The 230,686-nt window shown below is 37.3% G+C and carries 199 protein-coding genes, 2 tRNA genes, 6 pseudogenes and 4 riboswitches (2 of these 211 cut by a window edge); of the genes and pseudogenes, 111 read left to right on the top strand and 96 right to left on the bottom strand.

What is annotated here, in order from left to right; genetic code table 11:
- The 6 genes and pseudogenes from QF044_RS17650 to QF044_RS17625 form a co-directional block, all read right to left on the bottom strand.
- On the bottom strand, positions 1–846 hold the 5' end (the start) of the coding sequence (locus QF044_RS17650; RefSeq protein WP_307270094.1) for a TonB-dependent receptor. 1,272 nt of this gene lie to the left of the window's left edge; only the first 846 of its 2,118 coding nucleotides appear in the window; its start codon is at positions 844–846; the stop codon falls past the left edge of the window.
- A 1-nt stretch (position 847) separates the two neighbouring features.
- Positions 848–2,041, bottom strand: a complete 1,194-nt coding sequence (locus QF044_RS17645; protein ID WP_307270092.1) for a PepSY domain-containing protein — start codon at positions 2,039–2,041, stop codon at positions 848–850.
- Positions 2,042–2,084: 43 nt separating this feature from the next.
- A complete protein-coding gene (locus QF044_RS17640) occupies positions 2,085–4,295 on the bottom strand; it encodes a TonB-dependent siderophore receptor (RefSeq protein WP_307270089.1) in 2,211 nt (736 codons plus the stop codon).
- A 155-nt stretch (positions 4,296–4,450) separates the two neighbouring features.
- Positions 4,451–7,526: pseudogene (secA, locus tag QF044_RS17635) on the bottom strand (preprotein translocase subunit SecA).
- A gap of 128 nt (positions 7,527–7,654) precedes the next feature.
- Positions 7,655–7,876 (bottom strand): DUF2795 domain-containing protein, encoded by a 222-nt coding sequence (locus tag QF044_RS17630; protein WP_002662059.1) that lies wholly within the window; start codon positions 7,874–7,876, stop codon positions 7,655–7,657.
- Between the two features lie 132 nt (positions 7,877–8,008).
- A complete protein-coding gene (locus tag QF044_RS17625) occupies positions 8,009–9,040 on the bottom strand; it encodes a GDP-mannose 4,6-dehydratase (RefSeq protein WP_307270087.1) in 1,032 nt (343 codons plus the stop codon).
- Between the two features lie 86 nt (positions 9,041–9,126).
- Here QF044_RS17625 and QF044_RS17620 point away from each other — a divergent pair, with 86 nt between their 5' ends.
- Together QF044_RS17620 and QF044_RS17615 are read left to right on the top strand one after the other, a co-directional pair.
- The gene (locus QF044_RS17620; protein WP_307270085.1) at positions 9,127–9,924 is read left to right on the top strand and encodes a DUF2797 domain-containing protein; all 798 of its coding nucleotides are present in this window, start codon (positions 9,127–9,129) and stop codon (positions 9,922–9,924) included.
- 33 nt (positions 9,925–9,957) lie between these two features.
- Positions 9,958–12,612, top strand: a complete 2,655-nt coding sequence (locus QF044_RS17615) for a hypothetical protein (protein WP_307270080.1) — start codon at positions 9,958–9,960, stop codon at positions 12,610–12,612.
- 49 nt (positions 12,613–12,661) lie between these two features.
- Here QF044_RS17615 and QF044_RS17610 read toward each other — a convergent pair whose 3' ends face one another.
- Complete coding sequence (locus tag QF044_RS17610) at positions 12,662–13,027, bottom strand: hypothetical protein (protein WP_307270078.1); 366 nt, start codon at positions 13,025–13,027, stop codon at positions 12,662–12,664.
- A gap of 157 nt (positions 13,028–13,184) precedes the next feature.
- Between QF044_RS17610 and QF044_RS17605 the strand changes: the two genes are divergently transcribed.
- Together QF044_RS17605 and QF044_RS17600 are read left to right on the top strand one after the other, a co-directional pair.
- The gene (locus QF044_RS17605; RefSeq protein WP_307270075.1) at positions 13,185–13,379 is read left to right on the top strand and encodes a hypothetical protein; all 195 of its coding nucleotides are present in this window, start codon (positions 13,185–13,187) and stop codon (positions 13,377–13,379) included.
- A gap of 122 nt (positions 13,380–13,501) precedes the next feature.
- The gene (locus tag QF044_RS17600; RefSeq protein WP_307270072.1) at positions 13,502–14,548 is read left to right on the top strand and encodes a PA0069 family radical SAM protein; all 1,047 of its coding nucleotides are present in this window, start codon (positions 13,502–13,504) and stop codon (positions 14,546–14,548) included.
- Between the two features lie 402 nt (positions 14,549–14,950).
- Here the strand turns inward: QF044_RS17600 and QF044_RS17595 are convergent, their stop codons facing one another.
- Positions 14,951–15,112 carry a hypothetical protein gene (locus QF044_RS17595; RefSeq protein WP_307270069.1) on the bottom strand — a complete coding sequence of 54 codons (162 nt, stop codon included), beginning with the start codon at positions 15,110–15,112 and terminating at the stop codon, positions 14,951–14,953.
- A gap of 245 nt (positions 15,113–15,357) precedes the next feature.
- On the opposite strand from QF044_RS17595, the gene QF044_RS17590 reads away from it, so the two are divergent.
- Positions 15,358–15,630 (top strand): hypothetical protein, encoded by a 273-nt coding sequence (locus QF044_RS17590; RefSeq protein WP_307270067.1) that lies wholly within the window; start codon positions 15,358–15,360, stop codon positions 15,628–15,630.
- Positions 15,631–15,932: 302 nt separating this feature from the next.
- On the opposite strand, the gene QF044_RS17585 is transcribed toward QF044_RS17590, so the two are convergent.
- The gene (locus QF044_RS17585) at positions 15,933–16,883 is read right to left on the bottom strand and encodes an isopenicillin N synthase family oxygenase (protein WP_307270064.1); all 951 of its coding nucleotides are present in this window, start codon (positions 16,881–16,883) and stop codon (positions 15,933–15,935) included.
- 84 nt (positions 16,884–16,967) lie between these two features.
- Between QF044_RS17585 and menD the strand changes: the two genes are divergently transcribed.
- Positions 16,968–18,644, top strand: coding sequence for a 2-succinyl-5-enolpyruvyl-6-hydroxy-3-cyclohexene-1-carboxylic-acid synthase (gene menD, locus QF044_RS17580; protein WP_307270062.1), 1,677 nt, complete (start codon positions 16,968–16,970; stop codon positions 18,642–18,644).
- On the opposite strand, the gene QF044_RS17575 is transcribed toward menD, so the two are convergent.
- Together QF044_RS17575 and QF044_RS17570 are read right to left on the bottom strand one after the other, a co-directional pair.
- A complete protein-coding gene (locus QF044_RS17575; RefSeq protein ID WP_307270060.1) occupies positions 18,641–19,267 on the bottom strand; it encodes an aminotransferase class IV in 627 nt (208 codons plus the stop codon). The genes menD and QF044_RS17575 overlap by 4 nt on opposite strands.
- A complete protein-coding gene (locus QF044_RS17570; RefSeq protein WP_307270057.1) occupies positions 19,251–20,228 on the bottom strand; it encodes an aminodeoxychorismate synthase component I in 978 nt (325 codons plus the stop codon). Before QF044_RS17570 ends, QF044_RS17575 begins: the two co-directional genes overlap by 17 nt.
- 46 nt (positions 20,229–20,274) lie before the next feature.
- On the opposite strand from QF044_RS17570, the gene QF044_RS17565 reads away from it, so the two are divergent.
- The 4 genes from QF044_RS17565 (at position 20,275) to QF044_RS17550 (ending at position 23,142) form a co-directional block, all read left to right on the top strand.
- Positions 20,275–20,997, top strand: a complete 723-nt coding sequence (locus tag QF044_RS17565; protein WP_307270054.1) for a hypothetical protein — start codon at positions 20,275–20,277, stop codon at positions 20,995–20,997.
- 71 nt (positions 20,998–21,068) lie between these two features.
- Entirely contained in the window at positions 21,069–21,806 is a 738-nt protein-coding gene (locus tag QF044_RS17560) for a beta-carotene 15,15'-monooxygenase (RefSeq protein ID WP_307270053.1), read from the top strand.
- 18 nt (positions 21,807–21,824) lie between these two features.
- Positions 21,825–22,913, top strand: a complete 1,089-nt coding sequence (locus QF044_RS17555) for an AI-2E family transporter (protein WP_307270051.1) — start codon at positions 21,825–21,827, stop codon at positions 22,911–22,913.
- A gap of 1 nt (position 22,914) precedes the next feature.
- Positions 22,915–23,142, top strand: coding sequence for a DUF3820 family protein (locus tag QF044_RS17550; protein ID WP_307270048.1), 228 nt, complete (start codon positions 22,915–22,917; stop codon positions 23,140–23,142).
- A gap of 81 nt (positions 23,143–23,223) precedes the next feature.
- Here the strand turns inward: QF044_RS17550 and uvrB are convergent.
- Positions 23,224–25,216: pseudogene (uvrB, locus tag QF044_RS17545) on the bottom strand (excinuclease ABC subunit UvrB).
- A 351-nt stretch (positions 25,217–25,567) separates the two neighbouring features.
- Between uvrB and QF044_RS17540 the strand changes: the two are divergent.
- Positions 25,568–26,785: a PQQ-dependent sugar dehydrogenase gene (locus QF044_RS17540; RefSeq protein WP_307270045.1), complete on the top strand. Its 1,218-nt coding sequence runs from the start codon at positions 25,568–25,570 to the stop codon at positions 26,783–26,785.
- 48 nt (positions 26,786–26,833) lie between these two features.
- On the opposite strand, the gene QF044_RS17535 is transcribed toward QF044_RS17540, so the two are convergent.
- The 8 genes from QF044_RS17535 to QF044_RS17500 all read right to left on the bottom strand — a co-directional run bounded on the left by QF044_RS17535 (position 26,834) and on the right by QF044_RS17500 (position 36,756).
- Positions 26,834–29,269: a TonB-dependent siderophore receptor gene (locus QF044_RS17535; RefSeq protein ID WP_307270043.1), complete on the bottom strand. Its 2,436-nt coding sequence runs from the start codon at positions 29,267–29,269 to the stop codon at positions 26,834–26,836.
- Positions 29,270–29,430: 161 nt separating this feature from the next.
- On the bottom strand, positions 29,431–30,588 hold the full coding sequence (locus QF044_RS17530) for a pyridoxal phosphate-dependent aminotransferase (RefSeq protein ID WP_307270041.1): 1,158 nt from the start codon (positions 30,586–30,588) through the stop codon (positions 29,431–29,433).
- Between the two features lie 5 nt (positions 30,589–30,593).
- Positions 30,594–31,673: an NAD(P)/FAD-dependent oxidoreductase gene (locus QF044_RS17525; RefSeq protein WP_307270038.1), complete on the bottom strand. Its 1,080-nt coding sequence runs from the start codon at positions 31,671–31,673 to the stop codon at positions 30,594–30,596.
- 236 nt (positions 31,674–31,909) lie between these two features.
- Positions 31,910–33,286, bottom strand: a complete 1,377-nt coding sequence (locus tag QF044_RS17520; RefSeq protein ID WP_307270036.1) for a tryptophanase — start codon at positions 33,284–33,286, stop codon at positions 31,910–31,912.
- Between the two features lie 93 nt (positions 33,287–33,379).
- Positions 33,380–33,997 (bottom strand): DUF502 domain-containing protein, encoded by a 618-nt coding sequence (locus QF044_RS17515; protein ID WP_307270034.1) that lies wholly within the window; start codon positions 33,995–33,997, stop codon positions 33,380–33,382.
- A 22-nt stretch (positions 33,998–34,019) separates the two neighbouring features.
- Positions 34,020–34,598, bottom strand: a complete 579-nt coding sequence (locus QF044_RS17510; RefSeq protein ID WP_307270032.1) for a tRNA-(ms[2]io[6]A)-hydroxylase — start codon at positions 34,596–34,598, stop codon at positions 34,020–34,022.
- 75 nt (positions 34,599–34,673) lie between these two features.
- Complete coding sequence (locus QF044_RS17505) at positions 34,674–35,762, bottom strand: acyltransferase family protein (RefSeq protein ID WP_307270029.1); 1,089 nt, start codon at positions 35,760–35,762, stop codon at positions 34,674–34,676.
- 106 nt (positions 35,763–35,868) lie between these two features.
- Positions 35,869–36,756, bottom strand: coding sequence for a metalloprotease (locus QF044_RS17500; protein ID WP_307270027.1), 888 nt, complete (start codon positions 36,754–36,756; stop codon positions 35,869–35,871).
- Positions 36,757–36,950: 194 nt separating this feature from the next.
- On the opposite strand from QF044_RS17500, the gene rplU reads away from it, so the two are divergent.
- A complete protein-coding gene (gene rplU, locus QF044_RS17495; protein ID WP_307270023.1) occupies positions 36,951–37,526 on the top strand; it encodes a 50S ribosomal protein L21 in 576 nt (191 codons plus the stop codon).
- 12 nt (positions 37,527–37,538) lie between these two features.
- The gene (gene rpmA / locus QF044_RS17490) at positions 37,539–37,796 is read left to right on the top strand and encodes a 50S ribosomal protein L27 (protein WP_034740002.1); all 258 of its coding nucleotides are present in this window, start codon (positions 37,539–37,541) and stop codon (positions 37,794–37,796) included.
- 1,043 nt (positions 37,797–38,839) lie between these two features.
- Here rpmA and QF044_RS17485 read toward each other — a convergent pair.
- The 6 genes from QF044_RS17485 to QF044_RS17460 form a co-directional block, all read right to left on the bottom strand.
- The gene (locus QF044_RS17485; protein WP_307270016.1) at positions 38,840–41,326 is read right to left on the bottom strand and encodes a DUF5686 family protein; all 2,487 of its coding nucleotides are present in this window, start codon (positions 41,324–41,326) and stop codon (positions 38,840–38,842) included.
- Between the two features lie 675 nt (positions 41,327–42,001).
- A complete protein-coding gene (locus QF044_RS17480; protein ID WP_307270013.1) occupies positions 42,002–43,432 on the bottom strand; it encodes a serine hydrolase in 1,431 nt (476 codons plus the stop codon).
- Between the two features lie 183 nt (positions 43,433–43,615).
- Positions 43,616–43,689 (bottom strand) — tRNA-Asn (locus QF044_RS17475).
- Positions 43,690–44,120: 431 nt separating this feature from the next.
- Positions 44,121–44,194, bottom strand: a tRNA-Asn gene (locus QF044_RS17470).
- An 80-nt stretch (positions 44,195–44,274) separates the two neighbouring features.
- Positions 44,275–45,756 (bottom strand): RIP metalloprotease RseP, encoded by a 1,482-nt coding sequence (gene rseP, locus QF044_RS17465; protein ID WP_307270009.1) that lies wholly within the window; start codon positions 45,754–45,756, stop codon positions 44,275–44,277.
- Positions 45,757–45,858: 102 nt separating this feature from the next.
- A complete protein-coding gene (locus tag QF044_RS17460; RefSeq protein ID WP_307270007.1) occupies positions 45,859–46,299 on the bottom strand; it encodes a DUF6646 family protein in 441 nt (146 codons plus the stop codon).
- A 103-nt stretch (positions 46,300–46,402) separates the two neighbouring features.
- Between QF044_RS17460 and QF044_RS17455 the strand changes: the two genes are divergently transcribed.
- Entirely contained in the window at positions 46,403–47,161 is a 759-nt protein-coding gene (locus QF044_RS17455; protein ID WP_307270005.1) for a nitrilase-related carbon-nitrogen hydrolase, read from the top strand.
- An 85-nt stretch (positions 47,162–47,246) separates the two neighbouring features.
- Complete coding sequence (locus tag QF044_RS17450) at positions 47,247–48,068, top strand: hypothetical protein (RefSeq protein ID WP_307270003.1); 822 nt, start codon at positions 47,247–47,249, stop codon at positions 48,066–48,068.
- An 84-nt stretch (positions 48,069–48,152) separates the two neighbouring features.
- On the opposite strand, the gene QF044_RS17445 is transcribed toward QF044_RS17450, so the two are convergent.
- Entirely contained in the window at positions 48,153–48,452 is a 300-nt protein-coding gene (locus QF044_RS17445) for a co-chaperone YbbN (protein ID WP_307270000.1), read from the bottom strand.
- A 9-nt stretch (positions 48,453–48,461) separates the two neighbouring features.
- A complete protein-coding gene (locus QF044_RS17440; protein ID WP_307269998.1) occupies positions 48,462–49,871 on the bottom strand; it encodes a rhodanese-like domain-containing protein in 1,410 nt (469 codons plus the stop codon).
- Positions 49,872–50,251: 380 nt separating this feature from the next.
- Here QF044_RS17440 and QF044_RS17435 point away from each other — a divergent pair, with 380 nt between their 5' ends.
- The 12 genes and pseudogenes from QF044_RS17435 (at position 50,252) to QF044_RS17380 (ending at position 65,858) form a co-directional block, all read left to right on the top strand.
- On the top strand, positions 50,252–51,778 hold the full coding sequence (locus QF044_RS17435; protein ID WP_307269996.1) for a helicase HerA-like domain-containing protein: 1,527 nt from the start codon (positions 50,252–50,254) through the stop codon (positions 51,776–51,778).
- A gap of 374 nt (positions 51,779–52,152) precedes the next feature.
- Positions 52,153–53,376, top strand: a complete 1,224-nt coding sequence (locus tag QF044_RS17430; protein WP_307269994.1) for a PolC-type DNA polymerase III — start codon at positions 52,153–52,155, stop codon at positions 53,374–53,376.
- A 237-nt stretch (positions 53,377–53,613) separates the two neighbouring features.
- Positions 53,614–54,814 (top strand): annotated as a pseudogene (gene lysA, locus QF044_RS17425) (diaminopimelate decarboxylase).
- 334 nt (positions 54,815–55,148) lie between these two features.
- A complete protein-coding gene (locus QF044_RS17420; protein WP_307269992.1) occupies positions 55,149–56,882 on the top strand; it encodes a thiamine pyrophosphate-dependent enzyme in 1,734 nt (577 codons plus the stop codon).
- Positions 56,882–58,126, top strand: coding sequence for an MFS transporter (locus QF044_RS17415; RefSeq protein ID WP_307269991.1), 1,245 nt, complete (start codon positions 56,882–56,884; stop codon positions 58,124–58,126). Before QF044_RS17420 ends, QF044_RS17415 begins: the two co-directional genes overlap by 1 nt.
- Before the next feature lie 118 nt (positions 58,127–58,244).
- Positions 58,245–58,730 (top strand): energy transducer TonB, encoded by a 486-nt coding sequence (locus QF044_RS17410; protein WP_307269990.1) that lies wholly within the window; start codon positions 58,245–58,247, stop codon positions 58,728–58,730.
- A gap of 272 nt (positions 58,731–59,002) precedes the next feature.
- Complete coding sequence (miaB, locus tag QF044_RS17405; protein WP_307269988.1) at positions 59,003–60,439, top strand: tRNA (N6-isopentenyl adenosine(37)-C2)-methylthiotransferase MiaB; 1,437 nt, start codon at positions 59,003–59,005, stop codon at positions 60,437–60,439.
- Between the two features lie 294 nt (positions 60,440–60,733).
- Positions 60,734–61,468: a hypothetical protein gene (locus QF044_RS17400; protein ID WP_307269986.1), complete on the top strand. Its 735-nt coding sequence runs from the start codon at positions 60,734–60,736 to the stop codon at positions 61,466–61,468.
- 90 nt (positions 61,469–61,558) lie between these two features.
- Positions 61,559–62,845 carry a sigma-54-dependent Fis family transcriptional regulator gene (locus tag QF044_RS17395; RefSeq protein WP_307269984.1) on the top strand — a complete coding sequence of 429 codons (1,287 nt, stop codon included), beginning with the start codon at positions 61,559–61,561 and terminating at the stop codon, positions 62,843–62,845.
- A gap of 8 nt (positions 62,846–62,853) precedes the next feature.
- Positions 62,854–63,003, top strand: coding sequence for a hypothetical protein (locus QF044_RS17390; RefSeq protein WP_307269982.1), 150 nt, complete (start codon positions 62,854–62,856; stop codon positions 63,001–63,003).
- A complete protein-coding gene (gene lptE, locus QF044_RS17385; RefSeq protein ID WP_307269980.1) occupies positions 62,996–63,517 on the top strand; it encodes an LPS assembly lipoprotein LptE in 522 nt (173 codons plus the stop codon). Before QF044_RS17390 ends, lptE begins: the two co-directional genes overlap by 8 nt.
- A gap of 1 nt (position 63,518) precedes the next feature.
- Entirely contained in the window at positions 63,519–65,858 is a 2,340-nt protein-coding gene (locus QF044_RS17380) for a hypothetical protein (protein WP_307269976.1), read from the top strand.
- Positions 65,859–65,915: 57 nt separating this feature from the next.
- Here QF044_RS17380 and QF044_RS17375 read toward each other — a convergent pair whose 3' ends face one another.
- The 4 genes from QF044_RS17375 to QF044_RS17360 all read right to left on the bottom strand — a co-directional run bounded on the left by QF044_RS17375 (position 65,916) and on the right by QF044_RS17360 (position 68,690).
- On the bottom strand, positions 65,916–66,524 hold the full coding sequence (locus QF044_RS17375) for a DUF4126 domain-containing protein (protein WP_307269973.1): 609 nt from the start codon (positions 66,522–66,524) through the stop codon (positions 65,916–65,918).
- Between the two features lie 347 nt (positions 66,525–66,871).
- Positions 66,872–67,246: a ribonuclease P protein component gene (gene rnpA, locus QF044_RS17370; protein WP_307269970.1), complete on the bottom strand. Its 375-nt coding sequence runs from the start codon at positions 67,244–67,246 to the stop codon at positions 66,872–66,874.
- 99 nt (positions 67,247–67,345) lie between these two features.
- Positions 67,346–68,071 carry a tRNA threonylcarbamoyladenosine dehydratase gene (locus QF044_RS17365; RefSeq protein ID WP_307269968.1) on the bottom strand — a complete coding sequence of 242 codons (726 nt, stop codon included), beginning with the start codon at positions 68,069–68,071 and terminating at the stop codon, positions 67,346–67,348.
- Complete coding sequence (locus QF044_RS17360; RefSeq protein WP_307269965.1) at positions 68,064–68,690, bottom strand: TatD family hydrolase; 627 nt, start codon at positions 68,688–68,690, stop codon at positions 68,064–68,066. The genes QF044_RS17365 and QF044_RS17360 overlap by 8 nt, the downstream gene beginning before the upstream one ends.
- 97 nt (positions 68,691–68,787) lie before the next feature.
- On the opposite strand from QF044_RS17360, the gene QF044_RS17355 reads away from it, so the two are divergent.
- The 9 genes from QF044_RS17355 (at position 68,788) to QF044_RS17315 (ending at position 78,066) form a co-directional block, all read left to right on the top strand.
- Complete coding sequence (locus QF044_RS17355; protein ID WP_307269964.1) at positions 68,788–69,417, top strand: TetR/AcrR family transcriptional regulator; 630 nt, start codon at positions 68,788–68,790, stop codon at positions 69,415–69,417.
- A 103-nt stretch (positions 69,418–69,520) separates the two neighbouring features.
- Complete coding sequence (locus QF044_RS17350) at positions 69,521–70,516, top strand: outer membrane protein assembly factor BamD (RefSeq protein ID WP_307269962.1); 996 nt, start codon at positions 69,521–69,523, stop codon at positions 70,514–70,516.
- Between the two features lie 41 nt (positions 70,517–70,557).
- The gene (locus QF044_RS17345; RefSeq protein WP_027372958.1) at positions 70,558–70,881 is read left to right on the top strand and encodes a DNA-directed RNA polymerase subunit omega; all 324 of its coding nucleotides are present in this window, start codon (positions 70,558–70,560) and stop codon (positions 70,879–70,881) included.
- Between the two features lie 122 nt (positions 70,882–71,003).
- Positions 71,004–72,209 (top strand): bifunctional phosphopantothenoylcysteine decarboxylase/phosphopantothenate--cysteine ligase CoaBC, encoded by a 1,206-nt coding sequence (gene coaBC / locus QF044_RS17340; RefSeq protein ID WP_307269960.1) that lies wholly within the window; start codon positions 71,004–71,006, stop codon positions 72,207–72,209.
- 37 nt (positions 72,210–72,246) lie between these two features.
- Entirely contained in the window at positions 72,247–73,149 is a 903-nt protein-coding gene (locus QF044_RS17335; protein WP_307269958.1) for a DUF4835 family protein, read from the top strand.
- Positions 73,150–73,224: 75 nt separating this feature from the next.
- Positions 73,225–74,874 (top strand): DNA repair protein RecN, encoded by a 1,650-nt coding sequence (locus QF044_RS17330; protein ID WP_307269956.1) that lies wholly within the window; start codon positions 73,225–73,227, stop codon positions 74,872–74,874.
- Between the two features lie 51 nt (positions 74,875–74,925).
- Complete coding sequence (locus QF044_RS17325; RefSeq protein WP_307269952.1) at positions 74,926–76,392, top strand: DUF5687 family protein; 1,467 nt, start codon at positions 74,926–74,928, stop codon at positions 76,390–76,392.
- A 3-nt stretch (positions 76,393–76,395) separates the two neighbouring features.
- The gene (locus tag QF044_RS17320; protein ID WP_307269950.1) at positions 76,396–77,115 is read left to right on the top strand and encodes an ABC transporter ATP-binding protein; all 720 of its coding nucleotides are present in this window, start codon (positions 76,396–76,398) and stop codon (positions 77,113–77,115) included.
- A 15-nt stretch (positions 77,116–77,130) separates the two neighbouring features.
- Entirely contained in the window at positions 77,131–78,066 is a 936-nt protein-coding gene (locus tag QF044_RS17315; protein ID WP_307272062.1) for a Dyp-type peroxidase, read from the top strand.
- 83 nt (positions 78,067–78,149) lie between these two features.
- Here the strand turns inward: QF044_RS17315 and fumC are convergent, their stop codons facing one another.
- Both fumC and QF044_RS17305 read right to left on the bottom strand, forming a co-directional pair.
- Positions 78,150–79,544, bottom strand: coding sequence for a class II fumarate hydratase (gene fumC, locus QF044_RS17310; protein WP_307269949.1), 1,395 nt, complete (start codon positions 79,542–79,544; stop codon positions 78,150–78,152).
- An 8-nt stretch (positions 79,545–79,552) separates the two neighbouring features.
- On the bottom strand, positions 79,553–80,005 hold the full coding sequence (locus tag QF044_RS17305; RefSeq protein WP_307269947.1) for a hypothetical protein: 453 nt from the start codon (positions 80,003–80,005) through the stop codon (positions 79,553–79,555).
- A gap of 174 nt (positions 80,006–80,179) precedes the next feature.
- Here QF044_RS17305 and QF044_RS17300 point away from each other — a divergent pair.
- From QF044_RS17300 to QF044_RS17215, 18 genes and pseudogenes are all read left to right on the top strand, one after another.
- A pseudogene (locus tag QF044_RS17300) lies at positions 80,180–81,788 on the top strand (fumarate hydratase).
- A gap of 93 nt (positions 81,789–81,881) precedes the next feature.
- A complete protein-coding gene (locus QF044_RS17295; RefSeq protein ID WP_185194902.1) occupies positions 81,882–82,166 on the top strand; it encodes a hypothetical protein in 285 nt (94 codons plus the stop codon).
- Positions 82,167–82,473: 307 nt separating this feature from the next.
- The gene (locus tag QF044_RS17290; RefSeq protein ID WP_307269943.1) at positions 82,474–85,311 is read left to right on the top strand and encodes an alpha-amylase family glycosyl hydrolase; all 2,838 of its coding nucleotides are present in this window, start codon (positions 82,474–82,476) and stop codon (positions 85,309–85,311) included.
- Positions 85,312–85,422: 111 nt separating this feature from the next.
- Positions 85,423–85,531: riboswitch (SAM riboswitch) on the top strand.
- 98 nt (positions 85,532–85,629) lie between these two features.
- Complete coding sequence (locus QF044_RS17285; RefSeq protein WP_307269940.1) at positions 85,630–88,050, top strand: TonB-dependent siderophore receptor; 2,421 nt, start codon at positions 85,630–85,632, stop codon at positions 88,048–88,050.
- Positions 88,051–88,057: 7 nt separating this feature from the next.
- Positions 88,058–89,359, top strand: a complete 1,302-nt coding sequence (locus QF044_RS17280) for an APC family permease (protein ID WP_307269937.1) — start codon at positions 88,058–88,060, stop codon at positions 89,357–89,359.
- A 209-nt stretch (positions 89,360–89,568) separates the two neighbouring features.
- Positions 89,569–90,654 (top strand): peptide chain release factor 1, encoded by a 1,086-nt coding sequence (gene prfA, locus QF044_RS17275; RefSeq protein WP_307269936.1) that lies wholly within the window; start codon positions 89,569–89,571, stop codon positions 90,652–90,654.
- Positions 90,655–90,734: 80 nt separating this feature from the next.
- Entirely contained in the window at positions 90,735–91,406 is a 672-nt protein-coding gene (locus QF044_RS17270; protein ID WP_307269933.1) for a hypothetical protein, read from the top strand.
- A 21-nt stretch (positions 91,407–91,427) separates the two neighbouring features.
- Complete coding sequence (locus QF044_RS17265; protein ID WP_307269931.1) at positions 91,428–92,102, top strand: hypothetical protein; 675 nt, start codon at positions 91,428–91,430, stop codon at positions 92,100–92,102.
- A gap of 93 nt (positions 92,103–92,195) precedes the next feature.
- Positions 92,196–94,298, top strand: coding sequence for a prolyl oligopeptidase family protein (locus QF044_RS17260; RefSeq protein ID WP_373462659.1), 2,103 nt, complete (start codon positions 92,196–92,198; stop codon positions 94,296–94,298).
- A 134-nt stretch (positions 94,299–94,432) separates the two neighbouring features.
- On the top strand, positions 94,433–94,906 hold the full coding sequence (locus tag QF044_RS17255) for a hypothetical protein (RefSeq protein ID WP_307269929.1): 474 nt from the start codon (positions 94,433–94,435) through the stop codon (positions 94,904–94,906).
- Positions 94,839–97,439: a reprolysin-like metallopeptidase gene (locus tag QF044_RS17250; protein WP_307269926.1), complete on the top strand. Its 2,601-nt coding sequence runs from the start codon at positions 94,839–94,841 to the stop codon at positions 97,437–97,439. The genes QF044_RS17255 and QF044_RS17250 overlap by 68 nt, the downstream gene beginning before the upstream one ends.
- Before the next feature lie 138 nt (positions 97,440–97,577).
- Positions 97,578–99,695, top strand: a complete 2,118-nt coding sequence (gene scpA, locus QF044_RS17245) for a methylmalonyl-CoA mutase (protein WP_307269923.1) — start codon at positions 97,578–97,580, stop codon at positions 99,693–99,695.
- Positions 99,696–99,752: 57 nt separating this feature from the next.
- Positions 99,753–100,253, top strand: coding sequence for a hypothetical protein (locus QF044_RS17240; protein WP_307269920.1), 501 nt, complete (start codon positions 99,753–99,755; stop codon positions 100,251–100,253).
- Positions 100,254–100,665: 412 nt separating this feature from the next.
- Entirely contained in the window at positions 100,666–102,057 is a 1,392-nt protein-coding gene (locus QF044_RS17235) for an RtcB family protein (protein ID WP_307269918.1), read from the top strand.
- 81 nt (positions 102,058–102,138) lie between these two features.
- Complete coding sequence (locus QF044_RS17230) at positions 102,139–102,690, top strand: hypothetical protein (protein WP_307269916.1); 552 nt, start codon at positions 102,139–102,141, stop codon at positions 102,688–102,690.
- Between the two features lies 1 nt (position 102,691).
- Positions 102,692–103,390, top strand: coding sequence for a peptide chain release factor H (prfH, locus tag QF044_RS17225; RefSeq protein ID WP_307269913.1), 699 nt, complete (start codon positions 102,692–102,694; stop codon positions 103,388–103,390).
- The gene (locus tag QF044_RS17220) at positions 103,377–103,874 is read left to right on the top strand and encodes a hypothetical protein (protein ID WP_307269912.1); all 498 of its coding nucleotides are present in this window, start codon (positions 103,377–103,379) and stop codon (positions 103,872–103,874) included. The genes prfH and QF044_RS17220 overlap by 14 nt, the downstream gene beginning before the upstream one ends.
- An 87-nt stretch (positions 103,875–103,961) precedes the next feature.
- On the top strand, positions 103,962–104,954 hold the full coding sequence (locus tag QF044_RS17215) for an enolase C-terminal domain-like protein (protein ID WP_307269909.1): 993 nt from the start codon (positions 103,962–103,964) through the stop codon (positions 104,952–104,954).
- Between the two features lie 115 nt (positions 104,955–105,069).
- Here QF044_RS17215 and QF044_RS17210 read toward each other — a convergent pair whose 3' ends face one another.
- Together QF044_RS17210 and QF044_RS17205 are read right to left on the bottom strand one after the other, a co-directional pair.
- A complete protein-coding gene (locus QF044_RS17210) occupies positions 105,070–105,357 on the bottom strand; it encodes a cytochrome C (protein WP_307269907.1) in 288 nt (95 codons plus the stop codon).
- 21 nt (positions 105,358–105,378) lie between these two features.
- Positions 105,379–105,669: a cytochrome C gene (locus tag QF044_RS17205; protein ID WP_307269906.1), complete on the bottom strand. Its 291-nt coding sequence runs from the start codon at positions 105,667–105,669 to the stop codon at positions 105,379–105,381.
- Between the two features lie 140 nt (positions 105,670–105,809).
- On the opposite strand from QF044_RS17205, the gene meaB reads away from it, so the two are divergent.
- The gene (gene meaB / locus QF044_RS17200) at positions 105,810–106,799 is read left to right on the top strand and encodes a methylmalonyl Co-A mutase-associated GTPase MeaB (RefSeq protein WP_307269903.1); all 990 of its coding nucleotides are present in this window, start codon (positions 105,810–105,812) and stop codon (positions 106,797–106,799) included.
- Here meaB and QF044_RS17195 read toward each other — a convergent pair.
- The gene (locus QF044_RS17195) at positions 106,796–107,347 is read right to left on the bottom strand and encodes a DUF4251 domain-containing protein (protein WP_307269901.1); all 552 of its coding nucleotides are present in this window, start codon (positions 107,345–107,347) and stop codon (positions 106,796–106,798) included. The genes meaB and QF044_RS17195 overlap by 4 nt on opposite strands.
- 106 nt (positions 107,348–107,453) lie before the next feature.
- On the opposite strand from QF044_RS17195, the gene QF044_RS17190 reads away from it, so the two are divergent.
- Both QF044_RS17190 and QF044_RS17185 read left to right on the top strand, forming a co-directional pair.
- Positions 107,454–108,260 (top strand): M48 family metallopeptidase, encoded by an 807-nt coding sequence (locus tag QF044_RS17190; RefSeq protein ID WP_307269899.1) that lies wholly within the window; start codon positions 107,454–107,456, stop codon positions 108,258–108,260.
- An 86-nt stretch (positions 108,261–108,346) separates the two neighbouring features.
- Positions 108,347–108,658 (top strand): hypothetical protein, encoded by a 312-nt coding sequence (locus QF044_RS17185; RefSeq protein WP_307269897.1) that lies wholly within the window; start codon positions 108,347–108,349, stop codon positions 108,656–108,658.
- Positions 108,659–108,693: 35 nt separating this feature from the next.
- Here QF044_RS17185 and QF044_RS17180 read toward each other — a convergent pair whose 3' ends face one another.
- The 13 genes and pseudogenes from QF044_RS17180 to QF044_RS17120 form a co-directional block, all read right to left on the bottom strand.
- Positions 108,694–109,308, bottom strand: coding sequence for an outer membrane beta-barrel protein (locus tag QF044_RS17180; protein WP_307269895.1), 615 nt, complete (start codon positions 109,306–109,308; stop codon positions 108,694–108,696).
- A complete protein-coding gene (locus tag QF044_RS17175) occupies positions 109,292–110,107 on the bottom strand; it encodes an ABC transporter ATP-binding protein (RefSeq protein WP_307269892.1) in 816 nt (271 codons plus the stop codon). Before QF044_RS17175 ends, QF044_RS17180 begins: the two co-directional genes overlap by 17 nt.
- Positions 110,107–110,859: an ABC transporter permease gene (locus tag QF044_RS17170; protein ID WP_307269890.1), complete on the bottom strand. Its 753-nt coding sequence runs from the start codon at positions 110,857–110,859 to the stop codon at positions 110,107–110,109. The genes QF044_RS17175 and QF044_RS17170 overlap by 1 nt, the downstream gene beginning before the upstream one ends.
- Before the next feature lie 95 nt (positions 110,860–110,954).
- Entirely contained in the window at positions 110,955–112,268 is a 1,314-nt protein-coding gene (locus tag QF044_RS17165) for an exopolysaccharide biosynthesis polyprenyl glycosylphosphotransferase (RefSeq protein ID WP_307272057.1), read from the bottom strand.
- Between the two features lie 231 nt (positions 112,269–112,499).
- Positions 112,500–113,129: a 7-carboxy-7-deazaguanine synthase QueE gene (locus QF044_RS17160; RefSeq protein WP_307269887.1), complete on the bottom strand. Its 630-nt coding sequence runs from the start codon at positions 113,127–113,129 to the stop codon at positions 112,500–112,502.
- A gap of 6 nt (positions 113,130–113,135) precedes the next feature.
- Entirely contained in the window at positions 113,136–114,020 is an 885-nt protein-coding gene (locus tag QF044_RS17155) for a bifunctional 5,10-methylenetetrahydrofolate dehydrogenase/5,10-methenyltetrahydrofolate cyclohydrolase (protein ID WP_307269885.1), read from the bottom strand.
- A 21-nt stretch (positions 114,021–114,041) separates the two neighbouring features.
- On the bottom strand, positions 114,042–114,866 hold the full coding sequence (locus tag QF044_RS17150; protein WP_307269883.1) for a class I SAM-dependent methyltransferase: 825 nt from the start codon (positions 114,864–114,866) through the stop codon (positions 114,042–114,044).
- 3 nt (positions 114,867–114,869) lie between these two features.
- Positions 114,870–116,511, bottom strand: a pseudogene (pgi, locus tag QF044_RS17145) (glucose-6-phosphate isomerase).
- 205 nt (positions 116,512–116,716) lie between these two features.
- Complete coding sequence (locus tag QF044_RS17140) at positions 116,717–116,872, bottom strand: hypothetical protein (RefSeq protein WP_307269882.1); 156 nt, start codon at positions 116,870–116,872, stop codon at positions 116,717–116,719.
- Positions 116,873–116,885: 13 nt separating this feature from the next.
- Positions 116,886–117,326, bottom strand: a complete 441-nt coding sequence (locus tag QF044_RS17135; protein ID WP_307269880.1) for a hypothetical protein — start codon at positions 117,324–117,326, stop codon at positions 116,886–116,888.
- Positions 117,316–117,825 (bottom strand): RNA polymerase sigma factor, encoded by a 510-nt coding sequence (locus QF044_RS17130; RefSeq protein WP_307269878.1) that lies wholly within the window; start codon positions 117,823–117,825, stop codon positions 117,316–117,318. Before QF044_RS17130 ends, QF044_RS17135 begins: the two co-directional genes overlap by 11 nt.
- Positions 117,826–117,851: 26 nt before the next feature.
- On the bottom strand, positions 117,852–118,721 hold the full coding sequence (locus QF044_RS17125; RefSeq protein WP_307269876.1) for a TraB/GumN family protein: 870 nt from the start codon (positions 118,719–118,721) through the stop codon (positions 117,852–117,854).
- Between the two features lie 157 nt (positions 118,722–118,878).
- Positions 118,879–119,784, bottom strand: coding sequence for a DUF4349 domain-containing protein (locus QF044_RS17120; protein WP_307269874.1), 906 nt, complete (start codon positions 119,782–119,784; stop codon positions 118,879–118,881).
- A 206-nt stretch (positions 119,785–119,990) separates the two neighbouring features.
- On the opposite strand from QF044_RS17120, the gene QF044_RS17115 reads away from it, so the two are divergent.
- Positions 119,991–121,349: an acyl-CoA dehydrogenase family protein gene (locus QF044_RS17115; RefSeq protein ID WP_307269872.1), complete on the top strand. Its 1,359-nt coding sequence runs from the start codon at positions 119,991–119,993 to the stop codon at positions 121,347–121,349.
- A gap of 99 nt (positions 121,350–121,448) precedes the next feature.
- On the opposite strand, the gene QF044_RS17110 is transcribed toward QF044_RS17115, so the two are convergent.
- The 3 genes from QF044_RS17110 to lon form a co-directional block, all read right to left on the bottom strand.
- The gene (locus QF044_RS17110; protein ID WP_307269870.1) at positions 121,449–121,826 is read right to left on the bottom strand and encodes a DoxX family protein; all 378 of its coding nucleotides are present in this window, start codon (positions 121,824–121,826) and stop codon (positions 121,449–121,451) included.
- Between the two features lie 463 nt (positions 121,827–122,289).
- Positions 122,290–123,402: an AI-2E family transporter gene (locus QF044_RS17105; RefSeq protein WP_307269868.1), complete on the bottom strand. Its 1,113-nt coding sequence runs from the start codon at positions 123,400–123,402 to the stop codon at positions 122,290–122,292.
- 344 nt (positions 123,403–123,746) lie between these two features.
- Entirely contained in the window at positions 123,747–126,152 is a 2,406-nt protein-coding gene (gene lon / locus QF044_RS17100) for an endopeptidase La (RefSeq protein ID WP_307269865.1), read from the bottom strand.
- 259 nt (positions 126,153–126,411) lie between these two features.
- On the opposite strand from lon, the gene QF044_RS17095 reads away from it, so the two are divergent.
- The 5 genes from QF044_RS17095 (at position 126,412) to QF044_RS17075 (ending at position 132,449) form a co-directional block, all read left to right on the top strand.
- Entirely contained in the window at positions 126,412–128,565 is a 2,154-nt protein-coding gene (locus tag QF044_RS17095) for a SurA N-terminal domain-containing protein (protein WP_307269863.1), read from the top strand.
- A gap of 127 nt (positions 128,566–128,692) precedes the next feature.
- Positions 128,693–129,643, top strand: coding sequence for an MlaD family protein (locus QF044_RS17090; RefSeq protein WP_307269860.1), 951 nt, complete (start codon positions 128,693–128,695; stop codon positions 129,641–129,643).
- Positions 129,644–129,650: 7 nt separating this feature from the next.
- Positions 129,651–130,994: a (Fe-S)-binding protein gene (locus tag QF044_RS17085; RefSeq protein WP_307269859.1), complete on the top strand. Its 1,344-nt coding sequence runs from the start codon at positions 129,651–129,653 to the stop codon at positions 130,992–130,994.
- Between the two features lie 78 nt (positions 130,995–131,072).
- Positions 131,073–131,858, top strand: coding sequence for a (Fe-S)-binding protein (locus QF044_RS17080; RefSeq protein ID WP_307269857.1), 786 nt, complete (start codon positions 131,073–131,075; stop codon positions 131,856–131,858).
- 102 nt (positions 131,859–131,960) lie between these two features.
- Positions 131,961–132,449: a hypothetical protein gene (locus QF044_RS17075; protein ID WP_307269854.1), complete on the top strand. Its 489-nt coding sequence runs from the start codon at positions 131,961–131,963 to the stop codon at positions 132,447–132,449.
- 28 nt (positions 132,450–132,477) lie between these two features.
- Here the strand turns inward: QF044_RS17075 and QF044_RS17070 are convergent, their stop codons facing one another.
- Positions 132,478–133,314, bottom strand: a complete 837-nt coding sequence (locus tag QF044_RS17070; protein ID WP_307269851.1) for a class I SAM-dependent methyltransferase — start codon at positions 133,312–133,314, stop codon at positions 132,478–132,480.
- Between the two features lie 54 nt (positions 133,315–133,368).
- On the opposite strand from QF044_RS17070, the gene QF044_RS17065 reads away from it, so the two are divergent.
- From QF044_RS17065 to serS, 4 genes are all read left to right on the top strand, one after another.
- A complete protein-coding gene (locus QF044_RS17065) occupies positions 133,369–134,505 on the top strand; it encodes a glycosyltransferase family 4 protein (protein WP_307269849.1) in 1,137 nt (378 codons plus the stop codon).
- Positions 134,502–135,746 carry an oligosaccharide flippase family protein gene (locus tag QF044_RS17060; RefSeq protein ID WP_307269847.1) on the top strand — a complete coding sequence of 415 codons (1,245 nt, stop codon included), beginning with the start codon at positions 134,502–134,504 and terminating at the stop codon, positions 135,744–135,746. The genes QF044_RS17065 and QF044_RS17060 overlap by 4 nt, the downstream gene beginning before the upstream one ends.
- A gap of 26 nt (positions 135,747–135,772) precedes the next feature.
- The gene (locus QF044_RS17055; RefSeq protein ID WP_307269846.1) at positions 135,773–136,282 is read left to right on the top strand and encodes a hypothetical protein; all 510 of its coding nucleotides are present in this window, start codon (positions 135,773–135,775) and stop codon (positions 136,280–136,282) included.
- 66 nt (positions 136,283–136,348) lie between these two features.
- Positions 136,349–137,617 (top strand): serine--tRNA ligase, encoded by a 1,269-nt coding sequence (gene serS / locus QF044_RS17050; protein WP_307269844.1) that lies wholly within the window; start codon positions 136,349–136,351, stop codon positions 137,615–137,617.
- Between the two features lie 81 nt (positions 137,618–137,698).
- Here the strand turns inward: serS and QF044_RS17045 are convergent, their stop codons facing one another.
- From QF044_RS17045 to QF044_RS16990, 12 genes are all read right to left on the bottom strand, one after another.
- Positions 137,699–138,463 carry a hypothetical protein gene (locus QF044_RS17045; RefSeq protein WP_307269842.1) on the bottom strand — a complete coding sequence of 255 codons (765 nt, stop codon included), beginning with the start codon at positions 138,461–138,463 and terminating at the stop codon, positions 137,699–137,701.
- A 108-nt stretch (positions 138,464–138,571) separates the two neighbouring features.
- Positions 138,572–139,990, bottom strand: a complete 1,419-nt coding sequence (locus tag QF044_RS17040) for a hypothetical protein (RefSeq protein ID WP_307269840.1) — start codon at positions 139,988–139,990, stop codon at positions 138,572–138,574.
- Positions 139,991–139,994: 4 nt separating this feature from the next.
- Positions 139,995–141,176, bottom strand: a complete 1,182-nt coding sequence (locus QF044_RS17035) for a hypothetical protein (RefSeq protein ID WP_307269838.1) — start codon at positions 141,174–141,176, stop codon at positions 139,995–139,997.
- A 125-nt stretch (positions 141,177–141,301) separates the two neighbouring features.
- Positions 141,302–142,039 (bottom strand): hypothetical protein, encoded by a 738-nt coding sequence (locus QF044_RS17030; RefSeq protein ID WP_307269836.1) that lies wholly within the window; start codon positions 142,037–142,039, stop codon positions 141,302–141,304.
- A gap of 20 nt (positions 142,040–142,059) precedes the next feature.
- Positions 142,060–142,818 carry a sulfite exporter TauE/SafE family protein gene (locus QF044_RS17025; RefSeq protein ID WP_307269833.1) on the bottom strand — a complete coding sequence of 253 codons (759 nt, stop codon included), beginning with the start codon at positions 142,816–142,818 and terminating at the stop codon, positions 142,060–142,062.
- Positions 142,809–143,261, bottom strand: a complete 453-nt coding sequence (locus QF044_RS17020; RefSeq protein WP_307269830.1) for a FixH family protein — start codon at positions 143,259–143,261, stop codon at positions 142,809–142,811. Before QF044_RS17020 ends, QF044_RS17025 begins: the two co-directional genes overlap by 10 nt.
- Before the next feature lie 93 nt (positions 143,262–143,354).
- Positions 143,355–144,809: a cytochrome c oxidase accessory protein CcoG gene (ccoG, locus tag QF044_RS17015; RefSeq protein ID WP_307269828.1), complete on the bottom strand. Its 1,455-nt coding sequence runs from the start codon at positions 144,807–144,809 to the stop codon at positions 143,355–143,357.
- A gap of 95 nt (positions 144,810–144,904) precedes the next feature.
- Positions 144,905–145,786: a cbb3-type cytochrome c oxidase N-terminal domain-containing protein gene (locus QF044_RS17010; protein WP_307269826.1), complete on the bottom strand. Its 882-nt coding sequence runs from the start codon at positions 145,784–145,786 to the stop codon at positions 144,905–144,907.
- A 10-nt stretch (positions 145,787–145,796) separates the two neighbouring features.
- A complete protein-coding gene (locus tag QF044_RS17005) occupies positions 145,797–145,994 on the bottom strand; it encodes a cbb3-type cytochrome c oxidase subunit 3 (protein ID WP_034740204.1) in 198 nt (65 codons plus the stop codon).
- Between the two features lie 16 nt (positions 145,995–146,010).
- On the bottom strand, positions 146,011–148,272 hold the full coding sequence (gene ccoN / locus QF044_RS17000) for a cytochrome-c oxidase, cbb3-type subunit I (RefSeq protein ID WP_307269819.1): 2,262 nt from the start codon (positions 148,270–148,272) through the stop codon (positions 146,011–146,013).
- A 5-nt stretch (positions 148,273–148,277) separates the two neighbouring features.
- Positions 148,278–148,502: a cbb3-type cytochrome oxidase assembly protein CcoS gene (ccoS, locus tag QF044_RS16995; protein ID WP_307269817.1), complete on the bottom strand. Its 225-nt coding sequence runs from the start codon at positions 148,500–148,502 to the stop codon at positions 148,278–148,280.
- Positions 148,503–148,611: 109 nt separating this feature from the next.
- The gene (locus QF044_RS16990) at positions 148,612–150,990 is read right to left on the bottom strand and encodes a heavy metal translocating P-type ATPase metal-binding domain-containing protein (RefSeq protein ID WP_307269815.1); all 2,379 of its coding nucleotides are present in this window, start codon (positions 150,988–150,990) and stop codon (positions 148,612–148,614) included.
- Between the two features lie 88 nt (positions 150,991–151,078).
- Between QF044_RS16990 and QF044_RS16985 the strand changes: the two genes are divergently transcribed.
- The 11 genes from QF044_RS16985 (at position 151,079) to QF044_RS16935 (ending at position 159,870) form a co-directional block, all read left to right on the top strand.
- Positions 151,079–151,792, top strand: coding sequence for a Crp/Fnr family transcriptional regulator (locus QF044_RS16985; protein ID WP_090026477.1), 714 nt, complete (start codon positions 151,079–151,081; stop codon positions 151,790–151,792).
- Positions 151,793–151,855: 63 nt separating this feature from the next.
- On the top strand, positions 151,856–152,671 hold the full coding sequence (panB, locus tag QF044_RS16980) for a 3-methyl-2-oxobutanoate hydroxymethyltransferase (RefSeq protein WP_099765632.1): 816 nt from the start codon (positions 151,856–151,858) through the stop codon (positions 152,669–152,671).
- Between the two features lie 3 nt (positions 152,672–152,674).
- Positions 152,675–152,995 carry a hypothetical protein gene (locus QF044_RS16975; RefSeq protein ID WP_307269808.1) on the top strand — a complete coding sequence of 107 codons (321 nt, stop codon included), beginning with the start codon at positions 152,675–152,677 and terminating at the stop codon, positions 152,993–152,995.
- Between the two features lie 3 nt (positions 152,996–152,998).
- A complete protein-coding gene (locus tag QF044_RS16970; RefSeq protein ID WP_307269805.1) occupies positions 152,999–153,676 on the top strand; it encodes an RluA family pseudouridine synthase in 678 nt (225 codons plus the stop codon).
- A gap of 122 nt (positions 153,677–153,798) precedes the next feature.
- A riboswitch (TPP riboswitch) is annotated at positions 153,799–153,896 on the top strand.
- A gap of 58 nt (positions 153,897–153,954) precedes the next feature.
- Positions 153,955–154,161 carry a sulfur carrier protein ThiS gene (gene thiS / locus QF044_RS16965; RefSeq protein WP_307269802.1) on the top strand — a complete coding sequence of 69 codons (207 nt, stop codon included), beginning with the start codon at positions 153,955–153,957 and terminating at the stop codon, positions 154,159–154,161.
- Positions 154,162–154,187: 26 nt separating this feature from the next.
- Complete coding sequence (gene thiC / locus QF044_RS16960; protein WP_307269799.1) at positions 154,188–155,999, top strand: phosphomethylpyrimidine synthase ThiC; 1,812 nt, start codon at positions 154,188–154,190, stop codon at positions 155,997–155,999.
- Positions 155,996–156,583 carry a thiamine phosphate synthase gene (locus tag QF044_RS16955; RefSeq protein ID WP_307269797.1) on the top strand — a complete coding sequence of 196 codons (588 nt, stop codon included), beginning with the start codon at positions 155,996–155,998 and terminating at the stop codon, positions 156,581–156,583. Before thiC ends, QF044_RS16955 begins: the two co-directional genes overlap by 4 nt.
- A 43-nt stretch (positions 156,584–156,626) precedes the next feature.
- The gene (locus QF044_RS16950; protein ID WP_307269794.1) at positions 156,627–157,241 is read left to right on the top strand and encodes a thiamine phosphate synthase; all 615 of its coding nucleotides are present in this window, start codon (positions 156,627–156,629) and stop codon (positions 157,239–157,241) included.
- The gene (locus QF044_RS16945; protein ID WP_307269792.1) at positions 157,238–158,014 is read left to right on the top strand and encodes a thiazole synthase; all 777 of its coding nucleotides are present in this window, start codon (positions 157,238–157,240) and stop codon (positions 158,012–158,014) included. The genes QF044_RS16950 and QF044_RS16945 overlap by 4 nt, the downstream gene beginning before the upstream one ends.
- A gap of 13 nt (positions 158,015–158,027) precedes the next feature.
- On the top strand, positions 158,028–159,146 hold the full coding sequence (gene thiH / locus QF044_RS16940) for a 2-iminoacetate synthase ThiH (protein ID WP_307269790.1): 1,119 nt from the start codon (positions 158,028–158,030) through the stop codon (positions 159,144–159,146).
- 13 nt (positions 159,147–159,159) lie between these two features.
- Positions 159,160–159,870 carry a HesA/MoeB/ThiF family protein gene (locus tag QF044_RS16935; protein WP_307269787.1) on the top strand — a complete coding sequence of 237 codons (711 nt, stop codon included), beginning with the start codon at positions 159,160–159,162 and terminating at the stop codon, positions 159,868–159,870.
- A gap of 65 nt (positions 159,871–159,935) precedes the next feature.
- On the opposite strand, the gene QF044_RS16930 is transcribed toward QF044_RS16935, so the two are convergent.
- Positions 159,936–162,164 carry an outer membrane beta-barrel protein gene (locus tag QF044_RS16930; RefSeq protein ID WP_307269784.1) on the bottom strand — a complete coding sequence of 743 codons (2,229 nt, stop codon included), beginning with the start codon at positions 162,162–162,164 and terminating at the stop codon, positions 159,936–159,938.
- A gap of 122 nt (positions 162,165–162,286) precedes the next feature.
- Positions 162,287–162,384: riboswitch (SAM-I-IV-variant riboswitch) on the top strand.
- Positions 162,385–162,669: 285 nt separating this feature from the next.
- Between QF044_RS16930 and QF044_RS16925 the strand changes: the two genes are divergently transcribed.
- Positions 162,670–165,408 (top strand): TonB-dependent siderophore receptor, encoded by a 2,739-nt coding sequence (locus QF044_RS16925; protein WP_307269781.1) that lies wholly within the window; start codon positions 162,670–162,672, stop codon positions 165,406–165,408.
- Positions 165,409–165,476: 68 nt separating this feature from the next.
- On the opposite strand, the gene QF044_RS16920 is transcribed toward QF044_RS16925, so the two are convergent.
- Complete coding sequence (locus QF044_RS16920) at positions 165,477–167,597, bottom strand: TonB-dependent receptor domain-containing protein (protein WP_307269780.1); 2,121 nt, start codon at positions 167,595–167,597, stop codon at positions 165,477–165,479.
- Between the two features lie 161 nt (positions 167,598–167,758).
- On the opposite strand from QF044_RS16920, the gene QF044_RS16915 reads away from it, so the two are divergent.
- Positions 167,759–168,766 carry a sensor histidine kinase gene (locus QF044_RS16915; RefSeq protein WP_307269777.1) on the top strand — a complete coding sequence of 336 codons (1,008 nt, stop codon included), beginning with the start codon at positions 167,759–167,761 and terminating at the stop codon, positions 168,764–168,766.
- Complete coding sequence (locus QF044_RS16910) at positions 168,763–169,449, top strand: LytTR family DNA-binding domain-containing protein (RefSeq protein WP_307269775.1); 687 nt, start codon at positions 168,763–168,765, stop codon at positions 169,447–169,449. Before QF044_RS16915 ends, QF044_RS16910 begins: the two co-directional genes overlap by 4 nt.
- A gap of 52 nt (positions 169,450–169,501) precedes the next feature.
- Here the strand turns inward: QF044_RS16910 and QF044_RS16905 are convergent, their stop codons facing one another.
- Both QF044_RS16905 and QF044_RS16900 read right to left on the bottom strand, forming a co-directional pair.
- Positions 169,502–171,769, bottom strand: a complete 2,268-nt coding sequence (locus QF044_RS16905) for an aconitate hydratase (protein ID WP_307269773.1) — start codon at positions 171,767–171,769, stop codon at positions 169,502–169,504.
- Between the two features lie 324 nt (positions 171,770–172,093).
- Positions 172,094–174,874 (bottom strand): bifunctional aconitate hydratase 2/2-methylisocitrate dehydratase, encoded by a 2,781-nt coding sequence (locus QF044_RS16900; RefSeq protein ID WP_307269771.1) that lies wholly within the window; start codon positions 174,872–174,874, stop codon positions 172,094–172,096.
- 302 nt (positions 174,875–175,176) lie between these two features.
- Here QF044_RS16900 and QF044_RS16895 point away from each other — a divergent pair, with 302 nt between their 5' ends.
- From QF044_RS16895 to QF044_RS16875, 5 genes are all read left to right on the top strand, one after another.
- Positions 175,177–175,947, top strand: a complete 771-nt coding sequence (locus QF044_RS16895) for a WG repeat-containing protein (protein WP_307269768.1) — start codon at positions 175,177–175,179, stop codon at positions 175,945–175,947.
- Between the two features lie 230 nt (positions 175,948–176,177).
- Positions 176,178–176,269, top strand: a riboswitch (TPP riboswitch).
- A gap of 110 nt (positions 176,270–176,379) precedes the next feature.
- Positions 176,380–178,518: a TonB-dependent receptor gene (locus tag QF044_RS16890; protein ID WP_307269765.1), complete on the top strand. Its 2,139-nt coding sequence runs from the start codon at positions 176,380–176,382 to the stop codon at positions 178,516–178,518.
- A 138-nt stretch (positions 178,519–178,656) separates the two neighbouring features.
- A complete protein-coding gene (locus QF044_RS16885; RefSeq protein ID WP_307269762.1) occupies positions 178,657–179,409 on the top strand; it encodes a hypothetical protein in 753 nt (250 codons plus the stop codon).
- The gene (locus QF044_RS16880) at positions 179,397–179,948 is read left to right on the top strand and encodes an acyl-CoA thioesterase (protein WP_307269759.1); all 552 of its coding nucleotides are present in this window, start codon (positions 179,397–179,399) and stop codon (positions 179,946–179,948) included. Before QF044_RS16885 ends, QF044_RS16880 begins: the two co-directional genes overlap by 13 nt.
- Before the next feature lie 134 nt (positions 179,949–180,082).
- Positions 180,083–181,015 (top strand): 2-hydroxyacid dehydrogenase, encoded by a 933-nt coding sequence (locus QF044_RS16875; RefSeq protein ID WP_307269757.1) that lies wholly within the window; start codon positions 180,083–180,085, stop codon positions 181,013–181,015.
- Positions 181,016–181,201: 186 nt separating this feature from the next.
- On the opposite strand, the gene QF044_RS16870 is transcribed toward QF044_RS16875, so the two are convergent.
- Positions 181,202–182,623 carry a BspA family leucine-rich repeat surface protein gene (locus QF044_RS16870; protein WP_307269754.1) on the bottom strand — a complete coding sequence of 474 codons (1,422 nt, stop codon included), beginning with the start codon at positions 182,621–182,623 and terminating at the stop codon, positions 181,202–181,204.
- A gap of 349 nt (positions 182,624–182,972) precedes the next feature.
- Here QF044_RS16870 and QF044_RS16865 point away from each other — a divergent pair, with 349 nt between their 5' ends.
- Genes QF044_RS16865 through QF044_RS16855 form a run of 3 tightly spaced genes read left to right on the top strand, consistent with a single transcriptional unit; the run spans position 182,973 to position 186,476 of the window.
- On the top strand, positions 182,973–184,232 hold the full coding sequence (locus tag QF044_RS16865; RefSeq protein ID WP_307269752.1) for a serine hydrolase: 1,260 nt from the start codon (positions 182,973–182,975) through the stop codon (positions 184,230–184,232).
- A gap of 23 nt (positions 184,233–184,255) precedes the next feature.
- The gene (locus tag QF044_RS16860; protein ID WP_307269749.1) at positions 184,256–186,013 is read left to right on the top strand and encodes an Ig-like domain-containing protein; all 1,758 of its coding nucleotides are present in this window, start codon (positions 184,256–184,258) and stop codon (positions 186,011–186,013) included.
- A gap of 4 nt (positions 186,014–186,017) precedes the next feature.
- Positions 186,018–186,476 (top strand): heme-binding domain-containing protein, encoded by a 459-nt coding sequence (locus tag QF044_RS16855; RefSeq protein WP_307269747.1) that lies wholly within the window; start codon positions 186,018–186,020, stop codon positions 186,474–186,476.
- Between the two features lie 106 nt (positions 186,477–186,582).
- Here the strand turns inward: QF044_RS16855 and QF044_RS16850 are convergent, their stop codons facing one another.
- The 5 genes from QF044_RS16850 to QF044_RS16830 all read right to left on the bottom strand — a co-directional run bounded on the left by QF044_RS16850 (position 186,583) and on the right by QF044_RS16830 (position 190,889).
- Complete coding sequence (locus QF044_RS16850) at positions 186,583–187,098, bottom strand: NUDIX domain-containing protein (protein ID WP_307269744.1); 516 nt, start codon at positions 187,096–187,098, stop codon at positions 186,583–186,585.
- A 40-nt stretch (positions 187,099–187,138) separates the two neighbouring features.
- Entirely contained in the window at positions 187,139–188,053 is a 915-nt protein-coding gene (gene xerD / locus QF044_RS16845; RefSeq protein WP_307269741.1) for a site-specific tyrosine recombinase XerD, read from the bottom strand.
- Positions 188,054–188,062: 9 nt separating this feature from the next.
- Positions 188,063–188,485 carry a dCMP deaminase family protein gene (locus QF044_RS16840; RefSeq protein ID WP_116013087.1) on the bottom strand — a complete coding sequence of 141 codons (423 nt, stop codon included), beginning with the start codon at positions 188,483–188,485 and terminating at the stop codon, positions 188,063–188,065.
- Positions 188,486–188,529: 44 nt separating this feature from the next.
- Positions 188,530–189,297 carry an enoyl-CoA hydratase-related protein gene (locus QF044_RS16835; RefSeq protein WP_307269738.1) on the bottom strand — a complete coding sequence of 256 codons (768 nt, stop codon included), beginning with the start codon at positions 189,295–189,297 and terminating at the stop codon, positions 188,530–188,532.
- Positions 189,298–189,401: 104 nt separating this feature from the next.
- A complete protein-coding gene (locus QF044_RS16830) occupies positions 189,402–190,889 on the bottom strand; it encodes a catalase (protein ID WP_307269735.1) in 1,488 nt (495 codons plus the stop codon).
- A gap of 132 nt (positions 190,890–191,021) precedes the next feature.
- Here QF044_RS16830 and QF044_RS16825 point away from each other — a divergent pair, with 132 nt between their 5' ends.
- From QF044_RS16825 to QF044_RS16775, 11 genes are all read left to right on the top strand, one after another.
- Entirely contained in the window at positions 191,022–191,972 is a 951-nt protein-coding gene (locus QF044_RS16825) for a LysR substrate-binding domain-containing protein (protein ID WP_223609037.1), read from the top strand.
- Positions 191,973–192,205: 233 nt separating this feature from the next.
- On the top strand, positions 192,206–193,486 hold the full coding sequence (gene metK / locus QF044_RS16820; RefSeq protein WP_307269725.1) for a methionine adenosyltransferase: 1,281 nt from the start codon (positions 192,206–192,208) through the stop codon (positions 193,484–193,486).
- 82 nt (positions 193,487–193,568) lie between these two features.
- Complete coding sequence (locus QF044_RS16815) at positions 193,569–194,060, top strand: hypothetical protein (protein WP_307269721.1); 492 nt, start codon at positions 193,569–193,571, stop codon at positions 194,058–194,060.
- A gap of 197 nt (positions 194,061–194,257) precedes the next feature.
- Complete coding sequence (locus QF044_RS16810; protein ID WP_307269719.1) at positions 194,258–194,848, top strand: RNA polymerase sigma factor; 591 nt, start codon at positions 194,258–194,260, stop codon at positions 194,846–194,848.
- Positions 194,849–194,896: 48 nt separating this feature from the next.
- Complete coding sequence (locus tag QF044_RS16805) at positions 194,897–195,031, top strand: hypothetical protein (protein ID WP_307269716.1); 135 nt, start codon at positions 194,897–194,899, stop codon at positions 195,029–195,031.
- 20 nt (positions 195,032–195,051) lie between these two features.
- Positions 195,052–195,747, top strand: coding sequence for a YjjG family noncanonical pyrimidine nucleotidase (locus tag QF044_RS16800; RefSeq protein ID WP_307269714.1), 696 nt, complete (start codon positions 195,052–195,054; stop codon positions 195,745–195,747).
- A 269-nt stretch (positions 195,748–196,016) separates the two neighbouring features.
- Positions 196,017–196,466: a PepSY-like domain-containing protein gene (locus QF044_RS16795; protein ID WP_307269712.1), complete on the top strand. Its 450-nt coding sequence runs from the start codon at positions 196,017–196,019 to the stop codon at positions 196,464–196,466.
- Positions 196,467–196,491: 25 nt separating this feature from the next.
- Entirely contained in the window at positions 196,492–196,701 is a 210-nt protein-coding gene (locus tag QF044_RS16790; RefSeq protein ID WP_307269709.1) for a PepSY-like domain-containing protein, read from the top strand.
- 94 nt (positions 196,702–196,795) lie between these two features.
- Positions 196,796–197,467, top strand: coding sequence for a response regulator transcription factor (locus tag QF044_RS16785; RefSeq protein WP_307269707.1), 672 nt, complete (start codon positions 196,796–196,798; stop codon positions 197,465–197,467).
- Positions 197,467–198,750, top strand: a complete 1,284-nt coding sequence (locus QF044_RS16780) for a HAMP domain-containing sensor histidine kinase (protein WP_307269704.1) — start codon at positions 197,467–197,469, stop codon at positions 198,748–198,750. The genes QF044_RS16785 and QF044_RS16780 overlap by 1 nt, the downstream gene beginning before the upstream one ends.
- An 80-nt stretch (positions 198,751–198,830) precedes the next feature.
- A complete protein-coding gene (locus QF044_RS16775) occupies positions 198,831–199,604 on the top strand; it encodes a zinc-ribbon domain-containing protein (RefSeq protein ID WP_307269701.1) in 774 nt (257 codons plus the stop codon).
- 179 nt (positions 199,605–199,783) lie between these two features.
- Here the strand turns inward: QF044_RS16775 and trpS are convergent, their stop codons facing one another.
- The 11 genes and pseudogenes from trpS to QF044_RS16720 all read right to left on the bottom strand — a co-directional run bounded on the left by trpS (position 199,784) and on the right by QF044_RS16720 (position 211,064).
- Entirely contained in the window at positions 199,784–200,752 is a 969-nt protein-coding gene (gene trpS / locus QF044_RS16770; protein ID WP_307269698.1) for a tryptophan--tRNA ligase, read from the bottom strand.
- Between the two features lie 283 nt (positions 200,753–201,035).
- Positions 201,036–201,680 carry a vancomycin high temperature exclusion protein gene (locus tag QF044_RS16765; protein ID WP_307269695.1) on the bottom strand — a complete coding sequence of 215 codons (645 nt, stop codon included), beginning with the start codon at positions 201,678–201,680 and terminating at the stop codon, positions 201,036–201,038.
- Positions 201,681–201,695: 15 nt separating this feature from the next.
- Positions 201,696–202,334 (bottom strand): lipoprotein signal peptidase, encoded by a 639-nt coding sequence (locus QF044_RS16760; protein WP_307269692.1) that lies wholly within the window; start codon positions 202,332–202,334, stop codon positions 201,696–201,698.
- Positions 202,334–202,519, bottom strand: a complete 186-nt coding sequence (locus QF044_RS16755) for a DUF2683 family protein (RefSeq protein ID WP_307269689.1) — start codon at positions 202,517–202,519, stop codon at positions 202,334–202,336. Before QF044_RS16755 ends, QF044_RS16760 begins: the two co-directional genes overlap by 1 nt.
- Before the next feature lie 21 nt (positions 202,520–202,540).
- A complete protein-coding gene (locus tag QF044_RS16750; RefSeq protein ID WP_307269686.1) occupies positions 202,541–202,786 on the bottom strand; it encodes a DUF6576 domain-containing protein in 246 nt (81 codons plus the stop codon).
- Between the two features lie 80 nt (positions 202,787–202,866).
- Positions 202,867–203,247 carry a TraR/DksA C4-type zinc finger protein gene (locus QF044_RS16745; RefSeq protein WP_002983772.1) on the bottom strand — a complete coding sequence of 127 codons (381 nt, stop codon included), beginning with the start codon at positions 203,245–203,247 and terminating at the stop codon, positions 202,867–202,869.
- Between the two features lie 59 nt (positions 203,248–203,306).
- A pseudogene (ileS, locus tag QF044_RS16740) lies at positions 203,307–206,694 on the bottom strand (isoleucine--tRNA ligase).
- 339 nt (positions 206,695–207,033) lie between these two features.
- Entirely contained in the window at positions 207,034–207,351 is a 318-nt protein-coding gene (locus QF044_RS16735) for a hypothetical protein (protein WP_307269648.1), read from the bottom strand.
- Positions 207,352–207,387: 36 nt separating this feature from the next.
- Positions 207,388–207,699 carry a hypothetical protein gene (locus QF044_RS16730; protein WP_307269646.1) on the bottom strand — a complete coding sequence of 104 codons (312 nt, stop codon included), beginning with the start codon at positions 207,697–207,699 and terminating at the stop codon, positions 207,388–207,390.
- A gap of 427 nt (positions 207,700–208,126) precedes the next feature.
- Positions 208,127–208,435: a hypothetical protein gene (locus QF044_RS16725; protein WP_307269644.1), complete on the bottom strand. Its 309-nt coding sequence runs from the start codon at positions 208,433–208,435 to the stop codon at positions 208,127–208,129.
- Positions 208,436–208,448: 13 nt separating this feature from the next.
- On the bottom strand, positions 208,449–211,064 hold the full coding sequence (locus QF044_RS16720; protein ID WP_307269643.1) for a hypothetical protein: 2,616 nt from the start codon (positions 211,062–211,064) through the stop codon (positions 208,449–208,451).
- Positions 211,065–211,271: 207 nt separating this feature from the next.
- Here QF044_RS16720 and QF044_RS16715 point away from each other — a divergent pair, with 207 nt between their 5' ends.
- The 3 genes from QF044_RS16715 to QF044_RS16705 all read left to right on the top strand — a co-directional run bounded on the left by QF044_RS16715 (position 211,272) and on the right by QF044_RS16705 (position 214,984).
- Positions 211,272–212,951, top strand: a complete 1,680-nt coding sequence (locus QF044_RS16715; RefSeq protein WP_307269640.1) for a M23 family metallopeptidase — start codon at positions 211,272–211,274, stop codon at positions 212,949–212,951.
- A gap of 123 nt (positions 212,952–213,074) precedes the next feature.
- Positions 213,075–214,367, top strand: coding sequence for a phenylacetate--CoA ligase family protein (locus QF044_RS16710; RefSeq protein WP_307269638.1), 1,293 nt, complete (start codon positions 213,075–213,077; stop codon positions 214,365–214,367).
- 17 nt (positions 214,368–214,384) lie between these two features.
- A complete protein-coding gene (locus tag QF044_RS16705) occupies positions 214,385–214,984 on the top strand; it encodes a hypothetical protein (protein ID WP_307269637.1) in 600 nt (199 codons plus the stop codon).
- Positions 214,985–215,063: 79 nt separating this feature from the next.
- Here QF044_RS16705 and QF044_RS16700 read toward each other — a convergent pair whose 3' ends face one another.
- The gene (locus tag QF044_RS16700; RefSeq protein WP_307269635.1) at positions 215,064–216,320 is read right to left on the bottom strand and encodes an NAD(P)/FAD-dependent oxidoreductase; all 1,257 of its coding nucleotides are present in this window, start codon (positions 216,318–216,320) and stop codon (positions 215,064–215,066) included.
- 97 nt (positions 216,321–216,417) lie between these two features.
- Between QF044_RS16700 and hutH the strand changes: the two genes are divergently transcribed.
- The 8 genes from hutH to QF044_RS16660 all read left to right on the top strand — a co-directional run bounded on the left by hutH (position 216,418) and on the right by QF044_RS16660 (position 225,068).
- Entirely contained in the window at positions 216,418–217,938 is a 1,521-nt protein-coding gene (hutH, locus tag QF044_RS16695) for a histidine ammonia-lyase (RefSeq protein ID WP_307269634.1), read from the top strand.
- Between the two features lie 76 nt (positions 217,939–218,014).
- Positions 218,015–218,746 carry a 3-oxoacyl-ACP reductase FabG gene (fabG, locus tag QF044_RS16690; protein WP_307269632.1) on the top strand — a complete coding sequence of 244 codons (732 nt, stop codon included), beginning with the start codon at positions 218,015–218,017 and terminating at the stop codon, positions 218,744–218,746.
- A gap of 121 nt (positions 218,747–218,867) precedes the next feature.
- Positions 218,868–220,088, top strand: a complete 1,221-nt coding sequence (locus QF044_RS16685) for a beta-ketoacyl synthase (RefSeq protein ID WP_307269629.1) — start codon at positions 218,868–218,870, stop codon at positions 220,086–220,088.
- Positions 220,089–220,092: 4 nt separating this feature from the next.
- The gene (locus QF044_RS16680) at positions 220,093–220,347 is read left to right on the top strand and encodes an acyl carrier protein (protein ID WP_307269624.1); all 255 of its coding nucleotides are present in this window, start codon (positions 220,093–220,095) and stop codon (positions 220,345–220,347) included.
- Positions 220,348–220,465: 118 nt separating this feature from the next.
- Positions 220,466–221,350, top strand: a complete 885-nt coding sequence (locus QF044_RS16675; RefSeq protein WP_307269622.1) for a lipid A biosynthesis acyltransferase — start codon at positions 220,466–220,468, stop codon at positions 221,348–221,350.
- 148 nt (positions 221,351–221,498) lie between these two features.
- Positions 221,499–223,034, top strand: coding sequence for an NAD(P)/FAD-dependent oxidoreductase (locus tag QF044_RS16670; protein WP_307269620.1), 1,536 nt, complete (start codon positions 221,499–221,501; stop codon positions 223,032–223,034).
- The gene (locus tag QF044_RS16665; protein WP_307269617.1) at positions 223,021–224,706 is read left to right on the top strand and encodes a C45 family peptidase; all 1,686 of its coding nucleotides are present in this window, start codon (positions 223,021–223,023) and stop codon (positions 224,704–224,706) included. The genes QF044_RS16670 and QF044_RS16665 overlap by 14 nt, the downstream gene beginning before the upstream one ends.
- Positions 224,703–225,068 carry a hypothetical protein gene (locus QF044_RS16660; RefSeq protein ID WP_307269614.1) on the top strand — a complete coding sequence of 122 codons (366 nt, stop codon included), beginning with the start codon at positions 224,703–224,705 and terminating at the stop codon, positions 225,066–225,068. The genes QF044_RS16665 and QF044_RS16660 overlap by 4 nt, the downstream gene beginning before the upstream one ends.
- 26 nt (positions 225,069–225,094) lie before the next feature.
- Here QF044_RS16660 and QF044_RS16655 read toward each other — a convergent pair whose 3' ends face one another.
- The 8 genes from QF044_RS16655 to QF044_RS16620 all read right to left on the bottom strand — a co-directional run.
- Positions 225,095–226,267: a DUF2062 domain-containing protein gene (locus QF044_RS16655; protein ID WP_307269612.1), complete on the bottom strand. Its 1,173-nt coding sequence runs from the start codon at positions 226,265–226,267 to the stop codon at positions 225,095–225,097.
- Positions 226,268–226,271: 4 nt separating this feature from the next.
- The gene (locus tag QF044_RS16650; protein ID WP_307269608.1) at positions 226,272–226,748 is read right to left on the bottom strand and encodes a hypothetical protein; all 477 of its coding nucleotides are present in this window, start codon (positions 226,746–226,748) and stop codon (positions 226,272–226,274) included.
- 4 nt (positions 226,749–226,752) lie between these two features.
- Positions 226,753–227,124 (bottom strand): 3-hydroxyacyl-ACP dehydratase, encoded by a 372-nt coding sequence (locus tag QF044_RS16645; protein WP_307269606.1) that lies wholly within the window; start codon positions 227,122–227,124, stop codon positions 226,753–226,755.
- 4 nt (positions 227,125–227,128) lie between these two features.
- A complete protein-coding gene (locus QF044_RS16640; RefSeq protein ID WP_307269603.1) occupies positions 227,129–227,731 on the bottom strand; it encodes a porin family protein in 603 nt (200 codons plus the stop codon).
- A 1-nt stretch (position 227,732) separates the two neighbouring features.
- Entirely contained in the window at positions 227,733–228,374 is a 642-nt protein-coding gene (locus tag QF044_RS16635) for a hypothetical protein (RefSeq protein WP_307269601.1), read from the bottom strand.
- A complete protein-coding gene (locus QF044_RS16630; protein WP_307269600.1) occupies positions 228,340–228,966 on the bottom strand; it encodes an outer membrane lipoprotein carrier protein LolA in 627 nt (208 codons plus the stop codon). The genes QF044_RS16635 and QF044_RS16630 overlap by 35 nt, the downstream gene beginning before the upstream one ends.
- Position 228,967: 1 nt before the next feature.
- Positions 228,968–229,714, bottom strand: coding sequence for a polysaccharide deacetylase family protein (locus tag QF044_RS16625; RefSeq protein WP_307269598.1), 747 nt, complete (start codon positions 229,712–229,714; stop codon positions 228,968–228,970).
- A gap of 61 nt (positions 229,715–229,775) precedes the next feature.
- Positions 229,776–230,686 carry the 3' portion of a beta-ketoacyl synthase N-terminal-like domain-containing protein gene (locus QF044_RS16620; protein ID WP_307269596.1) on the bottom strand. Its footprint extends 151 nt past the window's final position, so the window shows 911 of its 1,062 coding nt (coding positions 152–1,062); its start codon lies beyond the right edge, outside the window; it ends in the stop codon at positions 229,776–229,778.

Genomic DNA, 230,686 nt, shown 5'->3' with positions numbered 1-230,686 from the left:
AGTAGTTTCAAGATTTTTTCCAACTCCTTCGCCAATGGTTGGCTTGATCCCGTATTTTCCGGTTACCAGTCCTAAGCTGAGGTCAGACCTGGAGGAATATCCGATGTATGAGGCTTCAATTCTCTGGTTATTGTCGATATTATACCCTAGTTTAAGCATGCCGTTGTAATTATCCATTTTGGCCGTGCTATAGGTTGGGGTAAGGTTGACTCCGTCTGCATCTTTCATGTAGCCTGTCCTTTCATAGGCAAGGGAAAATACATAATCGAATTTATTTATTTTGCCGGATAAAAGCTGGCTGGCTCTTATACCTAGAGTTCCGCCATACTCCTGACCTGTAAGGCCAACCTGGGTAAGTCCGGAAATTGTTTTGTCAGATTTACTTCTTCTTGTGATATAATTGATGATTCCTCCGTCTGCACCGTTTCCGTAGATGGAGGATGCTCCTTTGATGACTTCAATTCTTTCGATCACTGAAGGATCGATCGATCTTATATCTCTGGCACCATTTCTTAGCGGTGTAGATTGTGGAATTCCATCAATCAATACTAAAACCTGGCGTCCTCTTAAAGTTTGCCCGGTATTGGAGGTCTGTCCGGAATTCGTTCCTAAGCTGGGAACAGTATATTGAAGAATACTTGTGATGTCTGAATTTACGGTAAGCTGAGACTGTATCTGCTTTTCGGCAACAACAGTGATTGAGCTCGGTATTTCTTTAATACTTTCTTTTTTTCTGGAAGCCGTCATCACTACTTCGTCTACATTATTGGCCTGCAGGCTGTCTTTAACCTGTGCAAAAGCGGTAACCGATCCTAAGCATGCGGCTGATAAAAGTGCTTTTTTCATTCTATTTCTTTCCTTGTTTCTTTTGTTTTCCCCACCATACTAAAAACCCCGTGACAGGAAGGGAAGTGCATATGAGTCCGGTGATGAACCAGAGTATTTTTCCAAAGAGCCCAAAATAAGAACCTGTGTGGATGTCATAATTGGCATTGGCGTATTTTTCAGCATTGCTGAGTTTCTGATGAGGTTTATCTACCAATAACTTTCCGGAATATTTATCGAAAACCAGTGTATTTCTTTCGCTGAATCTTCCTTCTGCTCCGTAAATAGTCACTGGGATATTTTTTAATTCTTTTCCTTTTTTATTTTTTCCATTCAATGGAATTCTGAAGCTGTAAGATGAGGGATATAGTTTTCTGGTTTCCTGAGCCGTAAGGTCATAAACTGAGGTGTTTTTTGCCATTAGAGAATCCGGAGATTTCATTTCCTTTTCTTTTGGCAGCTCTAAGGAACCGGATAATGTAACATTAAATACATTTTTCACATACGGATAGGCAAAATAAATTCCTGTAACGCTGATCAGCAGTGCAAAAAATGAAGCATAAAATCCCAGAATATTATGAAGATCATAGTTTTTCCTTTTCCAGTTTTTTAAATTTTCCCAACTGAACCAAAACCTTCCTTTTCTTGCTTTTTTATTTTTTGGCCACCATAAAACAATTCCGGTGATGAGCATGAATATAAACAATACAGTAGGAATTCCTACGACATATTTTCCCCAATCGGAATTCAGCAGAAGGCTCCAATGGATGGATTTAATAATATTGAAGAAGTTGTATTTGTCATTGTAAACGGCAAGAATTTTTCCAGTGTACTGATCAACATATATGAGCTTGTTGATCTTTACTTCTTCAAAATAATTCCAGCCTTTTTTATTTTTTTCATAATAGGAAAAGCGGTAGGGTTTATTTGGATTTAAAGAAATCTCCACTGCAGTGATAGGATATTTTTCATTGAGCTCCAGACTTACTTTTTCCTTTAAAACGCTGATAGGAATTGGGGTAGCAGCAGACTTTTGTAAATACATTGCTTCTTTCCGGATGCTGTTCTGTATTTCGTCTTTAAAAACATACAAAGTCCCTGTAAGTGATACGATGAAAATAATGATACCCACGGATAAACCCAACCACAAGTGCAGTTTGGCAGACCATTTTTTGGTCAATGAAATCTTCTTTTTATGGTGATGTTTTTTCCTCATAGAAAAAAGTTAACCTCCGGAGAGGCTAACCTTTAATTATTATTTAAAATTTATATCCTATTGATAATTTGAAGTTTCTCGGAGCATCTGCCTGATAATAATAATAGTTTCCATAAGGCGAGCCGGAATATAAGTATCTGTTGAATACATTAAATACATTCAATCCTACTCTGAATTTTCTGTTTTCCCATGAAGCACCTGCATCAAATTTTACATAATCTCCCATTTGAAGGCTGTTTGTGCTTCCCCAATCCCAGCTGCTTCGTCCTGCAAGGTATGTTCCTCCGAAACTTAATCCGAAACCTTCCAGCAATCCATCTGTAAAAGTATAATTCAACCAACCGTTTGCAGTATGTTTTGCATAACCAGGAACTTTGTCTCCCTTATTGGCTTTGGCTGTTGTTTCTGTAAATTTATTCTCAGTAAATGCGTAATTAAAAATAGCATTAAAGCCTCTGGTAATTTCTCCTTTTAGATCAAATTCAACACCCTGCACTCTTGTTTTTCCAAGAAGAATAGAATATTTTCCATTGGGATTGTTAGTTTGGTCGGGGTCTCCTGTAATCTCATTATTTTTATTGATGTTATATAATGAAACGGTCGTATTCCATTTTCCTCCAAACCAGTCTTTTTTCACTCCTACTTCAATATTATTACCGGTAAGTGGTGTTGCTGTTGTTCCATCTCTGAATAATCCTGCCTGTGGTACAAAAGATTGATCGTATAAAGCATAGGCAGACATGTTTTCATCAATAGAATAGCTTAGTCCAATACGAGGAGTAATTCTGTTTGCTTCTGATTTTGTTCCGTAACTAATCTCTTTTACATTAGTGTAACGTGCGGCAAGAGTAAGTCTTAAAGCATCATTGAAGAATCCTAATTCATCCTGTAAGTAAAGTCCTGTATAATTTTGATCGATGGTGCTTCCCGCTCCTGCTCTTACTGATAGAGGTTTGCTTGCATCAAAGGCTTTATATTGACCGTTAGGGCCGGAATAGGCCAGCCCACCATTGATATCATAATTTTGGGTATTTGTATTATACCAATAATTATAATCAGCAACGGTGTTTGGGTTTTGAGGATCAGCATTATAGTCTCCGTTAGCATTAAATTTATCCAAATTATATCCTTGAGACCAATCTGCCATATATTTTTTGCTACCCAGATCCAGGCCGGCTAAAATTTTGTGGGAAACAGGACCTGTTTTTACAAATCCATTTAAAAATACCTGTCCGAACTTCATGGTGTTATCAGCTTCCCAATAATTGACACGACGGATCATATAATTTCCTTCAAAATTACTTGGCCAGATATCGCTGCCCATTGTATATTCATTCACATAAGTTAGCTGTGATGTTAATTTCCAGTTTTTATTAAATTCGTGCTGTAAATTAATGTTTACCGTATTATTGTCAACCTTGGTAGGATCAACGCTTGGATCCGTAGTTGTATATCGGACCGGCTTTGCTTTGTAGCCATCAAAACTGAACACATAAGCAGAACCAACCTCAGACATTTTAGCTTTCTGGTAAATGTATTCCGCTGTCAAAGTGGTTTTATCACTTAGTTTTACTTTTAGTGAAGGGTTAATAATATACCTGTCGTTGAATTCATAGTCTCTGAAACTGTTTTTATTCTGAGCCATTAAATTCAGTCTGAAAGCAACTTTATCAGTGATTTTGGTGTCTACATCAGCTTCTCCTCTGTACATATTGAAGCTTCCCAGCGTTACTTTTGCACTTCCGTTTAGCGAATTTCCTGTAGGTTTTTTAGTGACAATATTGTAGATTCCACTTGGTTCACCGTTTGACATTAAGAATCCTGAAGGACCTTTTATAAATTCAATATGATCTACGAAGCTCATATCTTCACTCAATGGACCCCAGTTAGAAGTTACATTTACTCCGTTCATAAAAGCTGCAGCTCTGGAGCCTCTCATGTTTACTCTGGTATACATGTCGCCCCAATGTTCCAATCTCTGTGCTCCTGCAACATTTCTCAATACACCGTCACTTAAAGTGGTTACCTGTTGGTCTTCCAACGCTCTTCCCGTAATAATGGAGATGTTTTGCGGTATCTTGATAAGCTCTTCATCCAGACGTAAGGAAGAAGAACCTTGCTTTTCCACATATTTCTTATAATACTTTCCATTGACAACAACTTCCTCAATATCATTAGATTTAAGAGTATCTTTTTCCTGAGCAAAGGTTAGCATAGAACCCAATAACGAGGCACACATCAGTACATTTTTCATGAATAAGTCAAATTTTCTGCAAATATATTGTTTTTAATTGTTCTAAATAAATAATAAGATTGATATTTATCATTAAATTATTAGTTGTTGAATAACAAAACCCCGCATCAGTACAATCTGATGCGGGGTTTTTATGAAGTTTTATTATTTATTTCTTAAGCAGGAATTTCTCCTTTGTATAAGAATGAAATAATTTCTTTGTTCATTTTGTCTACCATTTCACTGAATAAGTGGAAAGATTCCTGCTTATAAATTACTAATGGATCTTTCTGTTCGTAAACGGCACCTTGAGAAGATCTTCTCAGGTCATCCATCTCACGAAGGTGAAGCTTCCAGTTTTCATCAATAATAGATAAAGTAATGTTCTTTTCAAAATCGTTGATAAGGCTTTCACACTGAGTATCGTAAGCTTCTTTAAGATCAGCAACAATAGTCATAGTTTTGTGCCCGTCTGTGAAAGGAACCTGGATCATTTTGAACATTGAACCCTGGTTCTGGTATACATTCTCAATAATAGGGAATGATTTCTCTTTCAGTAAGTTCAGTTTCATTTTGTAGTCTTCTTGAGCTGCCTTGAAAACAAGATCTGTCAGTTCAGGAATCTGTTTGCTCTTGAAGTCATTTTCAGAAACAGGAGATTCCATGGTGAAAAACTTAATGATATCAAATTCAAAATCTTTATAATTTCCTGTAGCTTTTCCTTTAGCGACGATAGAATTGGAAACTTCAAAGATCATATTGGTAATGTCATACTTCAGGTGATCTCCGAACAAAGCGTTCTTTCTTCTTTTATAGATTACGTCACGCTGCTTGTTCATTACGTCATCATACTCAAGAAGTCTCTTTCTGATCCCGAAGTTGTTTTCCTCTACTTTTTTCTGCGCTCTTTCAATAGACTTGCTGATCATGGCATGCTGAATTACTTCACCTTCCTTATGACCCATTCTATCCATCATTTTAGCGATTCTTTCCGAACCGAAAAGACGCATCAGGTTATCTTCAAGAGATACGTAGAACTGAGAACTACCAGGATCTCCCTGACGTCCGGCTCTACCTCTCAGCTGTCTGTCGACACGTCTTGAATCATGTCTTTTCAGTGCCGATAATAGCTAAACCGCCCGCTTCTTTTACTTCTTTAGAAAGCTTAATATCCGTACCACGACCAGCCATGTTGGTGGCAATCGTTACAGCTCCAGGCTGTCCTGCTCCGGCAACAATTTCTGCTTCCTTCTTGTGAAGTTTCGCATTCAGTACCTGGTGTGGAATTTTTCTTAGCTGAAGCGCTTTTGAAAGCAATTGAGAAATTTCAACAGACGTTGTACCAACTAATACCGGTCTTTTTGCTGCTGTTAATTTTTCAATCTCTTCAATTACGGCGTTATATTTTTCTCTGTTGGTTTTAAAAACTAAATCCTGCTTGTCTTGTCTGATAATAGGGCGGTTCGTAGGAATCACCACAACATCTAATTTGTAGATTTCCCAAAGCTCTCCGGCCTCAGTTTCAGCAGTACCCGTCATCCCCGCAAGTTTATTGTACATACGGAAATAGTTCTGAAGCGTTACCGTTGCAAAAGTCTGAGTTGCCGCTTCAATTTTTACGTTTTCTTTAGCTTCAATTGCCTGGTGAAGACCGTCTGAATAACGTCTACCCTCCATGATACGTCCTGTCTGCTCATCAACAATTTTTACTTCGCCATCAATTACCACATATTCATCATCTTTTTCGAATAATGTATAGGCTTTCAACAGCTGGCTCATCGTGTGAACACGCTCGGATTTTTCAGCAAAATCGGCGAAAAGTCTTTCTTTAGCTTCAAATTCCTCTTCTTTAGATAAATTCTTAGCCTCAACTTCAGCGATCTCTGTTCCGATATCCGGAAGTACGAAGAAGTTATTGTCAGAATTTCCCTGAGACATATATTCTACTCCTTTATCGGTAAGATCAACCTGGTTGTTTTTTTCCTCGATTACGAAGTAAAGATCTTTATCTACGATCGGCATATCACGGTTGTTATCCTGCATATACTGACCTTCAACTTTTTGAAGCAATGCTCTGTTTCCGCTTTCCGATAAAAATTTAATTAATTGTCTGTTTTTAGGTAAACCTCTGTAAGCCTGAAGTAATTTGAATCCTCCTTCTTTAGTATTTCCTGCAGCGATTAATTTTTTCGCTTCATTAAAGATGGCAGAAACTGTTTTCTTCTGAACTTCAACAATTCTGTCGATAGAAGGTTTAAGAAGGTCAAATTCCTGTCTGTCTCCCTGAGGAACCGGACCGGAAATAATTAACGGTGTTCTGGCATCATCTACCAATACAGAATCCACCTCATCCACAATAGCAAAGTTTAATTCTCTTTGTACCAATTCTGAAGGTGAAGTAACCATGTTGTCTCTCAGATAATCGAAACCAAACTCGTTGTTCGTTCCGTAAGTAATATCTGAATTGTATGCTTTTCTTCTTCCGTCTGAGTTCGGCTGGTGATTATCAATACAGTCGATAGACATTCCATGGAACTGATAAAGAGGTCCCATCCATGCCGAGTCTCTTTTGGCAAGATAGTCATTTACAGTTACCACGTGAACTCCTCTTCCAGGAAGGGCATTTAAGTAAATAGGTAATGTTCCTACCAAGGTTTTACCTTCACCGGTTGCCATCTCTGTGATTTTACCGCTGTGAAGAATAACCCCTCCGATAAACTGAACATCATAATGAACCATATCCCAGTTTACAGGCGTTCCGGCAGCATCCCACGAGTTTTTCCAAACGGCAGTATCTCCCTGAATCTCTACGAAATCTTTACCAGCTGCAGCCAGTTGTCTGTCCCAATCAGTTGCTGTAGTACGGATTTCTCCATTCTGAGCCCATCTTCTTGCTGTTTCTTTTACCAGGGCAAAAGCTTCAGGTAGGACCTGTAGAAGAACTTTCTCTTCAATATCGTATGATTCTTTTTTAAGAGTCTCAATCTTTGTGAAAAGAGCCTCTTTTTCATCAACATTGGTTGAGTTTTTTATCTGCTCCCGTATCTGTTCTATCTGAGCTGTTATTTTACTGGTTGCAGATTTTATATTTTCTTTAAACTCAGCAGTTTTTTCTCTCAAACCATCATCAGACAATTGCTGAATATTAGGTTCAACAGCTTTGATTTTTGTTACAACTTTTTTTACTTCTTTTAGGTCCTGCGCTTTTTTGTCTCCCAAAAACCCTTTAAGAACTTTGTTTAAAAAACTCATAAATATTTTGCTTTATGCTTAAAGCAATATGCTTTAAGCGTTTTACTGACACGCTTATCGTGTGAATTTTATATATATAAAAAGGGCAAATAAGCTCTAAGCAGTATGCTTAAAGCTTATTGCTTTAATTAATATTCGTCTTCGTTCCAAAGGAAATCCTCATCGGTAGGATAGTCGCTCCAAACCTCTTCGATAGATTCATAGATTTCTCCTTCGTCTTCGATGGCCTGAAGGTTTTCTACTACTTCCATAGGTGCACCAGTTCTGATTGCGTAGTCAATAAGTTCTGCTTTTGTCATTGGCCAAGGTGCGTCACTTAGATATGAGGCTAGTTCTAATGTCCAGTACATAATTTCTGATTTTTTTTGCAAAAGTATAAAATTAGCTTATATTATACGCTTTTTTACACTTGATTTTCAATTCTTTTTGATTAATTTTTGTTCATTGTCCGTCATAGTCCGCATTACAGCTGTACCGGCAACTTACTTCATGTCATTTCTCAAAAACCATTCCACAAATTTTTTTATGCCATTTTGGAAGTCCGTGTCTGGTTTGTAGCCTATTAATGTCCTTGCTTTGGCAATATCTGCATTGGTTTTCTGGACATCACCCGGCTGCATTGGCAGAGTTTTCCTCGTGGCAGAAATTCCAAGTGTGTTTTCTATAGTCGCTACCATCTCAGATAAAGTGACCACTTCGCTTTCTCCGAGATTAATAATTTCATAAATATCAGCATTGGCTTCCAGATAAAGGACTGATTTTGTGATTCCGTCGATGATATCATCTATGTAAGTGTAATCTCGGGCTGTATTTCCATCTCCATAGAATGGAATTTCCTGACCTTCCGAGATCAGCTTTGTAAACTTATGGATAGCCAGGTCAGGTCTTTGCCGTGGCCCGTATACCGTGAAAAAACGAAGCTGGATCATATCTATATGATAAAGCTCATGGTAAACATGTCCTAAAATTTCAACACTTTTTTTGGTAGCGGCATAAGGTGAAATCGGATGGTCTACATTGTCTGTTTCATTAAAAGGAGTCTTTTCATTGTTACCATAAACACTTGAAGAAGATGCGCATACAAACTTTTTGATATTGAAGTCTTTACATAGCTCCCAAAGATTCATCGTTCCGCGGACATTCACTTCTTCATAGTCTAAAGGTCTTTCAATGGAAGGGCGTACGCCTGCAAGCGCTGCAAGATGAATGACAAGGTCTATCTGATGGTTTCTGAAAATAGTTTCAAGCCCTTTTTTATCTCTGATGTCCTGGTAATAAAGCTGATACTGATCAGACTGGGAAATGGCAGTTAAATGACTGATGTCAGCCTCTTTGCCCGAGAACTCAAAATCCGGAATTTTGCCGATAGACTCTAAAGTATTTTTAATTTTGATCTGATAGTTGTAGAAATCATCAAAATTGTCAACGTTTATGACAGAATGTCCATTTCTTAATAATCGTTCTATTAAATGAGAACCGATAAACCCGCTTCCTCCAGTTACAAGATAAGTCATTTGTGATTTTTTATTGGCGCAAAAATATAAATTTACTTTTTGAAAATATAATCATTAAATTTACTTAAAAAAGTAATATAAACAGTATGCAGTTTCAAGGGCAAATTTTAAAAATGACGAGCTATGATGATCAGCCGATCCAATATTATCTGAATCTTTCCGGAGATCTTATCCATATGAATGAGCTTTTCGGGAAAGAGCTGCGTATAAAACATACCGGATTTCAATGTGTCAATTGTGGAGAAAACAAACCTGTTTATAGAATGGGATTCTGCAAGAATTGCTTCTTTGAAAGTCCATATGCAAGTGATACCATTATCCGTCCGGAGCTTTCTACGGCTCATTTAGGAGTTGCTGAGCGTGATCTGGAAGTGGAAAAACAAATCCAGTTACAGCCTCATACCGTATATCTTGCCTATACAGGGGATGTAAAAGTGGGAGTAACAAGAAATAATCAGATCCCGACGAGATGGATTGATCAGGGAGCTACATTTGCACTGCCGATTGCCAGAACAGAAAACCGATATGAGGCCGGAATGATTGAGGTTGCTCTTAAAGACCATCTTCCTGATAAAACCAACTGGAAAAAAATGCTTCAGGATGATTTTGAAGGAGAAATGGACCTTGCTGATTTCCAACAGAAGATTAAACAGTATTTTCCGGATGATTTCCAAAAATTTTACAGTGAAGGGGAGAATATGTGGAAGTTCGACTATCCTTATAGTAAACCTGAAAAGATAACTTCTTTCACTTTGGATAAAAAACCTGAATTTACTGGGAAACTAATAGGAATAAAAGGGCAGTATCTTAGTTTTCTGGGTGGAGATTTTATCAATGTAAGAGGGCATGAAGGCTATGTGATTGAACTGGAAATAAAAAATTAGCCTTATATTTAAGGTAACAAAAACTAAAATCAGATGAAAAAATGGGTCAAAAGGCTGTTAATAAGTTTCGGAATTCTGGCTGTCGTTCTTCTGGCTGCGAATTTTGGACTGAATATATGGCTTAAAACCCAGCTTCCTGATTATATCAAAAACAAAACAGATTATAAGATCTCTTATAAAACACTGGATGTAGATCTCGGCTCAGGAAACATTTTTGCTTCGGGGATTACAGTAAACAGCAAAGATCCTCAGAATACTGATGTTATTGGTCTTCAGGGGACTATTGATACTTTGAAGATCAGCCGTTTCGGGATTTATGATGCCGTTTTTAATAAAAGGATCAGTTCATCAGATCTTCTGCTTGCCAAACCTAATTTAAATATAAGTCTGGCCAAGCCGGCGGATCGTAAAACAGGAAAGAAAAGAAATCCGGTCCTGTTTGAAAACATCAGGATCAGCAAAGGAACCATCAATATTTTTAAGCATACCAAGCAGAAGTTTTTGTCTGTTCAGCAGTTGGATCTCTTCGTTGAAAATCTTCAGATGACGGAAGAGTCTGTTGAAGATAAGCTGCCGGTGGTTTTTGACCGTTATGACATCAAAGGGAAGAATTTTTTCTTCCGTCCGGATAATGTTTATGCAATTACCATCAATACCATCAGTACCTCAAACGGGCAGATGTCAGTTGGAAATTTTCGGTTGATTCCTCTTTTGTCTCTTAAGCAGTTTATAAGATTTTATCCCAAAAAGACTAAACTTTTTGAATTTTCTATCCCAAAAATGGATTTTAAAGATGTGGTATTAGAGAAAAATAAAATTTCACTGGCCAATGCTGATTTTCAAAATCCAGTTCTTACCGTTCATAATACCGGAGCTAAACCTAAAAAAGGAGAGAAGAAGTTTAGGTTTGAAATCAATTTAGAGGATATAAAACTAAATAATGCGGTTGTTCTTGTAAATAAGCCAGACGGGACCAAACTGCTTTCTGTCAAAACACTGAGTTTAAATGTCAACAAGCTGAAATTTGATAAGGTGACAGCTGAAGAAGTAATTCCTGTAGGATACAAAGATTTTCATTTTTCAGGCAGAGATATTCAGTATTCAAATCACCAGAATGTGGCAGTTGAAAGTATTGCTCTAAACCCGAGAAGTGGTGAAATAAGGAATCTTGTCCTGTCTCCCGGAGCTTCTGCCCCAGGAAAAGGAAGCATGGATCTAAAGTCAAGCCATATTGCATTTAATATCAATAAATTGGAGTTTGTAGAAAAAAAACTTAATCTGGATATAAAAGATCTTCTTGTTGAAAATATAAACGGAACCATCAGTGCTAGAGAACACCAACCGAAAAATAATTCCCGCCCTGAGATCATAAAGTCGGTGATTGTACGGAAAATGTCTCTTAAAAATTCCAATATTGTTTATGACAAAAAGAGTCAGCCGTTGGCTTTTAATGATCTGAACGCCACCTTAAATAATATTGAGATAGCTCCTAAGGCAAACAATCAGGGGCTTTCCTTCAAGGTTAAAGATTATTTTCTGACCACCCGTAATTTTGCCTATAAAACTCAGTTCTACAATTTAAGTGCTGGACTTTTAAAATTGAATAAAAATAAAGTTCAGATTACCAGTTTTGCGATGAAGCCTCTCGTTTCGAGAGCCCAATTTATCAAAATGATACCTGTGGAACGCGATCTGTATGATATCAAGGTTTCTCAGATATCGGCAGACGGAAGCTGGGATCTTTTTACAAATAATAAATCGATCAATGCTTCAAATGTTTCCGTTATTGGTGCAAATGCCAATATTTTCAGAAGTAAGATCCCAAATGATGATCCGAAAGTGAAACCGCTTTACTCAAAGCTGCTCCGTTCCATCAAAATTCCAATGACAGTCAATAACCTGGACTTGAAAAATTCAGTTCTGGTCTATGAGGAAGATACGCCTGAAAGTGCAGGGCCTGGAAAATTGACATTTGCTAATTTTAATATGAACGTTAAAAACCTGAATTCTGCAAAAGCAAAAGGAAAACCTACAAAAGTGGATATCAGAATTAACTGTTCATTCATGAATCTGGCTCCGCTAGCCGTAAACTGGAATTTTGATGTGGCTGATAATAATGATGCCTTTTCCATTTCAGGAAAAACGTCCCATCTTCCGGCAAGCGGTATCAATCCGTTTATAAGACCCTATCTTCATGTGACCGCTACTGCCGGTACCATCCAGGAAATGCTCTTCAATTTTAAAGGAAATCCTGCAGGTTTACATGGCACATTCAATCTGAAGCATAAAGAGCTTAAGATCGCAGTTCTAAATAAAGATAATCATGAGAAAAAAGGCGTGCTTACCGCTGTTGCCAATCTTTTCATAAGATCCGATTCAGGTAGGTTTCCTGAATCTGTTGCGGTGGAAAATGTTGAGAGAGATCCCACTAAATCATTTTTCAATCTTTTCTGGAAAGGAATTGAACAGGGGCTGAAGAAAACGCTGATCGGAATGAATGTTGATAAGACCGAAAAAACTGTAAAAAGTGCAGTTTCTTCTGTAAAAGAAGTTAAGCAGACGGTAAAAGAGCTGAAACAGGACATCAAAACAAAAAAAGAAGAGCTTAAAACGGTAAAAGAGAAAAAGGAAAAGAAGGGGTTTTTAAAGAATGTCTTCAAGAAAAAAGAAAATCCCGAAACTGAATAGTCCCGGGATATATATTAAACCGCTAACGATTTGTTTCTAAGATTAAATATTAGAAGTTAAATTCCTCACTTTCCTGGATAGGAATATCTCTTAAAAACTTATCAAATTCTTCTCCCGGATAATTGCTGTCTGCTCCATAAGAATCAATGATCATTCCACGGTTCCCTGAATTGTCTTTTAATACGTAAAGTACAGCATTGTCATCCGGATTGCTGTCGCCCTCGAAGCGGTAAGTTTTTAAAATCGTAAGCTCTGAAGGCTGATATACTTTTTCAGAATTTTCAAACTTCATTTCACAGTTTTCATTCATCCTGAATTCTCTGTGTATTCCTCTTTCTGAAAGTGTTTTCATCACTTGGCTTAAAGTGGTCATTCTGTCGGTATTATCTGAATTATCCATAACGCTGTTTTTCATGTTTAATACAATAATTAAACCATTATACCTGTAAATTTAATAAAAAAGAGCATTACATTTTTCATGGAAATAAAGTTTAATGTTAACAAAATTTATAATTACAAATGAAAAAATAGGTATGCTTTTTGCAGTAGCCACGGTATAAACCAGATAAAATATGAAAAGAGAAGTTGGAGTTTTACTGGCAGGAGGAGTTGGCCTTTTGGCAGTATTAAGTTTAATAGGAATTAAAAAGATTTTGACTAAAAAAGATAAAAAATACAGTGATACCTACTCGGATTATCACAGACACTTTGATGAAAAAAATCAGGAAGATGAATATCATGGAGTGGAGTTTTACGCACTGAAGTAGTAAATAGATATATTTAATTTATGTTTAAAACCAGCACTTTTGAAAGGGCTGGTTTTTTTGTGGATAACTTTAGTGTTAAAACTCATTATTTTATAAAAAATCCATTATAATTTTACACCGGAATGCAGAACGAAAATTTCATAAAAGGACAGGGAGCTCAGCGGAACGTAATCAATCGTTTCGACAGGTATACCTATGAGCCTGAAGATGAAGATTTCGAAACGGTAAAAACCTCTTTTACTGAAGTTTTTCCGAAAACAATTGTGAATCAGGTAAAAAGCGAAGACCTTCCGATGGAGTATTCTATGAATCCTTATCAGGGATGTGAACACGGATGTTCTTATTGTTTTGCAAGGCCTACCCATGAATATTGGGGTTACAGTGCCGGAATTGATTTTGAGAGGAAGATCATGGTGAAGAAAAATGCACCGGAACTGCTGGAGAAATTCTTTCAGAAAAGAGGCTATCAACCTGCACCGATTCTTCTTTCCGGAAATACAGACTGCTATCAGCCAGCGGAAAGACAGTTTGAGATCACAAGGAAAATACTACAGGTGTGTCTTGATTACAGGCATCCTGTGAATATTCTCACAAAAAATGCATTGGTTCTGAGAGATCTTGATATTTTGAAACCGATGGCAGAACAGAACCTGGTTTCTGTATCCCTGAGTATTCCTACGATTAATGAGGATCTTAGACGAAAAATGGAACCAAGAACAAGTTCGGCTCCCAATAAACTGAAGGCTATAGAAATTCTCACAGAAAACAAAATTCCTGTGCATGTTATGGTAGCACCAATTATTCCAGGCCTGAACAGCGATGAACCTTTACATATTTTAAAAACAATTTCTGATGCTGGAGCCTTGAGTTTCGGCTATACACTGGTAAGGTTGAATGATACGGTGGAGCCTGTTTTTGTAAACTGGATCGAAGCTCATTTTCCGGACAGAGCCCAAAAAGTTTTAAATCTTATCCGTTCCATGCGTGGTGGAAAACTGGGAGATAAAAGATATTTTGAAAGACAGAAAGGAGAAGGGAATATTGCTGAAATGATCCATACTACCTTTAAGATCGGCCGAAAGAAGTTTTTTGATGGTAAAGAGTTTCCTAAGCTTTCGACAGCTAATTTTACGGGTGCAAAAGATCAGCAACTAAGGCTGTTTGATTAATCTAAGATTTTCCGGATTTGTATTTTGGTGATACATGAAAACCACCCAAAAGGATGGTCTTCACGTATAAGTCAGATTTTTCCTAGTGAATAATAGGATCTTCACCATCAGGACAAATAAATTCATTGCGGCACAATACGCGATAAGTAATTCCGTCACTGCATACATAAACGCATTCTCCGGGAAAAGGATAACTTATTCCTCCAGAAATTGCCTTCAATTTGTCTTTGGTTAGTTTCTTTAGATTTTTCATATTATTTTTAAGTTTGAGCTATTATAAAGATAACCCAAAATTGTTATAAATCAATTGTTTTTGAATGATATATTCCTAAGTGATAGTGATTTATAAAATAAAACCCGCTTCAAAAGAAACGGGTTTGTTATTCTATCTGATTTTCAACCTTACATAGTGTTATCCGGGCATTTGAAATCATCACTGCAGGTTGCACAAACTACAGTACCGCTACAGTAATACATACAGAATTCTGGTTCAGGAAGTTTAATTCCTCCTGCTCCGGAAATGCTTTTTAATTGGCTGTTGTTTAGTTTTTTTAGATTTTTCATATTGTTTTAATTAAAAATTTGATACTAGAGTAAATATAATTAATTTCTTTTAATTTTAATAAAGTGTGGTAGTTTTTAGTATTAAATATTTTAAAATAGAGTAAAAGATCACTACTAAATTTCAATTAGCAGTGAATAAAAATAGTTTAAAGGCTTGGTTATTAGCAAAAAATATTTAATTTTAAATAGAATAAAGCGTTATCCGAAAAGCTAAAAGAGTAGGAAATACAAAAAAACAAAAAACCATGAAAAATCTAAAAAGACTTTCAAGAGAAGACAAGAAGAAAATTTCTGCAGGAGATCTCACGCCAGCTTCCTGTTTTGAGGGAGACGGACCTGGTACAGGTGGCTGCTCAGCAGGACAGATCTGTTCGGGCGGGAAATGTGTACCTTATGTGGGACCAGGAACCGGCGGAGGCGGAGGGACTGGAGGTGGTGATACCTATACGTGTATCTGCCCGTGGGGAACTTTCACCCAAACAACTCCCTGCCCGGAATTTTATTGTATTACAGGATAATATTTCAATTAGAAAGACGATTACTACAAATTTAGAGAATATTGAGCAGAAAGCTTAAAAGTATAATCGGAGGAACAAAAAAACTGTTTTGAAATAAAAGCTGCATTCCAAGATTCTTATGAAGAATTAAATATGGGTATGGGATGCTATAGGTTTAACAGCTGTGTGCTGTCCTGAACTGATGTCTTTATAGAATTGGTTTTTAACCATTTACATAGACGAAATAAAAGTCAATAATTGAACTGAAGGTTACCACATTACACTGACAACCGGAATACAGATCAATTATTGACTTTTTTATGTTACTTTTTGATAAGTCCTAATTCTATCAGTCTTTCATGTAAAAATTCTCCTGCAGTTATATCTTCATACAGCTTAGGATTGTTTTCGTCAACACAGTTTTCAAGGGCGTTTAATGACATGCCGCTTACCGGGTGCATAAAGAAAGGAATTGAATATCTTGAAGTACCCCAGGATTCTCTAGGTGGATTTACCACTCTGTGGATCGTGGATTTCAATTTATTGTTGGTATGTCTTGAAAGCATATCTCCCACATTGATCATCAGTTCGTCCGGTTCTGCAATCGCATCGATCCAATCACCATTATGGTTCTGAACCTGCAAACCTTTTCCTTGAGATCCCATCAAAAGAGTGATCAGGTTGATATCTCCGTGAGCTGCTGCTCTTACCGCATCATCAGGCTCCTGAGTAATTGGCGGATAGTGGATAGGTCTTAGAATAGAGTTTCCTTCTGCGATTTTATCATCAAAATAAAACTCATCCAAACCAAGATATAAAGCCAAAGCCCTTAAAACATACTTTCCAGTTTTTTCAAGCATCTGGTACGTTTCTTTGCCCACTTTGTTGAATTTTGGAAGTTCATCAACGATTACGTTGTCCGGGTATTCCTTTTTATATTTTGAATCATCAGGCACATACTGCCCGAAATGCCAAAATTCTTTCAGGTCTCCCTTTTTAAAACCTTTTGCAGTTTCTTTACCGAATCCTACATAGCCTCTCTGGCCTCCAATTCCGGGAATCTCATACTTCTGTTTAGTTTCCGTTGGAAGTTCAAAAAAGTTCTTTACCTCTCCATACAAACTTTCTACCAATTGGTCATCAAGAAAGTGTCCCTTTAAGGCCACAAAACCAATTTCTTCATAAGCTTTTCCGATTTCATTTACAAATTTCTGTTTGCGTTCCGGGTTGTCCGAAAGGAAATCACGCAGGTCTACACTAGGTATTTTATCCATTTTTAGAAATTTACGAATTACAAAATTACATTTTTTTTAAATGAAATGATTTTAAAATCAGTATTTATAAGTTAAATTTGCTCTATGAAAAAATATTCTTCCAAGCGAAGTATTCAGATACTTGCCCACCTTCTTCAGCAGTACGGAATTTCAGATGTCATCATTTCTCCAGGGTCCAGGAATGCGCCTTTGGCGATCCATTTTTCGGAAATCGATGCCTTCAACTGTTACAGTATTGTAGATGAAAGGAGTGCCGCTTTTGTAGGAATGGGAATGGCTAAAAGCGAGAAAAAACCTGTGGCTATAACTTGTACCAGCGGTTCGGCTGTGGCTAATTATTATCCGGCTGTTACAGAAGCTTTTTATCAGAATGTTCCACTTTTGATACTGACTGCTGACCGTCCTACAGATTTTGTAGATATTTTTGACGGGCAGACGATCAGACAGAAGGATATTTTTCATCAGCATTCCTATGGTGACTTTCAACTGCTGGAAGATAGCCAGGAAAATGCAGAAGACATTAATTTTGACATCATTAAAAAAGCAATTGAGCTCTGTTTTGAAAAGCAGGGACCGGTGCATATCAATATTCCACTGGAAGAGCCTTTGTATGAACTTGTTTCAGAACTTCCTGCTTTCCCGGCTATTGAAAAAACGATCAGACATAAGGAGTATGAGATACCTTCCAACTTAATTGCAGACTGGCATACCTCCCAAAGAATTATGCTTTTGGTGGGAACTAGGGATTACAGCCCGGAATTGGAGAATCAATTGACGCAGCTTGTGAAAAATCATTCTGTGGTGGTATTGAGTGAAGCGAATTCCAATCTGTATCATGAAAAATTTTTCAGGCATATTGACCGGTACATCTTTAATTTTACAGAAGAAGATTATAAAACCTATGCTCCGGACCTTCTGATCACGATAGGGCAGAATGTGGTCTCTAAGAAAGTAAAACAGTTCCTTAGAAATGCTCGTCCAAAGCAACACTGGCATTTGGATGAAGTGTGGCAGCCGGATACATATTTTTCTCTTACAGAAAAGATAGAGATAAAGCCTGAAGTTTTCTTTTCAAAACTTCTGAAATTCATCAACCTGGAGCCAAGGCCTTACTTTAATCTCTGGGATGTTTTAAGAGATAAAAAGGATGCTAAGCATGAACTTTTCCTGAATAAAGCTGAGTTTTCAGATTTCTATTTCTTTAATAAGGCTTCGCAGACGATTCCGGAAAACTATAATATCCATTTCAGTAATTCTTCAGCAATCAGATATGCCCAGTTATTTGATTTCGGAAAGAAAAGAATATACTGCAACAGAGGAACGAGCGGTATAGATGGTTCTACTTCTACGGCAATGGGTTTTGCCATAAAAAATGCGAATCCAACACTTCTTATTACAGGAGATTTAGGATTTTTCTACGACATCAATGGACTTTGGAATCAATATATTCCACCGTTTGTAAGAATTATTATTTTCAATAACGGTGAAGGAAATATCTTTAAGATCATTCCGGGGCCGGGCAATGCCAATCCCAATACGTTAGATGAATTTATAGCCACTAAGCACCGCAAACATGCTGAACATTTAGCAAAGCATTTCGGATTTTCCTACATTAAAGTGGAGGATGAGCCAACATTGGACAGGGTTCTGGAGAATTTCTTCAAGCCGGATCTGCAGCCTAAAATCCTGGAAGTCAATACTTACGGAAAGAACAGCGCAGATGTTCAGAAGGCTTACTTTGAATTTATGAAAGGAAATTAAAGATCCAGATATTCTTCACTTCCCGGCAGATTGCTAATTCTGTCGATGGGATAAATAAACATATCATCAAAGTCGTTCAGGGCATTGATCAGTTGAAAATGAGAAAACTGTTTAATGTTCTGAAGAGTGACTTCGGTTTCTTTTATTTTCTTGGTTTTCAACAGATTCTGACGCTGTACACCGTTCAGGAGATAAGTAGCAGGCGTAAACCAGTCCTTCCCTTTAAGGAAAAGAATATTAGAAAAAGAAGTATCTGTGATATGATTGTTTTTAACGATAATGATCTCTTCTGCTTTTGATTTCATCTTCATCTTTTCCAGTTCCTTACGGTCTTCAAATTTGAAAGAATAATCAAAACTGTTGTTCTCAACCAGCTGAAAGCTCTGTATCTCAGGAATAGCATATGGAATCATCATGGTCCGGATCCTTTTATCAAGATCGTAGGACAGTCTTAGTTTGAAAAGACCATCTTCATCGTGCTCAAGGCTTTTGAAGATCTTAGACAGATCAATAGAACCCTCTTTTCCGAAATGGGCAAAGGTTTGGTTGACACGTTTCTGATGGAGATCCAAAAGAAAAACTTCCTGATCTTCTACTTTTATGCTTTCAATGAATTGGGACATAGATTTTATTTTTCATTTCCTGATATTCGTCTTCTAACCGGCTCATGTGGGTTATACCGCCTCCGCTTTTAAAATAAAGCTGATTACCTTCTCTTTCAATAAAGCGTATCATAACACAGCTGTCAAGATTTTCTCCATCGAACCAGCCGCATACTCCGGTATAATATCCTCTGTCATATCCTTCTGCGTCTAAGATTATTTCCAGCGTTTTAGGCTTGGGGGCTCCTAGAATTGATCCGGCAGGCAGCAGTTTCTTCATGATACTGCCAACTTTTCCGTTAAATTCAGGTTTTACTGTTCCTGATATTTCAGAACTCATGGCATACAGGTCTTTCTGCTGTGTTTTGATGAGGTCAATATGCTGGAATTGGTCTACTTTTACATCATCCCCCACCATACTGAGATCATTCCGCAGCAGATCTACAACCGTATAATGCTCTGCTTTTTCTTTTTTATCGTTTTTCAAAACTTCAGCTGCGTTTTCCAATGATGCATCAATAGTGCCTTTCATTGGATAAGTTAAAATTTTGCCGTCTATAATCTTTACAAAAGTTTCAGGAGAAAAAAATACAAAAAAATCTTTATAAAACACTTTGTACTTTGCAATTGAATGATAAAAAATTTCTTCAAGGCTCAAATTCGTCCGAACTTCAGTCTTTCTGGTGTAATTGGTCAGGTAAGAATTCCCCAAACGGATATTTTTCTGAACTTTATCAAACCCTATTTTAAAGCTTGTCAATGTTTCCGGAAAGGGTTTCCACTCAATTTTTTTGTTAAGTTCCGGCTTCTGTTTTATGTTTGTATAATTTTGAAAATCAATAATTAAGCCTGATTTTTCAATTTCATTTTCTCTGTAGATTTCTACATTTTCTGCAAGAAAGTCGATCATGAAAAAGTAAGGAACCTTCTGAAGAGAAAGTTCGTCCATTTCCATAAATTTTTGATGATTCACTGAAAACATTCCGCAAAAGTACTTATTGATGATTACTTTTGCATAAAAATTTTTGATGCAGAACAAATATCCTCAGAAACCGGGAATAGATTTTATATTGAAGCAGGCATTTTTCTATTGGAATAAGACATTAGTTTTCCAGTTAATGTTCTCAATCATATTTTTTGCGGTTTTTTTCACTTCTATGTTTTTCTTTGCGGCCAGGTATGGGCTTTGGGAGCAGAACCAGGAACTGGCAGAAGCTTTAAAACAGGGAACCACAGTATACCTGGAAAAATTGAAGGCTCTAGGCGAAACAGAAAATTATCAGATGTTCAGCTTTGCCATTTTAGGAACCAGTATTTTTCTGTATCCGTTAAATCTTGGATTGTTTCAGGTTTTCAGGAAAATAGACCTTAATGAACCCATTGAGTTGGGAGACTTGTTTGCCGGTTACAGAGGGCTTAATTTTTTAAAATATTTGGGTTATTATATATTTTGGGTAATGGTGTATAGATTGACGGTACCCACCCTATTTCTTGCCGTTGTTTGGGTTTGTGTAACAGTATTTGTTGCCCCGCTTATGTTTTTTACCGATAAAAGGATTTTCGAGGCTATTTCCCTAAATTTCCAAGCACTAAAAAAGTATTATATAGAGATATTTGTTTGTGTCATTGTTGCCGTTTTATTTAAATATATTGGGTTTGCATTGCTTTTTATTGGAGGACTTTTTACATTTCCTTTTTGGAATGCCATGATTTACTCACTGTATAAAACCATTTTCTCGGAAAAAAGTTAAATTTTAAATAGGTTTAATATGTTTTTATGCCAAAAAAAGTTAATTTTGGTGAAATCATTAAATATTAAACTATGTCAGAATTTAACGAATTTGACCAGCAAGGGTCCGTTCCAAACAGAGATACAGGATCTATTATTTCGCATTCCTTTGAGATGTATAAAGGCGTTTTCCTTTACGGAATCGTGGCGATGGTAATTTACATGATAGGTGGATTCTTGATCCAGACTATTAGCGGCTTTAATTCAACTTCCATGATGGAGGAGATGAGGGATGCTGGTGGAGATTACTCAAGCTTCAGTTACTGGAACGCACCTGGTTTTTCGCTGTACCTTTCATTATCAGGACTTTTGGGAATCTTACTTGCTCCTTTGTATGTAGGATTAATTTATATTGTTAATAAATACAATACCAAAAGCCAGATCGATTTTGCAGATTTGTTTATCGGATACAAACAGAATTTTGTGAATATCCTGATTTACAGCTTTATTTCAGGAATTATTTGCAGTATTGCGATGGCTTTGTGCTTCTTTCCGTTCATTTTTGTGTATCCTTTCCTTTTATTAGGTTATCCGATTTTATTATTCGAAAACGCATCGGCTACGGAAGCATTAGGGAAATCGTTCAATATTGCTAAAGAAAATTACGGAACGTTTCTTGGTGCTACCTTTTTAGGCGGACTGATTTCTATTGCCGGAATTGTTCTGTGCGGTATCGGAATTATTGTTACAGCACCTTTTATTATGATTGTAATGTACTCCGCTTATTGTGCTTTCTTGGGAAAACCGAGACAAATCGCATTAAAAAAATAAAAATAAAGCTCACAATAGATGATAAATAAGGATAAACAGATAAGTAATGTTGCAATAAAACAGGTTGCCTTGTTGGCCATTATTCTGGTACTTACAGGGCTGGTGTGTTTTAATCTTTCACTGTTTATACCGTCAGTACTTGGTGCTATCACTATTTATGTTGTCTGCAGAAAATATAATTTTTATCTTCAGGAAGAAAAAAAATGGAAGCCATGGCTGTCTGCGCTTGTACTGATGCTGGCCAGTCTTATTATCCTCATTCTTCCGATCTATTTTATTGCTGATCTTCTGATTGATAAATTGGGTAATGCTCAGGCATACATGACTAAATTCAATGTGTTTCTCGATAAAATACATTCGTATGTCTATTCAAAAACCAGTTTTGATATTCTCAGTAAGGAAAATATGGATAAGCTGAAAAATTCTGCGGGAAAATATTCCACATCTGCTCTCAGCGGGACTTTTAACACGCTTACGGTGGTCATGTCCATGTATTTTATTCTTTATTTTATGCTGGAAAGACCAAGACTTTTTGAAAGGATTCTAAGTTCTTCCGCTCCTTTAAAAAGAGCTAATATTTCTTTGATCGGCGATAAGCTTAGAAAACTTATCATGGCCAACGCTATAGGAATTCCTGTAGTAGCAATGGGACAAGGTATTGTAGCACTGATAGGATACTTTATTTTTGGAGCACCAAGTCCGGTCTTGCTGTTTGCACTTACGGCTGCTGCTTCCATGATCCCGGTTGTAGGCGCGGCTATCGTTTATATTCCCGTTTGTATCTTTATGATCGCAGAAGGAAATACCGGACAGGGTCTGGGTCTTGCAGCCTATTGTTTGATCATCGTGGGGCTTACAGATAATCTGCTCCGTTTTACCCTTTTAAAAAAACTGGAAAATATACATCCACTGAATACCGTATTCGGAATTATCATGGGAATGAATCTGTTTGGCTTTATGGGGCTTATTTTCGGGCCTATTCTAATTTCATTCACACTTCTTCTCATACAGGTTTACGGGAATGAGTTCTCAGATGAAGATACACCGCCAGATCTCAAACTGCCGGATAATGATGATGTGGAAGGTAAAATTAATTTAATTGTATAAAGTGGAAGGACTCAATTCAGAAATACTAAAAGAGATTTGCATAGCCAAGATGCCTTTCGGAAAATATGAAGGAACTATTCTTGCAGATCTTCCGGTAAGCTACCTTGAATGGTTTAACAGAAAAGGAATGCCTAAAGGGAAACTGGGAATGCAGCTTTCAACAGTTTATGAAATTAAGCTGAATGGTCTGATGGAGCTCCTTATACCGATCAGGGCTTCTTTAAGATAAGCTGGATCTATTTTTAGAACAAATTTATAGTTTAGGGGCGGCATCTTCGATGCCGCCCCTAAACGTTTTTATAATCGTAAGCTATGCCTTCAAAGCTTCAATTTCATCCCTTAATTTTGCTGCTTTTATAAAGTCAAGATTTTTTGCAGCAGCCTCCATTTCCTTCTGCTTTTGTCCGATTATTTTATCGATATCCTCGCCTCCATAGCTGGCTTTTGTTTCGGCTGCTTTCTGAAGAATCTCCTTTTTGGGTATACTTTGGATCCGGGAAATCTTTGCTTCTTCCGACAAGGTTTTCTGAAATCTTTTTATTTAAAGCTGTTGGAACAAGTCCGTTTGCTTCATTGTGTTGTATTTGTTTATTCCGGCGATATTCCGTTTCATCTAGTGCTGCCTGCATCGATTTTGTTATTTTATCAGCATACATGATCGCTTTTCCGTTTACATTCCTTGCAGCACGTCCTACCGTCTGTATCATTGATCTTCTGCTCCTCAGCATTCCTTCTTTATCAGCATCCAGGATGGCAACCAGGGATACTTCAGGAAGGTCAAGTCCTTCCCTTAAAAGGTTAACTCCGATCAGAACGTCAAATACTCCTAGACGGAGATCCTGCATGATCTGAATACGTTCAAGCGTTTCTACATCCGAGTGAATATATCTTGTTCTGATTCCAAACTTGACAAAATATTTAGTTAGTTCCTCAGCCATCTTTTTAGTTAGAGTAGTCACCAAAACCCTTTCATCGACATCCGATCTTTTTTGGATCTCTTCCATCAGATCATCGATCTGGTTTAGACTTGGTCTTACCTCAATAACGGGATCCAAAAGGCCTGTCGGGCGAATGATCTGTTCAATATAAGCTCCTCCGGTTTTCTCCAGTTCATAATCTGCAGGTGTTGCAGAAACATAAATGACCTGATTTTGCATACCTTCAAACTCCTCAAATTTAAGAGGTCTGTTGTCCATAGCAGCAGGGAGCCTAAAACCGTATTCCACCAAGGCTTCCTTTCTGCTGCGGTCACCACCATACATGGCGTGTACCTGAGGAACAGTAACATGGCTTTCATCAATTACCATTAAGAAATCTTTCGGGAAATAATCGATAAGGCAAAAAGGTCTTGAACCCGGAAGCCTTCCATCTAAATATCTTGAATAGTTCTCAATTCCTGAACAGTAACCCAGTTCCTTGATCATTTCCAGATCAAGTTCAGTTCTTTCCTGTAATCTTTTAGCTTCAAGTGGTTTTTCAATAGAATTAAAGAAGTCTACCTGTTTTACCATATCATCCTGAATACTTCTGATCGCCCCATTCAGGGTTTCTTTTGAAGTTACGAATAGATTGGCAGGGTAAATCTGTATCTGATCAAAACTAGCTTCCACATTTCCTGTTACCGGATCAAAACTCTGGATTTTTTCAATCTCATCCCCAAAAAACTGGATCCTGACTGCATTATCAGCATAAGCTGGAAAAACATCAATTACATCTCCTTTTACACGGAATGTACCTCTCTGGAAATCTCCTAATGTTCTTGAATATAGAGCGTTAACTAGAGAGTGAAGCAGTGAGGTTCTTGTTACTTTTTCCCCTATAGCCAAGGTAATAAGTGACTTGTGAAATTCTGAAGGATTTCCGATACCGTAAATACAGGAAACAGAAGCAACAATCAACACATCTCTTCGGCCCGAAAGTAGGCTGGCTGTTGCAGAAAGACGAAGTTTTTCTACTTCTTCATTGATGCTTAAGTCTTTCTCAATATAAGTTCCGGTAGTTGCAATGTAAGCTTCCGGTTGGTAATAGTCATAGTAACTTACAAAATACTCAACAGCGTTATCCGGAAAGAATTCTTTAAATTCCATAAAGAGCTGAGCTGCTAAAGTTTTATTATGGGCAAGAACCAACGTCGGTCTTTGGACATTCTGTACAACATTGGCTACAGTAAAGGTCTTACCGGAACCGGTGACCCCGAGAAGGGTCTGGTATTTTTCGCCGATCTCAATACCTTCTGTAAGTTTTTGGATCGCCTGAGGCTGGTCGCCTGTTGGCTTATATTCTGAATGAAGATTAAAATTCATAGGAAATGATGTATACAACAAAAATACGAAAGAAATTTTTAGCCTTCATAAAGTATTTGAAGATGAATGTTTTGATAGTAAAATTTTCATCAGGTTGTCAGATATAAAATAAAAAGCGCTAATGATTAGCGCTTTTATCAATTAATCCTATTGAAATGATATGGTTGGGGGCATTTTGTATATTGCTGCTACTGCTTTTCCGTCTTGCAGTATGAGGCATTTCTTCTGTTGTTTTTTCAAAATAACGACGGATCATTAAACTTACTTGATAAGGCTGCGAATAATAATTATGATATACAAATTTTATGGCATTATTTTTCCATTCATTTTTATAACACTAATCACAACGCTATGAAATTCAATTACTTTTACATACCAACACTCACAATTTTTTTACTTCTATCTTCGTGTCAGAAAAACAACGCCAGTGCCCAGGAGACTGGAAGCGACGGCAGTGTGGAAACTGAAAAGCCTAATTCTGATTATAAACCGGCTTTTAAGGGACAGACAAGAATCAAAGCTGTAAAAACTGCAACGGCTTACAATGTGGAAATACTGAACAAAGATCTTGGAAAACCATGGGGGATTATTAATTTTCCGGATGGGAGGTTTCTTATTACAGATAAAAGAGGTCATATGAACGTTGTTTCAACAGACGGTAAACAGGTTTCCAAGATTGAAGGTTTTCCAAAAGTAGATCCGAAAGGGCAGGGTGGCATGCTGGATGTAGCACTTGACCCCGATTTTAAAACCAATAATGTGATCTATTTCAGTTTCTCTGAACCTTTCGGAGAAGGAAATCTGACTTCTGTTGCTAAAGGTAAACTCTCTGCTGATCTGAAGAATATTTCAGAAGTTAAAGTAATTTTCCGGGCAGAACCTTCTTATGACGGAGACAAGCATTATGGCAGCAGGCTTGCATTTGACAAAGACGGGAACTTGTTTGTAAGTACGGGAGAAAGATCAGATAAAGTGACAAGGGTTTATGCTCAGAAGACGGATAATTATTTAGGGAAAATATTAAAAATCACCAAAGATGGAAAGCCGGCTCCCGGAAATCCATTCATTGGTAAGGTTGGATTTAAGCCTGAAATATATGCTTATGGTGTAAGAAATCCCCAGGGAATGGCTATAGATCCGAATGGAACTCTTTGGGACGTTGAAATGGGTCCCCGAGGTGGTGATGAAATCAATCTCATCCAGCCTGGAAAAAATTACGGCTGGGGAGATGTCACTTACGGCATTGAGTATTCAGGAGAAAAGGTTGGGAAAGGAATTACACAAAAAGAAGGGACGGAACAGCCTGTTTATTATTGGGATCCTGTAATTTCTCCAAGTGGAATAACCTTTTATACCGGAAATATCGAAGAATGGAAAGGAAACCTGATTATCGGATGTTTGAGTGGTGAGCACATTAACAGGATTGTAATGAAAGATAATAAAGTAGTAGGAGAAGAGCGTCTTCTTGCTGATCAGAAAGAACGTTTCAGGGATGTTCTGAATGGAATTGACGGTAATCTTTATGCTGTAACCGACAGCGGAAAGCTGTATAAGGTCTCGAAAAAATAAAAAAGTATCCTGCGGTTTTGCAGGATACTTTTTTTAATATCAATAATTTTAAAACTTAAAATTAAGTCTTGCAAAAGCCTGTCTTCCGGCAAAACCCATTTGTACAGGATCAAAGATTCCTCCCGATTCCGTATTGCCATCTACAGCTGCAGTTTGCAGAGTAGGGTAGCGGTTGAATAGATTTTTGCTTCCAATGGTTAAGTTGAAATTTTTAGAGAACTCGTAGCCAAAAGATAAATCGGTGGTTACTTTTGCTCCGTAAAACTGATAATCATCTGCTCCGCCGTAGCCCACAAGCTTTACCTTGTCAAATCTTACCAGCTGAACGTTGACGTTGAAATTATCAATCTTATAATTTAAATTAAGGTTGACTTTAGTCTTTGGAGCTGATGCCAAAACGAAAGCTCGTTCCCTTGCGCTCATAAATATGTCTTCTTTTCCTTCCAGTTTTTCTGGAGCATTTACCTTGGTAATCTCCATTTCGTTGTAATTTCCGGCCAAAGTAGCAGACAGTTTCCCTGAACCGATATTGTCAGTATAACTTAATATAACATCAATACCCTTAGTTCGGGTATCGATCGCATTGGCGAAAAACTGTGCCTGATTGATATGCGGATATTGCATCTGAACAACCTCAGGAAGATCAGTTCGGGCAAAATTACCCGTCAGAACAATTCTGTCTTTTACCTTAATGTAATATCCATCCACTGTTGCTGTAAATTTCCCTGTATTAAAAGTAAAACCGGCACTTCCGTTCAATGAAGTTTCCTGTTTTAACTGTGAGATTCCTGATTTCTGTGCAATCTCACTATCATTGGATGCAAGTTGGATTGTTACCAGATCTCCTCCCTGGAAATTGGTAAATTGTAAACTGTAATATTTCTGTGCAAGAGAAGGCGCTCTGAATCCGGTAGATACGGATCCTCTGAATGCAAACTGGGGTGTTATAGCATATCTCGTTGCAAATTTACCATTCAAGGTACTTCCGAAATCATTATAATTTTCAAATCTTCCGGCTACGCTGATCATCCACTTTTTCGTAATATCCAGTTCAGTGTCTACATAAGCTGCAAAATTGTTTCTGTTTTTATTGACTTCCTGGGAATACCCTGGAAAACCTTGTGAGCCACCAGGTCTTGTGCCTCCCGAAAGAGGATTTGTTACCCACAAGGTTTCAGGAGTATCAGGGGTTACAATATTTCCATTGATGTCATACATTGCATATGATGCTTCTTCTCCCTTGATAATTTCAAACTGTTCATATCTGAATTCAGATCCGAAAGCAATATTTAATCCCTGAAGTACGCTAAACTCTTTTGAAGCATTAAAACCGGTTGTATTTTGTAAAAGTGAGTGTCCGCCCGCATTAAAACTGGTTGGAGATTTTACACCTAATGTAGCGTTAATTGTGTTATCTATCTGGTAAGTGAATCTGTTGCTCCCGAATGCATTATAAAAATCAACATCCCAGTCGGCTACTTTAAATTTCAGCCCGTTGTCAAAAGTGAAATCAGTGATAGTGGTATTTTCGATAGGATTAAAACCATTGGGATACACTTCGGGAATATTTCCGTCAGCATCTGCTGTTCTTGTCCATGCGTATGCATTCGTTTTACGGTATGAAAAGCCCTGGCGGGAATAGAATTTCAATCTGTCAGATAACGGCAGCTCTACATTTCCGAAGAAATATATATTTTGAGACTTTGCATCTCCAAACTTTTCTCTTGGAGATATATAGCCTTTTTCCGGATTTGCATTCCTTATCGTACGGTCTTTATTTATAAATTCAACGGTGAAATTTCCAAAACCGCCTTTATTGCCAATTTTTGTTCCCAGATTTCCGCTGAAATCAAAAGTGGTTCCGTCTATTTTATGATCCGATACCACATCTTTATTTCCAGGGCTTTTAAAGAGGTTCATTCCATAAAAGACATTCCCTTCAAAGCCTTGATTCCGGTCATTTAAAATAACATTGATCACTCCGGCTATGGCATCAGAGCCATACTGGGCAGATGCTCCGTCACGGAGAACTTCAATTCTTTTTATAGCTCCGATTGGAATCGTGTTCATATCAGATCCTGTATTTCCTCTTCCTTTGGTTCCGAAAAGATTGATCAATGATGATTGATGGTATCTTTTCCCGTTCAGTAAGAGGAGTGTCTGATCTGGCCCAAGACCTCGAAGGGTGGCAGGGTCTACCGCATCAGCTCCATCTGACCCCGACTGTTTATTAGAGTTAAAAGAAGGTGCCGCAAACTGCAGAAGCTGATTCACTTCTACCTGACCCGTAGACTGGCTTACCTGCTTGATATCAATAATATCAACAGGAACAGGAGTATTAATGACTGTTCTTTTTTTATTACGGCTGCCGGTAATGGATACTTCATCTATTTTTGACTCTTTGAAAATAGTGTCATTTGTGTTTTGTGAATAAAACATCGATACGGACCCTAAAAAAAGAATACTTGTATATTTTAATTTCATATTTCATATTGGATTTGGTGATTGTTTCAAAAATATTGAAATTTATCCTCAAATCAATATGAAAATAAGCTATTGTGTATGAATTATTGAAATTAAGTTTGTTTTCTGTTGATTTTAGAAAATTATTAGTTAATACTGTTGAAATTATGAAAAATTTTAACTTAAAAACTTTTGATAATCCGGTTAAGCCCTTCCTCCAGAATCTCCTGTGAAGTAGAAAAACAAATCCTGATATGTCCTTCAGCTCCTTTTCCGAACCATCTTTCCGAACCGGGAACAATAGCAACTTTTCCATATTCTAATACATGACGGGTAAATTCATCACTGGTTAAATTATTTTTGATCTTTGGAAATAATACAAAAGTTGCTTCCGGTAGATTCGGACTCAGAATTTCTGATTGATTAAGGATGTTAAAAGCGAGATCCCTGTTATGCTGCAAATGGCTGAGAAATTCTTTGTACCATGGTTTTGCTCTTTCCAAAGCAACACTGCCTGCAATCTGTGATAAAGTGGAAACACCTTCTATGGTAGAGTTAAAATTAGATTTTTCAGTAAAATCTTCAAGAATTTCCTGATCATTACACAAAACGGCGCCAATTCTCAGTCCGGCAATTCCAAATGTTTTTGAAAAACCATACACTGTAAAACTTTTTTTACCGGCCTCGTCTGAAACGGAGGAGTACGTATGAAAATCCTTGTTGTCATAAATAATATCACTCCATATCTCATCACTCATTACCCAAAGATCTTGGGCTGAAGCAATTTCAGCAACCTTTTTCAGTACTTCTTTGGAATAAATTTTTCCCAGTGGATTATGGGGATTGCAAATGCTGATCAGCTTTGTTTTGGATGTGATCAGTTCTACGAGCTTTTTAAAATCAATTTCGCCTGTTGTGTGATCTACGGAGCATAATCTTACTGTGCCACCAGCTGCTTCCACAGATCTTTTGAATAGAAAATCTACAGGATCTAAAATAATAGCTTCGTCTCCCGGTTTTAAAACATAAGATGCCACGAGGAACATTCCCTGAGCGGCACTGTTCACAGCAAGTACATTTTCAGGGGTAAAGTTTCCGTGTTTTTCTGTATTAAAGTGTTCCGCAACATTTTTCTTGAACTCAGGAAGTCCTGAGAACGGGCCGTAGTTCAGATAACCGTCTTTTATATATTCAATGATTCCCTGCTCTATCTCCGGAGCTGTTCTGAAGTCCGGATCTGCAGCCGTAAGGGGAATTATGCCTTCTTCCAATGTTGCCCATCTTCCGTTATAGGCTTTTCTTTTTAAAGCTTCAAAATTAATATCGTTATTACTAAACATTTTCTTTATTTATATGATATGGGTAAAATATTTTCTGTCTGCTGATCAAGTGGTTTTAGGAACTGATCCAGCAGAATCCTTCCGTTCCTGATGTGAATTTCTATTTCCGGTTTCCTTTCGGCTTCATACTTTCTGAAAGCATCGCTGCTGTTTTTTTCTGATGCCAGGTATTGGGTAAGAACGAAAGAGTCTTTCAATGCAGAAGTAACCCCTTGGCTTGTAAAAGGGATCAGTGGATGAGCAGCATCGCCTATAAACACGGTGTTGTCTTTATAAAAAGGATTCAATTTTTCCAATTCATAGACCCTCCATAAGTGTACATTTTCATAATTTGAACCTTTGACAATGGAAGATACCATAGGATCCCAGTCCTTAAAAATTTCAAACATATGGCTTTTCAGACTTTCTACCGAGCTGGTTTCGGAAATTTTGTATTTCTTATTGTCAAACTGGCAATACCATAAAACCGTGTCTTCAGAAAGCTTAAGGATTCCGAAAGTAAGTCCGCCGTCTTCATGGTGGTACTTCATAAAATTATCTTCCAGGCTGGCAGCAATATCTTTACATTTGATAATGTTGACGATTTCGTTTTCCTGGACAGTTTTCATGGTTTCTTCCTGGAAAATTTCTCTTCTGATACGGCTTTTAGAACCATCTGAAACAATTGTCACATCAGAATCTATATAAGTTCCGTCCTGTTTTCTAAGTTTCCCCTTTTGAATAGGGCATGGCATGACTGTTTCTTCATAAGAGATTTTCTCAGCCGGGATATTATGGGCGAGGATATGGATCAAAGCACTTCTTGAAATCACAAAAACATCATTGAGGTCTTTCTGCGCAAGTATTTTTCCATTGTGTGAATACCGGATATATTTCTTTAAGAAATTACCATGCTTAAAAAGTACAGATGGTTCGATGATCTGGGAAAGATAGTCTATTCCCTCCTTTGGAAGCAGAAAGCCATGACCGGTAAGATCATCTTTTTTTCTTCTTTCGTAAATGTGGTAATCTAATTGGTGTTTTTCCAGGTAATTCGCTATGCTTAAGCCGGAGATGCCGGCGCCCACGACAGCAATTTTGTTCATTTCGGAATAATGGATTTTTTCAGTTAGTGTTTCAGTTTATGTCTTTATCTGTTTTAAGATAAGTGCAAATTTAACTCAAATACATTCATTATTTATAAAAAATAAATGAATTCTATTTAAAATTAATAAAATATAAAATGAAATACATATAACATTTCTTTTGTAGTTGTAAAGGGTAAAGTGTTGTTTGGCAATAATATATAATAAAAAAAACCGGGAAATAATCCCGGTTATGTTTATGCTTCTTCAAGCTGTACTGTAAAGTGTCTCAGTAAATCAGGTTCCCAGGTGATTTTATATCCTTTGGAAATTTCTTCCCGTCTTTCATAGACATTTTTGATTGCAGCAGCAATATAATCCATGTGATTGTTCGTGTAGGTTCTTCTAGGAATTGCGAGACGTACCAATTCCAGCTTTGGATAACGGTTTTCTCTTGTCTCAGGATCTCTGTCTGCCAATAACGTTCCGATCTCTACCGTTCTGATTCCGGCTTCCTTGTAGATTTCAAGACCTAAAGTCTGTGCAGGATATTCTGCTCTGGAAACTTTTGGAAGGAAGTTTAGAGAATCAATGAAAACAGCATGTCCCCCGATAGGTTTCTGAACTGGAATTCCATATTCAATCAGTTTGTTTCCAAGATATTCTACCTGGGAGATTCTGCTTTCAAGGTAAGCAAATTCAGTAGCTTCATTCAAGCCGACCGCCAAAGCTGCCATATCTCTTCCGGCCATACCTCCATAAGTAATAAAACCTTCATAGATAATGGTAAAACTAGATGCTTTTCTGAAAATCTCCTCACTGTTTAAGGCAATGAATCCGCCTATATTTACCAAGCCGTCTTTCTTAGAGCTCATCGTCATTCCATCTCCGTAAGAGAAAATCTCTTTGCAGATCTCTTTGATGCTTCTGTTCTCCTGTCCCGACTCTCTCTTTTTGATGAAATAGGCGTTTTCGGCGAATCTTGCAGAGTCAAAGAAAACAGGAATTCCATAACGATCAGAAAGCTCTTTAACCGCTTTCATATTCTCTAAAGAAACGGGCTGTCCTCCTGAAGAATTACAGGTAATCGTGATCAGACAGAAAGGGATATTTTCTTTTGGATGACTTTTATAAATTTCTTCCAATTTTTCAAGATTGATATTTCCTTTGAAAGGATGAAGATCATTAATGTCAAAAGCTTCGTCGATGGTACAGTCTATTGCGTGTGCTTTTCTGAACTCGATATGGCCTTTTGTAGTATCGAAATGAGAGTTTCCGGGAACTACATTACCTTCTTTTACCAAAACTGAGAAAAGAACGTTTTCCGCAGCTCTTCCCTGGTGGGTAGGCAATAAATATTTAAATCCGGTGATTGTTTCAACGGTATTCTGAAGCTGTTCAAAAGAACGTGATCCTGCATAGCTTTCGTCCCCGGTCATTAATGCGCCCCACTGTCTGTCAGACATTGCCCCTGTTCCGGAATCGGTAAGAAGATCGATGAATACCTGTGATGATTTCAGGTTGAAAAGGTTATAATTAGCTTCTTTAAGCCACTGCTCTCTTTCTTCTCTTGTAGACTGGTAGATTTCCTCCACCATTTTGATACGGAATGGTTCCGCGTACGGTAATTTCATGCGTTAAAATATTTTTTTAGATTGTTTGTAAAGAAAATTGGTTTGAAATTAATTTCAAATTCATCATTGTATATTTAAAGGAAACAGAAGAATTTACTCCGGAGCTTTAAATATATTGTCGTCAGAATGGAACCCGGCAACACCGCCGCTTACGGCAAACTTCATAGCAGAAGCTGCAGTCATTCCCACAACGGGTTTGATGTTTTTTTCTTCAGTAACAATTACCCATCCTGAAATAGCATAGGAATGGGGCAGATATACCGCAACGTAATTGTGCTTGTCAACGTCTGACATCTCTTTTTGAGTCAAAAACCCAATTCTCCAGATCTCTGGGTTTTCATTGGTTTTTACCCAGACGGGATCGTTGAATTTCTTTTTATCTCCTACAAATGAGGACATAACATCTTTTGTAGGTGTATAGATGTGTTTTACTCCAGGGGTTTTTTCCAGAACCCTGTCCATTGTATCGAAAAAGAATTTCCCCACGACAAACTTATTACCTAAATATCCAAGGATGGCAGTGATCAGGATAGTCGAAACGAAAACGAGCCCCGGAATTTCCTTTGCAACAGAAGGAATAATATTATCAATAGCACTGACAATATACCAGATTACAAAGATCGTTAACCCAATAGGGCCAATAATGACCAGTCCCTGAAAGAAATTTTTCAGAAAAAAATTGGCAATGTTTTCGAAGGTCGGTTTTTTCAACGTGGATTTTTACTTTTTTATTTTAACCGTGAATTGTTTCTTTGTTTCCGTAAGATTTGATGATGCTGGCTTCATATTCCAGCCATTCTTCCCAGCGTTTGTTTACTTTCTCGATATCGCCTAACTGTCTTGCAAAACCTATAAAAGTTGTATAGTGATTGGCTTCTGAAATCATTAATTCCTTGTAAAAAATTTTAAGTTCTTCATCTTTAATGTTTTCGGTAAGAACTTTAAACCTTTCGCAGCTTCTTGCTTCGATCATGGCCGCAAAAAGCAGTTTATCAACAATAAGATCTTCCCTACTTCCCTGAACGACAAATTTAGCCAGTTCGTTTACATAATCATCTTTTCTTGCTTTTCCGAAAACGTATCCTCTTTTCTTAATAATTTCGTGCACCTGGCTGAAATGGTCAAGCTCTTCCTGCGCAATGGCAATAAGTTCTGTTATAATTTCAGGATGTTCCGGGAGCATATTGATCAAGCTGATGGCATTTGTTGTGGCCTTCTGCTCACACCATGCATGATCCGTTAAAATTTCTCCTATGTTTCCTTCTGCAATATTTGCCCACCTTGGATCGGTAGGAAGTTTCAACTTAAACATGTTTTGAATTTTTTGTAAAATTAAAATAAATTGCGGTAATAAAGATTATTTTATTTCAAATTGACTCTTAAACTGTTAAGAAGCTGTTTTCTTTCTTAAAAACTCCAAAATTTTCCAACCGAGGTCGTCTACTTTTTTTAATCCTGCTGCTATGATAAAGGCGAGAATAATATTAATAATGTAAATGAAGATCATTAAAATCCACCAAGGTATGTCCTCCTTTAATGCAACTACGATAAAATAGACCAGTGACGAGCTGATTCCCTGTGCAAAGTAAAAGAAGATGGCATTTTTCCCGATATAGGTAACAAAATTCTCTTTTGAGATCTTCAATCTATTATAGAGCACAAATAGTGTGGTGAGCGAAAATAAAGACCAAATAATATAAGGAACCTTCGGAGGGAATTTATTTTTGTTGATCTTGTAAAATATTTCGCTTCCATAATACCAGAACATCCACATTAAAGCTGCTGCCACGATGGCGTATAAAACAGGAATAATCCTTGTGGGAATTTTTTTTCCCCGCATTCTGTTGGCAATTAAAAAGATGGCCAAATAGAAAGCAACATACCCAACCTGGCCTGCAGGATAGTATTCAGGATAAATATTGAAGATTAAGGTTAATGCAAGGCAAAGTCCAATGAACCAATTGACATGTTTTGGAAAGAACCTTAAGATCAATACCCCAAAAACAGCCAGAATGAAATATACTTTCAGATACCAGAAACTTCCCATGACTACAGGGAAGGTGTCTGCATTGGTATATTGATGAAGATACCAGTTTCCTAAATTCTGCCATTGAGGAATATCAGAAACTCCCGTTGCTGCATATTTTGATCCGAAAGTTGAATAAAAGCCCTGGAGCCACTCCATAGAAAAGAACGTTAATCCAAAAATTTTAAAAAAGTAATCCAAAAAGAAGAGTAAGGTTACAAAGATCATATAGGTGATCTGAAGTTTTAGTAAACGGTAAAATGTTTTTTCAATGTTTGATCCTGAGGTGATTCCGCTCAGTGCATAGAAAAGCGCTACATCAAATACCAAAGAAAATACTCTTACCTCTGCGGGTATATAAAACTGTCCCGACCAGAAAGCGGTGTGGATAAATATGATGGAAAGGGTGGCCATTCCCTTGGCAAAATCAATGTAGAGATCTCTATTCATTATGTAAGATAAGCTTCAAAAATAAATAAACTTTGGGATATTCAGAAAAAAAAGAGACAGGACATTGCTGCCTGTCTCCTTTGTTAAATATGCTAAAAATGAATGTTTATTTAAGTTGTTTAAATTCTTCAGCAGAAATTTCTCCGGTCTGGATTTTTCTAAGTTCATCCATATACTTGCTCATATAAGCATCGATCTCAGGGTTTGCAGAGTTTTTACCCATTTTATAAGTGCCATTTAATACACCTTGATAATAATAGAAGAAATTATAATCAAAGTCTGATGCATTAAGGTCATACTGTCCCAAAAGGAAGCCTAAACGTACAGCAGACCTTCTTTGTGGAGGAGTTCCATGATGGTTATAGCTGCTGGTCTGGTAATCCCCGATGCTCTGTGCAAATTCATAAGCTGCTGCGATCTCGGAAAAGTTGGTTTTGTTATAACCGTTTGGTCTCCTAAGGTAATATCCTGCAAAACCATCAGCTTCAAGCTCGTTTGGTCTTGCTGTAGATTCACTTACAGAAGGAAGATTGAAAATGTACTGAAGCTGATGTCCATATTCATGAGCAAGAATCATCGCATTAACGATATCCCCTCCTTTATTCTTGGCATCAGCATAAATAGCGTAACCGTAATAAATTTTACCTGAAGAATAAGAGATAGCATTGTACGTAGAACCTGGATTTGTTGGGTCATCTACAAAACGAAGCGTAGGATTGCTTCTTCCCCACAAACTTGCAATTTTGGTCATTTGCGCATTCATGAAGTTAGTGTCTGCGGTGTTCGCCAGTCCGGTTTTTAATACGGAATTGGAGCTCCAATTCTGATCTACATAGGAACAAATTTTTTCAATTTCTCCCGGCTGCTCGATCTTTGAGCTTTCAGATTGAGATTCAGGAAGAACAGATTCTTCCATTTTGTCATCACGGCACGCTGTCAGTGAGAATGCAGCGATGGCTCCTGCTAATAAGCAGAATTTGAAGTTTCTTTTCATATAAAATATTTTTTGGTGATAACGAAGGTATAAAATTATATCTTAAGTGTGAGCACTTTAACATAAAAAATTATTCAAAACATAGTGAAATGAATTTTTGTCATGTTTTTGCTAAAAAATACAGAACTGATTGTAAGGTATTTAGAAATTTATTCATATATTTGCACCTCGAAATAACTAAAAATTTATAAACAATGTTTGCAATTGTAGAAATAGCAGGGCTTCAATACAAAGTTGAGCAAGACCAGAAGTTGTTTGTAAACCGTTTGAAAGGAGAAAAAGGAGACAAAGTTTCTTTTGATAAAATTCTTCTTACTGTAAACGGTTCAATCACTGTTGGCGCCCCAGCTGTAAGCGGAATCACTGTAGATGCAGAGATTCTAGACCATGTAAAAGCTGATAAAGTAATCGTTTTCAAAAAGAAAAGGAGAAAAGGTTATCAGGTTAAGAACGGTCACAGACAATCTTTAACTCAAATTAAAATCACTGGTATCACTGGTTTTGAAGGAGGTTCTAAGAAAGCTGCTAAAAAAGAAACTGTGAAAGCTGAAGTTCTTTCAGACAACGCAACTGTTAACTTTGGTGAAGATCACGAGCTGAACTATCACTTGAAGAAAAACAACTTGTCTCAGTCTAAAGAAAACAGAGAAACTTTAATTACTTTAGGTAAAGCAGTTAAAGTTGAATTAGAAAAGAATATTCTTACTCACGAAGAAGTAGATGCTGCTATCGTTAAGAATATCGATCAATTTAAAGCACTTAACAAATAATCCAGTAATAAAATGGCACACAAGAAAGGAGTCGGTAGTTCCAAGAACGGTAGAGAGTCTCACTCTAAGAGATTAGGTGTGAAGATTTTCGGAGGACAAGATGCTATTGCCGGAAATATTATTATCAGACAGAGAGGTACACAACACCACCCAGGTGAAAACGTGGGAATGGGTAAAGACCATACTTTGTTTGCATTAGTAGACGGTAAAGTAGTTTTCAGAAAGAAAGCAAACAACAGATCTTTCGTATCTGTAGAAGCGAACGCATAATTTAAGCGTTTTATAAAAATCAAAACCTCAGCATTAGCTGAGGTTTTTTTTATGCATATTTCCAGGTGAAAATATTTTGTTTAATATCTAATGATAGTGAAATATTGTTATATTTGTTAACTATCAAATAACAAATCATTTGCGGAAGCCGAAAAGCATATAGAGTAGGCAACACATTAAAACAAACTACTATGAAAAATTTAAAAAAATTAACGAAGAAGAACCTTAAAAACATCAATGGTGGTGCGGAAAGATGCCCTCCTTTGGCTAATTGGTGTTCCGAATGGTGTGCCTGGACTGCATGGCAGCAGACACACTGCTTGAATGCAGTGCTTGATCCTATGCCTTGCAACTGTTAGTCATTTCTTTAAAATCAAATTATTACCAATTAAAACAAATTATTATGAAAAATCTAAGAAAATTATCAAAAAAGCAATTGAGAACAATTGATGGGGGAGCATTAGCATGCCCTCCTCCTGCAACCACTTGTGGCGAGTGGTGCTCTTGGACTGCCCAACAGAGACTTAGATGTCCTAACATGATTATAGATCCTGATCCATGCGGATGTTAAAAATAAGTTATTGAAAAATGACCTCGGCATCAGCTGAGGTTTTTTTGTAGGTACTTTTCAGGGTGAAAATATTTTGAGAATATTCCATTTATGGTGAAATATTAAATATATTTGTTAACTATCAAATAACAAATCATTTACGGAAGCCGAAAACATTAGAGTAGACAACAAATTAAAAAACAGAAAATAATATGAAAAACCTGAAAAAGCTAACAAAAAAGAATCTTAAACAAATTAATGGTGGAGGGCTATGTCCTCCAAATCCAATTACGTCGTGTGATATCTGGTGCGGAATGACACCATTACAAAAAATGCGTTGTCTGCTGTATGTTGATGATGGTTGTGAATGCTAATATTGGAGCATATTATTGAAAAGGAATGATCTTATAGCTGAGTAGTTGCTCTTAAAACTTAATACTAACGGGCGGCATCGAAGATGCCGCCCGTTAGTATTATATTACCATTTTTCTGATTAGAATCCTACCTGGAATCCTGCTTTCACTCCGAAGGTTGAAATGTCCGGTCTGTCCAGATAATTTCCTCTCCAGTTGAAATCTACCCTAAAGATTCTTAGGTTTCCAATTCCAATATTTTCAATTCCGAATCCGTATTCAAAATAAATCTGTTCGCTTGGAGCAGAGTATTTAAACCCATCCACATTGATCGCTTTGGAAGCATCACTTAAAGTCCCATAAGCGGTTCTGATAAATGCTATTTCTCTAAGTTTCAGCTTTTTGACTAAAGGAATAAACGAAAGTATTTTTCCATTAAAATGATGCTCTAAATGAAGTGTAGAATATGTATCAGCAACAAATTCATAATAATTAAGCTGCGAAAATGTATTCTGTGCCAGGCTGTAAGATTGGTTTCCAGGGATTACATTCTGAAGACCCAATGGAACGGTATCGAAAGTCTTCCCAGCTTCAAAGCTTAGAAGCGTTTTACCCCAGCTTCCAATAAGTATTGGCTTATAGAACATAAACTGAAGCCTGTTATAATTGAAGTCGCCATTGAAAAGTCCTTCAATACCTCGTGTATATTTCAGTATAATGGTTGGTGCTAATGTTCCGTGTTCGTAACGGTCTACCCCGGTTTGAGAAAATTTGGCTCCTGGCCTTGCGATTAAGCTAAGGGTGACGTGAGAATCGTTAAGGGTTTTTCTCAGATCTCCGTTTCGGTGATACATCAGACTGAATTTTTCGGGATTGGCGGATTTAATACTCTGTAAAGTTCCGTCTACTCTTACCTGGAAGTTCTTCCATGGCTCAATAGAGGCAAAAATGTTAGTTTTGTTTATAGAGCTCAGGGAAGCATTTTCTCCCCTGGCAAAAAGGGTGGATGATGCAAATGTACGGGCCATGATTCCATCGTCAGTGGTAAGCTGTACTCCCAGTTGTTCGATGTCCCGTTTTGTTCCGGCTCCAATCATAAACCTGTTGACTCTATTGAACATATATCGGCCCTCTGCTCCGTACTTAATCTGCTGATCTTTGAATCCATATGCAGTGTAGAACTGAACTCTCCATGGATCATTCTGTCCAAAATAAGTTCTGGCTCCCAATCTTATCCTGTCGCCTTCCACCTCATTTTTACCGTAAATTGAAAAGATGGGGCCAATGTCGATTCCTTTAAAGGCGTTATAATATCCTGATGCTAGTGTTTCATAGATCTTAACAATACGGTTGAATTTTGGTGTCTGTTGCAGCTTGTCCAGCATTTCGTAAACTCCCTGCTCAGATTTCGATAATGAGTCTGGTCTTGCTTTTAGCCAGTAAGCATCATCTTTATCCACAAACTTATCATCATATTCTTCCTCTTTTCGTGTAAAAACCTTGTCCTCAATAGGTTTGTTAAACTCATATTGAGAATAGTCCACGGTTCGTTTTGCAATAATGCTTTTAGATGTTCTCTTTTTGGCAAAAGGGGTAAGTTCTATTTCTGTGATAAACTTTTTGGGAAGAAATGTATTTTCGTCTGGGTTATCATATTCCAGCTCTGTGGAAATACTGTTGATAAAGTTGACATTGATTTTATTTGTAGATTTTAAAGTAGCACCTAAAACAGCATAGTTGTCTGTATCTATATAAAGATATCCCTGAAAGGCTAAAACATCTTTTCTTTTAGGCTGGTATCTTATTTTATAAGCATTCTCTCCATGAATTGAAATAGTATCTGTTAAATTATAATCATAAGTACTGAATCCATTTGAGCCAACAGGACTCGGAAATCCGATATCAAAATAGTTTAGTGTATTGTCATAGATATTAATATCCCTGTAAAGATTTTTTGCAGTAATAGTGATTACCTGGTTATCTTGAAATCCTGATGTTTTCTGAGCAACCAGTAGCCTTTTTGTTTTCTTTCCGGGTTTATTTTCGCCAAAATTCTCATAGATGGACTCATTAAGGAAGATAGGAAGACCTATTTTTCCACTGGCTGTTGAATCTGCATAATCAAAGATAAAATCCAGTTTATTAAAGATTTTTTTGCTCATAAAAGCACTGTCCAGGTTGTTGGCGTCAAACTGGATCTTTTCGTATTCTTTATAGGTGTACGTGTCAAATTTATCCAGACCGTTGTTCCTTTTTCTTTTCCAGACTTCCTGCATAATAGCGTAAGCAGGATTTTCCTTCTTGTTCTTATACTTGGGTTTTTCGTTGTGGATTACAATTTCTGCAATTGTATTCTCTTTTTCCTGGGAAAGTTTTACAAAAATATTGCCTGCATTTTCTGCAGTAATATCAACAGATTGGGGCAGATAATTTTTTTTTGAAAATTTTAGTTTATGAATAATACTGTCAGACTGAACACTGAAACTTCCTGCAGAGGTTTTAAGGATAGCTTCCGTATTATCATTAATAAAGATATCTACACCTGTGATTTCTTTGTTAGTTTTTGCATCTGCAATTCTGCCGCTCGCTGTGTTTTGAGCATACGTTAGGCATGAAAAAAAGAGCATGAAAAAAAGGTTGTAATATTTAGAGTTGTTATTTAACATCATTTGGTTCTTCAGGCAATTAGCACAAACAAAAAGCGTGCTGTTTATTTAAAAAAGATCAATTTTTTTAACGTTTTTAATTGAAAATCATAAAACTACAAATGTAACGAAAATAACAGTAAAAGATTATGTGAATTAATCAACCAATAACAATGAATTTATAATGAAATAATATCGTTTGATTCTTAGAATGATAATATAGAATGAGCTTAACAACTAAGCCGAAAATTTCGTTATCCACAACTTTTCCCATAATTAATTCACATCGGTTTATTGGTTCTTGACATGTTTTTAACAACATATTGATAAGTTATACACAGGTTATCCATGTCCTTTGTACAAATTTTCCATTTTGGACTAACAGCTTGTTCATATTTTTTCCACAGGTTATTAACATTGGTAGTCTTAAGATTATCAGAAGATTTAGCATCTCTTATGTATTTTTTCCACAAATTGATAGTATAATTATGAACAAGCTTTACTTACGGTTGATTTTAAAGTTTTGAAATGATTGTTGATAAAGTAATTGGATTTTATCGTGTGTGGATATTATAAACTAAAAATCACCAGGCTATAAATAAGAAAGACCCAAATCATTTGAGTCTTTTATTTCAATTAGCGCTTATAGAATATCCATTAGTTATTGTTCATTGCTTTTTCTATTTTCATAATCATGTCCTTTGCATTATTATTTTGCGAATCAAGTTCAAAAGCTTTTTTGTACTTTTCCAGTGCTACAGTATAGTTTTTAGCGACAAAATAACTTTCACCCAAGCTGTCAAATGCATTTCCTGATTGGGGATTTTCTCTGGTGTTTAATTCAAATACTTTAATAGATTCGTTGATCATACCTTTTCTAAGCAAAGTATATCCGACTGAATTCAATGTGTTTTCAAAATTCCATTTTGGATTTTTTGCTTTATTGTTGTAATAGGCTTTTTGTGCAGATGGATAGTCTTTTGTCATGAAATTAGAAATGATTGATTCTTCTGCTGATAAGTAAGGATCTATTAAATTTTTATCGACCAGTCCCGCGATATGATTAATGATCTGATACTGGACAGGGAAAAATTTGTAACCATTCGACATGACAATAATGGATAGATCGTTTTCCGGGAAGATTCTGTATGCACTTACATTTCCGCCCGAAAAGCCGTATGATGGTATTGTATTAATTTTAGTAATCTCCCAACCATATCCGAAAACGTCCCTTTTGTTAAAGAAATCAAATGGTTTCCACATCATTTTCTTCGTTCCGTCTTTCAGTAGATCACCTTTATTTAGTTGAATGCTCCACTGTAAAAAGGCCGGAAGGCTGATGGCTAATCCATTTGCGGAATGAGCTCTTATTCCATCAATATTAGTGGATTTTTCATATTTTCCTGTATCAGCATTGTAATTATATTTTACAACCCGGTTTGGGAGCATTTCAAGAGAATTAGATGAAAATAAGATGCTGTTTTCTGATTCCGGAAATTGGTTTTTCAATATAAAATCTTCAAAAGTTTGTCCGCTTACTTTTTCAATAATTCTTGTGAGAAGCCAGTAATTGGTTTGATTGTATCTGAACTGGTCGCCTGTTTCAAATTCCATCTTCTCTCTTGTAAGTCTGGCGATTACTTCTGCATCGGTAGCGTCAACTGAAATATCAGTAAAGCGAATCATATCAGGAATACCGGAAGAATGGGTGAGGAGATTCTTTATTTTAACATCCTGCCAGGTGTTAAGAAGATTGGCCAGGTATTTTGATATTTTATCTTCTATTGAAATTTTCCCTTTTTCAACAAGCTGGAAAACACCAACCGTAGAAATTAGTTTTGAAGTAGAGTAAACCCTGAAAATTGAGTTTGGATTAACTTTTCTATTGCTTTCCAAGGTTTCTGTTCCATAATACTGCTGAAAAATAACTTTATTATTTTTTATGATACCAACTGCCAGTCCCGGGATTTCATTTATTTTAATGGTTTCTCTGAGGTAATTATCAATTGATTTAAATGTCGAGGAATCCTGGCATTGACTCCAAAGAGAAAGATGAAGGAATAATAATATTAAAGTGGATTGTTTCATTTTTTATTGATTGTGAATGTTTGTATTTAAAGTAATCTTATTTAAAGATATCTATAACTTTTATTTTGTTACATTCATTAATAAATATGAAGAATAGGGGAAGTAGTTAGAAGAGTATGGATGTTTGATCTTATGTCAAAGCTGTAAAATAAAAAAAGACCTACATTTCTGTAAGTCTTTTTGCTCCTCCTGCTGGGCTCGAACCAGCGACCCTCTGATTAACAGTCAGATGCTCTAACCAACTGAGCTAAGGAGGAATTTTCCTCTGTTTAAGGTGCTGCAAATATAAAAGGAATATTTATATCAGGCAAATTTTATCTCCAATTAACGGTGTTTTTTAAGCAAAAATGTTGAATTTCAGTAAGAAATATTTCAGTTGCTTTTTACTTAACTCCAATAATTCTTAGATAAATGTCCTATACGGTTCCTTGGATTGTAAAAAAATTGACAGGTAAAATTATTACAGAGTTTAAATGCCTGCTTTCTGATTTTTTCTGGCAGAAAATTCAAAACAAGTTACAGGAGAAAAATGATAATAAGATACTTTTAAAGTAGGTAGACCACTATGGACAAATTAATAGCTGATTCAGATATGGCGCTGTTTTTTTTGTACGATGATAGAGTCTGTTTTCATCTCTGCTAAATCTTAAAAATAAAAAAGACCTACATTGCTGTAAGTCTTTTTTTGCTCCTCCTGCTGGGCTCGAACCAGCGACCCTCTGATTAACAGTCAGATGCTCTAACCAACTGAGCTAAGGAGGAATGTCCTTTGTTTTAAGTGGTGCAAATATAGGACGAATATTTATACCTTACAAATATTTTTTAGAAAAAATTCAAAAAAATTACAAGCTGCCGGTGAGCGCTTTAAAGATGTCGCTTCCGAAGATCAGTAACATCAATCCTAACAGGAAGATAACCCCAATCATCTGTGCATTTTCCAATACTTTCTGAGGAACAGGTTTCCCCGTAATCACTTCCCATAAGGTAAATATCACATGTCCGCCATCAAGACCCGGAATAGGAATAAGGTTCAGGAATGCCAACCATACCGAGAACATAGCTGTAAAACTCCAGAATAAACTCCAGTTGATAGATACTGCTCCGTCTTTCGACTTTTCTACTGGCATATTCTTGATGATCGCCAAAGGACCACCTACTTTCTTATACCCCTGAACTTTCTTGTTAAATACCAGTTTAAACTGCTTTACCTGATACGTCAGACTTTCAATACTTCTTGTAAATCCTCTTCCGATAGATTCTACAAAAGTGAAATGCTGTGTATTGGCGAATTTTTGAAGCTGCTTATAAGAAGCAATTCCTAATGTACCTTCCTTGGAAACTTCAATACTTAAAGGCTGTACTGTGCCAGCTCTTACTACTTCCATATTAATAACCTTTCCTGCATTTTTTACAACAATACTTTGCAGTTCATCATAATAATTGATTTTCTGACCGTTTACAGAAGCTACCTGGTCGCCTATTTTTAAGCCTGCCTCAGCTGTTTTAGGATTTACGATAGTGTCAATTACAGGTGCATATCTCGGTGTAAGGAAAGCTTTAGGGTTCTCATCTTTGAAGGCTAGTGCTTTTCCGTCATCATTAGTATTGAAAGTAACGTCTTTTCCTTTTCTTAAAACCGTTACCTGGTCGCTTAATAAAATATCCAAAGACAGTTTATCCAGATTATTCTGAACTTTTCCGTCTACTTTTAAGATTTTATCACCGTCCTCAAAGCCCATTGCTTTTGCAATATTGGTATAATGCATCGGTGTTTCTACTTTTGAAGTATCAAAAGAGGTTTCACCGTTGAAATAAGAAAGAGATCCGAAAATAATCCAGGCTAAGAAAAAGTTTACTGTAACTCCTCCAAGCATGATAATCAATCTCTGCCAAGCTGGCTTTGATCTGAATTCCCATGGCTCTGCAGGTTTTTTCATCTGCTCGGTATCCATGCTCTCGTCAATCATTCCGGCAATTTTCACATAACCTCCGAAAGGAAGCCATCCGATTCCGTATTTAGTTTGCTCAGGATGCTTTCTCCAGTCGCTGTCTGAAAGTTTTGATATATCGATAGGAACTTCTTTCTCCTTTCCGTCTACCACGATAGTTTCTGTGTCCGGAAGGTTTTTGGAAAGAAATTTATACTGCCATTTTCCGTTGATTTTCTTCATTGAAAAGATGGAAAACCATGGATCAAAGAAGAGGAAGAATTTTTCAGCTCTGGTCTTAAACCATTTTGCCGGTAAAAAGTGTCCAAGCTCATGAAGAACCACTAGAATAGAAATACTTAGTATGAACTGGAAAATCTTGATTGCTAATTCCATTAATAATTTTTAGATTTAATTTGCAAAGGTAACAATTATCAAAACTATGCCAAATAAAAAAGCCCCTCGAAATGAGAAGCTTTGTCATATATTAAGCTGGTTTTACAGATTAAAAGAAACACCGATACTGCCGTTATTGCCCACTTCTGCAAAAACACCCACTTTCTCTGTGAAAAAGTAGCGGGCTCCGATGTGTGCCCCAATTCCAAAATCTTTACCCAAAACACCAACATCAACACCGGGATAAATATCCCATTTTGAAGGCAGATCAAGCGCTTCATTAAGGTGAAAATTCACCCTTCCGAAAACAAAAACACGGTTGTCCTTATCATTATCTTTATAATCGCCAAAGTAAGCATTCAGTCCTGCACCCACGGATACAAGCTTGTTCAGACCATAATCATAAGTTCCTGTAACTCCTGTTCCGTATCCCCAGGCACTTAGTCCAAATTGGATCTTCTGGTCGCCTTTTCCTGTGTAAGCCTGTGCGTTGGCTGCCGTTCCAAAAAAAGCAATCATCAACACAAAAAACAATTTCTTCATAAAATTTTACTTTTTAAAAGGTATTAGATAAGAAATATCCTGAGCAAAAATAGAACCGAAATCAACAGAAAATTGTATTTTTATTGAAGTTTTTACAAGGTTTATGAGAATTACAGGACTAAATTTAGATATTGCCTGGAAAAATAAAGGCAAAAATTTTCAATTGATCGAAGATCAGCTGAACGATCAGGAGGCAGATATTTTCCTGCTTCCGGAAATGTTTTCTACCGGCTTCTGTATGGATGCAGCTGAAGTTGCAGACCGGAATGAAGAATCTCTTGATTTTCTGAAAAAGCTCTCGAAAGAAAAAAATGCGGCTTTCTGCGGAAGCGCACCCGTAGAAGAGAGTGGTCGTTTTTATAACAGAATGTATTTTGTACAGCCTGATTCCGAAACGGTTTTCTATAATAAAAGACACTTGTTCTCTTTTTCAGGGGAAGATAAGGTGTATACACCGGGTAATAAAAGAGTTATTGTTAATTACCAGGGATTCAGGATCTTACTTCAGGTGTGTTACGACCTTCGGTTTCCGGTTTTTGCAAGAAATAATGATGATTATGATGCTGTTTTTTATGTGGCTAACTGGCCTGAAAAAAGGGTAGGAGCCTGGGAGCATCTTTTAAAAGCCCGGGCGATAGAAAATTTGTCTTTTGTTTTTGGTCTGAACAGAATAGGAACAGATGGGAATGAGTTGTTTTATCAGGAAAGTTCTCACTGCTTTTTTGCAGATGGAAAAGAAATTTCCCACAAGAACGGAAATATTGTCTCTGCAGAATTAGATCTTAAAGAATTGAAAAATTTCAGAAATCATTTTCAATTTTTAAATGATAGGGATGATTTTGAGATCAAATTAAATAGTTAGGAAGATAAGATTTATTATTTTTCATTTTCATTGAATGTTTTGAGATATTTTTAATTTTAAAATATATAACTAGAAAGAATACTATATGAATAAAAAATTACTTTTCGCTGTCTTCTGTATTTTGAATCTGATTATGAAAGCTCAGGAAAATAAGCGTATTAATGAAAATAATAGGGTTGAATTTCAATTGGAAGATGGATCTTCATTTAAAGCAAATTCTGTTGATGCAGTTACTAAAACGATTAATGTGGGACAAATAATAGTCAACAACAGGATATCTGCATTTCAATATACAACTCAGGCAGATGGGAAGAAGAAAGAAATAAGCTCTAAAGATGTAAGAAAAATTATCTATTATAATGGTGATGAAATTTCACAAATTCAGGAAAAAATTAAAGTAAAAACGGTAGACAAGAGAGGAAATCTTTCAAATGATACAGCCGAAACTTTCGAATACTTACTCTATGACGGTAAAATTAAATTATACAGCTCAAATGTATTTGAGTGTATGGGCTTGAATGCGTGCTATTATACTCACTCAAATTTTTATATCCAAAAAAGTGGTGAACCTTATACGGTTTTGGCAGTAAAACAAAAAAGTCAGTTTAACTCTAAAATGGGCTCATCCATTGAAAATATCGTTGAAGCTTTTAGAGCAGTTGCCGGAGATTGTAGTTCATTTGATCAGTATTTAAATTCTTTTGATAAAGAAATGATGCAGGAAAAACATTTGGATAAAACGCTACAAAAAGAATATCAGGAAATTTATAAAACGACCTTACAAGAAGTAAAAAAAGATAGAGAGCAAACCAAAAAATTATTCTATATCGTAGGCGATAAAATACAAAACAGACAGGCCGAAATTTACATTGGTATCATAAAAGAGTATGAGAAAAATTGTCCGTAGTAATCGTTATAAAACTCCCATAGATTTCACGATTGTGTAAATCTATGGGTATATAAAAACAAAAAACTGTGAAAAATCACAGTTTTAGGCATGTTCTTTTAAAAGTTGGGTCAATGTATTGACATCATGAACGCCGCTTTCTTTCCACAGCATCTCTCCTTTTTTGAAGATGGCTAAAGTCGGTACGCCGCGAACTCCGTATTGAGCCGCAAGAGCCGGGTATTGATCAACATCTACCTTTATGATTCTTGCATCTTCACCTACATTTTCTTTTACCGTATTTAAAACTGAAGACTGTACTTTGCATGGTTGACACCAAGTAGCAAAAAAATCAATTAACACAGGTCTTTCGGAATCTATGATTTCCTGGAATTTTTGTGACATAGCTAGTTTTTATAAAGTTTTCGACTGACAAACAAAATCTGTTGTCGGAAGTTTTTCTGTTTTTTTGATTCCATTGAATCCTCCTTCTATTTCAGTGAAATTTCTGATGCCGTGAGAATTAAGGATGCTTGCTGCAATCATACTTCTGTATCCTCCTGCACAGTGAAGAAAGAAATGTTCAGAATCATCAATGGTTTTTACCCAATCACTGATTGTGTCAAGGGGTTTATTGAATGCATTGTCAATATGTTCAGCTGAATATTCGCTTAGCTTTCTCACGTCGATTATTTTAGCATTTTCTGTAAACTGTTCTGCGAATTCTGAAGGTGAGATCCTTTTGACCTCGTCTGTTTCCTTGCCTGAGTTTTTCCATGCGCTGAAACTTCCGTCCAGATATCCTACAACATTATCAAACCCTACTCTGCTCAATCTTGTGATAACCTCTTCTTCTGTGCCTTCGTCAGCTACAAGAAGGATAGGATGTTTTACATCTACGATCATATTTCCTACCCAAGGGGCAAAATCGCCCTTCAATCCTATATTGATAGCATTAGGAACAAAGCCTTTATGGAATTCGGCAGGACTTCTTGTATCTAAAATTAAAGCTCCGGTTTCTTCTGCCAGTGCCTCAAAATCTTCTGCAGCAACGGGGTTCAGTCCTTTATTCATAACTATATCCAGGCTTTCATATCCGCCTTTGTTCATTGCTACATTCATTCCGAAATATTTCGGTGGAGCAGTAAGGCCGTCTAAAACCTCTCTGATAAATGATTCTTTATCCGGCTGATTAAGCGCGTAATTGGTCTTTTTCTGGTTTCCTAAAATGTCTACCGTTTCTTTCTGCATATTCTTTCCGCAGGCTGAACCGGCACCATGTGCAGGATAAACAGTAATACTGTCATCCAATGGCATAATCTTCGTCTGAAGGCTTTCATACAGAATGCCTGCAAGATCTTCCTGGGTAAGATTGGTTGCTTTTTGCGCAAGATCCGGCCTTCCTACATCACCTAAAAATAAGGTGTCACCGGTAAAAATGGCAGTTTCTGTTCCATTTTCATCAATCAGCAGGTAAGTCGTACTCTCCATCGTGTGTCCGGGAGTGTGAAGTACTTTTATTTTTATTTTTCCGATCTCAAAGATCTGGTTATCTTCTGCGATAATAGCCTCAAAAGCTGGCTGGGCTGTGGGGCCGTAAACAATAGGGGCTCCTGTTTTCTTACTTAGATCCAAATGTCCTGAAACAAAATCAGCATGGAAGTGGGTCTCGAAAATATATTTTAAAGTTACATTGTCTTTTTCAAGGCGATCCAGGTAAGGTTTTACTTCTCTTAATGGATCAATAATGGCAGCTTCATTTCCTGATACAATATAATAGGCACCCTGAGCCAGACAGCCCGTATATATTTGTTCAATTTTCATTGGGTCTTTTTTAAATTTTAGATAAAGATACAAAGTATTAGATGAAATGTAAACGAAATGTTAAATTCAGATGATAGTTTCTTTCAATATCCATGGACTTATTCTCATAAAGTCCTTTGTTTTCAAATAAAAAAGAGGCTCTAAAAGAAAGGAAGTGAAGTGACTGTTTTTTATCATATTCTAAAAATGAAAATAATTGTGTAATTGTAAGAATGTTAAAAAGTATTATGATTTAATTTTCTTTTCTCTGGCGTAAAATTGTTGCTGACTGTTTCAAATTAAATTTCAAGGTATTATTAACAAAAGATTATTGCAGAATATGACTTTAATAACCGAATATTTTGCAAAAAATTTTATATTTATAAGTTTAAAAAAAACAGATGGCAGACAAAACACAATTTATTGAAGAACTGAACGCAAGATATAATCCGAAAGGAGAACACATTATACTGGGAAAAGGAATGCTTGACGGGGAAGTGGTAACGGAAGTTGACGTGACTATTCCTTTGAAAACAATTAACCGTCACGGTCTTATTGCCGGAGCAACGGGAACAGGTAAGACAAAAACACTTCAGGTCTTTGCCGAGCAGCTTTCCCATGCGGGAATCCCTTCTTTGGTTTTAGATATTAAAGGTGACTTTTCCGGAATAGCAGAAGCCGGAAAGATGAATCCTGTGATTGAAGAAAGATACGCTAAAACACAGCTTCCATATAACCCACAGGCATTTCCGGTAGAGCTGATGAGTATTTCCGGAGGGAAAGGAGTAAAACTAAGAGCTACCGTTACAGAATTCGGACCTGTTTTATTGAGCAAGATCCTTGAGCTGAATGATACGCAGCAAAGTATTATGTCTATTGTCTTTAAATACTGTGATGATAAAGGCCTTCCTTTAATTGACCTTAAGGACTTGAAGAAGGTTCTGCAGTATGTAACAGATAATGCCCAGGGGAAAGCTGAATTGGCCGCCAATTACGGCTCTATAGCTCCAGCTTCTTTAGGAACAATTTTAAGATCTATTGTTGCATTGGAACAACAGGGTGCTTCAGATTTCTTTGGAGAACTAAGTTTTGATGTTCAAGACCTTCTTGAAACCAGAGATGGAAAAGGAGTTGTTAATATATTGAGAGTTGCTGAAATTCAGAGTAAACCACAGCTTTTTTCCACATTTATGCTTTCACTTTTTGCGGAAATTTATATGACTTTTCCTGAAGAAGGAGACAGTGGAAAACCAAAACTGGTACTGTTTATAGATGAAGCTCACCTGATTTTTGACGAGTCTTCAAAAGCTTTGCTTTCACAGATAGAAACGATGGTAAAGCTGATTCGTTCCAAAGGTGTAGGAATTTATTTTATTACCCAGATTCCGGGGGATGTACCTGAAAATGTACTTTCTCAGCTTGGACTGAAGATTCAGCACGCACTGCGAGGTTTCACTGCCAAGGATAAAAAAGAAATTTCCAAGGCTGTTGAAAACTATCCGACAACAGAGTTTTATAATGCATCAAGTCTGATTCAGAATCTTGGGATCGGTGAAGCATTTATTACGGCTCTGGATGAAAAAGGAATTCCTACGCCTTTGGTTCACACGTATTTAATTTCTCCGGAATCCAGGATGGATGTTCTGAATGATGCAGAAATTTCAGAATTGACGGGAAGTTCTGCATTAGTGGCTAAATACGAACAGCCGGTTGATAGAGAATCAGCTTATGAGATGCTTACCAATAGAATGGAGCAGGCAGCTCAAAATTCTGCACCTAATCAGAAAACAAAACCAGTAAAAGAAGAACCTGGAATGTTTGAACAGGTACTTCAGAGCAAAGCGGGAAGAACATTTACAAGTACGTTGATGCGTGAAGGCGCAAAGGCTATTTTGGGAATGTTAGGTCTCGGGGGAAGAAGAAGATAGAGTGAAAAGCTGACCAGCAAATAATTTGTCATAAGAAGATAATCAGCTGTTTACTGTCTCGGATGACCCAGGTCTGAATCTGATCATGGACAGTATCAATGCTAGTTTTACTTTTTTGATATATTTTTTGTTATTTTAGCCAATCTTCCTTTACTATTAGATAAAAATTTGATCTATAAGTTATTTGGCGGGATAGTTTCACTCATCAGTGCATAGGTGTCTTTTTGTGGTATTGTTTTTAATATCAAAGACATAGAGCATGCTGTTCGACCGTTATGTGACCTATGGCATGGGTTATGTATAGGCCTCATAACGGAATTATGATGCCTGGAATTATTATTATTAATTAAAAAATAGCAGTATACTACAATTCAATGTATTCAATTATAGATATAGAAAGTAATGGTGCAGGTTATAGAGATGAATGCATTATAGATATAGCCATCTACAGATATGATGGCCAGAAAATTACTGACCAGTTTATATCTCTTGTCAATCCTGAAAGCGATATTACCCCTTTTGTACAGAAGCTCACCAGCATCACGCCTAAAATGGTGAAAACCGCTCCAAAATTCCATGAGATAGCAAAAAGAGTTATTGAAATTACTCAGAATACTACTTTAGTAGGACATAATATTGATTTCGATTACAGAATGCTTCGCCAGTCTTTTAAAAGATTAGGGTATGATTTTCAGATCAATACTTTGGATACCATTCCTTTAGCGAAAAAAATGATCCCGGATGAGGTAAGTTATTCATTGGGGAAACTTGTGAAATCTTTAGGAATTCCATTGACGAACCATCATAGAGCTGAAGGTGATGCCAGGGCAACATTGGAGCTGTTCAAGCTTTTGGTATCAAAAGATACTGAAAATGAAATCATCCAGAAGCAGCATGATGAAACCAATGCCAAAACCTATATCAATAAAATCAAAGTCCTGACTCAGGATCTTCCCAACGAAAAAGGCTTTGTCTATTTTCAGGATGAAGCGGGAAGAATTATGTTATCAGACTATGTCCAGGATATCAATAAATTTTCAAAAAAAGTTTTTAATTCCAAATCCAAAAAATGGGAACAGCTACAGAAAGATGTGGAACAGATCAATTATGAGCTTACAGGCACAGATATTATTGCTAAACTGATCCTCAATTCTAAAAATATCAAGAAAAAAGAAACTTTCCTGTTCGGTCTTTATTTTAGGAACAATAAATACATTGTTGAAAAAAATAAGCTGAATAAAACAGAAAAGCCGATCCTGAAATTCAGATCATTTACCCAGGGTGTGAAGGCCGTTCAGTTTATTGGCTCACAGGAAGAGTTTAATGATGTACATGTTTTCATTAAAAAAATAGATTTCAGAAAAAGAAACGAACTCTGGCTGGGGCAGGGAAGAAAATTGGGAGAAAAAATGTTTCTGATCATCGAGAACGGAAAAATAATGTCTTACGGATTTTATGAACTGTTTACTCAGATACAGACTCTCAGTAAGCTTTCAAAGCTGAAGATTGATTTGCCTTTGCCATCAACGGATCTGCATAATGATCTCCAATTGGCACTCCTTCGTGGTGATTTTGAGACATTACCATTACCGAAGTAATAGAAAATTTAGAAAATGGTTTCAAAATCAATTTTCTTAAAATAAAAAATAAATAGTATTTTTGTACAAAATAAAAAAGAAGCAATGCAAAATTTTAAACAAATTAAAACTGGAAAGAAGGGAACTGTGAAGTTCTCTAAGGTTTGGAATATTTAAAAGACTTGTCTTGCATAAAAATAATTAATGTGGCAGGCTCTTTATCTAAGAATCTGCCTTTTTTTATGTTAAAATGAAATTATGAATTCAAAAGAATTATTAAAGATTGCCACTGAGTTTGGCACCCCGGTGTACGTTTACGATGCTGAATCTATCAAAACTCAATATGAGAAACTTACATCTTCTTTTTTAAAACACACAAAGTTCTTTTATGCTGCAAAGGCATTGACAAACATTAATATTTTGAAGTATGTCAAGAACCTGGGTGCGTCTTTGGATTGTGTATCAATAAATGAAGTAAAGCTTGGATTGAAGGCAGGATTTACTAAAGAAAAGATCCTTTTCACACCCAACTGTGTAGACCTTGCTGAAATTGAAGAGGCAATGGTGCTGGGCGTTCATATAAATATTGATAACATCTCTATTCTTGAGCAGTTCGGGAATAAATTCGGGAATACATATCCAATTCTTGTAAGAATCAACCCGCATATTTTTGCAGGAGGAAACTATAAAATCTCAACGGGACACATCGACAGCAAATTCGGTATTTCTATCCATCAGGTTCGTCATATTGAAAGAGTTATGAAAAGTACCAACCTTAATGTGGAAGGCCTTCACATGCATACCGGAAGTGAGATCAAGGATCCGGACGTTTTCCTTCAGGCATTGGATATTATGCTTGAGCTTTCTGAGCATTTCCCTAATCTTAAATACCTGGATATGGGAAGTGGGTTCAAAATCCCTTACCAGGATAGCGAAGAAGAAACAGATGTAAAAACTTTAGGAAAGAAAGTAGAAAAAGTGTTGTCTGAATTCACAAAATCTACAGGCCGAAAGTTTGAATTATGGTTTGAAACCGGGAAAATTCCTCGTTGGAAAAAGCGGTTATCTTTTAGTGAAAGCCAATGTAATCAAGCAGACTACAGCTACGGTCTTTGTAGGAGTAAATTCAGGATTTAATCATCTGATCCGTCCGATGTTCTACGATTCTTATCATATGATTGAAAACCTTTCCAATCCAAAAGGGGCAGAAAGAATTTATACCGTTGTAGGAAACATCTGTGAAACCGATACTTTCGCATGGGACAGAAAACTGAATGAAGTAAGAGAGGGGGATATCCTGGCTTTCCATAATGCCGGAGCATACGGTTTTGAAATGAGCTCTAATTTCAATTCAAGATTAAAACCTGCTGAAGTATTGTTCTTAGACGGAAAAGCACACTTGATCCGTAAAAGAGATGAATTTGAGGACCTGCTGAGAAATCAGATAGAAGTAATCTAAATCAGATATAAAATAGAACTCCGCAAATTAATGCGGAGTTTTTCTTTTAAACAAAAACTTGAAAAATGTTTATTGATATATAAAGGATACAGAAATCCGCTCAAAGCCAGACGGTTTTGTTTCTTGCTTGTCTTAATAGCTTCACTTCACTATGATTTAAAGCAATTCATCTTAATCGCAGTACCTTAAATATGTTGAAATTTTAATATTTTATTGGCTTTGAAATTGTAATTTATTAGCTAAATTTGAGAGAGGCAAGGATTAAATGCTAATCATTGCTTACCATTCTTTATTCAATTTCTATAACGAAAATAAACACCCAAAAATAGTAATTATGGCTAAAAACATAGCAGAGCAGATTGTTGAAATGCTCGAAGACGCCAATGTGAAAAGAATTTACGCAGTTACCGGCGACAGTCTCAACCATCTTAATATTGCCGTTAAAAAAAGCAGCATAGAATGGATCCACGTGAGACATGAAGAAGTGGGAGCCTATGCAGCAGCGGCGGAAGCTGAGCTTGATGGGTTTGCCGTATGTGCAGGAAGCTGCGGCCCCGGACATGTTCATCTGATCAATGGGGTTTACGAAGCGCACAAATCTCATGTTCCCATGCTGGTTATTGCTTCCACAATTCCAAGCGACGAAATGGGAATGGATTATTTTCAGGAAACCAATACCATAAAGCTTTTTGACGATTGCAGCCACTACAATCAGATGATCACACGACCTGAACAGGTACAGAGAACTTTACAGACGGCTATTCAGCACGCCATTTCAAAAAAAGGAGTTGCTGTTATCGGACTTCCCGGAGATGTGTCAGAACTTGATGCGGAAGAAGGATCTACCTCCACCCAGATATTCAGGACCAATCCCGTAATCAGGCCTTCCGATGATGAATTGAAAAGCCTTGCAAGCTTAATTAATGAAAGCAAAAAAGTAACGCTCTATTGCGGAATCGGAGCAGGAGAAGCAAATGCTGAAGTAGTAGAACTGTCAAAGTTTTTAAAAGCACCGGTAGGTTATTCCTTCCGTGGGAAAATGTCAATTCAGCCCAATAACCCTAATGAAGTAGGACTTACAGGGCTTTTGGGATTTCCTTCCGCTTATCATGCGATGCACGAAGCAGATCTTTTGATCCTGCTGGGAACCGATTTTCCTTATCAGAAATTCATGCCGGTAAAAAATAAAATTGTCCAGATCGATGAAAGCCCCGAAAGATTAGGAAGAAGGGCAAAACTTGAATTAGGATTGGCGGGAGATGTGAAAGAAACCATTAAAGCTTTGCTGCCGCTCCTTCAAGAAAAAACGGATACGCATTTCCTTAATGAACAGTTGGCGTTTTATGAGAAAGTAAAAGAAAACCAGCTTACTTATGTAAAAGACTTTGGAAAAGAAGATGCTATCCAGCCGGAATATGTCACGCATATCTTAGATCAGGTGGCTAAAAAAGATGCCATTTTTACAGTAGATACAGGGATGTGCTGCGTGTGGGGAGCCAGGTTTATCACCGGAACCGGCGAAAGAAAAATGCTGGGCTCTTTCAATCACGGTTCAATGGCGAATGCTATGCCGATGGCTATTGGTGCAGCTCTGGCTCATCCAGGCAGGGAAGTGATTGCGATGTGTGGAGACGGAGGACTTTCGATGCTTCTCGGAGATATGGCTACAATTTTCCAGTATAAATTACCGGTTAAACTGATCGTTTTCAATAACAGAACCCTGGGAATGGTAAAACTGGAAATGGAAGTAGGGGGAATGCCGGATAATGAAACGGATATGATCAATCCTGATTTTGCGATGGTAGCTCAGGCAATGGGATATCCCGGGAAAAACGTTCATAAACCTGAAGATGTAGAAAGTGCCATCAAAGAATGCTTATCCTTTGATGGACCGTACCTTCTCAATATATTTACCAATCCGAACGCACTGGCCCTGCCTCCGAAAGTAGATTTTGACCAGGTAGTGGGAATGACCAAATCTATGGCTCAACTGATGCTTGGTGGTAAAATGGAAGAAGTGCTGGATACTGTGAAAACCAATTATAAACATATTAAAGGACTGCTGTAATGAATGCTTCCTTAAAAAGATTTTATATCATCGCCTGGGTATTCGGGCTCGTATTTTATTTCCTTGATTATGTGATCCGTTCCGCACCTGCAGTAATGATTCCGGAACTCGTCAGCAATTTCAATACAACAGAGCTGAAGCTGGTGAGTATGATCGGAACCTATTATTACACTTATTCCACCTGCAGCCTTATTGCAGGAATTGCTTTAGATAAGTTCGGAGGGAAAAAATCACTTTTTGGCGGAGCTTTAATTCTTGGAGTGGGCTGTCTGCTGTTTTTAATATCTACCTATACTGGTGGTATCGCGGGCAGACTTTTGCAGGGAGCTGGTTGTGCTTTTGCATTTCCGGGCTGTGTTTATCTGGCGAGTAAAGGCTTTTCATCTAAATCTCTGGCTACAGCGGTCGGAGTTACCCAATGTATAGGAATGCTGGGCGGAACAGCCGGGCAGTTTGTAGTGGGGCCATGGGTAGAAGAAGGAATCAATATCGATACATTCTGGCTTTGGTCCGGAATTATCACTTTGATTACAGCATTTTGCTTATTCTTTGTCATTCCCGGTGAAAAACAGGCTGAAGTACAGTCTGGAGATCCTGTAAAAAAAGTCGGATATCTGGAACCGTACAAAATTGTTTTTAAAAATCCCCAATCCTGGCTCTGTGGAATTATTTCAGGATTATTGTTCGCCCCTACTACCATCTTTGCAATGACCTGGGGAGTTGCCTTCTTTCAAAAAGATAAAGAATTTCTATTTCACGATGCTGCCATTACCAGTGCTATGGTAGCTTTTGGATGGGTGTTCGGATGCCCGCTTTTAGGATTTATCACCGATAAAATAGGAAGAAGAAAGCCTGTTCTGATGGCCGGAGCTATTCTGATGATCTTAAGTTTTCTACAGCTGATTTACCTGCCGGAACTTTACCCTGCGAAAATCAGTATGTTTATTTTTGGGCTTGGTTCAGGAGCAGCGATGATCCCATATTCCATTATTAAAGAAGCCAATCCTGATTATGTAAAAGGAAGTGCAACCGGAGCTATTAATTTTATCACTTTTGGAGTTACTACACTGGTAAGTCCTGTATTCAGCAGATGGTTCGGGAAAAGTCTGGACATTTCTTCCGGAGATATGCATTTTCAACATTCCATATTATTCTGGATAACAGGAATTGTATTGGCTGTTTTGATTTCAACGATGTTAAAAGAAACGGGAAGCAAAGTACAATCCCAGCCCTTGAATACATAATTTAAATTCAATATTTTGTTAAAAAACTTCGGGTGAATGCCTGAAGTTTTTCTTTTTTATCAAACAATTAAAAATTAACTTTGTTCAAAGAATCTTAATAACCAATGGATACGCTTCTATGAAAGCATTTATATTATTTATAACAATGCTTGTGGCAAATTTTACTTTTGCACAGCAGGACATTGAAGAAAGAGGGGATAATAACATTGCCGAGGTTAATAAAAACCTGTTAAAAATAGACATTAAACAACCACTTTTGCAGGTTGCCGTAAAGAATTGTAATGATTTTAAACCTGCCGGATTTGAAGGCGGTGTTCTTGTTTATAAAGAAACCTTGAGAAAATTTATGTTAGATTATCTGAACTCAGATTTTTATGTGCTGAACGGAGATTTTACATTCACTATTACGATAGATCAGACAGGAAAAGTCACCGATATTGAAGGAAGTCCGAAAGTAGCCAACAGCTCTTATTTTTTTGATGATATGAAATATGTGGTAAGACGTATAAAAAAAGACTGGATACCAGCTTCATGCAACGGCCATCCCGTCACTTCACAGGTCAAAATTAAGATGAATATCTCTTCAATATCAACAGATCTATAAATCAATTACTTGAAAAATATCTTTTATTACTGCCTTTACTTTTCCTTGGAGTTAAAGGTTTCTCCCAACAGGCACCTCAGGCAGAGATGATATAGCTGATCATGATTAGAATATTATTTTTCCAGTGGAATTTTCAGTAAAATTTATCGGAAGATAGTCCTGACATTCTGTCACAATATTTTGTATCTTTGCAGACTAATCTGTTCAGGAGCTAAATTTCATCCCTCAGCATTGAACTTTGTATCCTGAATATTGAACTTAAATTGATTACAGTGCAGGAAAAATATATAGACGAAACAAAACAGGGCGAAGCTTTTGCCATCGCTGAAAAGCCTGAGAACTCTAAAAAACTCTTTTTAGAAAGCTATGGCTGTCAGATGAACTTTTCTGATTCTGAGATTGTTGCCTCTATTCTGAATGAGCAGGGATACAATACCACCCTGAAAGTGGAAGAAGCAGACCTTATCCTTTTAAATACCTGTTCCATCCGTGAAAAGGCAGAGCAGACTGTAAGAATGCGTCTTGCCCAGTTCAAAAGACTTAAGAAAGAAAAACCAAATATGACGGTTGGCGTTCTCGGATGTATGGCAGAACGTTTGAAAACCAAATTCTTAGAAGAAGAACAGCTGGTAGATCTTGTGGTAGGCCCTGATGCTTATAGGGATCTTCCTAATCTTTTGCAGGAAACCGAAGACGGGAGAGATGCCATTAATGTAATCCTTTCCAAGGAAGAAACTTACGCAGATATCAACCCTGTACGTTTAGGCGGAAACGGAGTTACAGCATTTGTAACCATCACCAGAGGCTGCGATAACATGTGTACCTTCTGTGTGGTTCCTTTTACCAGAGGAAGAGAAAGAAGCCGTGATCCACATTCTATCATTGCAGAATGTAAGGATCTTTTAAATAACGGGTACAAAGAAATTACTCTTTTAGGACAAAATGTAGACTCATACTTATGGTATGGAGGAGGTCCTAAAAAGGATTTCGCAAAAGCTTCTGAAATGCAGAAAGCAACCGCCGTTGATTTTGCTCAATTGCTTGATTTGGTGGCTAAAGCTGTTCCCGAAATGAGAGTAAGATTCTCTACTTCCAATCCTCAGGATATGAGCCTGGATGTATTCAGAATGATTGCAAAACATGACAATATCTGTAATTACGTTCACCTTCCTGTCCAGAGCGGGAGCAATAATATGCTTCTTGCAATGAACAGACAGCATACCCGTGAAGAATATTTAGATTTAATCAGAAAAGCAAAGGAGATTGTTCCTGATATTGCTTTTTCCCAGGATATGATCATCGGCTTCTGTAATGAGACTGAAGAAGATCACCAGGATACATTAAGCCTGATGAGAGAAGTGGAATATGACTACGGTTATATGTTTGCCTATTCAGAAAGGCCCGGAACACCGGCGCATAAAAAGATGGAAGACAATATTCCTTTTGAAGTAAAGCAGAAGCGTTTGAATGAAGTTATTGAACTTCAGCGTGAACTATCCAGGAAAAGGATGGAAACTTACGTTGGAAGAGTACACCAGGTTCTGATAGAAGGAACTTCCAGAAAAAATGAAAACCAGTGGAAAGGAAGGAATTCCCAGAATGCAGTTTGTGTGTTCGATATGCAGGAAGGGCAAAAAGTGGGTGACATTGTGGATGTTTTTGTCTATGATAATACACAGGGCACACTTTTAGGAAGAACTGCAGAATAATTTAAAACCCGGATAAGAACGGTATATTGCTTGTATCAAGTATTCAACAGTTTAACTATAAAGGAGAGAAGATATACATTATAGAAAAACTGCCAAGAAAATAGAATCTTCCGAAACTAAAATGAATGGCTACATTACCGTAAGATTTTTAGTAAATTGTGGAGGAAAAACAGGACTGAATTAAAGAACCGGAAGATAAGCTTCTGCGATGCACAAAATCGCGGGATAGCTTATTCCTAGAGATAAAAAGTTTTAAAGCAGGCTATTATCAGTATTTAACCTATAAAATTGAGAATGGAAAAGTTTCAGAGGTATTACCTTAGCTTTTTGCTCCTTATCGTTTACACCAATACTATTGCACAGGTCAACTGTAATGCAGTAGAGGGTGAGAACTGCAAAAAATCCTGTGGGTTATACAACTGGGTTTCAGACAGCCGGGGCAGCAGGGAATCTCAGGAAGCCTTTGATAAAGCCATCGGACTATGTCCGGATTTCTCTAATACTTATATCGAAAAAGCCGTTCCTTACTTAAAGAACGGAGATTTTGTCAACTGGAAAATTCTTATTGACAAAGCTATTGCTGTAGATTCTAAAATGCATTTAGGCTACAGAGGCTTGTATAAATTCCAGTTTCTGCGGGATTATATCGGTACTGTCCGTGATCTTAAGCAAGAAAAATATTATCTTAATCATCTGGGACGGTCTCTAAATGGAGATTATCATCCGGGGGTGGTAAAAACTATCTCTTACAATCCTTTAGAGCAAAAAGAAAAAGCAGCTGAGATCATTGAAAATTTTCTTTCATCAAAAAGCTATTTCAAAGGAATGTATGGCCATTACAAGCTTGGAGTGACTTATTTTGAGCTTGGAAGATATCACAAAGCCTCAGAAAATTTTGAAAACCAAAGCAAAGAATATGACTTTGCTGAAAATACATACTTTAAAAGTAAAGTTTCTAAGATCAGAAACAAAGATTATTTAGATTTAAAAACCTTAGCATTAAGGACGCACGATGAAGACAAGATATGAGATGTCTACATCCTTCACTTTAACAAGGTCTACAGGAAACAGATAACAGAACTGTAGATTATTATTAGATCAATAATCAAAAATTTACTTATGAGCAACGAGTTACAAACCATAAAAAACCGCTTTGGAATCATCGGGAACTTTCCCGCATTGAACAGGGCTTTAGAAAAGGCAATCCAGGTAGCACCCACGGATATTTCCGTTCTGGTGATTGGAGAAAGTGGGGTGGGAAAAGAATTTATCCCGAAAATTATCCATTCAGAATCAAAAAGAAAACATCAGCCTTATATTGTGGTGAACTGTGGAGCGATCCCGGAAGGAACAATAGATTCAGAATTATTCGGACACGAAAAAGGAGCATTTACCGGAGCTACAGCTACCCGAAAAGGATATTTTGAAGTGGCAGACGGTGGAACAATCTTCCTTGATGAGGTGGGAGAACTTCCCCTTCAAACCCAGGTACGTCTTTTAAGGGTACTGGAAAGCGGAGAATTTATGAAAGTGGGTTCATCACAGGTTCAGAAGACCAATGTAAGAATTGTAGCGGCTACCAATGTGAATATGATGAAGGCTATTCATGACGGAAGATTCCGTGAAGACCTTTACTACCGTTTAAATACCGTTCAGATCGACATGCCTCCTTTAAGAGAAAGAAAAGGAGATATTCATCTGTTATTCAGAAAGTTTTCTATAGATTTTGCAGAAAAATACAGAATGCCGGAACTGGAGTTGGAGCCTAGTGCCGTTCATTATATTGAAAATTATACTTTCCCGGGAAACATCCGTCAGTTAAGAAATCTTGTAGAGCAGATGACTGTGGTGGAAAGAAACCGGGAAATTACCGTTGAGAAACTCGCAGAATATATTCCGATGGAAACCCATCTTCCAATGGTGGTCAATAATCAGACGGCCCAGAAGCAGAATGATTTCGGAAGCGAAAGAGAAATTATGTATAAAATTCTCTTTGACATGAGAAGTGATATCAATGATTTAAAATCGCTCACTTCAGAACTGATCAAAAACAAAGGAACAGCCGACCTCAGCAATCAGGAAAAAAATCTGATCAACAGAATTTATTCTGCAGACCAGACCCAATCTGTGGCCCAGAATTCGCTCCTTTATTTTGAAGATAAATCACCGGCGGCGCAGTCTGCACCTACTATAATCTCCAATGCTGATGACAGTTACGAAGACGTTGAAGATATAGAAATAGAAGAGAACAGACCGGAATCTCTATCACTTCAGAATAATGAAAAAGATTTGATAATCAAAGCGTTGGAGAAGCATAAAGGACGCAGGAACAGGGCTGCTGACGAGCTTGGTATTTCGCAGAGAACTTTATACAGAAAAATAAAACAATATAACTTAGAAGACTAAAAAAACGGATGAAAAATTTAGAGGCAATAGCTGCAAAAGGATCTGATTTCAGTATAGGGAAGTCTGTTTCTCAGGAAGCTGAACTTTTCAAAAAAAGATATAGAGGGATTCATCGTAGCGATGTTTTAGAGTTGATAATCAAAAAATGGTATGAGTAAATTAAAAATAATATTCGGTTTTGTCATTCTTTCGCTGTTTCATCAGTGTTACTCGTTTACAGGATCTTCACTGACGGATGAAAAGACGGTCCAGATCAACGAATTTCCAAATAATGCAGCGCTTGTCAATCCAACCCTTTCCCAGCAGTTTTCTACAGATATCCAAAACAGGTTTCTACAGAGAACAACCTTGAAAGGGACAAAATCAAATCCTGATATTCTGATAGAAGGGGAAATTTCTGATTATGGTTTTTCTCCAACTACCATCAGCTCAAATACGACGACAAACCCTTCGGGAGGTGTGGTTCAGCAGGCCCAGAGCAAGCTGACAATCACCGTGAAAGTACATTACGAAAATAAAGTGCATCCGGATTCCAGTTTTGACAGAACTTATTCCGATGAAGCCGTTTTCAACAGTAACCTTACCCAGAGTGAGATCGAAGCTTCCCAGGTGAAGCTTGTGACAGACAGAATTATTAACAAGATATTTAACGATATTGTAGCCAATTGGTAAAATGAATCCCAGAGTTTTAGAATTATTAAAGAACCCCAAAAATATTCAGTCAGAAGATCTCGGTCTTCTGAAAGAAGAGATTCATGCCTTTCCTTATGTTCAAAACATCAGGGCACTTCACTTATTTGGAGTACATCTTTATGATAAAGAAAATTATCAGAAAGAACTTTCAACGACAGCTGCTTACACTACAGACAAAAAAATTCTTTATCAGCTGATCAATGGTAAGATCCGGCAGGAAGTAAAATCTGAGGTCTTAGAAGACAAAGAATCTCCTAAAACTGAAGTAAAAACAGTAAAATATACCTATAAAACTAAGGCATTCCCTATAAAAAGAGAACAGCCTTCTGAAATACCCCAGAATAAATACGAAGCAGTAGCTTCTATGATACCGCCTGTTCAGGATATTAAACATATCCATGTCAATGGAGAAAGAAACAGGATCCTTTTCGAAGGCGAAGAAAATTTCCTTGAGGACAAAAATTCCGAAACTATAGATCTCGAATCTACGCTGGAATCAGGGGTATTGGTAACCCAAAAATCTTCGCCTGCAACAGAAGAGCCTAAAGAAAAGATCATCAATGAGCAGAATTCAGAAGAAAACGAACAGCAGGAAGATATAGATACAGAAGGCGGAGTTAAATTCACCCCTGAATTGATTGTTGATGAAGATAAAATTGCTAGCAAGGAAGAAAAGCAGGAAATAGATAAAGCGGAAGATATAAGCTTCCATGAAGTTGAAACAGAAAAAGAAGAACAGCCGGAAGATACAGAAGCAGGACTAGAGTTCACTCCTGAATTGATGATTGATGAAGATAAAATTGCTAGCAAGGAAGAAAAGCAGGAAATAGATAAAGCGGAAGATATAAGTTTCCACGAAGTAGAAGCAGAAAAAGAAGAACAGCCGGAAAATATAGAAGCGGGATTAGAGTTCACTCCTGAATTAATTGTTGATGAAGATAAGATCGACACTCAGACAGAAGAAAAGGAAATTGATAAAGCTGAAGATATAAGTTTTCATGAAGTAGAGGAGTTAACGCCTGAAAAAGAAGATACTGAAAAGGAAAAACAAGCTGTAGAAGAATCGATGTCCGCTGAAACAGAACAGCATTCCACCGAGGTTACTAAAGATCAAAATGCAGATCAGCCGGATGCTGAAATTAGTTTTCATGGAATGGATCAGTTTCTGCCCGATGTTAAGATCCAGGCAAACAGTGATGATACAGTTTCCTCTCCCGAAGTTTCAAAACCTAATGTAAATAAGCATGAGGAAGAAATGAGACGCCTCATCGAGGAAGTGGAGAAAAAAATGAAAGAAGCACAGGCTACTCCGAAAATTGAAAATAAGGAGCCCGAAATCACAGATCATGAGATCAGTTTTGCTGAAACTCAGAATTTCCATTTCTGGTCTACGGAAAAAGAAGAACCTAAAGCTGAACAATCTGCACCTGTACCGGTACAAGAGATAGTAACTGAGCCAGAGCTACCTATAGAGCCTGTAGAAATTGAGGCGAAAGCAGAACAACAAATACAAGAACAGGAACCTGCCGCAGAAAGAGTCTCTTCATGGAAACCAATGAGCCTGGATGCTCATCTGCCGGATTCTATGATCAGTAAAGAAAATACAGTTCCTGTTACCAAAACTGAAGCTCCACAGCAGCAGGAAGCTGCGCCTGCAGAAATAGTAAATAAGAAAATAGAAGAACCTGCAGTACAGGCCAAGCAAGACACTGAAACACATGTGCCTGTTGCAAAAGAAACAGCAGGAATTACAGAAGAAGAAAAAGAAAATGAAAGAGAAAATTCTGAACAAGCTGTTGAACCAAAAACTCCAAAAAGAGAAGAAGCACCGGTTATGAATGTATCTTTCTTTGGAACAGATATTTCAAGCTTGTCTGTAAAAAAAGCTGAGAAAGAAAAAATAAAACAAGATTCCGCTCACGAAGTCAAAGCTGAAAACCAGGGTCAGGTGCACGCTGACAGTAATGTTCCCGGATTTATCAATACATGGCAGAGCTGGCTCAAAATAGACAGGCCATCGGAGAAAGACGCTGTCATTGTCAAGGAAGAGGTGCCTATTCAGGAGAAAGTGATTGAAGCTTTTATTGAGAATAACCCAAGAATCAGCCAGTTAAGAGATGAAAGTACTTACGTGGTCAAAGAGAAGAATGATGATATTTCCCATTTGATGACAGAAACACTTGCCAATCTCTACTTTGAGCAGAAATTATATACCAAAGCAATCAAGGCATTTGAAATTCTGATCAAAAAAACACCGGAAAAAAAGGAGTATTTCCAGGCTAAGATTCAGGAAATAAAAGATTTCAGAAGTAAAGGATAATAAGTTAAAACTTATATAATATTAAAAGGCTGAATGCGGAAGTGTTCAGCCTTTGTTTTATGTATTGTCGGGACTACTCCTTATTCCTCGTAGTTTTCGCCAGGCTTTTCGTCCAAGAACAAAGACCAGGATAATCAGTATGATAGCGCAAATAGCAGCAATTACCGGAGCGGCCATAGCCAATATAGACATAATACCGGCTCCTGCTGTTTCGGTAGTTCCGACCACAGAATTTCCTAAACCACCAGTCGTAGCTGTGGAAGCCGCCCGGATTCCTGCAAACCCCGAACTGATGGTTGCAGCTGTTCCGCCGCCAGCAATTAAGGCAAGTGCCCATTGAGGAAATGTTCCCAGATCCGCAAACTGGCTGGCAAATAACACAGAACCTGCAACTGTAGCCAAAGGTACAGATATGGTGTCCAGCAGATGATCTACAAATGGAATATAGTACGTCAGAATTTCAGCGATAGTCGCAATGCCCGTCGTAATAAGTGCCGGAAGCCCCGAAAGCCATTCAAAATGCTCATTCATCGGGATCCAGTGAAAATAAGAAGCAATGCTTACTGCAAACATCGGAAGAAAGACTCTGAAGCCTGTGGCAGCAGCGAGACCAATGCCAATAAAGGCACTCAGCACATATGAAAAATAGGGAATATGATCTAACATTTTAATTTTCAGATTTATTGTTTTCTCTAAAATTACAAAAACTATACAAGCTTTTATAAAAATTAAAATATAAATTATTCGTACGCAATACGAAGAAGAATCATGAGGTGAACATATGTACAGTTTGTCGTTTAAAAGAATATTGATAAGCAAGGATACAGAAAGTTTCCTTCAGATCTCCCTGATAGAGGTGTGGTGAGATAAAAAATTTTGCTATAGGCGTAGTAGATTGAAAGGACTTTGTCACAAATCCTCCAGTTTCTCTGTGAAAATCTGTACGATTAGTGGTAAAATTACAGTCTCATTATTTCATTGGTAAACTGTTATACTGCTGTATTGTTACATTATCAAGCCCTCTTCTGCATCTGGCAAAGCTTTTTAAACTGCTCCTCCACTTCCTGGAACTTAGCCGGCATTTCTGGAGAAGCCCAAAACATCATGGCAACTGTTTTTTCACCAAAGGCCTCCTTAAACAAATCCTTATTCAGACGGTAACACTCCCTTAAAAGCCTTTTTACCCGGTTTCTGTGGACCGCCTTTTTGAAATATCTCTTAGAAACTGATACCCCGAATCTTGCACTTTCTAGCGGAAGTGCAGGTTTGTCTTTTAGAAGGATAATCCTCAGATTTCCACAAGATCTCCATTTACCTTTTTCAAAAAGTAAAGTGATCTCAGTCTTTTTCTTGAGTTTTTCGGCTCTCGGATATTTAAAGTTTGTCATTGACGGGGTGTAAATATAGGATATATTTTTGTTTGTTGAGATCCTTACAATGTGCTCAGCACCATATCGAAGAGCCTGTTGGCTTGAAATATTGTCTGATTAATCCTTTTTAATTAAATAATTGATCACTTCCGATGCCGCGTACAGCCCGAAGATGGCAGGAATATAGCTGATGGTACCGTAGAAAGACCTTTTATAGTTCGCTCCGTCCGTCAGTTTAAGGCTTTCCTCCTGCTGAAGCTCATTAGAGAAAACACATCTGAACCCCTTATTGATATTCTCCTTCTTAAGCCTTTTTCTGATCTGTCTTGCCAGGAAACAGTTCTGCGTTTTGCTGATATCCCTTACCATCACCTTACTTGGATCCATTTTTCCACCTGCTCCCATAGAACTCACCAGTTTTATTTTCCTTCTCTTGGCCGCTATAATTAAACTCAGCTTCGGAGTAATACTGTCGATGCAATCAAGAATATAATTAAACTTGGCAGAATCAAGAACTTCATCCATTCTTTCAGGATTAAGAAATTCATTGATTTTAATCAGTTTAAGGTTTGGATTGATATCAAGAAGTCTTTCCGCTACCACTTCCACCTTATGCTTTCCTATAGTAGAGTGCAGCGCCGGCAGTTGTCTGTTGATGTTGGTAATATCTACTGTATCACCATCCACGATTGTCATGTTTCCAACGCCTGCTCTGGCTAAAAATTCAGCGGCAAAGGATCCTACACCACCTAAACCTATTACAAGGACATTTGCTTTATTAAGCCTCTCCAGTCCTTCCTCTTTGATCAGGAGTTCCGTTCTCTCCAGCCAGTACTTATCCATTCTTTATCGTGTCTAAATTTTCTAAAATCTGCTCGTTTAGTTGATCCAAAGAAATACCCTTTAACTCCGAAACTTTTGAATATAATTCTTCAATATTAAAGCATTCATTATCAGTCTCTAAAAACATCTTGTCAAGGGGCGTGCTCTTTACAATTTCCTGCAAAGATAAATGATACAAAACCGCTTTTCCAAAACTCAGATAAAAATTATTTTTCAGCAGGTCTGCTGCAATCCTTTGCTTTTTATTAAAACCATGAATGATGACCGCCTGTTCAGCCTTCTTTTTAAAAGAAATGACCTCATAAAATTTTCTTACACAATGAATAATCAAAGGCTTTTTAACTTCGTTGGAAATAAGGATCTGTCTCATAAAAACCTTTTCCTGAACTTTCTGAGGGATCTGAAGCATAGAATCAAGCCCACATTCCCCAATAGCCAGACAGTTTTTTGAGATGTTTGATGTCAACCACATGAATTGCTCTTCCAGACTATCTACAGCAATATCCTTAGGATGTATGCCTATTGAATACAGAGAATCCGGGGGCACCGTTCCCAGTTCCAAATTATAGATTCCATACAGAGTCTTATTCTTATGATGATGAAAATCAAAAAAGTCCATGGACAAAAGTACGATTATCCAGAAAATTAATTTAAATTATTAAACGAACGTTTATAAAATTGTTAAAAATTTCTTAACTTTACTCAAACTGCACTTCATGAGAAAAAAATTTACAGAAAAACAGATCCATATCCTGGATATTGCTGAAGAGCTTATTGCAAAAAAAGGCTATGAAGGAACTTCAGTAAGAGATATCTGTTCCCGGGCCAACATCAACGTGGCAATGATTTCTTACTATTTCGGCTCCAAAGAAAAAATGATGTCGTATCTCTATCAGTACCGCGTACTGAAAACCAGAGAGAATTTTTCAGAATTTGCAGATACCATCAAGGATGGCAAGCCGGAAATGCAGCTAAGAGAAATCATCAAATACATTGTTGCCCAACTCTTTAAATATAACTATTTCCATGGTTTTGTCACTCAGGAACTCAGGCATACTGAAAACCTCAAAGATGAGTTGCTGGATTTCTATCAGCTGTTTGTAAAGAAACTGGATGATGTCATCAAAAAAGGAGTGGCGTCAGGAGTATTTACTTTCACGCCAAAACCGGAAGATATTCTGACCATGATCATCGGCTCCACGTTATTTGTTATCAGAAACAAAAACTTCTACGAGCTGTATGTGCCGAGTAAAAATGAAGAAACTTACGCCAAAGAAGCTGAAAAAAAAGTAAGAATGAATCTTTTGGTCAGCGTTTTTGCCATTTTGGGATACGCAGCAGACTAAAATTACGTTAAATATTCATAAAAAAAAATCTATTGACAAAAAAGTTATATTTTTGCAAATTAGTAAATCGGCTGTATATTCCGAAAACTGTTGAATTTTTTATATGAAAAAATATATTTTAGGTCTTTTTGTAGTGGCAGTTATTTCCTCATGCGTAAGCCAGCAGGAGAAAGCAATGAAGAGTGCTGACAAGAATTTTATCTTAAAAGCGGCTAATGAAAATTTTGCCAAAAAGAAATGGAAAAATGCATTAGCTCTATATGACAGGCTTACCAACCTTGTAGCGGGAACAGATGACTTTCCGAACGTAGGTTTTAATACGGCCTATGCTAACTATTATGACAAAAGCTATAAGCTGGCAGGACATCAGTTTAAAAACTTTGCCGTAAGTTTCCCGAAAGACCCAAGAGCTGAGGAAGCAGCATATATGTCTGCATTATGCTACTATGAAGGTTCTATGGATTACAACCTGGATCAGTCTACTACGGAAACTGCGATCAATGAGCTTCAGGATTTCCTGACCAATTATCCGAATTCTGAAAGATCTAAAAATATCAGTCAGCTAATTGATGAACTGTCTTATAAATTAGAATTTAAAGCATATGAAAATGCAAGACAGTATTTCAAAATGGGGGAGTATAAAGCGGCCAATGTTGCTTTTGAAAATGTTTTGGAAGATTTCCCAAGTACAAAACTCCGTCCGAAGATTTATGATTTTATCATGAAATCACGTTACGAACTTGCGGTAAAATCTATCTATGACCTTAAAGACGAGCGTATAGAAAGCGCTATAGCTTATACCAAACTTGTAGAAAAAGAACTTCCGAATACAGAATATTCTAAAACAGCAGTAGATCTGAGAGGAAAACTGGAGAAAGAAAAGCAGAACTTTGTAGTTGTAAAAAAACAAACAGAAGCAAGAATTGCAACCTTAACGGCAAAACAGAAAAAAGAAGCGGATAAGTTGGCTGAAAAAAATAAAACGGAGCAGCAGATCAAAGATCAGATCAGTAATGAAAAGAAGGCAATGCAGATCCAGAGGGATAGTGCAGCACTTCAGACCCCTCCGCCGGCAGCCACTTTCAAAATCCAAAGATAATTCGTAAATTTGCCATCTTAAAATAAAATAATTTTCTCAAAATGAGTGTAAAAGATACAAAAGCAGAAGTAAATACTATTACTTACGATAAAGACAAGATTGAAGATAAAGTAGGTTCAATCTATGAAGCTATTGTTATCATGGGAAAGAGAGCAGAGCAGATCAATGCGGAGATCCGTACGGAACTTCACAATAAATTGGACGAATTTGCTGTGCACAATTCTACATTGGAAGAAGTTTTCGAAAACAGAGAGCAGATCGAGATCTCTAAACATTACGAAAAACTTCCGAAGCCTACCTCTATCGCTATCGAAGAATGGCTGAATGAAGATATCTATTTCAGAAAGACAGAAGACAGAAAATAATTATTTTGTGTTTTTACATATGGAGGTCATAAAGGAATTCAGTTCTTTTATGACCTTTGTCTGTTTATACCCGTCATTGTGCGAAAAAATAAGTAATTTAGGAGTTCAAAAATTAAAACTAAATGAGTGTTTCCGGTAAAAAGATTCTTATCGCTGTTTCCGGGGGAATTGCGGCCTATAAAATTCATTTCCTGATCAGGGACTTTGTGAAAAAAGGAGCCGAAGTTCAGGTCATTATGACGCCCGATGCAGAACATTTTGTAACGAAATTAAGCCTTTCAACCCTATCAAAAAAACCTGTTTATTCAGTTTTTTATGGAGACAACGGTACCTGGAACAGCCATGTGGAGCTGGCTTTATGGGCAGATGTAATGATTGTTGCCCCTTGTACAGCCAATACCCTTTCTAAAATGATCCATGGGATGTGTGACAATCTTGTGATTGCTACCTATATGTCAGCTAAATGCCCTGTATTTATCGCCCCTGCAATGGATCTTGATATGTATGCTCATCCTTCCACCAGACAAAACCTTGAACTGGCAGAAGATTATGGACATTTCATTATTCCTGCAGAAAATGGTGAGCTGGCCAGTGGTCTGATCGGGCAGGGAAGAATGGCAGAACCGGATACTATTTTTAAAACCATTGAAAAATTCTTTACTTCCGGAAATCACAGCAAAAGCTTAGCGGGTAAAACAGTACTGATTACTGCTGGGCCTACTTATGAAGCCTTGGATCCTGTGAGATTTATTGGGAATCACTCCTCAGGTAAAATGGGATTCTCTCTTGCTGAAGAAGCTTCAAAAAGAGGAGCTAAGGTGATTTTAATCTCCGGACCTAGTTCTCAAATAACGGATGATAAAAATATCGAGATTCATAAAGTTACCTCTGCCAGGGAAATGCTGAATAAAGTTTTTGAATTTTATGACCGCGTGGATATCGGTATCGCAAGCGCAGCAGTGGCAGATTATGCTCCGAAAGAAGTCGCTAAAGAGAAAATTAAGAAGAATGATGATAATTTAACCATCGAACTGGTTAAAAATCCGGACATTCTAAAAACGATGGGTGAAAAGAAAACCCACCAGTTTCTCGTAGGTTTTGCCCTCGAAACCCAGAATGAAGAAGAGAATGCCAAAGGAAAACTGGAAAAGAAAAACCTCGATATGATTGTTCTGAACTCCCTTCGTGATGAAGGAGCAGGCTTTAAAAATGATACCAATAAAATCAAGATATTCACCAGAACAGAAAAGAAAGAATTTGACCTTAAATCCAAAGATAAAGTAGCTGAAGATATTCTGGATTTTGTTGAGGCTCAACTTTTAAAATAAATTTAATAAATTTCCGTTCTCAATTTTTAATTAGATAATGAAAAAAATCATAAGCCTATTCCTACTGCTTTTTATATACAATCTGAGTTTTTCGCAGGAACTGCTTGCAACGGTACAGATCAATTCCCAGCAATTGGGAGGAAGTAACCAGCAGGCCTATAAAGCGCTGGAGAAAAGTCTTAGGGACTTTATCAATAATACCAGCTGGACCGGTAAAAAACTCCAGAATTTTGAAAAAATAAAATGTAATTTTTCAGTCGTTATTGCTGAAAGAGACGGGAACAGGTTCAAAGGCAGTATTGTTATCCAGGCCGTGCGTCCCGTGTACAATACCAGTTATGAATCACCGCTCGTCAATCTTCAGGATCAGAGATTCGCCTTTGAATATGTTGAAAATGAAAATCTTGTATTCAATGAAAGACAGTTCTCAGGAAAAAACCTGATTGATGTAGTGAGCTTTTATGTCTATGTAATTTTGGGCTATGATGCAGACAGCTTCCAGTCTATGGGCGGAACACAATGGTTTTCAAAAGCCCAGCAAATTGCTCAAAATTCCCAGAACAGGAATTATGAAGGCTGGAATGTCATCAACGAACCAAGAAGCCGAACTATATTGATCAATGAGATTATCAATCCGAATTGGAACCAGCTGCGTTCTACGATGTATACCTATCACAGAGCAGGTTTGGATAATCTCTTCAACCAGGATCAGACCGCTGCCAAAAAAGTAATATTTGATGCTCTGATGCAGTTGAAAACCTATGAAAATTCATTTCAGCAGTCCTATTATTTTAACCTGTTCCTGGACAATAAAAGTGATGAGATCTTCAATGTTTTCAATTCCGGAAATAATGGAGGGCTTGTGATGAATGATCTTAAGCAGCTTATGATGGTCTTTACACCTAAATATTCGGAGAATAAATGGAGCAAGTGGAAATAAGACTTCAGTTTGAGCCATTGAATACCGAATACTAAAATCTATATTTGCATTACTTAAAGTAATCAGCTATTATCCATGCTTTCGAGAATTTACATTAAAAACTTCGCCCTCATTGATACTCTGGAAGTATCATTGAATAACGGGCTACAGGTGATCACCGGAGAAACCGGAGCCGGAAAGTCTATTATTTTAGGCGCTTTAAGGCTTATTCTTGGTGAAAGAGCAGAAGTAAAATCTATTTCCAAGTCGGAAGAAAAAAGTATTGTAGAAACTGAATTTGACCTAAATAACCAGTTTAAAAAATTCTTTATAGAAAATGATCTCGATTATGAGCATCAGACCATTATCAGAAGAGAAATTTTACCTTCCGGAAAGTCCAGAGCCTTCATCAATGACGTGCCGGTGACCCTTGATGTGCTTAAAGAATTATCTTCCAAACTGATTGATATCCATTCCCAGTTTGAAACCTCAAACCTTTTTACTTCAGAATACCAGTTTAAAATTATTGACGGACTTTCTGAAAATAAAAAACTGATAGAAGACTATCATAATGAATTTTCTGATTTCCAGAGTCTTAAAATGCAGCTTAAAAAGCTTCAAACCCAACTTTCAGAGAACAGAAAAGAAAGTGATTACAAAGAATTTCTACTCAACGAGCTGGAAGAATTGAAGCTGGATGATGTAGATTATGAAGATCTTCAAAACCAACTTTCTGTACAGGAAAATGCAGAAATGATCTCAGAAAACCTGCTGCAGATCCTTTCAAGATTCCACCAGGAAGAAGTTGGGATCCTGTCTTTCTTTAATGAAGCTAAAAATAAGCTGTCCAAAATTTCTGAAGTTTCCCATAGTTTTGCAGAACTTGATGAAAGATTTGAAACCTCATTTGTAGAGCTAAAAGATATTATTTCAGAACTTGAAAATGAATCCGAAAGAATAGAGATCGATCCAGCCAGTCTGGCGATCCTGGTTGAACTTAATAATAAGATCAATGCCCTGTTCTTAAAACATAATGTTGCTGATATCAATGAACTGATCACACTCAGAGATCAGTTGGCAGGAGAGCAGAAAGGAGCTTCAGAGCTTGAAGAGTTTATTGAGGAGATCGAAGGGAATATTTCCAAAAAAGGGAAAACACTTCAGGCCCTTGCTGAAAAACTTTCTAAAAACAGAAAGAAATCCGTTCCCGTATTTATCAAAAAGGCAGAAACACTTCTGAAAAAATTAGGTCTTGAAAAAGCCAGAGTTGATATAGAACTTCAGGATTCACCGGAGTTTAATGCATTTGGAAAAGAAAATATCCAGCTCCTTTTTCAGGCCAATTCAGGATTTCCTTTAAAGCCTATCCAGACTGCTATTTCCGGGGGTGAAAGGTCAAGAGTAATGCTTGCCGTGAAAAAGATCATTGCCGAAAGTGATGAGCTTCCAACACTCATTCTGGATGAAATAGATACCGGAGTTTCAGGAAAAGTGGCAGAAGAGATAGGAAACCTGATGAGAGAAATGTCAGCCGATATGCAGCTTATTGTAATTTCCCATCTGGCACAGGTTGCAGCCAAAGGAAATAACAATTATAAAGTGGTAAAACGTGATATTTCCGGTAAAACACAATCTACTATTATTCCGCTGAACGACGAGGAAAAACTGAACGAGATTGCCCAGCTTCTTTCCGGAAGCAAGATTACGGAAGCCGCACTGGCACAGGCCAAAGAATTAATTGGCTGAAAAACTGTAACATATTTTATATTGTAGTTACTAATGTAGAAAAACTAACATATGTTTCTAACATTCCTCAGGCTTGAGATCAAAAGCTTTTTCCGGGGTACTTCTGTAGGGATGAACCTTGCCATGAAGATCCTGCGTTTTATAGGGATCATTTATTTTATGGCCTGTCTTGCAGGAGGTGCCTTTGCCGCATTTTATTATATTCAGGAAGAAATGCATCAGGATCCTTTGAAAGTGGTTTCAAAGCTTTTAATTATTGCATGGGTCGCAGATCTGATTCTTAAATACATCTGGCAGGAAATGCCTACCCAGAATATCAAACCCTTCCTGACCCAGAATATTCCGAAAAATACGTTAGTTAATTACATGCTGGCGAAAACTTTTCTTTCAGCATTAAGTTGGCTGAATTCCTTGTTTTTCGTTACCTTTTCCATCATTGCCATGTTTAACGGATATAGTATTGTTGGGGTTTTGGCTTGGTTTATCGGGATTTCGTTATTGTTTTACCTTAATAACTTCATCAATATTCTTTTCAATAACAAAGAGATGGTGGTCATTGTTATAGGTTGCATTTTCGCTGCGGTTGCCGGTCTTGCTTATTATGACATTGTACCTATGCTTTCTTATTCAGAAAAGTTCTTCTACAATTTTTATCAGTCACCTTATTTTATTGTTATTGCGGTTATTCTTTTTTCCGGTTTGTGGAAAATATGTTTCAATTATGTCCGTAAAGAATTTTACTTAGATCAGGGGCTGGAAGCTAAGAAGCAGTTAGGGAAAACTGAAAATATCGCTTTTTTAAATAAATACGGTGTTATAGGAACGTTTATCAATAATGATATTAAAATGCTGAGACGAAATAAAGTAACAAAAGGGATTCTCATCGGAAGCTTTTTGTTTCTCTTTTATGGTCTGCTCATGTATACTTCCGTAATCTATAAAACGTCTGCCATGATGATATTTATGGGATTGTTTGTGACGGGAGGATTTCAGTTCCTGTTTGGTCAGAGGGTTCCGGCTTTTGACAGTTCCTATTATCCACTGATGATGACACTGAATGTTCCCTATAAAGAATACCTTAAAGCCAAATGGTGGCTGATCAATATCGTCACAGCTGCGTCTATTATTGTTGCTTTGATTTACGCTTATTTCGGCTGGGAAATTTATTTAACATTTTTTGCGGCAGGACTTTACAATATTGGGGTGAATTCGCAGCTTACACTTTGGTCCGGGGCGTTCAACAAAACCCAGATTGATCTTAATTCAAAGGAAAAAAGAATAGGTCAGAAAAATAGTTTTAATTTAAAGGCTATACTCCTTCTGATCCCTAAAATGTTGCTTCCAATGGGTGTTTTTGCCCTGTCAAAATACTTCTTTGGGATGACGGCAGGAGTGGTAAGCATTGCAGCTCTAGGGCTGGTAGGATTCTTATTCAGAGAAAAAATGTTCGATATCATTGTAAAACAATATAAAAGCGAAAAGTACAGTACACTGGACGCATTTAAAAATAAAGGCTAAACTATGATCACTATCAATAACTTATCCAAGACCTACGGAACTGCTACAGTTCTTAATATTGAGCATCTTGAAATACCCAACGGCGAAACCTTTGGGCTTGTAGGGAACAACGGAGCGGGAAAAACTACGCTTTTCAGCCTAATGCTTGATCTTATCCAGCCTACCACGGGCTTTGTTAGCATCGAAGATATTAAAGTGAATGAATCCGAGGCCTGGAAAAATAAAGTATCTGCCTTTGTAGATGATACTTTCCTGATCGGATATCTCACACCGGAAGAATACTTTTATTTCATTGGAGAACTCAGGGGGCAGAATAAAGCTTCCATTGATGAATTTTTAAAACCCTTTCATGACTTTTTTAATGGCGAAATCCTGAATTCTGGAAAATATGTACGTGATCTTTCCAAAGGAAACCAGAAAAAGGTAGGAATTGTAGGCGCAGTCATTGGAAATCCTGAAATTATTATTCTTGATGAGCCTTTTGCCAACCTGGACCCTTCTACCCAGATCAAGCTCAAAAACTTAATTAAAGAACTCTCAAAGCAGGATGGGGTAACTTTTCTCATATCAAGCCATGACCTTTCCCACACAACAGAGGTCTGCAACAGAATTGTAGTTGTAAATAAAGGAAGGCTTGTAAAAGATATTAAGACCAATCCGGAAACATTAAGGGATCTGGAACAATATTTTGCAGATCAGGTTTCCAATCCTTCGGCGGTTTAATTGATCGTAAAAATGATGAATACAGAATCGCAAAACGTCACGGATTACCCTAACAGCAACACTATTTTTATGGTATGGGAGCTGAAAGAAAATCCATTATTGAAAGATATCTTTAAACAGCTTTGTGCTTTGGTGCTTAACCTTAATAATTCGGTTTTCAACAGGTTTCCGGAAAGCCGGGCAAGCTGTGTCATGGGAATTGGTGTTGAAGCCTGGAAAAAGCTTGATCTTCAGACTCCGCTTCCTAAAGAATTGGTCAGCTTTGAAGAAATTAAAGGCGTAAAACATACGGCTGTATCTACGCCTGGAGATCTTCATTTTCACCTCAGAGCTGATAATAAAAGCCTTATTTTCGATATGGCGATCGAGATTTCAAAATTGCTGACCCCAGTAGCAGAAAGTATTCTGGAAATCCATGGATTCAAATACTGGGACGCCCGTTCTATTCTTGGTTTTGTGGACGGAACCGAAAATCCTCATGGAGAAGACCGTGATTATTTTGCAAAAATTGGTGATGAAGATCTTCAGTATAAAGGCGGAAGCTATTTGTTTGTTCAGAAGTATCTCCATAATATGGACGCCTGGAAAGGTCTTCCGACGGAAGAGCAGGAAAAAGTAATCGGAAGGTCAAAAGAAAATGACATTGAAATGTCTGATGCCGTAAAACCATCCAATTCACATATTGCCCTGGCCAATATTGAAGGAGAAAACGGAGAAGAACTGAAGATCGTAAGAGATAATATGCCTTTCGGAAGTCCTTCTTCCAATGAATTCGGAACCTATTTTATTGCTTATTCAAGTACATTCAGCACAACGAAAAAGATGCTGACCAATATGTTCATCGGAAATCCACCGGGTAACTACGACAGAATTTTAGATTTCAGCACAGCTGTAACCGGAACACTTTTCTTTGTTCCCACCAGAAATATGCTGGATGAATTTTCAGGATAATTATAAATAATGGACGGAATATTACTAAAAAAGCCTCAGAAATTCTGAGGCTTTCTGCTATTTAATCTATAATTACTAAAATTTTATTTCAGGCTTCCTACCATATCTTCAGGCTTTACCCATTCGTCAAACTGCTCTGCAGTCAGAAAACCAAGGTTCACCGCTTCTTCTTTCAAAGTAGTCCCATTCTTGTGCGCTGTTTTTGCAATTTTTGCTGCATTTTCATAGCCGATGTGGGTATTTAGTGCAGTCACAAGCATTAATGATTTGTCTACCAGTTCTTTAATTCTCTCATGATTTGGTTCAATACCTTCTGCACAATGATCATTAAATGAAATACATGCATCAGCGATCAGTTGTGCAGACTGCAGGAAGTTGTAAGCCATTACCGGTTTGAAAACATTTAGCTCATAATTTCCTTGTGTTCCTGCAAAAGAGATCGTTGTATCGTTTCCAAGAACTTGAGCGCAAACCATCGTCATTGCCTCATTCTGCGTAGGATTTACTTTCCCCGGCATAATAGAAGATCCCGGTTCGTTTTCCGGAATATGAATTTCCCCGATCCCGGAACGTGGTCCTGAAGCCAGTAATCTGATATCCTGAGCTATTTTAAATAAAGAAACAGCCAGTTGTTTCAATGCACCATGAGATTCCACAATGGCATCATGAGCAGCCAAAGCTTCAAATTTATTTTCAGCTGTAATGAAAGGGTGGTTTGTAAACTTAGCAATATACTCAGCTACTTTTACATCATAACCAGCAGGTGTATTCAATCCTGTACCTACTGCAGTTCCGCCTAAAGCAAGCTCAGAAAGGTGAGGTAAGGTATTTTTTAAAGCTCTTAATCCAAAATCCAGCTGAGCCCTGTAGCCAGAAAACTCCTGTCCAAGCGTAAGAGGAGTAGCATCCATCAGGTGGGTTCTCCCGATTTTTACAATATCTTTAAAAGTTTCGGCTTTTGCAGCAATAGTATCTCTTAATTTTTCAACAGCGGGAATCGTTACTTCCACCACTTTTTTATAAGCAGCAATATGCATTGCAGTTGGATAAGTGTCATTGGAAGATTGTGATTTGTTCACGTCATCATTCGGGTGAATTTCAGATTTATCACCTAAAGTTCCGCCGTTATTTACATGCGCTCTGTTTGAAACCACTTCGTTCACATTCATATTCGATTGTGTTCCCGAACCGGTTTGCCAGATCACCAAAGGAAACTGATCATTCAGCTTTCCTTCAAGAATTTCGTCACATACTTTGGCGATCATGTCCCTTTTTTCGGCAGGAAGAACGCCCAGATCAGTATTGGTATAGGCTGCTGCCTTCTTTAAATAAGCAAAAGCCTCAATAATCTCGTGAGGCATGGAACCTTCAGGCCCGATCTTAAAATTGTTTCTTGAACGTTCAGTCTGTGCTCCCCAAAATTTATCTGCCGGCACCTGAACCTCTCCCATAGTATCCTTTTCGATTCTGTAATTCATATTCTTTTTTATTTGATTTTTTCTTTTGTTAGTACAGTGTCATCCATGTCTGGCATATTCATTATTACATCATAACTTAAAAAACAATTTGGCCCAACTGATTTTAAGTTTAATTTCATATGGTTTTCTGAAAAATCAGAAATTGTTATAGTTCCTTTAGAAAAGACGCATTTTTCAAAGCGTGATGAAGAAAATTTAGCTTCTTTTATATTGATAATGAATTCATTTTTTTCATTTGTTGATACATCAGATTTTTGTACAGTAAATCTTTCATTTTGAAAATTAATGAATGAAAATGTAAAAGAGTTTTGGCTGTCTCCCACAACCTGAAATTGAATTGGATCTTCTCCCATTTTTCCTGCCCAAGTTCCTGAAAGTTTGGAAATGTTATCTGATTTTTTCTGAGCAAAACTATTATTGCAAATAGCAAGAAAGAAAAGTATGATTAAAATATTTTTCATTGAACTTAAATAATTATTGCTTTTAAAAGCTTTTATGCTTAACAATAAGTTTCTATAAAATTAATCATAAACTCAGAATCCCACAATTTATAACCGTTATAAATATCAATATGAATCAGTGATTTTACTCATGTTTTTTAAGGATGGCGTATTTTTGCACAAACAAAAAATTGAATGGATTTTAGATATCAGGATCCGTATCCGGTCCAGAAAGATGATACGGTGTATAAAAAATTGACATCAGACTACGTAAAAGTTGAGCAGTTAGGTGACAGGGAAATTTTAACCATTGATCCTAAAGGGTTGGAGCTTTTAGCTGAAGAAGCTATGGCTGATGTTTCTTTCATGCTTCGCTCTTCACATCTTGAAAGTCTCAGAAGAATTATCGACGATCCGGAAGCTACAGATAATGACAGATTCGTAGCATATAATCTATTGCAGAATGCTGCTGTAGCCGTTGAAGGAGCGCTTCCTTCATGCCAGGACACAGGTACTGCTATTGTGATGGGTAAAAAAGGGGAAAATGTGTATACCGGAGTAGATGATGGAGAATACCTGAGCAAGGGAATTTATAATACGTATCAGAAAAGAAACCTTAGATATTCACAAGTGGTTCCTTTGACCATGTTTGATGAAAAAAATTCAGGATCAAATCTTCCGGCGCAGATTGATATCTATGCTAAAAAAGGAGATTGCTACGAGTTTTTATTTTTAACGAAAGGGGGAGGATCTGCTAACAAAACATTCTTATATCAAAAGACCAAGTCATTATTGAACGAAAAGTCTCTTGAAGCATTTGTGAAAGAAAGAATCTCAGACCTTGGAACCGCTGCATGCCCGCCATACCATCTGGCTCTTGTCATTGGGGGAACTTCTGCCGAAGCGAATCTTGCTGCTGTGAAAAAAGCATCGGCAAAATATTATGACAACCTTCCGACAGAAGGAAATGAAGGCGGACAGGCTTTCAGAGATCTTGAATGGGAAGCTAAAATTCAGAAGATCTGTCAGGAAAGTGCCATCGGAGCTCAGTTTGGAGGTAAATATCTTACCCATGACGTAAGAGTGATCAGGCTTCCACGTCATGCCGCTTCTTGTCCGGTAGGAATGGGGGTTTCATGTTCTGCGGACAGAAACATCAAAGGAAAGATCAATAAAGATGGTATTTTCCTTGAACAGCTTGAAGTAGATCCAAAGAGATTTTTACCAGATACTCCGCCGCATTTAGAAGCTGCTGTTGAGATCAATCTGAACAAGCCAATGCCTGAAATATTGGCTGAGCTGTCAAAATATCCTATCAAAACCAGATTAAAATTAAACGGAACTTTAATCGTTGCCAGAGACATTGCTCACGCCAAGATCAAGGAAATCATCGACAGCGGAAAAACCCATGCCTGAATATTTCAAGAATCACCCGATCTATTACGCAGGACCTGCAAAAACACCGGAAGGGATGGCTTCAGGAAGCTTCGGCCCAACAACAGCCGGAAGAATGGATGTTTATGTAGACGAATTCCAAAGCCATGGCGGAAGCATGATCATGCTGGCCAAAGGAAACAGAAGCAAAGACGTTACAGATGCTTGTGGTAAGTATGGAGGCTTCTATCTGGGATCTATCGGTGGTCCTGCAGCCATCCTTGCCAAAGATAATATTGTATCGGTAGATGTAGTAGACTTCCCTGAATTAGGGATGGAAGCGGTGAGAAAGATTGAAGTAAAAGACTTCCCGGCATTCATTATTACGGATGATAAAGGAAATGATTTCTTCGCCGATCTTGCCCATTAATTAGTTTAAAATAAAAATAAATTATAAAATAGGGCTTGTATCTTTTGTGTACGAGATAAAAAAGTCCTATTTTTGCCTAAAATCTTTAAGAGAATGATAACGATTTTATCAGCATTTTGGCCGTTCTACCAGTTTCTTTGGACTGTATTCTTTATAATTATGTTCTTAGTAGGATTCTGGTGTATCTTCATGTTCTTCGGTTTGGTAATCCCAATGTGGTTAACTGAAGGTCTGAAAGAATATTTCGGAAAAGTAAAACCTTTTGACCCTGAGGATATCAGAAGAAAGCAGGTGAATGAGCAGGAGGGTGTAGAAGTAATCTACAGCAATCCTAAAGGAAACGGACCTTTCCTACACGATCACGGACATCATCATTAATTGATTGTCATTACTTTTTCACCTTAATTCTGAAAAAGTAATATCAAAGCAAAACAACATATATAAACCGCCTGATTTTTTAGGCGGTTTTTTTGTGGCATTATCCCGTTCTATTTTTTCCTTAGAGACTTCACGTTTTTTTAATACCTGAGGAAATTCTGTACATATCCATAGCCGCGATCATTGATTACAATTGCCTTTATTGCAACACGTATGAATATTTCATGGGTTTTTGTTGTATTGATTTTTAACAGATAAATGAAGCGTTTAAAAGAAAATTTATCCTATATTCGATAAAAATAAAGAAATGAAAAAATTTTATTCTCTTGTTTCTCTGCTGGTTGCAGTGTTTGTTTTTGGGCAGATCAATTATACAGTTACGCCCAACCCATTCAATGAAACTGATGTAATTACTTTAACAGTTCCCGGGAATCAGATTGATGAAGCAGCCTGGGGTGTTTCCAATAATTCCATTTACATTTGGTCATGGTCTTTCGATACCAATTATCAGAACAGTCAGGATTGCCCTACCAACGGAAGCTGGAATAATTCTAATGATTTGAATAAGCTCAGTTATAATTCAGGAACGGATACCTATTCTCTAACTTTTACTCCGACTTCTTTTTATGGAAGAACAGGAATCGGAAGGTTTGGGTTTTTATTAAAAGATAAAACAGGGTCTCACCAGACTTCACCGGATGTATTTGTGAACGTGGGAATTTTAAATTTAAGCTTAACAAATCCTGCCCCGAATAGTCTGACTACAGTGCCAGCTGGAAACTCAATCAATATTACAGCAAGCACCAATGTAGCCTCAACCTTTCAGTTAAAAGCGAATGGAGCAGTAGTGAATTCGATTTCTACTCCTTCGCAAACTTACAGTTATAGCTATACCGTAACTCAGGATGCCAATATGGAACTGATTGCCACAGACACCAATTCAAATTCAAAGAATGCTTCTTTCATATTTCAGACCCCGAGAAATGTAGTTACTGAAGCTATTCCGAACTGGATCAAACAGGGTATAAATTATAGTCCTACAGATCAGACCAGAGTAGGTCTTGCGCTGTATGCTCCTTATAAAAACTTTGTACACGTCATAGGAAGTTTTAATAACTGGGCAGTGGATGATGCTTATCTGATGAAAAGAGATACTACAAATCCTGACCTCTATTGGATAGAACTCACCGGCCTTACCCCGCAGCAGCTCTATACTTTCCAATACAGAACCAATGACTTGAAAAAAGTGGCAGACCCTTACTCGCCACAAATTTTATCTTCTTATGATGATCAGTGGATCTCTAATACTACCTATCCCAATTTACCCCCGTTTCCTGCAGGACAAAACTTTGAAGTTTCAATGTTCAAAACCGGACAGGCCGATTACAATTGGCAGATAACCAATTTTCAAAGACCGGTAAAAGAAGATTTGGTGGTATATGAATTACTGTTGAGAGATTTTACACAGGAAAAAAACTGGCAGTCATTGATCAATAAGATTTCTTACTTAAAAAATTTAAATATCAACGCTATTGAGCTTCTTCCTATTATGGAATTTGAAGGGAATCTTTCCTGGGGATACAATACATCCTTCCATTATGCATTGGATAAAGCCTATGGAACACCTGAAAAATTCAAAGAATTCGTAGATCTCTGTCATCAGAACGGGATTGCGGTAATATTAGACGTTGCATTTAATCATGCGACAGGACGTTCACCGTTAGCAAGACTTTGGAATATTGACCCTGATGGAGACGGTTTCGGTGATATTGCGGCTAATAATCCTTATTTTAACCAGGTTCCGAAGCACTCTTATAATGTATTTAATGATTTTAACCATACAAGTCCCGCAACACAATATTATGTTGAAAGAACGCTTAAGCAATGGCTGACAGAGTATCATATCGATGGATTCCGATGGGATCTTACAAAAGGATTCACCCAAAACTGCTCCGAAAATGATGAAGCATGTACCAATGCCTATCAGCAGGACAGAGTAGATATTATGAAGAATTATGCAGACAAGCAGTGGGCTATTGATCCCAACTCTTACATGATCTTTGAACATTTAGGCACGGATGCCGAAGAACAGCAGTGGGCAAACTACAGAATTGCTGAAGGAAAAGGGGTAATGCTTTGGAATAAGCAAACCGAGCCTTATAACCAAAATACAATGGGTTACAAGGAAAATAGTAACTATGACAGAATGAATCACACGCTTCACGGTTTTACCAATAAGCATGCAGTAGGATATGGGGAAAGTCATGATGAAGAAAGATTAATGTTTAAAAACCTTGCCTATGGAGCGGTTAATGGAAGCTACAATGTTACCAACCTGAATACCGCCCTTGAAAGAATGAAGACTTTCGGAGCAACATTCTTTACGATTCCAGGCCCGAAAATGATCTGGCAGTTTGGTGAATTGGGCTATGAATTCAGTATTAACCGATGTGCGGACGGTTCAATCAATAGTGGATGCAGGACTGATGAAAAACCGGTTGCTTTTACCTTAGGGTATGATACCAATGTGAACAGGAAATCAGTATATGATACCTGGGCTAAAATAATTAATATCAGGAATACTTATCCTGTTTTCAAATCAAACACGTATACGGTAGAATCTAATAATCTTACCAATGACCCTGACGGTTTAATCACCAGAATTTATGTTTATGACAATACAATAGCTGGAGTAAAAAACGTTGTGGTTTTAGCCAATTATACCACTTCTGCTCAGAATGTTGTTCCCTATTTTCCTTATACAGGGCAATGGCAGAATCTGATGGATAATTCTATTTCAAATTTTGTTTCTACAACAGCTCCGATTACCTTACAGCCGGGAGAATTCAGAATTTTTGGAAACTACTCTGGAGCGCTTTCAACCGTTGATATAAATGCGACGAACAAATTATCACTTCAGATCGCAGATAATCCGGTGAAAAATGGTTTGGCTCAATTCATTTATCATAAAGCCAAAAATGGAGAAATCATTATTTTCGACATGAGCGGCAAAAAAATGGATTCATTTAAATTGAATCAGGAAAACGGAACTTATAAGTTGAAAGCTAATTATCCGGCAGGAACCTATCTGGTTCACCTCCATTCTGAAACAGGGACGGCCATTCAGAAAATGATTATTAAATAAATAAAAAGAGGGATAATGAAATTACATTATTCCTCTTTTTTTACCATGGTACAGGATATCTAAATCTACTTTTGGGGTGGGTAATTAAAAATATTAGTCTACTTTTGCAGTAGATTATCGAGAAAGGTGGAGGGATTTGGCCCTGTGAAACCTTAGCAACCTGCACGTCTCTAAAAAGTGTAAAGGTGCTAATTCCAGCCCATTGTGGGGAAGATGAGCAAAGTCAATATCCTGACAACACTTCCATTTCTTGAAGTCTTTTGCCACTGCGGATCATTTCCGGGGGAAGCTTATTATTTTAATTTAGAAGAACAAAAGATGAAAAAACTCAGCCTGTCTGTTATACTCTTAGGTTCCGTTTTGGTGAATGCACAGGAACAGGAAAAAGGAACACAAATCGAAGATGTAGTGATCGTAGGAAACCGGAATGCGAAAAGAACAAAGCTGGAAACACCCGTTCCCGTAGATATTATCAATATAGAAAAACTTCAAAGATCTGCTCCGCAAACCACCGTTCAGGATTTATTGAATTATGTGATTCCGTCATTTAACTCCGTAAGGCAGTCCGCTTCTGACGGTACGGAACATATCGATCCCGTAACCTTAAGAGGAATGGGGCCAGATCAGGTTCTGGTTTTAATTAATGGAAAAAGAAGACATACGACTTCATTGGTCAATTATCAGAATACCGTTGGAAATGGATCCGTAGGTACAGATCTGAGTACGATTCCCGTGATCGCAATTGACAGGATAGAGGTTTTAAGGGATGGAGCTGCCGCACAGTACGGTTCTGATGCCATTGCAGGAGTCGTAAATATTATTCTTAAAAAAGATATCGGAGCATCTGCTTCGGCATCTTATGGAATTAGTGGGAGAAATGACGGAGAAACTTATCAGACCGGGATCAATTACGGATCTTCTCTGGGTAAAAAAGACAGCTATGTGAATCTCTCATTACAATTAAGCCACAGAGGTAAGACGACAAGAACCCAGAATCATGATCTGGATATTTTTGGGGATAATTTTGCCTACGAATTTGCAGATAATCCTCAAGATGCTATCAATGCAGACAATGCTATGTTGAAAGAGAGAGGTCTCACACGTGATGATTTTAATTTTCAGATCGGAGATGCGCAGATCAGGCAGGCACAGTTGTTTTTTAATTCTGAATATCCGTTAAGTGAACGTTTTAAACTATATTCTTTCGGAGGCTTCAGTATTAAAGAAGGAAAGGGTTTTGGTTTCAGGAGATTGCCGGGTGAAACATCCAATGTGGTTTCTTCTATTTATCCGAATGGATTTCAGGCTACATTGAGCTCACAGGTCTATGATTTTTCTTACGCACTAGGAGCAAAATATAATGTAAATAACTGGCTGATTGATTTAAGCAATACTTTTGGAAGCAATACATTCAATTACAATGTAGACAATACAAACAATGCTTCGTTGGGAGTAAAATCTCCAACAAGCTTTTATGCGGGAGCCCACAGCTTCCTTCAGAATACTGTGAATCTTGATGTTTCGAAAAATCTGAATCAGTTTAATGTGGCATTTGGTGGAGAGTTCCGTTTTGAACAGTATGAAATCAAACCTGGAGATGAAGCTTCTTATACAAGATATGATATCAATGGAAACCCTGCAACACCTGGTTCTACGGTGATTGGGAATGGTGGCTCACAATCCTTCATTGGTTTTTCACCGGATAATGCCTTGAAGAAATCCAGACATTCGACAGCGGTGTATGCAGATGTTTCTTATGATTTAGCCAAGAAATTAAATATAGATTTGGCAGGAAGATTTGAGAATTATTCAGATTTTGGAAATACCTTGAACGGAAAACTGGCGCTGAGGTATGAATTTGTAAAAAACTATGCAGTAAGAGCATCTGTGGGAACGGGTTTCAGGGCTCCATCCCTTCAGCAGCAGTATTTTAATAATTCTTATGCAGATATTTCCACTTCGGGATTAGGAATTGTAACGAAAGGAATTTTCAGGAATGACAGTGATGCCGCCAGGGCGCTTGGTTTCGATCAATTAAAACAGGAAACTTCAGTCAATGCCAGTGCCGGATTTACGCTGAAACCAGCCAACAGATTGTTGATAACACTTGACGGGTACTGGATCAGAGTAAAAGATAGAATCGTAATCACCAGTAATATTGAAGATCCGAGACTAGCACAGTATAATGTAGAAAGCGGAAGGTTTTTCGCCAATGCCATTGATACAGAAACAAAAGGTGCAGATATAGTAATTACCTACGACTGGAAGCTGGGTGGAGGAAATTTGAACATCAATCTGGCAGGAAATTACGCGGAAACTAAGATCACAGATTTTCATTTTCCTGAAAAACTGGTGCCTTCCCAGGATCAATTCTTCGGACCGGATCAGATCAACATCATAGAAACCCTGTCTCCAAAAACAAAAGCTTCCTTAGGACTCAATTATGCCATTGGAAAATTCAATTTCATGGTAAGAAATACGTACTTTGGCCAGGTCATTCGCGATGGTTACCCTTTTGGTAAAGTTCAGAGCTTTACTCCCAAAGTGGTTACGGATGTAAGTGTAGGCTATGATATAACGAAAAATATAAATCTAACGGTGGGTGCTAATAATGTTTTTGATGTTTTCCCGGATCTTCAGATCTATGCGAATTCATATTATGGAGTGTTTAAATATGCGCCTGTTCAGATGGGAACGTTGGGGAATTATTTCTTCGGAAGGCTTAATTTTAATTTTTAACTGATCAATGAGTACTGCTACACACCAGATTGGCTGGAAAACTGCTGCTGCCATCGTGGTCTCCAATATGATCGGGACGGGGATATTCACGACTTTGGGTTTTCAGCTTTCAGATATAACCAACACCTACAGTATTTTTCTGTTGTGGATCATCGGAGGGATCCTTGCTCTGTTTGGGGCATTTTGTTATGCTGAGTTAGGGTCTTATTTTAAAGGAAACGGTGGAGATTATATTTATCTCAAAGAAACGTATCATCCCGCATTTGGCTACCTGGTCAGCTGGATCTCTCTGATCATAGGATTTTCGGCACCTGTAGCTTTGGCTGCCCTTGCGATGTCAAAATACCTTTCGACATTTAATTATACCTTTGGAAACGGTTTTGCGATAGGATTTATTTTTCTTGTGGCAGCGACATTATCATTCAGCCTTAAAACATCCAGCAGGTTTCATAATTTTTTTACCTTTATCAAAATTGCGTTTATAATTGTTCTGATTATTCTGGGCGTAATGCTTCCCGGATCTGAAGCAGGAAACAGCCTGGAATTTGGGAGCAGCTGGCAGGACGAGATCATGCTTCCGGCTTTCGCAACATCGCTGGTTTTTGTTACCTATTCATATACAGGATGGAACTCTGCGTCGTACATAGCCGGAGAAATCAAAGATGTTCAGAAAAATCTACCGAGAGCTTTAATTGTAGGAACTGTTTTTGTAACGGTAAGTTATCTTCTTGTTAATTACATTATGCTCAAACATGCATCGGTAAGCCAGATGGCAGGAAAAGAAGATGTAATGGGAGAAGCGGCAGGCAATATGCTGGGCAGCGGTTTTGGGAAAATTGTCAATATATTTATTGCTTTGCAGCTGATTGCTACCATTAGCGGCTATCTGTGGGTAGGCTCAAGGCTGACACAGGCTTTTGCAAAGGAAAATCATTTGTGGAGATCACTTGCTGTAAACAATAAAAAGGGAATTCCGGTGAGAGCAATCTTTGCCCATGCCGTGATTGCTTCTGTAATTATTCTGACCGGAAGCTTTAAAGAGATCTTCGTGTATACCGCATTTATTCTGCAATTATTTGCCAGTCTATCTATTTCCACTGTTTTCTTTCTGAAAAAAGGCCAGCGGAAAATTTTCAAATCCAACTTATTCTATGTATTCCCGGCCGTTTTTCTGATTTTCAGCATTTATATTCTCTATTTTACCCTCATTCATAATCCTAAAGAAAGTATCATAGGTCTTGGAATTGTAGCCTTCGGACTTCTTTTATATGGAATTGACAAGAAATTTTTTAAAAAACCCGTTGAATAATCATTACTTGGATTTTTTAATGATCTTATGTTGAATCTCCGTTAATTTTTTTTTCTGATTATTGATCAAATTCTGATACAGGATGGTTTTTATCCCATAAAAAACTGCTATAAATCTTAATGGTTCAAAAAATGATGCATATTTCATTCGATAAAGGAATTTTAATTTGAATTAATAATTCTTATCTTTGCACTCTCAAAAATTGCAGAATGTCTAAATCGTTAATTCCAAAACTAGAAGCTATTAAACAAAGATATAATGAGGTTGCTGACCTTATTATACAGCCTGATATTATTTCAGATCAAAAAAGATATTCTTCTTTAAACAAAGAATACAGTGATCTGGGAAAGATCGTAAAAGTATACGATCAGTATAAAGGGGCTTTAGACAATATTGCAGAATCTGAAGAAATCATCGCTGATGGTTCAGACAGAGATTTGGTAGATATGGCTAAGGAAGAGAAATTGGAAGCTCAGGCTAAACTTCCGGGTCTGGAAGAAGAGCTTAAAGTTTTATTGATTCCTAAAGATCCTGCAGATGACAAAAACGTTATTGTGGAATTGCGTGCCGGAACCGGTGGTGATGAAGCTGCCATCTTTGTGGAAGACGTCTACAGAATGTACTCTATGTATTTTAAGACAAAAGGCTGGAGACACGAAGTGACAGATTCCAATGACGCCGCAAAAGGCTACAAAGAACTCATCATGAAAGTAGAAGGGGAAGGCGTATACGGAATTATGAAATTCGAATCCGGAGTTCACCGTGTGCAGCGTGTTCCTGAAACAGAATCTCAAGGAAGAGTGCATACTTCAGCCATTACAATAGCTGTTTTACCAGAAGCTGAAGAAGTAGATTTTGAACTGAATCCTGCAGATATCGAAATGCAGACATCCCGTTCAGGAGGAGCAGGAGGTCAGAACGTAAACAAGGTTGAAACAAAAGTGCAGTTGACGCACAAACCTTCAGGAATGGTGGTGGTTTGTCAGCAGGCCCGTTCCCAGTTGGCTAACCGTGAATTGGCAATGGAAATGCTAAGAACCAAACTATACGATATCGAATTGCAGAAAGTTCAGGGCGATATTGCAGCACAACGTAAATCAATGGTTTCCACAGGTGACCGTTCTGCAAAGATCAAAACCTACAATTATCCTCAGGGAAGGGTCACAGATCATAGGATCAATAAATCGATGTATAATCTGGATGCCTACATGAACGGAGATATTTCTGAAATGATTGATGCGGTCATCATGGCGGAAAATGCAGAGAAGATGAAGGGAGAAGAAGAAAATTATTAATAATAAATTATAAATCAGGCTCTTGAATTTTCAAGAGCTTTTTTTAGCTGTATCATTCATTATTTAAAATAAAGAAAACTATGAAAAGCCCCATGAGAATTTTATTGCTAATGATGCTGTTTAGCTTACAGAACCTTTTTGCACAGACAAAAGCTGTAAAACCGGAACAGGTATTTGGGATGTATTTTGATACTTTTGTAAAACAGGACGAGAACGCCCTTCAACGGCTTAATTCCTACCTTACTCCATTCCTTGGTAGTGAAAATGCCTATACCATCAACCTGGAAAAGTCGTTTAATGATGAGGTTCAAAATCTTACCGGTATGTTTCTTACCGGCCTGTCCAAAGATAAAGCTGTTGCATGCAAGATAGAAGCTGAACAATATTTCAATACAGTTTTAAGCAATCTAAAAAATACAGGATATACAGTAAACAGTATAAAAGAAGTCAAAAATGAATATGCTGACAACAGTTTTATAACAGAACTTAGCGTAGATATGAGACTTCCTGTACCTGCGCAAATGTCCCAATTGAACCCTGAAGAAATAAAGAAAATGTCAGCGGAAGAACTGAAAAACTATTTGAAAAACAAAACAAATGAGTTTGCCAAATCAGAAAGTGAAGTAGTCGTGCATCAGGTTTTTAAACTTTATCAGGTTAAAAAAGAAGGGAATACTTATTTCTGGAACGGCGGTCCGCAAGAATTGGTATGGAAACTGAATGAAGTCTATTTTAAAAGCTTAAGCCACTAATAACTCCAAACAAAATATAGTATGAAGAATTTAAAAATCATCCTACTGCTGATGCTGGCAATTCTAAGTCAAAATCTCACAGCTCAGACAGAAGTGAAAAAACCGTCAGAAGTTTTTGAAATGTATTTTGGTACTTTCGTTAAAAATGATGATGCCACACTGGCCAAGCTGAATGACTATCTAAGGCCAACTGTAGAAGGAGAAAATGCCTATCAGGTAGATTTTAAAGCCGTTTCCCAGGATATGATGAAAGAAAGTACAGACCACTTTTTATCTGCTTTTTCCAAAGCTACGGGAGAAGCCTGCAGAAAAGAAGCTGAAGATTACTTTAGTGCCATGATAGAAAATTTTAAAAACGGGAAACTGACGGTTAAAGAAGTAAAAGTTGTCCAGAATGAGTACGTAGAAGATCAGAAAATTGCCGAGATTAATTATTCCGTAAGTTTCAAAGTTCCTGCAAAATTTTCAGACATTCCTTCGGGAGATATAAAAAATGTAAAGCCGGAAGAGCTTAAGAAATACCTGGTTCAGAGCGTACAGGATTTTAAAAAGGCAGATAAAACGGTAGCTACCGAACAAAAATTTAGCTTATATCAGCTTAATGAAGGTGGAAAAACATACTATTGGAATGGCAGCCCAGATGAAATTGTTTCCAAATTAACGGATTTTTATTTTGAAAGTTTTGGATCTAAATAAGGACCTTTAAAATATTTTTTTAAATGAAGAGCTCTGGTACCAGGGCTTTTTTTATGTCACATACTTTGCGTATTTTTGAGAAAATCCTTCATTATGAATTTCAAACCTATCTTATTAACTGCTGGAGTTTTGTTTTCAGCAACTTTTTATTCTCAAAAAATGAATTATCCTAAAGCATTAAAAGGAAGCCAGACAGATACTTATTTCGGGACCGCTGTTTCAGACCCTTACAGAGATCTGGAAAATGATTCTGAAGCTACAAAAAAATGGGTAGATGATGAAGTAGCTTACAGCCAGAACTATCTTTCAAAAATTCCTTTCAGAGACAAGATCAAGAATCAGCTGAGAGATATCTGGAATTATGAGAAAATTTCAGCCCCTTTCAAAGAAGGAGATTTTACCTATTATTATAAAAATGACGGCCTTCAGGCGCAGTCTATCTTATACAGAACTAACAATAAAACGAAAGCAACAGAAATATTCTTAGATCCTAATAAGTTTTCTGATAAAGGAACTACTTCACTTTCCAATCTTTCATTTAACAAAAAAGGAAATCTGGCGGCCTATTCTATTTCAGAAGGCGGTAGTGACTGGAATAAGATCATCGTCATTGATGCTATTAGCAAGAAACAGATCGATGAAACATTACTAGACGTAAAGTTCAGCGGAATTTCATGGCAGGGTGATGAAGGGTTCTACTATTCAAGCTATGATAAGCCGAAAGAAGGAACTGTGCTTTCCGGAATGACCGATAAGCATAAAGTTTATTTCCATAAATTAGGAACAAAACAATCTGCGGATCAATTGATCTTCGGTGGTGATAAAACACCTAGAAGATATCTTGGTGCCGGTGTTTCAGAAGATCAAAGGTACCTGATCATTTCTGCTGCCAATGCAACCAACGGAAATGAATTGTACATCAAGGATCTGAAGAAAGGGGGTGATTTTGTACAGATCAATAAAGGATTTGATATTAATGTCAGTATTGTAGATACACAGGGTGATGATCTGTTTATCTTCACAGATAAAGATGCACCCAATATGCGTCTCGTAAAAACAAGCATCACCAATCCTTCTCCAGACACCTGGAAAGATGTTATTCCACAAACAGAAAATGTTTTAGGGATTTCTTCAGGCGGCGGATATTTCTTTGCAACCTACATGATCGATGCCATTGATCAGGTAAAACAGTTTGATAAGACAGGGAAATTAGTGAGAGAAATTGCACTTCCAGGAAAAGGAAATATTGGAGGTTTAGGAGGAAAAGAAGAGGAAAAAGAGCTTTACTACTCTTTCAGCAACTATATTACTCCGGGCACTACCTATAAATTTAATGCAGATTCAGGGAAATCAGAAGTTTATCAGAAACCGAAAGTAAAATTCAGTCCCGAAGATTATGTTTCCGAACAAGTATTCTATACCTCAAAAGACGGAACCAAAATTCCGATGATGATCAATTATAAAAAAGGAACTAAACTTAATGGTAAAAATCCTACGATCCTGTATTCTTACGGAGGTTTCAATATCAGCCTTCAGCCTTCATTCTCAGTAGTGAATGCCATCTGGATGGAAAACGGAGGCATCTATGCAGTGCCTAATATCCGTGGTGGCGGTGAATATGGTAAAAAATGGCACGATGCAGGAACCAAAACGCAGAAGAGAAATGTTTTTGAAGACTTCATTGCAGCTGGGGAATATCTTCAAAAGAAAGGATATACTTCAAAAGAATATATGGCATTATCCGGAAGGTCAAACGGAGGACTTCTTGTGGGGGCAACCATGACCATGCGTCCTGATCTTGCAAGAGTAGCATTTCCGGGTGTTGGTGTTCTGGATATGTTGAGATACAATAAATTTACTGCCGGAGCTGGTTGGTCATACGACTACGGAACAGCAGAAGACAGCAAAGAAATGTTTGAATATCTAAAATCCTATTCTCCTGTACATAACGTAAAAAAAGGGACTTGCTATCCTTCCACAATGATTATTACCAGTGACCATGATGACAGAGTAGTTCCTGCACACTCCTTCAAATTCGGTGCAGAACTTCAAGAAAAGCAGGATTGTAAAAACCCTATTTTGTTGAGGATTGAGAAAAATGCCGGTCATGGAGCTGGAAGAGCAACTGAGCAGGTGATCAGCGAAAATGCAGATCTTATATCATTTGCTTTATATGAAATGGGAATAAGTAAATAGTTAGTAGTAACAAAAAAATAACCAAAGCGGCTAATTTTAATCAAATTAGCCGCTTTTTTTGATGCTGCTATGCAATAAATTGTTATTTTTGCTATGGATATTTAAAATTATTAATTCTATTCTTGTAGATTATTATGAAAAAAAGAATTTTACTAGTTTGTGCATTGACAGCAGGTGTTGCCAGCTTCAACGCACAGAGATGGGAACCTGCTTCGCAGAAAACATCTCAAATCAGAAAAGAAGTTGAAGTTAAATACTCTTACAACCTAGATCTTGTATCACTTAGGAGTATGCTAAAAGATGCTGTAGAAACAGGAAAAGGTGCCAAAGCAGTTACTATTTCTCTTCCAACAGCAGAAGGAAAAATTGAGAAATTTGCAGTATACAGTGATCCGGTAATGGAAAAATCTGTTGCAGACAGATATGAACTAGGTTCATATGTAGGAGTTGGTATAGATGATCCATCTAAATATTTAAGGTTCAGTACATCTCCTACAGAGATGCAGTCTATGATCATTAAAAATGGGGTATTCCAGTTTATTGAGCCTATTACTACAGATAAAAAGACTTACGGAGTTTTTTATAAAACAAAAAAGAACTCAAAGTGAGCAGGGATTTGAATGCGGAACTAGCGAAAAAGATATAAAGGGTATCCAATCGTTATTAGAAAACGGAAAAAAAAACCTTTCTAATGTTGGAATTACCAGCAGACCAGCAAATGCAAAATACAGAACTTACAGATTAGCTTTAGCTGTTACAGGTGAGTATACTCAATTTTTTGGAGGTACCCCTGCTGGTGCGCTTACTCAAATTAATAATACAATGAACCGTGTAAACGGTGTTTTCGAAAAAGATTTCGGAATAAAATTATTGGTTCAGGATATACCAGGTATTATTTATACAAATGCTGCTTCGGATCCATATTCTGATGCAGATGCAGGATCAGGTGGAGCTTGGAATTTGGAGCTTCAAGGCGATTTAACTGCCCAAGTAGGCAACGCTGCTTATGACATTGGTCACTTGTTTGGTGCCTCTGGTGGTGGTGGAAATGCAGGATGTATTGGTTGTATATGTGTAGACCCTACTACGGCTGTACCAGAAGGTAAAGGCTCTGGATTTACTTCCCCTTCTAACGGAAATCCTAGTGGAGATACTTTTGATATAGATTATGTTGCTCACGAGATGGGGCATCAATTAGGAGGAAATCATACATTTTCAAACAGTACCGAAAATTCAGGAGTTAATGTAGAACCAGGTGGAGGAACTACAATTATGGGATATGCAGGGATTACAGGAGATAATTTACAGATGAACTCTGATGCATATTTTCATTATTCTTCCATTAATCAAATACTTACAAATGTAGAGGGTAAAACAACGTGTGGGGTTTCACAGGACATTACAGTAAATACTCCTCCTACAATTAGCCCTCTTACTGCTTATAATATTCCTAAGGGAACAGCTTATTATCTGGATGCATCTGCTACAGATGCACAGAATGATCCTCTTACTTATACCTGGGAGCAGTATGACAGTGTGAATAATGCTGCTACTATTTCTGGAGACAGTGGTTGGGGATATAATAGCCAGGGAGCTTTAGGAAGATCATACCCGGGAACAGCAAGTGGAAGGAGATATTTCCCTACTTTAAAAGCTGTTCTGGCTGGAAAATTAACGGATAAAACACCTGTTACGTGGGAAACAGTCTCCTATATTCCAAGAACATTACATTATGCAGTAGCAGTAAGAGATGCAAATGCACAAAGACCAATGCTTTCTTCCAGTGAAACCACTGTTACTGTTGGAAATGACGGACCATTTAAATTTAATGGACTTACATCTTCAGCGGTATTATATAAAGATGCAATAAACACCATACAATGGGATGTAGCCAACACAACTGCTGCACCTTATAATGTTGCTAATGTAAAAATAGAATATACAACTGACCTTCTTAATGGTGCAACTTGGACTGAATTGGTGGCATCTACTCCTAACACAGGAAGTTATGCTGTGCAAATGCCAGGTAGTTTAACCGGACAGATTAAATTAAGAATATCTGCTATAGGAAATGTATTCTATGCAGTATCTCCTGCGGTTACTATAGGAAATGCTCCTACCTCTACTTCAATAGCTCCTACAGGAGTTTCTACAATAGATATAGATGTATTGAAAACTTCTGCTAGAGTAGGCTGGAACAGTGTGCCTGGTGCTACTTATTCAATCAACTACAGAAAAGTTGGGACTTCAACTTGGTCTAACGCTACAAGTGCAGTAAATTCAGTACTATTAAGTGGTCTTGAGGATGAGACTGATTATGAAGTACAAGTTGCAGCTGTTGTTAATAGTGTACCTGGAAGCTTCTCAGGTAATTATACATTTAAAACAAATGGCTTAAAAACAGGAATAGATTATTGTATTTTAAATACTCCTTACAACGGGGTAGGAAATATTGCAAGAGTTCAGGTTTCAAACATAAACTATATTGATACCAATATAAGATCTTATAAGGATGTAAGTGAGAATGCAGGAAATATCATTAACTTGGTAAAAGGAACTTCATATCCGATCACTATTTTTGGTTTATATACTCAAAGTGCGGGAATGAGATATAATGTATGGATTGATTATAATAGAAACGGAACTTTTGAAACTACAGAAAAAGTCTTCACAAGTGCATCTGTTAATTATAGCCAGGTAAGTAACGGTATTGGAATAGGAAATACAACAGGTAACTTTACAGTTCCTACAACAGCGGTTACAGGTGGTAAAACTTTGAGAATGAGAATTGCTACTAGCTATTCTTCAGCTCAGACTAATGCTTGTGGACCTTTAGCTGGGGGAGCAGGTAGTGTGATGGATTTTACAGTAAAGATTGCTGATACAGCGCTTGCAGTAAATGAAGTGAAAAATACTAAATCTGAGGTTGAAATTTATCCGAACCCTGCCGATACCTTCGTTGGAGTTAGAAATATCAAAGGAAAAGCAGACTATAAGATTTATAGTGCTGATGGAAGATTAGTTCAAAGCGGAGATCTTAATGATCAGATCATTAACGTAGCTGGTTTAGCTAAAGGTATGTATATAATCACCATTAAAGATGATAAAAACACATACAATACTAAACTTATCAAAAAATAAGAAATAAGTATATCTATACATAAGACCGGGCATTTGTCCGGTCTTTTTTATGGGTTAAAATCCAGAAAAACTGAATGTTAACATAAGTTTCATGTTTCACTCAAAAAAATTAACTTTACGCAGACAAAAATTATTGGAATGCGAAAGACAATTTCTGTGAAAAATCCGGATTTTACTGTAGAACCTCAACAAAGAGAGATCTATAATTTTGAAAAAGACGGACTAGAATTAAAATCATCTTACACCCCAAAAGATGTTAAAGATGAATCTTTAACACAGACTTCTCCAGGAATTGCACCCTACCTTAGAGGCCCGTATTCCACCATGTATGTACAGAAACCATGGACGGTAAGACAATACGCAGGTTTCTCTACCGCAGAAGAATCCAATGCATTTTACAGAAGAAATCTCGCGGCAGGACAAAAAGGGCTATCCGTAGCTTTTGACCTCGCTACACACAGAGGATATGATTCCGACCACACAAGAGTTGTTGGTGACGTAGGTAAGGCTGGTGTAGCCATCGATTCCGTTGAAGATATGAAGATTCTTTTCAACGAAATTCCGTTAGATCAGATCTCGGTATCCATGACCATGAATGGAGCCGTACTTCCAATTTTGTCTTTTTATATTGTGGCTGCTGAAGAGCAGGGAGTAAAGCAGGAACTCCTTTCAGGGACTATTCAGAATGATATCCTGAAAGAGTTTATGGTAAGAAACACCTATATTTATCCGCCAGCTCCTTCTATGAAAATTATCGCAGATATCTTTGAATATACTGCGCAGAATATCCCTAAATTCAACTCCATTTCAATCTCAGGATACCACATGCAGGAAGCTGGTGCCACTCCCGTATTGGAAATGGCTTATACCCTTGCAGACGGTCTTGAATATGTACGAACAGGGATTAAAGCAGGAATGAATGTAGATGATTTTGCTCCAAGGCTCTCATTTTTCTGGGCCATCGGAATGAATCATTTCATGGAAATAGCAAAAATGCGTGCTGCAAGATACATTTGGGCTACTCTTTTAAAGCAATTCAATCCACAGAATGCAAAATCTTTAGCTTTAAGAACCCACTCCCAAACTTCAGGATGGTCGCTTACAGAGCAGGAACCATTCAATAATATTACGAGAACAGCCATTGAAGCCCTTTCTTCTGCTTTAGGCGGAACCCAGTCCCTGCATACCAATGCATTGGATGAGGCTATTGCACTTCCTACCGATTATTCTGCGAAAATTGCAAGAAATACCCAGATTATCCTTCAGCAGGAAAGTGGGATCTGTGATGTTGTAGACCCTATGGGAGGAAGTAATCTTGTAGAAAGTCTTACCCAACAGATGATAGAAGAAGCAATGAAATACATCGATGAGGTAGAACAAGAAGGCGGAATGACAAAAGCTATTGAAGCCGGAATTCCAAAAATGAGAATTGAAGAGGCGGCGGCTAAAAAACAGGCAAAAATCGATAGCGGTGAAGAATTTATCATTGGAGTAAATTCATTCAGAACAAGCTTAAAACAAGATGGGATTGAAATTCTTGATATTGATAATACAGAGGTCCGCAGAAAGCAGATTGAAAGACTTGAAAAAATAAAAGCAGAAAGAAATCCTGAAGCCGTTACCCAGATCCTGAACGAGATCCGTGAAAGTGCAAAAACAGGAAAAGGAAACCTTCTGGCATTATGCATAGAAGCCGCAAGAAGAAGAGTAACACTCGGTGAAATGAGCGATGCCATGGAAGAAACCTTTGGGAGATACAAAGCCAATATCAGAACAATCTCTGGAGTATATGCTATGAATGCCGGTAAAAACGAATATTTTGAAAAAGCACTTCATCTTACCCAAAAATTTGAAGAAGCAGAAGGACGTCGCCCAAGAATTATGGTGGCCAAAATGGGTCAGGATGGACACGACAGAGGGGCCAAAGTAGTGGCTACTGCATTTGCGGATATGGGATTTGATGTCGATGTGGCACCTTTGTTCCAGACTCCGGAAGAAGTAGCCAAACAGGCAGTGGAGAATGATATACACATTCTGGGAGTATCCTCTCTGGCTGCAGGACATAAAACCCTCGTTCCACAGGTTGTGGAAGAATTGAAGAAATTGGGAGCTGATGACGTAACCATTGTGGTAGGAGGCGTTATCCCGCAGCAGGACTATGAATTCCTTTATGCTAATGGAGCAGATTTTATTTTTGGCCCCGGAACCAATCTTCCTAAATGTGCCGTGGAAATCTTAGAAAAGTTTTTAAATTAACATTTCTTATAGAATAAATTGCACAGCTTTTGTATAGTTTAAGTGAAAAATTTCATTATGGCTTATACAGTAGTTTCAGTATTTCCGGTGACTGTAGATACAGAGGAAATTAAAAAAGATTTAAAAGAAAATGGCTTTGACGAAGCAAATATCATTATTTCAAAGTCCAGAGTAGAAAGCGGATTATCACCTGATCATTATCAGGATGACGAACAGACAAAAGGATTTTTTGATTATGTTTTTGCCCACGATGCCGAAATGCTGGATGCTTATCGCAAGCACAGCATAGGAAGAAGCAATGTAATTGTCTATGCAGATGATCTGGAGCGGGCTAAAGCAGCAAAAACCATTTTAAATGAAAATGGGGCGCTGGAAGTTTATCGCAGACCGTCAGAAACACGGGATACAATTCCTGATGGCATGACAGAACAAGAGTACAACGGAATCATCGCCAAAGCAAGGCACAATATTTATTTCCTTGGATCAGAAAGAGTTTATCATCCCAATGAAGTTAAAGGAATGGATGATGACATGGATAGCTTAGGATCAAAAGACTGATCTTTTCAATAAAAATTTGCGATATTCAGAAAAATTAATATATTTGCATCTGAAAATCAAGTTTAACCAATTAAAAAACAACGAAGCAATGTTCAAAACGAATCAAAATTCTTCAGCTGGAGTACCACTTATGGTGGTAAGGCTTCGTGGTTTGGTACATTCTTAGAATAATAGTATAACGAAATATCAAAACCCGAAGTCGTAAAGATTTCGGGTTTTTTATTGCGCAATATGTAAACTCCAGTTTCCCCGGAATTTTTTCAATATCAAAAAGGACACAATCATTGAATCTTTATGAATCAACGTGTTCATTATTACAAATAGCTCAACTATTATTTTAGTTGATAAAAAAAGACATGCACAGATCAAAAATTGATCCTGTGACTGACATGTCATGTTTAAAATAAAAACAATGGGAAATTTAAAATTAAAAGGAAAAGATATATTAAAAATAGGATATCCGAATAATCAAAGCGTCAACGTGGCTTTGGAGGTCATGAAAAGAAATTTTGCGACAAAGAATATACATCACGTAAAATCTATTTTAAAAGATATCCTCCTCAATCCGGAGAACTTTGAAAAAGATTTGACTTTCGGGCAGATTGCAGAATCTCTGCTTTCATCCAGAAAAACAGAAAAAAGAATGCTCAATAGCCAACGTGCTTCATTCCAGATCTTTGGAAACAACATCTCTGAAGAAGCAAAAAACCAGCTGTATACAGCCTTAAAACTGCCGATTTCAATGCAGGGAGCCTTAATGCCTGATGCACACAGCGGTTATGGACTTCCGATAGGCGGAGTTCTGGCTGTAGAAAATGCCGTAATTCCTTACGGAGTAGGGATGGATATAGGCTGTAGAATGAGCCTTAGTATTTTGGATATCCCCGTTTCATATCTTGACGGAGCAAGAGACAAATATGAAAAAGCCCTTGCAGAACACACCAAATTCGGGATGTACGAAACGCATAAATCTCATATAGATCATGAGATTTTTGAAAGAGATACGTTCGATATGATCCCGATTTTGAGAAGATTAAAAGGAAAAGCCATCAGGCAGATGGGCTCCTCTGGTGGCGGAAATCATTTCGTAGAATTTGGGGAAGTAGAGATCACAGAAGAGGAAGATCAGGTTGGATTGCCCAAAGGAAAATACCTGGGAATCCTTTCTCACAGCGGATCCAGAGGATTGGGAGCAGAGATTGCCCAATATTATTCAAGAGCAGCAGCGGATCAATGTCCTTTACCAAAAGAAGCGCAGCAGTTTGCATGGCTGGATCTGAGTACTCATCTCGGCTTGGAATACTGGACCGCAATGAACCTTGCCGGAGATTATGCCTCTGCCTGTCACGATGATATTCACAGAAGGCTTGTAAAAGCTGTTGGAGGAAGAGTCAGGGCGAGAATCGAAAATCATCACAATTTTGCTTGGAAAGAAATTCACAACGGAAAAGAAGTGATTGTCCATAGAAAAGGGGCTACACCAGCTCATGAAAATGAACTGGGAATGATTCCCGGATCCATGACGGCAAAAGGTTTTATCGTTCGTGGAAAGGGTAATCCGGATGCCTTAAATTCAGCGTCCCATGGAGCAGGAAGAGCGCATTCAAGAGGTGAATGCAGAAGTCTTTTCACTCAGAATGATATCAAAAAAGAACTCAAGCTGAAGAAAGTCACTTTAATAGGTGGTAATACAGAAGAAGCACCAATGGCTTACAAAGACATTCATGAAGTCATGAATGCACAGAGTGATTTAGTGGATATCCTTGGAACATTCCAACCCAGAATTGTGAGAATGGATAAATAAATTTTAGTTGCAGGTTTTCAGTTTTCAGTTGAAATAACAACTGGCGACCGGAAACTGGTAACTGTAAAAAAAAAACAAAAAATGGGAGCACCTCATAATATAAAAAGATACGGAGAAGTCTGGCCGGAATTTAAAATCCGCCACGGACTTGAAATTTTAAATAAATTAAAAGATAAAGTCATCATATCAGGTGGTTGGGCCTGGCATTTTATGTCAGAAAAAGGACATACAGAATACAAGCATGCTCATGACCATAAGGATATCGATGTTTTTGTAAAGAAAGAAAACGCGGCGGAAACTGTCATAATCCTCCAGAAAGAAGGGTTTCAGAAAGTCTGGACCCGTTATGATCATCTGCAGAGTGACGAAAATTTCCGCAGGTATGAAAAAACAATGGAGTTGGACAACGGAAAGTCTCATAGGATTACTATTGACTTTTTTGAAAGGAATGATCTTGAAACTATTCAAATTGATGGTTTTACAATGGTTAAGCCAGATGTTTTACTGACGTTTTACAGAAACATCCATTCCAGCGACAAATGCTGGGCAGTAATGGCTGCTAAAGAATTACTGCGGATAGGGATCGACCCTGTTGGTCATCCACAATTAAGTGAAATACCTAAATTAAATTAAAATGGAAAAACTCATACAGATTACCTCGGGAAGAGGGCATTTAGAATGCCAGTGGGTTACTGCTAAAGTACTGAAGGTCTTCCTTGAGGAAGTCAAAAATAATAAAATAGGGTACGAGATTATTCACCGGGAGAATGGTGATGAAAATCTTACCTTAAAATCTGTGACCATCCTTTTAAAAGCAAAAGAATTAAATATATTTTTAAAAACATGGTTAGGAAGCATTTGTTGGACAGGGAAAAGCACATTCAGAAAACTTCATAAAAGGAGCAACTGGTTTATTGGTGTCTTCGAGCTGGAAGAATTGGATAAAATCGATTTCAATGAAAAAGATATTCAGTTTCAGACCACAAGAAGCCAGGGAAGCGGCGGACAGAATGTGAATAAAGTAAATACGGCTGTTCGGGCAGTTCATATGCCCACTGGAGAAAGTGTTTTTGCACAGGATTCCCGATCGCAATTGGAGAATAAAAAACTGGCCATTATGCGGCTAAAAGAAAAAGTCACCGGCATCTATATTAAACAGCTTGAAAAAAGAATGCAGGACACCTGGAACAATCACCTGCAGGTGCAGAGAGGAAATCCGGTCCGTACATTTTCCGGAACAGATTTTAAAAAGAATCATCAGGATAAATCGTTTAAAAAGCAGAGAAATACCCTGAAAAAAGAATTAAAAGACGAAAGACATGACCTTAACTAAAAGTAAATATTATTTTGAAGCACTGGACAATTATCCATATAGCCTTCCGGATTGTCTGGAAGCATTGAATTATGCTTTGTCTTATGACCCTGAAGATGCAGACAGTTTATGTCTGATGGGAAGAATATACAGCGAGATGCTTACCGATTATGAAAAAGCTAAAGACTATTTTGAAGAAGCTATGCAGTGCAATGTGACTAATCTCAATACACCACCATATTATATTAAATGTTTGTTGGATAATGAAGATCTGGATGAAGCTGAAAAACTGATAAGCTATGCTTTAAAGATCAAAGGGATAGACAAAGCCAGGATATTAATCCAGAAATCACTCCTTTTTGAGATCAGATGTGAATTTAAAGAAGCTTTGGAACCTTTGAAGGAGGCAAAAAAGTATAGCTACAATCAAGCTATGGCTGATTATTTGAAAAGCAGAATCAAATTCGTTAAAAGTAAAATGGAAAAGCCAAAAAAGAAAAAATAAGTCTCTATACTTTAAACAAAAGCTATCATTATAGCTGAATCAATACATAAGGATCTTTTTAAGGTCCTTTTTTTGTAGCTTTAATAGATGGAACTGCACTTTGAACTAAAAACACTTCAATTAAAAGAAACCTTCTCCATCGCTTATGGGAATTATGATAGAAGGGAGGCTATGTTAATAGAATTATCTTATCTGAACTGTAAAGGTTTTGGTGAATGTGTTGCTATAGACTATTATCAGATCGATCTGCAGCGTTTTATGATTAAATTAAAACAAATCCGACCGTTACTTCAAAAGCAGAAAATAACTCATCCGACAGAATTTTTCCGCTTCCTTTCAGATTTGGATCTGCATCCGTTTCTTATTTCTGCTTTAGACTGTGCTTATTGGGATCTGTTTGGAAAGCTGGAAAATAAAAGCTTTATCGAGTTAAATGACATTCATTCTGAGTATCTGGCAGAAAGCTCCATAACTATTTCCATAGGAAGTATTGATGAACAAATAAGGAAAATAGAGAAAAGCGGCTGGAACAGGTTCAAAGTAAAATGTAAAGGACTGCATAAAGATAGCATTGAAAAACTTTTGCATTTAAAGCGGAATATCGCCCTGGATTCCAACGCGAGCTTTACGGATAATGACTGTCTGTGGTTGCAGGAAAATAAAGACATTCACTACTTTTCCTATCTGGAACAGCCAAGACCGGCTGGAGACTACAAAATACTCCGTAAAGAAAGTTTTGCCAATTGGATGGCGGATGAAGATTGCCAGAACCTGGAGTCACTTGAAAAACTTTTGCCTTATTATAAAAGCGTCAATATCAAACTGATGAAGTGTGGTGGCCTTACTCCGGCTTTGGAAATGATCAGGAAAGCAAAAATATTAGGTTATAAAATCATGATCGGCTGCATGACAGAATCTACTGTTGGAATCTCTGCAGCCTGTGAACTGGCAGGACTTGTTGATTTTGCGGACCTGGACGGAGCCAACCTCATCTCCAATGATTATGCCACCGGAAATTTCGTAGAAAACGGCAAAGTGATCCTGTCCGGAAATCCCGGCTTAGGAATAAATTTAAAATGAAAATAGCTTCCTGAGCAGAAAAGATGCTAGCAAGTTATGATTTATAAGTCACGAACGTTGCAAGCTAATACACTCAGACTCTCAAACGCTAAAACCCTCTAATCCAGAAACTCGTCTACTTCTTATTCACAGAGATCAGATAATCATACACCATCTGATGCTGTTCATCACTTAGTTTAGCTTTCGGAGCCATTCTGCTTAAAGTTTTAATCCATCCCTGGTCGTCATGCTTTGCTGGATCTGGAAGCTTGTGGCATCTTGAACATGAGTTTTCAAAAACAGTTTTACCTTGAGTTAGTTTTTCAGCTGTTGTATATTTTGGTCCTGTTACAGCCACACTCTTCGGTCCGCATGAAACCATGAATGCAGCACCTGCGATCATACTTAAAATTACTTTTTTCATATCCCTATTTTTGAGTTGATGTTATTTTTTAACAGAAACAATATAGTCATAAACCCATTGATGCTGTTCGTCCGTAAGCTTCGCTTTGGGAGCCATCGAATTCATAATTCCCACCCACTGTACAGAAGTATGAGATGTAGGATCCGGTAGTTTATGACATCTTCCGCATGCATTTTCAAAGATCGTTTTTCCCTGTGCCATTTGTTCTGCAGTAGAAACGGCAGGGCCTATGGGACCGGCTGTAGAAACCTTTGGAGTACAGGAAGCCAGTAAAATAAAGGTAAATAATGCAGCAGCAGATATTTTTTTCATATTTCTCAATTTTGATTTATAACAAATGTAAGAATTTCAGTCTCCCGTTGACGAGACGTCCTCTAGTTTTAATTTAGAAGAAATAAAATTAATACCTGTTTGTATGGGAGTTTGAAGGTTATTTTTATACTTTTGAATCAATGAAATTTTCTACAGAAGAACTAATCGAAGGAATACGGTCAGGCAACAAACGCCTGATCGCAAAAGCTATTACATTAGTTGAAAGTAAAAAAGCTGAGCACAGGGCTCAGGCAGAAGAACTTCTGAAGAAAATAATGCCTTTTACAGGAAACTCAGTCAGGGTAGGGATCACCGGAGTTCCCGGTGCTGGAAAATCTACTTTTATTGAAAACTTCGGAAGGCTGGTTATTGCCAATGGTAAAAAGGTAGCAGTTCTCGCTATTGATCCCAGTTCTTCCATCAATAAAGGAAGTATTTTAGGTGATAAAACAAGAATGGAAGAGCTTGCCAAAGAAGAAAATGCGTTCATACGTCCTTCTCCCAGTTCAGGATTTCTTGGTGGTGTTGCCAATACCACTTTTGAAACCATGATGATTTGTGAAGCTGCCGGATATGATTATATTCTGATCGAAACCGTTGGAGTAGGGCAGTCTGAGGTGCTGGTAGCTGACATCACCGATGTATTCCTATTTCTGAAGATTATTGGTGGCGGAGATGAACTGCAGGGAATTAAGCGTGGAATTATGGAAATGGTGGATCTTATCTTCATTAATAAAGTAGAAAAAGACAATCTGCAGAAAGCAAAAAATACCAGACTGGAACTAAAACGGGCATTGGATTTTATTCCACCCAAAGAAAAGGGCTGGAAAATACCTGTACTCCTGGGATCTGCTCTTTACAATGAAGGTCTGGATGAGGTTTTTAGTAAAATTGATGAATTCATCAGCTTAAAAAAGAAAACCGGGCGTTTTCAGGAAGTACGTATCCAGCAGGGAGAAAAGCGTTTTGAATATTGGGTGCAGGAGTACATCCTGTCTATGATGAAAAAAAGCAGTTCAGTAGAAGAAGCTTATATTCAGCACAAAAAAAATGCTTCGGAAATGGTTTCTAATCCCAGTACTGAAGCAAAATTATTTGTTGAAAAATTTTTATCTAAAGGTTCAGATTAAAGTTTTTCTTTCTCTTTCGGCTTTTCTTCATTCTTTGAAACATAACCGTCATAGGTGATCGGCTGTCTGTCATTACTTCTCATAGAAACAAATGCTTTACCATTTTTAAAAACTTCTATAATAATCTCATCAACGTTTGTTACGTCATTAGGCTTAATTTTTACCGTCCAGTTTCCCTTTTTATTCTGTGATTTATTAAAAGTGAAATCTTTTGAAGTGAATCTGTAGCTATTTTTATCTCTATCTCCGAAAGTAGAAGTGAATATTCTTCCGAAATAAGGAAGTACCACCTCAAGATTGTTTTTATCGATTGCAATTGTATAATCACCATTAAGATCCAAAATCCTGGTTGATGTAGAATTCGGTATTGAGTTCATGACATTAATTACATCATAATTAGTAGGATTGGCGCGCTGTGCATAAAATGTAAATTCCTGAGAATCTACCAATGCATCTACTGTTTTGGAATCTAATGAGGCTTGTGAAGAGCAGCTCTGAAAGAAAAAAAGAAATCCAAAAATAAATATAAGTGAAATATACTTTTTCATAACCGTAATTATTGTTAAATTTAAATAGCAAAATGTATGCAAATATATCCCTTCTCAACCATTTTGGAATAAAAATTGTAAATGTTGAATTATTAACACTCGAACTATGAAATTTACACATCTATTAGGAATAGGAGCAGTTGCTTTGTCAACCGCAGCTTGTACCACCAATCCAATTACAGGCAGATCTTCATTACAGATTGCAAATAATTCGGAAATACTGACTATGTCTTCTCAGGAATATAAGACGACATTGTCTAAATCTAAAATTATCTCAGGAACTGCAGATGCCAAAAGAGTAGTGAGTGTAGGAAGCAGAATAAAAAGTGCAGCCGAGAGATATTATCAAAGCATCGGAAGATCTGCAGATCTTGCGAACTACAACTGGGAATTTAATCTGATTCAGAGCAGTGAACTGAATGCATGGTGTATGCCTGGGGGAAAAGTTGCTGTATATACAGGGATTCTTCCGGTTACAAAAAATGACAATGGCCTTGCTGTTGTTTTGGGACATGAAGTTTCACACGCTTTAGCAGGACATGGTAACGAAAGAATTTCTCAGGCCATGGTAGCGCAGTATGGCGGCTCTATTTTAGGAGGAACAATTTCCAATTCACAATGGGCTAGTATTTTCCAACAAGTATACCCTATTGGGTCTCAGGTAGCATTATTGAAATACGGCAGAAGCCAGGAGTCTGAAGCCGATGAAATGGGACTGTATCTGATGTCTATGGCAGGATATGATCCAAGAGAAGCCATTCCTTTCTGGAACAGGATGGAATCTGCTGCTTCAGGAGCAAGACAACCGGAGTTCCTTTCTACCCACCCAAATCCGGAAACCAGAATTTCAGATATTAATAAAGACCTACCAAAAGCTCTGGAATATTATAAAGCTGCAGGTGGAAAAATATAAAGAATTTTAATCTTGTTAAAGCCTTATTAAATTTTTCACTAAATTGGGTAAGGCTTTTTTAATGTAAACCACTAAACACAATATTTATGAAAAGTTTATCAATTACCGGACTTATATTGCTTGCCGTTTCAGCATTGCTTTTTTATCTGACCACTGATTTTACCGTGGGTGGAATTACCATTTCACATATGATGGGAGTGATGGCCGGAGTAGGAATAGGACTTATTATTGGCGGAATGGTAGGATATGTGAGTAAAGGAAGTGCCCTGAAAGCTGAAGAGAAAAGAAAAGAATTCAAACAACTTCAGAAAGATAAGGAAGATCTGGAAAAACAGGCGGCAGAACTTGCCAAACGTGAAGCCGAACTTCGCAGCCAAAATCAAAACCCTCAAATCTAAGATATTGAGGGTTTTTTTATAGTTGTTATTTCAAATTATTTAAACTTATAGCCCAAACCTACTAGGAAAAGATTAGGTCTGTTATCATATCTGATCTCCGATCCCGAAACTTTATTGATGAAGTTCCTTTCGTCTTTACTGAATGAACCTTCATAACGTGCATTGATGATCAGCTTTTTAATTTCAAGCTGAGCACCAAACTGGTATCCGACGGTGAAATTGTTTTTAACGTTTTCTTTGAAATCGTTGTATGTATTGTCTTTGCTAAGATTATAGCTGGCTACAGGACCAACAAAAACGCCAAGCATATTTCCAAGAAGGTTATATCCTAAAAGAACCGGCATATCAAGGCGGTTGCTTTTCACATCAAAAGTAGTATTTTCTGTGGTAAACTCATTTTTGAAATGAGTATAGTATAATTCCGGCATTACATACAGTGAACCTGGTAGTCCAACCTTTAATGAAAGCCCGGCATTGAAACCTACATTGTTTTTTCCTGTTCCCTCAATAGCGTCATTTACCGTTCCTTTAATGTTTTTCCAGGAAGGAGAACCTGTTGGAAATATTAAGTTTGCCTTACCTGCCAGTGAAATCTGTGCAGATGCAAACATTGAAAACCCGATTAATGCTATACTAAGTACCTTTTTCATTATCATCTATTTTATGGATTGTATTTTCAATCGTTTTATTATTTTCAAGTAAATATTCTCTCAGTTCTTTAAAGAGTTCTGAAGAATAAACGAAGTCAATAAGATTTTTATTGCCTGCAGTGATGAGTCCGTCTTTATTACCTTCCCACTCTTTGATTCCTAATCTCAGGTATACAATCTTCTCACCAATGGTCATCACAGAGTTCATATCATGGGTATTAATGATAGTCGTTGTATTATATTCTTTGGTAATCTCAAGAAGGAGATCATCAATAACATTTGAAGTATAGGGATCAAGCCCGGAATTGGGCTCGTCACAAAACAAATATTTGGGGTGGTTTACAATGGCTCTTGCGATGGCTACACGCTTCTGCATCCCTCCGGAAATCTCAGAAGGAAATTTTCTGTTAGCCTTATCCAGATGCACTCTTCCGATTACCTCAAAAACCCTTCTTTTTTTCTCTCTAAAAGTCAGGTTGGTAAACATATCCAGTGGAAACATAATATTTTCTTCCACCGTTAAAGAGTCAAACAAAGCACTTCCCTGAAATAAAGTTCCTATTTCAGCCCGTAAATGCTGTTTCTCTTCTCTGTTCATTATATTGATATCCTTTCCGTCAAAAAGAATTTCTCCTGAAGAAGGCGGATAAACATTCAATAAGCTTTTAAGAAAAACTGTTTTTCCAGAACCACTCTGTCCGATAATTAAGTTTACTTTTCCTTTATCGAACGTTGTTGAAATTCCCTTAAGTACTTCAACATCATCAAAACTTTTCTTAAGATCCTTTACCTCAATCATTAGCTTAATATTAATTGGGTTAAAATTAATTCCGAAATGATAATAAATACCATCGTCCATACTACAGCCTGCGTACTCGCTCTACCCACTTCCAGCGATCCTCCTTTCACATTATATCCGAAATAGGCAGGAACTGTGGCAATAATAAAGGCAAATACCGTAGTTTTTACGAATGCATAGTACACAAATAGATTGGGCATATACATCTGGATTCCTACAATATAATCATTTTCAGTCCAGTTTCCCGTCAGGATACCGGCCAGATACCCTCCGCCAATACCGAAAACAATACTGATGGCAATAAGAATAGGATTGAAAATCACACAGGCGATAATTTTTGGAAGTATAAGGAAATTGGGAGAATTAACCCCCATGATATCTAATGCGTCAATCTGTTCGGAAACTCGCATGGTTCCAATACTTGATGCAATATATGATCCTACTTTACCGGCTAGAATAAGACTGATAATGGTGGGTGAAAATTCCAGAACCAAAACGGCCTTGGTAGCATATCCCACAAATGATGGCGGGATCGGAAAAGAGGAAGAATCAAAATTATTGAACATCTGGATAGCGACTACCGCCCCCACAAATATAGAAGTGAAGATCACAAGCCCAAAAGAATTGACGCCAAGATCATTGATTTCTCTCATGAACAGCTTCCAAAAAACCCTCATTTTCTGGGGCTTTTGCAAGGATTTACCTAGAAGGATAATGTATTCTCCTACTGCTGTGAAAAACTTTTTTAACATGCTGCTAAATTAGACTTTTTTTATTTAATTAAAGGTAAGACTCAATAAGCCCTGAGGTTTATTTAACCTTAGAAGCAAATATGATTCCTCAATCTTTATTTTGCGTTTTTATCGCCAGTGATCACTAATAAAACGGTCTTTAAAATAATTACCAGATCTAACACAAAACTCCAGTTTCTTACATAGAATGTATCTGCTAAGATCCTTTTTTTCATTTCAACTTCTACATCTCCGTAATCTCCACGTAATCCACTTACCTGCGCAAGACCAGTAATACCAGGAGACACCATACTTCTCAGGCTGTATCTTCCGATCTTTGGCTTATAATAATTATCAACCGAAAGCATATGTGGGCGAGGTCCTACGATAGACATTTCTCCTTTCAGAACATTAATAAACTGGGGAAGCTCATCAAGACTTGTCTTTCTCAGGAATTTTCCGACTTTTGTAATTCTCGAATCATTTTCTTCTGTTGTTTTCGTGGCAGATTGATCATTCACAACCATGGTCCTGAATTTCAGACAGGAAAAGACTTCTTCATGAAAGCCGTATCTCTTTTGAATAAAAAAAACAGGCCCCTTAGAAGTTGCTTTTATTAAAACTGCAATGATCGGGAATAGCCATGAACAGATCGTAATCAATATAAAAATAGAAAAAATAAAATCGAAAACCCTTTTCACCAGAAAATTAGAATAAAAATCCAAAGGATATTTGGCCTGGCTGAGAATCGGCTGTGTCTGGATATAGCCTAAATCGTACAGAAAAAAATCACTTTGTGTGATACTTGGAATCAATGAGACGTGAACCTTATTATCTTCGGCCAGCTTAAAGATCTCGGTTTCTACGCCTTCACTGAAGCTATTTTCGGTAGATAAAAATAAGGTATGGATACCGTTTTTTTTCCAGAAACCTACCAATTGATCGGGGCTGATATCAGAGCTTTCGTAGTCAAATATTTTATATCCGTAATCTTTTCTGTTTTCAAAAATATTCTTCAAAATATCGGTAGAGCTCGTTTCTCCAAGAAACATTACATTCCTGTAATTGATCCCGAGTGACCGGAAATATTTTATCGTAAAATAAATTATCGATTTTGCCAGGAAAATAAAGAAAAAAAGATAAAACGAGAGCCAGTAAATGTCAGAATTGAAGAATACGTTTTTACTTACTTTTCCAATCAGCAGAACACCCAGTATGAAAAACAGAAAATGAATTAAAAGACGCTCCAGAAATAAAGTATAGGTAAGATTCCTCTGAATATTGTAGATTTTTGTTCTGCCACTCAGCAGCATCCAGAACAAAAACAGCAATATCAGGGAAAATATATTCTGATACCAGGTTTCTTCATGATATCTCAAGCTCTCATTTCTGCTTATAAAAAAGAATATAAAGATAGATGCTATAACCATGAGGTCAAGCAAAACAATAATCGATTTCAGGTATCTAGAGTATCGAATTCTCTGCATCTATCAGTGTTATAACGGATACTAAGAGCTAATGTACATATTTTTTGCGGTATATTCCGGGATTCTATGAATATTATAAACTTTTGCCGTGTCACTTAAAGTGCTTCAGGTAAAAAAACAATCATATGAATAAAAAATATACTGCCGGAATTTCTGTGAATTTAAAAAATGATCTTACGGAATATTCAGGTATTTATGGGTCTGAACCGAAGCCTGCCATTCCGGATGGGCTAAAATAAAATCAGTGATTTTTGGATACATTTCATCCCGCTTGCTCCATTCGCTTTGCATATACAGCTTACAGTTTTGGGAAACCTTTGCTGCTTGTTCCTGTGCAAATGTAAAATCGTGCTGATTGAAAATAATCACTTTAAGTTCGCTTGCCTTCTCGTAAATCTCTTCTTTCGGCAGTCCTGTCTTCTTCGGCGAAAGGGTGATCCAGTCAATATGCCCACTCAAAGGATAAGCCCCCGAAGTTTCAATATGGATGGTACATCCGAGTTCCTTTAATTTGCCTGTCAGGATATCAAGGTTCCACATAAGCGGCTCTCCGCCTGTAAGAACAATTGTTTTACTGTGTTTTGCAGCTGTTTCAGCTATTTCCTCAGCATTCATCAATGGATGTAAAGTGGGATCCCAGCTTTCTTTTACATCACACCAATGACACCCCACGTCGCAACCTCCTAATCTGATAAAATAAGACGCTTTTCCAGTGTGTGCTCCTTCTCCCTGAAGAGTGTAAAAATGCTCCATTACAGGGAGCATTTTACCTTCTTTTAATAAAATATCTTCTTCTTTGTTCATTTTAAATTAGTCGTTATAGACCGAGGTTTTGTAAGCGATGATGGTATTCTTCATCAGCATGGCTCTGGTCATAGGGCCTACTCCTCCGGGTACTGGTGTGATCCAGCTTGCTTTGGCTGCACAGCTGTCAAAATCCACATCACCGGCAAGGTAATATCCTTTTGCAGAATCATCATCTACTCTTGTGATACCTACATCTACGATTACTGCGCCGTCTTTGATCATATCTCCTTTTAAGAAGTGGGGATCACCTAAAGCTGTAATAACGATGTCTGCTTTTCTAGTATATTCTTCAATGTCTTTAGTGTAAGAATGCGTCAAAGTCACGGTAGAATTCCCCGGGAAGTCTTTTCTTCCCATCAGGATGCTCATAGGTCTCCCTACAATCTTGCTTCTTCCAATGATAACGCAGTCTTTTCCTTTGGTTTCAATATTGTATCTTTCCAGTAATGTTAAAATTCCGAAAGGAGTGGCAGGAAGGAAAGTGTCCATTTCCAAAGCCATTTTTCCGAAATTTTCAGGATGGAAGCCATCTACATCTTTTCTTGGATCAATAGCCAGAATAATTTTTTCCTGGTCGATCTGATCAGGTAATGGAAGCTGTACAATGAAACCATCCACCGCTTTGGATTTATTAAGCTCATCAATCTTTTCCAATAATTCAGATTCAGAAACAGTGCTTGGAAATTTGATTAAGCTGGATTGAAAGCCTACTTCTTCACAGTCTTTCACTTTACTGTTTACATACGCTTTACTGGCTCCATTGTTTCCTACAAGAATTGCCACCAAATGCGGCGCTCTTTTCTTGCTTTCAAGGATCTTTTCCACTTCAACCTTGATCTCTGCCTTTATTTCTTTGGATACTTTAAGTCCGTCAAGAATTTCTGCCATTTTTACTTTTTTTACTTTTATTTAGATTTTATTGAATACAACGATATCCTGGAATTCATCAGCACCATCCTTTTCTACATCTGTTCTCCAGAATCCTCCTTTTATAGTGGTTACTTTTAATCCTGCTTCGGCAGCCATCTGGTTCAGTAAGGGAATGCTTACCGCAATATTGGCTGCTGTCACTTTATCATCCATGAGCCTGTACCCTTCATACTGATGAGGGAAAGGCATGGTGCCATATTCTGTTTTAGAATCATCATACAGAAAAAATGTCGCTAAACACTGTCCGGTACTGTTCAAAACTCTGCTGATCTCATTCAGATATCTTTTAATCTCAGGTATCTGCATATGGGTAAATACCGAGAACAGGAATGCCTTATCAAACTGTGCATCATCATAAGGAAATGTAAAATTCTCTGCCTTCTGGCTGAAAGTATTATACAAATCATTATAAATCGGGGTAAACTTGAACTTAAAATTCGGATGTTTTGTGCCGATATTTTTATTGCACCAGCTGATTCCTTTTTCCACAGCATCAAAACCGTCATAAGTTCCTTTGTCAATCACTCCTGTTAAAGCAACTGCCGTTCTTCCGATCCCGCAGCCTATATCCAGAACGTGATCTGTATTTTGTAATCCGATATATTTTTTGAGTGCATTAACCTGACGGATCCCATGAGGAATAAAGTCGCTGCCGCCTACATAGATATCCCCTTTTTTAGGTTCATTTTTAGATCTTTTTCCGGTAATTCCTTCATAGAGATCTATCGGGAAATAATAAATTTTTCTCCCCAAAAGCCTAAGTCCGGGAGGAAGTTTATAATAATATGACCGTAATGTAGGCATCGGCTATTTATTTCCTTTATAATAATTGATCAGTCCGTTCGTAGAGCTGTCATGAGAACTGATCCTCTCATTGTTTTCAAGCTCGGGAAGGATCTGATTAGCTAAAACTTTTCCTAATTCCACCCCGAACTGGTCGAAGCTGAAAATATTCCAGATCACACCCTGAACGAAGATTTTATGTTCGTACATTGCAATTAACTGGCCTAATGAAAAAGGAGTTAATTCGTTGAATAGTATGGAATTAGTAGGCGTGTTTCCATGAAAGACTTTGTAGTTTAATAACCTGTCAATTTCTTCATCAGATTTTCCTGAATTTTTTAATTCTTCTTCTACTTCCTCTTCAGATTTTCCAAAAGCAAGTGCTTCAGTCTGTGCAAAAAAGTTAGCTAAAAGTTTAGGCTGATGATCAGAAACGGCATTGCTGCTTTTCACATAAGCGATAAAATCTGCTGGGATCAGTTCTGTTCCTTGGTGAATGAGCTGGTAAAAAGCATGCTGCCCGTTGGTTCCAGGCTCACCCCAGATAATAGGTCCCGTTTCATATTCTACGAATTCACCATTTCTGTCCACGCATTTTCCGTTACTTTCCATATCTCCCTGCTGAAGATAGGCTGCAAATCTGTCCAGATATTGAGAATAAGGAAGAATTGCATAGCTTGTCGCTGCATAGAAATTACGGTACCAAACTCCTAAAAGCCCCATTAAAACGGGAACGTTTTCTGAGAAATCTGCTGTCTGAAAATGCTGATCGGTATCATTAGCTCCTTTTAAAAGCTGTTCAAAATTTTCATATCCTACGGCCAGCACAATGCTCAGGCCAATAGCGCTCCAAAGAGAGTATCTTCCGCCAACCCAGTCCCAGAACTCAAAGATGTTTTCTTCTGCAATTCCAAACTTTTTAACGGCATCAACGTTGGTGGATAAAGCGACAAAATGCTTTGCCACATCTTCTTCTTTTCCGGCTTTCAGGAACCAGTCTTTTGCAGAATTGGCATTAGTCATTGTTTCCTGAGTGGTAAAGGTCTTGGAAGCAATGATGAATAATGTAGTTTCAGGATTCAGGTTTTTAACAGTTTCTGCAATATGATTACCGTCAACGTTTGAAACGAAATGAACGTTTAGTCTTGTTTTAAAATGCTTTAAAGCTGAACAAACCATCACCGGTCCAAGATCTGAACCTCCGATTCCGATATTCACAACATCGGTGATTTCTTTTCCGTTGAAACCTTTGTGTTCTCCTGAAATAATTTTTTCAGAGAAAGCTTTCATATGGTCAAGAACTCTTCTGATCTGAGGTTTGATATTTTCACCGTCAACCAGAATTTCTTTATCTGAAAAATCCCTCAAAGCGGTATGCAACACTGCTCTTCCTTCTGTTTCATTGATTTTGTCACCAGAAAACATTTTGGAAATAGCGTCTTTCAGTTGGCATTCTTCTGCCAATTGCAGCAAAAGCTCCTTTGTTCTTGAATCAATCAGATTTTTAGAATAATCAAAAAGGAAGTTATCTTTCTGCAGAGAAAAATTCTTTAAAACGATCAGGGTTATACTGGAAAAGACTTCTTAAATCAAAGTCGTTGCCTGCAAAATGTTCATCAAGAGCTTTCCAGCTATTAGTTTGTATGGGATTTATTTTTGATAGCATATTTTAGGAATTATGTAGATTCGGAAAATGAGGAATGGATTAAAATGTTTAAAATCCATATCATTTTATTTCTAATTTGCAAATTTAAGGAAAAATAAAACCTCAGATAAATTTGAACGGAATAAATAACAATTTTTTAAAAAAGAAAACCCCAGATCAGGTCTGAGGTTTAGTAGTTCTTGTTTCTTGAAATGTTGTAAGCAGATTATTCGTCAGTTTCGTTAAGTATATTTTCAAGCTCTTTAGCCTGGCGCCCGTAAATATATTTCGTCCATAAAACTATATTGACAACAATAGCTAAAGTTCCGATAAGAACGGTTATAATCAGGGACCATTGATAAGAACTGGTCATGTTTTCCAAGGATATTCCTTTTTTAACCCAGGATTTTATAGAATTCCATTCCTAATGTGATCATAAAGTGGGGGAGAAGAAGGAACCCGAATGATTGGTATCTTTCCATATTCAGTTTCAGTTCATGATAAATCTTCCAGAGACTACTTTTGGTATTTCCCGTATACAATTCCGTCTGCTTATAAAATTTATAAAATCCGTACAGGTAATAGGAAGAAATAACTATCAGCATGGCATACGATGTATAATAAATAACATATTGTGACGATGAGAGATGCAACAGCTGGGGAAAGAATGCGATAAAGATGATGGCAAGAACCTGTATTGGAAATTCTCCTTTCATACTTTTCCGGATCTTCTCGATAGGATGCTTGCTTTTCTTGAGCTGTTCTATGGTGTTGGGAATTTGGACGCTGCTGCCGTCTTCTTTATTCCACTGTTCTTTTAATTGATCAAAATTCATGGCCTGATTTTTTTATGATTTGCTGTATTTTTTCTTTGGTTCTGTTGAGTTTTACACGGGCGTTGCCTTCGCTCAGTCCCAGGTTGTCTCCAATTTCTTTATGGGACATCCCTTCCATGAAATAAAATATAACGGCTTTTTCAAGAGCCTTTAGTTCCTGGACTGCATTGTAAAAGACTTCCAGTTGCTTATCCTTTGCAGGATTATAATCTTCCTGCTGTACCTCAAAATGGTCCGGGACATCTGCCTGGTTATTCGTTCGCTGCTTTTCCTTTTTTAGATAAGTAATCGCAGTATTGATGGCGACACGGTACATCCAGGTAGAAAATTCACTGTTGCCTTTGAAGTTTTGATAAGATTTCCACAGCTGAATGAGAATTTCCTGCTGAAGGTCTTCCCGGTCTTCCGCAGAATCGGCGTAGATACGGGAGGCTTTGTACAAAATGCCTTTATGCTGGTTGACGAGCTTTAAAAAAGCGGTTTCAGTTGGACTGCTCACGATGATTTCATGGTTTGTTTTATCAATTACAGGCTCAACACAGGTTTCACGGTATATCCTTTTGCTCTTAAAAGCTGGATCAGTCCGTTGTCACCCATGAGATGTGCACCACCTACTGCAAAGAAAGAACTTTCTTTTTTCATGAGTACTGGCATTTTTTCTGCCCAGTTTTTATTTCTGTCTGTCAGCATGGCCTTTTCCTGCTCGGCATTCATTATTTTATCATTTTTAAAGAGAGTATAGACCGATTTCATGTCTTCTTTTTTAAATGCTGAGAGCATTTCTTTCATTAAAATTTCATATTCTTTTCCCATCTTTAACTGCCCGATTACTGCTTTCAGATGATAAGCTTTATTGATAGATTTCATTTGGTCTTCTACTTTTTCAAGCCCTGAAACGTTCTTTTTATTCTTAATGGCATTTTGAAGAAGCTCTATTTCATATAATTTTATTTCAGTCTGCGGGCACGGAAGAGCTTTCATGGAGATCAACGCGTACAATCCCTGTGAACTGGAATTATCCATTTTCTTTAAATCTGTTCCGTAATCAGCAAGGATCTTGTCCAGTTCTTTTGCTTCCGAAAGACTTAGCTGATCTGATAGTTTTTTATCCGTCTGATACATTTTCTGCATGGCCGCCATTTCAGCCGGATCCGTATAATTGATCTCCATCACAAAATGATCAGATTGTTCAAGAGCTTTCAATACTTTCGGTTTAATCTCAAAATCCTGACTGCACATGATATGGCAGGTTCCTGCTATATAAGACGGTTTTGTAAGTCCATTTCCGGAAACTTCCCAAAGTGTACTGTTTTCTGTGTCCTTGCTCTGGGCTTTTGTCGTCATAAAGGTTGCCGATAATAATGCTGCGAACCCAAGTTGTATTAAATTTTTCATATAGTTAAGTTTTTGTTTATCTGTTCTTTTAAACAGTAGGTAAGAGCGGTACAATAATCGTTACAGTTTTTTTTGAAAAATAAAAAAACCTCCTGAAAAAGGAGGCTTGTAAAATCTAAAATTATGATGATAACCAATTGGTTAGGATTGCTTTTTGTTATTCTGAAATTTTTTTACTTTCTGGTTTTGTCAGCTTTCTTTTTCTTAAAAAATATACCACTGTACCTAAGATTAATAATAAAGGCCATACCGTGATAAGTCCTACGGCAATTTTTTGGATCAGATAGAACCCTTCTACAAAGGCATTTTTAGCATCATATATAAAGTTGAATTTATATTTATTATCAATGTTGCGGGTATTGGTGATGGCTATTTCAGCGATGCGAAGTTTAGGTTCTTTAATATAAATATCTATCGTGCTGTATTTGATGCTGTCTGTAGTGTCCATGCTGGCGAGCTGCTGTAGATTTCCTTCCGCCATATTGTCGTTATCCAGCTTTACTTTGTCTTTATTGGCTTTCAGCTGATCGATATTTTCGCCTGTCTTTTTAACTCTTTTACCCTCCATTTCTGCATACTTAATGTTGGATGTTACATCTTCCGCATTGATTGTTCTTGAATTCAGAAACAGTTTTTTATCATTGATGAGCACAAGAAACTCACCCAGTCTTTCCGTCGGAACACGAACCTGCATGGTATTTTCTGTCTGGTATTTTTTGATGAGCATGGCATCATTATCGGAAGTATTATAAGTTTCCTCAGAAACTGTATTGCTATGAAGATTGCTGTGGCTAACGAATCCCCCAAGATCCTGAACCGTTTTTTCAATAGAAACCGTGGCGTCATAAACATCTTTCACTTCCATGTTCACATCTGCTGTTTTAATGAACTGTTTGTCTTTTACGGTCATCGTTGCTACGGAAGAAACACTGTCTGATTCCGCAATAGCTACAGCAGAATCTGCTGCATAATTTTCAGTAGTGGCAACTTCTCGTTTTTTACATGAATAAATGCTTAGTAAAAGAACTGCTGATAATGATAATTTAATGTAAGTCGTTTTCATAGCGTTGATTTTATTGTTTTGCTTAGGTCAAAGTTCTATCAGGATCCTTTGTAATATTTGAAAATCTCATGCAAAAAATTTGTAAAGAAATATTTTCATTTTAATTACCTGTAAATGAATATTTTGTAAAACAGGTTGCGCCCGGAAGGCTTGTTTTCGGAGCAATTTTTGCTTAACTTTTACAAATCAATCCACAAAACATTACTATGTCAAATACTTTTTCCAAAATCAGAAACGCAATAGAATTATTCAGATCAATAGATTTTGATCAACTGAGTGCTATTTCCCAAAAAGTTGATCTGCCAAAGCTGATGCAGAACTTTTCCAAACTGGATGATAAACAGCTGAGCGGAATGATGAAAATGCTGGATCCTAATAAGAAAAAACGGGAGCTTCCTCCTATCGATGGCGATTTTTATGATATTTACCATACGCTGACACCAGAGCAGCGTGAAATTCAGCTTAAAGTAAGAGCGTTTATGGAAAAAGAGGTAAAGCCTTTGGTTAATCATTACTGGCTCAGAGATGAATTCCCTTTCGAACTGATTCCGAAATTCCAGAAACTGAATATTTGTGGTGTTACTTATGAGGGATATGGCTGCCCGGGAATGCCTTTTCTAATGGAAGGGGTTATTGCAATGGAAATGGCTAGGATAGATGCTTCTATTGCTACATTTTTCGGTGTGCAGTCCGGATTGGCTATGGGATCTATTTACATCTGCGGATCAGAGGAGCAAAAGCAAAAGTGGCTTCCCCAGATGCAGAAATTTGAAAAAATCGGTGCTTTCGGGCTTACGGAACCAGAAGTGGGATCCGGAGCAGCAGGCGGTCTTACGGTAACTTGCAAGAAAACTCCTGAAGGCTGGATCCTCAATGGACAGAAAAAATGGATAGGGAATGCAACATTTGCTGATCTGATCATTATCTGGGCGAGAGATCTCGACAGTGGTGAAGTTAAAGGTTTTATCGTAGAAAAAGATAATCCCGGCTATTCAGTGGAAAAGATCAAAGGAAAAATGGCATTAAGGATTGTACAAAACGGGTTGATCACCTTAACAAATTGTCTCGTAACCGAGGAAAACCGTCTGCAGAATGCCAATTCATTTAAAGATACCGGAAAAGTTCTGCGTATGACCAGAGCAGGAGTAGCTTGGATGGCTACCGGCTGTGCAAGAGGTGCTTACGAAAGCGCATTACAATACACCAGAACCAGGGAACAGTTTGGAAAACCAATTGCTTCTTTCCAGATGATCCAGGGTCATTTGGTAGAAATGCTTTCTAATCTTACAGCGATGCAAACGATGGTTTTCAGGCTGTCAGAAATGCAGGATGAGGGGATTTTAAAGGACGAGCATGCATCACTGGCCAAAGTTTTCTGTACTTTGAGAACTAGGGATATTGTTTCCAGGGCTAGAGAAGTGATGGGTGGCAACGGAATTCTTCTTGAATACGATGTTGCAAGATTTGTAGCTGATGCAGAAGCTATCTATTCTTATGAAGGGACAAAAGAGATCAACTCCCTTATTGTAGGAAGGTCTATTACAGGATTCAGTGCATTTGTATAGGTTTTTAATGTGAATGGTGAATTGTTAATAGTGATTTTTTCGGCATGTATAAAACTGACAGCAAAGCTCATTGACTATTCACCATTCATCAATTAGTTCCTAACTAATCAAAGCCTTATACTTCTCCCTGTTATCAATAATCATCCAAAGATTAATCAGGAACAGAGCTCCTGCGATGGACATTCCCATGGTGGATTTGTCTATTGTAAACACGTGAAGCACAATTCCCACCATTACGGGTAAAATGACAATGGCTCCTAATGCTCTTGTTTTTGGAAAAATAAATAATAACCCGCCAACAACTTCTACGATTCCAACCAGAGGCATCAGCCAGTGAATTTCTCCAAATGCTGCAAAAAGTTTCATTTGCTCAGGGGTTGGCTTTTCCATTGGCATATAATTAAAGAATTTGTTTAATCCGGCATTGATAAACATAAGCCCGAAAAGAAGGGCAAGGATAAATTTTACGATTTTCATGATTGTCGATTTTATATCAAATTTAAATCAAAAATAGTATTCGTTTATTTATTTTAAGTAAAATTTGCAAAATATTTTGTTTTATTCCTTAAATAGTGATTTGTATACAAGTTGATTTATTTATATTTGTCATTCAAATCAAACTAAACAATCGTATTATGCTGAAAAATCTTCAAAAATTAGATCGTGAGAATCTAAAGAGAATTAATGGCGGCGGAAAACCTCCAATTTGTGATATCGGACCGGAAGGCTGTCCTTGCAAAATTCCACCGGGAGATCCTTGTTTAGGAGGCCCAGGCGGAGGTCCACCTCCCGATGAGTATGGGTACTGTCCAGACACACAGACTTATATTCTCTGCACACAGACATGTCCAAACGGAATGAGCCCTTACTGCGCTCTTATACTTTAAAATAACTGGCTGCCTTTACTTGAGGCAGCCCTTTTTATTACCATTTCTCATCATCAGTCCATTTCTTTCAGTGTGATATTTTTGGAAATCTTGTAGCTCTTCTTCTTTTTATTGGGCTTTTCTTCCTCTCCGAGCAGTTTGCCCCAAGGTTTTAAGCCGTCCACTCTTTCAAAAATAATTTTGATAATGGCAATTGCGGGAATACACAGGAACATTCCTGCAATTCCCCAAAGATGTTCTCCTAAAATAATTCCGATAAAAGAAAATAAAGCATTAATCTTTACTTTCGATCCTACCACAAACGGAAGCACAATGTTTCCATCGAGAATGTGTATGGCAATATATCCGATAGCTACATAAATGCAGGTAGAAGGCGTGCCGGTTGCAAAGGCGATAAAACATGAAATTAAAAGAGAAATACAGATACCCAGATAGGGAATTACATTTAGCAAGCCTGTTAAAACAGCGAGAAGTATAGCATATTTTACTCCTAAAATGGTAAGCAGGATGGAACAAAGAATAGAAACAATAAGAACTTGAAGACAGAGTCCGAAAATATATTTTTTCGTCATGACCCTGATTTCGGTAACCACTTCCTGCACGCTGCTTTTATGTTTTTCGTTAAAGACGGTTACAATGAAATTATTTAGAATTCTTCTGTAATTTAAAATAAAAATGAAAAACAAAGTAAAAAATACAATAAAGCCAAACCCGCTTGAAAATATTCCAAAGGTAAAACCGAGGATCACTCCGGATGAAGAAAGCAGTTTATTCAGTCCCTGATTGATATAATCAAGCTGCTCATCGATCTTAACGTTAAATGTTTTTGAGATCCAGTGTTGCAGATTGCTGAAAACAGTGGTCATCTGCTCTCTGAGGTGCGGAAGATCCTTGCTGAAGTCAGAAAGCTGTGATCCGAAAAAGTAAATAAGTCCGGCTAAAATGGCCAGCATGACAAACACTGAGGTCATCGTCGATATAGATCTCGGAAATCTTAATCTTTTTTCCATAAAAGTGGCTGCCGGAAGAAACAGCATAGCCATTAAAAAAGCAAGAAAAAAAGGAGCTAAAATGCTCTGTCCAAGTGCCAGCAAATACCCTAATCCAATAATGGAAATGACTACAAGCGTAAGATTGACAATGAAGGGAAGTTTAAGGAAATTCATAATTTTTCAAATCTGTACGATAAAAATAATAAAACCCTTCGAATTGAAATCTTCTTTTGGTTTAATTAACACAATTCTTTTAACAAAAGAAATGCCGGATTCATAGATGTGGTATGTCTTTCTGTAAATTTAAGCTTAATTAGCATTCCAATAGACCTATAAATCTTTTACCACACTCAATCTTTGGAACTCAGCCCATTTTAAAATCTTGAATTTTACTTAGCACAGAAATGAGAGTAAGCGCAAAAGTACTTTTACATCTTGGAACTTAAATAGGAAATAAAAAAACGCATTCCGGGATAATCCAAAATGCGCTTCCTTATTGAGAGTTGATATGTTAAAAATTACTTTTCGATAGCAAAATCAATAACTTCCTCCATTCTGTTTACATAATGTACGGTCAGGTCTTTAAGGTAGTCCTTTTTGATCTCTTCTACATCTTTTCTGTTAGCTTCACAGAGAATTACCTCTTTGACTCCTGCTCTGGTAGCAGCAAGAAGCTTTTCCTTGATTCCACCTACTGGAAGTACTTTTCCTCTTAATGTTATTTCTCCCGTCATGGCAAGATGAGGTTTTACTCTCTTGTTTTTGAATGAAGAAACCATTGAAGTCAGCATCGCAATACCGGCAGAAGGGCCATCCTTTGGTGTAGCACCTTCAGGAACGTGAACGTGGATGTTCTTCTTTTCAATATCCTCCTGGCTGATTCCCAGTTCGTCATGTTTTGCTTTAATATATTCTAATGCAATAGTTGCAGATTCCTTCATTACGGTTCCCAGGTTTCCGGTCATCGTAAGATTTCCTTTTCCGTTGCTTAAAATGCTTTCAATGTATAAAATATCGCCGCCTACACTTGTCCAGGCCAAACCTGTCACAACACCGGGAACCCCTGTGATTTCAGATAGACTTTTCGGTCTTGGAACGCCTAGGATCTCATCAACTTTTTCAATAGTGATTTTTGGATCGTACTCCTTTACAAGAGCTGTCTGAAGAGCTACCCATCTTGCAATGGAGGCAATTCTTTTTTCAAGCGTTCTTACCCCACTTTCTGAAGTGTGAGCTTCAATAATATGTTTAAGTTCAGGATTGCCCAGTTTGAATGATTTCGTATCCAGACCGTTTTCTTCCTGTTGTTTTTTTATTAAATGCCTTTTAGCAATTTCTACTTTTTCTTCCAGAGTATAGCCTGCGATCTGAATAATTTCCGTTCTGTCCAGAAGCGGGGTCTGAATCGTGGATAATGAATTGGCTGTTGCGATAAACATTACTTTAGATAAATCATATCCCATTTCCAGGAAATTATCATAAAAAGCTTTGTTCTGCTCAGGATCAAGCACTTCCAAAAGAGCAGAACTTGGATCTCCGTGAAGACCTTGTGCGATCTTATCAATCTCATCCAGAACGATCACAGGATTCGAGGTTCCTGATTTCTTGATAGACTGCAGGATTCTTCCCGCCATAGCACCAATATATGTTTTTCTGTGCCCGCGGATTTCACTTTCGTCATGAAGTCCGCCCAGAGATAACCTTACATATTTTCTGCCCAAAGCATCAGCTACAGATTTTCCAAGCGACGTTTTTCCTACTCCCGGAGGTCCTACCAGTAATAGAATAGGGGATTTCATGTTGTTTTTCAATTTCAAAACAGCCATATGTTCCAAAATTCTCTTCTTGATATCTTCCAATCCGAAATGAGCCTTATCCAGGATTTTTTCAGCTTTGGCAATATCAAAAACATCCTTTGTATACGTTTCCCATGGAAGATCTGTAAAGAAATCCAGATAATTTCTCTGAACATTATAATCCGGGGCGTTCGGGTTCTGACGCTGCAGCCTATTGATCTCCTTCTGGAAATGATCTTCCACTTCCTGATTCCATTTTTTACTCTTTGCTTTGTTTAGTAGATCTTCCACATCACTTTCCGGCCCGCCTCCCAGTTCGTCCTGTATCGTTCTGATCTGCTGGTTCAGGAAATATTCCCTCTGCTGCTTATCAAGATCTTTGGATGTTTTTTGGTGGATTTGATTTCTCAGTTCCAGTTTTCTGAAGTCTTCATGCATCATTTCATAGCACTTGTTGGCTCTTTCAACTACATTTTTCTCCTCAAGCAGTTTCTGCTTTTCTCCGGAAGGAAAATTGGAATTGGTGCAGATGAAATTAAGAAGATCATCATTATTATTGATATTCTTAATCGCAAAATTAGCAGCATTTGGAATATTCGGATCCAGTTCAATGATCTTTAAAGCAAGATCTTTGATATTTTCCAGCAGAGCGTCATATTCTTCCCTGTTTTTAGGTTTTGAATCTTTTAACTTTGTAATTTCTGCTTTGAAATAAGGTTTGTTTTCTACAATCTTTTTGATCTTAAACCTGTGAAACCCTTTAGTAATAGCTGTAATATTGCCTTCAGGAAGCTTGATGATCTTAATGATCTTTGCAAGTGTACCTGTCTGGTATATGTCCTTCTCCGCCGGCTGTTCCAGATCTGAGTTTTTCTGGCTTACAATACCGATGAAGTCTCCATTCTTCTGTGCCTCTTCCAGAAGCTGTATTGATGTTTTCCTTCCCGCAGTAATAGGAATTACCACATTGGGAAACATCACCATGTTTCTTACCGGAAGTATAGGGAATATTTTCTGTTCGGAATTTTTATCAGTCTCCGAAAAATCGGAAAGGTTGATCTCTTCAGTTACAATATCAAATCCATCGCTGATCATTTCTTCTAAACTTATATCTTCAAATTCTGTCATAGTTCATCAAATGACAAATTGTCATCTTCGTTTTAAATCGTTAAAATGAAATTTTACAATATGCGCTGAAAACGTGCAGCGTATTATAGTTCTCTAAAATGCACAATACCTATGCCATTTGTTTTTTGCTTAAAAATATGGTCAAAATTTCCTTTTTTTAATAATCTTGCATTTAAAAAGCAAATTAAAGGCCTTAGGCTTCTCTAATTTCTTAAAAATGTGTATTTTCGCAAACTGATAAAAAACTATAATATATAAAATGGCAATTTTAGGACAGATTAGGAGTAAGCCTTGGCTTTTGATGGGAGTGATCGCATTGGCGCTTTTAGCGTTTCTTGTAAACCCCGAAAGTATTGACAAGGTTTTTGGAAAAAATCCTGATGTTTTAGGAAAAGTAAACGGTGAGAAAGTCACCCGCGAAGAGTTCAATGATCAGCTTTTCGTACTGCAGCAGCAGGCTGAACAGCAAGGCCGTCCAAAAACGGGACTTGAAGAGCAGGCTTGGCAGTTACTTGTACAATCTAAACTTATCAAGCAGCAGTTTGAGAAATTGGGCTTTGAAATGACCGATGATTATTTCTGGAATCAAATCCAGTATGATCAGATGTTTGCCCAGCAACAGCAGTTCTTTGATGAGAAAGGTAATTTTAAAACTCAAGAACTTAAAAAAGAAATTGAAACTTTAAAGAACACCAATCCCGAAGGTTACAACCAGTGGTTGAAAACTAGAAAAACAGTAGAATACAGACTGATGGCAAGACAGGTGTTTACTAATATTTCAGCTGGTATTACTACCGGGAAGAAGGAGGCAGAAGAGCTTATGAAGCAGAGAGATCAGCTGGCTGATATTGATTTTGTAAAGATTGACTATGCAGCATATCTTCAGAAAACAAAGATCAATGTTACTACTGCAGACCTTGCCGGCTATATCAAGGAGCATCCTGTAATGTTCAAAGCTGAGCCTAGCAGAAATATCGGTATCGTATATTTTCCATCTACTCCAAGTGCAGCAGATGATGCGGCAGCTCAGAAAGAAATCAATAAACTTTTCTCAGGAGGAACAGATGCTAGCGGAGGTACAGAAAACTTCCAGAATACAAAAAATGACTCCATGTTTGTAATGGCGAATTCAGATATGCCGTTTAATAATCAGTATTCAAAGCCTAACCAATTGCCACAGGCTATTCAGGGGCAGATTGCAACAGCTGCTATTGGACAGACTTTCGGACCTTATAAAGAACAGAACTTATATGTAGTTTCTAAACTTTTGGATAAAAAGACTTCAGACTCTACATTATCAAGACATATCCTTATTGCTTTCAAAGGAAGCCCTGCAGGAGAAGGCGTTACTAGATCCAAAGAGCAGGCTAAAAAATTAGCAGACTCTATCGGAGCTATTGTAAAGGCGACGCCAGCTAAATTTACTGAATTTCTTAAACTTTCAAACGACCCGAATTCTGCAGCTCAAGGAGGAAGCTTAGGATGGACGACTCCGGAAACACCTTTCGTTCCTGAATTCCTTACTTATTTGGCTAATAACCCTAAAGGGGCTACTGGCGTTGTGGAAACACAGTTTGGATACCATATCATCAATATTGAAGATAAAAAGGCAGGGTCAATGAGCTATAAAGTAGCCAACCTTGTAAAAGAAGTGAAGCCTTCAGAAGCTACAGAAGCTGATTCTGATAAAAAAGCAAGAAAATTTATTCAGCAGGTACAAGGAAAATCTTTCAACGACTTCGTGAATATTGCTAAAAAAGGAAACTACAAGTTCTCTAACCCTAAAATGGCTAAAAGATTTGACGGACAGCTTCAAGGATTGGGTACCGATAAAGACGGAGAGATCTTAGGATGGGCTTTCGATAAGAAAAGAACTAAAGGAGATACAGAACTCTTCACTGTAGAAGGGACTGGAGATAAAATTGTAGTATACCTTAACGGAAAACAGGAAGCAGGTCTTGCAGATCCTGAATCGGTAAGAGAACAGATAGAAACTGTCGTTAAAAATAAAATGGCAGCAAAACAAATCTCTGATAAAATTGCAGGAGCTAAAGCTTCAAACTTAGATCAGATTGCTAAAATGTTTGCTTCCACGAAGCAGGCAGCTCAGGTAAATATGCTTAATCCTTCAGTAGCGGGTTCTATGGAGCCTAAAGTTGCAGGTGCAGCCTTCGGTATTGCGAAAGGAAAACTTTCTAACCCTATCGAAGGTGGAACAGGAGTATATGTACTGATCAAAAAGTCAGAGACCGTAAACAAGCAGCCGGGTGACCTTAAGCAGTTTACAGAATCTGTTAACCAGAGAAATGCAGGAATGTTCGGACAGGCTTGGATGAAGAGCCTTCAGGATAATGCAGATATCAAAGATTACAGAATCGAGATCTGGAACAAGCTGGGAAATCAGCAACAGTAAGAAATTAATTTTTACAGATATAAAAGCGGCAGAGTTTTCTGCCGCTTTTTTGTATTTAACGCAGAATAATAAAGAAAAAGATTAATTTAAAATGTACTATATTTGCTCATTAGAAAAAATTTAGCAAGTGAAGTTCAGTAAAGAATTAAAAGCTGGTGTAATCGCACTTTTGGCTATAGTAGGTTTTGTGTTGTTGTTTCAATTCATGAAAGGTAGAAGTCTATTTACTACCGATAATATATTTTACGCGAAATACGATAACGTGGAGGGGCTGGCACAGTCTTCTGCGGTTTCCATCAATGGTCTGAAAGTAGGACAGGTTGACAAGATCATTCCTAGAACAGCAAAAGATGGCAAGATCAGTTTTGTTGTAAAAATTACGGTAGATAACAATTTTGAGTTTTCCAAAAATTCAACCCTTGAAATCTTTGAACCCGGATTGATGTCCGGAAAGGAAATGAGGGTAAACCTTATGTATGGTGGTCCAACAGCAAAAGATGGAGATACGCTACTGGGTGCTTTCAAACTCGGAACATTGGGAAGTCTTTCTTCTCAGGTGGGTCCGGTGAAAGATCAGCTGCAAAATGTTTTACATCGTGTAGACTCTCTAATGGCTAATGCTAATCAATTGGTTGATGGGCAGAACAGAGCTGAAATTAAGGCGTTACTTGCCAATCTTAATAAGACAGTAGGTGCTTTGCAGACTACAGCAGGAAGTGTAAACACCCTTGTAGGACATAATGATCCTAAGCTTCAGAAAGTATTGGATGATGCAGCTGTTACGATGCAAAGTGGAAAAGTAACTTTGGATAAATATGGTAATCTTGCAGAAAGTATTGATACTAAAAGACTGAATGCTACGATTGCCAATTTAGATGCTACCGTGGGAAAACTTAATCAGGTGATTGCAGGAGTTGATAACGGACAAGGAAGCTTAGGAAAGCTAATGAAGGATGATCAGTTGTACAATAACCTAAATTCTGCTTCCACAAACCTGAATTCATTGATTGAAGACATGAAAGCAAACCCTAAGAGATACATTAATTTCTCGGTTTTCGGTAAGAATAATAAAGACTAATCACCTTATGCAGTACATCGATAACATCATTTTTCTGATCTTATTAGTTGCGGGATTTGGGCTCTTTGCTAAAAGCCTGCAAAAGATTTACAGAAATATCAAATTAGGAAGAGAGATCAATAGAAGCGACAGGAAGCCCGAACGCTGGGAAACCATGGCCACAGTGGCAATGGGCCAGAGTAAAATGGGAAAACGTCCTGTAGCGGGTATTCTTCACCTTTTTGTATATGTAGGTTTTGTTATTATCAATATTGAACTGGTAGAAATTATTGTTGACGGAATTTTTGGAACCCACAGATTCCTGGCTTCCATTCTTGGAGATACTTTCTACAATTTTTTTACAGCAACATTAGAGATACTGGCTCTTTTAGTCATAATCGGGGTTGTTATTTTCTTTATCAGAAGAAACTTCTATGGCGTTAAAAGGCTTAATATGAAAGAGCTTTTTGGTTGGCCTAAAAATGATGCCAACTGGATTCTAATCATAGAATTTGCTCTGATGGTGGCTTTCTTTAGCATGAATGCTTCAGAATCTGTTTTACAGGCTAGAAACACAGAAGGTTTTCATCATATTGGTTCTTTTCCAATTAGTGAGATGCTTTTTGTTCCATTTTTAAATATATTTAGCTTTGACAGCGGATTCTTGGTTTTTATTGAAAGAGGGGCATGGTGGTTCCATTTTGTAGGGATTCTTTTCTTCATGAACTACCTTTACTACTCTAAGCATTTACACATTCTTCTTGCATTTCCAAGTACCTGGTTTGCCAACCTTGATAAAAAAGGGAAATTCAATAATCTTGATTCTGTAACCAAAGAGATCAAATTAATGATGGATCCTAATGCCGACCCTTATGCAGCTCCGGCTGAAGGGGCTGAAGCAGATGTTCCTTCTAAATTTGGAGCAGAGGATATATTTGACCTTAATCAGGTACAGTTACTTAATGCATATTCTTGTACAGAATGTGGAAGATGTACTTCGGTATGTCCTGCCAACATTACAGGTAAAAAACTTTCTCCGAGACTGATCCTTATGAAAACAAGAGACAGGCTGGAAGAAGTGGGTAGAAATATCGACAAAAACGGAAAATTCGAAGACGATGGCAAGAAGCTTCTGAATGATTATATCACAAAAGAAGAGCTTTGGGCATGTACTACATGTAATGCATGTACGGAAGCTTGCCCTATATTGCTGGATCCACTTTCTATTATCTTTGAAATGAGAAGATTCCTCGTAATGGAGCAGTCCGCTGCGCCTCAGGAACTGAATCTTATGATGACGAATGTAGAAAACAATGCAGCTCCCTGGCAGTATAACCAGGCAGACCGTCTGAACTGGGCAAATGAAAATTAAGGTAACAATGTAAAATAATGTAACAATGTAGCAATCATTGGTAAACTGGTACATTGACATATTGGTAAATTTGAGAAAATGGATTTCAATATAAAAACAATGGCAGAATATGCTGCCGAAGGAAAAGCCCCGGAAGTTTTATTTTGGGTTGGATGTGCCGGAAGTTTTGACGACCGCGCCAAAAAAATTACAAAAGCATTTTGCAAGATATTAAATAAAATAGGTGTTGAATTTGCTGTTCTTGGACAGGAAGAAAGCTGTACCGGAGATCCTGCAAAAAGAGCTGGAAACGAATTTGTTTTCCAGATGATGGCTCTTACCAACATTGAGGTTCTGAATGCTTACGAAGTAAAAAAAATTGTAACGGCCTGCCCTCACTGCTTCAATACCCTTAAAAATGAATATCCAAGCTTAGGAGGACATTTCGATGTAGTACACCATACCCAGTTCCTGAAGACATTAATGGAAGAAGGACGACTGAAGATTGAAGGAGGAGCTTTCAGAGGGAAAAAGATTACTTTCCATGATCCATGCTACTTGGGAAGAGCCAACGATGAGTACGAAGCTCCAAGAATGCTTCTGGAGAAGCTGGATGCTGAGCTTGTTGAAATGAAACGTTGCAAAACTAATGGCCTATGCTGTGGAGCAGGAGGTGCGCAGATGTTTAAAGAGCCTGAAAAAGGAAATAAAGACATCAACATAGAAAGAACGGAAGAAGCGTTATCTTTCGAGCCTAAAGTGATTGCAACCGGCTGTCCTTTCTGTAACACGATGATGACAGACGGCGTAAAACATTTTAACAAAAATGAAGAAGTAGCTGTAAAAGATATTGTAGAACTTCTTGCAGAAGCAGAGGATCTGTAATAACTACATTAAAAATATGCAAAAACTCAGGCTCATGCTTGGGTTTTTCTTTATTACAAACTCAGGAATATTTATTAATTTTATACTTTAAAATGAAAGGATATGAAAATTGAAGAATCCAGTATAGTAGAAACCAACGACTACAGAGTCATTATATACCCCGCATCCAGACCTTTTGAAACCAAAGAGGCCAAAGTAATTACCGAAAAACTATTTGACTTTCTGGCAACCTGGGCCGCACACGGAAAACCGCTAGATTCATCTTTTAAGATCGAAAAAAATCAGTTTATCATCATATGTGTGGATGAAGAGAAGGAAATGGCGTCAGGGTGTAGTATTGATGCTCTAGGGAAGATTATGCGCGAAATTGATGAAGAGTACAACCTGGGACTTTTTGACAGAATGAAAGCCAGCTTTGTGGAAAACGGAGAAGTGAAAACCCTTAAACTTTTAGATTTTAAAAATAAAATAAGAAGCGAGGAATTATCAAAAGACATAGAGGTATTCGATTTTTCTAAAAATACGTACCTGGAATTTTTGAGTAACTTTTTGCTGCCTTTCAATAAAAGTTGGGCATCTTCAATAAAATAATTGCTGTTTTTGAGATTGTTTAATACGATTAAACAATCTCATTAATTTTGGATGGATTATCGGAAAAAGGTTGCTGTTGAATTCCAATTTGGAAAAGCCTTTCAGGAATGTCCATTTCATCAAAAACTGAAGTCGGTAATTTTTCTTTTATAAAGACTGCACACATGCTATTTTTTGGATGGTAAAGATAGACGTGGTTTTCTTTTCCAATACCATCTAATATCGCCTGGAAAACTTCATAACGGATATTTTGTGGATTGTATGCGTAATCATGCCAGACTACAATAGAATGGTCGTGAACCAAATGTTCAAAAACTTTTTTGGTGTCATTCAAAACCATTTCATAGCTGTGGTCTCCATCAATAAAGATTAAATCATATTTCTTACGAAGCGAGCTGAAATCGAAGCTTTTAGTGTTTGCTTCTAAATGAAGAATGCTTGAATTTTTGTTCGAAAGTATTCCGTGTTGTTCTGCATATTTGGGATTCCATCCCATCTCCTTCATCTCCTCTTTAGATAAATTAATAGTGGTACAATCGGTAATCTGCCGGGCAACATTGTGTACACTCTCTCCACGCCAGGTCCCTATTTCTATATATGAATTCACCTCTTTTCTTGCTGCAATCGTGGCAAGAAGTTGTAAATCTGTAATTAACGAACTACCATCCAGCAAAAAGCTTTCTATAGATTCTACCACATCATTATTCAGATCTTTTATGTCAATTTGCGGTAAAGCTTTGAGCTGAGGATAATATTTCCTGAATTTGTTTTCAGCCTCACTTCTACTGTTTACAATCAGGTTAATTATGCTCGGATTTTTGAGAATTATTCTGATAAAAGATAGAAATTTATTAATTTTAAGCATTATTTTGAAAGTTCAGTTGATTTGGATTTTCACAAAGATACATTTAAATAAATTTTGGAAAGAAAAAAAATACTCTTTATCTCCTCCTGGTTTCCCAATAAAATAGAGCCTACCAATGGAAATTTTGTGCAACGTCATGCCGAAGCGGTGGCCAAAATTCACGACGTTGAAATCCTGCATGCCATTGGTGATTTTAATCAAAAACAAAAATATTTGGTGGATGATCAGTTGATCAATGGTATCAGAACCTATATTGTTTATTACAGGAATTCAAAAAATCCGGCTCAGAATTTTTTACGGAGAATGACGGCTTATAAAAGAGGATTTTACGAATTGCAGAGACCAGATCTGATCCATGCCAACGTGATGCACAATTCTATGCTTTTTGCGGTGTATCTTAAGAAAAAATTTAAAATACCATTTGTAATTACCGAACACTGGACGGCTTTGAGAAAAGTTAATAAGGACCGGACTCCTTTTATTACAAAATTTATTGCAAAACTTATTGGAAATACAGCAGATTATGTTCTCCCTGTAAGCCATGATTTAGAAAAAGGGTTAAAAGAAATTGGGATAAAGACTGCCGTAAAAGTGATCCCAAATGTTGTCAATACGGATCTTTTTAAACCAGCAGGAAAATCAAATTCGGACTTTACATTTATTCATGTTTCCAATTTGATTCCCAGAAAAAATGCGGATAAAATATTAAAGGTTGCATTACAACTACTCTCAGAAGGATATCAGTTTAATCTGCAGTTGGGTGGTGATGGGGATGTAGATCAATTAAAAGAAGCGGTAAAGAAGGCAAACGCTGAAGAAAGAATAGAAATTTTTGGAATACAAACGATAGCTCAGGTGGCGGAACGGATGCAGAGATCAGATTGTTTTATCCTTTTTAGTGATGATGAAAATCAACCTTGTGTCATTGCGGAGGCCTTTGCATGCGGTTTGAAAGTGATCTCCACAAATGTCGGCGGGATCGGTGAGTTTTTCCCTGAAAATGCAGGCATATTACTTCCGAAAGTAGATGAACAACAATTGTTTTCGGCAATGCGGACGAGTTTGGAAAGGACAAAATATGATGCCGCATCTTCTATTTCTCAATATGCAAGAGCTACTTTTTCCCAGGAAATTATTGCACAGGAATTTTCTGAAGTTTACCAAATAGTTTCTAAAAACTTAAATTCATGAAAAGCCTGAAAGACTTTCTGAGGAGCTTCTTTAATAATAATGGACATTACGTTTTTTTATCTTTTCTGATTGCCAAAATTTGTGGCTTTATTGGGACTTTGTTAGTAATTAGATTACTTCCTGAAAATGAATTTGGGGTTTTAAGTATTGTTATTTCTGTACTTACAATCTTTCTACCTTTCACAGGCTTTGGAAGCGGACAAAGCCTCATGAGATTTGGATCTATTTCATCTGATGATGAAGAAAAACGGAAAATTTCTTCCTATTTTTTTTTCAAAGGAATACTATTCGAAATTCTATTAATCATTTTATTTTTAAGTATCTCCATTTTTTATTTTAAGAAATACGATGATATTTTTATCATCTTTATTTTTTGTGCCGTGAGACTTGGTGGATTTTATTTTGTAAACCATATTCAGTCATTTTACAGGATTACAGCGAAGAATCAAACGTTTGCAAAAATCAATAATGTGGTCAATATCGGTGGGTTACTTTTAATTCTGGTTCTGACTTATTTCTTTAAATTTTACGGTTACCTCATTGCCATTGCCATTACACCTTATCTTTCATTATTTTGGCTTAAAAAAGATATTTATTCATTTCACCAGTTTATTCCTGAAAATTATAAAGAAATGTGGAAATATGGTGCATTTACAGCTGCAACATCTCTTATTTCTGACACGCTGTTTTCACTGGATATTCTTTTACTTGGTTTTTTAATGAATGAAAGTGCTGTTGCAAATTACCGCGTTGCCATCCTGATACCTTCCAATATCACTTTTTTAGCGATTAGTTTTTTGCAAAGTGATTTTCCATTGCTTTCAAAAAATTATAAGAATAAAGCGTTTTTAAGATCCTATGTAATCAATTTTCACAAAGTATTCATCCCTATTTGTATCGGAATATTTGTTTTCTTTATTTTTTTTAGTCGTTATATCTTAAAATATTTTTTTGGATCTGCCTATATTGATAACTCGGAGTTACTCATGATTTTATTAATAGGATTTAATGTAGGAATGCTGACCAGGAATCTTTACGGGAATCTTCTTCCGGCTGTAGGAAAAATTGAAATTAATACCTGGGTGGGCCTAGCTTCGCTCATCTTTCTTGGAGGGACCGCTTATCTATTAATTCCGGTCTATGGTGTTATAGGGATGGGGATTGCTATGACATCGACGATATTGATAGCAGGATTTGCGTACCTTATTTTTTTCTTTTTGTACCTGAGGAAACTTCCGTAATTATAAATCTTTGTTACCTTTGTCTTATGAAGAATTCAGTTTTTGGAATATTATCTTTACTTTTTGTAACACTCAGTTGCGGCAGCGATGACGATTCCTTACAAAGAATTGATCAGACCTTGAATATCTATATGCAAAACAAAGCCGGACAAGATCTGTTAAATGCTAAAAAGGCAGGATCCTACACTACTTTTTCAGTGAATGATAATAATGGGACAACAGATATTGCACCAGTAGCCATTCCGCTTAAAATGACCACAGATTCTTTATTTTATTTTGAATATTTAAGTGGTGCTAAAAGAATTATAAAGGACTCTATCAGCCCTGAAAACAAAACATACCAGTCGAAAATGACTTTCTCACTTAGCAGAACTGTGAATAATCAGGTGGTTCCCGTTACTGATGTGATGGAAATTTATTACCGCTGGACGCCCTCACTATTTCAGGTTTCGGAAGTCCGTTACAATAATGAGGTTGTATTTTCCAAAGCTGCGGATGCACCCAATGCTATAAATACCTTTACTATCATAAAATAATTTAAATTTGCAAAACTGTTAGCTTAGGATTTAAGTTTAACATCTAATATTTAACATCTCAATAAAATGTTACAAGTCAATTTTTTACGCGACAATAAAGAACGCGTTTTAGAAGGTCTTCAAAAAAGACAATTCAAGAATCTTGGGTTGGTAGACGATGCGATCGCTGCTGACGACGAAAGAAAAAGAATCCAGTTTGAACTAGATTCCCAGCTTTCCGAGATCAACAAAATCTCCAAAGAAATCGGACTTTTGATGAAGGAAGGAAAGAAAGAAGAAGCGGAGTCCTCAAAATCTAAAACAGCACAATTCAAGGAGTCGAGTAAAGAACTGCAGTCCCAATTGGATGTAACAGAGAAAACTTTGCTGGATATTTTATACCAGATCCCCAACATTCCTTATGAATTGGTGAAAAGTGGAGTTTCTGCAGAAGATAACGAAAATATTTTTCAGTCTCATACCGTGGAAGGCCTTGGAGAAGGTGCCATTCCGCACTGGGAACTAGCCAAAAAATATAACCTGATTGATTTTGAACTTGGAGTGAAAATTGCCGGTGCCGGTTTCCCTGTTTATCTGGGTAAAGGAGCAAGACTTCAGAGAGCTTTGGTTCAGTATTTCTTAGATAAGAATGTTGAAAAAGGATATATGGAGGTGAACCCTCCTCACGTTGTGAATGAAGCTTCAGGCTACGGTACAGGACAACTTCCGGATAAGGAAGGGCAGATGTATCATGTGGGAGCAGATGACCTGTATTTAATTCCTACAGCAGAAGTTCCGGTAACCAACCTTTACCGTGATGTATTGCTTGAAGAAAAAGATCTTCCGATCAAAAATACAGCATTCTCTCAGTGCTACAGAAGAGAAGCGGGTAGCTACGGAGCACATGTAAGAGGTCTGAACCGTCTTCACCAGTTTGAAAAGGTAGAGATCGTAAGACTTGAAAAGCCTGAAAATTCTTATGCTGTTTTAGAAGAAATGGTAGAGCATATCAAAGAGATCTTAACTGATCTTGAACTTCCGTTCAGAGTATTGAGACTTTGCGGTGGAGATACAGGTTTTGCGGCAGCCATGACGTATGATTTTGAAGTATGGAGTGCAGCGCAAGAAATGTGGCTGGAGGTAAGCTCTGTTTCTAATTTTGAGACCTTTCAGTCTAACCGTCTGAAATGCCGTTACAAAACAGAAGGAAAGTCTCAGCTGGTGCATACCTTAAACGGTTCAGCAATGGCTCTTCCAAGAATTATGGCTGCATTACTGGAAAATAATCAGACAGAAGAAGGAATCAGAATTCCTAAGAAGATTGCTGAATATGCAAGATTCGATCTGATCAGCTAGAAAATGAATAAGCAATAATAAATAATCCCCTTTCAGTTTTGGAAGGGGATTTTCTATTGTATTTTTATCGTTAACAATATATTATTCAGTAGTGATAACTACTTTTTTATCTTTATTGACAAGATTTTTGTTGTCTATAAGGTCATTGGATCTTACCACGATCTGAATCGTTTTATTGTCAATCTGTTTTACGAAATCATGCTTTCCTTCAATATTTTTGATAGGTTTCTGAAATTTCAGGGTGTTGGTAAATGTAAGGTTGAACATTCTCAGCATTCCAACCATTCCTGAGGCCATTTGTTTTCCGTAGGCTTCTACAGAATCACTTTTAGTCTGCGGAACTTTGTTTTCTGTGGTATCTTTTTCTTCCAGCATCTTCAGGATACCATCAGAATTAAATTTATCCGTATTAATCGTTAAAGATTTTCCGTTCCACACGGCAATATCCTGCAGAGGTATTTTCTTTAAACGCTTATCACTGGCCAAAAGCTGAGTGATCTCAGAAGGCATCAGCTTATCATATTTCAAGGAAAGACCAATAATTTCGTTCTTGTCCTTATCTACTTTCATGTAGACCTTTTTCAGCACTTTCACCGAATCTTCATTAAGGGTTACTTTTCCGTGCTTCTGAACATTGTAGAGACTTGTCCAATCAGTTGGGAGCTTATCAAGATCGTTCAGCTTTTTCGGATCTTGCCCCATCATGCTCATCATTCCCATTACACTTTTGTCCATCAGGATATTAGACTGCATACTGGTTGCAGCGTCTTTATAATACGTAGTTTCCGTATTGATAGAGCAGGACTGGAGTGCACCAAAAAGAATGGCGACCCATAGAAATTTCATATATTTTATCATTGTGAGAATTTTTATTGTTCCATTTAATATTACAAAACAAATACCAATAAAAAAACTGCTGGAATTCAGCAGTTTTTGTTCTATTATTGTATCGGTTTATTTTCCTTCAAAATTTTCGACGGTAATGATACTGGCTTGATTTCCGAGTACTCTTGGATAAGCCAAAGTCTTTAGCTCAGGTCTGTAAAGTAAGGCTTGATTATAAGGATAACCATCTCCGAAATATGGGTCCTTGCCTGTAGCCTTAGCAAGAGATGCAAGTGGTCTACCACTATTGTTTTCAAAATTGATAGCAGAGAAGTTTAACAATGACCCTGCTTTAAATATATAATTCCCTTTTATATTAACAATTCCTAAAGAGTGCATTTCCAGTTCAGCAGTTCTTTCACTGTTTAGTTTTGTTACAGACTCTATTTTTCCTGTAGCAGTATTTATAGCTACTATCCTAGGATCTCCGGCTTTATAATAAGTTTCGGTAATCATCATAGTTCCCATAGGAGATTTTACATTTCTTGTACCAGCATCCAGTTTGCTTTCTGTAAAAATGTAAATTTTATCTCCACTTACATAAGTATAAGGGATAAAGACATCTGCTATTTTACTGCCATCGTTGTATGGTGCTACCACTTCATTAGCAATGATTTTTCCTTCATTAATATCATACAGCATTAAATTTTCGAAATTACTGGCATTAAACTTTACCGTTTTAGGAGTGCTGTTAAATGCAATTAGATAATCTTTATCACCAATAGATACAGCTGTTTCACTAATGATCTTCATTTTTTCTGTAAAGAATTTTTCTTCCTGTGCTGAAGCAGTAACAAAAAGAAGTGATGCATTTTGATTCACAGACCTTAGCAATCCTATATTTCCTGAATTAGTCACAAAAAATTCAGTATCTGAGCTTCCTGCTTCTCCGGTAACCTCTTTATTCCATACAGATTTCAGGCTTCCGGTATCAATGACATGGATGCTTATCTTTACAGGCTCTTTTCTAGGGGAGTGTTGGTAGAAGACAACAGCACCATATCTGCCATTCTCAGATTTTTCGAAATAGGTAGTTCCTGACTTCATTGTAGATTCGATAGGGTAAGAAACAAGCAACTCATTAGTAAATGTTTCTGTGGTTTTATCGAAAATAATTTTATAAATGTCTTTCTTTTTTACTTTTCCGGCATAGGTTTCTGTAATAAAAACAATTTTATTTCCAGATTCAAAGCTTCCCAGATAATTAATAGGTGCGTACTTTTCTATTTGGGGCATTTCGTGGGAAAAAGTTTGCTTTAAATTGTTTGAATTATCAAACTTTCTTACGAATATTTTATTGTTGCTGCGGATGCTGTTTTCATTGATGCTGCTTTGCATGTAGTAACCATCATTACCGCCGGTAATTAATTTTACATCCTTTTCTTGAGTAGCGTCAAAATCAAACTTGTTTCCATACTTGTAATTACTCTGCGCAAAGGCTATGGAAGAGATACAAATAGCTAATGCTGTAAATGTTCTTAGTTTCATGATTCTATTTATAAATCTGGTTTTCTAATTGCTTTAATTCTGCTTTCTCATTGTAAGACAAATCCAGATCTACAAGTTTTTCCTGCATTTCATTAAGATACTTTTCTGCTTCCTTTTTGTTTTCAAGAGCAACATTCAGTCTTATTAAATTGAAATTAAGGAATTTGCCGATTTTAGCATTATAAGCAGCTTTTTTATCTTTATAATTAACTTTTTTCAGAGCTTGTTCCCAAATGTCTGTCCCTTTTTTCATATTGGCAAAAGCAATATTGTTATTAGTCTGATCAGAGTTAGCCTGTAACTTTCTTAAATTGGTTGTCACATAAATATGTGCTTTTTCTAAATCGTCAAATTCACCTTTATTTTTCACAAATTCCAGTTTTACCTGTTTGTTGAGTGTCTTATATCCGTAATTATCATTTAAGAAAGTATTAATTGCCTTAATATTGTTTCCAAGATATTTCTTTTCTTCTGCGGGCTTATTGATGTTATCAGAAGGTTGTGAAGATACAAAGACGAAGTCTTGAGAAATTGTTGTATTAATTTTCTCAGTTCCATTTTCTTTTACAACTATTTTTGTCGGTTGATTGGCGTAAGTCTGTCCCGCATTATCCTGAAAGTTTACTTTTTCCATTGTAACGTAAACATCTACATTAGGAGTTCCTTTTTTATAACCGTCAATCGAAATTTGAGAAGCTAAAACATTATTGTCTACAATAAAATAGTCATTCAGATAAGGTTCCCTGTATACCGGAGGAGTAGGTTTGGAATAAATAGGTTTAGAAGGAAGTTGAAGTTGCGGTTTTAGTCCTTTTTCCTGCATAGTAAGACGCTCTAAAAGACTCATTTTTTTAAATTCTGCTGATTCAATTGCAAATTTCTCTTTTGCTTTTATGATCTCTTCATTATAATCTTTAAGTGCCTGTTGATAGTTACTTTGGCTTTCTGCAATCGTATTGCTGAAATTAGCAAGAGCTTCCTGATGTTCTTTTTTAGATTGCTTTATTACATCTTCCTTAGTCAGATTATAAGGAGAGTTTACCGTAATATTATAAGTCCGGGAATTTTCGCTAATTGAAGTTTGTGGTGCTTTTAAAACACGAAAATCAACTGTTTCAGAATTAATGCTTTGTGCATTTAAACTGATTGCTGACATAAAAATAAGAGATAGTAAAATTTTTGTCATGATTATTTATTATATTAAGAATTCAAAGATAATATTTTTAAGTAAAAACTATAATTTGTTAATCTTTTATGTAAATGGATTTAAAATATAAATCAAAAGACGACTGATATTCAGTCGTCTTTTGATTATTCTGTGACAATAATGATTTTTTTGTCTGCGTTTTTTAATTTCATTTCTGGATCATACATTGCTTTCAGGTCATAATCAATCTTTATTGTTTTGCTATCGATTTGTTTCACCCAATCATGTTTTCCGGTAATGGATTTTATTTTGTTTTCAAATTTCAGTGTTGTTCCAATGCTTTTAAAGAACATGGTGACCATTCCCTCCACTTGGCTTGCTTCTTCTTTTGAAGTCTTGCTCCGTAGAGTTTCTTCAATGTTTTTAAGATTGAAATTGTCCGTATTGATCGTCAACGTTTTTCCGTCCCAGTTGTTGAAAATATTCTGATCCAGTGGAAGCTTTTCCTTTTTGTTGTAGCTGCTTAACATCTGATAGTCTGGCTGGGTAAAGTGCTCCATTTTTAGAGAAAAACCGGCTGGCTCGTTATTTTCTTTATTTGTTTTCATGAAGATGTTCTGCATGATCCGGATAGAATCTTTATCCTGAGTTTTCAGTTTTCCCTCCTTCTTTTCAATATCGTAAAGACTGGTCCAGACTGTTGGAAGTTTATCAAATTCTCCGAATTCTTTCTGCTGTTTCAGAGAATCTGGAGTCATAGATTTCATTTCAGAAATGAACTGTCTCATGTCAATATCAGTGACGGAAGTAGATGCAGCATCTGTATGGTATAAGATTTCAGAATTGATGGTACAGGATTGCAATACAAAAGCTGCTGCAATGAATAATAAAAGTAGTTTCATGGGGGTTGTTTAGTCTTGTATTAATGACAGTTTGCTGAACTGTGATCGTGTCCTTCAATGTGGCAATTGGCTCCGTTATGGTCTCTGGAAATAGTCATAGCTTCGGCCCTTGGAGAAATGTAAGGAATTCCCAACTCAAGACCTCTCAGGATAAACAAACCTCCTAAAATGATCATGATTACAGGGACGGCTTTTAAAACTTTTACCCTGAAAGCCTGATTCACGAGGTTTCCGGCCAAAACTACCGCAAACATGAATGGAAGTGTTCCCAACCCAAATAAAGCCATATATGAAGCTCCCTGCCATATCCCTCCGCTTGCCAGACTTGCTGTCAATGCCATATAAACCATTCCGCAAGGAAGAAAGCCATTAAGAACCCCTGTGGAAAATCTGGATCGGTAATCTGCTTTCTGCAATAATCTGCCTAAATTGGATTTTATAGAAAACAGGAATTTAGAAAGAAAAGGGATCTTGGAAGCAAAATCTTTTCCTCCAAATGAAAACAAAGCCATAATGATCAGAAGAACTCCGGCAATAATTGTAAGATACTGCTGAAATCCAGCCATCTCAAAACCTTCGCCTATAATACCAAGAATCGCTCCTAATAAAGAGTAGGTAAATATCCTGCCGAACTGGTAGGTAAGGTTTTGAAGATAAAAATTGGTGGCCTGTTTTTTGGTCAATCCCATCGATAAGGCAATAGGTCCGCACATCCCGATACAATGAAAGCCGGAAGCGAAGCCTAAAGCAATAGCCGATAAAATAAGTCCTATTTCCATATCACATCGTAATCCATTCTATAGTCTGTTTTGTCTTTCGTCCACATCAGTCTCAAGGTATAGTTTCCTACTTTCAATACCTGTGCAGGTATTAAAATCGACTGTTGTGCGTCAAGCTGTACAGATTTCTTGATGTCTAAATTCTGGTCTTCGGTTCTGTTTAAAACAAATTTTACCGTAGTATTAGAATTGTTATATTCTTTCGGAAAAGTGATCCTGATACCCTCTTTTTCCTGGCTGTATACTGGTTTTTCCTGAAGATCGTCTGCTTTTTGCTTAGCATCAATCACGTCCTGATACTTAAGCTCTTCTTCATAATAATTATCGGTTACCATTTCGGAATTCTTTTGCCCGTTCGGGAACAGAAACAACATGGATAATATAAAAATAATGAATGCAAATAATGCAATTACAACACCGTGTCCCCAACTAAAGTTTTTCATTTCTTCCGGATTTTTTATTTGATTTTGTAGTCATAAGCACCCTCTATGACTTTACATCACTTATAAACGTTGAATGATAGAGGTTGCTTGAAATTAAAATTGTAGTTTGAATGGTCCTTCAAAATAGGTCTGATAAGAATCTATAAGCTTCCCTTTCATATCATAAACTCCGATCGTTACATTCTGTTTTGAAAGTTTCATTTCATCTTCAGGAAAACTGATACTGATCGTTCCTTTGGAAATTTTATCTCTGTCTACCTGAATTTTGCTTGATCCACTGTAGATAATCTCTCCATGAGTAGGCTCGACAACTTTTATGGTAACAATCTTTTTATCGTTGGTTTTATTAAGGAACGTATAATTGTAAGTATTAATGATCTTTCCATCTCTTACGAAGAATGTACTTCCTGCCGGTTTAATGAATTTAGCCTCCATTTCGCCACGGCTGTTCAGAAGAAATCCTAAAAATCCAACCAGTAAAGCAAGAACGACTGCAAAACCTTTCATTCTACCTGTAAATTTAAACTGGGTGTGATTTTCGATCTCATTCTCAGAAGCATATCTTATCAGTCCTTTTGGAAGACCTACTTTTTCCATGACTTCATCACAAGCATCGATACAGGCTGTACAGTTAATACATTCCAACTGTTGTCCATCTCTGATGTCTATTCCCGTAGGACAAACAACCACGCACTGGTGACAGTCTATACAGTCTCCTTTTCCGGCAGCTTTACGGTCTTCGCCTTTTCTCCATTTTGCTCTGTTTTCTCCTCTTTTAAAATCATAGAAAACGTTAATTGTATCTTTATCAATCAGAACACCCTGTAATCTTCCGTAAGGACAAACCAAGGTACAAACCTGCTCTCTGAACCACGCAAATACAAAGTAAAATGCTGCTGAGAACAGAACCATTACAATAAAATTGGTAGGATGGGCAAACGGCCCTTCTGATATAATTCTGAAGATCTCTTTATAGCCAACGATATACATGAGCATAAAGTGAGTGATGATCAGGGAAATCACAACGTAAACACTCCATTTCAAGCTACGTTTCCAGATTTTTTCGCTGTTCCATTCCTGTCTGTCCAGCTTCATCTGCTTGTTTCGGTCACCTTCAATTAAGTATTCAATTTTACGGAAGATAGATTCCATAAAAATTGTCTGAGGGCATATCCACCCGCAGAAAATTCTTCCGAATGCAATCGTAAAAATGATAATAAAGATTAATGACGCAATAGCACCTAAAGTCAGGATAAAAAAGTCCTGTGGATAGAAAGGCTGTCCGAAGACGTAAAATTCTCTATCGATAACGTTGAATAAAAAGAACGGGTTACCATTGATTTTAAGGAATGGTACCGTAAAATAAATAATTAATAAAGCATAGCTTACAAGATTCCTGTAGTTGGTGTATTTCCCTTTTGGTTTTCTGGGGAATACCCATTTTCTCTTACCGGATTGCTCCATTGTCCCGATAGAATCTCTGTAAGTCTCAGGGTCCAGAACCTGTCCCTGTCCGCCGCGTACTTCTATTTCTTCTATATCTGACATTTTGTAATATATTTAAAAAAGAAAAAACATAATTCGTTACTATTTTTTTTAATAACAAATTATGTTTTTTTCATATGTTTCTAATTTTTTTAAAATTATTCTTTTTCCCAATGTGCTTCAGTTCCTTGAGGAGCAGCTCCTCCCTGAGCCGGTGTTACTGGTGCTTGTTCCTGATTGATATGATATACATAAGCTGCAATCTTTTCGATCTCTGCACCGGAAACTTCACCGTTTTTACCAAATGCTCTCATCGCAGGGTTGGTAGGAGAACCGTTCCAGTCCATGTGGAAAACATTTTTAAACAGAGTTTTCTCAGGCTGGTTGATCCAGAAGTTATCCGTAAGGTTTGGACCGATACCACCACTTCCGTCTTCTTTGTGACAAGATGCACAGTTGGTTTTGAATAACTCTTTACCTTCTGCGATATTGTCTGCAGAGTATTTTGCTGTTTCAATGGTTACAGGAGGCTGGTTCTTTTCATAATCTGCAATACTCGCCATCTGCTCTTTATATTCCTGCTCATATTCATTTAATGGATGTGCAAAATCTGTGAAAGCAAACGCTGCAATGTATATAATACAAAAAGCAGTCCCAAAATAGAATAATCCTACCCACCATTTTGGAAGTTGATTATCTAATTCCATAATCCCATCGAAACCATGATCAATAAGAATATCTTTTTCTTCTGTAGCAGACTGTTTTTTGAATGCACTGTCGTACATTCTTTTTAGGAAAGGAATTTTCTTTTCCGCTAAATAAGCTGCTTTTTCTTCCGGAGATAATTTTTTGAATTTATTGTTCTCAATTAAATCTCCAATAGCACTGTGGATATAGGCTAAAATAGCACTGATCACAACAGTTCCCCAGAAGTATGGTGAAGCTAGGAACGAGTAGCTCTGTACAAACAAATAATAAAAAACTATTAGAAGTCCAGTTATTATTAAGATGTTTACAACAACAGGTGTTCTTTGTTTCATAATAAATAGTTTAATTTTTTAAATTAAAGTCGTCTTCATCATCTCCCAGAGGTGCCTCTTCTTCTTCCTTATAATATTTTTTAGGCCTGCTAAATACATATATTATTAGGGCTACGAAGAACATCATAAAGAATATCAGCGCCAATGTTTGATACAAGCCTGCGTTTTCGGTATTGGATAATATATCTTTAAAGTTCTGAGGAATCATGTGAACCTTTTAATGTTTAGTTAGTACTTGCTGTTTTTATTTCTGTAGTCTTGATATCTGTACCTAGTCTCTGAAGATAAGAGATAAGAGCTACAATCTCTTTTTTCTCCAATTCTCCCTGAGGTTTCTTAGCATAAGCTACCTTAAGGTCATTAGCTTCAGAGAAGATATCTTTCACGATTTTCTTTGCCTGGTTGTCTGCCCATGTATTGGCAGAGTCTATTTCAGCTTTACTGTAAGGAACGTCAAATGCATTCTTCATCAGCTTCATTTTGTCAACCATTTTAGTTCTATCTAAGTTGGTAGCAATTAACCAAGGGTAACGAGGCATGATAGAACCCGCAGAGGTAGATCTTGGGTTGTACATGTGTTTGTAATGCCAAGAACTTGGGTTTTTACCTCCTTCTCTATGTAAATCCGGTCCTGTTCTCTTAGATCCCCATAAGAATGGTCTGTCATAGATAAACTCTCCCGCTTTAGAATATTGTCCGTTTTTACCGTTAAATCTCGTGATTTCATCCCTGAAAGGTCTGATCATCTGAGAGTGGCAAGCGTTACATCCTTCACGGATATAAAGATCTCTACCTTCCAGCTCCAATGGAGAATAAGGTTTTACTGCTGAAATCGTAGGTACACTCTTGTCTAGAGACAAAGTAGGTACAATTTCAATAACACTTCCTATAGATATAGTGATGAAAGATAGGATACCTAATAATACAGGCATTCTTTCTAACCAAAGGTGAGTTCCCTCTCCCTCTTTACGTTTTTTACCAATATTAGCAAGAGCAGGGGCTTCTGCCGGAACTTCTTTTTGGAAAGATCCTTTTCTTACCGTAGCAATAACGTTAATGATCATTAAAGTTGCTCCGGAAATATAGAAGAATCCTCCTAAGAATCTCATTTTGAAGTAAGGAATAATCGCAGTTACCGTATCAAGCCAGTTTTTGTACATCAAAGTACCGTCCGGGTTGAACTGCTTCCACATTAGACCTTGTGTGAATCCTGAAATATACATTGGAACTGCATAGAAAATAATTCCTAAAGTACCTAACCAGAAATGCCAGTTAGCTAATTTTACAGACCATATTTTTGTTCTCCACATGATAGGTACAAGGTAATAGATAACCCCGAATGCCATGAAACCATTCCATCCAAGAGCTCCTAAGTGAACGTGACCGATAACCCAGTCTGTAAAGTGACCAATTTTGTTGATGTTTTTAGTTGCTAAAAGCGGTCCTTCGAATGTTGCCATACCATAACAAGTAACAGCTACCACGAAGAATTTTAGAATAGGATTTTCTCTTACTTTATCCCATGCTCCTCTTAAAGTTAAAAGACCATTCAGCATTCCTCCCCATGAAGGGGCGATAAGCATAATAGAGAAACCTGTAGATACTGCCTGAACCCACGCTGGAAGTGCCGTATACTGAAGGTGGTGAGGACCAGCCCAGATGTATACAAAAATTAGTGACCAGAAGTGAATAATAGACAATTTATATGAGAAAACCGGTCTGTCTGCAGCTTTTGGTAAGAAATAATACATCAAACCTAAAACCGGTGTCGTCAGGATGAACGCTACAGCGTTGTGGCCGTACCACCACTGTACGATAGCATCTTTTACTCCGGCGTATGCTGAATAGGATTTCCATCCTGCAAAAGATAACGGAACTTCTAAATTGTTGAAAATGTGAAGCATTGCTACAGCGATCCAAGTACCAATATAGAACCAGATAGCTACATAAAGGTGTCTTACTCTTCTCTTAGCAATAGTAAGGAACATGTTGGCCCCGAAAATGATCCACGAGAATGCAATTAATATATCGATTGGCCACTCGTGCTCAGCATATTCTTTTGAGGTATTGATCCCCATAAAGAAAGTAATGAACGTAGCAACAATCATAAACTGCCAAGTCCAGAAATGTAACCATGATAATGTATCACTGTACATTCTTGTTTTTAATAATCTTTGTAATGAGTAATAAACACCGGTATATACAATGTTACATACAAATGCAAAGATTACGGTATTGGTGTGCAACATTCTGATTCTACCAAAACCAAATGCACCATGAGTATTTATCAGCCCTTGAATATTACCACTTTTTAAACTCTGAATGGTAGTATCATCTGTACCAAATAAAAATTCAGGAAGCTCAGGGTAGAAAAGCATTAATGCCGCTGTAAGTCCGAACAAAAATCCTATAAAACCAAAAACTATGGTCGCATAAAGGAATGCCCGAACAATACTGTTGTCATAACTAAACTTTTGTGTCTCCATATCAACTATTCACTTTTTTCTTCAATTTTATTATTTTCTCCTATTTTCTCCTCGTCTTTTTTGTTGCCTTTTTTCTCTTTTTCCTTTATTTCACCGGAGTCAAAGAGGATTCTAACAGCTGGAGATTCATCATCTTCAAACTGCCCTTTTCTAGCGTTGACTATAAAAATAATCAAGAAAACTGCAGCCAAAGAAGCGCTGCATAAGATCATTAAATATAGAATATCCATTTGACAACAAAATTAACCTATTTTCGGGGTTCAAATTTAGTGAAAAATAATGACATTCATCACGAAATACCGATTCTTGCTAATTTAAAATCAGTCTAAATAAGGGCTTCTACGCCGCTTTTTTGAAGTATTTTCTACCCAGGATCCAGGTTGAAATTGTAGTGAAGGTAACTACCGTGATCGAACTTATTGGCATGATTATCGCTGCGAAGAGTGGATCCATATGACCTGTCACTGCATAGCTTAAACCAACGATGTTGTATAGAAAGCTGATTATGAATGTCATTTTCACAATAGTGATCGAGCCTTTGCATACGTTCAGATACTTATCAAGATCCACTACTTTGTCACCGTTCATGATCACATCTGAAGAAGGAGTGAAGCTGTTGGTGTCATCTGAAATGGCAATTCCAACATTACTTTGTTTTAATGCTCCTGCATCATTTAAACCATCTCCCAGCATGGCTACTTTAAAGTTTTTATCCTGTAATTCCTTAATGTAATTCAGCTTGTCTTCCGGACTTTGATTGAATGCCATAGCCTGACAGTTCGGAATAATGTCTTTTAGTTGGGTTTCTTCAGAAGAGTTGTCTCCACTAAGAATGAAGATCTTATAGCTGGTGAGAACCTTGAATAAATTTTTAAGATGATCTCTGTATTCGTTTTTGAAAATGAATTTTCCGAGGAATTCTCCATTTTTGCTTACATAAACTGCGGTTTCCAGGTTTTTAGATTCCTGATTGTTGTATTTTGCAGATCCTATCCTGTAGATGTTTCCTCTAATGTGAGCTTCGTAACCTTTTCCTGAAATTTCCTCAAAATTTTCTACGGAATAATAATCGTCGTTTACCTCGATAAAATCATATAGAGATTTTGAAAGAGGGTGGTTAGAATTTTTCAGTAATGTTTTGATATTGAGTAAATCAAATTCTGAAATCTCCACACCGTCATATTTGATATTGGTTTTCTTTCTGTGGGTAATGGTCCCCGTTTTGTCAAATACTAGAGTGTCAATCTTTGCTATTTTTTCAATCGTCAGGGTGTCTTTTACATAAAATTTATTTCTCCCGAGGATTCTCATAATATGTCCAAATGTAAAGGGTGCTGAAAGAGCGAGCGCACAAGGACATGCAATGATCAGAATAGCAGAAACAACCTGGAACATTTTTCCCATATCAATGGTGGACCAATAAATCCCGGAAATCAATGTGATGCCTAAAATAATGAAAGTGAAGTATTTACTGATGTTATTGGTCAGCGTATCCAGACCGGTTTCATACTTCTTAAATGCTTCTTTGTTCCATAGTTGGGTTAAATAGCTTTGATCTACATTTTTGATCACCTCAAGTTCAAGAGAAGAACCGATTTGCTTTCCGCCGGCAAAAATCTTATCGCCCGGTTGTTTACTGATGCTCTCACTTTCTCCGGTAATGAAGCTGTTGTCAATATTACCCTCCCCATTAATTAAAATGGCATCTACAGGAATTAATTCCTGGTTTCTTACTAAAATCCGGTCTCCTACTTTGATTTCGGAAAGTAAAATGTTCTGTTGTTTTCCATTGAAATCAACTTTAGTAACGGCAATAGGGTAAAATGATTTGTAATCACGGTCATAGGAAAGTGCGCTGTAAGTTCTCTTCTGGAAAATCTTACCTAATAGCATGAAGAATAAAAGTCCGCATAATGTATCAAAATAGCCGGGTCCGTAACCGCTTATTACCTCATAGGCACTTCTTCCGAAAAGGACAAAAATACCTAAAACAATAGGCACGTCGATATTGACAATCTTGTTTTTCAGTCCGTACCATGCGGATTTGTAATAATCTGAAGCAGAATAAAAAACTACAGGAATAGCAAGTAGGAAAGTTAAGCTTCTGAAAAGCCCTTTGTATTGCTGCATCCAAAAATCTTCTCCACCAATGTATTCAGGAAATGCCAGGAACATTCCGTTACCAAACGCAAAGCCGGCAATAGCCAGTTTAACAAGCAGTGATTTGTCCAGGTGATCAACGTTTTTATCCGCTGTTTCCAGATTGATCACCGGTTTATATCCCAGGTTATTTAAAAATTTAGCTAGTTCGCTTAATTTTAGATTGTTATGATTAAATGAAACCTGTAGGGTCTTTCTGGTGAAGTTCACCTGAGAATATTTAATATCCTCGTTAAGGGTATGAAGGCTTTCCAGTAGCCAGATACATGAAGAACAGTGGATTACAGGGATTTTGAAAGTAACGAGACTGGTGTTTCCTTCAGAGAAATCAGTTACCTTTTCAAAGATTTCCGGAGTGTCAAGGTATTCAAACTGTGAAGAGCTCTCATCATTAGGACGGATTCCGGCTCTTTTATTAAGTTCGTAAAAATTAGCTAAATTATTGATATTCAGAATTTCGTAAACAGATTTACATCCGTTGCAACAGAAAGTCTTTTCATCAAACAAAATTCTCTCTTTTTCTATCCCTTGACCACAATGAAAACAGTTCTCGCTCACTACATAATATATTGAACTACAAAATTATAACAATTTTTTTTGTTTATCGTGTTAAAAAGTTCTATTTTTGTGATAAATGTCATATAAAATGTCGCAGGAACAACAGATTGCAATTGAAGAGAGGTTCGCCAGAGTTTTTAATGATAAATCATTTAAGGAAAGACTTTCTAGCACTGATTTTGAAAAGTATATTAACGGCAAAAAAAGATTGAGTTTTCAGAAGCACGACACCATTTTTGAAGATGGTGAAACGCCAAAGGGAGTATTCGTTTTAGAAAAAGGAGCCGCTAAACTTTCAAAGTCCGGAGCTTTTGGAAAAGACCAGATCTTAAGATTTATAAAAGAGGGGGACATCATCGGCTATCGTTCATTGCTTTGCGGGGAAAATTTCCAGGCAAAGGCAGAAGCTATGACAGACATTGAATGTATTTTCTTACCGGCAGATATTTTCATGTATCTTCTGGAAGTAGATCCGCAGCTTTCTTTCGCAATGCTTCAGAAAATCTCCTATGAATTGGGAGAGTCATCCAACACCATTACATTCCTTGCCCAGAAAACAGTAAGAGAAAGACTGGCAGAAATTCTTATCTTGCTGGAGCAGAAATTGGGGGTAGATCCTGAAGGCTTTATCAAAATTTCGCTCACCAGAGAAGAAATTGCCAACATCATCGGGACTGCCACAGAAAGCGCCATCCGCTTAATTTCCGAATTCAAACAGGACAGTCTGATAGAAGTAGACGGAAGAAATATCAAAATTCTCAACCACGATAAACTGATGAAACTAGGTCACGTAGTTTTATAACAATCATACAAAAACTTAAGTCGGCGAAAGCCGACTTTTTAACTTTTAAAAAATAGATAAATTATGTCTGTTCACTCTGAAATTAAAAAAGTTACGACTGAAACCTTGCGAAAAATGAAATTCGACAAGGAGAAAATAACAATGCTTACCGCATACGATTTTACTACGGCTAAAATGGTAGACGCAGGCGGAATTGATGCAGTTTTGATCGGAGATTCTGCAGCGAACGTAATGGCCGGTTTTGAAACAACGCTGCCTATTACGCTGGATCAGATGATCTACCATGCCCAAAGCGTGGTAAGAGGAACCGACAGGGCTCTTGTTGTAGCGGATCTTCCTTTCGGAACTTACCAGAGTAATCCTGAAAAAGCATTGGAGTCTGCAGTAAGAATGATGAAAGAAGGAGGAGCTCACGCTGTAAAAATTGAAGGCGGAAAAGAGATCTCAAAATCTATTAAGAAAATCATCAATGCCGGAATTCCTGTTATGGGACATCTAGGATTGACGCCACAGTCGATCTATAAATTCGGAACGTATAAAGTAAGAGCAAAAGATGAAGCTGAAGCCGAGAAATTAATTGCTGATGCACAGCTTTTGGAAGAACTGGGTTGTTTTGCCGTAGTTTTAGAAAAAATTCCTGCTGATCTGGCTAAAAAAGTAACCGAAAGCATCACTATTCCTACCATTGGAATCGGAGCTGGTGCTGATTGTGACGGACAGGTTCTTGTCTATCATGATATGGTTGGAATGAATAAAGGGTTCAGTCCAAAATTTTTGAGAAGATATCTTGATCTTTATACGGAAATTACGGGGGCAGTTGCCCAGTACGTAAAAGATGTGAAAAATGTTGAATTTCCTAATGAAAATGAAAGCTACTAATTGATGAGGAACCAACAGTCTATACAGGGGATTTTATCAATTGCTGCGCTGATCTGCCTTGGAGCGGGATGGCTTAATTTATTTTCTCCCGAGATCAACCATATTCTTTCAAGGAAAATTTTTTATTATCTGATAGGAGCCAGTTTCCTTATTCAGGCACCTACACTTTCCAATAAAAATTTCACATATATCATGTATGCGGCTGCACTATTGTGTGTAGTAGGCGCAAGTTTACCGGAAGAGTCTAAATTTTCAGTTCTAAAAACGATAGGTCTTCTGGGAGGAATAGCGATTTCTTTTACCAACAGACCCAACCGCTCATAAAGTATGAAGGAGCAAATTGTATATGAAGACAACCATCTTTTGGTTGTTAATAAGAAAGTAGGGCAACTTGTTCAGGGAGATAAAACCGGCGACGAATCCTTACTGGATACCATTAAGAATTTTATAAAAATAAGAGATGCTAAGCCGGGAAATGTTTTTCTCGGTTTGGTTCATCGTATAGACCGCCCGACATCGGGCTTGGTTATTTATGCCAAAACTTCCAAAGCTCTTTCCCGTCTCACCCAGATGGTGAAAAACAGGGAAGTAAAGAAAACCTACTGGGCTGTTGTTGGGAAAGAAATGATTCCTCAAAGCCAGAGATTAGTTCATTATTTAAAGAAAAATGAAAAGAACAATAAAGCGATTGTCTTTCCAAAAGTAACGGAGGGAGCAAAAGAAGCCATTCTTACGTATCATGTAATAAAGACTTTAGATAATTATTTGCTTCTTGAAATTGATCTTGAAACCGGAAGACATCATCAGATCCGGGCGCAGCTTTCCAAAACAGGAATTCCGATTAAAGGAGATCTGAAATATGGAGCACCTCGTTCGAATCCGGATGGAGGCATCAATCTTCATGCAAGAAAACTGGAGTTTATTCACCCGGTCACCAAAGAAAAAATAGACATCATAGCTCCTGTTCCTCAGAATGATGCCATCTGGAGGGCTTGTGAAGAATAAAATTACTGCATTTAATTTATAAATCAGGAACCTTAAAAATATAAGACCATTTCAAGCTTGAAGTGGTCTTTTTTTTATTCCAAAAACAAATTTTGCCTGTTCTGAAAAAATTCCTACCTTCGTCACAACTTTAGGGGTGTCTGTAGATCTACAGACTGAGACTTTACCCTTTGAACCTGATCTGGATTATACCAGCGTAGGGAAAAGTAGATGACTTTTGCTGTACATTCTATTGTACAATAATAGCCATTCCTAAAGTATATATAAAATAATTAGGAATGGAAATTACAATCAACCACACAACGAAAACATTTGAAGTACTTCCTGATAATCTGGAAGCACTCATGGCTGTAGAGATCCCTGAAAAGAAAAAGGGCATCGCTGTAGCGGTCAACAACCGTATTATTCCAATGTCCGCCTGGGCAGAAACAATCCTAAAAGACAAAGATTCAGTTTTAATTATTACGGCCACTCAGGGCGGATAATTCTCATTTAATAATACAAAAAACTTATGGCTCATTCAATCACATGTTCACCATTTCCGAATGCTAAGAAAATTTATATTCAGGGAAAGCTACATCCTGTAAGCGTAGCAATGCGTGAAATCCACTTAAGTCCTACTAAACTTACTAACGGCACACTCGAAGAGAATGCTCCGGTCACCATTTATGATACTTCCGGACCGTATACCGATGAGAATGCAACCATCGATATTATGAAAGGACTTCCAAGAATCCGGGAGCAATGGATACTAGACAGGAAAGATGTAAATATTTTGAACGGCATTACTTCAGAATACGGAAAGGCACGGCTTGCAGATTCCCGTCTTGATGAACTTCGTTTTGCATATGATCATAAACCGAAAGTAGCTAAAGGGGGATTGGAACTTACCCAGCTTTACTATGCAAAGCAGGGAATTATAACGGCAGAAATGGAATATGTAGCCATCAGGGAAAATCAACGGATTGAGCAGCTGGAAACAGTCTCCGGTGAAATGGCCTTTCAGCATCCCGGAAACAGCTTTGGAGCCAATACACCTAAAAATAAGATCACTCCTGAATTTGTAAGGGATGAAATTGCTGCCGGAAGAGCAATCATTCCGAATAATATCAATCACCCGGAGAGTGAACCGATGATTATCGGACGTAATTTCTTAGTTAAAATCAATGCCAACATCGGCAACAGTGCGGTTTCATCAAGCATCGATGAAGAAGTTGAAAAAGCGGTTTGGGCCTGCCGATGGGGTGCCGATACCATTATGGATCTTTCCACAGGAAAAAACATCCACGAAACCAGAGAGTGGATCATCAGAAATAGCCCGGTTCCTATTGGTACAGTCCCTATTTATCAGGCTTTGGAAAAAGTAAAAGGAGTTCCTGAAGATCTTACATGGGAAGTTTTCAAAGACACCCTGATCGAGCAGGCAGAACAAGGCGTATCCTATTTTACCATCCATGCCGGAGTTTTATTGAGATACATCCATCTTACCGCAAAAAGAGTAACGGGAATCGTTTCCAGAGGAGGTTCCATCATGGCAAAATGGTGTCTTTACCATCATAAAGAAAACTTTTTATATACCCATTTTGAAGAGATCTGTGAGATCATGAAGAAATACGATGTGGCTTTTTCCCTTGGGGATGGTCTCCGTCCGGGATCTATTGCGGATGCCAATGATGCTGCACAGTTTGCAGAACTTGAAACTTTAGGCGAGCTTACCAAGATTGCCTGGAAACACAACGTACAGGTCATGATCGAAGGTCCCGGTCACGTCCCGATGCACATGATCAAAGAAAATATGGAGAAACAATTGGAGGTATGCCAGGAGGCACCTTTCTATACATTAGGACCTTTGACCACGGATATTGCGCCTGGTTATGATCACATTACTTCCGGTATCGGAGCGGCCATGATCGGATGGTTCGGCTGTGCGATGCTTTGCTACGTTACCCCAAAAGAGCATTTAGGCCTTCCGAATAAAGAAGATGTAAAAGTTGGAGTGATTACTTACAAATTAGCGGCACATGCTGCAGATTTAGCGAAAGGTCATCCCGGAGCCCAATACAGGGACAATGCACTGAGTAAGGCCAGATTTGAGTTCAGATGGGAAGATCAGTTCAATCTTTCATTAGATCCGGAGACCGCCAGAGCTTATCATGACGAAACCCTTCCTGCGGACGGAGCCAAAATTGCCCACTTCTGTTCTATGTGCGGTCCGAAATTCTGTTCCATGAAAATTACTCAGGAAATTCGGGATTCCGCAGAAAAAGGAATGCTGGATAAATCGCAGGAATTTATTGAGAAAGGAAAAGAAATTTATATATGATCCTGGTGATCACTCCTGAAACTATAATTCAAAACGAGACAGAAATAATCAATCAGATGTTTCAGGAAGGATTGGATCTGCTCCACATCAGGAAACCAATGATTAGCCGGGAAGAAATGAAAAATTTCCTGTACGGTATCCATGAGGAATTTTATCCTCAGCTGGTCCTGCACGGATATGATGATCTGGGGAAGGATTATCATATTTCCCGGTTTCATTTCAGAGAATCAGACCGGTTAGAAGGAAAAGTTAAACCTTATGCAAACGGAAGTATTATTTCAACCTCAGTACATGATATTCATACTTTTAATGGATTGAAAAAAGAATGGGAATATGCATTTATAAGTCCTTATTTTCCAAGTATCTCTAAAAAAGGATATGGTGAGCATTCCACTATTATCGATGATATTAAATACAGGAATAATCATCATGTTAAATTGATTGCCTTGGGAGGAATTAATGAAAACAACATCAAAAAGGTCTTTGAAAATGGGGCGGACGGAGCAGCGCTTTTAGGTGGAATATGGGAAAGTGATGAGCCTGTAAATTCATTCAAAAAGTGCAGAAATAAAATCCTTTTATGAAGCCCATAAAAAGTAAATGATAGATCATTCAGTTTAATTAATAATGGAAAAATTACAATATATATCGCAGGGACAGACAAGAGAGGAGCAGGAACGTAATATCAGGACGGTTCTGGACAACGGGATCAAGTGGGTACAGGTTCGCTGGAAAAATGCTTCGGAGAAACAGGTAACAGATCTTTGTGCAGTTTCAAAACAGCTTTGTACAGACTATCATGCAGTCTGCATAGTGAACGATCATGTCCAGATTGCGAAAGAAATTGGTGCCGATGGTGTTCATCTGGGATTAAATGACCTGCCAATAAAATTAGCGAGAGATATTTTAGGTGAAAATAAGATGATCGGAGGTACCGCAAATACATTCTTTGATGTAGTCAAAAGAATAGAAGAGCAGTGTGATTATATTGGTCTTGGGCCTTTGAGATTCACCGCTACTAAAGAAAAGTTAAGCCCAATCTTAGGATTTGAAGGCTATCAGAATATAATTAATGATTTAAACGAGAAATCAATCACCATTCCAAAGATTTTTGCGATCGGTGGTGTTGTGCTTCAGGATATTGAACGGCTACAGGAAATCGGGATATATGGTGCTGCAGTTTCGGGAGAGATCACCAGCAGACCTGCAGCGATCAGTGAATTTAAAAAAGCAATGATATGAATAATCAGAAATTAATAATAGCAGACAGAATATTTGATTCAAGGTTGTTCCTGGGAACCGGAAAATTCGGAAATCTTCAGGAAATGGCAACCTCTGTGGTTGCCTCGGGAACAGATATGGTTACCATGGCACTGAAAAGAATAGATTCCGGTGCGGCAGAGGATGGTCTGCTGGATTCACTAAAAGAAACTGGTGTTCATCTCCTTCCTAATACTTCAGGAGCCAGAACCGCAAAAGAAGCAGTATTGGCAGCGCAGTTAGCAAGAGAAGCTCTGGAAACCAATTGGGTGAAATTAGAAATCCACCCCGATCCAAAATACCTTCTTCCAGATCCTATAGAAACATTATACGCAACAGAAGAGCTGGCCAAATTAGGTTTTATCGTAATGCCTTACATCCATGCTGATCCCGTTTTGTGTAAACGTTTGGAAGATGCCGGAACTGCCGTGGTAATGCCTCTGGGAGCTCCTATTGGAACCAATAAAGGGCTTAGGACATTAGACTTTCTCGAGATTATTATCAGCCAGACTAATGTTCCCGTTGTAGTAGATGCAGGAATTGGAGCCCCTTCAGATGCCGCAAAAGCAATGGAAATGGGGGCAGATGCTGTTCTTGTCAATACAGCCATTGCTGTGGCCAGAAATCCAGTCCATATGGCTATGGCCTTTAAAGAAGGGGTCATTGCCGGAAGAAGAGCTTATGAATCGGGGTTGGGTGCAATCGCAAACCATGCTGAAGCATCAAGCCCTCTGACTTCATTCCTATTCGAATAATACAGCAAAACTAATGAAAAGCTTTAATGATATTTTTGAGCGCTATCATTGGGATGAGGTAAAAGCCAGGCTTGAAAAAATCACCCATTCTGATGTTCTGAACAGCCTTCGGAAAAACCGTAAAACGGTAGATGATTTCCTGATCCTCATTTCGCCTGCAGCAGCTCCGGAACTGGAGTTGATGGCAAAAATGACCCGTCAGCTCACCCAGAAACGCTTCGGTAAAACAATTCAGCTGTATGCACCAATGTATCTCAGCAATGAATGCCAGAATATCTGTACCTATTGTGGTTTTAGCCTGGATAATGACGTCAGAAGAAAAACACTGTCTGATACTGAGCTGATGATAGAAGCTTCCGTTTTAAAATCGATGGGAGTCAATCACGTTCTTTTGGTTAGCGGGGAAGCCAATAAAACAGTTGGTATTTCTTATTTCCTGAATGCCGTTCGTCAGTTGCGGCCTCATTTCGCCAATATTTCGATAGAAGTACAACCTTTGTCTGAAGAAGAATATTTGCAGTTGCATCATGAAGGCGTTCATTCTGTTTTGATCTATCAGGAAACTTATCATCAGAATGTTTATAAAGAATACCATCCCAAAGGAAAAAAATCAAATTTTCATTTCCGTTTAGATACTCCAGACAGGATTGGAAGGGCTGGAATCCATAAGATTGGACTCGGTGTCCTGCTTGGACTTGAAGACTGGCGGGTAGACAGTTTCTTTAATGCCATTCACATTGATTATCTGCAGAGACAATACTGGAAAAGCCGTTTTTCAGTTTCATTTCCCAGACTCCGGCCGGCAGAAGGAATTATTGAACCCAATTTTATTATGGAAGACAAGGATCTGCTTCAACTGATCTGCGCCTACAGAATCTGGAATGAAGACCTGGAAATCTCCATATCAACGAGGGAAAATGAAAAATTCAGGAACAATATCATCTCACTCGGGGCAACGGCCATGAGTGCCGCTTCAAAAACAAATCCGGGAGGTTATGCCGTAGACGTGGAATCTCTGGAACAGTTTGAAACCAGTGATGAGCGAAGCATGGAAGAAGTAAAACAAAGTATCAGAAAAGCAGGCTATGATCCTGTAATGAAAGATTGGGACACTGCGTACAGTGGTTATTAAATATTAAGCCAGAATGAAAAGCGAAGATCGTTTTGCAAGATACAGCCGCCAGATATTTATAGAAGAAATAGGGTTGGAGGGACAGCGGAAAATTATGAATTCCAAAGTGCTGGTCATTGGGGCAGGAGGCATAGGAAGCCCCGTTATTCAATACCTTGCGGCAGCGGGTGTTGGAACTTTAGGTGTTGCAGACTTTGATGAGGTAGAACTTCACAACCTGAACCGCCAGATCATCCATAATGAAAATACTGTCGGAATTTCAAAAGTAAAAAGTGCAGCGTTATTTGTAAGAAAACTTAATCATCAGGTTAAATTTATTGGAATTGAACAGAAAATTGACCGTTCAAATGCTGAGGAGATCATGTCAGATTATGATATTGTTGTAGACGGATCAGATAATTTTGCTACCAGATATCTGATCAATGATACCTGTGTAAAACTAGAAAAACCTTTGGTTTACGGGAGTATTTTGGGCTTCTCCGGGCAGACAGCTGTCTTCAATTACAAAGGCAGCAAAAACCTCAGAGATCTCTTCCCGGAACCACCTGTTGCCGAAGATATCCCGGATTGTGACAGCCTTGGAGTTTTGGGAGCACTGCCGGGAATGATAGGAAGTATGATGGCTATGCAGGTTTTAAAGATGATCACAGATCTTCCCATACCACCAGATCAGCTTAGTCTTATTGATACTTTACACTGGAGGTTCCAGATTATAGATTTTTAAATTATATTGTTTTTAAATAAATGAGGCAGTAAAATTTCTTTACTGCCTCATTTTATATGGATAAACTACTGTGGATTTTGCATCACACCTCCGCTTTCATCTTTTTTTGTCTGGTTTAGAATACTAGCATCTTCTTTCGCCAGTTTATTTCTTGTTGGAATTTTATAATTGATAGAAATTCCAAAATTTCTGGTGTCATACTTACTTCTGATCTTTACAGCCTCCCCTTCTGGCGGATTAGAATATACCTGCATCACCTGTCCGTTGAAAATATCATTGGCAAAAACAGAAAGTGTAAGACGGTTATTCATAAACTTTTTTGTCAGCGTAATATCCAGGTTATTATTGAACGGTTTATCGGCCGTAAAATAGAAATATCCTGCTTTTGGCGTCAGATAACTGTAATTAGCTGTCAGTTTGATGTCTTTCGGCAAAAGCAATTGAGTCATGATATTGAATATCCAGAAACCCTTATTGTTCAGATTGTCAATCTCGTGCTTCTGATAACCAGCGTACAGGTACATGAAATTAATTTTATCAGGGTTAAAATTAAACTTCATGATCTCACTCATTGGTTTGCTGAAAATCATAAATGGAATGGGAAGTCCAACATTAAAGTTGTGAATTCTCATATTTGAGATATTCACCTGTTCATTGAATAGCTTTCTTCCTTCTTTTCTTATTACCTGAGCTACCTGGTTACTTGCTGAACTTACACTATAGCCAATAAATGCATAATTAAAAGCTGAAACCTTTATCTCATAATTGTCAAAAATGGTAGGCTGTAAATTAGGGTTTCCGGTTACTTCAGTGCTTGGCCCCGAGAATGTTACGTTATTTGGGTTTAGAGCGGAAATACTTGGTAAAGTGATTTTTTTGTTATAATTGGCAGCAACATATACCTGATTCATTACGCTATATTGTACACTTGCATTTGGAAATAATTTAAATTTATTAAAAGGAGTTAAATTATCCTCAGTCAGCTTTCCCTGTTTATCAAAAAAACGGGTAATTCCGGAAATATCATAATTTTCTGCACGGGCTCCTAAAGTGAAATCAAATTTCTTGAGTTTCGCCTGAAATTCCAGATAGGTTGAAGCTGTTTGCCTTTGGTAATCAAGGTTTGTGATTCCAAAACTTTTTGTATCATAATTCTGCCTTTCATATAATCCTCCAAAACTTACTTTTCCACCGTCCAGAAGTTTAATCGGCTGGGAATAATCTATTTTGAAGTTGGCAATATTCATTACAGATTTGTTATTTAAAATGTCTTTTTGCCCGTTGCTCTCTATTGTTTTTGTAGGATCGAATACAAAATAACCGTCTTGAAAAAAATTATCCTGAGCAAACTTATTATCAGATCTGGTATATCCAAATTGAAAATCCAGCTTTTGAGATTTATCTGCAAAACGTTTTTGATATGTTATCACTGCTTCCTGCCTCAAATTATCAGTATGAGCAACATCTGAGGAATTATAGTAGGCCTCACGTAAATCTTTAAGATTTTTTTCAAAAGGCAAATCTCCATGACCATTACTCAAAGTATAATTGTCATTATTGTTATGGTAAATATCGTAGTTCAGCAATAATCTGTCCTGTCCAAGATCAAACGTCATTCCTGATTTTGCAAAATACCCACGTCCTATTCTGTCGGTATTGCTGTGAAGAAGTGCATCCTGATCACCGTTCAGCATACTTTCACGATAATTTTGGCCGACATTCAGCTGCCATCCGAAAAGCTTATTTCTTGCATTCAGATTTACAGAATTTGTTGTTCTGCTTCTGAATTTATCATAATTTGTAAATGAGTAATTTCCTGAATACGTTGCTGTTAAATATTTATTGGCATTTTTATTCGTAATAATATTCATGATGGCACCTCCGGAAGTCGCAGGAAATTCTGCTCCGGGCTGCGTGATCACTTCAATTTTTTCCACCGAATTGGCAGGCATTCCTTCCAGGAAAGAATTCAATTCATTTGAAGTAATGTTTAAAGGTCTTCCATTCAGATATACATCCAGAATTTTTCCCTGATACATCATTCCCGCAATATCTGTGGAAACCAGCCCCGGAAGTTTTTTTATTCCCTCCAGAACGTTACCGTTATTAAGCTGTGGCTGTTCAGAAAAATCAAAAATAGTACGGTCTGCTTTTTGTTCAACGGCTTTTTTAGTTTTAGTAATAACGACGCCTTCAATCTGCTTTTCTTTTTCTTGACTGCTACTGTTCGTCTTCTCCTGCGAATAGGCAAAAATAGATCCCAACAGGGATAAAGTTAATATAGTTCTTTTCATAATGTTTTTTTACTACTCTTCAGTTAGACGTAAAAAAGAACAATTTGTTACGGTAAAATTTGCGAAAAGTTAAATTTTTGGGCATTTATTTTTTTATTTCCGAAATAATTATATCTTTGCCAGGTAATTATCAAGAATCTCATAGATGGGATAGCAACCTGCAAAACAAGCAAGGTGCTGAAATAGATAAGCCGGTATGCCCGGAAAAAATGTTTATTCTCTATTTTCTCCCCATCTTGAAATTTTTGTTTTAAAAAATAAAATCAATGTTTAAAGACAAGGGAAATCACATTATCAATTTAAATTTTCGTTTCTCGGATCATGAAGAATCACTTCATTATTCTGACCTCTTTTCATGCCATTTCTACATGTGCATGTGTTGTTGTTTCTAGACACCTTTAAAAAATAATCTAACATTCCGGCTTTTCACGGTAACCTCTAAATAAAGGTTGCAGGAAAACTATTGCCTGAAAATTCAAACAATCATTAATAAAATACAAAACACATGCATACTTTCGAACATAAAATAATCATCGCTTCAGCAGTACTTATATCAGCATTTTATTTTGGACAAACAGATTCTACATCATCAAAAAAGATCGATGATGTTGTCATCCTAGGCTCAAGAGGAGCGGGGAGATCCCTTACAGAAACTCCGGTTCCTGTAGATATCATCAATATTTCAAAGATCTTACGACAAAGTCCTGTTAACAATATTAGCCAGGCGCTCAATTATGTGGTTCCATCATTTTCTTCCACCTCTCATACTGTGAATGACGGAACAGACTTTGTAGATCCGGCTCTTCTCAGAGGCCTGGGTCCGGATCAGGTTTTGGTTTTACTTAACGGAAAAAGAAGATACCAGTCCTCACTAATCAATGTTACCTTAACTCCCGGAAGAGGCTCGGTGGGAACAGATCTTAATGCTATTCCAGCGTTTGCCTTAGAGAAAATTGAAGTTTTAAGGGACGGAGCTTCTGCTCAATATGGCTCAGATGCTATTGCCGGAGTCGTCAATTTAGGACTTAAAAAAAGACTCGGACTATCAGGGCAGGTTTTTCTGGGAGGATATGTTTCTCCCGTTACCAATAATTTTTCCGGTGGAATAGATGGACAGACCATTTCGGCAGACCTTAATTACGGGGCGAAAATTGGCAGCAAAGGTTTTATCAACGTAACAGGATCGGTGCAGTATCGGGATCCCTATTCAAGAGCGGGAGTGAGGGAAGGAGATATCTTTAATGCATACAATGCCATTAATTACAGAGCTTTACAAAATGGTGTCAATATCGATGGGCTATATAAAAATATTACCAATACCTCTAATACCCAGCAGATTATCAATGCCGTAAAGCAGTATGCATCACAGGTTAATTATTTTTCACAGGATTTCAAGAATCAGATAGCGGGAGCAAATAGTATTACTGCATTACAGGGACTTTTGGGGAAAGATGTAACTGATCAGGAGCTTAAGTACAGAAATTTGGAAAGAAAAGATTTCAGTCTTAGATCTGGCCAATCCAAGTTACAGTCGGCACAGCTTTTTTTCAACTCTGAAATTCCGGTCAATGAAGACTGGAAGGTTTATTCTTTTGGTGGATATAGCTACCGTTTGGGAAATGCAGGAGGATTTTACCGTCTGCCCAATACAGAAAGAAACATCAATGCTGTTACTCCGAACGGTTATCTGCCACAAATTGAAGCAAATGTAAATGACTATTCGTTAGCCGGAGGGATCAAAGGAAAATGGAACGGCTGGAATGTTGATCTGAGCAATACCTTCGGGAAGAATGCTTTTAATTTTGGAGTCGTTAATACCTTTAATGCATCTTTGGGTGACCGTTCACCCAGAACTTTCGAAGCCGGAGGATCAGAGTTTTTGCAAAATACCCTGAATCTTGATTTCTCAAAAAAATATGATGTCCTTCACGGCCTGAATGTCGCTTTTGGAGGCGAATACCGTTACGAGAATTATAAAGTAAATGCGGGAAACGAAAACTCTTATGTATCCTATGATATTTTTGGACGTGTAGTTACTGCTGCTACTCCTGACAATGAGAAGGTCACTGATTTTTTCGGCGTTACAAGACCAGCCGGATCACAGGTTTTTCCGGGATTTAGTCCTGATAATGCCGTTTCCGGAAGCAGAAACAGTGTTGCTGCTTATGCCGATGTTGAAATTGAGCCTACCGATTGGTGGCTGTTAGAAGGAGCGGTAAGATTTGAAAACTATTCAGACTTCGGATCTACCTTTAATTATAAGCTGGCAACCAATATAAGATTGGCTAAAAACTTTAACTGGAGAGGGGCGGTTTCTACGGGTTTCCGGGCACCTTCTTTAGCACAAATCTACTACAGCTCTACATCTACGCTGATTCAGCAGGGAAAAACAACGCAGGTGGGAACCTTTAGAAATAATTCCGAAGCTGCGCAGGCATTAGGAATTCCCAAACTGAAACAGGAAACTTCGCAATCTTACAGTACGGGAATTACCTGGAAAATTCCGGCTTTGAGTCTCACATTTACAGCTGATGCCTATCTTATCAGGATTAAGGATAGAGTGGTGCTGACAGATTTGTTTTTCCGACCAGATAAAGTTAACAGTCCTGATGATCAGGTATTGCAGAGTGCATTTGATATTGCCAGAGCCAGCGCTGCCAATTTCTTTGCCAATGCAGTAGATTCCCAAACGAAAGGACTGGATATCACCGTTTCCCAGAATACAATAATTTCGGAAGGAATATCTTTGGAAAACAACTTCGGACTTAACCTGAATCAGACCAAAAGAGTCGGCGATATTCACGCTTCGCCAAAACTGGTAAGCCAGATCAATAACTATTTTTCTGAGCCCAACAGGGTTTATTTTGAAGAAGCTGTTCCTCATATCAAAGCGACTCTCGCTAATACACTGAAATTTTCACAGCTTACAGTTTCTCTTAGGAATTCTTACTTTGGAAAAGTGACGGATGCAGATGTACTGGATGCAAATTTTGACGGTATTACAGAAAGCAGGGAACATTTTGTTTTAAATGATCGTTTTGTAACGGACCTTTCCGTAGGTTATGCCTTTAGCAAAAATGTTTCGGCCACTGTGGGAAGCAATAATATATTCAACATACTTCCTTCTAAAAGTCCGGCTATAAGTTCACTGACTGCCGATAATCAGTTTGTATACTCCAGACAGGTTTCCCAATATGGTATTGGAGGACGCTTCCTGTTTGCAAGAGTGGAATTTAATTTTTAATGTAAAGACAAGCAAAAAACAGAGATTCGTTCTCTGTTTTTTTTGTTTCCGATGAAAGGCAGTACATCTTACTGCGCCCTGTCCGTTTCCTCAAATTTGATGTTCTTTTTACTGATTTTCTTTTTGCTGCCTCCAAAAGTATAATTCACACTTAAACGGAGGCTTCTGCCGTCCCAGTAATTGTTCATGTATTGCGTATTATCAGAGAAATACAATTCTCCACGGTATCTCTGGGCAAAAATATTGGTCACCGTAGCATTGATCTGAAGTTTCTTTTCCATGAGAGAAACCTTTAATCCTGAAGTCAGTTCCGGGAAGGCCTGGAAATAAGAATTCACATTTTTGTAAGCCAGGCTGTGGTTGTAGTTCAGAAAAAATACAAGCGTCTTGCTTTTGTTTAAAGTAAATGTATTGTTGATGGAATAGCTGAAAGAGCTCCCTTTCTGAGTTTTCGCATCCACATTGAATACGGATGAATTCTGAAGCGAGGCATTCATCGAGATGCTGCTTTCCCAGAATCTGAAAAAAGTATCCGTATATGATGCATTCAATCCCCAGAAATTATTGTTATAATAGTTCAGATATGTTCCGATCTGTGAAATCTCATCCATGGTAGAGATCTGTCCGAATGCATTTTTCATTCTCAGATAATAAATGCTTGTTGAGAATTTATTGTTGAACGTGTATCCAAGTTCCCAATTATTCATATAAGCTGGTGTTAGCAATGGATTTCCGGAAGAATAAGAATATGGATTTGAGTACCATCGGAAAGGGTTGAGGTTGCTCATACTGGGACGGTTGATCCTTCTTGAATAAGAAAAGCTGAAGGCGTTCTTGTCCTTTTTATACGAAACATAAGCAGAAGGAAACCATTGCCCATAATTATATTGGTTTCCCAAATTGGAAGAAGGAGTAAAGCTTTCGGCATTGGTATTTTCATAACGGATTCCTGCTTTGGTCTCCCAATGTTCTCCAAAAGATTTCGCATAGCTGATGTAGCCGGCATAGTTTTCTTCCTGGTACTGAAACAGATTAGCTTTTTCATGATCAGAAATATATTGACCGTTTTTCAGATTAAAATACTGCAGATCCGAAGTGTTTTTAAACTGGTTAAATTTTATCCCCGTTTCAATCGTTCCGAAAGAAAAAGGAAGTTCCAGATCAGCCTGAGCTGAAAATATCTGCGGGGAAACCAGGGAAGTCGTTCTGACATCCTGAACAGAGTTGTCCGAAGATTTTAAGGTGGAGAAATTCACTTCAGTATCGGAATTGTTTTTGTAAAAGTTTCCGGAAATGCTCAGTTTCTTACCTAATGAATCGAGTTTCAGGTCATAATAAGCGCTTAAAGTATGGGTAGGCAATTTTTCACGGTGAAAAGTATTCGTTAAAAGATTTTCTTCTTTAAGATCAGAATCTATATTTTTTGTTTTGTTAACGATATCCATTCCTGATTTTTGATGAGCATAGATGTATTCCAGGCCGATTTCAGAGTTTTTGCTCAGTTTATAAGACAGATTAAGAGTAGGGGTGAGCTCTTTCCACATATCTCTTCGGATCGAATTGCTGTAGTTCTGCGCAGCTCCGAGAATCGCGTAATTTTCATCAGTACGTTTGGCGGAATCATAATACGTCAGCTTCAGGCTGCTGCTGAATTTCTCAGTCTGATAATTTAATGAACCATTAGAACTGAAACCGGAATACGTTCTTTGGATGAGATTAGAGTTGATGTTTCCGCTGAACCCTAAATTCGGGTTTTTCTTCAGGATAATATTGATAAGTCCGCTGTTTCCCTGTGCTTCATATTTTGAAGGCGGCGTGGTAATCACTTCTATTTTTGAAATATTTTCTGAGCGGATAGATTTCAGGTAATTTAAAAGGGCATTCCCTGAAAGATTCAGCATTCTTCCATTAATCATCACACCTACCGTGCTTTTTCCGGTAATAGAAACGGAGCCCATGTTTTCATCTACTTTCAGCATAGGCACGTTGGCCAGTGTTTCAGATGCATCCATACCCTGGGAAGCAACGTATGCTTCTACATTAAAGATAAGACGGTCTGCTTTTCTTTCCAGAAGTTTTTTCTTCACCAAAAGATTGATCTGCTCCACATGTCGGATGCTGTCTTTTGTGCTTTGTGCATATATCGCTGTTGAAAAAAGGCTGATGATAAGAATATATTTCAGTTTCATGGTTTAAAATCTTGCTTCAAAGGTATTTTCAAACTCCATTCTATGAAACAGTGTTTAGATTTTAGGCTAGATTAATCCGTTCAAACTATTTTCATCGGAAAAAAAATAGGTTTCATCGGAAATGTTTAGGATTCTGAAAGTGTATAGCTTTACATTTGAGTATGAAACAAAAACAGATCTTTTTTCTACATCTTTCCTATTGGCTACTGGTTATCTTCAATGGCCTTATTTCTATAATTGTATATGATAAGGAAGGTATTAGTATTCTAAATGTCACAATTTTTCTGGCCAACCTCCTTGGTTTTTATGCCAATTATTTTTTCGTAGTTCCACGGTTTTTCAATCCCAAGAAGTTCTACATGATGATTATTGGTTTTTTTATAGGGGTATTCGTTTTCGTTTTCTTCCGTTATTCAATGGAAGAGATATTGCTGCCGGCACTTACGGGCCGCAGGAATTATGCAGAAGGAACTACTTTTCTATATTACTTTTATGATAATATTTATTACTCGAGCTTGACTGTTTTTGTAAGTACGAATCTGTGGTTTTTTAAATATTATTTTAAAATTGAGGCTGAGCGTTCAAAACTTATTGAGGAAAGAAAACATGCCCAGCTTCAGGCTCTTAAAACGCAGATCAATCCTCATTTTATTTTTAATTCTTTAAATAATATCTACTCGCTGGTGTATCAGAATTCAGACAAGGCTTTACCTGCCATTGAAAAGCTGGGTGAACTGCTGAGGTACAGTACTAAAGATCTTGAGAAAGATGTTATAAGCCTTGATAAAGAAATAGGATATATTGAAAGTTTAATCGAACTGGAGAAACTCAGGATCAAAAATCCGGAACTATTGGTTTTAGAGAAGAATATTCAGGATCCTAAAATCAATATTTCTCCGATGCTACTGGTACCCTTTGTGGAAAATGCTTTTAAGCATGGAGATTTCAGAGAGAAAGGTTTTGTGCTGAAAGTTTCTGAAGATGATCAGAGAATACATTTTTATCTTCAAAATTTTAAGAGTAGAAGGGAAAAAGATGCCGCTTCCGGGATAGGTATCGGAAACGTGCAGAAAAGACTTGAAATTTTATATCCTAAAAAACATGAATTAAATATAAAAGAAACAGAATCAGAATTTGTAGTAGATTTGACAATAGACCTTTCCTCATGAAAAAAATTAAATGTGTAATTGTAGATGATGAGCCGCTGGCAATTTCACTTTTGGAAAGTTATGTCAGCAAAATTTCGTTTCTGGAATTGGTTTTCTCTTCAGAAAATCCGATTCTGGCATTGGAATATATTCAGAACAATGAATCTGATCTCATTTTTCTGGATATCCAGATGCCCGAGCTTACCGGAATCAATTTTATGAAGATCGTAGGCGGAAAACAGAAATATGTTTTGACAACCGCTTATTCTGAATATGCTCTGCAAGGCTATGAACATAATGTGGTTGATTATCTTCTGAAGCCTATTTCATATGACCGCTTTTATAAAAGTGCTCTCAAGGCTCAGGAACGTTTTATAGTGCGGGAAGATGCTGCAGATACTTTCTTTTTTGTAAAGTCTTCCGGTCAGCAGCACAGGATCAATTTTGAGGATATTCTTTACATTGAAAGCATTAAAGATTATGTGAATATCCGGACGGTTAATCAGGAATATATTGTTTTGGATACCTTAAAATCATTAGAGCTTCAGCTTTCTGAATGGTCTTTTACCAGAATTCATAAATCATTTATTATCAATATGAGTAAGATAAAAAATATTGGAGTGAAAAAGCTTATCCTCTCTTCGGAACAGGAAATTCCAATTGGTGACAGCTACAGAGCCAATCTTCTGAACAAAATCAAATAAAAAAGCAGTTTCAATTGAAACTGCTTTTTCTATTATTAATTAGATCTAACAATTAATTTTCTTGTTTCTTAATCAGGTTAAGAGCAGAACCTGCCTTAAACCAATCGATCTGCTGATCATTGTACGTATGGTTAGCTAGAACAATGTCTTTAGTTCCATCCGAATGAACAAATTCTAATGTTAGCTGTTTTCCTGGAGCAAATTGGTCAAGATCTAAGAAGTTAACGGTGTCATCTTCCTGGATTTTGTCATAATCAGCCTCATTAGCAAAAGTGATTCCTAACATCCCTTGTTTTTTAAGGTTGGTTTCGTGAATTCTCGCAAATGATTTTACCAATACAGCTTTTACCCCAAGATGTCTTGGTTCCATAGCAGCGTGTTCTCTTGAAGAACCTTCACCGTAGTTCTGGTCTCCAACAACGATGGTAGGAATTCCAGCAGCTTTATAAGCTCTTTGTACAGCCGGAACTTCACCAAATTCACCTGTTAATTCATTTTTAACATGGTTGGTTTCCATATTATAAGCATTAACTGCCCCGATCAACATGTTATTTGAGATGTTATCCAGATGACCTCTGTATTTCAGCCATGGTCCAGCCATAGAAATATGGTCGGTAGTACATTTTCCGAAAGCCTTGATCAATACCTTAGCTTCCTCAATATTTTTACCGTCCCAAGCCGGGAACTCTTCCAATAACTGCAGTCTGTCTGATGTAGGGCTTACATTCACCACTACTGAAGATCCGTCTTCAGATGGAGCCTGATAACCGTTGTCATCTACTGCAAAACCTTTTTCAGGTAACTCAAAACCTTTAGGCTCATTAAGTTTTACCTGCTCCCCATTTTCAGCAGTTAAAGTATCTGTGATTGGGTTGAAGTCTAATCTTCCTGAAATTGCTACGGCAGCCACCATTTCCGGAGAAGCTACAAATGCATGGGTATTCGGGTTACCGTCAGCTCTTTTTGCAAAGTTTCTGTTGAAAGAGTGGATGATAGAGTTTTTCTCCCCTTTATCAGCACCTTCCCTGTCCCACTGCCCGATACAAGGTCCGCAGGCATTAGTAAAAATTCTTGTATTTTCAAATTTTCTGAACGAATTTAAGAAACCGTCTCTTTCTGCCGTGAATTTTACCTGCTCTGAACCTGGATTAATTCCTAAAATTGCTTTAGGCTTCACCCCTTTTGCTACTGCATCCTCTACGATAGAAGCTGCTCTTGATAAATCTTCATAAGAAGAGTTGGTACAAGATCCGATAAGCGCCCATTCCACTTCAATAGGCCATCCGTTAGCTTCAGCCTTAGCTCTGAATTCGGCAACTGGTGTCGCTAAATCTGGAGTGAAAGGTCCGTTCAAGTGCGGCGTAAGCTCAGAAAGGTTAATTTCAATGACCTGATCAAAATACTGCTCAGGGTTAGCATATACTTCTGCATCACCTGTTAAGTGTTCTGCAATTTTATCAGCAGCATCTACAACATCCTGTCTTCCGGTTGCTGCTAAATATCTTCTCATGGAATCATCATATCCGAAAGTAGAAGTTGTTGCTCCGATCTCAGCACCCATGTTACAGATGGTTCCTTTACCTGTTGCTGAAAGGGATTCTGCTCCTTCTCCGAAATATTCTACGATGCATCCTGTTCCCCCTTTTACTGTAAGAATTCCTGCCACTTTCAGGATAACGTCTTTTGCAGAGGTCCATCCAGACATTTTACCGGTTAATTTTACACCGATAAGTTTAGGCATTTTAAGCTCCCAGGCCATTCCGGCCATTACATCTACTGCATCTGCACCACCCACACCGATAGCTACCATTCCTAAACCTCCCGCATTTACCGTGTGAGAATCCGTACCAATCATCATACCTCCGGGGAAAGCATAATTCTCTAATACCACCTGATGAATGATACCTGCTCCCGGTTTCCAGAAACCGATTCCATATTTATCACAAACAGAACTCAGAAAGTTAAAAACCTCCGAGTTTTTGTTGATTCCTTCCTGTAAATCTGATTCTGCGCCTACTCTTGCCTGGATCAGGTGATCGGCATGAGCAGTGGAAGGAACTGCTACTTTAGCTTTTCCAGCCTGCATAAATTGTAAAAGCGCCATTTGTGCAGTGGCATCTTGCATCGCTACTCTGTCCGGTGCGAAATCTACATAAGAGTTTCCTCTTTCGTGCGCTGATGTAGCATTACCTTCCCAAAGATGGGTATAAAGGATTTTTTCTGAAAGTGTAAGAGGTTTTCCCACGATTTGTCTTGCAGCAGCAATCCTTTCAGGGTAACGCTCGTATACTTTTTTGATCATATCAATATCAAAAGTCATATCTTAATTTTAATTTTTCGTCTTTTTAAATATACTTTTTCCGTCATTAAATGAATCTTATAACGGAAAATATATTCTTTGTATAGCGCATCAAAATCTGTTCCTTCGATCTATAATAAGGATAATTATAATAAATGCACAGAATATTTTATTTCTATCAAGTTAAGAAAAAATAGAATTTCTTTTCTCAAATTTATTTTAAATAATTCTTAATGGCTCTTAAATGGAAAGATTCTAAACAAAAATTGAAAGATTTTAAATCCTGCAGGACTAAAATCTTTCAATTATATTTTTAAACAGTCTCACGACTTCGTTAAAATTCTATTAATGACCTACCTGAACCAATTCCTTGATAGGCGGAGCAAATTTAGTCAGGTCAATGCCTTCAACTGCTGCCTTATATTCATCAATATTAGGAATTCTTCCAATGATGGCAGAAAGGACAACAACCGGCGTTGATGCCAGTAAAGATTCTCCTTTTTTACGTTCGGAATCTTCAACCACTCTTCCCTGGAAAAGACGGGTAGAAGTTGCTAATACCGTATCGCCTTTAGCTGCTTTCTCCTGGTTACCCATACAAAGGTTACAGCCGGGACGTTCAAGATACATCATATTCTTGTATTCCACACGTGCTTCACCTTTTGGAGCATTGTCATCAAATTCAAATCCGGAATACTTTTCTAAAAATTCCCAGTCTCCTTCAGCCTTCAATTCATCGATGATATTATAAGTTGGTGCTGCTACTACAAGTGGAGCATTGAATTCTACCTTACCTTGTTGCTTTTCAATATTTTTAAGCATTTGAGAAACAATTTTCAAATCACCTTTGTGAACCATACAAGATCCTACAAACCCAAGATCTACTTTTTTCTCACCTTTGTAATAAGAAAGATCTCTGATGGTATCGTGAGTATATCTTTTAGAAACATCCTCATTATTTACGTCAGGATCTGCAATCATTGGTTCCACGATCACATCAAGATCAACAACAACTTCAGCATAATATTTAGCATTTGCATCCGGAGTTAAGGCCGGCTTTTCGCCTGATCTGATCTCTGCAATTCTCTTATCTGCTTTATTAATTAATCCCTGAAGAACTTGGTTATGATTATCCATTCCTTTATCAATCATGATCTGGATTCTGCCTTTCGCAATCTCCAATGATTCAATTAAGGTGTTATCTTCAGAAATATTGATGGAAGCTTTTGCCTTCATCTCAGCGGTCCAGTCTGTAAATGTAAAAGCCTGATCAGCAGGAAGTGTTCCGATGTGAACTTCAATGATTCTTCCTTGGAATACGTTTTCTCCACCAAATTGCTTCAGCATCTGAGCCTGAGTTGCATGAACTACATCACGGAAATCCATGTGTTCTTTCATGTCCCCTTTGAATGTTACTTTTACGGATTCCGGAATTGGCATGGAAGCTTCTCCGGTAGCCAATGCAAGGGCAACGGTCCCTGAGTCTGCTCCGAAAGCAACGCCTTTGGACATTCTTGTATGAGAGTCACCACCAATGATGATCGCCCATTCGTCTATCGTTATATCATTAAGAACTTTGTGAATAACATCCGTCATCGCATGATATTCACCTTTCGGGTCACGGGCAGTGATCAGACCGAAATCGTTCATAAATTTCATTAATTTTGGAATATTAGCCTGGGCTTTTTTATCCCATACTGAAGCAGTATGACAACCTGATTGGTAAGCACCGTCAACAATTGGTGAAATCACTGTTGCAGCCATAGATTCAAGCTCCTGCGCAGTCATAAGACCTGTTGTATCCTGTGATCCTACGATATTAACTTCTACACGGACATCTGAACCTGCATGTAATACTTTCCCGGGTGTAATACCTACAGCATTTCTGTTGAAGATTTTTTCTACTGCTGTAAGACCTTGTCCTTCGTGAGAAATTTCTTTTGAAGGAGCAAAAACAAGAGGAGTTTCTATTCCCAGAAGTTTCGCAGCAAATGTCTGAAGCTTTTTACCGAATACGATAGCATATGATCCACCGGCTTTAATAAATTCAAGTTTCTGAGGTGTAAATGCTTTAGAAATGTCTATCAGCTCCTGATCGCCGTTATATAATTTTTTTGTTTTTGTATTGATGGTAAGAACAGTTCCTGTAGCTACAGAATAAGCTTCTTCCAGAACAACATCACCATTCTCATTACGAATAGGGTTTCCATTATCATCAAGCTTTTTTACCCAGTTTTTAAGGTCAAGACCAATACCGCCTGTAACGTCAACAGTTGTAAGGAAAATCGGAGAAATACCGTTTGTTCCTCCAACGATTGGAGCAATATTGACGAATGGAATATATGGGCTCGCCTGTTTCCCTGTCCAAAGAGCCACGTTATTTACCCCTGACATTCTTGATGAACCAACACCCATGGTGCCTTTTTCAGCAATCAGCATTACGCTTTTGTCTGGATGTTGTGCCTGTAAAGCTTTAATCTCTTCCTGCGCCTGAGGAGTGATCATGCATTTCCCGTGAAGTTCACGGTCTGATCTTGAGTGAGCCTGATTACCGGGAGAAAGTAAATCGGTTGAAATATCACCTTCACCAGCGATGAAAGTAACGACTTTAATTTCTTCTGCAACTTCCGGCAGTTTTGTAAAAAACTCAGCTTTTGCGTAGCTTACAATGATTTCTTTTGCGATCTCATTACCGCTATTGAATGCTTCCTTTAAACGGTTGGTATCCGCTTCATAAAGGAAAACCTGTGTCTTAAGAACATTTGCTGCATTTTTGGCAATAGAAATATCATTCCCCAAAGCCAGATCCAGCAATACTTCAATGGAAGGACCTCCTTTCATGTGAGATAATAACTCGAAGGCATAGGACGGAGATATTTCTTCTATTGTAGATTCACCAAGAATAATTTCTTTTAAAAACTTAGCTTTTACCCCCGCAGCACTTGTGGTTCCCGGTAAAGTATTATAGATAAAAAATTTGAGAGAATCCGATCGATATTCGTTTCCTGAATCTTTAATTTGTGCAATGATTTCACTTAGTAGTTCAGCACCATCAATCGGCTTTGGATGAAGCCCCTGGTTTTTTCTTTCTTCAATTTCTTTGATGTAATCCTGATAAATATTCATAATAGAAGTTTCAATATTAAGGTAGATTAATAAAAATAGTGTTTAGTATTGCTACCTATTCTTTACCGGTCTGTAAATACATCTCATAACATTTTGAATCCTCACATTTTTGATATGCCATGTGAACCGGAGAAAGATCAGTATAATCTACGCTTTTTAAATTTAAAATTATCAAACAATTCAAAATGCTCCCAAAATTACGAATTTTTAATATTTCATCAAGATGAAATTATTTAGATTCTTTATAAATATGAATTTGATAATTTCTATTTTGGCCGTAGTTTTGCACGCAAATGGTGAATATGAAAAATATCCTTAATTTTTTGTGCGTCTTTATTTCGATGTTTGTTTTTTCACAAACAAAATCTGTGAAGAAACAGCCGCTTAAAAAACAGACAAAGACCATAGCGAAAAAGAAGATTGCAGAGGTTAAGCCAAATCCTGATCTTGTGATTATCCATCAGGAGCTTCCTGTTCTGATTCCAAGAAATGAGAACGGGGAATTTGGATATGTCAACCAGAATGGAAAATTTATCATTAAACCTGAATATCATATTGCTGTCTTTTTTTATGAGGACTGTAATCTGCTGAATTCCCCCAACGAAAAAGTGAGGAAGTTCGGAACTGATGAGTATGCAACCGTAGAAAAAGATATGATCTCTTACCGGATAGATAAAACCGGAAAAAGAGTATATCAGTTCAAAGATTCAGATCTGGGAAAGTGTAAGTTTGGAGATTACAAACAGCAGCCTTATCAGGCATATGTTTTAAACGGATTCTACGGAATAATAGAAAAAGAAAAATTCGTGAATGCTGCAGACTACAGGGATTATAAGATCTATCCGCAGTATCAGTATTTATACATCATGGAAGGTGATGATGTGGAAAATCCAATGATCGTGGCTTCCCATAATGACCGGTTCGGAGTCATTGATGTGAATAATAAAGTGATTGTTCCTTTTGAATATTCCAATATCAAAAGAAATTTTAGCTGGAAACTGGGTAGGATGTTTGAAGTCACAAAAGACGGAAAAAACTACTACTACATTGATGCAAGAAATAAAACTTATTAAGCTACTAAAATTCTATTTTTAATAGACCTTCATCACAGTTGACCAATCTTTGCCTAAAATCTTTCGCAGATTAGAAAAATGATGCAGATTTTGCTGTAGGCAAATGTAATTAAAAATAGGATAATGCTGTTTTTAGTAAACTATAACGAAAATAAACAAGCATATTCTGGAAAACTTGTGTCCCGAATTTCAACTTTTCAACTATCTCGCATTTTTTTTGTAATTTTGCCGCTGAAATAAAGGGGTGCTTTAACAGGCTGAGATTATACCCAATGAACCTGGAACGGATAATGCCGTTTAGGGAAATTTGAAAAATGTACCAACGGAACAGTATAACAATATACCAATTCTCATTGCTAGACTGTTAAATTAGTAAATTGCTACATTATTTAATCCGCCCCTTTTATTCATTAAATTTTAAAGATTTATAGAATGAAAGGATTATTTTTTTTAGGGCTTACCGTAGGCTCTGTTGCTTTTATCCAGGCTCAAAATAAGGATTCTCTGAAAATAAGGGAAATTGAAGCGGTCAACTTTACCAAAAGACTTCCCGTTGCTAAGGAAATTATCAATGTACAGAAGGATATTGACAGCCGTAACCTGGGTCAGGATCTTCCGATTCTCTTAAAAAATCAAACTTCTATTATCTCCACATCTGATGCCGGAAACGGAGTTGGATATACAGGATTCAGAATCCGTGGAGTAGCTGGAAATGGAATTAATGTAATGATGAACGGTGTTCCGTACAACGATTCTGAAAGCCAGGGAACCTTCTTTGTGAATGTTCCGGATCTGACAAGTTCTGCTTCTCAGATTGTGATTCAGAGAGGAGTGGGAACTTCCAATAACGGAGTTTCTGCGTTTGGAGCGAGTATTAATGTAATTTCCAAAGAGCCGGATGAGAAGATGTATTTTAAGACTGATGATAGCTACGGCTCATTTAACACCTACAAGTATTCGGCAGAGGTAGGTTCGGGGAAATTCTGGAAAAATAGACTCTCGGTGATGGGAAGGTACACACGCATCCATTCTGACGGATATATTGACAGGGCTTCCTCAGATTTGGATTCTTATAACTTTACAGCTTTATTTGAAGAAGGTAAAACAAGACTTCGTTTCATGGCTTTCGGTGGAAAAGAAAAAACGTATCAGGCTTGGAACGGGATTGATAGGCCAACATGGGAAACCACTCCAAAATTCAATTATTCAGGACAGTATACAGATCTGTTTACAGGAGAAGAAAAATTCTATGATAATGAGACAGACAATTACAGACAGAATCATTATCAGCTTTTGTGGGAACAGAAATTCAATGATAGCTGGAGTTTAGAGACCACTTTCCATTATACGAAGGGAAGAGGATATTATGAAAACTATAAAAGAGTTGACGAGACGGATGCCGATGCTACACATTATTCCAGTTATAATTTGCCGGTACCGGTTGTAAACGGATCTGCAGTTGAAGTCACAGATTTTATCAGAAAAAAATGGCTGAATAATGATTTTTATGGTGCTGTTTCCACATTGTATGGAAAACTGGAAAATGTAGACCTCAATTTCGGAGTGGTAGCCAACCAGTATTACGGAAGGCATTTTGGAAACGTTACCGGTGTTTATTTTCCACAGATCAATGAATATGAATATTACAGAAACCGTTCTGTGAAAACTGAGGTCTCTGGTTTTGCAAAAGCTTTGTGGAGAACGGGGGAACATTTTGAATTCTTTGGAGATCTTCAGCTCAGAAATATAGATTATGATACAAAGATCCTGACTGAAGGAGATGAGGAAGGTGGAAATCTTGATAAAAACTGGCTTTTCTTTAATCCTAAAGCCGGGGTGAATTATAAAATAGGAAACGGGAAAGTTTTCATTTCCTATGCCCATGCGCAGCGTGAGCCAAACAGGGATGACCTGATGAGTGATAACACTGTGAAAGCTGAAAAGCTACATGATTTTGAGGCCGGTGTTGAAAAGCAGTTCGGAATCATATCTGTAACGGCCAATTTGTATTATATGTACTACGTCAATCAATTGGTATTGAATGGGCAATTGAATAATGTGGGCGCATTTATCAGAACCAACTCTGGAAAGAGCTACAGAAGAGGGGTTGAAATCGGGGCGTTGGCTAAACTTTCCAAGCAATGGGAAGTGACTGGAAATGTCAGTCTGAGCCAGAACAGAAACCTTGATTTTAACATCAAAAATAATGGAACTCTGCAAAACCTTGGTAATACCGAGATATCTTTCTCTCCAAATGTCATTGCCAATTTAGGACTTAAATTTAACCCTTCCAGGAATTTCCAGTTTGCTTTGATGAACCAATATGTAGGAAAACAGTACCTGGATAATACGGGAGACAAAAACCTGGAGTTGAAAGATTATTTCCTGACAGATTTCAATGCACAGTACCAATTTAAGATAGCAAATAATGATATTGCCTTAAAATTATTGGTGAATAACCTCTTCAATAAGAAGTATGTAAACAATGGTGCAGTTTATGATGGTGATCCATACTATTTTTCACAGGCAGGAACTAATTTTATGTTCGGGATCAGCTGGAAAATCCAATAATTTGTAAAATAACTTACCGAACAGGTTTTAAAACACCGAATTTTATATATAATTATCAAAAGACTGTTTCGGCAGTCTTTTTTTATATCCGATAAATCTCATTAAAAAGTCATGAAAAAATTATAAATTTGCTGCCAAATGAATATTTCAGCTTACATTTTAGAATATCTGAAACAATTTGGAACTGTGACGGTTCCGAGCTTCGGTGTGTTTTCGCTTAAAAACTCCAAGGCAATTATTAATTCTGAGAACGGAAGCATCCTTCCGCCCGCAAGCGAGATCGTTTTTGCGGTTGATTATGAGATACAGTCTGATGAACTTGCTGCTTTTATAGCGTCCCAGAAACAGATGTCTCTGGAAGCTTCAAAAAGTGATCTTAAGATCCAGACCGATTTTTGGAAGAAAAAACTTCAGGCAGATCAGTTCCTGGAGATTCAAAACCTTGGAACCATCAATATTGAAGAAAACCATACCCATTTCAAAGGAAAAAGAGTAGAGGCGGGACATCCTGATTTCTACGGTCTTGAAGAAATAAGGCTTTCAGATATCAATAACGGAGAAAAGATAAGTACTACCGAAAACAGGGAAAAAGATTATCAGTTTAAAAAATCTATTCTTTGGATTTTTCTGCTTGCAATTCCGGTTTTAGGAATTCTGTATTTGGCATTTACCCAACAGGAACTTCTTTTCGGGAAAAAATCTTTTGATAAAGTTTCCGTACAGACCTCTACCCACAGGATTGAAAAAGATACCATAAAAATGATGGTTCACGACCCTGCAACAGCTGTGGCAGATTCCCTGAAAAAAGATTCATTATCAAAACCAGCCGGGAAAGGTTTAAAAACAACTCCGGCAGCTCAAAACAACACTAAGACTCAATGGCAAAAGTAAAAAAAGCGTCAGAATCCCTGACCATCATGACCAATATTGTTCTTCCGAACGAAACCAATTCTCTAAGAAATCTTTTTGGAGGTGAGCTTCTTGCAAAAATGGACCGTTGTGCCTCTATTTCTGCAGCAAGACACTGTGAAAGAAGAGTGGTAACAGCATCTGTAAATCACGTTTCTTTCAATCATCCGATTCCTGAAGGTGGAGTAGTGGTTCTGGAATCTAAAGTATCCAGAGCTTTCTCTACATCAATGGAAGTCTATGTAGATGTATGGTTGGATGACCCGATCAATCAGAAGAAAGTTCATACCAATGAAGGGATTTATACATTTGTTGCAGTTGATGAATTTAACCGTCCTATTCCTATCCCGGACATGATTCCGGAAACAGAAGAAGAAAAACTGAGACATGCAGCAGCCATCAGAAGAAAAGAACTTTCTCTTATCCTTTCAGGAAGAATGAAGCCTTTGGATTCAGTGGAACTTAAGAAATTATTTCAGGAGCCTGAGGAACAGAAGGAACAGAAGAAAGATAAAAAATAAGATTGATAAGATAAAATGCTTTAATCTTTGTTGAGTGTTGAAACCTTTGCAAATTTAGAGGCATTTTCTTTATATGGAGTTTAATATTCAATATCTGAATCTCCCAATACCTTAATTTCTAAATTTTATAAGAAATGAAGATTCTCGTTTTAGATAAAAACCATCCTCTTATCACAGAACAGCTTTTAGCCAAAAACTTTATACTGGAAGAAGATTTTACATCTTCATATGATGAGGTTTGCCATAAAGTTGAAAATTATGACGGGATTATCATCAGGAGCAGGATCCCTTTGGATAAAAACTTTCTGGAAAAAGGGAAAAATCTGAAGTTCATTGCAAGGGTAGGAGCAGGAATGGAAAATATAGATATTCCTGTCGCACAACAGATGGGGATACAGCTCATCAATTCTCCGGAAGGCAACAGAGACTCTGTAGCCGAACATGTTATAGGAATACTGCTGATTCTAATGAACCGGCTTTTTATTGCTTCCCAGGAAGTGAAAAATGGCATCTGGAAGCGTGAAGAGAACAGGGGTGACGAACTGCTGGGAAAAACAGTTGGTTTAATCGGATATGGAAATATGGGGAAAGCTACAGCTAAAAGATTTTCAGGATTCGGCTGTAAAGTCATATTTCACGACATCCTTCCCGGACTTTCTGATGAATATGCCACACAGGTAAGTCTGGAAGAATTGAAACAGTCTGCAGATATTTTAAGCCTGCATATTCCGCTAACTACTGAAACGCATTATCTTGTTGATAAAAACTTTATTTCAGAGATGAAAAAAGACTTCTACTTTGTGAATACAGCAAGGGGAAAAAATGTAGAAACTAAATATCTAGTTGATAATCTGAAATCAGGAAAAATAAAAGGGGCATGTTTAGATGTTTTAGAATATGAAAAGTCATCTTTTGAACATCTGGAAACTGAAAATGATGATTTAAAATATCTTTTAGAATCAGAAAAAGCTATTGTTACACCTCATATTGCAGGCTGGACTCATCAGAGTAAAGAAAAACTTGCTCAGGTGATTGTAGATAAAATTGTGGAGGGATTTGCAAGGTAGCTGATAATCCTTGCTGAAGTTACTGATCTGTGTTAGAATATAGCTGCAAATCTATTTTTTACGTAACCTTTCCAAATGAGTTTCAGTAAATGATGTCTTATTTTCAAATTATAAAAAGCACAGATCGTAAGATCTGTGCTTTTCCATTTATTGCCGGAAGCTGATATAGATAGCAAAAGGCAATTTTTATTTTTTTATGAGTTTGTGTATACTCTCAGATCCGTCAGCTGTTGCAATCTTAATAAAATAAGTTCCGGTAGGAATTTGTTGCAGGTTTAATTGATTTGTTTCACCACCTTTGGTCAATAATGCTTTTCCTGAAGCATCTAAAACTTGTACCGATTTAGTGATGGATTCTGATTTTATAAAGATCATTTCTGAGGCAGGATTTGGGTACAGTAGTAATTTTGTTTTGCCTGATTTTATTTCTTCAACAAGTAACAAAGGTTCCGAGCAGTTTGGAGAAAAACTGTCTCCAGCAAATGTCCAGCCCTTGTTATTAATTAATTGATTACGAAATATTTGGCCACCGTTTCCATAAGTTCTTCCCACTACTCCGACAAGTCGTCCAAGTGGAGAATTAGGATTTTCAGCCCAGCCTTTTAATGTTGCACCATAATTTCCACAATCTAAACCACTATAGCCAAAAATTTCTGTCAAATTGACTATTGGAGAAAGTGTCCAATTGCCTAAATTCTTATTAAAATTATTGTTAGACCAAAACATGTGAGACATATTGATAACATTAGAAACATCCCAGGAGGATATGTCTTGGTTAAAACTTGGATAAGAAAACATCTGAGACATGTTTGTGACATTTGAAGTATTCCAGTTGTTTAATGGTTGGTTAAACGACTGAGATGCTTCGAACATCATTGACATATTCTGAACATTTGAAACATTCCAATTATTAATATTTTGGTTGAATGCCTTCGCACGATTAAACATTGAACTCATGTTGGTCACATTTGAAACATTCCAATTGCCAATATCCTGATTGAATGCGTCAGCATAAAAAAACATCTGGCTCATATCTGTAACATTTGATGTATTCCAATTACCGATTGGCTTATTAAAAGCCTTGGCATTAAAGAATAAGCTACTCATATTGGTCACGTTGCCAACATTCCAATTGTTAATATTGTTTACAATTGATAAGTTTGTGCAACCTGAAAAAAACGAGCTGAGGTTAGTAACCTGTGAAAAATCGGGAATATCGGTTGCTGTAATTTGAAGATTCGCATATCCAGAAAACATGCCTGATAAATTAGTATTCCAGGTAATTTGCCCCCATTGTGTTAGTTCGACAACTTTATCTATGTCAGTTCCAGAACTAAATCTAAAAGTGCCTGTAGGCGTAATTGAAATATTATATGTTCCTATTGAGGGAACGCTGATTTCTGTTAAACCCGTGTTTCCTATTCCATTACCTGTAATAGTAGAATTGTTGGTCTTTACATATGAATAGTTGTAGGCCCCTTCAGTATTTAATTTTATTTTTAGGTTGTTAGCGTCGCTCACCCAAAATTTTAATATAAGTGGAGTCTGTGCCCTTAGAGCAGTAATGACCAAAAAGAAGAAAGAGAAAAAGTAAATTTTTTTCAACATATTTTTATTTTTATTGATTGCAAAAATACATATTTCCCACAAATAAGATTAATATAAAAATTAAAAATGTAAATAATCGCCCAAATTCCCTACAAATTATCTTTTGTGTGTATCGTGGGTTTATTAAAATATGTATTCTAAAAATCTGTTCATCTAAGTTTTTACAATTTAAAAAAATAAATACTTATCTAAATTATATAAAAAAATTCTCCACGTTGAGAAGATTTGAATAATGTGATTTTATATTCTTCAAAAAGGCGCTTAATAATGTTAAATAATTCATAATCTATATTTGTTCTTTCATAATTTATTTTGAGTTTTATTAAATTGCCACTCATTTTTGAAATCCATGAAGAAGCTAAATTTCAGCCTAATTTTAATTGTTTTTTTATTTTTTTTTTCCTGTAAAAAAGAATCAGATACAAAAGGTTCTGTAACCGAAAATACCAATCTCCCCAATTATGGAAATGTAGATCTGAATAATGTATTTACCAAAGCAGAAAGCCAGCTTGGTGATAAAGGAATATTGACCGGATATATTGATCAGTATTACAAAAAGATCTGGGAAGGCGGAGACCTGAGTGGCGGAATCCTTGTGGCAAAAGGAAATGATATCCTGTATGAAAATTACAGAGGTTTCGGAAGAGAAGGTGATCAGATGCCAATTGATAAAAATACACCATTGCATGTAGCTTCAGTTTCTAAGACCCTGACAGCAATGGCAATGTTGAAGCTGGTAGAAGCCGGAAAAATTAAACTTTCTGATCATCTTACCCAGTTTTTCCCAGGATTTCCCTATCCCAATGTTACCGTACAGACCTTGCTCGATCAGAGAAGCGGTCTTCCGAAATACGAATATTTTATTGCTAAAATACAACCGGCTCCCGCTGAACTTTCAAAGTCATTCATTACCAATCAGGATATTCTGAATATGCTTATCCAATATAAGCCTGATCTTGCAAGAGATACAGATACCGGCTTTATGTACTGTAATACCAATTTTGCAATGCTGGCTTTATTGATAGAAAAGATCACCAAAACTCCCTTTCCTCAGGCGATGAAAGAAATGATATTTCAGCCTTTGAAAATGGAACATACCTATATTTTCCAGGAAAAAGATATTCCCACGGCAGCACAGTCCTTTTATTATGGCGGGAAAAGATTGTATCCTTTGGATAGACTTGACCTTATTTATGGAGACAAAAACGTTTATACAACGCCGAGAGACCTTTACAACTTTTCCAAGGCAATGTTTTCCAAGGATTTCTTAAAGCCGGACCTGATGCAGATGGTTTTCACACCGTACAGCAATGAAAAGTCAGGAATGAATAATTACGGTCTCGGTTTCAGAATGAAGATCTTTGATAACGGTGAGAAGCTTACTTATCACAACGGATGGTGGCATGGAACCAATTCAGTTTTTGCCCATCTTCTGAAATCCAAAGTAACCATTGTAGCTATTGGAAACAGATATTCAAATAAAGTCTATACAGCATTGGCATTATCAGGGTTATTTGAAGATTTTCCGGTTCAGAAAGATAAGCTGCATAGCGTAATGAACGATAATAAAGATACTTTGAATGCCGGACATGAAGTTTTTGGAGAATAATGTTTAATTTTGCTTAAACATATATGAAAAGAATTCTTCTATTATTCGTTATCTGTTTTCTTGTCCATTCCTGTGCAAGAGTCGGTTCTCCCGTAGGTGGTCCGAAAGATACCCTGGCTCCAAAGTTTTTGAGCTCAAACATTGATACTACAAGAATCAATGTAAAAAGAGATATTCACGAGCTGAGACTGGATTTTGACGAATATATTACTTTAAAGGACATCAATAAAAACCTGATTATTTCTCCACCGATCAAAAATATAAAGCGAATCCTTCCTTCCAATATCGCCAATAAATTTGTGATGATCCAGTGGACAGATACGCTTCAGGCCAATACGACATATAATTTCAATTTTGGAAACTCAATTGCTGATAATAATGAGACTAATATTCTTCGTTATTTCAACTTTGCCTTTTCCACAGGCGATAAACTGGATGATCTTTACGTAAGCGGGGTTATTACAGATGCCGTTGCCATTAAAAAGAAAGAAGGGGAAAATAAGCTGGTAGTAGGGCTTTATCAGGTAAAAGATACAATCAATTATAAACAGAAACCATACTATATCACAAAAGTAGATGATGATGGATATTATGAGCTTAATTACCTTACCCCAGGCAAGTATAAGATCGTTGCCTTTGAGGACGAGAACAGTAATTCTGTTTATGATCCGGGAAAAGAAAAAGTAGGGTTTCAGAAAGAACCGCTGGATATTGAAAAGTCTGTTTCAGGATTAAATTTAAAAGTTTATCCTTCCAAAAAGCCTTTGAAATATGTTGAAATGAAAGAAAGTCCGGGTGGAATTGTCATGACGTTTGAAGGCAACCCTGAGAATGTGAAAGTAGCTTCTGTCAACGAAAAACTGCAGGATATTAAAGTCACTCACCGTCCGAAATCCGATTCTGTAAAGATATGGTTTGATCCGGTGAAAAGTGATATAGGGCAGACGACCACAGAAAACCTTAAGTTCAGCTATGATACCGGCAAAAAGCAGGATACCGTTTCCGTATTTTATAAATACAATAAGAAGAACGCAATGGATCTTGAGAACGATAACGGGGGACCTGAATTAGCCCCGAATTCTGATTTTAAGATTAGATCTGCTTATATTATCGATAAGATCAATCCTGAAAAATGGATCCTGAAAAGCGACAGCTTAACCACTCAGGAATTCACGGCTAAAATCTCAGAAACCAATCCTTATCAGATTCTAATCCATTCAGATTTTGTAACCGGGAAAAAATACCAGCTTACCGTTCCAAAAGAAACAGTATCTTCTTATTATACTAAAAATGTACAGTCCAAACGTTTTGATTTTGAAGTTGAAAAAGTTGATCAGTTCGGAAGTCTGGCTTTTGCTATTCAGAATGCCCCGGAAACCAGTTACTGGATCCAGCTTCTGGACGCTTCAGATAAGGTCATTTATTCAAAATACACCAAAGGAAACAATGTGAAATTTGATATCCTTAAACCAAACGAATATATCGTAAGGATATTGGTAGATAATAACGAAAATAAATTCTGGGATGAGGCTGATTTCGAGACAGAAACTTTTGCAGAAGATTCTTATGTCTTTTACAAAAAAGCCATTGTGCGACCTCTTTGGGAAACTAAGGAAGATTGGGATCTGAAAGATACCAGAACGCTGGATAATCCCAAAGGAGAGGTCTCTAAGCCTGTAGATATTCCTGCAGAAGCAACTCCTTCGGAAACAGTAAAGAAGGAGATGAATAAAGAATTGAAATCAGATTCCGGAAACGCAGTATTGACACCTGTAAAATAGAAATATGAAGACGGTAAAAAAAGTGTTATTCTGGACACTGGTAGCGTTTGCGTTGATCCAGTTTATTCCTATTGACAAAGTAAACAAACCTGTTGATAAGGCAATGAATTTCGTTGATGTCAAAAAGACTCCCGAAAAAATTAGCGGATTGTTAAAAGGAGCCTGCTACGACTGTCATTCCAATGAGACCGTTTATCCCAGATATGCAAATATAGCACCCGTTTCCTGGTCTGTAAAAAGCCACGTTAATGAAGGCAGGGAACATCTTAATTTTTCCGTCTGGGGAAGTTATAATAAGGATTTAAAAGAGAGCATGTTAAATAAAGCGATCCAGACGATTCAAAGCAAAACGATGCCTATGCCCGGCTATATTGTTTATCATAAAGAAGCTAATCTATCCGATGCAGAAAGAACGCTGCTTGTTCAGTACTTCAAAGAAATACAGCAATCAAAGTCTTATTGATTGTATTAACAGCATAAAAATCCCACAGATTTTATAGACCCGGCAAAATGATGTTCTATCATTCTGCGTCATCTGAAAAATCTGTGGGATTATTTTTATATAATATTTATATATTCTTCAAATATTCCTCAAAAAATCTCTTCTGAGAATCAAAAGCAAGATCATCAAGATCTAAGGAGTTTAAAGGAATCCAGACGGCCTCTGATATTTCAGAAAGCTCAAGGCTAACCTCGAATTTTTCCGACACTCTGTATTCGTAAAAGAGATCGATTGTATTATAATCAATTTCCTTGTACTGGTAGATATTCGGAAGGCTGGTAAGATACTTTAAATTTGAAATATCCACATTAAGCTGAAGTTCTTCAAAAAGCTCTCTCTTACATGTTTCCTCAGCGCTTTCCTTTGGATCAACAAATCCTCCGGCCAGATCCAGTTTTCCCTTTTTTGGGTCACGGTTTCTTCTGGTAAGGTAAACTTCATTATCCCATCGGATAACAACAGCTACCGCACCGGCCACATTATTATAGAGAGAAAAACCACATTCTAGACAGCTCCATTTTTTTTCGCCGTCCCAGTTTAGCGTTTCTTTGCCGCAGCTTGGGCAGTATTTCAATAATTTCATCTGATATAATTATTTTTCAAAGGTCAGATGGAACTCCATGTCATTGAGCAATGTTAATATTTCTCGGATGATAATTTAATATAACATCCCTGAGTTCCTCTGTCTTCAGATGGGTATAGATCTCAGTAGTAGTGATGCTGGAATGTCCCAGCATTTCCTGGATATAACGAAGATCTGCACCGTTCTGTAAAAGGTGTGTTGCAAAAGAATGTCTGAACGTATGTGGAGATATTTTCTTGCTCACTCCCGCTTTGTCTGTAAGTTCTTTAATGATCAGGAATACAATCACTCTGGACATAGATGTTCCACGGCTGTTCAGAAACAGCGTATCCTCATATTTTTTATTGATCTTGTTTTTTGAACGTACTTCTTTAATGTAAGTTTCCAAAAGTTCAGCAGTGTAGTCAGCCAAAGGAACGAAACGTGTTTTGTTTCCTTTTCCGTTGACTTTGATGTACTGTTCTGTGAAATTGATGTTCGAAATTTTAAGATCAATAAGTTCTGAGACACGTAAACCGCATCCGTAAAGAACCTCAATGATACAATGATTTCTCTTTCCGAGATCAGAATTTACCTCAATGGCTGCAATAATTCTGTTAATGTCCGGCAGGCTTAAGGTGTCAGGAAGATATAATCCAAGTTTTGGACCTTCGAGCAGAGAAGCAGGATTGTCTTCCCTAAACTCATCTTCAAGTAGAAACTTGAAAAAAGCTTTTATAGAAGAAATCCATCTTGCCTGAGATCTTTCACTGAACTTCTGTTTGGAAAGATTGAAGATATATTCCTGTAAGTTTTCGTAACCGATAGAGTCTGGACCGACGTTTTCCAGATCTACTTCGGCATAATCTTTTAATTTTTTGATGTCCCGAATATAGGCATCGAGTGTGTTATCTGAAAAATTTCTTTCGAAGCGAAGAAATATTTCAAAATCTTTGATTTTTTCATCCCAAGTCATATTTGTGCTTTATTTTTTTAGTTCACAGTCCGATATTTGTTCTATTTCAATACCATGGTTCCTAAGGAAAGCTATTCCGTCGTCATCTGAATACTCATTAATATACACAAGTCTTGTAATTCCTGCCTGCAAAATCAGTTTGCTGCATTCTTTGCATGGCGACAGCGTTAAATATAGCGTTGCGCCTTTTGCAGACTGAGTGGAAGCGGCCAGCTTTAATATAGCATTGGCTTCCGCATGAAGTACATACCAGTGCGTTTTTCCCTCTCCATCTTCACAGCAGTTTTCAAATCCCGAAGGAGTTCCGTTGTAACCATCTGAAATAATCATCCTATCTTTTACGATAAGAGCTCCTACCTGTTTTCTCTTACAGTAGGATAATTTTGCCCACTCTTGGGCCATTTTTAGATAAGCTTTATCAAACTTATTCATACCGCTGCATTGTTTTTTTTCGAAATAATTTTGGATTAAAAATCTTAGAAGTTAGGCTTTCTTTTCTCTAAAAAAGCGGAAACTCCTTCTTTCTTGTCGTTCATATCAAAAAGTTCTCCGAAATATTTGATTTCAGATTCAAAACCTTTATCCGTGTCAGACAAGTTTACGGCTTGTATAGCCTTTGATATAGCCATTGGTGAATTGCCGGCTATAGTACTTGCTAATTCTTTTGTTTTGGTTAATAATTCTTCAATAGAGTATACTTCATTTACCAATCCTATTTCCTTTGCCTTTTGGGCAGGAATCATTTTGGCAGAGAAGATCATTTCGTTGGCGATACCTTTTCCTACAAGTTTAGGAAGTCTTTGAGTTCCTCCATATCCTGGAATTAATCCCAGTGTAACTTCCGGAAGGCCTAGTCTTGCATTCTCTGATGCATATCTGATGTGGCACGCCATGGCAAGCTCTAAACCTCCTCCTAATGCAAAACCATTAACGGCTGCAATAACAGGTTTAGATGTATTTTCAATCTTATTGAACAGGGTATTATGCCCGTTTCTGGCCAATTCTTCGGCCTTTTCCTGTCCAAATTCACTAAATTCTTTTATGTCGGCTCCTGCTACGAATGATTTTTCCCCACCTCCTGTAATAATAATTACTCTACAGGATTCATCTGCATTAAGTTCATCCATTGCTAAACTTAGCTCTTCTATCGTTTTTGCATTTAAAGCATTTAAACTTTGAGGTCTGTTGATCGTAACAATAGCAACTTTGTCTTCCTTTTCTAATAATATATTCTCGTAACTCATTTTTCCACTATAAAATATTATTTTTTGCAAATTATGAATTTTTTACAAAAAAAAGGAAAAAATATTGATTTTTTTTCCTTTTTTTTGATTTATCGTTCAAAATGCTATTTCGAATGATTCATCATATTTGCATCTATATTGATATTAAGTTGAGATGCCACTTTCATGCCAAGTTCAATATTAGTCCTGAAAAAGTGACATAATTGACGGTTGATGATCTCATCTCTTTTTGGCCCGGTGATTCCTTTCATGCTTCCAATAATATTATGGATCAGATGTTCTCTGTCTTCAGCATTCATAGATTTGGTGTAGAGAAGACCCGGTTGTGTATAATGGTCATCATCATTTTCGTTTCTGTTGTAGCTTGCAACATGGGCACTATCTAATTCATAATCATAATTCTTGTAAGAAGGATCCGGCTTTACTTCGTCGAAGCTGTTCGGGAAATAATTCGGCTTATCCTGATATTCGCTGGAATCTGCCATAAAACCATCTCTCTGATAATTATTGACTGCAAAAGGACATCGGTTTACCTCTAGCTGGTGAGCATTCACTCCAACCCTGTATCTGTGAGCGTCTGGATAAGAAAATAATCTTCCCTGAAGCATTTTGTCCGGGGAAAAGCTGATTCCGTTGACCAGGTTGCTAGGTGAGAAAGTAGACTGTTCCACATGTGCAAAATAATTTACGGGAACTTCATTAAGTTCCATTTCTCCCACTTCAATCATCGGGAAATCATCGTGGAACCAAACCTTAGTTATATCAAAAGGATTCCATCTGAAATCTTTTGCCTGCTCTTCCGTCATTACCTGGATAAACATTGTCCATTTTGGGAAATCTCCGTTTTCAATAGCATTGCAAAGGTCTTCCTGAGCAAAATCCGGATTCTCTCCGGCCATTTGCACGGCTTCGGCATCTGTGAAATTTTTAATTCCCTGTTTGGTTTTAAAATGGAATTTTACCCAAACCCTTTCGTTTTGATGATTGATCATAGAAAAAGTATGAGACCCAAACCCATGCATATGTCTATAGCCGTACGGTGTTCCCCTGTCCGACATTAAGATAAGAACCTGGTGAAGAGATTCAGGATTGTGGCTCCAGAAATCCCACATCATTGTGGCACTTTTTAAATTAGTTTTTGGTACTCTTTTCTGGGTATGGATAAAATCAGGGAATTTTTTGGCATCCTTGATGAAAAATACCGGGGTATTGTTTCCTACCAAATCCCAGTTTCCGTCTTCCGTATAAAATTTTAAAGCAAAACCTCGTGGGTCTCTTGCGGTATCTGCACTACCTTTTTCTCCGCCAACGGTAGAGAATCGGGCAAACATTCTGCATGAATTTCCGACTTTTGAAAAGAGCTTTGCTTTTGTATATTGACTGATGTCGTGAGTTACGGTAAATGTACCATAAGCACCGCTTCCTTTGGCGTGTACTATTCTTTCAGGGATTCTTTCCCTAACAAAGTGCGCAAGGTTTTCCTGAAGGATGAAATCCTGCAACAGGACAGGGCCTCTTGGACCAACAGTCTGTGAGTCCTGATGTTCAAAATAAGGAGCACCGTTGCTTAGTGTTAATTTTTTAGAATCCATAGAGTTATGATTTGTATGATTGATTTATCTTATAAACTGTCTTATGCAGACGTATGAAATATCAAATTTACTTGAATTTTTGATTACTAATAGCAAAAACCTTTTATCTTTGTAATAGATAATATTAATCAGATGAACATTCAGCAACTGGAGTATCTTATCGCTGTTGATAAGTACAAACATTTCGGTAAGGCAGCGCAGGCATGCTTTATTACGCAGCCAACATTAAGTGCGATGATACAAAAATTTGAGGATGAACTGGATGTGAAAGTGTTCGACAGAACTACACACCCGATCCGTACTACGGATGTAGGGCTTCAGATCATTGATCAGGCAAAAGTAATTATAGAATCTGTCAATGAGCTAAAAAATAAAGCCAATCTTCTGAATAATATCCTTGGTGGAACAATCAATTTAGGCATCATTCCTACCGTTTCTTCTTTCATTCTGCCGACAGAAATCTTTAAGTTTTTGGAAGAAAATCCAAAAATCCAGATGAATGTGAAAGAAATGACTACCGACAATATTATCAAAGCTTTAAAAGCTGGTGAGTTGGATGCAGGAATCATTTCAACGCCTTATGATACTGCTGATGAATTTTATCAGGATTTCCTTTTCAATGAAGAACTGATGATCTACAGCTCCAATACGGAAGCTAATAAAAAGAATTCTTATATTATCCCTGAAGAACTGAACGTTGAAAAAGTATGGCTTCTTGAGGAAGGAAACTGTCTTAGAAATCAGTTTGAAAATATCTGTCACCTGAAAGAGAATACTTTGAAGCCTAAAAATTTAGATTTCTTAGCATCCAACATTCAGACACTGGTTCACATGGTGGATAAAGTAGGAGGGATCAGTATTCTGCCGGAACTGGCACTGAGCCAGCTTTCTGATGAACAGAAGGAAAATGTGTTCAGATTCAAAAAACCTTTCCCTTACAGAGAAATTAAGATCATTTATTATAAGCCGACTTTTAAGCAGAAGATTATTGATGAATTATCTCATTCTATCAAAAGTTCCCTAGAGCAGAAGCTTAATTACCATATCAACCCGAAGGAATTTGTGAGCATCAAGCCGCAATGAACTAAGAAGATGGCAAAGTGATATAAATCATTAATTTTAAGAAATTTACAATTAATAAGCAAAAATTTTGAGTATTAAAAAAATAGTACTTAAATTTGCAGACGTTTATAAACGAGGAAAAATTTGACCTGATTGCAACCTCTCTAAAAATATGCTAAAACAGTATTCTTTTTTCTGGGCAATTTATTCTTATTTTTCTTCACTTATTTTTAATCTAAAAAACAAAGAATAATATGTCTTATCTATTTACATCTGAATCAGTTTCAGAAGGACATCCGGATAAAATTGCCGATCAAATTTCCGATGCGTTAATCGATCATTTCTTAGCATACGATAAAAACTCCAAAGTAGCTTGTGAAACCCTGGTGACTACGGGACAGGTTGTCCTTGCCGGAGAAGTAAAATCGGATGCTTATCTTGATGTGCAGACTATTGCGAGAGACGTAATCAATGGTATAGGGTATACAAAAGGCGAATATATGTTCAATGGAGATTCCTGCGGGGTGATTTCTGCGATCCATGAGCAGTCTCCGGATATCAACCAGGGAGTTGACAGAGCAGTAAACGATGAATCTTTCGAAGCCAAGGCGAATGCACAAGGAGCTGGTGACCAGGGGATGATGTTCGGGTATGCCACTAATGAAACGGCTAACTATATGCCGCTTGCTTTGGACCTTGCCCATACTATTCTTAAAGAACTTTCTGTCCTGAGAAGAGAAGGAAGTGAAATCGCTTACTTACGTCCTGATGCAAAAAGCCAGGTGACTATTGAATATTCTGACGATCACAAGCCTGTAAGAATTGATTCTATCGTAGTTTCTACTCAGCATGATGATTTCGGAACTGAAGAAGAAATGCTGAACAAGATCCGTGAGGATATCAAAAGTATCCTTGTTCCAAGAGTAGTGGCTCAGCAGACTGAAGAAATCAAAGCTTTATTCAATGATCAGATCAAATATCACATCAACCCGACTGGTAAGTTTGTAATTGGTGGTCCTCACGGAGATACTGGTCTTACAGGAAGAAAAATTATTGTAGATACCTATGGAGGAAAAGGAGCTCACGGTGGTGGTGCTTTCTCTGGAAAAGACCCTTCAAAAGTAGACAGAAGTGCTGCTTATGCTACAAGACACATTGCGAAGAACTTAGTTGCTGCCGGGGTAGCTGATGAAGTTTTGGTTCAGGTTTCTTATGCTATCGGTGTTGCTGAACCTTGTGGTTTGTATATTAATACTTACGGAACTGCGAAAGTAGATCTTCACGACGGTGAAATCGCTAAGAAAGTGTCTGCGATCTTCGATTTAAGACCTTACGCAATAGAGCAGAACTTAAAATTAAGAAACCCAATCTATCTGGAAACGGCTTCTTACGGGCACATGGGGAAAGAGCACTATATTGCTGACAAAACATTCAATAAAGGTCAGAAGAACGAAATTACCCTTACAGGTCTTGAATTCTTTACCTGGGAAAAACTTGACAAAGTAGACGAAATTAAAACCGCTTTTGGTATTTAATCCCACTTTAGAAATAATAAATAGACTGCTTTATCTTGGGATAAGGCAGTTTTTTTTAATTTTACACTTTAAATAATTAGAGATGATGAATTTTAGAACAGCAGTTACCGTACTTTTTATAGGTTTCCTGAGCGTGATGACAAAGGCGCAGTATACCATGCATAAAATGGTAAGTGTGGGATATACCTACCAGAACCAGAGCTTTGGGGAAGTTGGTGGTAAATTGCTTTTCCTGAAGAATGATGATGTGATATACAGGCTTGGCGGATCTGCTTTGATGGGTTCTGCCGGTTCCAAATTTGCCATTATGCCTAAGCTGCAGGCAGATGTACTTCTTAATTTTGAGAAAAATGTAGACTTCTATCATTCCTATTACCTTTTGATAGGAGCAGAAGGAACAAACAAATATATTGCACCGAAGATAGGAGTTACCCTTTTCGGGCTGTTGGATCTTGCCGGAGGCTATGCTTTCCCGATTGGAGATGCCCGTTTGAACGGAAAAGAGTTAAAGGGTTTAAATGTTAATTTAACATTAAATATCCCTACGGTCTTTATTCATGATATGTTTAAGTGATTTTTATTAAATTTTCCTGTAAAAATTTAATAATAGCTTAACAGTTATTAAAAAATTATTATATTTACACCATATAATAATTGTACTGCCTATAGATTTTACTTTACTCTAAAAAACTGTTTTGTATTTACAGCTAGGGCCAGATGAAATATCTGGAGAATTGCTGGTCTGCAAATATTTTATTATTGAGAAGAGTTATGAAATCAAAAACGGACAGCCTACTAATTTCCCTTTATCAGAAAGGAGACGAAGAAGCCTTATCAGCCCTTATTCATCGTCATCAGAGAGAACTGTTTACATTCATTTTTTACAAAATTAATGATGAAGACCTTGCGAATGATGTTTTTCAGGATACATTCATGAAAATCATCCTGATGCTGAAAGAAGGCCGGTATAACGAAGAAGGCAAGTTTATTCTTTGGGCAAAAAGAATCGCACACAATCTTATCATCGATCATTTCAGACTGAAATCGAAAAATGTAAAAGTTTCGGAAACCACTTTTGAAACAGACGAGTATTCAATTTTTGATCTGATCAGAGAACCTTCTGAAAACATTGAGGATCAGTTGGTAACCCTTCAGATCCAGGAAGATCTGATGAGAATGCTTCAGTTTCTGCCTCAGAACCAGCAGGAAGTCATTAAACTAAGGTTTTTTGACGGGCTGAGCTTCAAAGAAATTGCAGATCATACCAACATGAGCATCAATACCACATTGGGAAGAGTACGCTATGCACTTATTAACCTGAGAAAAATCATGGACGAAAATAACATTGTATTGACGAGATAGGATAATATTTTTGAAAAATTCACGTTTAAAGGAAAACATACTTCGCCTATGAAAAAAAATGATTCCTTAAAAGTGAAAGCTTTGAAACCTAAGAAACAAACAATTGATTTTTTACTGAATTATTCAAAAAGTCTTGAACTGGTAAAAACCAAAAGCAAGAATTTCCCGATTTCCAAAAATTAAATTGACTAATTTTGTGCTGTATGAAAATTCAGCACATTTTTTTTGACCTGGACAATACGCTCTGGGATCACCGTAAGAACGCTTACCTTACCATCAAAGACCTGTTTAAAAAACAAGAGATCACTTTAAACTACAATATCGACTTTGAAGAGTTTCATTCCGTTTATCATGAAATTAATGAAAGCCTTTGGGAAAAAATAAGAGACGGGATTATTGGGAAAGAATATCTTAGAAAGCATCGCTTCTATGATACTTTCAAGCATTTTGGAGTAGAGAATGAGGAGCTTTCACAATATTTTGAAGAAAATTTTCTGGATAAGATCCTCAATCATAATGATCTGGTAGAAGCAGCAGAGTATATTCTGGAATACCTGAAGTCCAAACACTACACGCTGCACATTATTTCTAATGGCTTTCAGGAAGTGACAGAAAGAAAATGCATCCTTTCAGGAATAGATAAATACTTTAAAACCATTACCAGTGCCGATTCTGTTGGCGTGAGAAAGCCCAATCCGAAGATCTTTGAATATTCTTTAGGCATTGCGGAAGCCAGTAAAGAGGAGAGTATCCTGATCGGTGACGACTGGATCGCAGATGTTGTAGGTTCCCAAAACTACGGCCTCGACGTAATCTTCTTCGATGTTTATAAAGAAAATAAGCAGGAAGAAGGCCTGAAGGTCATTACCCATCTTCTTCAGATCAAAGAGTATTTATAAAATATACAGTTTTCAATAGCTGTAAAATTTATTTTTTTGAACCATTAAGATGAAAGGTTTAAGTTTAATTAAGATAAAAATCAAAGATTTTTAAGGTCAGTTCCTTCTTATTTTCTTAACTGCTTCAATCATCTTAATGGTTTAATTATTTTCACCATTCACCATTCACCATTCACCATTCACCATTCACCATTTTCCTCTTTTCCTAATTCTTTCCTAAATTGATTCTGACCTTTGCTCTATAATAATGACAGAAAAAATTTAATGTTATGAAAAAATTTAGAAAAATCACAGGAGCGCTTGTTTTATTATTCTTATTGACAGGCGGATTTATTTTTGCACAGGACAAAGCGATCAGTGCCAACCAACTTCCTAAAACAGCTAAGAATTTCCTTGCTGCCAATTTTAAAGGAATTGCTGTAGGATCTGCAATTGAAGACAGAGAGATCTACGGCGTTGACGAATACCAGGTTTATCTGGCCAACGGGATGAAAGTAGAATTCGACAGCAGCGGAAATTGGAAAGAAGTAGATGGGAAGCACCAAAAGCTCCCTTATGGATTTATTCCCACATCAATCAGAAATTATGCAGCTAAGAATTTCCCAAACACTTATATCGTTAAGATCGAAAAAGAAAGATGGTCTTACAAAGCAGAACTTTCTAACGGACTGGATCTGGAGTTTGACAGAAAAGGAAATTTCAAGAGAATTGATGATTAACTAAATATAACCCTTAAATCTTACTATGATGGTCAACTGGAATATAATAAACAGCAGTGAAAGAGATACATCTTCCCAAAGTATCAGAAAAGCGATAGTATCTGTTTTAACAAGACATTATCCCGGAAGTATAGTAGATTGTATTGAAAAGAAATACAATGCTTATAAAATACATCTCATGAACGGCCTTTGTCTTACTTTTGATGCAGACGGACGCCGTATCAATACACAATAAGTAATGAAAATGGAAACAGGAGGCCAGGAGAAATAGCTTAAAGCTCCCGTCTTCCTTTCCATTTTTCATATATTTGAAAAGCTAATACTGCAGGATGAAGATATTAATTGTAGAAGATGAACCGGAACTGAAAGATACCGTACAGACTTTTCTGGAAGCAGAGCATTTTATTGTAGAGTTTGCCCTTACCTATAGTGCCGGGCTTGAGAAGATTATTTCTTATGAATATGACTGTATTCTTTTGGATATTATGCTGCCTGACGGCAATGGAATGGATCTGCTGAAAGAAATCAAGAATCTGCATAAGAAAGATCCTGTGATCATTCTGTCAGCTAAAGATTCTGTAGACGATAAAGTGGCCGGACTTGAGATAGGAGCAGATGATTATCTGGCCAAACCTTTTCATCTTGCAGAACTGATGGCGAGAATCCGGTCTGTGATCAGGAGAAAAAATCAGGATGGTGAAAATACAATTATCTATAAAAATATCAGTATTGATCCGGAAAACAGAACTGTTAAAGTTGGAAATGAAGACTTGGTGCTGAACCGGAAAGAGTATGATCTTCTGTATTATTTTGTGATCCATCCGGAAAAAACATTACAAAAAACGACTCTTGCCGAAGCGATCTGGGGAGATTACATCGATCAGGCGGATAGCCTTGATTTTATCTATTCCCAGATCAAAAATCTCCGAAAAAAACTGAAAGCCCTTAATGCAGAAGCCGACTTCCAGGCCGTTTACGGAATTGGATATAAATTTATCTGATGAAAGTTTCGTTAAAATACTACACCATAAAATACCTCATCGGAATTCTCCTGCTGATCATAGCGGTCTGGGCAGCGCTTTTCTATGCCTATATTCTGGATGAAGTGTATGATAATGTAGATGACGGACTGAAAGACAGGAAGATTCAGATTATAAAGGCGGTCTATCACGATCCTGAACTTTTGGACAGCAAGGATTTTGGATTTAATGAATTTAAAATCAAGTCTATCGCAGAATCCGATTATAAAGAGAAGAACAGACTCTATAATAAGATGTTTTACATGGAGTATGATGATAAAGACCAGCCTTACCGGGTTCTTGAGACGGACTTTATAGATCAGTTCGGAAAACGCCAAAGACTGGAAATAAGGACCTCTACTGTAGAGCAAGATGAGCTGGTATATGATCTTACCACAGCCTTGATTGTATTATATATTCTTCTTGTAATCAGTATTATTGGGGTGAATGGTTATCTTCTGAATAAAGCGATGCGGCCTTTCTATACTATTCTGGAGAAGCTTAAAGGATACCAGTTCGGGGTCTCTGCTTCACAGGAGCCACAGAATTATTCCATCAAAGAATTTGAAGAACTTAATGTGGAAATAGAGGAAATGATAGAGCGTAATGAGCTTGTTTTCCATCAGCAGAAACAGTTTATTGAAAATGCTTCCCATGAACTTCAGACGCCACTCGCTATTATGATCAATAAAATCGATCTGGTGATCCAAAATGAAGAGCTTGACCGGAAAAATTTAAATTTTATTTCAGAATTAAAAGGTGATTTAAGAAGAATGGCAGGACTGAATAAATCCCTGCTTATGCTTTCAAAAATAGAAAACAGCCAGTTCAATAAAACTTCAAAAGTAGATTTCAATGAAATGATCACAGGACTGGTCAAAAGCTATGAAGATTTTATTGAGTTCAAAAAAATTCATGTCAATATTATTGAAAAAGGATTCTTTGGGGCGGATTTTAATCCTGATCTGGCGGATATCCTGTTGTCTAATCTGCTTAAAAATGCGGTAAAATACAATAGTCAGGAAGGAATCGTCAATATCGTTATAGAAGATAACAGGCTGATTTTTCAGAATAGTAGTAATGGAATGCCACTGGATGATACACAGATCTTTAATCGTTTTTACAAAAAGGGTTCAGATCACAGTTCTACCGGTTTGGGATTGTCTATTATCAGGACTATAACAAAACAATATCCCGGATGGGATATTGTTTATAAATTTGAAAGTGGAATGCACTGTTTTATTCTTTCTAAAAAAAATAAGTAATTGTTGTCTCTGAATGAAATATCTCTATTCTTTTTTGTGATGTATAGTAAATTAAGTTATTTTTGAGCAAACACAATCCAATGTTATTTCTTTTCGGGACTGGAAAGTCCACTTTAAAAAACCAATATCCATTACAAGGCTGTACATGCCCTGCCTGTCATCAGAATAATACAATGGTGGCGGGTACTATAGCAAGATATTTCCATTTCTTTTTTATTCCTGTTTTCCCTACATCCAAGGAAAATATTGCTGTTTGTAATCACTGTAAGGGTCGTTTTTCTTATGATCAGTTTACAGATGAAATGAAGCAGAGTTTTGATTCGCAGCAGAACGTTCAACCTAATTCCAGACCAATCTGGCACGGTTGCGGCTGTTTTATTATTCTTATTGGAATAGTCTGTTTTATAGTGTTGGGAATTATAGGCTGGTTTAAATCAAAAGAAGAACCTGAAAAACCTAAAGACAAAAGAGAAGCCTTTCTTAAAGCTGATATGAAAAAGCTGACGGAAAATCCTACTATGGCAACTGATAGTACATCATTTTATATTAAAGGTTATATAGATGATATATTGGAAAACGAACTTAATAAGAAAGATATTAAATATTTTTCTAAGATTAATGGGGATAAAATTCTGATTATTCTTGATATTGATGATATAAAAAAAATAAAATCATCAGAAAGATATTATATTATAAATTTTGTACAGGAGGCTCTTAAGGAACATGAAGGCTATGAGAATCTGCAACAATATATTGGGGTAGATGGGATGTGGAATATGGTTTTAGCGGTATCTCCCCATTATACAGATGTAGATGGAAAATTTGCGAAAGAGAGTGTATTGTTCCCCTTTTAAGATATTCTTAAGAATTACAGTGAACCGGTAGAAATAATGATAAAATCTAATAAGACTGATCATCAGAAAGGGAAAAAATAAAAATGTTTCACAAAGCATTCATTGAGATGATATGAGAAATGACCAATAATAAGAAAGCCTTCAAACTGAAAGGCTTTCTTATTATTGGAAAGGAAAAATTAAATTCCTAAGCTTGTTCTTACTCTTTTCATGGTAGATGTTGCCACTACTCTTGTTTTTGCAGCACCTTCCTGAAGTTTTGCTTCCAGTTCATCAAGATTGTTCATATAATAAGCGAACAGTTCTCTTTCTTTTGCAAAACGGGTTAAGATCAGATTTAACAGCTCTAATTTAGCGTGTCCGTAACCGAAATTTCCAGCCAGGTATTTAGATCTTAATTCTTCCGTTTGTTCAGATGTTGCGATCAGTTCATATATTGCAAAAACCTTATCTGTTTTAGGATCTTTAGGTTCCTCCAGAGCTTTAGAATCGGTTTCTATACTCATCACCTGTTTTTTCAGTTCTTTCTCGGGAAGGAAGATATTGATGATATTACCCATTGATTTAGACATTTTACGGCCATCAGTTCCGGGAACATATTTTGTGTCTTCCTGAAGCTCAGACTGTGGAAGTACGAAAACTTCTCCCATCTGATTGTTGAACCTTGATGCTACATCACGGGCAATCTCAAGATGCTGAAGCTGGTCTTTACCTACAGGAACGACCTCTGCATCATACAGTAAAATATCTGCAGCCATCAGAATAGGGTAAGTGAACAGCCCGGCATTCACGTCCTGAAGACGGTCTGCCTTATCCTTAAATGAATGGGCAAGCGTTAATCTTTGATAAGGAAAAAAACATGATAAATGCCAAGATAGTTCACAGGTTTCAGGGATATCACTCTGTCTATAAAAATATGTTTTTTCAGTATCCAGCCCACAAGCAAGCCAAGCCGCAGCGATCTCGTAGGTATTTTGTTTCAGTTCTTTCGCATCCTTAATCTGAGTAAGAGAATGAAGGTTGGCGATGAATAAAAATGATTCATTTCCTTCCTGCTTGGAAAGTTCAATAGCAGGAATGATTGCCCCCAGCAGATTTCCAAGATGGGGTGTTCCGGTGGCTTGAATGCCGGTAAGAATTCTTGACATTTGTTTAAATTATTTATAAAATTATTGAATTGCAAATTTAATTATTTTCCCACTGATTGCACGGCTTTTCACAGATGATTGTGTTTTCTCTTTATTTAAAAATTAATTTAAACGCAAAGATTTTATTTTCAAACCTATTATTTAAGAAAAGCAAAGGCAATAAATTTGCTGCGCTAAACTTGAAAACAGAGCTTCATCAAACCAGCTTGGTGATTCTTCTTTCCCACTTGAAATTTTATTAGATTTAAATTTTGCGTTAAAAAAAAATCAGTAAGAGGGAAAATTAAGGAATGATAATCTTTTCTCCTCCAAATTTTGGCTGAACCCCAAAAAGAAGATCCCAATACACTTTTGTTTTTGCAAGATATTCTCTCAGGTTCGTCTTTAAACCAGCATATTTATTCACATCATTGGCATTGTATCCATAAGCTTCCATCCTATTTTTTCTGGCGAGAAAGACCGCTCTTTCGTTATGAAATTTCTGAGAAATAATTACAAGCTTATTCTGTCCGAAGATCTCTTTAGCCCGGATTACAGAATCCAGTGTTCTGAATCCCGCATGGTCCAGCACGATCCTCTCCTTAGGAATGCCATACTTCATCAGGGCAAGCTGCATATCTTCAGGTTCATTATAATCTTTGGTACTGTTGTCGCCGCTTACAATGATGTATTGTATCTTTCCGCTCTTATAAAGATCGATGGCAGCCTGTATTCTGTTGTAAAAATAGGCATTGGGCATACCGTTGCTCAAATTTTTTCCGGTTCCAAGGAGTAAAGCTGTTTTGGTTTCCGGAATATCGGCAATGCGGTATGAAACAAAGGCATTACTTTCTTTCCTGATGCTGTAGTTGGCCCAGGCTATAAAAATAATTCCCACCGCAAGAAGCAGCAGGAAAAATTTAAAAATATTTTTAATTACTTTTTTCATCCGGAATACTGTTTTTTAAAACTCAAGTCCGTTCGGGAAAGCTTTTTTTCTGAAGATTAGTAACAAGGCAGCACCTACCGTAATAGCAGAATCTGCTACATTGAAGATATATTTGAAGAATTCAATATGTTTTCCTCCAATCAAAGGGATATTATCTGGGACATACCAGTCTACCAAAGGAAAATGAAGCATATCTACTACGCAGCCTTTCATAAAAGCTGAGTAACCCTGTCCTACAGGAACAAACTTTGAAACTCCACCATATCCGATCCATCGGTCGATACTTTGGTCATAAACCGTTCCGCTGTCAAATATCAATCCGTAGAACATACCGTCGATGATATTTCCGATAGCCCCGGCAAAAATAACAGCCATTGGAATCAGAAGATAATTGGATGCTCCCTGCTTTAGCCATTTTTTAAACATATAAACCATTCCCCCGATCAGAAAAAGCCTCAGGATCACCAGAAAATATTTCCCGATGATGCCTCCGAAATGCAGCCCGTAAGCCATTCCCGGATTTTCTACGAAAGTCAGTTTAAACCCTGGAAGAACGTTGATGCTGTCGTCCAGGTTGAAATGGGTTTTGATGTAAATCTTTGAAGCCTGATCAATTAACAATACCAGAAATGTTATAGCTAAGATCTTTTTCATTACAATCCTTTTGGTTTAGAAGGTTTCTCCGGATTTTTCTTATCAAAAATTTTCTTCGCTACCTTTTCTGTATGGAACGTGTTTTTGGTCTGAGCCCTTTCATATCTGATGTTCATTTCTTTTAAAACACTTTTCAGTGCACTCAGTTCCATAGGGTTTTTAGGATGTACTATGATAGATTCCATTTTCTTATCTATTTTAAAATGTTACATTTTGGACAGTTCATCGAGTCGCTTTCTGTCTTTTGCAGACAGGTCATTGATCCCGTTTTTGCCCATCTTACTCAAAAGTCTGTCGATTTCTTTCTCCCTTTCGCGCTTATCAGAATTAAACTGATCATCAATGGTATAGTTCTTCTGTTGATTGGGAAAGAATCTGTTTTTAATCCATGCCCTGTTGAAAAACAGCAAAACTGCAGCCACAATTACCACTAAAATTAATACTCCGCTCATGGGTATACATTAAAAATTAGGTTTATAAAGTATTCATGAATACCGTATAAACCCAACATTATTTTTACAAACCTTACGGTTTATTTCTGCATATTTTTCGCTTCGATGCTCAGCGTAGCATGAGGAACGGCTAAAAGTCTTTCCTTAGGAATCAGTTTCCCTGTTACTCTGCAAACACCATACGTCTTATTCTCAATTCTGATCAAAGCATTTTTAAGATCACGAACGAATTTTTCCTGACGTCCAGCCAATATAGAATTCTGTTCTTTGCTCAGTGTTTCTGCCCCTTCTTCAAAAGCTTTGAAGGTAGGAGAGGTATCATCTGTACCATTGTTCTGGTCATTGATGAAACTTTCTCTGATCAGCTGAAGATCTTTTTCTGCTTTCTCTATTTTTTCTTTTATAATAGCCTTAAATTCCTGTAAATCAGCATCGCTGTACCTAACTCTTTCGTCTGACATATTCTTTTCTCTTTTTTAATAAAATTATGAAATGGAATTTGAAATACAATAACTATATGTTAATTTTTTTCGACATTTATCTTAAAATTAACCTCATCTATTTCGATTTCGTTAAAATTTGAAAGTGAAGATACAATTTCTATTTTATTTGACAAGACCTCGGATGAAATATATTCTTCATTTTTCTTAACATCTTCAATGAAAGGTGAATTTTCTTCAATGGAGATTTTTATCCTGTCTGTCAGTTCAAAGTCCTTCTCTTTTCGCAGGTTCTGAATTCTGTTGATGAACTCTCTTGCGATACCCTCAGATTTTAATTCTTCTGTTAACGTCAAATCTAATGCCACAGTTGTTTTTCCGTCAGAAGTTACGGTCCATCCCGGGATATCTTTTGTGGAGATTTCCACATCATCCAGCGTAATTTCGTACCCCTGAATATCTAATTTACCCTCTTTTTCAAGAGCCGCAATTTGTTCTGTATCCAGACCTGCGATTTCTCCGCCTACCGTTTTCATGTCTTTCCCTAATTTAGGGCCCAGCGCTTTGAAGTTCGGTTTGATCTGTTTTACAATTAAATGAGACGCTTCTTCGGCATTGATGAGTTGTAATTCTTTAACATTTACTTCCTGCTTAATGAGCTCTGCTACTGCTAGCAGTTGTTTTTCCGTTTTAGCATCCAGAACAGGAACTAATACTTTCTGTAGTGGCTGGCGAACTTTCACGTTTTCTTTCTTTCTAAGAGAGAAAACCATACTGGTAATGTTCTGTGCTAAATGCGTTTTTTCTACAAGATCCTGATCAATCAGGCTTTCGTCTGCAACAGGGAAATCTGTCAGGTGAATAGATTCAGCATTTTCCTTTCCTGTTACTTTATTTAAATCCTGATACAACTGATCCATAAAAAACGGAGCAATAGGAGCTGATAATTTAGCAACAGTTTCAAGACAGGTATATAAAGTCTGGTAAGCAGAAATCTTGTCATCAGAATAATCTCCTTTCCAGAAACGTCTTCTGCATAGCCTTACGTACCAGTTGCTTAAGTTGTCATTCACGAAATTGCTGATGGATCTGGCCACTCTTGTCGGTTCGTAATCTTCATAGAATGCTTTTACTTCTTTGATTAAAAGATTAAGTTCTGACAAAATCCAGCGGTCAATTTCCGGACGGTTTTCAATATCTTTTTCAGAATAGTTGAATCCGTCAACATTCGCATATAATGCAAAGAATGAATAGGTATTATAAAGTGTTCCGAAGAACTTTCTTCTTACTTCATCTATTCCTTCGATATCAAATTTCAGGTTCTCCCAAGGATTGGCATTGGAGATCATGTACCAACGGGTAGCATCCGGCCCGTAAACCGCTAAAGTTTCAAACGGATCAATTCCGTTACCCAGACGTTTTGACATTTTCTGACCGTTTTTATCCAAAACAAGTCCGTTACTCATTACATTTTTATAGGCAACAGAATCAAAAACTGCTGTTCCGATGGCATGAAGTGTGTAGAACCAACCACGGGTCTGGTCAACACCTTCTGCAATGAAATCTGCAGGGAATGCTTTCTTATTGTCAATTAATTCTTTATTTTCAAAAGGATAATGTAGCTGCGCGTAAGGCATCGAACCTGAATCGAACCAAACATCGATCAGATCGCTTTCACGATTCATTGGTTTTCCTGAAGCTGAAACTAAAATAACCTGGTCAACGATGTTCTTGTGTAAATCAACCAAAGCATAATTCTGCTCAGACATATTTCCGATCACAAAACCTTTGAATGGATTTTCTTTCATGAATCCTGCTGCAACAGATTTTTCAATCTCATTGTACAATTCTTCAACAGAACCGATAATAATTTCTTCTTTTAAATCTTCAGTTCTCCAGATTGGTAAAGGAATTCCCCAATATCTTGAACGGGATAAATTCCAGTCGTTCACGTTTTCCAGCCAGTTGGCGAAACGTCCTTCTCCTGTAGATTTCGGTTTCCAGTTGATCTCTTTGTTTAAATTAACAAGTCTGTCTTTTACAGAACTCATTTTTACAAACCAGGAATCCAACGGATAATATAATAACGGCTCATCTGTTCTCCAGCTGTGTGGATAAGAGTGAACATATTTTTCAACTTTAAAAGCTTTATTTTCTTCTTTTTAAACGGATGGCAATTTCTACATCAACGGATTTTTCCGGTGCTGTTCCTGCATCGTAGTATTCATTTTTTACATACTTACCTGCAAAATCTCCCATATGTGCTGTAAACTTACCCTGTAAATCTACCAATGGAACCGGATTTCCATTTTCGTTTAAAACCAACATTGGCGGAACTTCAGGAGTCGCTTCTTTAGCCACTTTCGCATCATCAGCTCCAAAAGTTGGTGCTGTGTGAACAATACCTGTTCCGTCTTCTGTCGTTACGAAGTCACCTGAAATGACTCTGAAAGCATTTTCCGGATTTTGATACGGTAAGGCATAAGGTAATAGCTGCTCATATTTAATTCCAACCAAATCAGCGCCTTTAAATTCTGCAAGGATTTTATAAGGGATAACTTTGGCTTCTGAAGTGTAGTTGGCGAAATCTTCATCTGTTCCTTCTGCAAATTTCTTCCCGAATTGCTTTCCAACCAAAGGTTTAGCCAAAACAATATTGATCGGCTCAAAAGTATACTGATTGAAAGTTTTTACTAAAACATAATCGATTTTTGGTCCAACAGTCAAAGCCGTGTTTGAAGGTAAAGTCCAGGGAGTTGTCGTCCAGGCTAAGAAATATACATCTCCAAAACCTTGTAAGAATGAAGGTAATGTTTCCGGTAATGTTTTAAATTGGGCTACAATAGTTGTATCAGAAACATCACGGTAAGCTCCCGGCTGGTTTACTTCATGAGAAGAAAGCCCGGTTCCTGCTTTCGGGGAATAAGGCTGGATGGTGTAGCCTTTGTACAATAATCCTTTATCATACAATTGTTTCAGCAACCACCAAACGGTTTCCATATATTTTGACTTATACGTGATATACGGATCCTCAAGATCAACCCAGTATCCGATTTTCTCAGTTAGGTTGTTCCAAACGTCTGTGTAACGCATGACCGCTTCACGACAAGCCTGGTTATAATCTTCAATTGAAATTTTTTTGCCAATATCTTCTTTAGTGATTCCTAATTCTTTTTCTACGCCTAGTTCCACAGGAAGTCCGTGTGTATCCCAACCCGCTTTACGGAAAACCTGTTTCCCGTTCTGAGTCTGATAACGACAGAAAATATCCTTTAATGCTCTAGCCATAACGTGGTGAATTCCGGGCATACCGTTTGCTGAAGGCGGACCTTCATAAAAAACAAACTCAGGTTTCCCCTCACGAATCTCAACACTCTTATTGAAAGTTTTATTCTGCTTCCAGAATTCTGCTACATTCTCTGCTACGTCAATAAGGTTGAGGTTTTTGTATTCTTTAAATTGGCTCATTGTAATATATCAATATCGTTGATTAATTAAGTTGGCAAATTTACTAAAATTTACCGGTTTATAATATATGTTTTATTTAGCTTATATCTATTAAAAAGTTCAATTTCAGAAATATAAATGGAAAAGTTGAGAAAAGTGAAAAGTGAATCGTCAATAAGTGAATTTTTCTGGGTGTTTTGAGCATGAAATTGAAGCTATATTATTTTATAAAAAGGGTGTGTCCGAAAAGTCGGAAACACCTTCTGAGATTCGGATATTTATATACTCCTCCTGTATAGGGGTACGAGACAAAATCAGCATAAAAAGAGGCTGCCCAAAAAGTTTGGGCAGCCTCGTGAATTATTCTAAGTCACTGAGTTTTGTTATATCTAGCCATCTACCTGCTTCGTATTCTTGAACATAGTAGTCAATAGATCTATTTGTTCCGAACACTATAATTTTACCAGTTTTATTTTCTACCAAGAACGGTGAGCATCCTATTAACTTTTTTCTTTCAATTTTGTCTTCTACAAACTTTTTCGAGTTAAAATAAAATATGATACCATACTCTTTTCGAACTGAACGTTCTTCGGCAATAGTAAGTTCTATTTCCCATTTTTGACTTAATTTTTTTATATAGTCTTTTGCGGTTTCTATTACTTCTTGTTCTGTTAACATGTAGATTTTTATTTTAATACGAAAGTGAAGCTGATATTAATTCTGTTTAGGATCCCAAAGTCCATGAATGCTGGGTTTCCATGTGCCATCTTCATATCCATTTAAATAATACTCTACATCGTCTGATGTTCCAAACTGAATGACTAAACCAGTATCATTTTTTACGAGAAACGGGCCATTACCTGCTAAACGATATTTTGTAGAGTCTTTTGGTCCATAAGAATAGATATTTTCATAAGGCTTATTTATTGTAAGTTGTTCAACAATAATCAATTCTATATTTATTTCTTCTTCGTTTAATTTTATGTATTTTTTTGCCATTTCTAGCATTCCTATTTCTGTTAACATATTAATTTATTATATGGCTTATCAATAGAACTCGTGTCTTATTTATCTAGCAATAATACTCTATTTGTTAAAAATACGAAAACCACCCGAAGGTGGTTAATTAATTATTCCAGGCTACTGTTAAATCCTAATGTGTTAGTAAATCTTCCTGCTTAATACTCTTGTATGTAACATTCTTCAGACTTACTGGTTCCAAATACTACAATATTTCTTGTTTTGTTTTCTACCAAGAAAGGGGCATTCCCAAGTAAAGTATTAGCATCATCATTTCTAGCATCATTATGTAGAAAAATATAATACCATAAGGCTTTTTTATTGCTTCGTTATCTAAAATGACAAGGTCTAATCTACTCTTCTCTTTTCTTTACGTAATTTTTTGCGATTTCTATAACTTGTTGTTCTGTTAACATGTGGATTTTTATGAACATTAATTTTGATTAGGATCCCAAACTCCATGAATGCTGGGTTTCCATGTGCCATCTTCATACCCATTTAAATAATACTCTACTTCGTCAGAGGTTCCAAACTGAATGACTATACCAGTGTCATTTCTTACAAGGAATGGGCCATTGCCTGCTAAACGATGTTTTGTAGAATCTTTGGCGACATAATCATAAACATTTCCATAACTTTTCTTAATAAATTCGCTAGGAATTTCAAGTTCAATATTTATTCTTTGCCCAATTTGCTTTATATACTTATTAGCTATTTCTAGCATTTTATTGTCTGTTAACATATTGTTTTATTTTTTATTTTACTTTTAAATATTCTACAAAATCTGCCTTTTCAAATGTTTGCATAAGTCCTTTTTGTCCATTAAGAAGCATAAGTCTTTTATTTTTTTTAATAACATTGAAAACATGGCCATGTTTAAATCCTTTTTTATAGATATACATTATACCAATTTCACCTTCGGCCATGTCAATAGTCCTAATATCTTTAATTTTAACAGGTGAAGAAAAACTATTCTCAAATATTTGTTCTAAAACTTCAACATCTTGTCCATCAGAATGTAATGCTTGTGATATATTACCTGTTTTTAAATATTCTATTACTTTTTGAACAACATTGACACAATTGGAATCGGAAACCATAACTATTTCATTGTTAAGTATATAATGGTTAAAATAAGGTAATACGTCATATATATAATCAATTGCATTTTCAGCATTGATTTCAGTTTCTTCAAGGACTTTCAATCCTGCTTTAAACTCCTCAACAGTAAGACTAATGTGAGGTGTGAGATTCTCCGCCATCCCGGCAAATCTGCTAAACTCTTCTTCAAGCTTAGTTGCATTTCCTCCTGCTTTTCTGTAGATATAATCTAAAAAAATATCCGTTCTTGTAGGAGACTTTCCCTGGAAAAATAATTTCCCTTTATGAAGTACACCAATCTCTTTTGCCGCATTCTCCACAAAAAGAACTCTCAGCTTCTCAAAATCAGAAGAATGCGTGATAGCCTTTTCAACACTGGCCTTTGAAAGAACTTTTAATCCATTTTTAGAATAATTCCTTAAAGGAAACGAATATAAAGTATTTTTTATTAACTTTTGTATACTTTCCTGCTGACCTGAATATCTTGAAGTGTATAATACTTCTATTGTGGCATCCAGTGCTTTTTCGGCTTTTGGGAGCATACTTACCATTGCACTTGTCGTGCCCTGAACAATATAAATATCATCCCATAATTCTAAAAGCTTCTTTCCACGGGTAGTCATTTTAAGCTCATCTCTCAGCCGCGTTTCTATATAAAAATCTGAAAGAGCAACCCCAATATCTGCATAAGCTACATATAAAGGCAATCCCGATACTCCGGACTCCAGAGTCGCAATACTGGCTGATATCACCATAAGGTCAGCAATCACACGAAGACTCCTTAGTGCATCTTCTGCTGCTTTCTTTTGCGCTATGTGATAAAGAAACAGTGCAGGAACTTCAGTATCCGTTTCATTACTTTGAACTTTGCCCTTAGGAAGTTTTACTTTTTCATAGATCTTGAGATGCAGCATATCCAACGGTCTGAATTCTCCATTTTCAATTTCATTTTCAGCTTCAATTTTCTCCGTTTTTAAATTCCAAACCTTTACAGTATTGATCAATGTGACGATACTATTAGCATCTCCTTCCATGAAATATCCTGTAAGTTCACAATGTCTTTCAATGGTATCAGAATCTCTACTCACTCCAAATGCGAAAAGACTCCCTTTTTGTAAGGTTTGATGAGCATCATCCATTGCATGCTGAGCTTGCATGAAAGCTGTTACGTAAATGACAAAAAGTTCTTTGTTTTCAAACATTTGTCCATGGGCTGCTTGACCAGCGTCCGAAATAATGCCTTTCCCCATGTAGACACTCTCTCCATCTAAAGAATGATAAATGTGAAGAATGAGTTTGGGATCATTTTTAATTTTTTTATAAACGAATTCTCCGGAAATTGCCGTCAAAATACGGATGGCATATCGACTTTTGTCCCTGAATGGCTCTACTGTCAAAGCAGCAGCTTTACCTATTGAATCCACATCACGGATCAGTTGAGAATCATAATTTAAAAACTGTATGAAATGATCCCATAATAACTGATCTGAAAGCTTTTTTGCTTTTCCTTTGTAATCCACACCCGTTAGAGCAAAATTAGGTAGCTGATTGTAAAAAAACATTAAATCATCAATGGAGGTAAGCCCACTTCCCGCCTCTTCAAAATGAGCAATGAGACCTACTTGTGCCATTTCCCGATGATAAGGAAAAAGATAGGTGATAGCAGCCATATAGTCTTCCACATCGCTAAGATTAATTTTTATAGCATCAGCAGTATTTGAAGAGTAGCTAATAGTAGTTTCTACCTCATTTATTACAGTCTGCGTTGCTTCCCGGTTATATTCCCGATAAGGAATATTAATTGTACACTCTATTTTTTTCTCTCTAATACCTATTTCTGTATGATGGGTATACTTTTTAGGATCAATATAACCGGGGCTCACATTGACCCATACTTTGTTATCAATGCGTTCTAAAAATGAGTTTTGAAATTTTGTATCTTCTATTTTTGGCTCCTGGATGACTAGCTTTTCAATCATCTTGGTCTTTACTCTTACATTATCAATTTTTGAAGGTGGTATTTCATTTAAGTTTACTTTTTCTACTCCTTGTGAAGAGTTGATAAAGTTTTTTTGTGCATCAAAAAGATAGGTGTTGAAATCTGTTGAAGATGTCAATAATCTGAAAATCTTTTCCTCATCCACCCATAGATTAGTAAAAAATGGTTCTATAGAACTGGTGATTATTTTTTCACCCCTCATTTCTGCCCATATTTCCCGACTTATCTTATCAAAATTGTCTATTCCTTTTAAGTATTCTTTAAAATCCATTTTTTAGTTTTTTCATTAAATAATATTTTTTGTTTTGGCTCTTCTTTGATAATGATTCTGGTAAAATGATATTCATGTCAACTTTTAATCCCGACCTTTATGGTGCAAATATCAATGCTGTAAACGCCAAAACTTGACGTGTCAAATTCTGTTTCGCCATTATTTTTAAATTTTGTAGATTTAAGTAAACTCAAAACCAAATGACGTATGAAAGTCCTTTACAAACTTCTATTCATTATCTGCTTCTTCAATGCTGTTACAGCGAAAGCTCAAAATAATTATCCGCAAAATTACTTCCGAAACCCTCTGAATATTCCTATGCAGCTGGCTGCTAACTTCGGAGCGGTCCGAGCTAATCATTTTCATATGGGGCTAGATCTGCGAACCAACAGTCAGGAGAATTTAACGGTCGTTGCTGCTGCAGACGGTTATGTAAGTAGAATAAAGGTAGAACGTTATGGTTTTGGAAATGCCGTTTATATTACCCATCCCAATGGCTATACTACCGTGTATGCCCATCTCAATAAATTTTTTGATAAGCTGGATGAGTTTGTAAAAGAAAGACAATACAAAGAAGAGAAGTGGGAACAGGATATCACTTTCTCTCCCGGACAGTTTCCTGTGGTCAAGGGGCAACTTATTGCTTTAAGCGGAAATACCGGGGGATCTGCAGGACCGCATTTACATTTTGAGATCAGAGATACAAAAACGGAGGAATGTCTCAATCCTTTGCTTTTTGGATTTAATATTCCGGATAGCGTATCACCAACGATCAGCGGATTGTATTGGTACGATCGACGCTTCAGTACGTATGAACCCGGAGCTAACGGAATTGCTGTTAAAAAAAGTGGAAATACTTATATGGCTAACGTTGTTCAGGTAAATTCACCTTCTGTCAGTTTTGCAATAAAAGCTGTGGATAAAGCTAATCAAGGTTTTAGTTTGGGAATTTATAATGCAGAATTATTCATGGATGATCAGCTTATTTATAGCTTTAAAATTGATAAAGTGAGCTATGATGATACCCGTTATTTAAATGGCTGTATAGATTATGCCAAATTTATCCGTGATAAAATGAGCATTCAGCATTTGTCTGTTTTGCCGGGAATGAAATTGAAAAACTATAGCTCAGGGTCAGATGGAATTATCAATTTTCAGGATGACAAAATTCACAACATTGAAATTATTTTAAAAGATGTGAACGGAAATACAAGCCGGTTGACGACAAAAGTTCAGTTTATTCAAAACTCAGAAAAAGTTTCGTCCAATGGAAAAACAGTTGTTCCAAGCACTGGAAAAACGATTAAAACTGAAAACGCTGAAATCAATCTCAGTAAAAATGCTGTTTATGATGCCGTGAATTTTAATATGTATGAAAAAACTGATGGAGAAGCAGTTTCAAATGTTATTGTTTTAAACAGTTCCTACATTCCGGTTCATGATGACTATCTTTTGAAAATAAGACCAAACAGAAAATTGACGAATGAAGAAAAGAATAAAGTAGTGATGGAGCTCAATTACGGAAGTGATAAAAGTACGGTTAAGGGAGAATGGAGTGCTGATTGGATGGAAGGGAGTTTTAACCGTCTAGGAACTGCAAGATTATTGCTGGACAATAGCCTGCCTTCCGTTTCTTCAAATTGGAAAGATGGGGCTGTTATTACCAGCAGTGTTTTACGGTTAAAAGGAACCACTAAAATTGGCGATATTGAATCATTTCGTGCGGAACTGGATGGGAATTGGCTGCGATTTGCCCGTGTAAAAGATGATTTTGTCTATGTTTTTGATGAAAAATGCCCTAAAGGTTCAGGCTTGCACACTTTAAAAATAACAACAGTCAATACGGCGGGGAACAACAATACACAAACCTTTACTTTTCAAAGATAAGATTCCGATTTAATTTCTCAAAAGCAAGATGTAATACTATGACTGAAAATCATGAATACATTTTACATTAATACAGTCTACAATATTTTATTTAATAAATTTGTCATCTAAAAATTACAAGTATTGGAATTCTATCCGGCCATCGAAAGATCAGACCTTCAGAACATCAAAAAGTTTCAGGAGCAGAAGCTTCAGGAACTTTTGGTTTATCTTGAAACCCATTCACCTTTTTATCAGAAATTATTCAAAGAAAATAATATCAATATTACAGGCATCCTGACACTGGAAGATCTCCAGAAAATCCCTACGACTACAAAGGATGATCTTCAGCAAAACAACCAGGATTTTTTCTGCATTCCCCCGGACAAAATTGTAGACTACAGTACTACTTCGGGAACCTTAGGTGATCCTGTAACTTTCGGGTTGTCAGACAATGATCTTGAAAGGCTTGCTTATAATGAAGCTATTTCTTTTGCTTGTGCAGGAATTAAGAAAGGGGATGTTGTGCAGATGATCACGACAATCGATAAGAGATTTATGGCAGGTCTTGCCTATTTTCTTGGTTTACGGAAAATGGGAGCCAGCGTTGTAAGAATGGGCCCCGGAATTCCTGAACTTCAGTGGGATTCTATCTTCAGATATAAGCCTAAATACCTTATTACTGTTCCGTCTTTTCTTTTAAAGATGATCGATTATGCCGAAAAAAATGGATTGGATTATAAGAATTCCAGTGTTTATGGAGCGGTATGTATTGGTGAAAGCATCAAAAACCAGGATTTTACAGATAATATCCTTTCACAGAAGATCAAAGAAAAATGGAATATTAAGCTGTTTTCAACATACGCTTCTACTGAAATGAGTACGGCCTTTACGGAATGTGAATTTCAAACAGGAGGGCATCACCATCCGGAACTGATTATCACAGAAATTCTTGACGATAGCGGAAATCCCGTTCATGAAGGAGAAAACGGGGAGCTGACGATCACTACGTTAGGCGTTGAAGCGATTCCTTTGTTGCGTTTTAAGACCGGAGATATTGTAAAAGCACATGATGAACCTTGCGGTTGCGGAAGAAATACCATGAGACTTGGCCCGGTTGTCGGAAGAAAGCAGCAGATGATCAAATATAAAGGAACAACCCTGTATCCGCCTGCGATGAATGATATTTTAAATGATTTCAGTACTATTTTATGCTATCAGATCGTTATTCAGTCTAATGAAATCGGGCTGGATGAAATTATCATTAAATTAAGCACAGATCAGGACCATGAAGCCTTTGTCAATGAAGTTCGTGATCATTTTCGCGCAAAACTAAGAGTGAGCCCAAAAATCGAAATCGTAGATTTTGATACGCTGTCCAAAACTGTTTTTAATCCGAACAGCAGAAAACCGATCACATTTATAGATTTAAGATAAAAAAACAAAAAATCACCATGAAAAAAATATTTCTACTAATCCTGATAACCATTTTTACAAGCTTAACAGCACAAAGAGTAAGAGTTATTTCAGGAGATTATAACTTTTTAAAGGATCAAAAATTTATTAAAGTTGTTTTTAAATATGATCACCTGAAGTTTGAAAAAAAGAATTTAACGGAACAAGAATTTTTGGATATAAGAATTGCTGAGATTGAAAAGGCAAAAGGAAAAGAAGAGGCAGAAAAATGGAAGGCAGATTGGGAGTATAGTAAAGAAAAGTCCTTCCCGGATAAATTTATGATGTCTTGGAATAAAAATGCAACAATTCAGGCTTCCGATAAATTTGCCCAAACTAAATATACTTTAATTGTTGAGCCAACATGGGTTCATGTAGGATTATTTTTTCCTTTAGCAAGTGACAAGGCTCTGGTTTCAAGTAAAATGACTTTCGTTGAAACAGATAATCCCGGCAATGTTTTAATGGTTGTGGAAGGAATTAAGGCAACAGGAGATAACGGTTTCGGGGTCCCGAATAATAATGACAGAATAGCAGAATGCTTTGCGAAAACGGCAAAAATGCTTGCTTTAAAAGTTGAACATTATACTAAAAAGTAACAGTACTTTACTAAGTGAAGTTCTATATTTGCCAACTTCAAATAAAACAAAAACGGTCTGAAAATATTCAGACCATTTTTTATGATTCATTCTGCTGTTCTTGCCTTTCCTGCTTAATAAGGTTGGCAAGATTTTTAACCACTGTATCGTGTTTCTTTACAAAAGGATTGTCTTTATTCCAGACATATCCGGCTAAAACAGCACATATTTTTCTCTTTACATCTTCGTTTTCAGGTCTGTGAAAGAAAAGCTCCTGAAGATTTCCCGTATACCATTCTTTCACATAAGTTGTGAAAACGTCCACTCCGTACAGAATATAATCTGTATAATCTTTTTGCCAGTCGATCTTCTCACCGTTGAGTTGTCTTAAAGCTAGTTTTGCAGCAAGCATTCCTGATTCTGTGGCAAATGCCATTCCCGATGAGAAAACAGGATCAAGGAATTCTGAAGCATTTCCTGTCAGAGCGTATCCGTCTCCGAACAGCTGTTTTACAGAACATGAATAATCTTTCAGATGCCTTGGCTCAAAAAGAAAATCTACATTTCCGAATCTTTTCACATAATAATCAGATAAAGAGATTGCTTTTCTCAAAGCCTCTGTTGCATTCCCGGTTTCAGACAGTTTTTCTATATATTCTGTAGGACCTACAATTCCCACGCTTGTATTTCCATTGGAAAAAGGAATGACCCAAAGCCAAACCTCAGTTTCAATAATGTCAAAAGAGATCAAAGTTCCCTCTTCGCCCTCCTCTCTGTTAATATCCTCTACATGAGCAAAAATAGCAGAATGCGGAGATAATTTTGAAGGTTTTTCAAGATCAAAAAGCCTTGGCAGTACCCTTCCGTAGCCGCTGGAATCGATCACGAACTTAGCATGGATTTCTTTCGTTTCACCATCTTTCGTTTTTACAGTAGTTATAGAATCCGTACCATCAAATCGAATGTCAATAACTTCCGTTTCAAATTCCAGATCAATGCCTTTCTTGATAACTTCCTGGGCAAGAGTATTATCAAAATCAGCTCTCGGAACCTGCCATGTCCAATCCCAGCCTTCTCCGAACTTATCGCTAAAATCAAAGATGCAAACTTCGTTGCCCCGTAAAAAACGCGCACCCAGTTTTTTTTCAAAGCCCATTTTATCTAAAGCAGGAAAAAGTCCCGCCTCATCAAAATGATCCATTACCCTGGGGATTAAGCTTTCGCCTACAACCAGTCTTGGGAAATTTGTTTTTTCAACAACTTTTACGTTGATATCGTTCTTCTTTAAGTATGAAGAAGATACGCATCCGGAAGGCCCAGCCCCGATTACGAGAACATCAACAAATTCTTTGCTCATCTTGGTTTTTTATTTTAATAATAACTTCTATCTTTGCCGCAAAATTAGTGACAAATAATTAATATTTTACAAAATTAGCAACTATTACTTTTAATTGATGAAAATAAATAACTTTTTAGAACTGAAGGATTTTCAAAAAATTATCATTGAGAACGAAAAAATTGAACTGGAAGAATCGCTTTTACAGCGAGTAGAAACAAGTTTTCAGTTTTTAAAGGAATTTTCAAAGAATAAAGTAATATATGGTGTAAACACCGGATTTGGGCCGATGGCTCAATTTAAAATAAGTGATGAAGATACACACCAGCTTCAGTATAACCTGATCAGGAGCCATTCTTCAGGAATCGGGAACCCGTTGCCTGCGCAGGAAGTTAAAGCCTGTATGCTGGCAAGACTGAATACCCTTTCACTTGGAAATTCTGGTGTACATCAATCGGTAGTTCATTTACTTAAAGAATTGATCAATAGGGATATTACGCCATTGATCTTTGAACATGGTGGTGTAGGCGCAAGTGGAGATTTAGTTCAGCTGGCCCACCTTGCTTTGGTCTTGATCGGGGAAGGAGAAGTTTTTTATAAAGGCGAAAGAAAAGCCACGAAAGATGTTTTTGAAGCAGAAGGATTAGAGGCGATTAAAGTGGAGATCCGTGAAGGTCTTGCTTTGATGAACGGAACTTCCGTGATGTCCGGAATAGGAATTGTTAATGCTTATAAGGCCAATCAGTTAACGGATATTTCTATCAGGCTTTCCTGTGCAATCAATGAGATTGTTCAGGCCTATGATGACCACCTTTCAGAAGCTTTGAACGGCACGAAAAAGCATTACGGACAGCAAAAAGTGGCAGAAAGAATGCGTGCTCATCTGGCAGACAGTAAACTGATCAGAAAAAGGGAAGATCATTTGTATACCCACTTTGAAGAACAGGAAAAAGTATTTAAAGAAAAAGTTCAGGAATATTATTCGCTGAGATGTGTTCCACAGATTTTAGGCCCTGTTTTAGATACTTTGGAATACACTGAGAATGTCCTTGAAAATGAGATCAATTCAGCGAATGACAATCCTATTATCAATGTAGAAGATAAGCATGTTTATCATGGTGGAAATTTCCACGGAGACTATATTTCTCTTGAAATGGACAAGCTGAAGATCGTTGTTACCAAGCTTACGATGCTTGCTGAAAGGCAGTTGAACTACCTTTTAAACTCAAAGATCAACGAAATCTTGCCTCCTTTTGTAAATTTAGGTAAATTAGGCTTTAATTTCGGGATGCAGGGCGTTCAGTTTACAGCAACATCTACTACGGCAGAAAGCCAGATGCTTTCAAATTCCATGTATGTACACAGTATACCTAATAATAATGATAATCAGGATATTGTAAGCATGGGAACCAACGCTGCGGTGATCTGCAGAAAAGTGATTGAGAATGCATTTGAAGTATTGGCGATTGAAGCCATTACCATTATTCAGGCTGTGGAATATCTTGGGTTTCAGGATAAAGTTTCATCCTCTACCAAAGAGCTGTATGATGAGATCAGAAAGATCATTCCAGCTTTCTCAGACGATATGGTAATGTACCCGTACCTGGAGGAAGTGAAGAAATATTTAAAAGCAATGTAATTAGTAAGAATCATCAATTGTCTTACACTATAAATTACATTGACTTAAAAAACTAAAACTAACTAAACACTAACACATGAAATGTGCAATTGTCACAGGCGGCTCCAGGGGAATTGGAAGGGCGGTCTGTATAAAACTGGCGGAAGAAAAAAATTATCATATACTTATCAACTACGCTTCAAATGAAGCTGCAGCAAAGGAAACTTTGTCTAAAGTAGAAGAATTGGGGGCCACAGGAGAGATCCTTAAGTTTGATGTTGCCAATGCTGAAGAAAGCCAGCATGTTTTGACAGAATGGCAGGACAGAAACCCTGATGCCATTGTTGAGGTAATCATAAACAACGCCGGAATTACAAGAGATGGCCTGTTCATGTGGATGCAGCGTGAAGACTGGGACAGTGTCATTAACACAAGCTTAAACGGCTTTTTTAACGTAACTAACTTCTTTATACAGAAGCTTCTACGCAATAAATACGGAAGAATTATTAATATGGTTTCTGTTTCCGGGGTAAAAGGAACGGCAGGGCAGACCAATTATTCTGCAGCAAAAGGAGCTTTGGTAGGTGCTACAAAAGCGCTGGCTCAGGAAGTGGCTAAAAGAAATATCACAGTAAATGCAGTAGCTCCCGGGTTTATCAGAACTGATATGACACAGGATTTTAATGAAGACGAACTGAAAGCAATGATCCCGGCCAACAGGTTTGGAGAAGCAGAAGAAGTAGCAGATCTGGTTGCATTTTTAGCATCCCGAAAAGCATCATACATTACCGGGGAAGTAGTGAATATCAACGGAGGAATCTACTCATAAATAATGTAACAATATAATAATGTAGCAATATAACAATTTACCAGTGCAACAATGTTGCTGTGCGCTCAATAGTATTGTTACATTGTTAAACCGATACATTGTTACATTTAAATATAAAGACATGGAAAATAGGGTTGTAATTACCGGGATGGGAATTTATTCTTGCATCGGGACCTCTTTGCAGGAAGTCAAAGAATCCCTATATCAAGGAAAATCCGGTATTGCTTTAGTACAGGAAAGAAAAGAATTCGGATTCAGGTCAGGCCTTACTGGTGTAGTCCCGAAACCGGATCTGAAGAATCTACTCAACAGACGCCAGCGGGTAAGCATGGGGGAGGAAAGCGAATATGCCTATCTTGCCACTAGTGATGCCTTGAAGCAAGCTGGTATAGATCAGGATTTTCTGGATGCCAATGAAGTCGGCATTTTATACGGAAACGACAGTGTTTCTCAGGCTGTGGTAGAATCTATCGATATTGCCAGAGAAAAGAAAGATACCACATTGATGGGATCCGGAGCGATCTTTAAATCAATGAATTCTACTGTGACCATGAACCTTTCAACGATTTTTAAACTGAGAGGAATCAATCTTACCATCAGTGCAGCCTGCGCCAGCGGTTCCCATTCTTTGGGACTGGCCTATATGATGATCAGAAACGGTTTTCAGGATATGATTATCTGTGGTGGAGCTCAGGAAACCAATAAATATTCAATGGCTAGTTTTGATGGGTTGGGTGTTTTTTCTGTGAGAGAAGATGAACCTACAAAAGCATCAAGACCTTTTGATTCCGGAAGAGACGGTCTGATCCCAAGCGGAGGAGGAGCCAGCCTTATTGTGGAAAGCTTAGAATCTGCTCAAAAAAGAGGAGCTACCATTCTTGCAGAAATTGTAGGTTACGGTTTTTCGTCAAACGGTGGACATATTTCGACACCAAATGTTGACGGACCTGCTTTAGCGATGGAACGAGCGCTGAAACAGTCCGGATTGAAAGCCGAGGATATTGATTATATTAATGCCCATGCAACGTCTACCCCAATCGGGGATGCCAATGAAGCGAAGGCGATCTACGAGATCTTTGGAAGTGAGATTCCCGTAAGTTCTACCAAATCTATGACCGGTCACGAATGCTGGATGGCAGGTGCAAGTGAAGTAGTCTACTCAATTCTGATGATGCAGAATGATTTTGTAGCCCCGAATATCAACCTGGAAAACCCTGACGATGAGGCGAAAAAGATAAATTTGGTCTCAAAAACGAAAAACCAAAAAATTGACGTATTTTTGTCAAATTCTTTCGGATTTGGGGGAACCAATTCCGCATTAATAGTTAAAAAATTTGATTAAAAACATGGAAAGGGAAAAAATTGTTGACATCGTTAATGATTTCTTAGTAAACGAATTCGAGGTAGATGGTGATGAGATCAGCAATGATGCCAACCTGAAAAAGACGCTTGGGCTGGACAGCCTTGACTATATTGATATGGTCGTAGTAATTGAATCTAATTTCGGAGTGAAATTGGGAGAGGCAGATTTTAAACAAATGATCACATTTGATGACTTCTACACAACCATTGAAAACAAAATAGCCGCCAAAAACGCATAACTATCGATTGAACTTTATTTTTTTAATAATGTAACAATAAAACAATGTACCAGTGTAACAATATTTCGGTTGAAGTAATTGCTACACTGGTACATTGATAAATTGGTAAATTGTATATATGAACAAGTGGAAAGGTAAATCTAAAGGAACCATATTAGGATATAAAATATTCGTGTGGTGTATTAGAAATATCGGGATCAGGAGTTCATACGTTGTGCTCTATTTTGTAGCTTCCTATTACTTTTTGTTTCTTAGAAAAAGCAACCGCTACATTGCTTATTATTTTCACAAAAGACTTGATTACGGATATTGGAAATCAAAAATTTCTATTTTCAAAAGCTATTTTACCTTTGGAAAAGTGCTCATTGATAAAACAGCCATTTCTGCAGGATTAAGGGAAAAATACACCTATGAATTTGACGGAGTGGAAAACCTTAAGAACCTTTTAGCTGAAAAAAAAGGTGGTGTTCTTATCAGTGCCCATATCGGGAATTTTGAAATTGCAGAACATTTTTTCGCAGATATTGATTTTGACTGTCAGATCAATCTGGTCACTACCGATCAGGAAGTAACCGTCATTAAAGAATATCTTGAAAGTGTTTCCGTAAAACAGAGCAATATCAAATTTATCTATGTTAAAGATGATATGTCCCATATTTTCGAGATCAATAAAGCTTTATCGGATAACGAACTGATCTGCTTCACAGGAGACCGTTATTTTGAAGGGTCAAAATATCTGGAGGCAGACCTGCTGGGAAAAAAGGCTAAATTTCCGGCTGGACCTTTTCTTATTGCCTCCCGTCTTGGGGTTCCTGTAGTCTATGTCTATGTGATGAAAGAAAAAAATCTTCATTATCATCTTTATGCAAGACTGGCACAGAATATCAAAAACCGTGATTCTCAGGGACTTCTCAACTCTTACGTACAGAACCTGGAATCTATGATCAAAAAATATCCCCTTCAATGGTTCAATTATTTCGATTTTTGGGATGATATTGATTAATTTTTCTAATTTTATCCCTTAAAACTAATAAATAAGCTCAGATCATTAAACAGATTCAGGATCAAACACTTTCAGTTGGCTATTTAGATTGATTATCATCCCGGAATTTCTTAATTTTTTGAATTAAACACACACACTTTTCCTCCTTTTGAAAAAAGAATACGACATACTTGTGATCGGTAGCGGATTGGGAGGCCTTGTTTCGGCTCTTATTTTGGCCAAAGAAGGTCTGAAGGTCTGCGTTCTGGAGAAAAATAACCAGTATGGCGGAAACCTGCAGACTTTTTCAAGAGATAAACTCATCTTCGATACCGGAGTTCATTATCTGGGCGGCCTTTCAAAAGGACAGAATCTCCATCAGTTCTTTTCCTATCTTGAAATTATGGATGAGCTGGAACTTCACCAAATGAATGAAGAGGGCTACGACAGGATTTCTTTTGGTGATGAAAACGTCGAATATCCTCATGCACAGGGCTATGAAAATTTTGTTGAACAGCTTGCAGCCTTTTTCCCGAACGAAAGACAAAACTTAGAAAGCTACTGTGAAGAGATTCAGTATGTTTGTGCACAGTTTCCAAGGTATCAGGTGATTGGTAAAGACAGCTATAATGAGGAGATTCTCCACCTTAATACCAAAAGATTTATAGAGTCTGTGACCCAGGATAAAAAACTCCAGGCCGTATTGCTCGGCTCCAATTTTTTATATGGCGGAGACTCGGAAAATATACCATTCTATGTGCATGCACTCACTGTGAATTCTTACATCCAGAGTGCTTACAAGTGTGTTAAAGGAGGAAGCCAGATCACTAAACTCCTGATCAAAAAACTTCGCCAGTACGGGGTAGAAGTGCACAAACATTCTGAGGTTTCGGGATTTATTTTCAACGAAGCTGGAGTTTTGTCTTCCGTAAAAACAAAATCCGGAAAAGAATATGCCGCGAAGAAATTTATTTCAAATATAGACATCCGTTCTTTCATCAAGCTGATCGGAGAAGAAAGACTGAGGAAATCTTTTTTGAACCGCGTGATGAGCTGGGAACCTGTTTCATCGTGTTTCAGTGTTTACCTGGTTTTAAAACCACAGTCACTGCCGAATTTTAATTATAATATTTACCATTATTCATTAGAAGAAATGGTATGGAACGCATTCCGTTACAGAAAAGACAGCTGGCCGGAAACCTATATGCTTTCTTCCACCCCCTCTAAACATCACCCCGATTATGCGGAAAGCCTTACTGCGATCTCCTATATGGATTTTGATGAGGTTAAAGCCTGGGAAAAAACAGTAAATACTGTTGCGGAAGAACACGATAGAGGGTTGAAATACGAACAGTTCAAGCTGGAAAAAGCAGAAAAGATGATCAGTGCCTTAGAAAAGAAAATTCCAAACCTGAGGCATTCCATAAAAAACATCTATACTTCATCTCCACTGTCTTACAGAGACTACATCGGCAGTTTTGAAGGAAATATGTACGGATACATGAAAAGCTCTGATAATCCGCTTAAAACAATGGTTTCTCCACGTACCAAGACCGATAATCTGTTCCTGACAGGACAGTCGGTCAATATGCACGGAATTCTGGGAGTAACGATCGGTGCATTTAATACCTGTGCAGAAATTATCGGAAAAGAAGTGGTAGATCGACGCCTGAAACAAATGATTAATACCAATGAAAAAGAATAACAGATTCGCTTTAGCATTCCGGGGAATTCAATTTCTTTTGGCTATTACCCTTATTTCATGCGGCGTTTCTAAATCGGTTCATCATGTTCCTGATATCAGTAAGTATACACTGGAAATACCGAAGGTCAATAAGATCAATGATTCTACATTCAGCTTTAATCAGAATTATTTAACCAAAAACAGACAGCAGCTCTGGGAACTATATATTAAAGGAAATCCTTTACAGTTAGGATATAATAACGGTGCGCTGACTCAAAACCTGATGCAGCAGCAGGAAGAGATCTTCTTCTCAAAAGTCGAAGGCTTTGTTCCGTCAAAATTTAAACAAAAGCTTCTTCGTGGATTTTTGAAATGGTACAACAGGAAAATGTACCTGAATGTAAGAGATGACTATCAGGCAGAATTGTACGGGCTGTCACAGTATTCCTCAGACAAGTACAATTTTATTGCTCCAAAATACCTTCGGAACTTATATCTTCACGGCGCTCACGACATTGGCCATGCCATGCAGGATCTGGCCATGGTAGGCTGTACTTCGCTTGCCGTCTGGAATGAAAATACGGAAGACGGAGAACTATTGATTGGAAGAAACTTCGACTTTTATGTAGGAGATGAGTTTGCTAAAAATAAGCTGATCGAATTTGTAGAACCGGAAGCCGGAATTCCATACATGTCCGTTAGCTGGCCGGGAATGATAGGCGTAGTTTCTGGAATGAATAAAGAAGGAATAACAGTTACGATTAATGCCGGAAAATCTAAGATCCCACTATCCGCTAAAACCCCGATCTCTCTTGTGACAAGGGAAATTCTGCAGTATGCGGGAAATATTAACGAGGCCATCGCTATTGCCAAGAAGAGAAAAGTTTTTGTTTCCGAATCTATTCTGGTCGGAAGCGCTCATGATAAAAATGCAGTGATTATTGAGGTTTCCCCTGAAAACTTCGGAGTCTACAGGGTGGAAAATACCAGCAAAGTGTATTGTACCAATCATTTTCAATCCGAGGTCTATAAAGATGACAAAAGAAACCAGAAACATATCATAGAAAGCCATTCCGAATACCGTTATGAAAAGCTTCAGGAGCTTCTCCAGGAAAAGAAAAAGCTCAATCCTGAGAAAATGGCTGCTATCTTACGGGATAAATCAGGTTTAAAGGACCAAAAGATTGGCTACGGAAATGAAAAAGCAATCAATCAGCTGCTAGCTCACCATGCGGTCATTTTCTCACCTGAAAAAAGGCTCGTATGGGTTTCTTCGAACCCTTATCAGTTGGGAGAATTTGTCTGTTATGATCTGAATAAAATTTTTTCCGGAAAGAATTTGGAAGAAAGTTTGAAGGCAAAAACAGCACGTAATATCACCAGAGATCCTTTTGCAGATTCGGAAGCATTCAATAATTATGAAATGTCAAAAGTACTGGGAACAGAAGTGAGCAATGCCATTGACAACAAAAAAGATGTGATATTAAGTGATGATTTCATTCCTTATTATCAATCTATGAATCCGGATTATTGGCTGGTCTACTATCAGGCCGGGAGATATTATTTTGGGATCGATGAATTTTCAAAAGCGAAAACTGAATTTGAAAAAGCGTTGACCAAAGAAATTACCACAGTTCCGGACAGACAAAATGTAGAAAAGTACCTGAAGAAAACTCTAAAGAAGCTAAAATGATTCCCAAACATATAAAACTGCTGTTCTGCATTCCTTTTATCATCATTATCGGTTATACCGTTTACCTGCTTACAAAATACAGCGGTATTCCTGACATTATACCTATTCACGGCTATGGAGGCAAGAATGACGGGTTTGGAAGCAAACTGTTTCTTTTTGCACCCATTGTGCTGAACCTTATTATCTTAGCGTTTATCTGGTTGATCATCAGCAAACCGGACAAGATCAGATTTACTTTTGAAGTGAAAGAAGAAGATAAAGAGAAAACATATGATCAGTACCAGCTGGTTTTGGTCATACTTGCTATATTTGTTACCCTGATTATGAGTCCTTTATCGTTTTCGAATGTTGTATTTAAATGATTATACACGAAAAGATTAATGGCTGATTAATTATTTTCCGGATTCAGTTTATTCAGGAAAATAAACGCTACAATCCCGCAAAGAGCAGACATGGAAGTAGCCAGAATAGCACTCCCGATCACATACTGAAGCAGATTATTTTTGATTAACTCAAAATTAAGCTCACTGCTTAAAATATTACTGTCACCATGTACAAAAGGTGATCCCAAAAATAAAGAAGCGGCAATAATAAAGGGAATAAAAGGTGGAAGACTTACGTTAGATGCCACAAAAGCCAGCACTTTATTTAGCTTAAATAAAACTGACAGCGAAATCACAAGAAGTGTATGGAACCCCCAAAACGGAGATAAGCCTATAAATACACCCAATGCGATAGAAAATGCCTTTGTACGGTTGCTGCCGTCACTTTCCAGGACATCTTCCTTTATGAATCTTTTAAAGCTTTTTTTTTTGAAATTATACACGAAATTTCGCGGAATAATGTAGAAAAGGGTAATGGTCACCAAAATAGTATTCAGAATGCTGATCCTTGTAAAATCTTTGAACGGTCTGAAATGGGAAACCCTTTCTGCGGGGTCATACAAAACATTGATTGGGACATTCTTTACGGGAATATGCCTCCAGGCTGTCCGTACAATAATTTCAATTTCAAATTCAAATTTTGGAGTAAAATATTTCTTTGGAATTTTTAATAACGGATATAATCTGTAACCGGATTGGGTATCTTCCAGCTTGATTCCGGTCTCAAACCAAAACCAGAAATTAGAAAACCTGTTTCCGAAACTGCTTTTTTTGGGTATCCCATCCTGTGACATATTCCGGTTACCAATAAGAAGTATATCCTTATCTTCTTTAAGCAGTGCTTCTACAAATACAGGAATATCATCCGGATAATGCTGTCCGTCAGAATCAATCGTAATGGCATAATGATAACCAAGCTCTTTAGCTTTTCTGAAGCCGATTTTCAGTCCGTTCCCTTTTCCTTTGTTCTCAGGTAAGGAAAGCACAGTGATTTGCGGATATTGAGCCAATATCTGTGAAGTAGTATCTGTAGAACCATCGTTGACTGCAATAATGTTCCCGGTGTAGTGCAGGACACCGTCTATCACTCTTTTCAGAGTTTTTTCATTATTGTAGGTAGGTATTAAAATGCAGATTTTCTTTTCAGAAATTGCATTTTGTACTTCAGGAAGGGTCATTGTTTTATTTTATAGTAGCTCTTTCAGTATCTGTAAAGGATTTAGACTGCATCGCAAATTTTTTCACATAACTTTTCAGGGCTGTGTTCTGCTTGCTGTAATTATTGATAAGGAAAGTTTTATCGTCTTTGATGCTGCCTCTGTAACCAACTATTTTCGGGATGTTTTCCTGAACGCTCAATCTGATCAGTCGCAGTTCTATATTATTAGGATTACTTTTGATAATGCTCTCTAGACTTGTAGCACCGGTTTTTACAAGTGCTTTTCTGTTCTTTTTAGCAAACTTGGCTTCCATGATCTGGGCTGCCGCTTTATAACCGGTGGTTACGGCATCTGAACCAGATTGTTTTTCCGCAAGATTAATGAATGCTTCCGTATTGGCATTAGACGAATTGGCTTTTGCATAGCTGTTTCTTAAAGCTTCGAGGTCGGTCTGGAAGAAAAAAATAAAAGCGGTTATGAGGGATAGTAAAAATTTCATGATATTATTTTTTATAGCTTACTGACATTTTCAATGCAATAGTCTCGCCAAAAGAAGTGATATTTTTTACTTTAACATCTTCTTCATTTTCAGTAATATCCAGCTGAAGCTTCAGATCCGGGGTCTCAAAAGGATTGATAATCGCCATAAATTTTACATTCGATGCCGTTTTTAAAAATAATTTTGAACCGGTAAATTCCTCTGTCAGCTCTTTCACAATCTGCATCATACAGACTCCCGGCGTTACCGGATTTCCCGGAAAGTGGCCTTTAAAAATATCATGATCTTTATTCAGATGGATGTTCGCAGTGAAACTTCCGTTTTCTCCTTTTTCATAGGATACTAAAGTATAAAAGTCTGTAAGAATGGTCTGCATAAAATTATTTTTTCATGTTAAAGGTATAATAAAGGCCTGTCTGGAAAACAACATTGGAGTGATTCCTGTTATAACTGTCCACCGGTACAAAACCTTTTTTTACTCTGGCTTCAATACCAAAATTTTTTGTAATATCATATCCTAAGCCGGCAGTAATTCCAAGATCAATCTCATTTTCAGGATCAAAATTCTTTTTATCTACAACGAATTCTAAAGTCGGTCCAACATGCACATTGAATTGGTTGAAATAGAACTTATTGATTAGCTGTAATCCAAGATAAGATACCGAAAGTGTTCTTCCGTCCCAGTTGTTCACATTGGTACTTATTTTTGCGCCCTGTCTGGAATAGTTAATTTCCGGTTGCAAAGCATAAAATTTGGCAAAACGGATATTTCCTATGAATCCTATGTAAAAATCTGTTTTGGTTTTATAGTCAAGATAAGGTTCTGCAGCATTAGGAAATTCTTCCAGATAGTAATAATTAAAAGTTTCACTATTTGAAAAATGAGAGAAATTAGCTCCCGCCCTGATTCCCGGATTGAAAGTTACCTGGGCAAAAGATAATCCTGAAATTAAAGCAATGGCTAAAAATAGAATTTTTTTCATGTTAATTTGATTCAGTTTCGGTTATTTGAAGTAGTTTTATATTGATCTTAAAGTCCCTATGTTGCAGGTTTAAGCTGTCAGCGAAGGTATGTTTTTTTGCTTCAAAACTAAAATCGATTTTTTCCTTATTGTTTTTTGTGTACACAATTTCTCTTAACAGTCCGTTTTCTTTACTGAAGAACAGATAATAGGCTTTGTGATCAGCCTTTGACAGATAAATTTTAGAATGATTATTTTCAAATGACTCACTCACTGGGTATTGTTTTTTCAGCAACTCCCTGAAGTCATTTTTTAAAAAGTTGATAACGATTTTTTTATCCAGATCCGGAAGAACATAATTTAATTTAAAATCGTTCCCGGAAATCTCGAAATCAATTAATTTATTTCCAAAATCAGAAGTCAGGACTACACGATGGGTACTTTCATTCAGTTTTTTAATGATCAGGATTCCGCTTACGTGGTTTTTATAAATATCCATCTGGCATTTATACACATAATCTTCACCGGAAGAAAAAAATAAATTTTCGACCGTTTTCTCAGAACTCTTAACCGGTTTTACGTCAGTAAGTTGGTAACTTTTACAAGACGCCAACAGCAGAAGAACCAGACTACAAACTAAACTCTGAAGCTGCAATCGCTGCATTGATCTTGGTATTTTTGAAAACAATATTGGTAGTGTCTCCCGAAGCTTCCGTCATATTCACCTGTGACACCGTAGATTGGTTTTTAGGAAAATGAAGTTCAATCAGCTTAATATATTTCAATAGCTGGGCAGATTTCGGGATGAATTTTGCGACATTGAAGTTCCCGTTTTTATAATACGACACCGTAAATTCAGGATCACTGAACATTTTTCCGTTTGAACTTCCCACAATCAGCTTATTGATCTTTTCAAATGTTTTACTCTTGGCATCCACAGAAGATTTTTTCCCCTGGTCATTGATCAGGATTTTACCTTCCTTAAAGATAATGCTGTATTGGTAAGGCTTGGTGTATTTCCAGCTCAGCATGTTCGGTGATTTTAAAGACATTTTTCCGTAAGTAACGATATTTTTGTCCAGAAAATCCATTTTTTTGATCTGGGTGAAATCACTCTGAAGAGTTTTGATCTCCTGGGTTTCAGAAGAAACTTTTGTCACAAATGCTTTAGCTTCTGCTCCGGACATCGCTGTCATCTGGGCAGAAAAGAAGCCGGAAATTAATAGGAGTGCTCCGAAAGCAATATTTTTAATCATTTTACTTTGATTTTGTAATTGAATCGACGGTAAATGTCGAATATTTTTTATCCTTCAAAAATAACAATAAATCTATCAACACGTTATAGGTTTTTTCTGAAGTGTCGTGAAGGAGAATAATGCTTCCTTTCTTCAAGCGTTTGGTTACTTTTTTATAGATCTTTTTTTCATCGTCTGTTACCGTATCCAGTGAACGGACATTCCAGCCGATGCTTTTTTTGCGGGTTCTTTTTATGGCTTTGGCAATACTTGGATTGGTAACACCAAAAGGAGGCCGGTATAAATCAGTTTTTATATTGCCGGTTTTTGCCATTATTTCATCACATTTCTCAATTTCCTCAGTCATTTCCTCAGCAGATAAAAATCCTGTATTGTTGGAGTGCGAAAGCGTGTGATTTCCAATGGTATGTCCTTCATCAATAATTCTTTTAAATGTTTCAGGATATTTTTCGATCTGTTTTCCGATGCAGAAAAAGGTAGCTTTCACCTGATGCTCTTTTAGCAGATCCAAAAACTGAGGAGTAAATTCAGTCGGCCCATCATCAAAAGTCAGGGCAACTTCATTGGTTTTTGTTCTTTTATGAGTAATGCTGTTGACGAAATACCCGAGCTCTATATCAAAAGATCCCCAGACGACAACTGCAGAAAATGCCAGAAAACAAGCTATATAAACCCAAAAGCTGCCATGAAACGCATAAATAAATGCATTGCAGAAAAGATAAAATAAAATGAATGGGTAATGCTTCATCTTCTGTTATTTTAATTTTGGCAATAACAAATTTACAAATTCATTATTACCCTTTTTATTTTTAAGCTCTCTCCAGCAGCATAAGGCTGTGATCGTTTCCTGCCAGATGATTATAAAGAAGAATATTTTTAACTTCTGTCTTTTTCTCTGAATTGATCATCATTATATCAGGAATTTGCTGCTCTTTCAGGATATGACAGGCCATAAATGTTGAAAAGCCACTAGCCGTATTGAATTCTCCACTCAGATGTTTGTAGTACAGCAAAGCTGAATTCTTAAATGCAGCCATTGCTTTTGTATAGTAAGCATCAGATGTTGCATCGCCGCTGAAACCTAAAATCACAGCATCGATATCTTCATGTTTTAAATCATTTCTGGTCAAAAAATCTGTTATAAAAGATGGGACTTCTTCCAGGTCCAATCTGTTGATTATCTGAATGTCTCTGAGTTTAGCATAAGAATTTTCAGTTTTATCTTTCCCTAAAACAAAGAAAGATGCACCTTCACCCCAGATCACGCCATCCGTCTCCGAGTGTAAATAATCAGCGGGAAGATCTTCTTCCTTTTTAATGATATGGTGAAGACGGTACAGATCCATTGTTCTTCCAGTCTGCTCATCTGCAGCGCCTACAAGAATATTTTCTGCTTCTCCATCAATGATCTGAAGTTTGGCATCCAGAAACGAAAATTCCAGAGAGGAAGAAGTGTTGACATACGTAAAATTGTACGCATGGCATTGAAGCCCAAGGGCAATCTGCCCCGCCACCGTATTGTGAGTCGATTGAATGAAAAATGTAGGGGTTAAAAACTCTTCTTTGTTATCGATCACATTTTTCAGAAACTTTTCAGAGTCCTGTGAACATCCCATTCCTGTTCCTACAATGATGGCATCCGGTTTTCCAATTCCTGCTTCTTTTAAAGCGTAACTGGAAGCTACGGAGCTCATTTTTACGGTTTTAGACATTCTCCTGA

This window comes from Chryseobacterium sp. W4I1 (assembly GCF_030816115.1).
GTDB lineage: Bacteria > Bacteroidota > Bacteroidia > Flavobacteriales > Weeksellaceae > Chryseobacterium.
Note: the sequence above shows the minus strand (reverse complement) of the source record. Positions and strands in the feature narration are given on the sequence as shown.

Coding starts and splice junctions, on each gene's coding strand:
- prfA (WP_307269936.1), top strand. CDS start 89,569: ATGTCTAAATCGTTAATTCCAAAACTAGAAGCTATTAAACAAAGATAT.
- QF044_RS17105 (WP_307269868.1), bottom strand. CDS start 123,402: ATGAATTTCCTTAAACTTCCCTTCATTGTCAATCTTACGCTTGTAGTC.
- QF044_RS17410 (WP_307269990.1), top strand. CDS start 58,245: ATGAAAGCATTTATATTATTTATAACAATGCTTGTGGCAAATTTTACT.
- QF044_RS17150 (WP_307269883.1), bottom strand. CDS start 114,866: ATGCCTACATTACGGTCATATTATTATAAACTTCCTCCCGGACTTAGG.
- serS (WP_307269844.1), top strand. CDS start 136,349: ATGTTACAAGTCAATTTTTTACGCGACAATAAAGAACGCGTTTTAGAA.
- menD (WP_307270062.1), top strand. CDS start 16,968: ATGAAAAAATATTCTTCCAAGCGAAGTATTCAGATACTTGCCCACCTT.
- QF044_RS17400 (WP_307269986.1), top strand. CDS start 60,734: ATGGAAAAGTTTCAGAGGTATTACCTTAGCTTTTTGCTCCTTATCGTT.
- QF044_RS17160 (WP_307269887.1), bottom strand. CDS start 113,129: ATGAACAAAGAAGAAGATATTTTATTAAAAGAAGGTAAAATGCTCCCT.
- QF044_RS17585 (WP_307270064.1), bottom strand. CDS start 16,883: ATGGATAAAATACCTAGTGTAGACCTGCGTGATTTCCTTTCGGACAAC.
- QF044_RS16800 (WP_307269714.1), top strand. CDS start 195,052: ATGAAAATTCAGCACATTTTTTTTGACCTGGACAATACGCTCTGGGAT.
- QF044_RS17375 (WP_307269973.1), bottom strand. CDS start 66,524: ATGTTAGATCATATTCCCTATTTTTCATATGTGCTGAGTGCCTTTATT.
- QF044_RS17170 (WP_307269890.1), bottom strand. CDS start 110,859: ATGTTAAAAAAGTTTTTCACAGCAGTAGGAGAATACATTATCCTTCTA.
- QF044_RS16905 (WP_307269773.1), bottom strand. CDS start 171,769: ATGACTTTTGATATTGATATGATCAAAAAAGTATACGAGCGTTACCCT.
- fumC (WP_307269949.1), bottom strand. CDS start 79,544: ATGAATTACAGAATCGAAAAGGATACTATGGGAGAGGTTCAGGTGCCG.
- prfH (WP_307269913.1), top strand. CDS start 102,692: ATGGAAAAACTCATACAGATTACCTCGGGAAGAGGGCATTTAGAATGC.
- trpS (WP_307269698.1), bottom strand. CDS start 200,752: ATGTCAAGAATTCTTACCGGCATTCAAGCCACCGGAACACCCCATCTT.
- QF044_RS16885 (WP_307269762.1), top strand. CDS start 178,657: ATGAATATTTCAGCTTACATTTTAGAATATCTGAAACAATTTGGAACT.
- QF044_RS16790 (WP_307269709.1), top strand. CDS start 196,492: ATGATGGTCAACTGGAATATAATAAACAGCAGTGAAAGAGATACATCT.
- QF044_RS17220 (WP_307269912.1), top strand. CDS start 103,377: ATGACCTTAACTAAAAGTAAATATTATTTTGAAGCACTGGACAATTAT.
- QF044_RS17335 (WP_307269958.1), top strand. CDS start 72,247: ATGAAAAAAATCATAAGCCTATTCCTACTGCTTTTTATATACAATCTG.
- QF044_RS16955 (WP_307269797.1), top strand. CDS start 155,996: ATGATCCTGGTGATCACTCCTGAAACTATAATTCAAAACGAGACAGAA.
- QF044_RS17625 (WP_307270087.1), bottom strand. CDS start 9,040: ATGACTTATCTTGTAACTGGAGGAAGCGGGTTTATCGGTTCTCATTTA.
- QF044_RS16635 (WP_307269601.1), bottom strand. CDS start 228,374: ATGCAGCGATTGCAGCTTCAGAGTTTAGTTTGTAGTCTGGTTCTTCTG.
- QF044_RS16765 (WP_307269695.1), bottom strand. CDS start 201,680: ATGAAAAAAGTAATTAAAAATATTTTTAAATTTTTCCTGCTGCTTCTT.
- lptE (WP_307269980.1), top strand. CDS start 62,996: ATGAGTAAATTAAAAATAATATTCGGTTTTGTCATTCTTTCGCTGTTT.
- lon (WP_307269865.1), bottom strand. CDS start 126,152: ATGACAGAATTTGAAGATATAAGTTTAGAAGAAATGATCAGCGATGGA.
- QF044_RS17555 (WP_307270051.1), top strand. CDS start 21,825: ATGATAAATAAGGATAAACAGATAAGTAATGTTGCAATAAAACAGGTT.
- QF044_RS16720 (WP_307269643.1), bottom strand. CDS start 211,064: ATGGATTTTAAAGAATACTTAAAAGGAATAGACAATTTTGATAAGATA.
- QF044_RS16735 (WP_307269648.1), bottom strand. CDS start 207,351: ATGTTAACAGAACAAGAAGTAATAGAAACCGCAAAAGACTATATAAAA.
- QF044_RS17285 (WP_307269940.1), top strand. CDS start 85,630: ATGAAAAAACTCAGCCTGTCTGTTATACTCTTAGGTTCCGTTTTGGTG.
- QF044_RS17320 (WP_307269950.1), top strand. CDS start 76,396: ATGATCACTATCAATAACTTATCCAAGACCTACGGAACTGCTACAGTT.
- QF044_RS17020 (WP_307269830.1), bottom strand. CDS start 143,261: ATGAAAAACTTTAGTTGGGGACACGGTGTTGTAATTGCATTATTTGCA.
- QF044_RS17095 (WP_307269863.1), top strand. CDS start 126,412: ATGGCAATTTTAGGACAGATTAGGAGTAAGCCTTGGCTTTTGATGGGA.
- QF044_RS17535 (WP_307270043.1), bottom strand. CDS start 29,269: ATGAAATTAAAATATACAAGTATTCTTTTTTTAGGGTCCGTATCGATG.
- QF044_RS17280 (WP_307269937.1), top strand. CDS start 88,058: ATGAGTACTGCTACACACCAGATTGGCTGGAAAACTGCTGCTGCCATC.
- QF044_RS17045 (WP_307269842.1), bottom strand. CDS start 138,463: ATGAAATTTCTATGGGTCGCCATTCTTTTTGGTGCACTCCAGTCCTGC.
- QF044_RS16700 (WP_307269635.1), bottom strand. CDS start 216,320: ATGAGCAAAGAATTTGTTGATGTTCTCGTAATCGGGGCTGGGCCTTCC.
- QF044_RS17615 (WP_307270080.1), top strand. CDS start 9,958: ATGAAAAAATGGGTCAAAAGGCTGTTAATAAGTTTCGGAATTCTGGCT.
- QF044_RS17110 (WP_307269870.1), bottom strand. CDS start 121,826: ATGAAAATCGTAAAATTTATCCTTGCCCTTCTTTTCGGGCTTATGTTT.
- QF044_RS16625 (WP_307269598.1), bottom strand. CDS start 229,714: ATGAAGCATTACCCATTCATTTTATTTTATCTTTTCTGCAATGCATTT.
- QF044_RS17460 (WP_307270007.1), bottom strand. CDS start 46,299: ATGAAGAAATTGTTTTTTGTGTTGATGATTGCTTTTTTTGGAACGGCA.
- QF044_RS16705 (WP_307269637.1), top strand. CDS start 214,385: ATGAAAAAAATATTTCTACTAATCCTGATAACCATTTTTACAAGCTTA.
- QF044_RS16830 (WP_307269735.1), bottom strand. CDS start 190,889: ATGGATTCTAAAAAATTAACACTAAGCAACGGTGCTCCTTATTTTGAA.
- QF044_RS16950 (WP_307269794.1), top strand. CDS start 156,627: ATGGAAAAATTACAATATATATCGCAGGGACAGACAAGAGAGGAGCAG.
- QF044_RS16750 (WP_307269686.1), bottom strand. CDS start 202,786: ATGAGCGGAGTATTAATTTTAGTGGTAATTGTGGCTGCAGTTTTGCTG.
- QF044_RS17120 (WP_307269874.1), bottom strand. CDS start 119,784: ATGAAAACGACTTACATTAAATTATCATTATCAGCAGTTCTTTTACTA.
- QF044_RS17365 (WP_307269968.1), bottom strand. CDS start 68,071: ATGGATAAGTACTGGCTGGAGAGAACGGAACTCCTGATCAAAGAGGAA.
- QF044_RS16810 (WP_307269719.1), top strand. CDS start 194,258: ATGAAATCAAAAACGGACAGCCTACTAATTTCCCTTTATCAGAAAGGA.
- QF044_RS17125 (WP_307269876.1), bottom strand. CDS start 118,721: ATGAAAAATTTAATACAACTTGGGTTCGCAGCATTATTATCGGCAACC.
- QF044_RS17215 (WP_307269909.1), top strand. CDS start 103,962: ATGGAACTGCACTTTGAACTAAAAACACTTCAATTAAAAGAAACCTTC.
- QF044_RS16870 (WP_307269754.1), bottom strand. CDS start 182,623: ATGTTGAAAAAAATTTACTTTTTCTCTTTCTTCTTTTTGGTCATTACT.
- QF044_RS16825 (WP_223609037.1), top strand. CDS start 191,022: ATGAACATTCAGCAACTGGAGTATCTTATCGCTGTTGATAAGTACAAA.
- QF044_RS17255 (WP_307269929.1), top strand. CDS start 94,433: ATGAAAAAAAGAATTTTACTAGTTTGTGCATTGACAGCAGGTGTTGCC.
- QF044_RS17455 (WP_307270005.1), top strand. CDS start 46,403: ATGAGAATTACAGGACTAAATTTAGATATTGCCTGGAAAAATAAAGGC.
- QF044_RS17520 (WP_307270036.1), bottom strand. CDS start 33,286: ATGAAATTACCGTACGCGGAACCATTCCGTATCAAAATGGTGGAGGAA.
- QF044_RS17450 (WP_307270003.1), top strand. CDS start 47,247: ATGAATAAAAAATTACTTTTCGCTGTCTTCTGTATTTTGAATCTGATT.
- QF044_RS17035 (WP_307269838.1), bottom strand. CDS start 141,176: ATGACAAAAATTTTACTATCTCTTATTTTTATGTCAGCAATCAGTTTA.
- QF044_RS17230 (WP_307269916.1), top strand. CDS start 102,139: ATGGGAGCACCTCATAATATAAAAAGATACGGAGAAGTCTGGCCGGAA.
- panB (WP_099765632.1), top strand. CDS start 151,856: ATGTCTGTTCACTCTGAAATTAAAAAAGTTACGACTGAAACCTTGCGA.
- QF044_RS16640 (WP_307269603.1), bottom strand. CDS start 227,731: ATGAAAAAAATTCTATTTTTAGCCATTGCTTTAATTTCAGGATTATCT.
- QF044_RS17165 (WP_307272057.1), bottom strand. CDS start 112,268: ATGGTTATAGCATCTATCTTTATATTCTTTTTTATAAGCAGAAATGAG.
- QF044_RS17525 (WP_307270038.1), bottom strand. CDS start 31,673: ATGAACAAAATTGCTGTCGTGGGCGCCGGCATCTCCGGCTTAAGCATA.
- rnpA (WP_307269970.1), bottom strand. CDS start 67,246: ATGACAAACTTTAAATATCCGAGAGCCGAAAAACTCAAGAAAAAGACT.
- QF044_RS17355 (WP_307269964.1), top strand. CDS start 68,788: ATGAGAAAAAAATTTACAGAAAAACAGATCCATATCCTGGATATTGCT.
- QF044_RS16655 (WP_307269612.1), bottom strand. CDS start 226,267: ATGACCCTTCCTGAAGTACAAAATGCAATTTCTGAAAAGAAAATCTGC.
- QF044_RS17485 (WP_307270016.1), bottom strand. CDS start 41,326: ATGCTCTTTTTTTCATGCCTAACGTATGCTCAAAACACAGCGAGCGGC.
- scpA (WP_307269923.1), top strand. CDS start 97,578: ATGCGAAAGACAATTTCTGTGAAAAATCCGGATTTTACTGTAGAACCT.
- QF044_RS17645 (WP_307270092.1), bottom strand. CDS start 2,041: ATGAGGAAAAAACATCACCATAAAAAGAAGATTTCATTGACCAAAAAA.
- QF044_RS17155 (WP_307269885.1), bottom strand. CDS start 114,020: ATGGCAGAAATTCTTGACGGACTTAAAGTATCCAAAGAAATAAAGGCA.
- QF044_RS17565 (WP_307270054.1), top strand. CDS start 20,275: ATGCAGAACAAATATCCTCAGAAACCGGGAATAGATTTTATATTGAAG.
- QF044_RS16795 (WP_307269712.1), top strand. CDS start 196,017: ATGAAAAAATTTAGAAAAATCACAGGAGCGCTTGTTTTATTATTCTTA.
- QF044_RS17610 (WP_307270078.1), bottom strand. CDS start 13,027: ATGAAAAACAGCGTTATGGATAATTCAGATAATACCGACAGAATGACC.
- QF044_RS17380 (WP_307269976.1), top strand. CDS start 63,519: ATGAATCCCAGAGTTTTAGAATTATTAAAGAACCCCAAAAATATTCAG.
- QF044_RS17430 (WP_307269994.1), top strand. CDS start 52,153: ATGTATTCAATTATAGATATAGAAAGTAATGGTGCAGGTTATAGAGAT.
- QF044_RS17070 (WP_307269851.1), bottom strand. CDS start 133,314: ATGCTTAAAATTAATAAATTTCTATCTTTTATCAGAATAATTCTCAAA.
- QF044_RS16815 (WP_307269721.1), top strand. CDS start 193,569: ATGATGAATTTTAGAACAGCAGTTACCGTACTTTTTATAGGTTTCCTG.
- QF044_RS17210 (WP_307269907.1), bottom strand. CDS start 105,357: ATGAAAAAAGTAATTTTAAGTATGATCGCAGGTGCTGCATTCATGGTT.
- QF044_RS17445 (WP_307270000.1), bottom strand. CDS start 48,452: ATGTCACAAAAATTCCAGGAAATCATAGATTCCGAAAGACCTGTGTTA.
- QF044_RS16935 (WP_307269787.1), top strand. CDS start 159,160: ATGAAAAGCGAAGATCGTTTTGCAAGATACAGCCGCCAGATATTTATA.
- QF044_RS17060 (WP_307269847.1), top strand. CDS start 134,502: ATGAAAAGCCTGAAAGACTTTCTGAGGAGCTTCTTTAATAATAATGGA.
- QF044_RS16865 (WP_307269752.1), top strand. CDS start 182,973: ATGAAGAAGCTAAATTTCAGCCTAATTTTAATTGTTTTTTTATTTTTT.
- QF044_RS17435 (WP_307269996.1), top strand. CDS start 50,252: ATGGCAGACAAAACACAATTTATTGAAGAACTGAACGCAAGATATAAT.
- QF044_RS17345 (WP_027372958.1), top strand. CDS start 70,558: ATGAGTGTAAAAGATACAAAAGCAGAAGTAAATACTATTACTTACGAT.
- rpmA (WP_034740002.1), top strand. CDS start 37,539: ATGGCACACAAGAAAGGAGTCGGTAGTTCCAAGAACGGTAGAGAGTCT.
- QF044_RS17560 (WP_307270053.1), top strand. CDS start 21,069: ATGTCAGAATTTAACGAATTTGACCAGCAAGGGTCCGTTCCAAACAGA.
- QF044_RS17350 (WP_307269962.1), top strand. CDS start 69,521: ATGAAAAAATATATTTTAGGTCTTTTTGTAGTGGCAGTTATTTCCTCA.
- QF044_RS17420 (WP_307269992.1), top strand. CDS start 55,149: ATGGCTAAAAACATAGCAGAGCAGATTGTTGAAATGCTCGAAGACGCC.
- rseP (WP_307270009.1), bottom strand. CDS start 45,756: ATGGAATTAGCAATCAAGATTTTCCAGTTCATACTAAGTATTTCTATT.
- QF044_RS16715 (WP_307269640.1), top strand. CDS start 211,272: ATGAAAGTCCTTTACAAACTTCTATTCATTATCTGCTTCTTCAATGCT.
- QF044_RS16665 (WP_307269617.1), top strand. CDS start 223,021: ATGAAAAAGAATAACAGATTCGCTTTAGCATTCCGGGGAATTCAATTT.
- QF044_RS17315 (WP_307272062.1), top strand. CDS start 77,131: ATGAATACAGAATCGCAAAACGTCACGGATTACCCTAACAGCAACACT.
- QF044_RS17330 (WP_307269956.1), top strand. CDS start 73,225: ATGCTTTCGAGAATTTACATTAAAAACTTCGCCCTCATTGATACTCTG.
- QF044_RS17500 (WP_307270027.1), bottom strand. CDS start 36,756: ATGAAAAGAAACTTCAAATTCTGCTTATTAGCAGGAGCCATCGCTGCA.
- QF044_RS16675 (WP_307269622.1), top strand. CDS start 220,466: ATGAACAAGTGGAAAGGTAAATCTAAAGGAACCATATTAGGATATAAA.
- QF044_RS16785 (WP_307269707.1), top strand. CDS start 196,796: ATGAAGATATTAATTGTAGAAGATGAACCGGAACTGAAAGATACCGTA.
- QF044_RS16890 (WP_307269765.1), top strand. CDS start 176,380: ATGAAAGGATTATTTTTTTTAGGGCTTACCGTAGGCTCTGTTGCTTTT.
- QF044_RS17600 (WP_307270072.1), top strand. CDS start 13,502: ATGCAGAACGAAAATTTCATAAAAGGACAGGGAGCTCAGCGGAACGTA.
- QF044_RS17575 (WP_307270060.1), bottom strand. CDS start 19,267: ATGTCCCAATTCATTGAAAGCATAAAAGTAGAAGATCAGGAAGTTTTT.
- QF044_RS16660 (WP_307269614.1), top strand. CDS start 224,703: ATGATTCCCAAACATATAAAACTGCTGTTCTGCATTCCTTTTATCATC.
- QF044_RS17415 (WP_307269991.1), top strand. CDS start 56,882: ATGAATGCTTCCTTAAAAAGATTTTATATCATCGCCTGGGTATTCGGG.
- QF044_RS17080 (WP_307269857.1), top strand. CDS start 131,073: ATGGATTTCAATATAAAAACAATGGCAGAATATGCTGCCGAAGGAAAA.
- QF044_RS16685 (WP_307269629.1), top strand. CDS start 218,868: ATGGAAAATAGGGTTGTAATTACCGGGATGGGAATTTATTCTTGCATC.
- QF044_RS17195 (WP_307269901.1), bottom strand. CDS start 107,347: ATGAAAAAGTATATTTCACTTATATTTATTTTTGGATTTCTTTTTTTC.
- QF044_RS16630 (WP_307269600.1), bottom strand. CDS start 228,966: ATGATTAAAAATATTGCTTTCGGAGCACTCCTATTAATTTCCGGCTTC.
- QF044_RS17505 (WP_307270029.1), bottom strand. CDS start 35,762: ATGAATAGAGATCTCTACATTGATTTTGCCAAGGGAATGGCCACCCTT.
- QF044_RS16760 (WP_307269692.1), bottom strand. CDS start 202,334: ATGAAAAAGATCTTAGCTATAACATTTCTGGTATTGTTAATTGATCAG.
- QF044_RS17135 (WP_307269880.1), bottom strand. CDS start 117,326: ATGAATTTTGATCAATTAAAAGAACAGTGGAATAAAGAAGACGGCAGC.
- QF044_RS17260 (WP_373462659.1), top strand. CDS start 92,196: ATGAATTTCAAACCTATCTTATTAACTGCTGGAGTTTTGTTTTCAGCA.
- QF044_RS16985 (WP_090026477.1), top strand. CDS start 151,079: ATGTCGCAGGAACAACAGATTGCAATTGAAGAGAGGTTCGCCAGAGTT.
- QF044_RS16970 (WP_307269805.1), top strand. CDS start 152,999: ATGAAGGAGCAAATTGTATATGAAGACAACCATCTTTTGGTTGTTAAT.
- QF044_RS17235 (WP_307269918.1), top strand. CDS start 100,666: ATGGGAAATTTAAAATTAAAAGGAAAAGATATATTAAAAATAGGATAT.
- QF044_RS17175 (WP_307269892.1), bottom strand. CDS start 110,107: ATGATTGAGGTAAAGGATCTTAAGAAAAGTTTTGATGATGTTGAAGTA.
- QF044_RS16730 (WP_307269646.1), bottom strand. CDS start 207,699: ATGTTAACAGAAATAGGAATGCTAGAAATGGCAAAAAAATACATAAAA.
- QF044_RS17395 (WP_307269984.1), top strand. CDS start 61,559: ATGAGCAACGAGTTACAAACCATAAAAAACCGCTTTGGAATCATCGGG.
- thiC (WP_307269799.1), top strand. CDS start 154,188: ATGGCTCATTCAATCACATGTTCACCATTTCCGAATGCTAAGAAAATT.
- QF044_RS17030 (WP_307269836.1), bottom strand. CDS start 142,039: ATGAAACTACTTTTATTATTCATTGCAGCAGCTTTTGTATTGCAATCC.
- meaB (WP_307269903.1), top strand. CDS start 105,810: ATGAAATTTTCTACAGAAGAACTAATCGAAGGAATACGGTCAGGCAAC.
- QF044_RS16945 (WP_307269792.1), top strand. CDS start 157,238: ATGAATAATCAGAAATTAATAATAGCAGACAGAATATTTGATTCAAGG.
- QF044_RS16930 (WP_307269784.1), bottom strand. CDS start 162,164: ATGAAAAGAACTATATTAACTTTATCCCTGTTGGGATCTATTTTTGCC.
- QF044_RS17290 (WP_307269943.1), top strand. CDS start 82,474: ATGAAAAAATTTTATTCTCTTGTTTCTCTGCTGGTTGCAGTGTTTGTT.
- QF044_RS16925 (WP_307269781.1), top strand. CDS start 162,670: ATGCATACTTTCGAACATAAAATAATCATCGCTTCAGCAGTACTTATA.
- xerD (WP_307269741.1), bottom strand. CDS start 188,053: ATGACTTGGGATGAAAAAATCAAAGATTTTGAAATATTTCTTCGCTTC.
- QF044_RS16900 (WP_307269771.1), bottom strand. CDS start 174,874: ATGAATATTTATCAGGATTACATCAAAGAAATTGAAGAAAGAAAAAAC.
- coaBC (WP_307269960.1), top strand. CDS start 71,004: ATGAGTGTTTCCGGTAAAAAGATTCTTATCGCTGTTTCCGGGGGAATT.
- QF044_RS17360 (WP_307269965.1), bottom strand. CDS start 68,690: ATGGACTTTTTTGATTTTCATCATCATAAGAATAAGACTCTGTATGGA.
- QF044_RS17025 (WP_307269833.1), bottom strand. CDS start 142,818: ATGGAAATAGGACTTATTTTATCGGCTATTGCTTTAGGCTTCGCTTCC.
- QF044_RS17040 (WP_307269840.1), bottom strand. CDS start 139,990: ATGAAACTAAGAACATTTACAGCATTAGCTATTTGTATCTCTTCCATA.
- QF044_RS17325 (WP_307269952.1), top strand. CDS start 74,926: ATGTTTCTAACATTCCTCAGGCTTGAGATCAAAAGCTTTTTCCGGGGT.
- QF044_RS17640 (WP_307270089.1), bottom strand. CDS start 4,295: ATGAAAAATGTACTGATGTGTGCCTCGTTATTGGGTTCTATGCTAACC.
- QF044_RS16645 (WP_307269606.1), bottom strand. CDS start 227,124: ATGCAGACCATTCTTACAGACTTTTATACTTTAGTATCCTATGAAAAA.
- QF044_RS16915 (WP_307269777.1), top strand. CDS start 167,759: ATGAAACAAAAACAGATCTTTTTTCTACATCTTTCCTATTGGCTACTG.
- QF044_RS16755 (WP_307269689.1), bottom strand. CDS start 202,519: ATGGAATCTATCATAGTACATCCTAAAAACCCTATGGAACTGAGTGCA.
- QF044_RS17180 (WP_307269895.1), bottom strand. CDS start 109,308: ATGAAAAAGGTACTTAGTATAGCATTAATCGGGTTTTCAATGTTTGCA.
- hutH (WP_307269634.1), top strand. CDS start 216,418: ATGAAAATAAATAACTTTTTAGAACTGAAGGATTTTCAAAAAATTATC.
- QF044_RS17265 (WP_307269931.1), top strand. CDS start 91,428: ATGAAGAATTTAAAAATCATCCTACTGCTGATGCTGGCAATTCTAAGT.
- QF044_RS17595 (WP_307270069.1), bottom strand. CDS start 15,112: ATGAAAAATCTAAAAAAACTAAACAACAGCCAATTAAAAAGCATTTCC.
- metK (WP_307269725.1), top strand. CDS start 192,206: ATGTCTTATCTATTTACATCTGAATCAGTTTCAGAAGGACATCCGGAT.
- QF044_RS17085 (WP_307269859.1), top strand. CDS start 129,651: ATGCAGTACATCGATAACATCATTTTTCTGATCTTATTAGTTGCGGGA.
- QF044_RS17510 (WP_307270032.1), bottom strand. CDS start 34,598: ATGTTTAAGTTGAAACTTCCTACCGATCCAAGGTGGGCAAATATTGCA.
- ccoN (WP_307269819.1), bottom strand. CDS start 148,272: ATGGAGACACAAAAGTTTAGTTATGACAACAGTATTGTTCGGGCATTC.
- QF044_RS17295 (WP_185194902.1), top strand. CDS start 81,882: ATGATAACGATTTTATCAGCATTTTGGCCGTTCTACCAGTTTCTTTGG.
- QF044_RS16860 (WP_307269749.1), top strand. CDS start 184,256: ATGAAAAGAATTCTTCTATTATTCGTTATCTGTTTTCTTGTCCATTCC.
- QF044_RS17390 (WP_307269982.1), top strand. CDS start 62,854: ATGAAAAATTTAGAGGCAATAGCTGCAAAAGGATCTGATTTCAGTATA.
- QF044_RS17185 (WP_307269897.1), top strand. CDS start 108,347: ATGAAAAGTTTATCAATTACCGGACTTATATTGCTTGCCGTTTCAGCA.
- QF044_RS17630 (WP_002662059.1), bottom strand. CDS start 7,876: ATGTACTGGACATTAGAACTAGCCTCATATCTAAGTGACGCACCTTGG.
- QF044_RS16745 (WP_002983772.1), bottom strand. CDS start 203,247: ATGTCAGACGAAAGAGTTAGGTACAGCGATGCTGATTTACAGGAATTT.
- QF044_RS17190 (WP_307269899.1), top strand. CDS start 107,454: ATGAAATTTACACATCTATTAGGAATAGGAGCAGTTGCTTTGTCAACC.
- QF044_RS16840 (WP_116013087.1), bottom strand. CDS start 188,485: ATGAATAAGTTTGATAAAGCTTATCTAAAAATGGCCCAAGAGTGGGCA.
- QF044_RS17010 (WP_307269826.1), bottom strand. CDS start 145,786: ATGAAACAAAGAACACCTGTTGTTGTAAACATCTTAATAATAACTGGA.
- QF044_RS17115 (WP_307269872.1), top strand. CDS start 119,991: ATGTCAAATACTTTTTCCAAAATCAGAAACGCAATAGAATTATTCAGA.
- QF044_RS16895 (WP_307269768.1), top strand. CDS start 175,177: ATGAAAAATATCCTTAATTTTTTGTGCGTCTTTATTTCGATGTTTGTT.
- fabG (WP_307269632.1), top strand. CDS start 218,015: ATGAAATGTGCAATTGTCACAGGCGGCTCCAGGGGAATTGGAAGGGCG.
- ccoS (WP_307269817.1), bottom strand. CDS start 148,502: ATGGATATTCTATATTTAATGATCTTATGCAGCGCTTCTTTGGCTGCA.
- QF044_RS16775 (WP_307269701.1), top strand. CDS start 198,831: ATGTTATTTCTTTTCGGGACTGGAAAGTCCACTTTAAAAAACCAATAT.
- QF044_RS16850 (WP_307269744.1), bottom strand. CDS start 187,098: ATGAAATTATTGAAATACTGCCCAAGCTGCGGCAAAGAAACGCTAAAC.
- QF044_RS17530 (WP_307270041.1), bottom strand. CDS start 30,588: ATGTTTAGTAATAACGATATTAATTTTGAAGCTTTAAAAAGAAAAGCC.
- QF044_RS17205 (WP_307269906.1), bottom strand. CDS start 105,669: ATGAAAAAAATATCTGCTGCTGCATTATTTACCTTTATTTTACTGGCT.
- QF044_RS17240 (WP_307269920.1), top strand. CDS start 99,753: ATGGCTTATACAGTAGTTTCAGTATTTCCGGTGACTGTAGATACAGAG.
- QF044_RS17005 (WP_034740204.1), bottom strand. CDS start 145,994: ATGATTCCTCAGAACTTTAAAGATATATTATCCAATACCGAAAACGCA.
- QF044_RS16780 (WP_307269704.1), top strand. CDS start 197,467: ATGAAAGTTTCGTTAAAATACTACACCATAAAATACCTCATCGGAATT.
- QF044_RS16910 (WP_307269775.1), top strand. CDS start 168,763: ATGAAAAAAATTAAATGTGTAATTGTAGATGATGAGCCGCTGGCAATT.
- QF044_RS17480 (WP_307270013.1), bottom strand. CDS start 43,432: ATGAAACAATCCACTTTAATATTATTATTCCTTCATCTTTCTCTTTGG.
- QF044_RS17540 (WP_307270045.1), top strand. CDS start 25,568: ATGAAATTCAATTACTTTTACATACCAACACTCACAATTTTTTTACTT.
- QF044_RS17620 (WP_307270085.1), top strand. CDS start 9,127: ATGCAGTTTCAAGGGCAAATTTTAAAAATGACGAGCTATGATGATCAG.
- QF044_RS16920 (WP_307269780.1), bottom strand. CDS start 167,597: ATGAAACTGAAATATATTCTTATCATCAGCCTTTTTTCAACAGCGATA.
- QF044_RS16725 (WP_307269644.1), bottom strand. CDS start 208,435: ATGTTAACAGACAATAAAATGCTAGAAATAGCTAATAAGTATATAAAG.
- QF044_RS17055 (WP_307269846.1), top strand. CDS start 135,773: ATGAAGAATTCAGTTTTTGGAATATTATCTTTACTTTTTGTAACACTC.
- QF044_RS17305 (WP_307269947.1), bottom strand. CDS start 80,005: ATGAAAAATATTTTAATCATACTTTTCTTTCTTGCTATTTGCAATAAT.
- QF044_RS16880 (WP_307269759.1), top strand. CDS start 179,397: ATGGCAAAAGTAAAAAAAGCGTCAGAATCCCTGACCATCATGACCAAT.
- QF044_RS16835 (WP_307269738.1), bottom strand. CDS start 189,297: ATGAGTTACGAGAATATATTATTAGAAAAGGAAGACAAAGTTGCTATT.
- QF044_RS17605 (WP_307270075.1), top strand. CDS start 13,185: ATGAAAAGAGAAGTTGGAGTTTTACTGGCAGGAGGAGTTGGCCTTTTG.
- ccoG (WP_307269828.1), bottom strand. CDS start 144,809: ATGTCAGATATAGAAGAAATAGAAGTACGCGGCGGACAGGGACAGGTT.
- QF044_RS16680 (WP_307269624.1), top strand. CDS start 220,093: ATGGAAAGGGAAAAAATTGTTGACATCGTTAATGATTTCTTAGTAAAC.
- QF044_RS17075 (WP_307269854.1), top strand. CDS start 131,961: ATGAAAATTGAAGAATCCAGTATAGTAGAAACCAACGACTACAGAGTC.
- rplU (WP_307270023.1), top strand. CDS start 36,951: ATGTTTGCAATTGTAGAAATAGCAGGGCTTCAATACAAAGTTGAGCAA.
- QF044_RS16805 (WP_307269716.1), top strand. CDS start 194,897: ATGAAAAAAAATGATTCCTTAAAAGTGAAAGCTTTGAAACCTAAGAAA.
- QF044_RS17590 (WP_307270067.1), top strand. CDS start 15,358: ATGAAAAATCTAAAAAGACTTTCAAGAGAAGACAAGAAGAAAATTTCT.
- QF044_RS16975 (WP_307269808.1), top strand. CDS start 152,675: ATGAGGAACCAACAGTCTATACAGGGGATTTTATCAATTGCTGCGCTG.
- QF044_RS17270 (WP_307269933.1), top strand. CDS start 90,735: ATGAAAAGCCCCATGAGAATTTTATTGCTAATGATGCTGTTTAGCTTA.
- QF044_RS16875 (WP_307269757.1), top strand. CDS start 180,083: ATGAAGATTCTCGTTTTAGATAAAAACCATCCTCTTATCACAGAACAG.
- thiS (WP_307269802.1), top strand. CDS start 153,955: ATGGAAATTACAATCAACCACACAACGAAAACATTTGAAGTACTTCCT.
- QF044_RS17440 (WP_307269998.1), bottom strand. CDS start 49,871: ATGAAAATTGAACAAATATATACGGGCTGTCTGGCTCAGGGTGCCTAT.
- thiH (WP_307269790.1), top strand. CDS start 158,028: ATGAAAAGCTTTAATGATATTTTTGAGCGCTATCATTGGGATGAGGTA.
- QF044_RS16650 (WP_307269608.1), bottom strand. CDS start 226,748: ATGAAATTTTTACTATCCCTCATAACCGCTTTTATTTTTTTCTTCCAG.
- QF044_RS17570 (WP_307270057.1), bottom strand. CDS start 20,228: ATGTTTTCAGTGAATCATCAAAAATTTATGGAAATGGACGAACTTTCT.
- QF044_RS16855 (WP_307269747.1), top strand. CDS start 186,018: ATGAAGACGGTAAAAAAAGTGTTATTCTGGACACTGGTAGCGTTTGCG.